This is a genomic window from Pseudomonas sp. NPDC087358, from assembly GCF_044900785.1.
Taxonomy (GTDB): domain Bacteria; phylum Pseudomonadota; class Gammaproteobacteria; order Pseudomonadales; family Pseudomonadaceae; genus Aquipseudomonas.
Genome location: NZ_JBJDOA010000006.1, coordinates 271490 through 436936, shown reverse-complemented (window position 1 = coordinate 436936; position 165447 = coordinate 271490). Strand labels below are relative to the sequence as shown.

Below are 165447 nucleotides of genomic sequence, written 5' to 3'. Positions count from 1 at the left end.
GATGCGGACTTTATCGTGACGACCTTGGGAGATCACTTCAGCCACAACGGTAGCGCCTGCAACAACTGGAGCGCCGATATTCACGTCGTCACCATTGGCGACCAACAGAACACGATCAAAAGTAACGGATTCTCCGGTAGCGATTTCCAGCTTTTCGATCTTCAGGTATTCACCTGGGGCGACCTTGTATTGCTTGCCGCCAGTAACGATTACTGCATAAGACATGGTATTTCTCCGATAATCCTGCTCACCCAGCTCTTTATAGGAAGAGGTATTGGCTGGCATGGCTGCATAAGGCTGGAAGGCCCGATTGCAATTGCGTAAGGCAGGTGCTGCCCAGGAAGTTCAGGGTGCGCGATTGTACGCAAGCCGCGAACGCCTTGCAAGCGGCGTTACGTCACGCCTTGACAGGGTGTGGCGTGCAACCTAGCATGCCGCGCAACCCTTCTGGAGCACGTCTCGCTGATGCAACCCCAAGCCTTCTACCGCGCTGTGGCGGACGACTTTACAGCCGTCGACCACATTATCAAGAAGCAGCTGACATCGCGCGTGCCGCTGGTCTCGAAAATCGGCGACTACATTACCTCCGCCGGCGGCAAACGCCTGCGTCCACTGCTGGTGCTTCTGTGCGGCAAGGCACTGGGCAGCGGCGGCGATGACCTGCGCCTGCTGGCGGCAACCATCGAATTCCTGCACACCGCGACGCTGCTGCACGACGACGTCGTCGACATGTCCGGCATGCGTCGTGGCCGCTCCACCGCAAACGCCATGTGGGGCAACGCCCCCAGCGTTCTGGTCGGCGACTTCCTCTATTCGCGCTCGTTCGAGATGATGGTCGAACTGGGGTCGATGCCGGTCATGCAGATTCTGTCCAAGGCCACCCGCGTCATCGCCGAGGGTGAAGTCCTGCAGCTGTCGAAAGTCCGCGACGCCAGCACCACCGAAGAAACCTACATGGAAGTGATTCGCGGCAAGACAGCCATGCTGTTCGAAGCCTCGACTCACAGCGCCGCGGCATTGGCCAAGGCCAGCCCCGACCAGAGTGAAGCGTTGCGTACCTTCGGTGATCATCTGGGCGTTGCGTTCCAACTGGTCGACGACCTGCTGGACTACCGCGGCGACGCTGAAACCATGGGCAAGAACATCGGTGACGATCTTGCAGAAGGCAAACCGACCCTGCCGCTGATCTACACGATGCGCGAAGGCACCCCGGAACAGGCTGCGCTGGTGCGCCAGGCCATTCAGAAAGGCGGCCTGGAAGACCTCGACAGCATCCGTGAAGCCGTGGAGAACTCGGGCTCGCTGGATTACACCGCGCAACTGGCCCGTGACTATGTCGCCCGCGCCATCGCCTGCCTGGACGTACTGCCGGCCAGCGAGTATCGCGATGCGCTGATCGAACTGAGCGAGTTTGCCGTAGCCCGCACGCACTGATCACTGCCCCGCCCCACCGAAAAGCCCGTCCATGTGACGGGCTTTTTCGTTATCTGCATCGGCAACCCGACCTGCTACAAAAACGGCGAGCACCTCTGAACGGGCCACAGAACGCCGCCAAACAGGAGCCGGCTTGCTGGCGAAAGCGTTAGGTCAGAGACCCCTCCATCGCCTGACATAACGCATTCGCCAGCAAGGCGGCTCCCACAGAAAAGTCGCGCCTGATACCTATTGCGCTTCATCACCCCCAGCCTCACAACCGTGGCGTTCAACGGCCCCGGCCTTTCACGAAAAACCTGTAGCCGTCCGGCTTGCCGGCGGCAGCGATTTCCAGGACATCCCGACCTGTATCACCATAATGCGAATTAATCTCAAATAGATCCTTGCTATTCCCCAGATAAGAATTATTCTCATTGAAACTTTTCAAGGAGAACGACATGACTTACCTGATCGATGCCTGGCTGGACCGGCCGCACCCCTATCTGCGCATCCTGCATCGCGAGACCGGGCAGGTGTGCGCCGTGCTGGAGGAAGAGGCGCTGGATGAACTGCGGGATCAGGGCGACCTGGACGTGAACAGTCTCAGTTCGTGTGAGCCGGGGATTCAAAAGGAGATGGTGCGTAACCTGTTTCTGTTCTGCTACGCACGAGCATTGCGCCCGGCGGGTGAACTGCACTGAATGGCCATCGATGAATACGACATTGCCGAGTGAACGCCAATAGTCCACTCGGCAATAATCTTGAAGCTTGCCGCTTGTAGCTGCTGCCAGGCCTTACAGAACGTCGAGCAGCTCGACGTCGAATACCAGGACGCTGTGCGGCGGGATGCTGCCCACGCCTTGAGCGCCGTAAGCCAGCTCGCTAGGCACATGTAGACGCCATTTGCTGCCGGCTTTCATCAGTTGCAGCGCTTCGGTCCAGCCTGCAATCACGCCGCCGACCGGGAATTCGGCTGGCTCGCCGCGATCGTAGGAGCTGTCGAACACGGTGCCGTCGATCAGCATGCCGTGGTAGTGAGTGCGTACGTTGCTGTCGCGGGTAGGCTGCGCGCCTTCGCCTGCGGTGATCACTTCGTACTGCAGACCCGATTCCAGGGTGGTGATGCCTTCACGCTTGGCATTCTCGGTCAGGTACTGCTTGCCGGCACCGGCAGCGGCTTCGGCTTTTGCAGCGGCTTCAGCTTGCATGATGTCGCGGATGACCTTGAAGCTGGCGGCCATTTCTTCCTGGTTGACGCGGCTTGGCTGGCCACCGAACGCATCGGTCAGACCGGCCAGGATGGCGTCCAGGTTGACGCCCGGCGGCGGGTTGTCGCGCAGCTGATCGCCCAACTGGCGGCCAATGCCGTAGCTGACGCGGGTTTCGTCGGTGGACAGATTGACTTCGGACATAACACTGCTCCGCTGAAAGAGCGCCCGCGGGCGCCCTGAACCAAAAGGCCGAGCAGCCTAGCACATCTGGCCAGACACCCCTACATCACCAGGCGGAGCGTATCGACAGCGGCACGCGCACGGTCTGCTCCTCGGCGTCACGCAGGCCGCACATCTCATCATGAACCACCGCGTGAACGAGGTTGAACGGCATGGGCGAGATGGACTGCAGAACGTCCCGCGCATGCTCGACCGAGCGCAGATGCAGGGTTTTACCGTGGGTATCGTTCAATGGATGGGCCGCGCCGTGCATCCGCGCTTCGAGCAGATAGATGCCGCCCTCCATGGAGATGAGGTTGAGTTCGTCAATGCGGCCTGCGCTGGCGTGTGCGCTGAGTTCCTGCAGATTCATGGGTAAACCCTCGGTTGATCCGGGATGTGGGTATCTGTGGATCAATCCATCAGTCTTGCCCACTCTGCCCGGACTACAAGGAGGATTCGCTGCCGCTGGTCATTTTTTGTTCAACGCGACCCGTTTCTGGCGAAGCTGTGGCGGCCTGCCTGCAAGCTGGCCACCCACGCCCACCGGACAGCACCATCAACAGCGTGGACGCCTGGCCTCAATGCTTGGTCAGCTTGTCCAGATAGCCCATCGCGAACGCCGAGATCACGAAAGTCATGTGAATGATCACGTACCACATCAGGTATTGGGGTTCGATGTTCTTGGCGTCCATGAACACCCGCAGCAGGTGAATGGAGGAAATGGCAACGATAGACGCGGCGACTTTCATCTTCAGCGAAGAGGAGTCCATCTTGCCCAGCCAACTGAGCTTTTCCTTGTCTTCGTCGATGTCCAGCTGCGAAACGAAGTTCTCGTAACCGGAGATCATCACCATGACCAGCAGACCACCGACCAGCGCCATGTCGATCAGCGACAGCAGCACCAGAATCAGGTCCGATTCAGCCAGCGCAAAGACATTGGGGATGACGTGGAAGATTTCCTGGAAGAACTTGAGTGCCAGGGCCAGCAACCCAAGAGACAGACCAAAATAGATCGGCGCCAGCAACCAGCGCGATGCGTACATGGCATTTTCGATAAAACGTTCCATTGAATCTCACAGATAATTGAAAGCCCGCGAGTATAGGGCGAAGGGTTGCTCGCACAAGCCATCGCGACAAAACTTGAAACAATTAACTGAAAGCAAACATGTTCCAACGCCCGACGAACTCCACGCCGACTCCTGAACAACAGGGACAACACAGGTGGCGTTCGTCGAGGGCTGGAGCCTGTCAGTTGGCTGGAGAAGTTCTTTGGCCGTGAGACGAATCGCCATTGAGGCGTCGCAATTCACCTTGCAGATGCACGCTCCAGATCGGTATCTCTTGCGCGGTCTGATAACCGTGCAGCGCAAGGCTCTCGGCGATCGCATCCAGCACCGATTCGGCAGCGACCGGACCGTGAAACGGCCCTTGCGCCTTCAACGCGGAAGGTTGCTCCCCGGACATCCCGGCAGCGAACAGCAAGGTCCACATCCCGTTATCGCCAGACAGCGGGCGAATGACACATTCGATACGGGTCACCAGACCCAGGCATTGGCGAGTAAGACAGAGGCTGCGCGGCATGGCGAGCTCCTCATCGATTGCAGTATTCATTCCCTTGGAACGGCAAAGGAAACGCGTCAGTCCATTTGACAACTGCTGCACCGCGACAATATCGAACAAATACCCTGTAAGAAAAGCGTGAAAACAAAAAGGGCGCCGAATGGTCATTTTGCCATCAGACGCCCCGTTTAGTTGACGTCAAACAGTCAACTTTTCAGCTCGGGCTGTAATTGTGGCGCCTCTTTTTCCAGCTCTTTGAGGTCCTCTTCGCTGAGCATTTCGGCGATGTCGCGAAGACGGTCGACAACCCGTCCATTGACCGAGTTTTCCGGGAACTGACCTTCCTCGTCAGCCTCGCCCACCTCTTCTCCCACCAGCAGACTCAGCGCCTCGTCTACCTGACGCACGGCGTAGACATGGAACTGACCGGCACGCACGGCCTGCAACACCCGCTCATCGAGCATCAGGGTGGCGACGTTGGCTTGCGGGATGATCGCACCCTGGTCACCGGTCAGACCGCGGGCTTCGCAGAGTCGGAAGAAGCCTTCGATCTTCTCGTTGACCCCGCCGACCGCCTGCACCTCACCAAATTGGTTGATCGAGCCGGTGATCGCGAAGCACTGCTTGAGCGGCGTCTTCGACAACGCCGAAATCAGTGTGCAGACCTCGCCAAGGGAGGCACTGTCGCCATCCACGTAACCGTAGGACTGCTCCAGCGCGATGCTGGCGGAAATCGCCAGCGGGAATTCCTGCGCATAGCGGCTGCCCAGGTAACCGGTGAGAATCATCACGCCCTTGGAGTGAATCGGCTGACCGAGGTTGACCTCACGCTCGATGTCGACGATGCCGCTGCCGCCCGGGTACACCGTGGCGGAAATGCGCGCGGGCACGCCGAAGGCCGAATCACCGACTTCCAGCACTGTCAGACCGTTGCATTTGCCGACCGCGGCGCCTGCAGTGTCGATCAGGATGATGCCGGCGAGCATGTCGTCGAGAATCCGCGCCGACACCCGGCCGGTGCGCGTGGCCTTGGCCTTGAGCGCGCGCTCGATGTGGCCGGCATCGGTACGTTCGTCGTTGGCCAGGCTGCGAATGAAATCCGCCTCGCTGACCAGCTGGAACAGGTCGCCGATGCGCGCCGACAAACGCCCCTGGTGCTCGGCCAGGCGCGCGCTGTAGGTCGCGAGACGTGCCACTGCATCGGCCGTCAGCGGGGCCATGCCTTCCTCCGAGGTGCGCGTCTTGAGTAACTGGGCGAACTGCTCCAGGCTCTCGTCGACCATGGGGATGTCTTCGTCGAAGTCGACCAGCACCCGGAACATCTCTTGGAAGTCCGGATCGAGGTCCTGCAGCGTGTAGTACAGCGAACGGGCACCGATGATGATGACCTTGACCTGCAGCGCAATGGTCTGCGGCGTCAGGGTGACCGTGGCAATGCGTCCAAGCTCGCCGAGCGGCGATTCCATCTTCAGTTTGCGCGATTGCAGGGAGCGTTTGAGCGCGTCCCACACGAACGGCTCGCTGAGCATTTTCTCGGCTTCCAGCACCAGGAAGCCGCCGTTGGCACGATGAAAGGCCCCCGGACGCAACTGCCGATACGTGGTGTAGAGCGCGCCCTGATCAGTGCTGTATTCGATGCGACCGAACAGATTGTCGTAGGTCGGATGCGGCTCGAACACCACCGGCGCCCCGCCGCTGGCCGAATGGCCGACCACAAGACTGGGGCAGTATTGTTCTTCGAGCAGCTTGCGCGCCTGGGCGTCGGTCTTGCTGTCGTCGACCAGTTGCTCGACCACGGTTTTCAGCAGATTGACCTGCACCGCCTGCAGATAGGCACAGACGGCCGCGTTCTCGGCATATTGCTCGGACAACGGTGCCAGCAGCGGCTGCAGCGCCAGAATGATGGTTTCTTCATTCAGCTGACGCATCTGGTTGTTGGACTCGCGCTTCCACTGCGGCAGGCTGGCGAGTTCCTCGTTGAGGCGCTCTTCCAGAGTCGAAATATCCTCATGGAATCGTTCACGGTCGGCCTCGGGCAGCTGTGAGAACTCAGCTTCGTCCAGCGCCTTGCCTTCGAGCATCGGGGTGAAAGCGATGTTGGTGTTGTCGCGATACAGCGCAATGTCCTTTTCCAGGGCCAGACGCTCGATCACGTCCAGCGCGCGGTCGTAGCGCTGGTTGAACGCGCGATCGATGGCGCTTTTCTTCTGCTGGTAGGACGGATGCTCGAAGACCGCAGGAAAGGTCGACAAAAGGTTGTCGATCAGTCCGTTTATATCTGCGATGAATGAACTGGCGCTGCCCGGTGGCAGCTCCACTGCGCGTGGCTCGCGCGGCTCGTCGAAATTGTTGACGTAGACCCAGTCGGAGGGGGTCTGCATGCGCTTGGCTTCAGCCTTGAGGTAGCGCTTGACGAAGGAGAAACGTCCCGTGCCGGGCTCTCCCATGACGAACACGTTGTAGCCGGGGCGCGGCATGGCGACCCCGAACTGTAGAGCCTCGACCGCTCGTTCCTGACCGAGCACGCCGCGAAAGGGTTCCAGATCGTTGGTTGTCGTGAAGCTGAACTGTTCAGCGGAAAAGGGACGGGTAAGCGCCTCGGGCGCAAGTCGCAAGCTGGCAGCAACAGGATCGGGCATCGGACATCCTTACATCAGGCGGGGCAGATGTGGGCATTCTGGCGCTCGCCGCACCACACTGGCAAGGCAAGAACCCGCGGAATATTTTTCTGCCTCATGAACTTGCCTACGGGGTCCGGGAGCCGTGGACTACATCCAAGAAACAGTAATAAACCACGGAACGTTCAGATCGTGCCTAAACTCCAAGCTGCGCGGCTGGTAACAAATCGAATAACCGGCCCTCCCTGGCGCGTTCATTGGCCAGGCTCCGACCCTTGGTTGAAACAACAGAGACTAAAGCTATGAAACGGATTCTTCTTGGTACTCTCTTCGCCGCTGTGTCCATCAATGCCATGGCTCAAGCGCCAGGCGGCCCGGACTGCGGCTGGGGCAACATGCTGTTCGAAGGGCAACGTGGCACTCCGGCTCACTTCCTCGCATCCACCACCAACGGCACCTCGGGCAACGCCACGTTCGGCATGACCTCCGGCACCAACGGCTGCTCCACCAACAGCGCGCTGACCTACGGCGGCAAATCCTGGATTGCCATGAACGGCATGATGGACGAGCTTTCCAAAGACATGGCCATGGGCCAGGGCGAAGCACTGACCACCTATGCGGTCGTGCTGGGCGTTGCACCGCAAGACCGTGCGCATTTCGCCGCTGTCACCCACGATCACTACCAGCAGATCTTCAACAAGGCTGACGCCACCGCAGAAGATGTCCACAGCAACACCCTCGACGTACTGAAAAACGATCCGGCTCTGGCGAAATACGCAACCCAGGCTTAAAGTCGACCCGCCTGCCTCTCGCTCGAGAGGCAGGATTCTGCTCCCATCTGTCCACCTCTGACTAGTTGCCACTCTATGCTCAAACGCCTTGCCTGGCTGGCGCTCTGTGTCTGCGCCCCGCTGTATGCCTCGCCTCACGTCGACAATGATCGTTTGCAGCAACTGGCCCTTTCCAGGTTATGGATCTCCATAGGTCACTACGAAGCCGGCAAATTGAGCGGCTGGCGCAGCTATGTCGATGACCCGAAATTCTTCCTTGCCAGCAACGGTGCTCACGACCCGAAGGCCGAGCTGGCTGCAACCCTTGAAGCGATCTATCGGCCTGTGGTCCAGGGCCAGGAAAACGCACATCCACAATGCGTCTACCCCTCGCGCACGCGCTTTCTGCGCGACGAACTGCACCTGAGCGACCTGCCCGCCGTGGACTGCAAGGAGTTCAACAAGTGGTTCTCCGACGTCGCGCCGGACAGCACCGTATTGATCTTCCCGGCGGCGTATCTGAACAGCCCGTCGTCAATGTTCGGCCACACCCTGCTGCGTGTCGATCAGGCCGACGTGCAGGCCAACAAGACCGCGCTGCTCAGCTATGCGATCAACTTCGGGGCCTACATCGAGGGCTCCGACAACAGCATTCTGTACGCCTGGAAAGGCTTGATGGGCGGCTACCCGGGATTGTTCGCGCTGGTGCCGTACCAGGAAAAACTCTCCGAATACCGTAGCCTGGAAAACCGTGACCTGTGGGAATACCGCCTCAACCTGACGCCGGAAGAAACCCGGCGCATGGTCGAACACGTGTGGGAACTCAAACAGATTCGCTTCGGTTATTTCTTCTTTGACGAAAACTGTTCCTACCGCCTGTTGGAGCTGTTGCAGGTCGCCCGTCCGAGCCTGAACCTGACACCGCAGTTTCGTCTGACAGCAATCCCCACCGACACCGTGCGCGCCGTGAAAGAAGCAGGTCTTGTGGAGAAAATCGACTACCGGCCCTCAAGGGAGCGCGAGCTGCTCAGCCGTGCCGAACCGTTGAACCATGACGAGCAACAATGGGTACTGAAGGTCAGTGCCGACCAGCAGCAGATGCAGAGCCCGGACTACATGGCGTTGCCGAAGGATCGCCGCGCGTTGATTCAGGATGCCGCCTATCGCCTTGAGCGTTATCGGGCCAACGGAGAAGAGCGCGACGCCACGCGCTCGCAACGCAGTTATGACTTGTTGCGCGCCATCAGCACCAACCCGCCGCCAGAGTTGGACATCGAGCGGCCGGGCCTGCCCGAAGACGGCCATGAGTCGAGGACCTGGCAACTGGGCGCCGGCACCCGCGATGACAAAGCGTTCGCCGAATACAGCCTGCGCATGGCTTATCACGACCTGAACGACAACGCGTACGGCTTCCCGCTGGGCGCGCAGATCGAGATCCTCCAGCTCAAGCTGCGCCAGTACGAAGACAGCCGTTGGCAGGTGCAGCAGCTGGATCTCGCGACGATTCGCTCACTGACACCGCGCAACGAGCTGCTGCAGCCGTGGTCCTGGCAAGTGGCCGGCGGGCTGGAGCGGGTGCTGGGTAAACATGGCGACGAGAACCTGGTCAGTCACGTCAATGGCGGCGCTGGCGGCACCTGGAAGCTGGGCGATGATGTGCTGGGGTTCGCGCTGGGCACGGTGCGGGTTGAGCACAACAATGACTTCGACGCACTGGTCTCACCGGCTGCCGGTTTCGATACCGGGGTGCTCTGGCGCAACCCGCTGGGCAACTTCAGCCTGGAGACCAAGGGCGATTACTTCACCAACGGTGAGGTGCGCCGCAATATCAGCCTGAATCAACAGTGGGAGCTGTCGCGCAACCTGGGGCTGCGGCTCAGTGCCCAGCGCGAGTTCAGCCAACTGACCTCGCCGGTCAACGAAGTGATGCTGGAGTTGAAGTGGTATCACTATTGATCGTACATACCTGCTGTTGATTCTGGCCGAAGGCCGTGGGAGCTCGGCTTGCCAGCGATCTGCCAGGCACTGGCAGCGAAGGCATTCATCTTGGGCGTGTCAGGCTTACTGACATCGCAGGGTTTGCTGCCGGTTCCCGGCAGATCGCCGGCAAGCCAGGCTCCCACGCCCTTCGGGCAGAAGCAGGTCTGATCACAGCGCCTTGACGCTGTATCCCTCCTCCTCGATCAATCCGACCACCTGCTCGGCAGCCAACTGGCTCTGCACGCGGACTTCACCCTTGGCCAGATCGATCTGCACGTCCGCCGCCGGGTCTTCGCCCTTGATGGCGTGTGTCACGGCACGGACGCAGTGCCCGCAGGTCATGCCTTGAACGTTGAATACTTGCATGTGAAGACCTCTTCATGGGTTGAAAAACGTTGAATGTCGCCATGTGACACCTTCCCCCCATGGCAAGGTCAAGTTTCTCTTCGAACGGCCGGGCTGGTATTCGTCGCAGCGCTGAGCCAAAGTGTTTCATCAACGTCACATCAGGAGAATCGGCAATGCGCTGGTCAGCCTTTCGCATCGCAGGTTTCATTGGCCTGCTGGCTTCCGCATCCTGGGCTCAGGCCGATCAGGACTACGGCGTACTCATCATTTCCCGCGAACGGCTGGAGGTCGCTACGCCCTGCGAGATCGGCATTTTCATGCAGGATCAGCTGGTCGGCCGACTGTTCCAGGAAGAGTCTCGCTCCTTCAACCTGCCGGCGGGCGACGTGTCCGTACGCCTGCGGGTACTGCCGACGCAGACCCCCGGTTGCTCGCCGGGCATCGAAGCCCAGAACAACACGCGGCTGCACATCAATGCTGGCGATGTGCTCAAGTACCGCATCGCCACCGGGCCGAACGGCATCTACCTGAAAAGAGCCGATCTGAATTACTGATCGGCTCGTAGCGCTGGCGGCACAGTGCAGGTAGCCGTCGCCAAACACCTACATGTGCCGTGCTGTGATCAAGGCTTGCTCGATCGTTCCCACGCTCTGCGTGGGAATGCATCCCCCTGACGCTCCGCGTCAACCACAAGCCAGACGCAGAGCGTCGATGTCGGCGTTACCACGCGGAGCGTGGGAACGATCAGCAAATCAAGACTTATTCGATCGTTCCCACGCTCTGCGTGGGAATGCATCCCCCTGACGCTCCGCCTCAGCTACAAGCCGGACGCAGAGCGTCGATGCCGGCGTTACCACGCGGAGCGTGGGAACGATCAGCAAATCAAGACTCGTTCGATCGTTCCCACGCTCTGCGTGGGAATGCATCCCCCTGACGCTCCGCGTCAACCACAAGCCAGACGCAGAGCGTCGATGTCGGCGTTACCACGCGGAGCGTGGGAACGATCAGCAAATCAAGACTCGTTCGATCGTTCCCACGCTCTGCGTGGGAATGCATCCCCCTGACGCTCCGCGTCAACCACAAGCCAGACGCAGAGCGTCGATGTCGGCGTTACCACGCGGAGCGTGGGAACGATCAGCAAATCAAGACTCGTTCGATCGTTCCCACGCTCTGCGTGGGAATGCATCCCCCTGACGCTCCGCGTCAGCCACAAGCCGGACGCAGAGCGTCGATATCGGCGTTACCACGCGGAGCGTGGGAACGATCAGCAAATCAAGACTTATTCGATCGTTCCCACGCTCTGCGTGGGAATGCATCCCCCTGACGCTCCGCGTCAGCCACAAACCGGACGCAGAGCGTCGATGTCGGCGTTACCACGCGGAGCGTGGGAACGATCAGCCGGCGCCTACACGTATCGCGCTGTACTCAGGATCTGCTCCGGGCTTGACTAGAGGAATATCGTTGTGAATGCCGGCCATTTCCTGCAACACATCTGCGGCTTTGTAGCCCCTTTCTGACAGACCCCTCTCTTTCTTGCGAACGACATTTCCTAGAAACTCCCACCCGCTTGTGCTCTGAAATTTCGATGTCTAGGCTGCGTCGGTCGCTGAAAATCAGCGGCCGGGTTTAGCAGCCTGATAACCGTTTCGAGCCATGCGATACCACCTTTATGGTGGCTTTGCGCGGGGCACCTTCGGGTGCGCCGGGTTTGGCTCTACGGTCCCGGTCTGCTAACCCGTGTCAAAGCCGCCACCTTCATTCGTTTAGCAGCGGATGGCTCGTGGCCCCAACTCCGTAGAGCGAAAATGAAAAAAATCACCCCCGACCCACCCGACAAATCCCTCGAAGAATCCCTGGCCCACGTCTCCGGCCTGTTGCGGTGCGCCACTGCGTCGGCGTGCGAAAGCGCCGAGAACCTCACCGGCGTCAAACGCGACCTGGCCTTCTCCGTCGTTCACCTGATCGACATGGCCAGAGCCGTGGTTGACCGATCGCTGGATCAGATCGACATACGCTGACAACCCACGATTAACCCGGCCCCCGACGACCTGTAGGAGTGAGCTTGCTCGCGATGCCTCGCCTGCCGACAAGGCGTTCGCGGGCAGGCGCCCTCCTACAGCTGACGGGCGGTCACGCACCTGAAACTTTCCAGAAATCGACACTTGACCTTGCCAACGTGGCAAGGTTGATCCTTGCCGGCAATAGCTTTCAAGGAGTGCCCCCAATGCCCAGTCTCGACACATTCGACTTGCCGATTACCGGCATGACCTGCGCCAGTTGTGCCGGTCGGGTCGAGCGCGCGCTGCGCAAAGTTCCGGGTGTGAAAACCGCTACCGTCAACCTGGCCAATGAGCGCGCCCATGTCCAGGTGCTGGAGCCTATTGACCCCGCCAGCCTGATCGCAGCAGTCGACAAGGCAGGATACGGAGCGAGCCTTGAGCAGGACCCGGCCCTGCAACAGGCTGACCAACGCAAACGTCACGACGGCGAACGCTGGCGTCTTGTTCTGGCAATTGTTCTGGCGTTGCCGCTGGTCCTGCCGATGCTGCTGCAACCCTTGGGCGTGCATTGGATGTTGCCGGCCTGGGTGCAGTTTCTGCTGGCGACACCGGTGCAATTTTTTCTCGGCGCGCGATTCTACGTGGCCGCCTGGAAAGCGCTGCGCGCCGCAGCGGGCAACATGGACCTGCTGGTCGCCTTGGGTACCAGCGCCGGTTACGGCTTGAGTATCTACCAATGGCTGGCCGCCGCTCCCGGCAGCATGCCGCACCTGTACTTCGAAGCATCGGCAGTGGTGATCGCCCTGGTACTGCTGGGCAAGTACCTGGAAAGCAGTGCCAAACGCCAGACCGCCAGTGCGATTCGCGCGCTGGAAGCCCTGCGCCCGGAACGCGCCATTCAAATCATCGACGGCCAGGAGCATGATGTGGCGATCAGCGCGTTGAAGCTGGGCGATCAGGTGGTGGTCAAACCCGGCGAACGTTTCCCGGTGGACGGTGAGGTTATCGAAGGTCAGAGCCATGCCGACGAAGCCCTGATCAGCGGGGAGAGCCTGCCGATTGCCAAACAGCCAGGCGACAAGGTCGCGGGCGGCGCCATCAACGGCGAAGGTCGTCTGCTGGTCAGCACCCAGGCATTGGGCGCGGAGACCGTACTGGCGCGCATCATCCGGCTGGTCGAGGACGCACAATCGGCCAAGGCGCCAATCCAGAAGCTGGTGGACACAGTGAGTCAGGTGTTCGTCCCAGTGGTTTTGCTGATCGCTGTCGTGACCCTGATTGGTTGGCTGCTGGCCGGCGCATCGGCGCAAGCTGCGCTGATCAACGCCGTGGCGGTGCTGGTCATCGCCTGCCCTTGTGCACTGGGCCTGGCAACACCCACGGCGATCATGGCCGGCACCGGGGTCGCTGCCCGCCACGGCATTCTGATCAAGGACGCCGAAGCACTGGAACGGGCCCATGAAGTCACCACGGTGGTCTTCGACAAAACCGGCACCCTGACCTCGGGGACACCGCGCATCGCCCACATGATCGCGCTCGATGGCGACGAGAATGCCCTTGTGCAACTGGCCGGTGCATTGCAGCGCGGCAGCGAACATCCGTTGGCCAGGGCGGTGCTGGACGTCTGCAGCGAACGAAAGCTGCGGACCGAAGACATCACCCAGAGCCGCTCGCTGGCCGGGCGTGGGATTGCCGGCACGCTGCATGGCCGCGATCTGGCCCTGGGCAACATGCGCCTGGTGCAGGAAAGCCAGCTCGACAGCGCCACGCTGGGCGATACCGCACAGCAGTGGGAGGCAGAGGGCCGCACCTTGTCCTGGTTGATCGAGCTGAGCCCGCAACGGCGCGTACTGGGGTTGTTCGCGTTCGGCGACACGCTCAAACCCGACGCAGCGCAAGCCATCGAGCAATTGACGGCGCGGCATATCAGCAGCCACCTGCTGACCGGCGACAATCGCGGCAGCGCCAGGGTCGTGGCCCAGGCGTTGGGCATCGAGGACGTGCATGCAGAAGTCCTGCCTGCGGACAAAGCCGCCACGGTGATCGCCCTGAAAAAAACCGCTGTGGTGGCCATGGTCGGCGATGGCATCAACGACGCCCCGGCCCTGGCGGCGGCCGACATCGGTATCGCCATGGGCGGCGGCACCGACGTGGCCATGCATGCGGCCGGTATCACTCTGATGCGCGGCGATCCACGATTGATTCCTGCCGCGCTGGACATCAGCCGCAGGACCTACGCCAAGATCCGTCAGAACCTGTTTTGGGCTTTCGTTTACAACCTGATCGGCATCCCGCTGGCCGCCTTCGGCCTGCTCAACCCGGTGCTGGCAGGCGCGGCCATGGCGCTCTCCAGCGTAAGCGTGGTCAGCAACGCCCTTTTGCTTAAGACCTGGAAGCCTGCGGACATAGGAGACGCGCCATGAACATCGGCCAAGCCGCCAAAAACAGTGGCCTGAGCGCCAAGATGATCCGCTATTACGAGTCCATTGGTTTGCTACAGGCCGCCACGCGCACCGACAGTGGTTATCGGCTGTATGGCAAGGACGACCTGCATACGCTGGCCTTCATCAAACGCTCGCGCGACCTGGGGTTTTCATTGGAAGAAGTCGGCAAATTGCTGACGCTCTGGCAAGACCGGGAAAGAGCCAGCGCCGATGTCAAAGCCCTCGCGCGTCAGCACATCGTCGAGCTGAATCAGAAGATCGAAGAGTTGGCGGGCCTTAGGGATACGTTGCAGGATTTGGTGGAGCACTGCCAAGGCGATCACCGACCCGACTGTCCGATATTGAAGAATCTGGAGTCGGGTGAATGTTGTGCGTCGAAGCAGCCGAAGTAGAGAACGCCGCGCGCACAGGACTCAATAGAAAATCATACACAACTTATGATCGAGTCATAAGTTGCCTACCCATACATATCAGACTCTGAAGTCCTTCATGAACCACTCGCGCGCGTCTATTCAAATATAAATAAGCGACGCCGACCACTGTCAGAAATGACAGCTGTTCATACCGATTTGAAATAACAGAAATGAATCTTTATAGCGAATAAGCCCGAGAGCAAATAATCATATTTTTTTCTTGGCAGGCCACCAACAACCGCACTATAAATTCCTTACCAAGCGTTTATCAGTAATGCATGAAGCCAAGGACGGGCCAATGAGCAGACATACACTTTTACCCCTGCTGACAGCGTTGCTGACATCGACCGGTGCGTTTGCGGTGAGTAATGCCCCAGCCGCCAGAGAATCAGCCAAAGACACCCAACCCGTATGCGCGACCTATGTTGATCGTGGTGCCTGGGTCTACCGAGATTACGAGTGGACGTTGTCCCTTACTCCGTCAGAATGCTCCCGATCCATAGACTCCTCCCAGACCGCGTATATGTTCTTTGAGATAGTCAAAAAATTTGCGGGTAGCCCTTACTGGAGAAATGACCGGGGCATGATCAATCAACTCACCTGCCACATGTTGATAGCCAAAACTAAAGACCAATGGAATCTCGAACCCTGGCGGCCTTTCGTAGGCCAGACCGAAACCGTTGCACAGAGATGCAATGCCACGACGCCTGCGCCTGATCAGCCGTTTCACTGACCGTGCACGCCGGTGCCGATCGCGATAAGCGCGCGCCACTCACTCGTATTGAAAGGAACTCACGATGAAAACGGACAATCAACTCGACGCTGCTCAGGTGCCAGGCACTCCGGTCGTCGAGATATGGGACGGCAGAAACCGCTTGGGGTTTGCCGACGTGACGGGAAACTCCTGGACATTCACCACCTCTGAGCCGCTGTCGCCTGGCACTTATGCGTTGACTGCCGCTTCAGGCGCGGAATTCTCCACGGCCTGGAATATCACGGTTGCCGAACAGCAGCTAGACCTCAAGCATCCCACTGTCGCGGAGGCCCCACCGGCGGACGGTAATAACCAGAGCATGAATTACTATCTGGTCAATCGCGACGTCCATGTTGTTGTTCCGAATTACAACATGAAGAAAGACGACACCGTGAAGGTCCACTGGAAAGGGCGAGACTTCAAATTCAGTACAGAGATCCAGACCGTTGTCTCACCGCCCACGCTCGAGCCCTTTGTCATTTCCAAGTATGAAGTGATTGATGTCATTCGTACCCATGCGACCATCTGGTACACGGTCAAACGCCCACCCGGAAATGTCACGCAAACCTCGGAAGAACTCACACTGAGCGTTGTTGGAAACGATTTCTTCATAGACGCTCCGACAATCAACCGCGGGGCCAACAACCTCAGAGTGAACCGGCAGGATGAATTCAATGCCGAGACCACGGCGAAGGTCAGATGTATCGGCCTGACCGAGTGGTCACCGGAGTCACAGCCATTTGGCGCGGCCGACTACCTTAACTTCCCGATCGATCCACAGTGGCTTGCGCAGAACCGCGGCAGAGACGTTTTATTCAACTGGAGTCTCAGACTGACTCCCGGCAAGGACTATCGTTTCTCCCAGCTGCTTCGTTACAGACTGCCGTGAGCGTTGGCTGCAAAAGCCCAAGGATCAATGCACAAAGCAAAAGGCAAGAAACCCGGCCTGGGCCGGGTTTCTGTGCAACCGTTCACTGCATCCAGGGCGGAGGCGGTTCCTCGGTCTTGTTCGGCGGAGCGTCATCTGCAGTCTTCGCCGCCTGGCGCCGCGCTTCGTCCCGCTGCGCGGCCTCGATCTCGCGCAACACGCTGTTCACGTCCGCGACATCGTCAGGGTCCGCGAACTCGCCCGTCAGCACAGTCGCTGGCGAGAGCGTGCCGGCCTCGAAATAGGACCACATCTCCCGCGCGAAGCGCGTCTGCTTCAACTCCGGCGCAAAGCGGCCGAAGTAGGACGCCATGTTGCCGACATCCCGTTCAAGCATGCTGAACGCGTGGTTGTTGCCCGCCGCATCCACCGCCTGGGGCAGGTCGATGATCACCGGGCCATCCGGCGACAGCAGCACGTTGAACTCGGAAAGGTCACCGTGCACCAGACCGGTACACAACATCAGCACGATCTGCTGAATCAGGAACGCGTGATATTCGCGGGCCTGATCGGGGTCCAGCGACACGTCGTTCAGACGCGGTGCTGCATCGCCGTATTCATCGCAGACCATCTCCATCAGCAGCACGCCTTCGAGGAAGTCGAACGGCTTGGGGACCCTGACACCCGCACTGGCCAAGCGGAACAAGGCAGCCACTTCGGCGTTCTGCCAGGCGTCTTCGGTTTCCTTGCGGCCGAATTTGGAACCCTTGGCCATGGCGCGAGCCTGACGACTGTTGCGGACCTTACGCCCCTCCTGATACTCCGCTGCCTGACGGAAACTGCGTTTGTTTGCCTCCTTGTAAACCTTCGCGCACCGCAGCTCTTGGCCACAGCGCACCACATAAACAGCTGCCTCTTTGCCACTCATGAGCGGGCGCAGCACCTCGTCTACCAGACCGTCTTCGATCAGGGGTTCAATGCGTTTTGGAGTCTTCATCAGCTTTTATTGTGGGTCCTTCGTGGCCGAACACGCGATTGTTGCTCGTTATACGGCAATCCACCGCCAGCGAGTAGAGGGGATATGGATTCAGTTGCAGGTCATACGTTCCCCGCGTTGACCCAAGCATCTTTCATGCCGGGCCGCAGCATAGTTCAATCCCAATGATCAGGGCCACATCAGCTGTTAGCGGATATATCGACCCATGGCGCCCAACTCGGGAATGGCTTGCTGTGTCACGACGCAAAAAAGGGCCTCGCAGGGCCCTTTTTCATTACCGCAAATGATCCCTCCTGATTACCAGCTGTAGCGCAGGCCGACGTTCATGCCCCAGGGTTGTTCAATGTTCTGCCCGTTGCTGTATTCGACATCGGCGTGCAACTGAAGCACGTCGGTCAACTGTGCGGCGATACCGGCGCCCAGTTCGCCGCGACTGCCCGACAGATCGTTGCTGAAGGTGTTGTCGTTGACCTTGACCCGATTGCTTTTGGCGAATTCATGAGCCATCGCAACCTTCACGTAGGGTTGGACGTAGCCGCCTTTGTCCAGCGGGAAGTTACGACCGACGGTAGTACCGACTTTGCCAAGAAACGAGTCGGCTTTATTGCTGCTCGCTTGCATGCCGTTGTCCAGCGAGTAGCTTTCTCCTTGCACCCAGAGGGAAGAAACCTGCCCGAAGGGTTCCACGAACCAGTCGTCCTGGAGCTTGATGTGTTTGCCCGCCTCGACCGAGGCCCCAATACCATTGGTGTTGTAGTTGCCATCGGTCTTGGTGCCATCGCTCATGCGCACGTCGGAAGCGTTCTTGAAACGGTTGGCCTTGAGCACCGCATCCACGTAGTAGCCAGTGTCGGACAACCAAGTGGTGTAAGCGCCGAGGTAGTAACTGTCCACATGCCCCGACGTGCCGGCGGCGATGTCCAGGTCAGAACGGCTATAACCGGCCAGCACGCCCACCAGCCACTGCCCGTCGGCAACCGGTAGCGGCGCGTCGGCACCGAAGGAAATACCGCGCTGATTCTGCTGATACGCCGTGCCACCGGCGGCGGACATGTTGTATTTGTTGCCATAGGCGCGGGTCCACGCACCGCCCTGGGCTTCGCCATAGCGCAGCTCGCCCATACGACTGCGCAAGGTGCTGAGCTCGCCGTACCAGACTGTGGGTGCCGCACTGAACAGGCCGATCACCGACTCGGTACCCGGGGTCACGATCGGGTTGCCTTCGTCGTCGAATTTTTGCACCAGATACCAGTCGGTCCCCTCACGCTGCTCAAGCTCGTAAGCGAACGTACCGAAGTCGACCTGGCCTCCTGCCAGACTGAAGCCGGCGCTGCTGCCGGTGCCGGTATGCACGACCTGTTGGTCAGGGCCGCCCTTGACCGGATCGATACCCGTGTTCTTGACCTGTAACTCGTAATTGCCGCTTGCCTGGCCTGAAACGCTCAGCAGATCCCCCTCCCGACCGCCCAGATTGGTGTCCATGATGAATCGCCCATTGCCGGACAGGGTATCGAGGTTGAGCGTCTGGAACGTGCCATCGCCGGCGCCAAGCTTGACCGTACCGGCGTTCATGTTCAGGTTGCTGACACCCTGGCCATCGGGGGTAATCCAGGTGGAGTTGTCCAGATTCAGGTGGATGACGTTGGCGAGGCTGCCGCTGAGCTGCGAGGCACCGGAAACGTTGAAGTTCTGCACATCGCTGACAGCGGCGCTGATATTGGAACCCGTTGCAACGTTGAACGTACCGACGCGGCTGATGGCGCCCGCTGCGGTCGAGTTCCCGCTTACGGTGAGATTCGCTGCATCGAGAATATTGCCGGTGACGCTGGAGCCATTGGCGATGTCGAGCGTATCGACCCGGATGATGTTTCCCGAGACTGAAGAGTTTGTGTCAAGGCGCACATTGGCAACGTTGGTGATATTACCCGACACACCCGCATTGTTCTGCAGCATCAGCGCTGCTGTCGATCCGTCGCCGATGAGTACGTCGCCCGTCAGGCGGCTGTTGTCAACGGTGATATCGGCGCTGGAGTTATTGGCAACCTCGAGAATGACGCCATTACCGCCATTGAGCGTAGAGCCGTTCTGGATCCTGATGTCAGCCGAGGAAGTCAGGGAGTCGCGAAAGGAGCCAACAATGATCGCGCTGCCGTTGGTGCCCGTTACCGACGAATTGTCGACCACAATGGTGCTCAATTGGCTTGGCAGCGAAGAGTCAGGGCTCACCAGGATGCCATTCTGCTCACCCGTGATATTGCTCTGGTTTGAGATTGTGGCGTTTGCGTTGAACAGCGCGACTCCGATACCGCCGTTCAAAAACCCTGCCCCGCCCGCACTGTTTCCCTGCACGGTCGTCCCGGAAAGACTTACATCACCCGCCGCGACGCTTACCCCACGATCCTGACCAATGATTGTGCTGTCGGATACCGTGGCGACCGTGCCGCGCGTGCCCGCCAGGTTGGTATTCAAAAAGAGCCCGTAGTTCCCTGTGCTTTCTATTCGTGCTCGGTCGATAACCGCGGTGGACTGGTTGAGGGCCACGCCCACACCATTTGACTGAACCAGCGAGTTGGCATTCAGATTGACGGTTGAGCCACTGGATGCACTGATGGCGGCGGTCGTCGCCCCGTTGACGGTAAGCGCAGCTCCATTAATGAGCGTCCAGGTTTCAACGGGTGCCCCAGGCTCTAATGTTTCTCTGGAGCCATTGAGTGGGCGTGCTGTCGCCTGTTGTTGAATCATAACTAACGCCAAGCCTACTGAAAGCGCCACTGTCGATCGCGGAAACTTTAAACACATAGTTGTACCTGCCCTAATCCAATAATAGAAATGGCATGCATTATCCGAGGACATCAGAAATTAATGTGTAGGATATTTCCTATTGATCTGCAAGAAATATCTGACTGTTACTCACCTAGCCGTCCATTCGCAATAAAAAAAACAGCACTTATAGCGAATCATTAAAAGTTGCACACATTAGTTAAACCGCACATGCCTCCTCACCTGCAACGGTTTTCGCTTGCCGCAATAACACGACGCGCACTAATCGCGAAAAATTCTAGCGGGTAATGTTTGATAAGCCCTATTGCTGCTAGGGTGGTACTAAGGGCACGGCACAGCCCACTGTTTCATTATAAAAAAGTGCGGAGTGGCTACGTCATCGGTCGACCTTCGTCTGAAAGCAATGCGCTTAATCAGCCGGAGTGCAACGCGCGCTGGGTAAATCTGGGGAAAACACGATTACCCTACAATTATCAACGGTAATAGGAACACCAGGACCATACGCACCGGACCGTCTATTACTGGTAAATCATGGAGAGATATATGAGCAGTCTTAAAAGTCGCGTACTTAGACGCGGCGTCTGCGGCATCGCCACGTTGGGCACACCCTCAGTGTTTGTACCACCGCCGACCATACGGGAAGCAATACCTGGCTACGATGGGCTGTTGCCCATCACCGCACTGGGTGAGGATCTGGAAATCAACGTGCCCTGGTGGAATGGGGTCGAACAACAAATGCGTCTTCAAGTGGCCTGGAAAGAGTTCCACCCAGACGACCCGAACGAACCCGAAGATCCGGATTTAGTAGGTGTGCAATACGTAGTCACGCCAGCAGAAGCCGCTGACCCCGACACGATATTCAAGCTGTTTGTGCCTAAGATATTGCTCCTCCACGGCACTTATATCCTCAGGGTCAGAGCCAGCTCGTTTCCCGGAGGCGTCAATGACTGGTCGCCCCTACGCACTGTACGCGTCGATACCGTAGCCCCCGGCGGCGGAGCATTGCCGCTGCTGATATTCCCGCCGCAAGTCGTTGCCAGCAATACGATTATGGATTCTGACATCGTCGACGGGCTCCTCCACGTTCAGTTGGCCCACTACGAAGGCATCGCACGCGGCGATAAAATTGAACTGTGGATCGAACTGACGCCCGGCGAGCCGGAAGAGCTGAGAGTTGACCCTGACCCCGAGGAGGGGTTCCTCAATCTCGCTTATACGGAATCGCACCTCGAAGAGGTGGGTAACGGGCCGAAGTCTTTCTCCTATAAAGTCACCGATAAGGCTGGAAACTTTGCTGGCTCCACTACCTACATCCTTAATGTCCAGCTGCACACCACGCCAACCGAAATCCCGGCCCCCACGGTGCCGCAAGCTGACCCTGATTTTCTCGACGAGGCCGAAGCAAGGGCAGGGACCAGAGTCGGAATCACTGCGTATGACCTGGCCCAGGTTGGCGACGAGATCGTGGTGCACTGGGGAAGCCAGACATCCGAGAGGCATAAACTCGAAGAAGACGATCTGGGTGAGGACCCTTTCATCACTGTAGAGCTCGATTACTCGCTGGTGGTCCAGGAAACCTCTAAAGGCAAAGTCCAGGTCACTTTCGAAGTGTTTCGAAATGGCACTTCCCTTGGCATATCCGAGGTCAACGAGGTCACCGTTGACCTCACGATTCCCGGCGGCCCCGACCCAGACCCGGAAACACCCATCAACGAAAACCTGCTGCCCTTGATTGCTCGCAGTGCAGGCGCCGGCGACCCCCCTGCGCCCGGCGAAGACAATGTCATTCCACCTGAAGACTATGAGGAGGACGCTCGCGTCATTATTTCCTGGCTGGACGTCGATGGCGAAGATATCTACGAGCTCGACGATGAGATCGTAGTGACCTGGGGTGCACAGACCATGTTGCCCATCAGCCATAAAATTACCCAGCAGGATCTGACCGCTGCCAAGGATCTGGTCCTGACAGTCCCGACAGCCACCGTGCAGGCGGAAGGCTCTGGCACCGAAATCAAGGTGACGTACGTCATCAAACGCTTGACCGATACACGACCCCCCGTTGCGAACACCGCGTTCGCGCCGCCCACTGAGGTGAGCGTGACCGGCCCGGACGAGTTGCCCGGTAGCGGAGTCATCGACCCGCCGGTATTCACGGTCCTGAATGGAAACGGCGCAATTGGTCAAGCTGAGCTGATAGGTCCTGAAGGAGGCCGCTACAACCCGGTAAAGACGAAGGTCATGTACGACAATGTCAGCCCTGGCGATACCGTGCAGCTGTTCTTCAGTGGTTACGACGACCTTGTCGCAGGGACGCTGATTCCAGAGGCTGCGTACGAACCTACACACGTGTTGCAGGCTGCAGACTTCACCACCGAGGAGGGATACACCTTCCAGGTCCCGGCGCGGTATCACATTGCAATCTGCAGTCGCGGGCGTGTGGAAGCGTACGTGGTCTTTACCAACGGCAAAGGCCCGGCACAATCGACGGTCGCGGGCGCGTACTGCGACGTCAAGTTTCCATCCCAGCCCGACTGTTCAAACATTCCGTCATAGGAAACGACTGTTGGCGGCGTAACGAATGGGCTGCAGCCATCGCGGCCCATTCAAACACCCGCTCTATGTCTGCAGCGTTTATTTATAAGGACATAAGGAATAAGGAGTATTCCGTGAACGACCCGGTTATTACACGTTTCGCGTTACCGGCTCCCAAAATCCCCTCTACAGAGGCTAACGGGGGCTTGAACTGGACCGACCTGTACGACGATCCCGAGGCCTCGATCGTTGTACAAGTGCTCCTTCCCCCTGGGGATGAAATAGGACTGAACGACCGTATCGACCTCTATTGGGAGAATAAACCCCTTCTCTCGACCATCGTCGATGATACGGCCCTGGCGACCCGGTTTGTCACCTTCATGGTCAAGGCAGTCGAGATCATCGACTTTGCCGACGGTGAGCAGGTGGTCAACTATGAGGTCACCTCAGCCATCGGCGGCGCCACGGAGCAATCGCCGGACCTGAAGGTTCGGGTGAAAACCTCTCGACCTGGCGGCGTCGACCCAGACTCGGGCACCCCATACATCAACGAGAATTTGCCTCTGCTTCAAGGTATTCCTGAAATCATCGATGACCAGACCCAAAGCCTGACGGTCACGGTCCCTGTCTATGAAAATATGGACGCTGACGACACCGTAACCCTGGCATGGGGCGGGCAGCGTTTGAGGCCCTCTGCGGCCGTGGAGCCGAACAAGGCCGTGACCTTCATCGTGACACGCAAGGAACTCGAAGACAGCGCGGGCGAGGTGATCGTGCGCTATCAGATCCGCGACCGGGTCAACAATTGGTCGAAGTTCTCTCTGCAAACAGACACAGACGTCGAAGTGGGCGACAGCTTCCTGCAGGCTCCCCGGGCCAGCGGGAGAGGCGTGGTCGATGGCCAGGTTGTCCTGGAGCTACTGGGCGACAGCGACCTGCAGGTGATGATCCCTGCGTATCAGTTCGATAACAACACATCTGCCTATGTACTGGTCACTCCACTGTCCGATGCCCCACGGCTCTTCATGGAGATCGGCGATAAAGTGCAGCTGATCTGGAGTGGATTTACTGCCGAGGGCACAGCCCTGCCCCCTTTGGAGTTCAACCATGAGGTGGTTAAGGGAGATATCGGCTGGACGCTCAGCTTTGACATCCCCAATCCGCAGGTCAAGCTGATCGCTTCCGGCTACGCGACCATACGTTACTCGGTCACGTCAGTGGGTGGGACGGTCCGGTACTCTCGGCGGGCCAACGTTCCGGTGATTGGTGAGGTGCAACGTCTGCCTGCTCCGGTCGTACTGGAGGTCACGGGCACGGTGCTGGATCCGGAAACCCTGCCTGGCACTGGCGCAACCTTGCGCATCGCGGCAAGTGAATTGATCGCGGCCGGGGACAGGATTCTATTGACGTGGAACGGCACGACGGCACAAGACGCTCCGCTGGTCGAGACGTTTGACATTCTCGTCACCGGCAACAACGCCGGCGTACCGATTGACCGGGTTATCGGCAGGGCCTTCATCGACCCTTTGGTCAATGGCCGAGTGGAGATCAGCTACACACTGACCAAAAGCGACCGCCCGGTATCTCAATCGCCTATCACCAGGCTGCAGGTCAGAAGTGCCAGCAGTCAACTTCCGAGGCCCGTGGTGGATTATGCCGAGGGAAATCTCCTGGATCCTGACAAAGTGCCTGTTAACGGCACGATGATGCGGGTCAACTACACACCGATGCTGCCCGACGAGTTGGTAACGGTGCATTGGGCTGGCGTGCCACCCTATACCGACAGCCTCACCATTCCCGCTAACTGGAATGGCAGGGAAATTCCTTTTCAGCTGGCCAAGAGTCATGTCGAGGCCAACCTCGGTAAAACCGTGCAGGTGTATTACACGGTGGAGCTGGACGGCAGTACGCGAACCTCTGCCAGTCTGGAATTGAATATCAGGCCCGCAGGCCCTAGCGAACTGGTTGATGACTTCACCGAGCATAACGCCTACCTGATCGGCTCTGGTCAATCGATCAACACGCAGTACACCCGCATCCAGTTCGTTTCAGGCGCAGGGCAAGTCGGATTTCCTCAGATCGATGAACTGACTCCCGAAGTTGACCAGGAGATGTTCGCCCTCCCGGTATTGCATGTCAGCCGAGCAGATATCGGTGATCAGACGATCTTGATCGAGCTCGATACCGAGTGCCTTTCACTCACTTTCAACGTGCACGGTGTAATAGCCAACGCTGTGACGGTTCGTTATCTGGACGTAAACAGAGGCGAGCTGGAGGTTCGACAGCTGCCAGCGGTATTGAATCAGCAAGTTCGCTACGCGAGTACAGGCAGTCGCATCAAATATCTAGAGATTACCAACCGCAGCGACTGGACGCTGTGGGACCGGTTCGTGCTTGAAGTCTGACCCCCGGCTTCATTCACAAACTCAATACAGGGAAGATCAACATGACCCAGATAACTGCAGAGCAAAAAGAACAAATAGCCGACGCCCTCGCTAAAGCCGGTGCAGGCGGGGTGTTCATACAAAACGACGAATTCCCCGCGCCGACGGTTGAAGAAGCCCCAACCGGCCAACTCGACCCGATCCAGGGTCGAGAAGGGGTAAAAGTGATTGTGAAGTACGACTCAATGTCAGCGGGTGACTTGATCGGGTTGCGGTTCGACAGGGACGACACGTTTGAACAGCAGTGGGGCGTTTCTTCACCCCTGATCTTCAACGTACCGGTAGAGCGTGTCGCGGCGGCTATAGGAAGAGATGTTCTGGTGGTTTACGCTGTGAGGCGCGCGAGTGGCATAGCGCTTTCAACCATTTTGAATCTGAAAGTGTTACCGATTCCGGCGGATCAGCTCCAGGCACCGCAGATCACACAAGCTTCGGGTGAAGACCTGGACGTGAGCGCCTTGACCGCCGATGCCGACGTGACACTCGCCCCATGGCCCCTGATTGCCGTGGGACAGATGCTGTGGCTGAAGCTGGAGGGATCCTCCAACCTCGATCTGCCCGCATGGCAGGGTTTCAAGATCACCAGCACGGGTACGCAGAGCACAAAAATCCCGTTGAGCTACCTGCAAACCCTGACCAATGGCTCACCATTGAAACTGGTGGTGGAAGTCTCGTTCGACAACGGCGTCACCCGCCAGCCGTTTCCGGTCAAGACCTACACCGTTGAACAGGCGCCTGTAGTCGTCGCGGTCGCGATCACCAGTGTGCAGGACTCCAAGGGCGAAGTCCCCAACGGAGGGACGACCACGGATACCACTGTAACGGTTGCGGGAACGGTGACCTTTGCCTAAAGGTGATGGCCAAGAGTAACGAGCTGATCAGCCTAAGTCATGGATGGGCTGACCAGCCGGCTCGCATGATCATTCAGGTTCACCCTCTGAACAACTCTCCCGGCGTAAAGCCAAACAATCCTTTGAATGCCGCAATGAACGCCGACGTTGAATCGTAGCCACAATTGAGCGCGGTACGGGTCACGCTCTCGCCCTCCTCCAATGCGTTGAGCGAGGCCAGCAGTCGCGCCCGTTGCCGCCAGCCACGAAAGCTCAGGCCGGTCTCGCGTTGAAACAGGCGCATCAGGGTTTTTTCCGACATGTTCAAGCGCTGCGCCCAATCGCTCAGGGTGATTGCCTGGGCCGGCTCTTCGACCAGTTCGTTGCACAGCGCCAACAATCGGGCGTGACGAGGCAGCGGCAACGAGAAACCGACCTCTGGCAGACTCGCCAGCTGATCGAGCAGCACCTGCACCAGGCGCGATTCGTGGCTGGATTGCTGTGGATAATCGGCAGGCAACAGGCAGAACGCCTTGATCAGTTCCCGGGCCAGCGGCGTGACTTCCAGCACTCGGCAGCGATCCGGCGCCCACAGCGAGTCCTGGGTGCGCACATACAGGCTGCGCATTTCGGCGCGGGTCGAGGTGACCACTTCATGATCCAGCCCGGCCGGAATCCACACCCCCCATTGCGGCGGCGCAAAGAAGCTGCCCTGCTCGGTATGCACCCCCAGAACCCCGCTGATCGCGTAGGAAAACTGCACCCAGTCGTGACGATGCGTTGGCGTCCAGGAGCCCGCGCTCAGACTCTCGGCCCGGGCAAAGAGAGGACGTGGCAGATCCGTCAGGGTGGGAATGACCCGCCGGGTATCCGGGCTGCGGGGGGAGATGTGTCCGTTGCTGGGCAATGGGCGGGCCTTGTCTGGTGAAGCGGCAGTGTACGGGGCTGGCTCACCCATGATCCAGAGGGCAGCCCGGTGGCGGTGAGTCTGCACGGGAAAGCGCTACATACGGAAACTTGAAGTGGCAGACCCGTCGCAATCGCGAGCAAGCTCACTCCTACAGTTTCCTGTGCACCTCCTGCAACAGTCCGGCTTGCCGGCGGTAACGCCCTCAAGATCGATACCGCCGGCAAGCTCACTCCTACAGTTTCCTGTGCACCCCTGTGGCCGTCCGGCTTGCCGGCGGTAGCGCCCTCAAGATCGATACCGCCGGCAAGCGGGGCTGCCACGGCCTGCGGCCAGAATCGACATCGGCGTGCCGTTCACCACTTGAAACCCTCAGCGCTCGATAATCGCCGTAACCCCCTGCCCGCCTGCCGCACAGATGGAAATCAATCCGCGCCCCTGCCCTGCCACGCTGAGCAGTTTCGCCAGATTGGCCACGATTCGCCCTCCCGTTGCTGCAAACGGATGGCCCGCGGCAAGCGAGCTGCCCTTGACGTTGAGCTTGCTGCGATCAATTGAGCCCAGCGGCGCATCGAGCCCCAGCCGGGATTTGCAGTACTCAGGGTCTTCCCAGGCCTTCAAGGTACACAGCACCTGCGCCGCGAATGCTTCGTGAATCTCGTAATAGTCGAAGTCCTGCAGGGTCAGACCATTGCGCGCCAGCAAGCGCGGCACGGCGTAGACCGGCGCCATCAGCAACCCTTCTTCGCCACGTACAAAGTCCACTGCGGCGGCTTCACCATCGCGCCAGTAAGCCAGCACCGGCAGACCACGTTCCCGTGCCCAGTCCTCGCTGGCCAACAGCACCAACGAAGCGCCGTCGGTGAGCGGCGTCGAGTTACCGGCGGTGAGCGTGCCCCTGGCACTGCGCTCATAGGCGGGCTTGAGCGAGGCGAGCTTCTCCAGCGTGGCATCCACGCGCAGATTATTGTCCCGGGTCAGACCCAGAAACGGCGTGAGCAAATCGTCCTGCCAGCCCTGGGCGTAAGCGGCGGCCATTTGCTGATGACTTTCCAGCGCCAGCTGATCCTGAGCATCGCGCGGGATCTGCCACGTCTGCGCCATCAATTCGCAATGCTGACCCATTGACAAGCCGGTGCGCGGCTCACCGTTGCGTGGCAACTCGGGCTTGAGATTGTGCGGGCGCAGTTGCGTCAGCGCCTTGAACTTGTCGGCGGTGGTCTTGCTGCGATTGACCTGCAACAGGATCTGGCGCAGATCCTCGTTGACACCGATAGGCGCGTCGGACGTGGTATCGACGCCGCCAGCGATGCCGCACTCGATCTGCCCCAGGGCAATTTTGTTGGCCACCAGCAGCGCGGCTTCAAGGCCGGTGCCGCAGGCTTGCTGGATGTCGTAGGCCGGCGTCTGCGGCGACAGACGCGAGCCCAGGACGCATTCACGGGTCAGGTTGAAATCCCGCGAATGCTTGAGCACCGCACCGGCCGCTACCTCCCCCATGCGCAGCCCGTGCAGATTGAAGCGCTCGATCAGGCCTTCCAGCGCGGCGGTCAGCATGTCCTGGTTGCTGGCAGTGGCGTACGCGCCGTTGGAGCGGGCGAACGGGATGCGATTACCGCCGATAATGGCCACGCGGCGTGTCTGATTCATTGAAAACTCCCTTTCTTCTTCAGGTTTGGCAAACAGCAGACCGGAACATCGGTCCTGTAGCCGTCCGGCTTGCTGGCGGTGGGGATCTGGCCAACGCCACTGCCAGCAAACCGGACTGCTACAGGTAGTTCATCGCCAGACAGCGTAGGACTTTCTGCAGCTCAGTGTGGTCCATTGCTTTGAACCTAGACTCAAGGAGAGTGTTCCATGGCATCTGATCGCTACATCGACTTCGCCAATTCCGACATCGGACGCCGCTTGGTGGGCGCTGTGGGCCTACCGGCTCCCGCACGTCTGGAACGCTGGCAGGCGGGTCGTCTGCGGCCGGTCGAAGGTGCCTTGCTGCTCGGCGGCGGCCCTCTGGCGGAGCAGGTCAGCGGCTTTGCCCCGCGCATGACCGACTTGCTGTTCAGTTTCGGTGCAGAGGTCAGCGGCGCCCATCCATGGACCTCGGAGGGCTCGAAGATCAAAGCGGTGGTGTTCGATGCCAGTACGTTGTTGCAGACCGCGCAACTGAGCCAACTGCGCACGTTCTTCCAGCCAGTGCTGCGCAGCCTTGAACACAGCGCACACATCGTGATTCTGGCCCGTGCGCCAGACACGTTGAGCGACCCGCTGGCGGCCAGTACCCAGCAGGCGCTCGAGGGTTTCAGCCGCTCGCTGGCCAAGGAGATGCGCAACGGCGGCACGGTCCAGCTGTTGCAGGTAGAAGAAGGCGCAGAGGATCAACTCGAAGGCGCTCTGCGCTTCTTTCTGTCGCCCAAGAGCGCGTTCATTTCCGGGCAGGTCATTCGTTTGAGCGCCTGCGTTGCCAAGGTCCAGGACTGGAGCCGCCCACTGGCCGGACGCAAGGCGCTGGTGACCGGCGCGGCGCGTGGCATCGGTGCAGCGATCGCCGAAACCCTGGCTCGCGACGGCGCCGAAATCGTTTTGCTGGACGTGCCGCAAGCCAGGTCCGATCTCGAAGCACTGGCCGCTCGACTGGGCGGCCAGGCGCTGGTGCTGGACATATGCGCCCCGGATGCCGCAGCGCAGCTGATCGAACATATTCCCGGCGGACTGGACATCGTGGTCCACAACGCAGGGATCACCCGCGACAAGACCTTGGCCAACATGACCGCCGACTTCTGGGATTCGGTGCTCAACGTCAATCTCAATGCACCCCAGGTCCTGACCCAGGCGCTGATCGACAGCGGCGTCCTGCACGACAACGGCAGCGTGATCCTCATGGCCTCGATCAGCGGTCTGGCTGGCAATCGCGGGCAGACCAACTACACCACCAGCAAGGCCGGGCTGATCGGGTTGGCGCGGGCCATGGCGCCGTCGCTCAAGGAACGCGGAATCAGCATCAATGCCGTCGCTCCCGGTTTCATCGAAACCAGCATGACCGCCCACATGCCCTTCGCGCTGCGTGAAGCCGGACGCCGCATGAGTTCGCTGGGCCAGGGCGGCCTGCCGCAGGATGTGGCCGAGGCGGTGGCGTGGCTGAGTCAGGCAGGTACAGGGTCCGTCAGCGGGCAGGTGCTGCGGGTCTGCGGACAAAGCGTGATCGGTGCCTGAGCGTTTCACGCCAGAGGCTCCAGAGGCACAAACGCTGGCAACCCCAGCAACCCCAAAGCGGTGACACAGGAGAAGCTCGATGAGTGCACACTGGCGTTATCTGGACTCCCCACCGGCCCTGCCGGGCCTGTTCATGCAGGCGGCGCTGCGGCGTAAAGTCAGCGGTACGCAGCTGCCTGATCAGGGTCTGCGTTGCTGGGTGTCGGTGGACCCTGACAAGGTCAACGGGTTTGCCAAGGTGTGCGGTTTTATCCCGGGCAGCTTGCTGCCGCCGACCTATCCACACGTGCTGGCATTTGCGCTACAGATGAAATTGCTGACCGACAAGGACTTTCCCTTTCCTCTGCTCGGGCTGGTGCATGTGAACAACCGGATCAGCATTCGTCGGCCGCTGGGCAATGTGATCAAGGCCCAAGTCAGTGTGCGCGTGGCCAACCTCAAGCCACATGCCAAGGGCGCGACCTTCAGCCTGATTACCCAGATCGAGGATGCCCTGGGCCTGCTCTGGGAGGAAGACAGCACCATGCTGTGCCGAGGCGTAGAGATCCAGGGGGAGACCGAAGGCGCCTATGAACCGGCGCCGATGGCGATGACCGAACTGGCGACCTGGTATGCGCCGTCCGACATCGGGCGCCAATACGCCCGGGTCAGCGGCGACTACAACCCGATTCACTTGAGCGACGCCAGCGCCAAACTGTTCGGATTCCCCAAGGCCATCGCCCACGGCCTGTGGATAAAAAGCCGCACCCTCGCCGCGCTGGAAGACCATTTGCCCGCCTCGAATGTGGACATCTCGGTGGAATTCCACAAACCCGTGCGCCTGCCCAGCGAACTGACACTGTCCGCCAGCGCTGCAGGCTCACATGGACAACTCAAGGTCCAGGGCAAGGAAGGGATCGTGCACATGATCGGGAGTTGGCAGCCGGCTGCTGAGTAGCAAGGCAGCCCCTTACATACGCAACTTGACCCTCCCGCTCATCCCCCTGAAGCTACGCACCTTCAGGAGACCTGCACATGAACCTCGACGAACTCACCCAACGCCTGCATCGCATCCGCGATACCAATGACTGGCAGCAATTCCACAGCCCGAAGAATCTGGCGATGGCCGCCAGCGTGGAAATGGCCGAGCTGGTGGAAATCTTCCAGTGGAAAACCGAAGACCAGTCCCGTCAGCTGCCCGCTGCGGAGCTGGCGCATGCCGGTCAGGAAGTCGGGGATATCATCCTGTACCTGCTGTTGATGTGCAGCGAACTGGGGCTGGACATGGATGAAGTGGTACGCGCCAAGCTGGCTGACAGCGAACGGCGGTTCAGCAAATGAGTGATCGTCATTTCGACCAGTTGGCGACCCGCTTCGCTGAAAAGATCTACGGCGGCGCCAAGGGCGCAATTCGTCTGGCGGTGTTACAGGCCGATCTGCAGGAATGCCTGCCGGACCGGCCATTGCGGGTGCTGGACATTGGCGCTGGCCTGGGGCACATGTCGTTGTGGCTGGCCGAGCGTGGCCATCAGGTGACCCTGGCTGAACCGGCACAGCCGATGCTCGAAGGCGCTCGCCAGCGCTTTGCCGACGCCGGGCAGTCAGCCACCTTCATTCAGGCACCCTGGCAGAAACTGCCCGGCCAATTGACCGAGCCCTACGATCTGGTGCTGTGTCACGCGGTGCTGGAATGGCTGGCCGAACCCCACGCCATTCTGCCGGTACTGCGCCAGCTGACTAAAGCCGACGGCTGGTTGTCGCTGGCCTTCTACAACCGCGACGCCTTGATCTACCGCAACCTGCTCAAGGGGCATTTTCGCAAGATGCGCCGCAACACCATGGCCGGTGAAAAGCAGAGCCTGACCCCACAACAACCCCTTGATCCGCGCGAATTAGCGGCGCAACTTGAAGGTCTGTGGCGAGTCGAAACCCAGAGTGGCGTTCGGGTTTTTCACGATTATATGCCCGTTGAGTTTCAGGCCAAGGCTGAACTGGCGGACCTGCTGGAAATGGAACTCGCGCATCGACGTCACCCGGCTTTCGCCGGCGTGGGGCGTTACCTGCACTGGATGTGCCGACCTGTTTGAGGCTGTCTGCGGAGACCATCATGAAACGCCGTCTCGCTTTGCTTACCCTGTGCCTGGGACTGGCTGCCTGTCAGAGCCCCAACCCTTACAACGCCGTGTCTGCGGCGATCCCGCCGGCCCCGCCGCACGCCGCCAATGCGATTGACATGAGCGCCTATCCGGCCGCGCCCCGGGACTTTGGCCGCTATCGCAACTGGACGTGGCTCAATGGTCAGCTGCCGCCGGGCAGCACGTGGGCAGACTCCGCGCAAGTGGCTGAGGCGGTAAGCAACGGGCTGGATCAACGCGGGCTGCGTCCATCACAGAACCCGCAGGCGGCCGATTTGCGCGTCAGCGCCGACACCCGCATGGAGACCCGCCTGCGTCAGGTCCGTGACGACTATTACGACCCTTACTATGGCGGCGCCGGTGTCGGTTATTACGGCGGCAACGGTTATCGCAACGGCTATGGTGGTTATGCCAGTGTCCCTGTCGTGCGCACCTACCAAGAGCAAGTGGTCGTGGTGCGCATCAGCCTGTTCGACGCGCGCAGCGGCCAAACGGTGTGGAGCGCCAGTGCCGAAACCGGCAGTGGCGGCGATCAGTCCGACCGCGTCAAGGCATTGCGTCAGGCCGTGCAGCGCGCCTTGACCGCCTACCCACCTTCCTGACGTCTGATCCTGGAGAGCCATCATGTTCCGCTGTCTCGCTTTCGTGTGCGTCGCCCTGCTGCTCAGTGCCTGCCAGACCGATCGGGTCAACCGTGACTTCGATGCGCAGCGCGATTTCGGCGGCTACAGAACCTGGGCCTGGAAAGAACCCGGCCTGCAATATCAACCCAATGATCCGCGGATCAAAAGTGACCTGACCGAACAGCGCATCCGCCAGTCGGTCGCCGAGCAACTGGAGCAACGCGGCCTGCGCATCGCGGCGTCGGGTGCCAAGGCCGACCTTCAGGTCCAGGCCTGGCTGGTTGTCGAGAACCGCCAGCAAATGGTCACCACCAACTACGGCGGCGGCGGTTACTGGGGCAATCCGTGGGGTGGCTACTGGGGCGGCCCGATGGGTACCGAAACGCGTAACGTCGACTACAAAGTGTCGACGCTGCAGATCGACATGCTCGACGGCAAGGACGGCAAACTGGTGTGGCGCGGCAGCACTGAACAGATCGTCAATGACAACAACGCCAACCCTGCTGCACGCGAACTGGCACTGCGTCAGACCGTGCAGAAAATCCTCCAGCAGTATCCTCCGCATTGATGGCCCGGCCGGATCAACCCGGCCCGCCGCTCTGTAGCGGCACGGCTCGCCGGAGGTGACGTACGTAAGATCGCCACCACCGGCAAGCCGTGCTGCTACAGCGGGCTGCCGCTACACCCGGCGTGTGTGTGCTCATTGCTGCGCAACTGCCATCTTTAACCCGGCACACTCGCCAAGCCGTGACTACACTCCCTGCATCTCGGGTGAGTAGCGACGGCGTTGCCGAAGGAGTGCTGATGTCTCCCCTGATGTACTCCTGCGCAGGCCGGGACCGGCAGCGTGGCGCCATAGGATTGCTCGCAGCGCTGACCATGGCCCTGGCGTTGCTGTGCACGCTGGTGGTGGTCGACAGCGGTCGGTTGTTCATGGAAAAACGCACCCTGCAACGCGTGGCCGACATGGCGGCGCTGGAAGCGGCGAGCCTCAACGGCAACTGCGCAGGGGCCAGCAGCGCCAGCGCATATGCAATCCAGAGCGCAACCCGCAATGGCTTCACCGTCAGCGACGACACCCGCACCCTGACCACACGCTGCGGCACCCTGACCACCGGCGCCGACAGCCGCCGAAGCTTCGTCAGCGACGCCAGCAAGTCCGACGCCATCCAGGTCGTCGTCGGCCACAGCGTCGCGCGCAGCATCGCAGCGGGCATCGGCGCGATGTTCGAAAGCACCGCTTCGCCGGCCGATATACAGCTGAGCGCAGTGGCTGTGGCAACACCACCGTTGCCGCCATTGGCGCAACTGACGATCAACAGTACACTGGCCACAGTCGACAGTACCCAGGCGGGGCTACTCAATGCGTTGTGGGGAGGATTGCTCGGCGGCACGCTGAACATTTCGGCCGTGGGCTGGAACGGACTGGCAAATGCCAACATCAACCTGCTTGGCTATCTGGACCAATTGGCGATCGACGTCAACGCCAAGGCGGGCGACTACACCTCTCTGCTGACCACCCATATTTCCATCAAACAGCTACTCGTCACGGCGGCAACCGTGCTGCCCCAAGGAAGTCCGGCGGTTCAGGCAGCGATCGGCAGCCTGCTTGCCGTGAGCACCATCGCCAGCGGCACGACCATCAAACTGCAGGATCTGTTGAACCTGCAGACCGGATTACCCTCGGCAGGCCTCAACACCAACCTGAACGTGTTCGGCCTTGTGCAGGGCTTCGTACAGGTGGCCAACAGCAACAGCGCCGTTTATGCCACGGTACCGGCCAACATATTGGGGTTGGTCGGGCTGAGCACCAAGGTGAAAATAGTAGAGCCTTCACAACTGTCCGCTGCCGGCGACCCGCGACTTGCCACCGCCAACAGCAGCGACCCGAACCAGATCTACGTGCGAACCGCGCAAGTACGCACCCTTACCACTGTCGACCTGAGCTCACTGACCCCGGTGCTCGACACCTTGAATGGCGCGCTCGGCCTGGTGCTGGGGATTTTGAACGTCGATGTGCAGATTGCTCCCGCGCCGCTAACGCTGGATATCAGCCTGGAGGCGGCAAGCGCCGACAGCCACATCACCGGCTATACCTGTGCCTCCGATGACAGCAAGACCCTGGCCGCCGACACCAGTACTGCTTTGGTAAAACTCAAGGTCGGCAAGATCGATGGCAGCGCCTGGAACTCTTCGATCCAGAACCTGCCAGCGCCTCAGGAGCTGGTGTTGCTGAACATCCGCACGGGTACGCCTCGGGTCAACTTCGGCGGGGGCGGCGTCGGCCTGCTGGTGAATCTGCCTATCGCTGCCAATCGCAGCACGCTGAATTTCCTCAAACCTGCACAAATAGGCAGCACGCCCTCGCCAGTGTTGGCGCTTAACGGAGATCCCAACATCGTGACCAAGCTGGGCAACAGTCTGAGCAATCCCATCGTGCTGCACACCGCGACCAATGGCGGGCTGCTGGGATTGGTACTCAACAGCGTGACGGGGTTGGTGAACGGTCTGGTGAGCGGCGTGACCAGTCTGCTCGGCACCTTGCTTGGACCGCTGCTGGACCCGTTGTTGAATCTGGTCCTGAAAAACCTCGGCGTGAACATCGCCAACGTCAACGTCGGCGCCAATCTCAGCTGTCATCCGGGGCAGGCACATTTGGTGATTTGAGGCGTTCGTCTCGCCGAACCGGGCCAGCCACACTCCTGAAAACACCGCCGACCAAGGGTAGGAGCCGGCTGGCTGGCGAACGCGTCAAACGCCACAAGACTGGCGGATGACCGCTGTAGGAGCCGGGCTTGTCCCGAGAGCGGCGACGCAGTCGTCGTAGATCCGGCTGATGCGCTGCGCCAGACAGGCCGCGTGCCGCAGCATTACGACGGGTTCCCCGCCGCTCGCGGGACAAGCCCGCTCCTACAGGACCGTGTAGGGTCAGTTGAATCGATATCCCCTGACCGGACGCTTCGCCAGCAAGCCGGCTCCTGCGGCCAGAAGCAGGTCATCATCTCCCACGGCCTGCGGCCAGAACCAGGTCATCATCTGCCGCGCCTGAATGATCCCTGCGGCCCGAAGCAGATCGTCATGGCCCTCACAGAACGATGATCGTTCCCACGCTCTGCGTGGGAATGCAGCCCGTGACGCTCTGCGTCACCGCGCAGACGACGCGCAGCGTCTGCGCAGACGCTACCACGCGGAGCGTGGGAGCGATCGGTAAGGTACATCAGCTGTAGGAGCCGGCTGGCTGGCGAACGCGTCAGCCCAAACGCTACAAGACTGGCGGATGACCGCTGTAGGAGCCGGGCTTGTCCCGCGAGCGGCGACGCAGTCGTCGTAGATCCGGCTGATGCGCTGCGCCAGACAGGCCGCGTGCCGCAGCATTACGACGGGTTCCCCGCCGCTCGCGGGACAAGCCCGCTCCTACAGGACTGTGCAGGGTCAGTTGAATCGGTATCGCCTGACCGGACGCTTCGCCAGCAAGCCGGCTCCTGCGGCCTGCGGCCAGAACCCAAACCCAAAATCTAGAATCCAGATTCAAGACCCTGAATCCAACATCCAGAACCCAAAACCCAGACCCAGACCCAGACCCAGACTCCAAGCCAGCCCCGCAACCGATCTCCAGCGACTAATCGCGCACGATCGGCAACGCGATCCGGAAACACGCGCCTTCGCTTGAGTTGCTGACGCTCAATCTGCCACCCATCTGCTCGACGATGCCGTAACTGACCGACAACCCCAGCCCGGTCCCGACCCCGACCGGTTTGGTGGTGAAAAACGGTTCAAAAATCCGCTCCAGCAGTCGCGCATCGATGCCGCCGCCGTTGTCCTCGACGACCAGCCAGAGGGTCTGTTCGTCCTGCTCTACCTGCACGGCAATCCAGGGTTCGAAATCCCTGTCCTTTTCGCGCCTGGAGAGCAATGCATCGCGGGCGTTGACCATCAGATTGATCAGCACCTGTTCAAGCTGATCCACGTGACCGCGCACCTGCACACGGGCCCCGGGTTCTCCGACGCGCAGTGCCACACCCTTGCCTTTCATACCCTCGGTGAGCATGTTCAAGGTGCCGTCCACCGCCTCGATCGGATCGAACAGTTGCTGCTCGACTTCCGAGCGGCGACCGAACACGCGCATGTGGTTGACGACCCGTGCCGCACGTTGCACCTGCGAGTCGATACGGTTGAGTTTGTCGGTCAGGTAATCGATTTCGACATCGCCATTGCTCAGGCGCTTGAGCACGTTGACCACCGCCATGCGCATCACGTTGAGCGGCTGATTGATCTCGTGTGCCAGCCCGGTGGCCATTTCGCCAAGGGTGGCCATTTTCGCGCTCTGGTTAAGTTGCATGCGGGTGCGGCGGATTTCCGTGTTGTCACGGCCGACCGCCTGAATCTCGATCAACTTGCCAGCGTCATCGAACACCCCACGATCAGCCCACGTCCACCAGGCATGCTCCCGGCCAGGCAGCTCCAGACAGATTTCAGCGGTACTCATCGGGGCCTCGGGCGTCAGCTCGCCGATGCGCCGCACGAACGCTTCTTTCTGCTCGGCTGAGAACCACTCACCCAGGTTCACCCCCGCCAGTTGCTCGGGCGTGCACTCCAGATAAGCAGCCAGCGGGCGGTTGCCGAAGATCAACGAAAGATCGGGCGTATAGCGGCAGATCATCGCCGGCGAATCTTCGACCAGAATCCGATAGCGCTCCTCGCTTTCGCGCACCCGCTCGGTGGCCTGGGTCGCTTCGGTCACATCCAGCCACAGCCCGACCGCCTCCACCGGCATGCCCAGGTCATCGCGCAGCAACCGCGCCTCATCCAGTAGCCAGTGGTACTGACCTTTCTTGTCGCGCAAGCGATAGCGGCAACTGACCACGCCTTCGCGCAACAGCTGGCGGGTGCGCTGGAACCAGATGTCGTGATCGTCCGGGTGAATGTATTGCGTGAGCAGGCCGTTACTGCATTCGGCCTGGGTCCACCCCAGCAAGGGCGTGAGGCTGGCGCTGAAGAAAGTCGGCTCCAGGCTGCCCTGGTCGTATCCCAGTACGTAAATCACCGCAGGCGAGCTGGCGATCAGGTTGTCGAGCCGGGCATGGGCCGCGGCGGCCTGGGTTTCCTGGTTCTTGATATCGCTGACATCGAGCATGAACCCGAGCACGCGACGTGTCTGGCCGCTGACCAGCACCTGGCCCTGAATGCGCAGCCAGACCGACGGCAAGCCCGGGTCATCCTGTTGCAACCTGACGCACGACAGCATCGGGGTACCGTGATTGCGCAGCAGCCCCACCCGGCTCTCCAGCTCATGCCTGTCGGCCGGGTGAATCAATTGCAGCCACTGTGCCAGCGGCAGCACATCGCTGGTCTGCGGCAGGCCCAGCGTGCGCGCAAGCTGCGGCGCCAGCTGCACTTCGTCGGTGTCTGGCAGGATCTCCCACCAACCGGTGCCGAGCAGGTCCTGAAGCACCGCCAGGCGTTCCAGTTGATGCCGGTGTGCCTGGTCGGCGTGGCGGTAGAGAATCGGACCGGCTAACGCCGAACATAGATTCATCCACTCCCGGTCGCCCAACTCCGGCGCCTGCTGCGCCGCATCGTAGAAACCGAACAACAGCCACGCCTTGACCAGGCCCTCCTTGTGATGCGGCAACAGAAACCCTTGAGCGTTGCCGAAATCGCTCTGCAGATGGACCTGAGGGCTCGGCGTGCCGAAATCGATCTGGTGCGTGACGGTACCGCTCAGCGCATCCAGGTCGTTGCCCAGGCGCTGTCCGTCCTGCCACAACTGCGGCGCGGTGTGGGCGTTGTAGTGCGCATAGATGCGCCAACCCGCACCGCCGGGCTCGGCCAGCGCCAGTGCCAGGCACGGCACTCGATAACTCTGCGCCAACTCCTCCAGTTGCTCGGCCGTCACCGCCTGCAGGCGTTCGACGTGACACCCACGCACCTTTTCCGCTATCTGTCCGGCCAGACGCAGGCACTGCTGGCGGCTCTGGGCAACACTGGCTTCCTCCATGAGGTCGCCGATGTCCAGCAGTTGCAACAGCCAGCTTTCACCTTGCGCCTGCACCCAGCCACGGGTGTGCAAGACCTGGCCATTGGGGCGTTTGAAATCCAGGTCGAGCATGTGCCCCAGCCAGTCCTGCGGCACCCCCTCGACCACCATCGCACTGCTGGGCATGAGGTAGCCGAGCAAACGCTGTGCCGGCACTGACCCGGCAGACTGCCCCAATGCGCCGCGCAATGGCTTGCTTATGCCGACGACGCGGCCCTCATGATCCAGCTGCATGTGCCAGTCGGCGCTGACTGATGCAGGTTCGGCCTTGGTGGAGCCGGGCTCTGCAGGTGCTTCGCCGCGTCCGAGCCAACGATTGAGCATTTCTTTCTTAAGGGACAAGTTGCAGGCTCGCTTCGGCAGTCAGGTTGGTCGGCAGATTCGGCACGTCACCGATTCCGGGCAGCGTCAGAACCGGCATGACATTGGTCAGTTTGGTCTTGGGGTACTTGATGCTGACAGTCAGCAGCTTGCCGTCGAACGTCACCGCCGTATCCGACACAACGTTGAAGGCGAACGCCGAAGGGATCCACGCCAGCTGTTTGCTCAGTGCGGCGTTGGCCTGATTGAGGACTTGGGCCGGATAACCGCTGACGCCGGGGTTGATCGCCACGCTTTGGCGCACCGCCTCGGCGGCAGCATTGTTGAAAGATTGCATCATCAGCAGCGGCAGGCTGTAGGTCACCAGACCATAGAAAACAGCGAAGAAAATCACGAACACCAGGGCGAACTCGATCGCCGCTGCGCCTTTCTGTTTGAGGGGGGAAAAATTGCGGGGGATCCTGCGCATGCCGATGTCTACCCTGACAGTGCTACCTTGCGTGGAGCATAGATTCTTTCCAGAAAACAGGACGTTTTTTACTCGATGAATTTACTTTTCCTACTCCTGTGGTTTGCCGTGTGCGCCGACCAGGACGCGCGCTGTGCAAGAGTATCCAACCGCCTGACATTCGGCGGTGCACTGGTCGCACTGTTGTACTTGTTGATCAGCGGCCAGAGTTGGCTGGGCGCGCCGATGGATCAGGCAGGCTGGGCGTTGTTGCTGACGCTGATTCTGACGCTGCCCGGCTATGCCTTGAACAAGCTCGGTGCCGGTGATGTGAAGTTGCTGATCGCGCTGGCACTGGCCAGCGATCACGTGCACATACTGGGCACATTCATCGGTGCGGGCGTGGCCAGCGTGGTCTGGCTGATGGTGCGTCAAATACTCTGGCGCCATATGGCTCAGCGAGTTAGGAACCGCTATATCGGCCCTGTACTGCAAACGCCAAAGAAACGGCCATTCGTACCTTTTTTATTCGCAGGTTTCGTCGCGACTGTCATTTGGATCCACTAGTCGAATTGCCATCACACCCTATATACATAGTCAGAAAGTGCGGCTAGCTTTGTTCCTACGCCCGGGCGGTACACGTCCTACAGGCAATGCCGCGTGAAGGATTTACATGGCGCCGGGCCCCGGTTTTGTAGTTTCGCAGCAGGGAGTCGCGAGTGAACAAGCAATCGGTTGTAAAGGTTCTGGTGGTCGATGATCAGCCGCTCATCGTCGACGAGATCTGTGAGTTTCTGGATAGCAGCGGTTACCGCTGTGTGCCTTGCTATTCAAGTCGCGAAGCGCTGGAGCGTTTCCGCGATGACAGCGCCATCGCGCTGGTCCTGTGCGATCTGGACATGCCGGGCCTGAACGGCATCGAGCTGGTGGAGGCGATGAAGTTGCTGGCCGGCAAGAAGCGCATCTTCGAGTCCATCATGCTCACCGGGCGCGCCGAGAAACAGGATGTGATCAAGGCCCTGCGCGCGGGCATCGCCGATTATTATCAGAAACCCGTTGACCTCAACGAGCTGCTCGAAGGCATCCAGCGTCAGGAGCAGGCGCTGGAAGACCGGGTCAAGAACGTTCAGCACTTGGGGCATCTCAACGACAAGTTGCAGTTTCTCGCCGCGTCGATTGACGACCTCTGTCAGGACCTCGACAAATCGCGGCAGATCGTCCAGCCCGCACTCGCCGATAACGACGGCGATGGGGAAATTCCGGCGCTGTTCGATCAGCTCTCCCCCCGCCAGCTTGACGTCGCCAAGCTGGTCAGCAAGGGCCAGACCAATTACCAGATCGCCTGTGAGTTGGGCATTACCGAAAACACGGTGAAGCTCTACGTGTCCCAGGTCCTGCGCCTGACCCACATGCACAACCGCACCCAACTGGCATTGGCGCTGTCGCCGAACAATGCAGCGGCCCGTGGACGGGTGACAGCGCATTGAGTGCATTCCAGCCACACCGCAATAGACGGGTGCGGGTACTGGAATGCCGAATACACGCCTATCCACTGTGGGAACCGGCGCTGCTGACACGCGGGCACGGGTTCTGGAGCGTTTGGTTTACACATCCCCAACACACCGTCGATTCCCTGTAGGAGCCGGCTTGCTGGCGAATGCGTCAAACGCCACAAGACTGGCGGATGACCGCTGTAAGAGCCGGGCTTGTCCCGCGAGCGGCGACGCAGTCGTCGTAGATCCGGCTGATGCGCTGCGCCAGACAGGCCGCGTGCCGCAGCATAACGACGGGTTCCCCGCCGCTCGCGGGACAAGCCCGCTCCTACAGGACCGTGCAGGGTCAGTTGAATCGGTATCGCCTGACCTGACGCTTTCGCCAGCAAGCCGGCTCCTACGGCCTGCGGCCAGAAGCAGGTCATCATCTGCCGCGCCTGGATGATCCGTGCAGCCACAAGCAGAGCGTCATGCGCCGCCACAGAACGATGATCGTTCCCACGCTCTGCGTGGGAATGCAGCCCGTGACGCTCTGCGTCACCCCGCAGACGACGCGGAGCGTCTGCGCAGGCGCTACCACGCGGAGCATGGGAGCGAGCTGATCGCTGATCCTGACGCACTCGTCAGCGAGCCAGCAAGCCAGCCTCTTGCAGGGCAATCTCTGCCTCAATTCCCACCCGAACTGCCGCCGGAGACGCTTCCGCCTTTTTTCTGCTCATAGAAATCCGGGATGGGGTGCTGATAGCTGTCCAGCCAGCGCTGCATGCTCAGGTCGCGCTCGATCGGGCTGGCCGGCTGCGGGAGGGATGAGGCGGCCTTGCCGCTGACTTGCAGCTCAAGCCAGGCCTCGGTCTGCTTCTGTGAGGACGACGACGGCCCGGGTTCGATAGCCGATACGCTGCCCGTCACGGCCAATACACAAAGTCCGCTCAGCAACCTGCGTTTCATGGCTGTCTCCCTGGCAATACGGGCACATCGGTGATGGCTGCGACCTTGTCTGCCTTGATGGGTGATCCGCCGCTGGTGGCCTTCAGTTTGTCGGCCCGGGCCTGTGCATCGCTGACCTGAGCCGGCGTCAGCCCTGTACGCGACACCAGTTCGGCTGCCTGGGTCCAGTCATCCTGATAGATCAGCAGCGTCACCAGATTCGACGCCGCCAGAGTGTCGGACTGCTTGAGTTCGATCGCCGTCATGAACTGGAACCGAGCCTGTTCCAGCTTGTGTTGATTGAGGTAGACCACCCCGAGATCGTTGCGGATTTTTTCGTCGGTGGGCGACAGCTTCACCGCCGCCTGCAGACGCATCAGCGCCAGGTTGTTGTCGCCGCGCGCAGCGGCCAGCTGGCCCAGGCCATGCTCACCTTCGGCGGCGCGGCAGGTGCCCAGCAGGCTTTTGTACAACGGTTCGGCCTCGCTGCTGCCCAGCTGACGCAACACCCGCGCCTTGCGCAGCCGGACCTCGGCCAGATTCGCCGGCAGGCTTTCCAGGTTGGCCAGGCTGGCATGCAGGCGGCCTTCATCGGCCATGTCCTGCGCCAGGTTCAAGGCCAGTTCCTGATCGGACGTCGGCTTGCCACAACCGCCGCCCGTGGCCTGTGCCAGCCAGGGTGCACTGCCGTCACTGGCGCACCCGCTAAGCAGGACGACCCCCAATACCGCGATGATTGCTTTCATTCGAACTCCCTAATGCGTACCCAATGCCTTGCCGATGGCGACAAAACCAGGCCCGGCCAGAACAATCAACAATGCTGGAAACAGGAACACCATCATCACCACCGACATCTTGGCCGAGAGCTTGGAGATGTATTCCTGCAAGCGAGTCAGGCGTCGGTCGTCGATCAGTTGCTTGAGCGCCAGCAACGACTTCATCGCCCCGCCGCCCTGATGGATCAACTGATTGAGAATCACGCAGGTGTCGCTGAACTCATCCACCGCCAACACCGCCGCCACCTTGTTCAGCTCGTCGCCCAGTTCAAGGCCCGAATCGATGCGCACCAGCATCAGCCGCAGCTCCGAAGACATCACCGGCAGCAACCGGCGCCCCTCATTGCTCAACACTCGCAGGGCCTGCTCGACCGCCATGCCGGACTCGAACAGGATGCGCAGCAGCGGGATGAAGGTGGAAATCTCGGTTACGGTCTTTCTCTGTCGACGGGCCGCTGCGGCCGCCAGTATTCGCTTGGGCGCCAGATAACCCAGGCCCAGCGCGAACATCGGCGCCATGAACGGGTAGCTCAAGTCCTTGAAGAACAGCGACTGAATCAACAGCACCAGGCAGACCGCGACGATGGGCACGCCGATCTGCGATGCGGCAAACAGCGAACGCTGGCTCGCCCGCCGCCAGCCGATGCGGTTGAGCAGCATCTGCGTCTCACTGTCCAGACTGACCGAACGTTGGCCGAAGCGACTGTCGCCCAGCACGCGCAGCAAAATCCCCACCCGGCTGTCGCGCGCGGTCTGGCCTTGCAGGCGCGCCATTACCTGACGCTGGTTGCGGCGCTGGCGGGCCACGCTCAGCAACAGGAACAATCCAGCCGCGGCGAACAGCACGGCACTGAGCATCAAGGCCATCTCAGACACTCCTCAACATGCGCCATAGCGCCAGACAGCCCAGCGTCTGCATGGCGAAGGCCACCAGCAGCATCGTCTGGCCCGATTCGTCGTTCCACATGTGCTGCAGGTACGCCGGGTTCACCGCGAGAAAATACGCCACCATGCCCACCGGTAGCAGCGCGAGCACCACGGCAGTCATGCGTGTCTCACCGGTCATCGCGCGCAACTGACGCGCGCCCTGTTCACGCTCGCGGATCAGGCGAATCAAGTTGTCCAGCAGTTCACTGGCGTTGCCGCCATAGCGATGATTGACCCGCAAACCCAAGGCAAGCAGCTGGAACTCGTCGCGTTCGTACAGCTCGGCAAAATCTTGCACAGCGTCCGGCAGGGTCACGCCAAGATTGACGTTGCGCTTGATCCGCGACATGGCTTCGTTCAGCGGCGCGTCGGCGGCATCGATGCCGTGCAATACCGCATCCCCCAGTGTTCGCCCGGACTTCAGACTGCGCACCACATGATCGAGCAGTTGCGGCAGCTGGCTGATCATGCGGCGCACGCGGCGCTGATAGCGAAAACTCACGTAGAAGCGCAGCACGATGATCGGCAGCAAAACCCCCAACGCCAGCCCGAAGCCGTCATGGGCCAGATAGCCCGCCAGCATCGACATGCCCCAGATCGCCAGCGCCAATGGCACGCGCTCGGTAGGCCGGCCCAGCCCCGCCCGCAAGAACGCCCTTTCGATGCGCGCCAGGCCCGGTCTTGCGCTCACCGGCTCCGGTTGACCGAACACCAGGCGCGCCATGATTCGTTCATTGGCGCCTTTGTTCAGCCCGCGATAGAACAGGTACAGCGAACCGGCCATCAGCAACATGAAAACAAGTCCGAGAACGATGGCTCCTTTCACCTTGAAACCTCCCTGTCGGCCCCGCTCAGTAGTCGAGCTGGCGCAGCTTGTCACCCGCCGGATTGATGGCCTCGCGCAGAAAGCCGAAGCCGGTGCGACGGTCCAGGCGAAACAGGGTATTGGTGACATACACATCGTCACGCACCCCCACCACTTCCACCACCTCACTGACGCAGCGTCGGCCATCGGGCATGCGGGTCAGCTGGATGATCACGTCCAGCGCCGCGCAGATCATCTGGCGCAACGTCTTCTCGGCGATCTGCCGTCCGGTCAGGCCGACCAGCGTTTCCAGGCGCAGCAACGCATCCTGGGCATTGTTGGCGTGCACTGTGCTCATCGAGCCATCGTGGCCAGTGTTCATCGCCGTCAGCACGTCCAACACCTCCACGCCGCGAATCTCACCGAGGATGATGCGGTCCGGGCGCATCCGCAGAGCATTGCGGATCAGGTCGCTGGCGCGGACCTCACCATGCCCTTCGGCGTTGGGCGGCCGGGTTTCCAGGCGCACCACGTGCGGGTGACCGAGTTGCAATTCAGCGACGTCCTCGATGGTCACCAGGCGTTGTTGGGTCTGGATCATCTGGCTCAGGACATTGAGCATGGTGGTCTTGCCGGTGCCAGTACCGCCGCTGATGAGAATGTTGCAGCGCTTGCTCACCGCGCTTTCGAGAAAATCGTAGATCGACTGATCGATGGTCTGCATCGCCACCAGGTCCGCGCTCTTGAGCATGTCCTTGCGAAATTTCCGGATCGACAGGCAAGGACCGTCCAGGGCAATCGGCGGGATGATCGCATTGACCCGGCTGCCATCGGGCAGGCGCGCATCGACCATCGGCGACGACTCGTCCAGACGTCTGCCCAGGGGCGCCAGAATCCGCTGAATCACCCGTTCGACGTGATGCGAATCGATGAAGCGCAGGTCGGAATGATGCAGCACGCCTTCGCGCTCGATGAACACCTTGTTCGGGCCGTTGACCAGAATCTCGGTCACCGTCTTGTCACGCAACAGCACCTCGAGTGGCCCGAACCCGGTGAGCTCGTCCACCAGCTCCTCGGCCAGACGCTCCATCTCGTAGCGGGAAATCGCCAGGCGCAACCGGGCCACGTATTCGGCCACCTTGTCGGTGACGAACTGGGCCAGTGCCGGGCGCGTACCCTCAAGCAAATTGCGTCCGCTTTCCTCGATGGCATCGATGATGTAGCGATGCAGCACCAGCTTCAGGCCTTGCCCTTCGCCCCCACCGTCGACAGCCCGGGAAGACACGCCAAAGAGTTTTTCACCTTTCATTTACGGCCTCCCCACAAGCGATTGAACCAGCCGCCCTGCTGCTTGCCGGAGCTATCCGACTGGCTGGCCAGGCGCTCGCCAAGATTGCGCAAACCGGTGCTCAAGGACTCCCGAGGCGACAGTTCGAACAACGACAGCCCCTGATTCTTGGCATTCAGACGCACCTCTGGACTTAGCGGCAATACCGCCATGGCCGGCAGACCGAACGTCTTTTCCAACGCCTCGGAATCGGGCGCGACCTGACGCAGGTATTTGTCCACCAGCAATCCTGCCTGCTGCAGCTTCAGGCCTTTCTCGCGCCACAGATTGAGGATGGCCAGATTGCGTCGACACTCGATGATGTTCTGGTCGGCATACCACAGCAGCTGGTCGCAGTGAGCGACGAAAGTGCGCAGCGATTCGCTGTCCGGCTGCCCCACCAGATTCACCACCACGTGCTGGAAATGCTGACGCAGCGCGCTGAGCAACATGTACAGCTCGGCGGCGCTGGTGTGCTCCAGTGACATGTCGTCTTCGCCATAAGCCAGGATGCGCAGTTGAGTAGGGTGGACCGTGAAGGCGCTGTCGATCAGCGTCGGATCGAGGCGGCGCAGGTGACGCACCGCATCACCGAAGTTGAACGAGGATTCAAGGCTGAGCATCGCCAGACTGTCACCACGGGGCATGCCCAGGTCCAGCAACAGCGTGCGCTGCCCCTTCTGCTGCGAAACCAGCGCCAGATGAGCCGACACCAGGGCGCCGTCACCATCGCATTGCGCGCCATAGAGCACCGTGAGGCCGCCCATGTTCGGGTTCGGCGCTACCGGCGGCAGGCGCTTGCTCAGGCGCCGTACCAGGCCTGCCACTTCGCTCGAGCGCGAGCCGTAGGCGACGAAGTCCCGCGCCCCGGCGCGCATGGCATTGAGCACCAGTTGGTTGTCCATGCCGTCGCCCAGGGCAACGATGGCCAACATCGGTTTGGCCTCCAGGGCACCCTCGATCAGCGCGCTCTGATTCATTAGATGCTCGCGATCGAGCCCCACGAACACCACGCTGGCAAAGGTTACATCCACCAACGCCAGCAGCTCGTCCAGGGTACCGGTGCCGGCGCTGACCACCTGGCCGAGCGGCGCCAGCGCTCCCTGCAGCCATTCAAGGTCGGTGGTGTTGCGGGTGATGGCCAGAAAGGTCTGGCTCAGACTAGGTCCCTGGCTCATTGCGACAACCCGCTGCGGCGATCGAAATTACCGTTCTCCAGAAAGTACAGCTTCAGGAAGTTGGGGTCGTAGTTACGCAGGCTTTCCCCCGGCAACGAAGGCAACGGCGCATTGGCCGCCAACGGTTGCACCAGGTGCGGGGTGACGATCATCAGCAGCTCACGCTCGTCACGGTTGATCTGCGAACTGCGAAACAACGCGCCCAGGATCGGGATGTCGCCCAGCCCCGGAAATTTGTCCACCGAGGCAATGTTGCTGGTGTTGATCAGGCCGCTGATGACGAAGCTCTCGCCATCGGCCAGCGACACGCTGGTGTCGGTGCGGCGCACATTCAAGGCCGGCACCGTGGTGCCGGCGATGGTCACGCCGGCGGTGAAGTCCAGCTCGCTGACCTCGGGTGCGACCTTCAGCACGATGCGATTGGGTCCGATCACGGTCGGGGTCAGGGTCAGGCGTACTCCGTATTCCTTGTATTCGATGGAGATGCCATTGCTTTCACCATTGGGCACCGGCACCGGAAATTCGCCGCCGGCCAGAAAGCTCGCGCTCTGCCCGCTCAGCGCCACCAGGCTGGGCCGTGCCAGGGTGTAGGCGAAGCCGCTGCTTTCCATGGCATTGAGCATGCCCAGCACCTTGCTGCTGCCACCGCCCCAGACGATGTTGAAATTGTTGTTGTTCAGCGGGATGGCCGGGCGCGTGCCGCCCACGGTCCCCGGCGTCACGGTAACGCCCGGGACGGTGCCCGGTGAGCCAAACAGAAAATTGTTGGAGCCTTTGCCGAAGATCGAGGTGCTGGCCTCCTTGAGCTTGGTGCGGCTGACCTCGACAAAGCGGATATCGGTCTGCACCTGGCTGGGCAGCAACGGGTCCTCGGAAGGCGGGATGAGCGCATCGGTCAAGGCTGCCTTGGCCGCGCCCCGCACGAAGACCATGCTTTGCCGAGGTGAGGAGGCACAGGCGGTCCAGATCATCAGGCTGGTGGTCCCCGGCCCAACCCCGGTCAACAGGAAACCGCCGTTGTCGTCGCCGTTGACATGCACGTCGGCAATCTTCGGATCGCCCACCGCAAGACGGGTGATGGCCACGGGCGAACGAATATCCTGCTGTACTCCTTGACCGATCTCCATGGCCGCTGGCATCGCCGACAGCGTCGAGCAACCGGCCGGTGCGGCCAAGGCACTCTGATACAGCCCGACAGACATCAAGGCCAACCCGATACGGTTCAAAACCGGCATGAAACGGTTACTCATGAATGTGCAGTCCTTGCTCGATCAGGGGGTTTGCTGCGTGGTCTGGATGCCGCGAATAATCTCCACCGGCCGCGGCCCGCGTGGCGCGCTGCTGCCCACCTGCGAACTGCGCGGCGCGGCGGACTGCAGGCTTAACTGGTTGAAGTGGGTGACGTCGCGATTGGCGGTATCCAGGTGCACGGCGATGTCGCTGTCACCGGCCCAGTAACGCTGCAGGTTCTTCTCTTCGGCGCTGCGCACGGCCAGGCGCAGAGGGCCAGCCTGCGACGCCAGCATCAAGCGGTTGAGCAGTTTTTCCGGGACCGCCAGCACCACGTTACGGGCATTGCTCTTGAGCTTTTGCTGCTGGGCACGCTCTTCGCGGCTGATGCCTTGATCGTCCTGCCCTTGGTTGACCGGGCCCAGCACCGTCCCCACGCTGAGCACGCGCAGGGCTGGCACCACCGTCTGCGCGCTGCGGTCGGTATTGGCTTGATCGGGCGGAAGATAAAGCAGGACATCGACGTAATCGCCGGGGCTCAGCTGACCGCCGGCTCCGATGATTTCATCGATGGACAATGCCAGCGCGCGTTCCCCAGGACGGATCATGCGTGCCAGTGTGCCGCCCGCTTCGAAGCTGCTGTCGGTCAGCCAGGTGCCTGCAACGAGGGGGCGCCAGGACATGCGACCCAGCGCGTCTTCAGGTTTGCTGAAACTGCCTGGCGGGGCGACTTTCAGACGCTCGACGATGAGGTCATCGGCCTTGATCGGCTCGTACGCGGGCAGGTCTCTGGCGAGCACGAGCACGGGCTGGCGAGTGGGGTCATCCATGGGTTTTTGCGTGGGGGGCGGCGCAGCAACAGGAGGTGTTATTGCGCCAACCGGGGCTTGCGGGGCCGGCGCAGGTTGCCGACTCAAGACCAGTCCCCAATAGCCGGCAAACAAAGCGCCCAGCAAAAAAAGCACAGCGAGTCCCATTGTGACGCGACTGTTCATGACGGCCCTCCCTTGCCTAACCACAACCTCGAAAACGTTACGAGACAACCTGTGCGTCAGTTGGCTTTGAACATTCATCCTTTTCGCAATATGAAGGTAGACGACGTCATCCAAAACGCCATCAGCCGTCGGAAATTTCCTTGCTTTTCATTCGTTCGAGGGGCGCAGGCCGCACAGCACATGCCATTCGCGCTTATCACTTTGTGATTAATGCTTTCTTGTGATTGTGAAGTGCGGGAATGGGGTCAATGCTGTTGTCACGATGGATTGTTAAACGCTCGATGCGTGTAGTGGCGTTCAAAGAAACGCTAAGGAGTTGTCAGATGTACCTTATGTATTGTTCCGCACTGCTGCGTAAGTTCGTCAAGAATGAGGAGGCTGCTTCAGCCATTGAATATGCGATTATCGTTGCCATGGTTGCACTGGTGCTTTTCGCCATGGTTACTCCCATGGGGACTGCCATCAAGGCCAAATTTAACGAAATCATAGTAGCCTTGGGTGGTACCAAGGTGGACTAAGCCAGAGTCAGGCGCCATGTCTCGTGATCCATTAATCAGGTCAACAGAATGATCGCTCCCACCCGCCAGCAACTACTCTTGGTTGACGACGAAGAGGACGCCAACGAAGAGCTCGCCGAACTGCTCGAAGGGGAAGGCTTCTGTTGCTTCACAGCGCCATCGGTCAAGGTGGCGTTGCAACAGTTGACCGAACACCCGGATATAGCGCTGGTGATCACGGATCTGCGGATGCCGGAAGAGAGCGGCATCTTGCTGATCAAACGCCTGCGCGAGCACACATCACGCCAGCACCTGCCGGTGATCGTCACCTCGGGCCACGCCGACATGGAGGACGTCAGCGATTTGCTGCGCCTGCAGGTGCTGGACCTCTTCCGCAAACCCATCTACCACGTCCGCCTGCTGGAAACCCTCAACAACCTGTTTCCCGTGCCCAAGGTGTTCAAGGTCGGTCAATGACCGACCGCTACGTCCTCCAGAACCCGTTGCACACGAATGCTTGATTCTGAGCGCAATTCCCACGCGGAGCGTGGTAACGATCATCACAGGTGATTTGCGGTGCAGTTGGTCGCTCCGCGTCGCCTGTTGGGTGACGCAGAGCGTCACGGGCTGCATTCCCACGCGGAGCGTGGGAACGATCATCACAGGTGATTTGCGGTGCAGTTGGTCGCTCCGCATCGCCTGCTGGGTGACGCAGAGCGTCACAGGCTGCATTCCCACGCGGAGCGTGGGAACGATCATCGCCGGCTCCTACAGGTGATTTGCGGTGCAGTTGGTCGCTCCGCATCGCCTGTTGGGTGACGCGGAGCGTCACGGGCTGCGTTCCCACGCGAAGCGTGGGAACGATCATCACTCCGGTGCCGCATTCGAATATCTGCTTCTGCGCGCAGGCATCACCCTGCGGCGGCAGATGATGATCCGCTCTGGCCGCAGGCCATGGAAGCCGGCTTGCAGGCGAATGCGGCGTGTCAGTCAGCATCGTCGTTGATGACCCACCGCGTTCGCCAGCAAGCCGGTGCCTGCAGTTCACAACTGATAACTGAAACTCAGGGTGAAGCGCGGGTTGCGGTTGAAGCTGTCCAGGCCCACGTCGGACATGGGCTTGGCCGCCTCCAGCGCGATGTTGTAATAGCGCGCGTCGCCGAAGCGCAGCCCCACCGCTGACGATGACAGCTTTGAATCCTTGATCGGCAGCTCGTTGTACCAGGTGCGGGCAGCGTCGAACACGACGTAGGGCTGGAGCACTTTCACCCAGTTGCCGTCGCGCATGAAGCTGTAGTTGACCTCGTAAGCCACCCCCCAACCCTTGTCGCCGGACGCCTGGTCGGTCGGGTAGCCGCGACCGAAATTCTGTCCACCGAATTGCGCCCGCTCGCTGTCCGGCAGGGTGTCGTCACTCCAGTACAGCGCTGCCGAAAACACCCCTTGCCAGTGCTCGAGAAACTTGTCGCTCTGCACCCCGGATAAACGCGCCCGGAAGAAATCCAGGTCGTAGGTGTTGTCGTCCGTTTTCGCGCCCATGCCATCGATACCCCGGTACAGCCCGGCGCTAAGGATGCGCAGTTGCCGGTCGGTGGATTTGCGCCAGTCGCCTTCAACCGCGACGGCGCGGATATCGGTTTTGCTTTCGATGCTCAGTGGGTACCCGACCACGTCATAACGGGTCTTGTCGTTGACCGCATACAACCGTGCGCCGGCGCTGAGCCACTGGTTTTGCGCGGCGATCAGCGGGTGCGTGAAGCCGATGGAAAACCGGTCGTTGTCACGCCGCTGCTTGAGTTCCAGGCCGTTATCCAACGCCACGTTGGTGCCCGGTTCGCTGCGGTAATGCGAGGCCGACAGGTTCAGCTGGGTGCCTTCGGTATTGAGGTACTGGCTGTAATCGATTCGGTAATAGTGCTCGTTGTCATCGCCTGGCGGGAACAGCCCGCTGACCGTCAGCTGCTCGGCCATCGAGGTCTGTGCGTTGCTGTTCAAACCCAGCAGCGCCTGCAGACCGTCGCGATTGTCATCGGTGGTACTCAGGGTGCTGGTGAAGGGTTTGCGCGAGGCCTGGGCGATCAGCGTGGTGGCGCCATCGGTGGTGCCCGGCGGCGGCACTTGGGCTTGCAATGTCACACCCGGCACCCGGCTCATCAACGCGGTGTAGCGCTCGAAAGTCTTGCGCGTGAGCGGGCGCTCCTGCTTGATCTTGTCCACCAGCTTTTGCAGATAGGCCGAGACGCTGCCGATATCGCCTTCAAGCCGATAATCCCGAACATAGCCCTCCACCAGCACCACGCGTACCAGCCCTTGATCGAAGCTTTGTGGCGGCAGGAAGGCGTAGGACAACAGGTAACCGTCGTCCTGATAACGCCGGGTGATTTTGCGCGTCGCCTCGATCAGGTCCGCCAGCGTGGCATCGTGGCCAATCAAGGGTTGATAGGCCTCGCCCAGCTCATCGAGGGGATAAACCGTGCCGCCTTCGATGCGGATTCTGCGCACGCCGACCCTGGTATTCATCATCAGCGGCGTGGCGTCAGTGGGCGGTGCGGGTACTTGCAAGGCCGGGGTCGTTGGCCGGTAGGCATCGGCGGGAAGGTTGGGCACCGGGAGCGTTCGCTCGCGGTCGTTGCTGTTGAGAAAACCGGGAAGCGGTTCAGCATTGACGAATAAGGGAGAGGCACAGACACCCAGCACCAGCACGGTGATACAAGCACGCATAAGGACACTCCATGGCCAACAGCAGCGGCATTGCACAGGCATAAAAAAGACAGGGGATCATCCGACTCCCCTGTCTGAAACAAGCGTAGGCGTTGTCTGAAAAGTCGCTACCGCAGCAAGCTGGAGAAAGAGCACCTCATCACGGACAACCGACTCGCGATAGCTCTCACACAGCCCAGCACTTCTTACTTGCGGTTCACCAGACCACCACCGAGCACGCTTGTAACCCCGTTGAGCAACCCGCCGACGCCACCGCCCGCCGCGCTGCCATTACCTGTGCCATTCACCAGACCGCCGACCTGCGCCACGGTATTGCCCAGCGATGCAACCGTGCCGCCCACAGCCGTCGTGACCGGATTGGCATTGCTCGCCGCGATCTGATTACCCAGGCCGCTGACCGCGCCGCCGGTCTGGGCGAGCAAGCCGTTGATGGGGGCGCCCAGACCGGTGGTGACACCAATGTTCTGGGTCACGCTGGCGACGTTGTTGACCACCGGTGCGACGGCGGCGGCAACGTTATTGGTCAGGGCTGCCACCGGCGCGCCGATGGCGGTGTTGGCCACGCCGTTGCCACCCAGGATCGGCCCCAGTGCGGCAACGGTCACCCCGCCAGCAGTACCGTTGACCCCGACCGAACCGAGCAGGTTGCCACCTGAACCTGAAGTCAGCCCCGAGCCTGCGGCCGCGACGACGCCGCCGACGTTTTCGAGCAAGCCGCCATTGAGGCCCGGCACACTCGGCAAGCCAGGCAGCCCCGGAAGACTGGCGCCGCCACCGGTTCCGGCATTGGCTTGCAGATAACCTGCGGCGGTGCCGGCAACATTACCCAGACCACCAAGGGAGCCACCCAGCCCTGCGGTGACCGGATTATTCTGTGCATCACCTTTGAGGCTATTGCCCAGATTGTTCAGCGTGCCTTTGACGTTCTGCAGCACGCCGTTCACCGGCTGCCCCAGCCCTGTCGCATTGCCTACCTTGGTGGTGGTGGATTCGAGCATCGCCACCACCGGCACCAGTTTGTCGCCCAGCGCCTGAGTGGCCGAGCCCAAAGGCCCGCTGGTGGTGGCGGCGCTCAAGGTGTCGCCGAGCATGGTGACTTTCTGCCCTACACCGTCGACCAGATCTCCCGCGCCGCCGACCACGGTGCCCACCAACGGCACTTGCTCGATGGCCGATGACCGGGCGAATTTCGCCACCCCGGTGCCCAGGGATGAAACGCCGGTGCCCAGGTCGCCGGTGGCCTCGCCGGCGCTGGCCAGGGTCATGCCCAGCGAGTTGCTGTCTGTACCCAGCGTACCCAGGCCATCGACCAGGCCACTGCTGACGCTGTTGGTGGCAAGCCCCAGCGAGGAAACAAGGCCACCTGCACCCGACGTCAGGTCAGTGCTGCCGGCAAGCGGAACCGAAGACACCGCATCGCCGACACCCACAACGGCATCGCCGACCTGACCGAGCATCTGGCCCAGATCGATGCTGGTCTGGGCGGTGGTGGTACGTATGACCGGCGTCGTGACACCGCCACCGGTTCCACCGCCACCCGTCCCGCCGCCTGTGCCACCGGTACCGCCGCCGGTACCTCCAGTGCCTCCAGTACCTCCTGTGCCACCGTCGACGACCCCTCCACCGGTACCGCCCGTACCGCCCGTACCACCGGTACCTCCCGTATTACCTGTTCCGGTATCACCCGTGCCGCCTGTTCCGCCGGTGCTACCGGTGCTACCGGTGCTACCGGTGCTACCGGTGCTGCCAGTACCGCTGCCGTCGGGACTTGCGCCGCTGGCAGATCCTCCCGATGTACCCGCCGTTGATGAGCCATTCACATGACTCTTCGAACCGCCACCGCCGCTGCTGCAACCGCCAAGGCTGACCGCCAGCACAAGCGCCAATGCCGATGTTGTGAGAAACATCTGGGTTTTCATGGGGAGAATCCTTCCAGAACACGATTGTTTTAATGGCTTGCCGGCATGACCCGTAAAGCGCTTGTCCATGGCGCCATATCAAGCTTCTGGAAGGTTTTGAGCAATTCATGACTTGGTATTAACCACTTATATAAACGCGGTCAGCGTTCGACCCTGTACGAATTAATAGCGTTATCAATCAATGACTTTGATGGATGTAATCGGTGCCAAAAGCGTGCACTAACGAAAGTTATATAGTCGTAATTGACTGGCACTCATACGAACCGTGGTGGCTGTTGGCATCTGGGTGGGTGGCTAATCCACCACACTGAACTCGACCCGGGCGGTCTGTCCGCTTTCGTCCAGCACGCTCAATTGATACCGGCCAAGGCGGCTGAAGGTGTGGTTGTAGTTGTCCTGATTGGCGGTATCCCCGACCGGCGCGCCGTCGATGAACCACCAGCGCCGTCCGTTGCCTCCCAAGGCGGATAACTTCAGGCGCAACTGTTGCTGGCTGCCCGCTGGCAGGCGCAGCTGGTCGCCGTCGCGCACCCCGACGATCGACAACGGTGTCGCCAGGCTCAGACCCTGTGGCGGGCACGCGGGGTCAATAGCCGGCAAGCGCGCCTCACGACGCTCGCCCCTGGGCAGCCAAGGCTCAACGGGAGCAGGCCACAGGGCTATTTCACGGGCTTCGGCCTGGGGGCAAGCGGCGCCGACCCGCAGGCCCTTGTCATTGACCCAGACGTTTTCCACAAGACCCAGGCCCAAGGGTTGATCGGTCGCCTGCAAGGTCGGCGGCGTGGTGCCATCCAGGGTCCAGGCAAAACGCTGCCGGCGGCAATTGGGATCGCTTTTGCTCATCGGTTGGCCCAGCGGCCAGCAGATCGCCGCGACCCCCACATTGAGCGGCACCGGCAACACTGGCGGCAGGATATTGCGCTGCGCGTCGCGGTTGACCAGCAGATCATGCACTTGCAGCATCAGCGGCGCTGCCGAGGCCAGGCCGAACTGCCCCGGCACCGGCGTACCGTCGGGCCTGCCGATCCATACACCAATCAGAAATCTTGGCCCGACCCCGATTGACCAGGCGTCCCGGAAGCCATAGCTGGTGCCGGTCTTCCAGGCCAGTTGCGGGCGCTGCACCAGCTCGGCGTGGGGGTCCAGGTCGGGTCTCGACTGACCACTTAAAATGCGCCGAATAATCCACGCCGCCCCCGGCGACATCATCGGTCGGTCGCGCAGACGATCGTCCGGCTGCAGGCGAATGTCGGCGCTGCGGCCACCGCGTGCGAATGCACTGTACCCGCCCACCAGATCCTCCAGCCGGCTGCCCGCGCCACCCAGAATCAATGCCAGGTTTGGCTCGGCCAGCGGAGGCAGTGTCAGCGGCACCCCGCCGTTGCGCAGCTCGGCCGCGAAGCGTTTCGGCCCGTAGGCTTCAAGCAGTTGCACGGCAGGCAGGTTGAGCGACATCGACAGTGCAGAGCTGGCCGCCACCGCACCGTTGAAGCCGGACGAAAAATTGCCCGGGCGGTAATCGCCATAACGTCGCGGCACGTCCTGCATCAGCGATTCGGAGTGGATCAGGCCGGCGTCCATCGCCTTGCCATAGAGAAAGGGCTTGAGCGTCGAGCCCGGTGAGCGCAGCGCACTGACCATGTCCACATGACCGAAACGCCTGACATCGCCGATATCCACAGATCCGACGTAAGCCCGCACGGCCATGTTCTGCGCCTCGACCACCAGAATCGCTGCCGAAGTACGCTCGGGCAGGCGCGCTCGCCAACCCAGCAGCAGGTCTTCGAGCCGACGCTGCAACCCGGCATCGACCGTGGTGCGAATCAGCGGCGGGCTGTCGGGGCGATTCAATCGACGCGCCAGCAGCGGCGCCAGGCTCGGTTCCTGACGGGGTGCCAGCAGCAGAGGCTCTTCCAGCGCCTCGACCACCGCTTGTTGCGGCCAGACGCCGAACTCGGCCAGGCGCCGGAGCACTTTGTCCCGTGCCGCTTGGGCGCGCTGCGGATGGCGATCCGGGCGCAGACGGCTCGGTGCCTGCGGCAGTACCGCCAGCAATGCGGCGTCGGCGCGGGTCAGCTGCTGCGGGGATTTGCCCAGGTACGCCCAACTGGCCGCCGCGACGCCCTGCAGGGTGCCACCGAACGGCGCGCGGTTGAGGTACAGGGCGAGAATCTGCTGCTTGGACAGATGCCATTCCAGCTGCGCGGTCCGCCAGAGCTGGCGCAGTTTGCCCGGTAACGTGCGTGAATGAGGATCGAGCAGGCGCGCCACCTGCATCGACAGCGTGCTGCCACCGGACACCACATGCCCGCCGCTGAGGTTTTGCCAGGTAGCCCGCACCAGCGCCATCGGGTTCACCCCGGGATGCTGATAGAACCAGCGATCTTCGTACGTCAGCAGTGCCTGCAGGTAGTACGGCGAAACCTGATCCACCGACACCGGGTAGCGCCACACACCATTGGCATCGGCGAAGCGCCACAGCGGCGTACCGTCTTCTGCCAGCACCACGCGGGCCAGATCATCCCTGGGCAGTGGCAGCGGCCAGACCCGGTCGGCAAGCCACAGCAATGCACACAGCAACACCACGCTCAGTGCGATCCATCGAAGCACCCGCCCGGATCTCTTCCAAGGACTCGGGGGTTGACCACGATCCTGTAGCAGTGAGGTTGCTGGCGAAGACGTCCTGTCAGCCGCGTCCACCGTCACTGAGCCACCGACTCGCGAGCCCGCTCGCTCCCACAGGGTTTTGCTCAGTCCCACAACTAATACGCGCTTCATGCCAAACTGCCTTTATGCTTCACGGAACTCGCCAGGCGATCCAGCAGCCAAAGCGAACAGTCCCTTTTGTGTTCCATGCTCTTCATCAGGAAGCAGATATGCAGGTAGAAAGCGTTTTCGAATGGCTCGGCCAGGTAATCGGGGCCGTGATTCGCTTCATCGTCGACGGCTTAAGCTGGTTGTTCAACATGTTCACTCATGCCGGTGGCAATTTCGTCGACGGATTGTCGCGCACGCTGGGCATGGACACCTCACTGATCAGCATCGTCGCCCTGATCATCGGGCTGATGCTGCTCTTCTCGGCGATCCGCGCCTTCATGCGCGCCTCGATCATCATGGGGATCATCTGGCTGTTTCTGGGCCTGTGGCTGCTGAGCTGGATTATTCATTAAACCACTGCACAACCCCTGCAGCAGTCCGGCTCGCTGGCGGTGACGTCGTCAACATCGCTTCCGCCGGCAAGCCGTGCTGCAACAGTGCAGGCGTGTGAATACTCGATCGTTCCCACACTGCGCGTGGGAATGCATCTCCCTGACGCTGCGCGTCATCACCACAACAGACGCGCAACGGCCAGCGCGGCGTTACCACGCAGAGCGTGGGAACGATCAGAGCAGGTAAAACCGCGACCGTTCAGTGATCGCGGCGCCCCCCTCATTTCTTGCCCTTGACCACCAACTGCGCGGGCGCTTCGCCCAGGGCCTGCCAGTTGGGTCGGTACATCGACTCAACCTGCGGCGGCGGCACGCGGTAGATGCCCGGTGTCACGGCGCGGGCCAGGTACAGCAGATGCACGGTGTTGAAGCCCTGCAGGTCCACCGCCGCGACATAACGGTCGCCGCGGAACTCCTGATGCTTGAGCCCGGCGTTCTCCATCGACTCACGCCACTGTTTCACTGACTCGCTGGCGTCTTCCAGGCTGGCCGCGCTTTGCGCCAGGTTCTGGTTTTCGATCTCAAGACCCGCTGGCAACAAATCCACCACCAGCGCATCCGGCACTCGCTCCTTGGCCTTCAGCTCCAGATGCACCAGCACCAGTTCGCCGCTCTTCAACGCATTGAGGTTCAGCGCTTCACCATCCATCCCCAGGTACTCACGGCGGATGCTCAGGTTTTCGCCACCGGCCACCGGCGGCTGCGACGGGTAACCGGAAATGGTCATCTGCTGATACAGCGTGTCGCCGCCGGTGTTCTGCACGGTCAGTGGAGAGGCAAGCACCGAACTGTCCAGCTTCACGCCAGGCTGCTCGTTGCTCAGCTCGCGGTTGTTGCTGCCGCTGTTCAAGGTGGCCGCCCACTTGCCCTCTGGCTTGCCGAGCAAATCGCGTCCGGCGAGGAATAGCGAGTTGCGCTCCTGAGTCGACAGATAACGGCTGGCCGCCACCTGATCGGACAGCGCGAACAGGCGTTCCTCGACCTTGTCCTGCGCCAGTTTGTTTTCTTCGAGCAACGACAGGATCAACGCCTGATCGCGCAACGGGCTGCCATAGTCCGCCAGCCAGTCATTGGCCTTGCGACCTGCTGCAAGCCCGGCCAGCAACGCCTGATCGGCACGCGGCTTGTCGCCCATTTTTTCCAGCGCGATGGACAGTTGCACCAGCGGCAATCCGGAGCGTGCGTCGGTGCGACGATCGAACAGACTGCGCAACGCACCCAACGGCGCCTGCTGACTGCGCGACAAAACAAGCCCCGCGTAGGCCTGCACGGCGAAGCGGGTATGGTCGGCGTTTTCGCTGTAGTTGACCTCGATCTGATTGCGTTCCTGCAGATAACGCAGCAGCCGCTCGTTGGCCTTTTTCAAGGCATCCGGCGGCACCGCAAAGCCCTGATCGCGAGCGCGCAGCAGGAAGTCGGTGACATACGCCGTCAGCCAGTATTCCTCCTCGCCATCAGCGCCCCACAGGCCAAAACTGCCGTTGTAGCGCTGCATGCCCAGCAAGCGCTCGATACCCAGCTCGATCTTGCGCTTGCGCAGCGCATCGGACTCGCCCTCCAGGCCCAGACGCTTGAGGGTGGCGGCATCGGCGTAAAGCGACGGATACAGGCCGCTGGTGGTTTGCTCCAGACACCCGTAGGGGTAGGCCTTGAGCGCGCGAATCTGCTCGCCAAGGTTCAGCGGCGGTCGGCTCGAGACCGACAGCAAGGCCTCACGGCCCGCCGGTTCGAATGCATCCAGCGCGCCTTCGGGCAAGCTCCACAGCTGATCCTTGAGCACGGCGCGATATTGCCTGAGCATCGCCGGGTAAGCCGGGCGTACGCCGATGGTCCACTCGCGACTGAACGCAGGCAGGCTCTCGCCCGGCAGGTCCAGGCCGTTGACGGTGACCTTGATCACCCCCTTGCCAAAACCGCCCTGAGCCTTGACCGGAATCTGCAAGGTGGTGCGTTGACCCTGAGTGAGGGTGATCGACTTGCTGGCGTCTGCTTCGGCCAGGCTCAACTGTCCTTCAGCAGTGACTTGCACGCTGAGCTTCTGCGCCTTGCCCGACAGGTTCGAGAGGTCCAGTGCCACCTTGGTCTGGTCACCACCGGCGAGAAAGCGCGGGGCAGACAGTTCGGCGATCAGCGGGGCAGCCACCACGGTCTTGGCCTCGGCCATGCCGTAGCGCTCATCGGTCCAGGCCTGGGCCATGATCCGCAGTTCGCCGTTGAAATCCGGGATGTCGACACTGACTTGGGCATCGCCCTGCTCGTTCAGCGTCACCGGCGCGCTTTGCAGGGCGACGATGGTAACGCTGGTTTCCGGACGCTTGCCGCCCTTGGCCAGCGCTGCGTCACCGCCAAACGCCAGGCTGGCCAGACGGTTGCGCCCCGCTTCGATCAACTGACCATAAATGTCGAGCTGATCGGCGCCGTATTCCTTGCGCCCGAACAGGCTGGCGAAAGGGTCAGGCGTGGCGTATTCGGTGATGTTCAGAATGCCGACATCGACGGCCGCGACCAGTACATGCACGTCTTTGGGAATCGAGCCGTCTGCATTCTTCGCGTTGACCTTGAGCGTCAGTGGCTGCTTGGGTCGCATCTTCTCCGGCGCCGTCACGGTCAGCGCCAGCTTGCGTTGCGATCGGTCCAGCGGCAGGTGCAGCACGCCCACGGCACGCTTGGGCGTGACATTGGCCTTGCGCTCGCCCGGACGAATCACCAGCGCGCTGACGTACAGATCGTGGCGTGCCCACTTCTTGTCCATGGGGATGTCGAACGACTTGCCCTCGGCCGGGACATCGATCTCCTGCCACCACAACGGGCCTTCGCTGGACTCCACCAGCAGATAACCCTTGCCGGCAGACGGCGGCGTGACGGTGACCCTGGCCGTGTCGCCATCGCTGTAGGCCGGTTTATCCAGCGCCAGTTTGACTTGGTCGGGACGCACCGCGCCGCCTTCGGCGTTATCCTGCCAGCGGTAGCCGGCCCAGAAACGCACGCTACTGATCAGACCGGTCGCCGGGTCTTCCACTTCGACGCGATACGGACCCCACTCCACCGCAAAGCTGATCTTCGCGGTGGAGTCCTTTTTCACGCTGAGGGTTTCTTCGGACAGGTTGAGGAATTTCTCGTTGTAGTGATAACTCCAGCCATCGCTGTCAGAGTAATTCCAGTAGTAGTCGCGACGCTCACGGACCAGCCGCACTTTGAGATTGTCGGCGGCGAGTTTGTGACCCTGGGCGTCGGCCATCAGTACTTCAAACTCCACCGGGCCGTCGCCGTCAGTGGCTTCGCCGTCGAACAGGCCGCGCAGGCCAGGCATGCTTTCAGCGGGCCAGACCGGTTGCGTCAGACGACGGGTGATCGGCCGTCCCCCAGACTCTTGCAGGCTGGCTTGCAGCACCAACTCCAGCGGTGAACGAGCCTTGGCCCACTGGCTGTCGATACTCAGGTCCAGCTGACCATTGGCATCCAGGGTGCTGTCTTCGATTTCCAGATCCTGCTTGAGGTCTTCTTCCGTGACCGAGCCAAACTGATAACCCGGCAACGCCGGCACCGCCTCACGCAACGGGCGCACATACAGCTGGCCGGTCAGGCGATTGCCCGAAGCGGGGGCGCCATAGAGGTAGCGACCGGTGATACCGATGTCGAACGGCGCATCGGGGGCCAGCGGCGTTTCGCTGCCTTTGAGCTCCAGCGCCATGCGCTCGGGGAGGAAGTCCTCGACCTGAAACTCGTACAACTGCGGCTTGCCGTCGCCCAGGTCGAAGACCAGCTGCCAACGACCGGTCGGTGCTTCGTCCGACAGTTGCAGCTGGTATTGGTAAAGCCCGGTTGCGTCGGCGTCCCACACAAACTTGCGACTGACCTGCTCATCCGGACGGCGAACTTCAACGGTGATCGGCTGAGGTTTCACACTCTTGCCATCGTTGTCGCGCAGCAGACCGTTGAGCAGCACGAGTTCGCCCGGGCGATACAGATCGCGCGGCCCGAAGATGAAGAACTGCAGCGGATGCGCCTGCGGGCCGGTGATGTCGAACTCCGCCAGGTCCAGTGCCGCGCTGTTCAGACGCAGCAGGCTGGTCTGTTCGCCCTGATGCGCCAGCAGCACCTGGGCCTTGGCCGGCAGCGGCAGTTCGGCGTGACCGGCGTTGTCGGTCTTGCCCTGGCCGACCACCCGGCCCTTGTCGTCGTACAGTTCAACGTCAACGCCGTTGAGCGCCTTGCCACCCTCAAGCGCCTGGGTGAACACATCCAGGCGATTGGCGTAGCGGTGCGCCGACAAGCCGATGTCGCTGAGGGTGAACAATGTCGCCGGCTGCGAATAGTTATAGGTGCCCGAGGCGCGCATCACCGCCAGATACACCCCTGGCTGCTGCAGTTGCTTGAGCCCGGCGATGGGCAGCAGCACGGTTTCGCGGGTGTTGCGCGCAGGGTTCAGGTCGAAACGCCCGCCATAGACCAGATCGGCCATGGGCAGCAGCTCTTTGGACTCATAACTTTGCAGGCTGGACGAGCCTTCCCACGAGCTGAGGAAGGCCGGCAATGAGTCGGGCTTGATGCGGAAAAACTCGACATCGACCTTGTCGACGTTCAACGCGATCACCGGCAGACCTTCGGCCAGGCGAGTCGGCAGCAGACTGCCGCGGCTGGCGAAACCGACCGTGGCTTGCAGATCGGAAGTCTCCAGACGCGCCGAGTACTCGGCCGCCAGGGTGTTGCTATTGACGGCCACCAGGCCCGGATCGATGGTCAGCACCAGCTTGCGCTTGGGTTCCAGGTGGCGCAGGCGCAGCTCCATGAGATTGTCCGACAGCTCCCATGCGCCATCGACCTTGCCATCCTTGCTGTCCACCAGATGCACCTTCTCGGCGAATTTCTGGTCCGGGTTCAACGGCACGGAAAAACTCAGCGACAGCGTACTGGCGCCGTCGAGCTGGACTTCCGAGACATCGACCACGGTCAGTTCACGCCCGGCGTAGCGCTTGCTCAACGCCGGAAGGTCGACGGCGGGTCCGGGTTTGGCCGCGTCTACGACCGCAGCTTGTGGTGCGGAGGGCTGTGCCGGGGCAGGAGCGGGTTTGTCGGACGTGGAGGAATCACAGGCACTGAGCAGTACCAGCGCGCAAGCCAGGAACAATCCTTTGTTAAGCATGAGGCACTCAATTGGCGGCAGTTGTTATGAGGAGCAGCAGTTATAGCACCGCAATCGGGATCGTAAAGCGCGGCGGCGCAATAGACTCTGGGTTTGTGCGTTTGTTCGCAGAGGGGTTGGGGCCTACCCAAGTCGACCCGTACCCAAGACCTGTAGGAGTGAGCTTGCTCGCGATGGGTCAGGCCTGCGTCTGTGGCGTTGGCGTTGGCGTTGGCGTTGGCGTTGGCGTTGGCTGACACACCATAATCGCGAGCAAGCTCACTCCTACAGTCGACCTGCACTGAACCGCCCATATCGCTACAATGCCGCCCTCTCCTTGCCTTCCATCCGCCGAGCGTTCATGTCCAACTTTCTTACCGACTGGCGCCAGCGCGCGACTCATCGACAGGTGTGGGCGCTGGCCGCGCCGATGATTTTGTCGAACATCTCGGTACCGCTGGTTTCATTGGTGGACAGCACGGTGATCGGTCACCTGCCCCACGCGCATCAGCTGGGCGCGGTGGCCGTAGGTGGGACGCTGTACAGTTTTCTGGCCTGGGCGATGAGCTTCCTGCGCATGGGTACCACGGGGTTCGCGGCGCAGGCGGCGGGCCGCAACGATGGCGCCGCGTTGCGTCAGGTGTTGCTGCAAGGTTTGCTGCTGGCGATGGGTTTTGCTGTATTGCTGGGTTTGATCGGCTTGCCCTTCCAGCATCTGGCCCTGCAGATGATGCAACCCTCGCCGGACCTCAGTGACCTGACGCGCGACTTCTTCCATACCCGACTGTTCGGGCTGCCGGCAGCCTTGGCCAGCTATGCGTTGGTCGGCTGGTTCCTGGGCCTGCAAAACGCACGGGCGCCCCTGGCGATTCTGCTGACCACCAACCTGCTCAACATCGCCCTGAACCTGTGGTTCGTCATGGGCCTGGACTGGGGCGTGGTCGGCAGCGCAAGGGCCTCGGTGGTCGCTGAATGGACCGGCGCGTTGCTCGGGCTGGCCCTGACCCACAAAGGGCTGCGCGATTACCCTGGGCACCTGCTATTGGCCACCCTCAGGCGCTGGGCCAACTGGCGACCCTTGCTGGCGGTCAATCGCGATATTTTCATTCGCAGTCTGGTGCTGCAGTCGGCGTTCTTTCTGATCACGGTGCAAGGCGCGCGCCTGGGCGACGCCACGGTGGCGGCCAACGCTTTGCTGCTCAACGGTTTGCTGCTCACCGCCCATGCACTGGACGGGCTGGCCCATGCGGTGGAGGCGCTGTGCGGACACGCCATCGGCGCACGCGACCGAGAGGCGCTGCGGCGCTCGCTGAATGTTGCCGGTGGCTGGTCACTGATCTGCGGCGTGGCGTTTGCGGTGCTGTTTCTGTTCGCCGGGCACCTGTTTGTGCAGATGCAGACCGACATCGAGCCGGTTCGCCAGATTGCCTTCATCTACCTGCCGTACCTGGCGCTATTGCCGCTGGTGGCGGTCTGGAGCTACCTGCTCGACGGCTTGTTCATCGGCGCGACACGCGGACGTGAAATGCGCAACGCGATGCTCCTGACTGCCATCATCACGCTGCCCTTCGCCTGGTTGGCCAGCTCCTTCGGCAACCATGGCCTGTGGCTGGTGTTCCTGCTGTTCATGGCACTGCGGGCGGTGACACTGGGGTTTATCGCCCGGCGGCTGAATCGCAGTGGTGGATGGTTTCAGCAGGACCCCGATGGACTCACGAAGGAAAAGTAGCCGCTTTGATTCTGCCCGAAGGGCGCCCTGCGGGCCGAAGCAGTATGGAGACCGGCGACTGCTGTTGATTCTGCCCGAAGGGCGTGGGAGCGTGGCTTGTCCCGCGATCTGGCGCGCAGCGCCAGCAAACCAGCCACCTCGGCCGTGTCAGACAGACGAGGCAAACCGGATTTGTTGGCGGTGCCAGGCAAATTGCTAGCAAGCCAGGCTCCCACGCCCTGCGGACCGGAGCGACTTATCCGCCACTGGCAGCCGCGACGTGCACCTGATCCTGCGCATGGATGAAGTTGGCGACCTCATCCAGCACCGGCGCCAGGCTGCGCATGGGCCTGGAGAACGCAGCCACCAGGGTTGCGTGGCCGGGTCTGGCGAAATACAGCTCTCGTACCGACACGCCTTGCTCTCTCAGACGTTTGGCCATGCCGCCGGTGTTGCGCGCCGGGTTGACCAGCGAGTCGTCCTTCGCCGCGATCAGCAAAGCCGGCGGAGATGCAGCACTGACGTGGTTGATTGGCTGGGAATCAGGAGGTGAATCAGGGAAGAAAAACACCGGTTTGACGTCCGGGTTTTCAATGGGCAGGAAATCATAAGGCCCGGCCAGACCGATCCAACCCTTGAGCATCGATGGTTTCATGCCCACGACCGCCAGCCACTTGGGGTCCAGCGCCAGCATTGCCGCGTTGTACCCGCCAGCGCTGTGACCCATCACGTAAAGCTTGTCTGGATCGCCGCCATACTGACGAATGTGCTCGCGGGTCCAGCCCACCGCTTGCGCGCTGTCTTGCAGAAAGCCCTGGTAATGCACCTGCGGATAAAGCCGATAGTCCGCCAGCACGGCGACGATGCCCCGAGAGGCCAGCGCTTCACCGACAAAGCTGTAGTCAGTGCGCGAGCCGGTATTCCAGCTGCCACCATAAAAGAACACCACAACCGGGGCATTTTTGCCGCCATCGACGGGGGTGTAGACGTCCAGTTCGTTGCGCGGATCGCTGCCGTAGCGCAGGTCCGACACCCTGTTGAAAGTGCCACCCGGCGTGAAGGCGTTGAGCACCTTGAGCGGTGAACAACCCATCAACAGGCTCAGCAACGCGCCTACAAAAAATGCCTTGATCATCGTTCACCCTGCCTGTTTACGGTCAGAACAGTCATGGCCGCTTAGCCTTACGACTGCGCACCCGATCAATAGTTAGGGTCAGCATTACCGGGGCGTCGCCCTGCGTCCCTGCCATCGGCCTGGGCAATGGAGGTCAGCATGATCTTCAAACCGCTCAACGAGATGCTCCGCGAGTCGATCGTCACCCGACTGTCCCCCACCCTGAAATGCAGGTCGTTGTTTCGCGTCAGGCGCACGACGAACTGATCATCAACCACAAATTGTTGCGACTGATCCAGAAACAGGGCGGTGTCGATACGAGTGGTCAGCACCTTGCGCGGGGTGACCACGCTTTCGGCTTGCGGGTTGATGTCCGGGTCCGCCAGGCGATCAATGATGTAAGGGGCATTGGGATTGCCATCGCGAAAGCTCACCACCACTTCCATGCCACCCCACCACAGCTCGTCACCCTGCAGCAGCGTTGGATCAACCGGTATCCAGCAGTCGTTGAAGCGCGCACCGTCCCCCTGATTGCCCCAGTCGAAACGCACCTTGAGTCGCCCCTTGGCGTCGAGCCTGAGGGTTTCGAACAGCCCGCCGACCAGGCAACCGCGCTGCAGGCTCAGGCGCCTGGCCGGCGAGCCTGTTTTACCCAAGGCATCGTCCCCATGCTCAGTGGTTTCACCGGGCGCCAACTCCATGGCCGATGCCTGCGGTCTGTCGGTGAACACCACGACGTGCCGACTGCGCGCATGCAGGAAGTAATAATGGATGTTTTCTTCCTCGCACAAGCGCTGCAGCAGCTGCAGATCGGTCTCGCCATACTGGGCGCAGTAATCGCGTTCCACACAGGGTTTCTGACGCTGCCAGAGGTAAGCGGCGTCGTCCATACCGTGCTCGCTCAGCAACTGGACGATGATCTGCCGGGCATCGATGTCCTGGAACACTCGCCGGTTTTGCCGATAGGCCATCAACCCCAGACGCGGCCCCAGGGTGATGAGGTAGCGCGCGGGCGCGGCTTGCGGCAACCGCTGGGAAACAGCCTCGGTGGTACTGCGCACGATGCTCTGGATTTGCCCGTGAATGCCTTGGGCCGCGCCGTTCGCATGCAGCCAGGCAGTACCGAACAACAGTTCATGGGCATCGAGCCCGCCATCCGCGCTGACGATCTCCAGTTCGAAGCAATACGGCTGATTGACGGGCTCGTCACCTTTGCAGCTCAACACCTCGAAAGAGCCTCTGGGGCGGCTGATATCCAAGCGCAGATGTGCGGCGTTGGCGAGCGGGTGCATGGCGCGGGTAACCTCGGCAGTCAGTATCGAACGGCCGGAGATTCTGGCGCAGAAGGTAGGCGAAGTAGAGGGGGTCAATGCAGATCAGGAAATGACCTACAGCCGTGGACGGAAGCCTGGGAGGGATGTGTAGGAGAGCAGTGGATAAACGCCTGGAGCAAGGCTGGCCCACCACACTGTGGGAGATTCTATGGTTTCAAACAAGCTCCTCAAGCAGCTTTGGACTATTGCGCCGCCTGCTTTTGATTCTGGCCGCAGGCCGTGGGAGCCGCCGGGGTGGCGCTCCACCTTGCCAGCGATCTGCCGGGCACCGGCAGTAGAGTCAGACGGCGCGGTGGGTCAGGTGCATAGCATTCACAGGGTTTGCTGGCGCTTCGCGCCAGATCGTCGGCAAGCCAACTCCCACGCCCTCCGGGCAGAAGCGGGTGAACATCTGACGGCCGCGCGCAGAAGCAATCGACCCCTGTTGCGCCGCCTGCTCTTGATTCCGGCCGAAGGCCGTGGGAGCCGGCTTGCTGGCGAATGTGCCGGGACAGTCGACATCCATGTGTCTGACCCGACGTATCCGCCAGCAAGCCGGCTGCTACAGGTTTTGCGTCATGTCTGACGGATCGGCGTATCCCTTATGACGACAGATACGAAGACCGCGTCAGGCCCAGGCGCAGTGCATCCAGATACTGGGTACGCTCGCGCGGGGTGATCCTGGCGCTGGCTACCTTGTCGCGGTAATGGGTCATCAGCTCTTCCGGCGACAGGTGCACGTAGCGCAGCATGTCCTCGATGGTGTCGTGGGTTTCGATCCCGGCCGAGTAGGCGCTGCCGTCCTGGTTCTGGTAGATATTCACCGAGTCGGTATCGCCGAACAGGTTGTGCATGTCGCCGAGAATTTCCTGGTAGGCACCGACCAAAAACACGCCCAGCAGATAATCCTCGCCTTCGTTCAGCGCGTGAACCGGCAGGCTGGTCTCGATGCTCTGCTCGTCGACGTACTGGTTGATCTTGCCGTCGGAGTCGCAGGTCAGGTCCTGCAACACGGCGCGACGCATCGGCTCTTCGTCCAGACGATGCAACGGAATGATCGGCAGCACCTGATCGATGGCCCAGGTATCCGGCAGGCTCTGGAACACCGAGAAGTTGCAGATGTACTTGTCGGCCAGTTTGTCGTTGAGTTCGTCCAGCACCTGACGGTGCGAACGCTGACGCGCCTTGAGCGAGTTATGCAGGCGACGGCAGACCGCGAAGTAGCACTGTTCGCCCAGGGCCTTTTGCGCCAGGGTGATTTTGCCGTCCGAGTACTGCGTGGCGATGTCGCTCATGTAGTGCGTGGCGCGCCAGTAAGTCTCGGTGACCATCTCGATGTCGGTCGGGCCTAGCAGGTCGACCAGCCACTGCAGGGTTTCCGGGAGGCTTTCCTTGTCTTCGATGACCGGCACTTCGTCATTGTGACGCTCGACGTCGGTGACCTGGATGACCAGCATCGCATGGTGCGCGGTCAGCGAACGGCCGCTTTCGGAAAAGATGTGCGGATGCGGCAGGTTCTGCGCGTCGCAGAACTCCTTGAGCATGCCCACGACCACGCCGGCATAGTCATCCATGTCGTAGTTGATCGAGCTTGCATTGCGAGAATGGGTGCCGTCGTAATCGACGCCCAGGCCACCACCGACGTCGATATGATCGACCGGCAGACCGAGGTTGCGCAGTTCGCCGTAGTAGCGAATGGCTTCCTTGAACCCGTGCTGGTAGTCGGCCAGGTTGGCGATCTGCGAACCCATGTGAAAGTGCAGCAGGCGAATGCCCTGATCGAGCCCTGCCTGGGTGAAACGCTCGACCACCGACAGCAGCTGCGCAGCGGACAGACCGAATTTGGACTTCTCGCCACCGGTATCGGCCCACTTGCTGGAGGCCAGCGAGGACAGACGCACGCGCAGGCCAACCTGTGGGGCGACCTTGAGCTCGGCCGCTTCTTCGATCACCAGGGCAACTTCGGACTCTTTCTCGATGACGATGAAAACGTTGTGGCCCAGTTTCTGCCCCATCAGCGCCAGACGAATGAACTCACGGTCCTTGTAGCCGTTGCAGACGATAGTGCCGCCCTTGGGCGCCAGCGCCAGCACGGCCATCAGCTCCGGCTTGGAGCCCGCTTCCAGGCCGATCGAAACGTTTTGCGTGGCGATGATGTTCTCCACCACCGCTTCCTGCTGGTTGACCTTGATCGGGTACAACGCGGTGTATTTGCTCTGGTATTCCAGACGCGCGATGTTTTCGTCGAACGCACCGGTCAACTGACGCACCCGGTCCTGCAGGATATCGGGGAAACGCACCAGCAATGGCAGGGACAAACCGCTCTTGCGCAGTTGTTCTACCTGCTCGTAGAGGTCGATGGGCGAACTGCTCGGCCCATTGGGGCGAACTTCAACACGGCCGGCTTCGTTGATTGCAAAATAACCAGCCCCCCAATGGCGAATCCCATAGACACTGCGGCTGTCCGCCACGGTCCATTGGCTGCCATCGTCTTTGCGTGTGCGTCGTACGGACATCGAAGTCCCCTGTATAAAAGTCAGAAAGCCCCGGCCTGACCGGCTGGGCGCAGTGTATAGAGTGGAAATGACGGTTTGGCGCCGGCTCGTTATGGGGCAATAGACCCGATAGACCCACCAGAGTTTGCTCTGATGACCAGTACCCGACCGACCGCCGGCCCCGCGGCGCGCTGAAGAGGACGGCTCAACCGCCCGACTTTTTCGCCTTGAAGCCCTGTTTGAGCAGTTCTGCCAGCAGTGTCTGGACGTGATCGCCCTGAATCTCGATCACCCCATCCTTGAGCGCACCACCGGTCCCGCAGCGACGTTTGAGCGTAGTCGCCAGTTCCTTGAGCGCATCTTCAGGCAAGGGAACGCCGGTCACGGTGGTCACGGTCTTGCCGCCACGACCTTTGCTTTCACGGCGCACGCGGGCGATGCCATCACCTTCGGGGATAACGGATGTCTTGCAGGTACAGGCATCGACCGGCTGACGGCAGTCGGGACAGTGCCGTCCAGCATCGGTCGAAAATACCAGGCCACCCAGGGCGGCGAAGGATGCGGCTTTCTTGGCCACCGGCAATCCTCTCTTGAGGAGCGAAGTCTGATCGGGCAGCAGGGTTAAAAAACGTCTTAATCCGTCTGCGGAGCCGACCGCGAAGCCCCACTCAGGCAGGGGCAGCGCTACTGGGCCGCGATGGCGGTCCAGCTTGAAAAGGTCGCGCAGTGTAACGGCAAAAAGCGCAGATGCTAAGTGCAAATATGCGCCAATTTACGGGACATTTGCGACGCCGCCCAAATAGCGCTTCAACGCTGCCAGAGAGTCCGGGCAATAAGGCTTTTCGCCGGTTTCACGGAGCACTTGGTCGATGGCGATGAAGCGTGCCTCGAGCACCTCTTCAGGCTGCAGTTTCAATGGCCCGTCCCAGACCGCGGAAAATACCGCGCACCACAGCCTGTTGTCTGGCTGATCGAAGAAAAACTGCTCGTGCGCGGTGAGCTCGACACCCGCCACGCCAAGTTCTTCTTCAAGCTCGCGCGCGGCCGACTCCACGTAGCTTTCATCAGCCTGCACCATGCCACCGGCGGCAACGTCCCAGTAGCCAGGATAGATTGCCTTGCTCAAGGTGCGCCGATGCACGCACAGCTCCCCGGCCGAGTTGAACAACAGGATATAGGTGCCACGACCGATCAGACCGCGCTCACGCAGTTGCGCACGCGGCAAGGAGCCGAGCAGTTGGTCCTGACGATCGACCCAGGCAATCAGTTCGGCGTCGGAAGCCGCACGGTGGGCGGCTTCGTGTTCAGAAACGGACACCGATCAGCCCTGAGACAGCAATTGGCGAAGATCAATGACGGCCGCATTGGCACGCGACAGGTAGTTGGCCATGACCAACGAGTGGTTGGCGAACACGCCGAACGGGCTGCCATTGAGAATCACCGGACTCCACATCGGTTCCTGCGAGGCCTCAAGCTCACGGATGATCTGACGTACGCTCACCGTGGCGTTCTTCTTGGCCAGCACGTCGGCGAAGTCGACCTCGATGGCACGCAGCAGATGCGACAGTGCCCAGGCCTGACCGCGGGCCTCATAGAACACGTTGTCGATCTGCATCCACGGGGTTTCAACGATCTCTTCGTCAACCTGCGGCACTTCACCCGGCTTCACGGTCACGGTGGACTGCGCTTCGGTTTTCAGCGTGCTGTTGAGTTTGACCCGACCGACGCTGGCCGACAGGCGTTGCGACAACGAGCCCAGACGGGTCCCGACATCACCCAGCCAGTTGTTCAGGTTGTCGGCGCGGGTGTAGAACAGCGCGCCTTTCTGGTTCGGGTCGGACAAGCGTGCCTGATAACGGCTCAGGGCAGCGATGCCATCTCGGTACTGGGATTCGCTGGAGGGCAGGATCCAGCTCTTGTTATCAAAATTGAACAACGGCTCGGCGCGTGCCAGATCGCCGTCTTCGGCCGACTGCGATTGCGAACGGGCGAAATCCTTGCGCAAGGCGCGGCTCAAGTCGCGGACCTGGACCAGCACGCCGTACTCCCAGCTTGGCGTGTTATCCAGCCACAGGCCAGGCGGGAAACGGTCATTGGAAATATAGCCGCCGGGCTTGTCGAGCAGGGTCGATGCGACGGTCTTGAGGGTTTCGACGGTGGTGTAACCGATCACCATCTGCTTGCCTTCGCGCTCGGCGGCGGCCTGGGCCTGCTGCTGAACCGGAAACAGGGGAGGCTCACTGCTCCACCAGACGCCAAGCACTACGGTGACGATCAGATAGAGACCGACCACCGCAGCCACCGCACGGCTGAAAAACAGGCCGCCCCAATAGCCACGCGGGGCCTTGCCCAGTGGCTTCTCGTCAACACGCTCACCCCCGCCCGCAGTGCCCGAGCGCTTCTTCCAATCCAGCATGGCCTAGTCCTTTCAATCACGGAATTCAGTGCTTCTGACCGCAACCTTACAGCAAGGTGCGTTTGGCAGGAACGTGAAGGATGGCTCAAATGCGTAATCCACAGGTCCCTGTGCGTCATGCGCGCACCATGCTTACTCATCGGGACCAACCTGACGTTGCAGCAGGACCGGATTGCACTTTTGGGATCGTGCCCACGCTCCGCGTGGGCATGCAGCCCGTGACGCTCTGCGTCACCCAACAGGCGACGCAGAGCGTCTGGCGAGGTGCTACCACGCGGAGCGCGAGAGCGATCGAGCACTGGTCATCCTGGCTCGTAAGCTCGCCCGTGTCGCATTCGCCCTGATGAAGAATCAGGACAAACACGTCAGCAAACGGCCGGACTGTGTTTGCGGTCAACCATGGAATGTCGCACTCCCTTCGGACACAAAGCGGATCTGCGGCCAGTCAGCAATGCATCATCCGGTTACATCAAATCCAGAAAAACCCTACATGTGTCGGATTGAGCCGCAGGGTCGATGCCCGGATAATCCGTCCCCGAGCCTAAGAACTCAGTAAAGCGTCACCCGCCACGATAGAAATACAGCGGTACTCTTGCGCCTGCGACAAACGTCAGTTTTCGCAGGCGCGATACACTTCTGCACGTCTGTCATGTCGGGAGTCGGCTAATACAAGACCCTCCGGGGGAATATGTCGGCACTTCTTTACGGTGTTCTTAGCTCCCGACGCCCTCATTCCGAGGGCTGAGCAAGGACAGGTGCCGCATGGAACAGCATTACGAACCCGCCGTTTTCACCCGTCATAAACTCAAGCTGCATGCCTTGGTTCTCGAACGGCAGGTCTGGTTTTGCCTGCGCGACCTCGGCCGTCTCATGGGCATGTTCTTCGAGGAACGCATCACTCGCAAGCTCGCCCCCGATCAGCGTCGTCACGTTTGCATGCGCTATTACGGCGAAATCAAAAGCGTGCTGATGGTCAGTGAATCAGCGGCTTATGCCCTCCTCGTCTACCACGGCCACGCTACCCACGACTCCATTCGCAAATGGCTGACGTATCAGGTCTTGCCCATGCTCCATGACGGCGCGGTTCCGGCGTTCTGCAACGCCCCGGTGCCGGCGTTGCTGGAATGGCAGCATGGTACGACGAGCGTGATGCATTGGCAGAATGAGGCGTGGATCCGCTTGCGAGATATGCCGTGCTTGTTGCAGCCTCCCCGCGAGCGAAGCTGGTGGCAGAAAATCGAACGTCGCCTGCGCAGAATCAGCCTTTCCTAGACCCGCCCGACCGAGCGCGCGTGGCAGTGCGCTGCGAAGGGACTCGGGCTGCAGCTTCGATATCCGAAGCCCTCATCCTTACCCCTACACAAAAACGCTGTATCCGAGGGAACCCTTCTTCTATTCCCGGTCCAACCTGGCACGTTCCTCGCTTGAAAAGATGGAAATTTGACGCGAAACGGCGCGAAAAAATGACAACAAAATGACTTACGGCACACTTGCGCGGGAAAAGTAGTGCTAGCATAGCGCCAGCATTTGTATCAGGGTTTCCCCTATAAGTAGTCAGGACATGACCGAACCAGAAGATCCGAGCCGAGACCGTCTCAAGCACCATTTCGCCCAGCGCGTCATTCACCAGGCCCGTCAGATCCTGGAGGTATGGCAGCGCCTGCAGCAAAGCGAATGGTCGGCTGCGGACCTTGAAGAACTCAGTGAAGCCAATCAGCGTCTGCTGCGTTTCGCCGAGCGCTTCGAACAGGCCGAGCATGCTCAGCTGGCGCGCGGCATCGGTCAGTCGCTACAGGAAGTGGAAGCCAACCGCGGCCGTTTGAGCAGCGCGTTGATCACCGATCTCAACCGCCTAATGCAACGTCTGTCGCGCACCGGCTTGCGTCAAGGCGATCGGCTCGAACACACCTCATTGCCACCGCTGCGCAAGCCCATCTACGTGATGCTGCAGGATCACGAGCGCGGCGAGCGGCTGGCCAAGCAGCTGGAATTCTTCGGCCTCAGCGCGGTGTCGCTGGACACCACTCAGGCGTTCCACGCCACCCTGGCCGAGCGGCTTCCGGCGGCGGTGGTCATGGACGTCGATTTCGGCGGCGTCGGTGAAGGGTTGAAGCTGGCGACCAAGATGCAGGAAGGCCTGGAGCAGAAACTGCCGCTGTTGTTTTTCAGCCATCATGAAACCGACACCCCAACGCGCCTGGCGGCAGTACGCGCCGGTGGTGAGGAGTTTCTGACCGGCACGCTGGAAGCCTCCAGTCTGCTGGAGAAAATCGAGATCCTGACGCGGGTTGCGCAGTACGAACCTTATAAAGTGCTGATCATCGACGACTCGCGCGCCCAGGCGACACACACCGAGCGCTTGCTCAACAGTGCGGGCATCGTCACCCGCACCCTGTTCGACCCGATTCAGACCATGCCCGAGCTGGCCGATTTCCAGCCGGATCTGATCATCCTCGACATGTACATGCCCGGTTGCACCGGACCTGAACTGGCCAAAGTGATTCGCCACAACGATCGCTATGTCAGCGTGCCGATCATTTATCTGTCCGCCGAAGACGATCTGGATAAACAGCTCGATGCCATGAGCGAAGGCGGCGACGACTTCCTCACCAAACCGATCAAGCCACGCCACCTGATCACCACGGTGCGCAACCGTGCGGCGCGGGCACGCAACCTCAAGGCCAGGATGGTGCGCGACAGCCTGACCGGGCTGTACAACCATACGCACATCCTGCAACTGCTCGAAGACTGCAGCTTCCGCGCCCGCCGCGAAAACAAGCCGCTGAGTTTCGCGATGCTGGACATCGACCATTTCAAGAAGGTCAACGACAGCCACGGCCATCCTATGGGCGACCGGGTGATCAAGAGCCTGGCGCTGTTCCTTAAACAACGCTTGCGCAAGACCGACTACATCGGCCGTTATGGTGGCGAAGAGTTCGCGGTGGTGATGCCCGACACCGACCTGAAGTCGGCCCATGGCGTGCTCGATGAAATCCGCCGCCGGTTTGCCGAAATCCACTACCCGGCGCAACCGGCCGATCTGTTCTGCACCTTCAGCGCAGGTGTAGTGGAACTGGGCGAACACGACGACGCGCTGATGATGGCCTCGCAGGCAGACGATGCGCTTTATCGGGCGAAGAAGGCCGGGCGCAATCAGGTGCATGGGTTGTTTGAGGAGCTTGCTCAGTCTGCATACCAACCGACTCCCGAAAGCGTGAACTGATACTGGCTGCAAGCCCGGAACCCAACCCGATGCCTTTGATTCTGGCCCGCAGGCGGTGGGTGTCTGGCTGGCCAATGACCTGTCAAGCTGTAGGAGCGGGCTTGTCCCGCGAGCGGCGACAAAGTCATCGTGAACCTGAGAACCCGGGGTAATGCCTGACGCACCGCCACCGGTTTTACTGCCGCTTCGCGCCATCCCGCGGGACAAGCCGCGCTCCTCCGGGGCCGTGTCAGGTTCGTCAGATATACGTTGCGTTTGCATCGACATCGCATTCGCGCTCTTGCCGGGTATCCTCTGCACACCCACAAACAGTCCGCTATCATGCGCCAACCTTTGTGATGCGAGACCGCCATGCGCCGCCTGCTTTGTCTGATATTGCTGACCTTTGCCTTGCCTGCGTTCAGCGCAAGCCTGCTGGACAGTCGGCCAGGCTCTGGACTCGGCTCCTCGACACTGGGCGGTGCTGTGATCGACAACAGCAAGGATTTCCTGCCGGTTCGCCAGGCCTTCCAGCTCAACCTGATCGACACATCTTCCGAATCGATCAAGGTGCAGTTCGTTGCCGCCGAAGGGTATTACCTGTATCGCCATCGCTTTCAATTTCGCACCGAACCCGCCGACATCGACCTGGGGCCTGCGCAGCTTCCTGACGGCGAGAAAAAACACGATGAGTACTTCGGCGACGTCGAGGTCTACCACGGCATCCTCGACATTAACCTTCCTCGCAAATCCAATGACGGTCGCCCGTTCACGCTGGTGGTGACCTATCAGGGTTGTGCCGACAAAGGTTTGTGTTATCCGCCTGAAACCGAGCGCTTGGCCATCGATGGCAGCGGCGCTGCGACGGCGGCTATCGCTCCGATCCCCAGCGACAGCAAAGCCGGGTTCAGCTGGAAGCAACTGGCGCTGTTCTTCCTCGCAGGTGTCGGCCTGACCTTCACGCCCTGTGTGTTGCCAATGCTGCCGATTCTTTCCGGCGTGGTGCTGCGCGGACAGATCGGTGGCTTGCGCGGCTTCTCTCTGTCGCTGGCGTATGTGCTGCCGATGGCGGTGTGCTTTGCGCTGCTGGGCGCACTGATGGGGATGTTCGGCGCCAGCCTTAACTTGCAGGCGCGGCTGCAATCAGCGTGGGTGCTGGTGCCGTTTGCGCTGTTCTTCGTGGTCTTCGCCATTGCCATGTTCGGTGCGTTCGAACTGCGCTTGCCTCGGGCGCTCAATGATCGGCTCGACCGTATCGCCGGCAATACCCAAGGTGGCTCGCTGTGGGGCGCAGCGGTCCTGGGCGTCGTCTCCAGTCTGTTGGTCTCACCCTGCGTTTCCGCGCCACTGGCGGGTGCGCTGCTTTATATAAGCGCCAGTGGCGATGCGCTGGGCGGGGCGTTGAAGCTCTTCGCGCTGGGCCTGGGCATGGGCGCGCCTCTGATTGTCGTTGCCACGGGCGGCGCTGCCTGGCTGCCGAAAAGCGGTGCGTGGCTGGTCACGGTCAAGAACGCCATCGGCGTATTGCTGCTGGCCCTGGCCATCGGCCTGCTCAGTCGGGTCGTACCGGGGCAGATCACCCTGCTGCTGATCGGCTTGCTGTGGGCCGGGGTCGCACTGTTCCTCGGCGCGCTGGAATTTACTGAAAAAACCACCCGTGGTCGTCTTGCGCAACTGCTCGGCCTGTTCCTGCTGGTCTACGCTCTTGCCTGCTGGTATGGCGCGTTCAGTGGGCAGACCGATCCGCTGGCTCCCCTGGGCCGCGCGCAGAACGCACCGCTGACCGGTCAAAGCGGCGGCAATCCAGCACAGCAATGGCAGACGGTAACCCGGGTGAGCGAACTGCAGCAGATCCTGACAGAGTCGAAAAACACCGAAAAACCTGTGCTGGTCGACTGGTACGCAGACTGGTGCATCAGCTGCAAGGTGATCGAGCACGAAGTCCTGCCCGACCCGAAAATTGTCAGCGGTCTCAAGGGCTTCCGTCTGATTCGCTTCGACATGACCGACAGCAGCGACGAGCAACGTGCGCTGCTCGATCAATACAAATTGTTCGGCCCCCCTGCCCTGCTGTTTTTTGGAAAAGACGGGAACGAGCTGACAAATGTTCGTGTCGTCGGCGAAATCGACGTCCAAGGCCTGGCAGAGCACCTTTCTAGAGCAAATGACCAAATTTAGCCGTCTAGTCACAAACTTTGCGCGAACATCGGTCATCGTGCTGAACATTGTCGATATCTGGGCCGGTAACTGGACAGTCCATTGCGCTTTCCGGCATAGTCGCTGCGCATCAACGGCTCGTACCTGAGTACCAGCGTCGAACAAGCACACAACAAGGATCACACGATGGCGACTTTTCTGGTTCTTCACGGACCTAACCTGAACCTGCTCGGCACCCGTGAACCGGGGATCTATGGCTCGATCACGTTGGCCGATATCAACCAGGATCTGGAAAAGCGCGCGCGCGAAGCCGGTCACCATCTGATGTACCTGCAAAGCAACGCCGAGTACGAACTGATCGACCGCATCCACGCCGCACGCGATGAAGGCGTGGATTTCATCCTGATCAACCCGGCGGCTTTTACGCACACAAGCGTCGCAATACGTGACGCATTGCTGGGAGTGAGCATCCCATTCATCGAAGTGCACCTGTCGAACGTGCACAAGCGCGAACCTTTCCGCCATCACTCCTACTTTTCAGATGTCGCTGTAGGAGTGATCTGCGGCCTTGGCGCCAGCGGTTACCGACTGGCCCTGGAGGCTGCCCTGGAACAATTGGCCACCCGTTCGAAGGCGTGAACGGCGCAGTCTCGCACTGAGCCACACAGCCCGAATCGGCTACCGAATACCCCTGACCGTCCTTTGGGAGTTGATGATTAATGGATATCCGTAAAGTCAAGAAACTGATCGAATTGCTGGAAGAGTCCGGCATCGACGAACTGGAAATCCGTGAAGGCGAAGAGTCCGTACGAATCAGCCGTCACAGCAAGACTCCAGCACAGCAGTACTACGCGCCAGCCCCGGTTGCCGCGCCAGTCGCAGCACCTGCTCCAGCCCCGGTCGCTGCCGCCGAAGCGCCATCGGCACCGAAGCTCAACGGCACCGTAATCAAATCGCCAATGGTCGGTACTTTCTACCGCACGCCAGCGCCTGGTTCGCCAGCGTTCGTCGAAGTCGGCAAGACCGTCAAGAAAGGCGACACCATTTGCATCGTTGAAGCGATGAAAATGATGAACCACATCGAAGCTGAAGTCAGCGGCGTGATCGAATCCATCCTGGTGGAAAACGGTCAGCCGGTTGAGTATGACCAGCCGCTGTTCACCATCGTTTGAACCGGGGAGAGCCTGCGATGTTGGAAAAAGTCCTGATCGCCAACCGCGGCGAAATCGCCTTGCGCATCTTGCGTGCCTGTAAAGAGCTGGGCATCAAGACCGTCGCGGTACATTCCACGGCAGACCGTGAGCTGATGCACCTGGGCCTGGCAGACGAAACCGTCTGCATCGGCCCGGCGCCAGCCAACCTGTCGTACCTGAACATTCCGGCCATCATTTCGGCTGCAGAGCTGACCGGCGCCACGGCGATTCACCCCGGCTACGGCTTCCTCGCGGAAAACGCCGACTTCGCCGAGCAGGTGGAGAAATCCGGTTTTGCCTTCATCGGCCCCAAAGCTGACACCATCCGCCTGATGGGCGACAAGGTTTCGGCCAAGGACGCGATGAAGCGCGCCAATGTACCCACCGTTCCCGGTTCCGACGGCCCGCTGCCCGAAGACGAAGAGACCGCATTGCGCATTGGCCGTGAAGTCGGCTACCCGGTGATCATCAAGGCCGCTGGCGGCGGCGGTGGTCGCGGCATGCGCGTGGTGCACAAGGAAGAAGACCTGATCGAGTCGGCCAAGCAGACCCGCGCCGAAGCGGCTGCATGGTTCAGCAACCCGATGGTCTATCTGGAAAAATACCTGACCAACCCACGTCACGTGGAAGTCCAGGTGCTTTCCGACGGCCAGGGCCAGGCGATCCATCTGGGCGACCGCGACTGCTCGTTGCAGCGTCGTCACCAGAAGGTCCTGGAAGAAGCGCCGGCACCGTTCATCGATGAGCAAGCCCGCAAAGACGTGTTCGCTGCCTGCGTCAAGGCCTGCATCGACATCGGCTACCGTGGTGCCGGCACTTTCGAGTTCCTGTACGAGAACGGCCGCTTCTACTTCATCGAAATGAACACCCGCGTTCAGGTAGAGCACCCGGTTTCGGAAATGGTCACCGGTATCGACATCGTCAAGGAGATGCTCAGCATCGCCGCCGGCAACAAACTGTCGTTTACCCAGGATGACGTCGTCATCCACGGGCACTCGCTGGAATGCCGGATCAACGCTGAAGATCCGAAAACCTTCATCCCGAGCCCGGGGCTGGTCAAGCACTTCCATGCACCAGGCGGCAATGGCGTTCGCGTCGATTCGCACCTGTACAGCGGCTACAAGGTTCCGTCCAACTACGACTCGCTGATCGGCAAGCTGATCACCTGGGGCGCAACGCGCGACGAAGCCATGGCGCGCATGCGCAATGCTCTGGACGAAATCGTCGTCGACGGGATCAAGACCAATATCCCGCTGCACCGTGATCTGACCCGCGATGAAGGCTTCTGCGAAGGCGGCGTCAATATCCATTACCTGGAACACAAGCTGGCCGGTGACAAACACTGATCCACCAGTAGCGTGCTGCAGACCAACAAGGCCGCTTTCGAGCGGCTTTGTTGTTTCCGGGTGTTGCATTGATTCGCTTCTGCGTGGAGGGCCGGGAGTTTGCCGGGGTGGGGCTCCGCCTTGCCGACGATCTGGCGCGAAACGGCAGCAAGTCCTGCAAATGCGGTGTGTCTGACAAGTAAGGGGCGCAGGTTTAACTGCCAGCGCCCGGCAGCTCGCGGGGCAAGCCCGCTTCTACGGCCTTCGGCCAGAACCAGAAGCAACAGCCACTTTGTTGTTTCCCCGCGAACCCCGTAAACTTGACGGTCTTTCGCGGCGTCGTGCCGCCTGTCATTTTTTCAATTCGAAGGTAATCCGCCATGCCTTGGCTGCAAGTCCGTCTCGCCATCAGCCCAGAACAAGCCGAAACCTACGAAGATGCGTTCCTTGAAGTCGGCGCCGTGTCCGTGACGTTCATGGACGCTGAAGACCAACCGATCTTCGAGCCGGAACTCAACACCACGCCGCTGTGGTCGCACACCCACCTGCTGGCCCTGTTTGAAGCCGACACCAACCCCGATCAAGTGCTTGCCCACCTGACCTTGCTGACCGGCGCCGAGCTGCCCGAGCACATGCATGAAGTGATCGAGGATCAGGACTGGGAACGCAGCTGGATGGACAATTTCCAGCCGATGCGTTTCGGTCAGCGCCTGTGGATCGTGCCAAGCTGGCATGCAGCGCCCGAGCCAGATGCAGTGAACCTGCTGCTCGACCCGGGCCTGGCCTTCGGCACCGGCACGCACCCCACCACTGCCCTGTGCCTGGAATGGCTCGATGGCCAGCAACTGAATGACTGCACCGTGCTGGATTTCGGTTGCGGCTCGGGGATCCTCGCCATCGCCGCCCTGCTGCTGGGGGCAAGACACGCCGTTGGCACCGACATCGACGTGCAGGCCTTGGAGGCGTCCCGCGACAATGCCGGCCGCAACAACGTCCCTGCCGATAAATTCCCGCTGTACCTGCCCGAAGACCTGCCCAAAGAGCCAGCCGACGTTCTAGTGGCTAATATCCTGGCAGGACCTCTGGTTTCGCTGGCACCGCAGCTGGCGAGCCTGGTCAAACCCGGTGGACGCCTGGCGCTGTCCGGCATTCTTGCCGAGCAGGGCGATGACGTGGCGGCAGCCTACGCCGAGACGTTCGACCTGGACCCGATCGCCAACCGCGATGGCTGGGTACGTATCACCGGTCGTCGTCGCTGAGCGCTATCCTCCATCAACCTTTAGGCGCTCGTTAACCCCCGGATACCCGCATGACCGACAGTTTCGTCACCCAGTGCCCACACTGCCAGACCAGTTTCCGCGTCAGCCACGCTCAATTGAGCGTGGCTCGAGGCATGGTTCGCTGCGGCTCCTGCCTGCAAGTGTTCAATGCCGCGAAACAATTGTTGGAACAACGCGCCGGGGGCTCGCCCCAAGCCCCGGAGCCGGCCGCGCCGCCCGTGCAGCCCGTGCAGTCCCCTCCTGTCGTCGCCGAAAAAACCCCCGCGGTTCTCGCCAGCCAATCGCTGGCAGTGGCGCCGCCCGCCCCGTTGCCAGTCAGGCGCGAAGACAGCACTGTCGACATGGACAGCCTCGACCTGGACGACCTCGACGTCGAGCTTGCGCGCCTTGAACAACGAGAGATCCAGCTGCCGGAGTCCTTCGGTCGTGCCAGCCACGCCCGCGAGCACGAAAATGTCGAATCATTCAGCGCCCGTCGCGACGAACCGGATGTCAGCTCCGAGCGCTGGGATCAAGGCCTGAGCCATGACGATGTCAGTCAGTTGCCGGAACTGCACGCCGAAGTCATCGACGAGCAGGACGAGCATGATCCGCTGCAATCGTCGCTGGCAGACGAGGAGCTCGACCGAGACGATGACCATCGCACCGAACCGTCGTTGTCCATGACCCGCGAGGATATCGACGATGAGCCCCCTCACGCTCATCGCTTGCATGCCGAAACAGAACCGCAGCCGCCGCACCCTTCCGAACGTTTTTCGGCAATCGATGGCGATGATGATCGCGATCACGTCCGCCATGCCGATGACGATGACGACCAACGGCCAAACCCCAGTGGCAAGCGCGGCCGCAATGAGCCGGCCTTGCGCGATCGGGCGTTGCATGACCTGATGGACGATCCGCTGCAGCTTGCCTGGCAAAAACCCAAGCCGCGATGGGGACGCCGCCTGCTCTGGCTGCTGCTGGCGCTGATCGCGCTCGGCGCTCTGGCCGGTCAATACGTCTGGTATCACTTCGACGAATTGGCCCGCCAGGATCAATACCGTCCCTGGTTCGAGGAGTTGTGCCCACAGGTGGGCTGCAAGGTGCCGTCGAAGGTCGACATCAAACTGCTCAAAAGCAGCAACCTGGTGGTCCGCAGTCATCCGGAGTTCCAGGGCGCACTGGTCGTTGACGCGATCATCTACAACCGCGCTTCCTTTTCTCAGCCGTTTCCGTTGCTGGAACTGCGCTTTGCCGACACCAGCGGCCAGCTGATCGCCAGTCGTCGGTTCAAGCCCGGCGAGTACCTGAGCGGAGAACTCGCCGGCAAGGATGAAATGCCGCCCCAGACACCCATCCACATCGCACTGGACATCCTCGACCCGGGCCCCAAGGCTGTGAATTACAGTTTGAGCTTTCGCTCGCCGGAGTAAACTGCGACGCCCGATCGACAGCCGGAATCGCCGTCCGGGCGCACTGAAATGCGGCATCGCGCGACGGGAAAACCGACGACAGTTTTATGACAGGACGGGTGGGAACCTAACCGTTCGCGATAAGAAGGCAGCTGTTCAGATTTTATCCAATTCAGCCTTTATCCAGTCATCGAGAGCGGGTATCATGCCCACCCTTTTTCATACTCTGGGTCCCGTCTGAAAAGCTGCTCCGGCTTCCCTGGTAGCACTATTCGGACCAGACCTCGTGATTCGGCCCCACAACAGGTCACCCTATGTCGGCGGTACGCATCGGCCCATATACATTGCAAAACGGCTTGATCCTCGCCCCCATGGCGGGCGTCACTGACCAGCCTTTCCGGCAACTGTGCCGCCTGCTTGGCGCAGGCCTCGTCGTCTCGGAAATGGTCACCAGTGACATGAGCCTGTGGAACAGCCGCAAATCACGGCTGCGCATGATCCACGAAGGCGATCCCGAGCCCCGTTCGGTACAGATCGCCGGTGGAGACCCGCAGATGCTGGCGGACGCAGCACGCGCCAACGTCGAAATGGGCGCACAGATCATCGATATCAACATGGGCTGCCCGGCCAAGAAGGTCTGCAACAAGGCCGCCGGCTCCGCGCTGTTGAAAGATGAACAGTTGGTGACCGAAATCCTGCACGCGGTGGTCGCGGCAGTCGAGGTACCGGTCACCCTAAAGATTCGCACCGGCTGGGACCGGGCGAACAAGAATGGCCTGACGGTCGCCAGGATCGCCGAGCAAGCCGGCATCCAGGCATTGGCGGTACATGGTCGCACCCGTGCGGACCTCTACACCGGCGAAGCCGAATACGACACGATCGCCGCGATAAAACAGGCGGTGTCGATTCCGGTGTTCGCCAATGGCGACATCGATTCACCGGAAAAAGCCCGGCACGTGTTGCATGCGACCGGTGCCGATGGACTGTTGATTGGCCGGGCGGCCCAAGGACGCCCATGGATTTTTCGCGAGATAGAACACTACCTGCGCACCGGGGAAAAACTCCCTGCGCTCGCGCTGAGTGAAGTGGAACGCATACTGCTAGAGCATCTGGCCGCGCTTCACACGTTCTATGGAGACGTGATGGGCGTGCGAATTGCCCGCAAACACGTCGGCTGGTATCTCGCAACCTTGCCGGGCGCCAGGGAGTTTCGCGCCCTTTTCAATCGTTTGGAAGATACGGAAGCACAGTGCGCCAACGTTCGGGAATTCTTTGCCGAACGCGATAAAAGCCCGGAAGCAGGGAACGAACAAGAGGTGGCCGCATGACGATGATGACAGAGACTTTAGTGAGTGGAACAACACCCGTGAGCGACAACGTCAATTTGAAACAGCACCTTAATACGCCGAGCGAAGAGGGCCAGACCCTGCGCGGAAGCGTCGAAAAGGCGCTGCACAATTATTTCGCCCACCTGGAAGGTGCTGCCGTCACTGATGTCTACAACCTGGTGCTCTCGGAAGTCGAGGCGCCGTTGCTCGAGTGCGTGATGAACTACGTCAAGGGCAACCAGACCAAGGCGTCCGAACTGCTGGGGCTCAACAGGGGCACCCTGCGCAAGAAACTCAAGCAGTATGACCTGCTGTAAGCATCCCAAAACAAAGCGACCTCACTTCCCTGCGGTCGTTTTTTTTGTTGAAACCTTTTGCTTTTGATGGAAGTTGAGATGACCGACCAGACTACCCGCCTGCCGATCCGCCGCGCCTTGATCAGCGTTTCCGACAAGACCGGGATCCTTGAATTCACCCGTGAGCTAGAAGCCCTGGGGGTCGAGATCCTCTCCACCGGTGGCACGTTCAAGCTGCTCAAGGACAACGGCGTCGCAGCGGTAGAAGTCGCGGACTACACCGGTTTCGCGGAAATGATGGATGGCCGGGTCAAGACCCTGCACCCGAAAATCCACGGCGGCATCCTGGGTCGTCGCGGTATCGACGACGCCATCATGAGCGAGCACGGCATCAAGCCGATCGACCTGGTGGCGGTCAACCTCTATCCGTTCGAAGCCACCGTATCCAAGCCAGGCTGCGATCTGCCGACCGCCATCGAGAACATCGACATCGGCGGTCCGACCATGGTCCGTTCCGCTGCGAAAAACCACAAAGACGTGGCCATCGTGGTCAACGCCGGCGACTACGGCCAGGTGCTCGAGAGCCTCAAGGCCGGCGGCCTGACCTATGCACAGCGTTTCGACCTGATGCTCAAGGCGTTCGAACATACCGCCGCCTACGACGGCATGATCGCCAATTATCTGGGCAGCGTTGACCAGAGCGCCGAGACCCTGAGCACAGAAGGCCGCAGCGAATTTCCGCGCACCTTCAACAGCCAGTTCATCAAGGCTCAGGAGATGCGCTACGGCGAGAACCCGCACCAGAGCGCGGCGTTCTACGTTGAAGCCAAACCGGCCGAAGTGGGCATCGCCACTGCCACCCAGCTGCAAGGCAAGGAGCTGTCCTACAACAACGTGGCCGATACCGATGCCGCGCTGGAATGCGTCAAGAGCTTCGTCAAGCCGGCCTGCGTCATCGTCAAGCACGCCAATCCGTGTGGGGTTGCCGTCAGCCCGGACGCCGAAGGCGGTATCCGCCAGGCCTACGAGCTGGCCTACGCCACCGACAGCGAGTCGGCATTCGGCGGCATCATCGCCTTCAACCGTGAACTGGATGCCGAGACCGCCAAGGCCATCGTCGAGCGCCAGTTCGTTGAAGTGATCATCGCCCCAAGCGTCAGCGCCCAAGCGCAGGCCATTGTCGCCAGCAAAGCCAACGTGCGACTGTTGACCAGTGGCCAGTGGGCTGCCGACCGTGCACCGGCATGGGACTACAAGCGCGTCAACGGCGGCCTTCTGGTACAGAGCCGCGACATCGGCATGATCACCGCCGACGACCTCAAAGTCGTGACCAAACGTGCACCGAACGAGCAGGAAATCAACGACCTGATCTTCGCCTGGAAAGTCGCCAAGTACGTCAAGTCCAACGCCATCGTCTATGCGAAAAACCGCCAGACCATCGGTGTCGGTGCCGGCCAGATGAGCCGCGTCAATTCGGCACGCATCGCCGCGATCAAGGCCGAGCATGCGGGCCTGCAGGTGCAGGGCGCGGTCATGGCCTCGGATGCATTTTTCCCGTTCCGCGACGGCATCGACAACGCAGCCAAGGTGGGTATCACTGCGGTGATTCAACCGGGCGGCTCTATGCGTGACAACGAAGTGATCGCGGCGGCTGATGAAGCAGGCATCGCGATGGTCTTTACCGGCATGCGGCATTTCCGGCACTGAATGCAGCTAGAAGCCTCAAGCTGTAAGCGGCAAGAAAAGGCAGACAGGCGTCGCACTTTCTTGCCACTGCAGCCTTAAAAATTCAAAGCCATGAGCCGCAATCGAAGGCAGCACAGTCTGCTTTTACTTGCCGCTTGTAGCTTGCAGTTTCTCCGAAGGAGTCTGATTTTGAACGTATTGATCATCGGCAGCGGTGGCCGTGAACACGCTCTGGCCTGGAAGGTCGCGCAGGATCCGCGCGTGCAGAAGGTCTTCGTCGCACCGGGCAACGCCGGTACCGCCATTGAAGCCAAGTGCGAAAACGTCGCCATCGATGTGCTGGCGCTGGAGCAACTGGCCGACTTCGCCGAAAAGAACGTTTCGCTGACCATCGTTGGCCCCGAAGTGCCATTGGTGGCCGGTGTGGTTGACCTGTTTCGCTCCCGTGGTCTGGACTGCTTCGGTCCGACCAAGGGCGCCGCGCAACTGGAAGGCTCCAAGGCGTTCACCAAGGACTTCCTGGCTCGTCACAAGATCCCTACCGCTGACTACCAGAACTTCACCGAGATCGAGCCGGCGCTGGCCTACCTGCGCGAAAAAGGCGCACCGATCGTGATCAAGGCCGATGGCCTGGCAGCCGGCAAAGGCGTGATTGTCGCCATGACCGTGGCTGAAGCCGAAGAAGCCGTACGCGACATGCTCGCCGGCAACGCGTTTGGTGACGCCGGCTCGCGCGTGGTCATCGAGGAATTCCTCGATGGCGAAGAAGCCAGCTTCATCGTCATGGTCGATGGCAAGAACGTTCTGCCCATGGCCACCAGCCAGGACCACAAACGCGTCGGCGACGGCGACAGCGGCCCGAATACCGGTGGCATGGGCGCTTACTCCCCGGCCCCGGTGGTCACCGCCGATGTGCATCAGCGCGTCATGGATCTGGTGATATGGCCGACCGTCCGAGGCATGGCCGAGGAAGGTAACGTTTACACCGGCTTCCTCTATGCTGGTCTGATGATCGACAAGGCCGGCAACCCCAAGGTCATCGAATTCAACTGCCGCTTCGGTGACCCGGAAACCCAGCCGGTCATGCTGCGCTTGCAATCGAGCCTGGTATTGCTGGTCGAAGCAGCGCTGGCGCAAGCGCTGGATAAAATCGAAGCTCAGTGGGACCCACGTCCGAGCCTGGGTATCGTGCTGGCCGCCGGCGGCTATCCTGCCGATTACGCCAAGGGCGACGCGATCAATGGCCTGGACGCCGCCGCGGCATTGCCGGGTAAGGTGTTCCACGCAGGCACTGCCTTGAAGGACGGTCAGGTCGTTACCTCCGGTGGCCGCGTTCTGTGTGCAACCGCCTTGGGTGACACCGTCGGCGATGCGCAGACACAGGCATATCAACTGGCAGCAAAGATTGACTGGCAAGGCTGTTTCTACCGCAAGGACATCGGCTATCGTGCCATTGCCCGGGAACGCGGCGAACATCTGGAGTAAGTCTGGGTCCAGCCGGGCTCCACAGTGGAGTCCCGGCTGAACATTCAGTGCCGCCCCAGAGTCAACTGGCTTCACTCACGAAGGGATTTCGCCGTGCGCTGGCTCAGGATTGCCACTCGTTTGATCATCGCCCTGATGACCCTGCTCTGTGTGCCGATGGCATTCGCCGAGGTCAGCGCGGGATGGTCGACACTTGTCGACGATCAGGCCACCCTGCAACTGAGCGATGTTCGCTCGCCTCACTACGACACCCAATTCAGTCCGATCGAACTCGACAAGGTGCGCGCCACCCGTCGCGACTCGGCACTCTGGCTGCACTATCGCCTGGCCCCGACCGATCACGAACAACTGGTGCGAATCTTCGCCCCTGATCTGGCGACCGTGGACATGTATGTCCTCGACGGGGAAAACCTGATCAGCCATTCGCGTTCGGGCAACAAAGTACCGCGCAGTGCCCAGCCCCTGCCCTCCATTGATTTCCTGCTGCCGGTGCCGCGAAGCGAGCGCGTGCTGGACCTGTACCTGCGCATGCAGTCCGAACAAGAACTGCGCCCCAACATCTCCCTGGAATCGGCCGTATCCAGCGCCGCCGATGAGCGCCGTCCGCTACTGCTCGGGCTGTTCTTCGGCTCATTGATCATGCTGATCGTGCAGAACATCACCCGCTTCGCCCAATCGCGCTCGGTCAGCAGTCTGTGGCTGGCCGCCTGCGAAGGCTTTCTGGGGCTCAGTGCGCTGTTATTGCTGAATCTGCAAGCGCCATTGCTGCCTCACTGGCATCTGGCGCAGACCCCAAGCGCTCACCTCGCGTTGCTGCTGGCCGCCGCGACCGGGCTCATGTACGCCTACTGTTTCTTCGTCCTGCGCGGCGTCGAGGCACTCAACCGCCTGCTGATGAGCGTACTGTTGATCGTCGGCTTTGGCGGATTGCTGGTGCTGTTCGTCGACACACTGCCGCTGAACCTGCTGACCTTCCTGCTGGTAGGTCTCGCGACGCTGACCATCACGCTGGTGTCGATCTATCACCTGCAAAAAGGCTACGCCCCGGCACGACCGTTCGTGATCGCGATGATCGTGTTCAACCTTGGCAACCTGGTGATTCTGCCGGCCATGCTCTGGTTGACCAACATCCCTGCCCAGACCCTGATCATTGCGGTGCTGGGCATGTTCTGCCTGTGCGGACTGCTGATGAGCATTGCCCTGAGCGAACGCCATCGCAGCATCACCGAAGACAACTTCAGCATCAGCCGTGAGCTGGCTGCCAGCACCGCCGAGATCAACGCCAAGGCAGAGTTTCTGGCCAAGATCAGCCACGAAATCCGCACCCCGATGAACGGCGTGCTGGGCATGACTGAACTGCTGCTCGGCACGCCACTGTCGGTCAAGCAGCGGGACTACGTGCAGACCATTCACAGCGCGGGCAACGAACTGCTGACCCTGATCAACGAGATTCTCGACATTACCAAGCTTGAGTCCGGACAGATCGAGCTGGACGACGTGCAGTTCGACCTCAACGCGATGATCGAGGATTGCCTGAGCATCTTCCGTGCAAAAGCCGAGCAACAAAGCGTCGAGCTGATCAGTTTCATTCAGCCACAAGTGCCGCGGGTCATCAGCGGCGATCCGACGCGGCTGCGCCAGACACTGCTCAGCCTGCTGGAAAACGCCCTGAAAAAGACCGACGAGGGTGAGATTCTGCTGGTAGTCGCCCTCGACTCCCGTGGCGGCAAGCCACGCCTGCGCATCGCCGTGCAGGACAGCGGTACCCCGCTCACGGCCAAGGAGCGCGATGCATTGCTGCATGCCGAACTGCACAGCAAGAACTTCCTGGCGGCCAGCAAAGTGGGCGGCCATCTGGGGCTGGTGATCGCCCGTCAGCTGATCCTGTTGATGAACGGCGAGTTCGGTATTCAGAGCGGCAGCAACCAAGGCAGCACCCTGTGGCTTAGCCTGCCTCTGGACCCAGAGCGTTTGGAACAGCCGCCTTCGGACCTCGACAGTCCGCTCAAGGGTGCTCGGGTGCTGGTAGTGGATGACAACGACACCTGCCGCAAGGTCTTGGTCCAGCAGTGCAGCGCCTGGGGCCTGAACGTCAGTGCCGTGCCGTCAGGCAAGGAAGCCCTCGCACTGCTTCGCACCAAGGCGCATCTGCGCGATTATTTCGACATCGTCCTGCTCGATCAGAACATGCCGGGCATGACCGGCATGCAGCTGGCGGCCAAGATCAAGGAGGATCCGAGCCTCAATCACGACATTCTGCTGATCATGCTCACCGGCATCAGCAATGCGCCGAGCAAGGTCATTGCGCGCAACGCCGGGGTCAAGCGTATCCTCGCCAAACCGGTGGCTGGCTACACCTTGAAGACGACCCTGGCCGACGAGTTGAATCAGCGCAACAAGGGCCAGACGCCTTATCCTGCGACGCCTGCGCTGCTTCCCGAAGTGAACGTGCCCGGCGATTTCCGCATTCTGGTGGCTGAGGACAACAGTATTTCCACCAAGGTGATTCGCGGCATGCTGGGCAAGCTCAACCTGCAACCGGACACCGCCAGTAACGGCGAAGAAGCCCTGCGCGCCATGAAAGCCCAGCGCTATGACCTGGTACTGATGGACTGTGAAATGCCCATCCTCGATGGCTTCTCGGCGACCCAGCAACTGCGTGCGTGGGAAATGGGTAATCAACGCGTGCGCACACCGGTCGTGGCATTGACCGCGCACATCCTGGCCGAACACAAGGATCGCGCACGGCAGTCCGGCATGGACGGCCACATGTCCAAGCCGGTCGAGCTGTCGCAACTGCGCGAGCTGGTCGAGTACTGGGTCGAGCAACGGGCCCGCAGTCAGACGGGCGCCGAACCGGACGATCAGGACCGCTATCAACAAAACTGACGCTTCCCCCGCCGCGGCCGCCTGATAGACTTGCCGCGTCCGCGTATGCCGCCACGAGCTCAAACCATGCTTCATGTGCTGTTCAGCGTTTATCTGAAGATGCTGGTGCTCTATAGCCCATTCTTCGTCCTGTCGTGCTTTATCAGCCTGAGCCGCGGTTATTCGCGCAAGGAACGCCGTTACCTGGCGTGGAAGATCGCCTTCGCCACGCTGGTCTCCAGTGTTCTGCTGTACCTGTTCGGCCGGGTCATTTTCGGTGTGTTTGGCATCACCGCCGACGCCTTTCGCATCGGCGCCGGCAGCGTGCTGTTCATTTCCGCCCTGGCCATGGCACAGGGTAAATCAGGCGTGCAGACCGACAACGTGCAGCAGGACGTGGCCATCGTACCCCTGACCATTCCTATCACCGTCGGGCCGGGGACTATCGGCGCGCTGTTGGTCATGGGCGTCAGCCAGCCCCATTGGGACGACAAGCTGACCGCCATCGTCAGCATCGCGCTGGCCAGTTTCACCGTGGGGGTGGTGCTTTATCTGTCCAACAGCATCGAACGTATCCTCGGCGATCAAGGCTTGCAGATTGTCAGCCGGCTGATGGGCTTGTTCGTTTGCGCACTGGCTGCGCAAATCATTTTCACCGGTATAAAGGGTTACCTGCTGCCCTGAAGCGCAAGCTGATCAAATGGGAAATTGCCGGATAGCGCGATCAGCGCCGCCAGCCAGCAGGCGGCGTATCTCATCGCGATAGCCGGCGAACACCCTGGGATCAAAACGATAAACCCCTCCCGTGATCCGCAGCAGCATCTCGCGTCGAGTTTCGGTCCAGAAATCGAAATCCCGGGTATCCACGGTGCCGGTCAGACGAATGCAACAGACCAGCAGGGTGATCTCACCGCTGGCGTCCAGCATGCAGGGGATCATCTGCAAACGTCCCAATTCCTGATTTCGGTTGCCCGTCATGAAAAACGTCTGCGCATAGCGATTGATCCTCAGCGCCGACCAGGCGGCCTGGGCCAGTTCGGCAAGCGCGCGCGACCCGGCCGAATCAATCACGTGGTAGCTGATCGAGTCGAGCTCTGGCGGGTGGAAAATCACCTGCGGTGTGTGGCGAATTGCGTTAACGAAACGCCATCCGCGCTGCTGTAACCGGGTCTGGTAGCGGAATATCCAGTTGGAGTATTCCTGCTGCTGGTCGTAATGGCGGCTGGCGAACCCGTCTGCGTGCGCAAGGCTGCCGAGAATGTCCTCGCGATCCTGCGGGCCAATCCCCTCATACAAGGAGACCAGGCTGGTGCCGACGATCGCGCCGCTTCCAGCGCTCATGATTCAAGGCCGTCGATGGGCAGAATCAGTTCCTCACGCCGGTCTTGCAGCGCCTCGGTAATTCGCTGCCTGAATGGCGAATAACGCAGATCATCCAGCACGTCAATCAGCCGCCAACATTTGATGTCGCCGACCAGTGAGTGCCTGGAGAGACGCTGGGCGAATGGATTTTCAGCGATCGGCTCGGTTGTTTCGAACGCCACACAGATCGACACCTTCTCCGCGTCGGGAAGCACGACACCCATCTGTAGCACCACCGATGCGGTCGCGATGACAGCACCTGTGTCATGGCAAGCGGCTTCAACGGATCGGCAAAGACTGTGCTTGAGCAACGCTGCTGCAGGAGCCGTCTGCGGTGAGGCGAACAACGACGCAATCAGATGTTCCAGCGTCGCTGCGGGCCACGGGTTCTGCCGCGCAGGCAATAACTCGTTGATGATATCCAGGGGCGAAAACGTCGGCGAATCGACCCATCCGCCCTCGACGCTTTCAAGGTCAAGGCGCAACCAGCCAAAGGTGGTCCTTGCCTTGAGCAAAGCGGCTTGCCACTGGCGGTGGTGAGTGAACTTGTTGAACTGCCTGTCCGCTGCCAGCTGTGCGTACAAGGTCGAAGCCATGACATCCTGCTTGATGCGGTCATGGGTAGAATCGGTGAACACCAACAGTTCCGGGCCGTTGATATAGGCCGCGTATATGTCCTGTTTCATGTAGGCAACTCCGCTAAAAAGGCCGCAAGACCGGCTGCGGCCCCACGCCTTAAATCGGAAATTCCTCAAATGCCGCATCGGCGGCGCTCGACAGCGCATTGCGCACCTGCTGACGGCGTTGCGCATAAAGTGACTGATTGAACACAAAGATATCGGCGCTTTGGTGAAGGTCGATCGATACCGAGTTCCAGTTGAAGAACAGGACGTTGCCTACGCTCAACGCTGTCCTGGCTTCCACTGCACCCACACTCAGCACGATGACGCCGTCCTGGCTTTCCCGGCAGCCGCCCACAAGGAAACGCGCGCCATTGGGCTTGGTGGTTCTGGAATCAAACAGCCGGAGGGGCTCGTCTTTGGTCTTAAGTGCCTCTACCGCCTGTTCCGCGATCTGCAACATCAGCGCACCGGCGCCGATGCCCGCGGCAGCAGCCGAAAGCGAGTTGGCAATCAGCTTCAGGCCGACCTTGTCCATGGTCAGCACCTGCTCCCTGCTGGAGTAGCTGGTGTAGGAGACATCCTGGGCAGTCCAATTCAGCGCCCTGGTCATGGCGCCACGGAAGGTCCTGTACCACTCGCCATTCTCGGTCACCAGGTCGTAGCGCTTGTCGGCGGCCAGGGTCGCATAGGTGAAACTGTCCAGAACGTCCTCACGAGCCTGCTGGCTCATGCCCTCGACAAAACCTATGACACCCTGGCCGGCAACTGCCGCGCTGGCTGGCGCCGTGGTCGTATTGGAGGAAAAACGCGCGGGAATATCGGCGGCCGGAATCGAGTCCAGCGAGGGAATGCCGGTCAGGTGGTTGATGAAAGCATCGTGGTTCATATTCAAATCCTTTTAAGTGAGCGTCCGTCCTGGACACAACAAACCCTACCTTCTTTTTGACGACGGCATTTACACGGCTACGGCAGGCCATCGAGCGAGCGCTTTGAAAAAAATGTAGGCGCGCCAATCGGGCACTCTTGCGCGATGCGCGTATGTCGGGGGCTGCAGGAGGGTTCCAGATTTGCCCTACGCGCAAGGGCAAGCTTCAGGAAAGCATTCGCTACGCGGGGGGACATCGCTTCTGCATGACAGGGATGCCAGTTACCCGAGTATTCGAAGCGCTTTCCCACAAGGCATGAGAGGGACCTCCGACGTAGAAAGCCCCCCCAAGTGCATCATTCGATCAATGGCCGGGCTTGAGTCCGTACCAACGTGGCGTGTACACCCACTGGCTTCCGTCTGCCCGTGCAAAGGTGGTGGTCAGCGATGAGCCCACCAGCACCATGGTTCGCATGTCCACCTGATCGGGCGTGAGTTCACCCAGGGTGGTGACGCGCAAGGTCTGGCCTGGACGGCCGATGTCACGGCCCAATGTCACCGGCGTTGCCGGGCTGCGATGCTGGCGGACGATTTCCAGTGCCCGCCCCAGTTGCCAAGGGCGAGAACGCGAGATCGGGTTGTAGAAGGCCAGCGCCAGATCAGCCTGACAAGCGAGATCAAGACGCTTTTCGATGATCTCCCATGGCTTGAGGTTGTCGGACAGCGACATCACGCAGAAGTCGTGACCCAACGGCGCGCCGGCCTGCGCTGCAGTTGCCAGCGAAGCCGAAACACCGGGCAGGATCTGCAGATCGACGCTGTGCCACCGCGCATCTTCGGACTCGTGCAGCGCTTCCAGGACCGCTGCTGCCATGGCGAACACGCCCGGATCGCCGGACGACACCACCACCACCGATCGCCCCTGCGCCGCCAGTTCGAAGGCATGGCGAGCGCGCTGCATTTCTTCGCGGTTGTCGGTGCAGTGCAGCACTTGATCGGCCCGGAAGGGGCCAGCCATGCGCACGTAGGTTTCATAACCCAGCACATCGTTGGCCCGCGCCAGTTCGGCTTTCACTGCAGGAATCATGAACGCTGCGGCACCGGGCCCAAGACCGATCACGGCCAACCGCCCACGGCCGCGGCCAATGTGTTCGATATCCAGAGGCTGAGGCGCGACCGCGATGGCAATGCCCTGCACCGGGCTGATCGGTGGCAGCAGTTGAGGCAACGCCCGCTGCGCCATTTCGCTCACCGATGCTTGCGCTGCGTAACGCAACGGCACGCCCAAGGCCTCGGCGGCCGCCTGCAAAACAGGATCGGCCATGTCGGTTTCACTGGCCAACAGGCAGGCGAGGGCCTGCACCGCGATGCGCGATTCATGCAACGCGGCTCGCACCCCATCAGCCAGATCCGCCACGCTCGCCTCGACCGCCACCAGCACGTTACGCGGGTAGATCAGCAGCTCATGGGCGGCCGGCTCGCGCTCGGCATGGCCCACGTGAATCGCCAACTGCGCATGCTCGTCCTCTGGCAGTTGCGCTTGGGCAAGCCAAGGCGCCGCACCTTCGATGCGCACGCTTTCGCCGGACAGCAGATCGGAGACGAAACGCTTGCCCAGCTCCAGATCCCCCAGCGCATAACCGCTCGGCGGGTTGAGCAGACAGGTGCCGAAACGCAGCTCGCCGCTGGTGGTGATGGCCGCATGGGTGTTCAAGGCCGCAGCGATCTTGCGCGCCATGACGTTCACGCCGCCCAGCCCGCCAAGCAGCGGCACCACGGCGCTGCCGTCTTCGGCCACGGCCAGCACCGGCGGCTCGGCGCCCTTCTCCAACAGCACCGGCGCCAGCGTGCGAATCACGATACCGGCGGCGCACAAGGCAATGATCGGCGTGTCCTGTTGGTACAACTGCCGCAGCGTCGCGCCAAACTCGCTGTAGCTGCGATCAGCGCCGTCCACACGTTCGGCCAGACCGTAAACCAGCGCATCCGGATACACCTGCTGGATGCGCCGCGCGGTGTTCAGCGCACCCTTGCCAAGGATCACGATGGCCGGGGCCTTGGGGTTGAAAGCGCCCATCAGCCTTGCCACCTTTGGCCGGGAACGATGATCAGCGAGAAGTACGGCGAGGAGGTCGGATCGACCTGCGCCAATGGCACGATCTTCTGGTTGCTCATGGTCGCGCGCTCGACGTACAGCGCGCGCTCCGCCAGACCGGTTTCCACCAGCACCTGACGCACTTTGGGCAGGTTGCGGCCCAGTTTCATGATCACCGCCGCGTCGGCGTCCACCAGCTTGCGTTTGAGCTCATCGGCCGAGAGCACGCCGGACAACACCGAAAGGCTTTGATTGCGGTACACCAGTGGCGCACCCAGCACCGAAGCGCCGCCAAGCATCGAGCAGACACCGGGCACGACTTGCGCCTCATAGCGCTCGGCGAGGCGATCGTGCAGGTACATGTAGGAGCCATAGAAGAACGGATCGCCTTCGCAGATGACCGCCACGTCGCGACCGGCATCCAGGTGCGCAGCGACGTCGAGGCTGGCGCTGTCGTAGAAATCGCTGATGATCTGCTCGTAGGACATCGGCGCGGGCAAGGCCTCGGTGGTCACCGGGTACACCAGCGGCATCAGCGTCTGCGCCTGCTGCAGGTGCGCCTCGATGATGCCGAAGGCGTTGCCTTTCTTGCCCTTGGCCACGAAATACGCCACTACCGGCGACTCGCGCAACAGACGCAGCGCCTTGACAGTGATGAGTTCAGGATCCCCGGGGCCCACGCCCAGGCCAATCAGACGGCCGCGAGCCTGCATCATTCGACCTCCGTGGCGAGAGCGTTGACCGCAGCTGCGGCCATGGCGCTGCCGCCACGTCGGCCCTGCATGATCACGTAAGGCACGCCGCGACTGTCGGCGGCGAGCATGTCCTTGGATTCGGCGGCGCCGACGAAACCCACCGGGAAGCCGAGAATCAGCGCCGGTTTTGGCGCGCCGGCGTCGATCATTTCCAACAGGTAGAACAGCGCGGTCGGTGCGTTGCCGATCACCACCACAGCGCCCTCAAGGTGCGGACGCCACAGCTCCAGCGCCGCCGCCGAGCGGGTATTGCCCAGCTCGCGCGCAAGCTCGGGCACGCCTTCATGCTTGAGGGTGCAGATCACCTGATTGTTGGCCGGCAGACGGGCGCGGGTCACGCCTTCGGCGACCATGTGCGCGTCGCACAGGATGGGGGCGCCAGCGGCCAGCGCCTGGCGTCCGGCGGTTCCGGCACCTGGCGAGAAACGCAGCCCCTCGACCGCATCGACCATGCCACAGGCATGGATCACCCGCACGGCGAGTTTTTCCAGGTCGGCCGGGATGCTCTCCAGCCGTGCTTCGGCACGAATGATCGCGAAGGAGTTGCGATAGATCTCCTGGCCGTCGCGGATGTAATCAATCATCGGTGTTGCTCCGTGAGTCGGCGGTCAACAACGCACCGACTGCTTCAATAGTGAGGTCACGTCCACGCAACTCGCCGAAAACCGGCTGATCTGCGTGGCGAAAATACAGGTCGTAATGGCCAGCGCGGACCGCCAGCAGAGTGACAGGCGCGGCATGGGCGGCGGCGCAGGAGCGGTTGCAGCCGCTCAGATGCACGGCCCGGCTGATGCCCCGCTGCTGCAAAAACGCCGCCAGCTGCAGCGCATCGGCCTTGGTGTCGGCCAGGCCCTTGCCACAGGCCGCAGAGCCAGTGCAGGCGATCATCTGCGACAGCGCCTGATCGGCGTCGCACAGCAGGCCCGCCGCTCGCAGACCGCGCAGTGCAGGGGCGGATCGATCATCCGCGACGTTGCGCAGCATCAGGCTCTGCCATGGGGTCATCACCAGCGTGCTGTCGCCATGCTCGATCGACAGCTTGGCGGCGTTGCGCAACATGGACGGACCCAAACGGCCCAAAGGCACGACTCCACCCACTGACACCAGCCCCGCCTGCGCCTGTGGATAAACGCCGATATGGGCGTTTGCCTGAATCGGCGCTCGACGCCAGGTGGTTATTTTCTGATCGACCCTGATCGACGTCGCCAATCGCCCTCGCAGGCGTTCAAGCCACTGCTCGGCAGGCATGTCCTGCAACAGATGACGCAGGCGGGTCTGCTCCGGCCGGGCATGTTCGAGAAACAGCTCCAGCACCGCAATCACCAGGTCATGTCCCGCCGCCAGCGCCACCGCAGCCAGCGGCGAATCGGCCGCCGGGCACCCGGCCAGGCCGAAACCGAGCAGCGTTTCGCCGTTCACCTTCAGCGCCGACAGCCACAGATCATGAGGATGTTCCAGCATCACCAGGCCTTCGCCGGCGTCCAGCGACAGGGCGAACTTGGGTGACAGTTCGTGGAAGCGCGGATGCTGTTCAAGCGTGTGCAGGATCTGCCCCGCCAACGGCCGAGCGTCGAACAACTGATGTGGATCGATGCCCGTCGTCGGGCTGAGCATCAGGTTGCGCACGTCGTCGCTGGCCGGGTTCTTCGGCCCCAGCCCGGCGTCCAGCAAGGCGCCGATCAGGCCATCATGGTCCGACCCGATGCCACGAATCTGCAGGTTGCCACGGTTGGTCGCCTCGATCACACCACCGGCGAAACGCTCGGCAGCCTCGGCCACGGCAAGCGCCTGTTCAGCCGAAATCACCCCGCCCGGCAGCTTGATCCGGCAGATGCCACCATCCAGCGCCGGGACAATACGCAACAACCCCGGACAAGCCGAGGGGCGTAGAGGCGCAGCGGGAATGCGAGCAGACAGCGGCTCGGTCAAGGGGTCACCTGGCGTGATCGGACTGGGCAAGTGGGAAACGAATGGTTACAGGCGGCGTATTATGCCTGCTTTGGCGGTGGGCATGAAAAGCCGGTCTGTCGAATGGTCGATGGCGGCAGAGTGTTGTGCAATCTGTAACCCTCCGGCTTGCCGGCGGTGACGTGCTTGAAAACGCTTGCGCCGGCAAGCCGGACTGCTACGGGGGATAGTGATTGGCTGCGGATAGGGGGTTACCAGAGCTTGCCGAGCAGGGCCAAAGCGGTGATGCCAGCAATGAATGCTGTCAAAGCAACTCTTTCGGGAATGCAAATCCATCGTCGCTGATGGGCAGAGATGCTGTTTACCTCATTTATATCCACCAGATATTGTTGTCGCAGAAGTTCGGTTGACGTCAGCGCCAGGTTCACCGCCACAAGTCGATAGCGTCGACCGACAAACCCCGAGTTATCCCAACAGCGCTTCGCATCAATCACGATACGACAGTTTTTTAGCCGTTCCTCTATTTCAGGAAGGATGAAGTATTTCACGTACACGTCTACGCAAAAGCTAACAACGCTTATAACGCCAGAGACGATGACGACTCCCCCTAAAAGGTCGTCATTCATCGTCAACCAACTCATACAGCCAGTTACCAATGTGCTCCCCCACTTTGCTATCTCCTGCTCCTCCCAACCATCCGCCAGCAGCTCCACCTGCGATACCACAAACCACCAGGCTGGCACCGCGACTGGGCCCGGCCATCCTGAAGCCCATCGATACTGCTGCCTTCGCGCCAATCCCTCCAATCGTAACGGACGTTGGAATCCCCACCATCATCTTCCCCACTTCCACAAACTTGGCCTTCGTACATTGCTGCTCACGCCCTGTGGAACACGCTTCGCCGATCTCCATCGCACCAGCGGCTATATCCAAAGCCACGCCGATCGCCGTCCCGCTGCTCAAAGTACGGGCGACGTTGTTGATGCGTTTGACGTTCCGGGCGTAGTGGGCGACCTCGCCCGAGCGCATGAAACGCTTGCTGGAAATACCCAGCATCTTCTTGATCGTCGAGTTCTTTTTAAGACCTGTCCCCCAGTGCCCGATACCCCGCAACTGGATGTAGGGATTGAGCCGATCAAACTTGGCCCTGGCGCCGTTGCCGTCAGGCAAGCTGTCTCGAAACGAGGAGAGATTCTGTTTTTCATCATTGATGAACGCTTAGGCTCCGGACATGCGCTCAGCATCCTTATCGGCTTCATGAGCGGCGCACGATAGGTTTGCGCTTTGGGCCGTGTCATTACACGTCCCGTGTAAATAGGCGCGATTACAGGATTTTCAGAAACGCCCCACAAGCCAGCTCCCAACGACCTCCAGAATGAAGCCGATTGGCCCTAACACGACGAGGCGCCAGCAGCGCGGTATCATGACGCCCTTATTCACAGATCGATCAAGGTAGGCACATGTCGCCGTGGCTGACAGTCGTGGGAATCGGTGAGGATGGCTACCAGGGGCTGGGCAAGAATGCCCGGCATGCTCTGTTGGCGGCGCGTCAGGTGTATGGCAGTTCGCGTCAGCTTGACCTGTTGCCGCCGTGCATTCAGGCCGAACGTCGTCAGTGGCCCAGTCCGTTCTCGTTGCAGCCGGTGCTGGAATTGCAGGGTGAACCGGTCTGCGTCCTGGCCAGCGGCGATCCGATGCTGTTCGGCGTCGGCGTGAGCTTGTCGAGGCAGGTGCCGGTCGCGCAGATGCGGGTGATTCCGGCGCCTTCATCCTATTCCCTGGCCGCCGCTCGCCTGGGTTGGCCGCTGCAGGATGTGGTGACGCTGTCGGTGGTCGCTCGGCCCTTGGCCGCTCTCAATGCACAGCTGCATCACGGCCTGCGCCTGCTGGTGCTGAGCAACGACGGCAGCAGCCCGGCGGCGATCGCAGCGCTGTTGCGCGAGCGTGGGTTCGGCCCGAGCCACATGACTGTGCTTGAACACCTTGGCGGCGAATCCGAACGGCGGGTGGACGGCATCGCCGACGATTGGTCGAATCCTCAAATCGCCGCATTGAATCTGCTGGCTATCGACTGCCGAGCAGCGCCGGACACCTTGCGGTTGTCACCGTTGGGCGGGCTGCCAGACGAGGCATTCGAGCATGACGGCCAGTTGACCAAACGTGACGTTCGCGCCATCACCCTGGCGCGTCTGGCGCCGCTTCCCGGCCAGCTGCTGTGGGACGTCGGCGCAGGCTGTGGCTCCATCGGCATCGAATGGATGCGCGCCCATCCCACCTGCCGCGCGCTGGCGATCGAGTCCGATGAAGGCCGCCAGCAGCTGATCGAATTCAACCGTGACGCGCTGGGCGTGCCCGGGCTGCAACTGGTACGCGGCAGGGCCCCCGACGCGCTGCAAGGGCTGGAGGCACCGGATGCGATTTTCATTGGCGGCGGCGTCACCCGTGAGGGCGTGCTGGAACGGTGCTGGCAGCAACTGCGCCCCGGAGGAAGACTGGTCGCCAACGCGGTCACGCTGCAAAGCGAGGCGGCACTGGTCAACTGGCGCGAGCAGCATGGCGGTGAGCTGACCCGTATCCACCTGGCACACTCCAAACCGCTGGGCGAATTCGACACCTGGCGTCAGGCGCTGCCGATCACGCTACTCGAAGCGATCAAGCCCTGATGCGCGAAGAGACCGCCGAGCAACCGGCGCCCCTGCGCAGCGGCCTGACCACCGGCAGCTGCGCCACCGCGACGGCGCTGGCGGCCGCCCGCCTGCTGCTGGCCGCAGAGATCAACGACGCCATCGAAATCACCTTGCCCAAGGGCAAACAGGTGCAGATGCGTCTGGAGTTCTGCCGACTGATTGCCGACGGCGCGGAGGCAGGCACGATCAAGGACGCTGGCGATGACCCCGACGTGACGCACGGCGCACTGCTGTATTCGCGCGTGCGCCTGATTCCGGCGCCTGGCGTGGTTTTCGTCGCGGGCCCAGGCGTTGGCACCGTGACCCGGCCAGGCCTGGTACTGGGCGTCGGCGAGCCGGCAATCAACCCCGTTCCACGGCGAATGATGACTGAACACATGACACGCCTGGCTGCGCAATCGGGCTATGACGGCGGGTTTGAAATAACGGTCTGCGTGGACAAGGGCGAAGAGCTTGCGCTCAAGACCATGAACCCGCGCCTGGGTATTCTCGGCGGGCTGTCGATTCTGGGTACCAGCGGCATCGTCCGGCCGTTTTCCTGCGCCGCCTACATCGCCTCGATTCACCAGGGCATCGACGTGGCCAAAACCAATGGCTACCTGCACATCGCCGCCTGCACCGGCAACGCCAGCGAAGACACCATGCGCAGCGTCTACAACCTGCCCGATATCGCCCTGATCGAAATGGGCGACTTCGTCGGCGCGGTACTCAAGCATCTGCGCAAAGTGCCTGTGGATAAACTCAGCCTGTGCGGCGGCTTCGGCAAGATCAGCAAACTGGCGGCCGGTCATATGGACCTGCACAGTCGCCATTCCAGCATCAACCTGGAGCAACTGGCGCAATGGGCGGCGGATGTGGGTGCCGACGCCGACCTGCAACAGAGCATTCGTGAAGCCAACACCAGTCAGCAGGCGCTGGCCATGGCGGCGGCGCAGGGTGTGGCACTGGGTGATGCGGTCTGCCAGCACGCGCTGGATTTCGCTCGCAGCGTGGTGCCGGCGCAGGTTCAAGTGGAAGTGTTCGCCATCGACCGTCAGGGCGGTGTCGTCGGTCGTGCGGGGGCTTTTTCGTGAAGCGGGTGCTGCTGCTTGGCGGGGTGACCGAAGCGCTGGCCATCGCTCGCACCCTGGGCGCGGAGCATATCTATAGCCTGGCGGGCGTGGGGCGGGTGCCGAGTGATTTGCAGTGCCAGGTGCGTGTGGGGGGTTACGGCGGCGCCGAAGGGTTGGCGCAGTTCGTCCGCGATGAAGGCATCCATCTGATTCTCGACGCAACTCACCCCTACGCCGCGCAAATCAGCCATAACGCCGCTGCCGCTGCGCGCCTGACCGGCATCCCTTGCTGGGCGCTGCGTCGTCCCGCCTGGCACGCCGGGCCGGATGACGACTGGCGTGAAGTTTCAGGCTGGGCGCAGCTGATCACCGCCCTCGCCCCTTTCGAACGCCCATTGTTCACACTCGGGCGCGAACCCTTGCAGCATCTGCATGAAATCCCCGATCACCAGTTCTGGACCCTGCGCGCACTCGACGTCTATCCCGGCAACGACCGCTGCGAAGTCATAGGCGCGCGTGGGCCGTTTAACCTGGAAAATGAGCGCGCACTGTTCGAGCGTCGCAAGATCGATGTGCTGATCAGCAAGAACAGCGGCAGCAGCGCCACCGAGCCCAAGCTTGAAGTGGCACGCGAGCGCGGGATACCGGTGCTGGTATTGAAAAGGCCGGAACTGGCCGGCGTGGATCGGGAGTTTCTGGGGGTGGGGAAAGTGCTGGAGGCTTTAGCGACATTCTCAGTTAACGCATAAATATATAGCGCACAGGGAAAGCTGGCCGGCGAGAAAACCGGGCTTATCTAAGAAGCTGATGGGCAAGTCAGGACAAACCGCAGACATCAAGTGCGCCAGAACCTTGATCGCTGACTACAAGGCCGCAAAAAAGCAAACACATGAGCGAGGCATCTGATGGCTCTTACCCGTAGCTACAAACACACGATCAACGAGAGGATCCAGCAAGATCCGGCATTTGCTCAGGGCCTGCTGGATGAAGCCGCAACGCTTTTTCTCAATGGCGAGCCGGAAGTTGCTCGAGTCATTCTTCGTGATCTGGTCAACGCAACCCTCGGCTTCGAACAATTGGCACGCGAGACCGACAAACCCAGCAAAAGCCTTCATCGCATGCTTTCGGCCAGTGGGAACCCCAGCATGGATAACCTGGCAGCCATTTTCGCGGCAATGCGTTCCTGGCTAAACGTCGATATCGAGGTGCACGCCGTTCCGTTCCAGTGACCCCGCGACACATCGCCGCACCCCAACTTTTTACATCTCAGGGCCATTCAGGCTAAATGGCCGGCATGAAAGAACAACAAGAGAAGATCATCAGCCTCAAGCGACGCCGGGCCTTTGCCTGGGTTGCCTGCTTTGCGCTGCTGTTTGGCATGCTGGCGATGCCCATGACCCCGACCATGCCGCGCACACAGGGCGAGCAGCTCGTGTGGGGGAATTTCTGCACAGGAACGGGCACGCAACGGGTTGCGACACCGCTGGGCCTGGTCAGCAGGGTCAGTCAGCGTGTTCCCGACAACGGTGACCATTCCACGATGCAACATTGCCCGTGTTGTTCCGGGTCTCTGTCCCTGGTGGCTATTGCGAGCGGCCCCGCCTTCGGTTCATTCACAATCTTCGAACCGATCCGTTTCCCGACCGCCGTCCTGGTTTTCCACGCGCCACCGCGCCTGCTGTGGCCCAGCCTCAACCCCCGGGCTTCACCTCGCGTCTGATCGTTCGTTCGCGCCGTATATGCGTATCTGAATGGATTGGAGGCTCGTTGCCATGTTGAAAAGAATCACGCTGACAAAAACCTTCCTGCTGGCGCTATGGCTGTTGCCCGCCTGCTACGTTGCCGCTCATGAGTATGTAAAAGACCATCTGACGGTGGCGCAACCCTGGTCGATGGAGCTGCCACCCAATGCGCCCACCGTTGCGGCGTATTTCGTGATCGGCAATCAGGGCACCGAGCCTGACCGGCTGACCGGTGTCGACAGCCCCGTCGCCGGCGAAGCGCAATTGCACGAGCACGTGCATAAGGACGGCCTGATGAAGATGCAGCAGGTGCAGACCGTGGAAATCCCCCCTGGCGGCGCCGTGACCTTCGCGCCTATGGCGTATCACGTGATGCTGCTCGATCTAAAAGACCGTTCGAAACTGACCGAGGGCCAGAGCTTCCCGTTGACCCTGCACTTCGAGAAGGCCGGTGACTTGACCGTTGAGATCATGGTGCACAAGCAGGCACCTGACGCAGCCCCGGCACACGCCCATTGAGCGACCCTGACCATCGAAGCTGAACGCCATTGAGCCGTCTGTTCGCGACACGCAGCGGATCTGCCAACGCCCCCCGTAAGACACAGGGTGCATGGCTGAGCCTGTTCGCCATGCTGATGATTTTCATCGGCCCGCTGGTGTCTCAGTCGATGCCGATGGAGCATCACAACGGCATGTCGATGGCGGCGTCGATGTCCGCCGACATGGACATGGCCGCCTCGATGGACATGGGCGCCGGCGACCACAGCCAGCACCAAAAGGCCGACACAAACGCGGATCCCGATCATGTGATCTGGGCTAAGTGCGGGTACTGCACGCTCTTGTTCAGCTGCCCGGCACTGACCCAGACCCTGGCCGTCGTCGCCCCCATCCCGCCCAGACCCGCCGACTTCTATAACGCCCTGCCGCAGTCAGGACACGGGCAGCACAACATATTCCCCAATGCCCGCAGTCGCGCGCCGCCGTTCTCGTCAGTAGTCTGAAGCCGCAAAAAAATCCGCACCCCGTTGACCGCCACCTGGCCGTCGATGCGCTGCGTCGTGTTTTCCCCTGACGGGAGCGTTGCACCTTGTCCAAACCAAACGTGTCGTTCTATAGCCTGGCCTGGCGCTGGCATTTCTATGCCGGCCTGTTCGTCGCGCCTTTCATGATCCTGTTGTCGCTGACCGGGATCGTCTACCTGTTCAAACCCCAGCTGGACTCGCTGATGTACAGCGACCTGCTGACCGTTACGCCAGCGCATCACCTGCTCAGCGCCGACGCGCAGCAACAGCGGGTGCATGAGGCTTATCCCGAGGCGCTGATCAGCAAATACCTGCCGCCGGTCAACGCCCAGGGCAGCGCGCAGTTCGTGCTGAAGCAGGATGGGCGCGAAATGAATCTGTTCATCGACCCGTACAGTGGCAAGGTCCTTGGCAGCCAGGACGCCAAAAACAACCTGCAGGCCATGGCCCGTGAGCTGCATGGGGAACTGATGATTGGCACCGTTGGTGACCGGCTGGTGGAGCTGGCAGCCGGCTGGGGCATCGTGCTGGTAATCTCCGGCCTGTACCTGTGGTGGCCGCGCGGTCGCTCGCCAGCGGGTGTGCTCTGGCCACGGGTCAGTGCGCGTGGACGCGTGCTATGGCGTGACCTGCACGCCGTGACCGGTTTCTGGGGTTCTGTGGCGTTGCTGTTCATGCTGCTCAGCGGCATGACCTGGACCGGCATGTGGGGCAAGGTCTACGCCGATGTCTGGAACACCTTTCCAGCGGCAATGTGGAACCAGGTGCCCAAGTCCGACAAACAGGCGGGCGACCTGAACAACGCAAGCGTGCAGACCGTGCCGTGGGCCATGGAAAACACGCCCATGCCTGTGTCCTCCGGCGATCATGCCGAGCACATGAACCATGGCAGCATGTCCAGTGCGCCGGCAGCGCCGTCGATCTCTCTGCAACGGGTGGTGGACATCGCCCGCGAGCGCAACATCGAACCTGGCTACAGCATCACGGGGCCGAAAACCGCCGACGGCGTGTTCACCGTTTCGGTGTTCGCTGACGATCCACGCAAAGATGCGACGCTGCACGTGGATCAGTACAGCGGCAAGGTGCTGGCGGACGTGCGCTACGCCGATTACAGCACGGTCTCGAAAGCGACCGAGCTGGGTGTGATGCTTCATGAAGGCAAGATGTTTGGCTGGATGAACCAGCTGCTGATCCTGTTCATCTGCCTGATGGTGCTGCTCAGCTCGGTCAGCGGGCTGGTGATCTGGTGGAAACGTCGTCCGCAAAACCGCTTTGGCGTTCCGCCGCTGCGCCACGACCTGCCACGCTGGAAAATCGCGACCGCTGTGATGCTTTTGCTGGGGATTGCCTTCCCGCTCGTCGGGATTTCCATGCTGGCAATATGGTTGCTCGATCGGATAGCCCTTTCGCGCTTTGCCAAATCGACGGCAACAGCTTAGATTGCGTCCTGCGGGGCCTGGAACCTTCTTGGGTGGTTTAGTGATGAATTCCTCCTCATTTCGGGTCCCAGGCCCCGCTCTTTTTTTCGTCGTCGAATAGGCCGCTTTCGCCCAGTGGATTGGGAGTCGCCGGGCGACGCTTCACCTTGCCAGCGAGCTGTCGGTAAGCGGCAGTAAAACCTTCAGATTCGCAGTCCCCTGACACCACGCTGTCGCCTGATATCACTGCCGCTTCGCGCCAGATCGCGAGCAACCCACACGCTTAAGGCCTGCGGCCAGAATCAAAGGCGCTCGCAAGAAACCTGTCAGCTCAGACAACTTTCGCACCACATCAGCGCGTGCGCCGCACCCTCCCTCCTGCCCCATCCCAGATTGGTGCAAAGCGCCGTTTGAAGGCGACGTTTTCATTCCATTTTGCGACGTTTGCGGCCTTGGCCCAGCCTTTGCTAATGCCTTAGCAGACTCAACCTGTGCACCGCCAACAGCCGTCATTACTAAAAAATCAAAGAATGGAGCTAACCAATGAAGCGTCGCAGTTTGCTTAAAGCGTTCACCTTGTCTGCATCGATCGCAGCAATGGGCATGACCTGGACCGTTCAGGCCGCCGAAACCATCAAGGTCGGCATTCTGCATTCTCTGTCCGGCACCATGGCCATCTCCGAGACGTCGCTCAAAGACATGGCGCTGATGACCATCGACGAAATCAACGCCAAGGGCGGCGTCAATGGCAAGAAGCTTGAGGCGGTAGTGGTGGACCCGGCTTCCAACTGGCCGCTGTTCGCGGAAAAAGCACGTCAACTGATCACTCAGGACAAGGTCGCTGTGGTGTTCGGTTGCTGGACGTCGGTGTCGCGTAAATCGGTGCTGCCGGTGTTCGAAGAACTCAACGGCTTGCTGTTCTACCCGGTGCAGTACGAAGGTGAAGAGATGTCGCCGAACGTGTTCTACACCGGCGCGGCGCCTAACCAGCAGGCCATTCCTGCGGTCGAGTACCTGATGAGCGAAGACGGCGGTGCGGCCAAGCGCTTCTTCCTGCTGGGCACCGACTACGTCTACCCACGCACCACCAACAAGATCCTGCGTTCGTTCCTGCACTCCAAAGGCGTGAAGGACAGCGATATCGAAGAGGTCTACACCCCGTTCGGCCACAGCGATTACCAGACCATCGTGGCCAACATCAAGAAATTCTCGGCCGGCGGCAAGACCGCTGTGATTTCCACCGTCAACGGCGACTCCAACGTCCCCTTCTACAAGGAACTGGGTAACCAGGGCCTGAAGGCCACCGACGTACCGGTCGTGGCGTTCTCGGTCGGTGAAGAAGAGCTGCGCGGTGTGGACACCAAGCCGCTGGTGGGCAACCTGGCGGCCTGGAACTACTTCGAATCGGTCAAGAATCCGGTCAACACCAAGTTCGTCGCCGACTGGAAAGCCTATGCCAAGGCCCACAACCTGCCGAACGCCGACAAGGCTGTGACCAACGACCCGATGGAAGCCACCTACGTGGGTATCCACATGTGGGCTCAGGCGGTCGAGAAAGCCAAGTCCACCGACGTGGATAAAGTCCGCGAAGCCATGGCCGGCCAGACCTTCGCTGCGCCGTCCGGTTTCACCCTGGAAATGGACAAGACCAACCACCACCTGCACAAGCCGGTGATGATCGGCGAGATCAAGGCCGATGGTCAGTTCAACGTCGTCTGGAAAACCAAGGAGCCAGTCCGCGCTCAGCCTTGGAGTCCGTTCATTCCGGGCAACGACAAAAAGCCTGACTATGCGGTGAAGAGTAACTGACACCAGCCCCTGATGGTTCCCACGGCCCCCGTGGGAACCATGCCTTGGGCGCTCCGCGTCCGTACCGGATGACGCAGAGCGTCAGGGGATGCATTCCCACGCAGAGCGTGGGAACGATCAGCATCTGCTGCATGGCCGCGAGGTCATGCGGGTGCTTCCAGGACACCGATATGCCCAGATCTCTCTACCACCTCATTCTCACCCTGTGCCTGTTGCTGCCTGTCGCAGCGCATGCCAGCGATGCCGGGGACTTTGTCGCCGCAGAATCTTCGCAACGCGCCGAGCTGCTCGAAACCTGGGCGGCCAAGCCCGATCCTGCGCGCGTTGAGCTGCTGGTTGCCCTGAAGGATGGCCGCGTGGCCGCCGACAGCAGCAACCGCGCATTCATTCAGAACGGCGACGCCTTCACCGCCGTCGACCCGAGCGCCCCGGCACTGGCCGACGCGCCAAACCCTGACGAGCCGCAAGCGATCAGCCTGAACAATCGCCTGCGCGGTCTGGTGGACACGGCACTGGCCAGCCATCAATTGCTGGCAACTGACGCCAAATTGCGACTGGCTGCGGCGCTGACCCTGCAAAAAAGCGCACGCCCGGCGCAACTGCCACTGCTTATGCAGCAGGTTGCCAGCGAGAAGGACGACGCCGTGCATTCGGCCCTGAGCCTGGCACTGGCCAATCTGCAACTGGTCGACAGCAGCCCGACCGTACGTCTGGCGGCAGTGCGGCTGCTGGGTGAAACCGGCGATCCACTGGCCCGCACCCGCCTGGAGACCTTGCTCGAACCCAACGTCGAAACCGACCCCACTGTGCGCCTGGCGGCAGAGACCAGCCTGGCTCAGGTCAAACGCAAATTGATGATCGGCGAAGTGATCGGCCAGGTATTCAGCGGTATCTCGCTGGGTTCGATCCTGCTGCTGGCGGCGCTGGGCCTGGCAATCACCTTCGGCCTGCTGGGCGTGATCAACATGGCCCACGGCGAGATGCTGATGCTGGGTGCCTACGCCACTTATGTCGTACAGATCATGTTCCAGCGCTACGCCCCGGGCGCCATCGAGTTTTACCCGTTGGTGGCGCTACCGGTGGCGTTCTTCGTCACGGCCTGCATCGGCATGGCCCTGGAACGCACGGTCATCCGCCACCTCTACGGCAGACCGCTGGAAACCCTGCTGGCGACCTGGGGCATCAGCCTGATGCTGATCCAGCTGATCCGCGTGGTGTTCGGCGCGCAGAACGTCGAAGTGGCCAACCCCGAATGGCTCTCCGGCGGTTTCCAGGTGCTGCCCAATCTGGTGTTGCCGTACAACCGCATCATCATCATTGGCTTCGCGCTGTTCGTGGTGGTGCTGACCTGGCTGCTGCTGAACAAGACCCGCCTGGGCCTGAACGTGCGCGCCGTGACCCAGAACCGCAACATGGCCGCCTGCTGCGGCGTGCCCACCGGACGCATCGACATGATGGCTTTCGGGCTCGGTTCCGGTATCGCCGGGCTCGGTGGCGTGGCGCTCAGCCAGATCGGCAACGTCGGTCCTGACCTGGGCCAGAGCTACATCATCGACTCGTTCCTGGTGGTGGTGCTCGGCGGCGTCGGACAACTGGCGGGCAGCGTGATGGCGGCCTTCGGGCTGGGCATCGCCAACAAGATTCTCGAACCGCAAATCGGCGCAGTGCTGGGCAAGATCCTGATCCTGGCGCTGATCATTCTGTTTATCCAGAAACGTCCGCAAGGCCTCTTCGCGCTCAAAGGACGGGTGATCGACTGATGAACCAGCCCCTGATGCTTACCGCCGCGCAACGCGCTGGCACCAAAGTCACGATCGCGGTGGGGGTTGTCGTCCTTGCCCTGCTGATCGCCCTGCCGCTGCTGTCGTTGTTGCCTGAAAGCAACAGCCTGCAGGTATCGGCCTACACCCTGACGCTGGTCGGCAAGATTCTGTGTTACGCCATCGTCGCCCTGGCGCTGGATCTGGTCTGGGGTTATGCAGGCCTGTTGTCGCTGGGCCACGGCCTGTTTTTCGCGCTGGGCGGCTACGCCATGGGCATGTACCTGATGCGTGAAGCCTCCGGTGACAGCCTGCCGGCGTTCATGACCTTCCTGTCGTGGACCGAGCTGCCGTGGTACTGGGTCGGCACCGAGCACTTCCTCTGGGCCATGTGCCTGGTGGTGCTGGCGCCGGGTCTGCTGGCGCTGGTATTCGGATTCTTTGCCTTCCGCTCGCGGATCAAGGGCGTGTACTTCTCGATCATGACCCAGGCCCTGACCTTCGCCGGGATGTTGCTGTTCTTCCGTAACGAAACCGGCTTTGGCGGCAACAACGGCTTTACCAACTTCCGCAGCATTCTGGGCTTCAGCATCACCTCCCAAGGCACGCGCGCGGTGCTGTTTTTGCTCACCGTCGTATTGCTGGTCGGCAGCCTGTTCGTGGGCTGGCGTCTGGCGCGCAGCAAATTCGGTCGGGTGCTGACGGCGGTGCGCGACGCCGAGAACCGCCTGATGTTCTGCGGTTACGACCCACGGGGTTTCAAGCTCTTCGTCTGGGTCTTGAGCGCCGTGATATGCGGCCTGGCAGGCGCGCTGTACGTGCCGCAAGTGGGGATCATCAACCCCAGCGAAATGTCGCCGACCAACTCCATCGAAGCCGCCGTCTGGGTCGCCCTGGGCGGTCGCGGCACGCTGATCGGTCCATTGCTGGGCGCAGGCGTGGTCAACGGCATGAAGAGCTGGTTCACCGTGGCCTTCCCGGAATACTGGCTGTTCTTCCTCGGCGCGCTGTTCATTGTGGTGACGTTGTACCTGCCCAAAGGCGTGATTGGCCTGATCAAGAAAAGGGGCGACCAATGAAAAGCACACCGACTCCCGCATTCGATCCGGAGCTGGATCCTACCCTCCATCCGAACAGCGACGCCGGCACCAGCCGCGACGCCATCGGTCTGGGTCAAGTCGCTGGCAAGGGCCTCAATACGCTGCACGGCACGATCCTGACCCTGGAAAACATCAGCGTCAGCTTTGACGGCTTCAAGGCCCTCAACGATCTGAACCTGTACATCGGCGTGGGCGAATTGCGCTGCATCATCGGCCCCAACGGAGCGGGCAAGACCACGCTGATGGACGTGATCACCGGCAAGACGCGGCCGAGTCACGGCAGCGCCTGGTTCGGCGAAACGCTGGACCTGACCAAGATGAGCGAAGTGCAGATCGCTCAGGCCGGCATCGGTCGCAAGTTCCAGAAACCCACGGTGTTCGAGGCGCTAAGCGTGTTCGAAAACCTCGAACTGGCGCAGAAGACCGACAAGTCGGTGTGGGCCAGCCTGCGCGCCAGACTCAGTGGCGAGCAGCGCGACAGCATCGATGCAGTGCTGGAAACCATCCGCCTGACAGCCTCAAGGGATCGCCCGGCAGGACTGCTGTCCCACGGTCAGAAGCAGTTTCTGGAGATCGGCATGCTGCTGGTCCAGGACCCGCAACTGCTGCTGCTCGACGAGCCGGTGGCGGGCATGACCGATGCCGAAACCGAGTTCACCGCCGAACTGTTCAAGACCCTGGCCGGCAAGCACTCGCTGATGGTGGTCGAGCACGACATGGGCTTCGTCGGCACCATCGCCGATCACGTCACCGTGCTGCACCAGGGCAGCGTGCTGGCCGAGGGCTCGCTTGAAGAAGTGCAGGCCGATGAACGGGTGATCGAGGTTTATCTGGGACGGTAACTCAGCGAAACGGTTGCTGATCGTTCCCACGCTCTGCGTGGGAATGCATCCCATGACGCTCTGCGTCAAAAAGCGGACGCAGAGCGTCCATCGCGGCATTCCCACGCAGAGCGTGGGAACGATCACAGGGGAGAATTCGAACATGCTTCAAGTTGAAAAGCTTCACCAATACTACGGCGGTAGCCACATCCTGCGCGGGCTGTCATTTGACGTGAAAGTCGGCGAGGTCACTTGCCTGCTGGGCCGTAACGGTGTGGGCAAGACCACGCTGCTCAAAGTACTGATGGGCCTGCTCCCCGCCAAAGAGGGTGCGGTGCAGTGGGAGGGCAAACCGATCACCGGATTCAAGCCGCACCAGCGCGTGCACTCGGGCATCGCTTACGTGCCACAGGGCCGGGAGATATTCGGTCGGCTGACGGTGGAGGAGAACCTGCTCATGGGCCTGTCGAGATTCCCCGGCTCCGAAGCCAAGGAAGTCCCGGCATTCATCTACGAGCTGTTCCCGGTGCTGCTGCAAATGAAGCAGCGTCGTGGCGGTGACCTGTCCGGCGGCCAGCAACAACAGCTGGCAATCGGTCGCGCGCTGGCCAGTCGTCCTCGCCTGCTGATTCTCGATGAGCCTACCGAGGGAATCCAGCCTTCGGTGATCAAGGAAATCGGCGCGGTGATCAAGAAGCTGGCCGCCCGTGGCGACATGGCAATCCTGTTGGTCGAGCAGTTCTACGATTTTGCCGCCGAGCTTGCCGATCAGTACATTGTCATGTCCCGTGGCGAGATCATTCAGCAAGGTCGCGGTGAGAACATGGAGGCCGAAGGTGTGCGTGGTCTGGTCACCATTTGATGCACCGATCGGCTAAGGTAGACGCCTTCGAAACACGATAACGAGCACTATGAATCTTCCTGCCCACCCCGCCCTGTTCACGCCCAGCTGGCACGCCGAGCTGGAGCTGGGCTATGGGCGTTTCGGCGATACCACACGCCCGACCCAGCGCCGCCACAAAGGCCCGTTGCGGGTGCAGAAACACCTGTACGCCGAAGGCCCGCAGGTCTGCCAGCACATCATCGTTCACCCGCCCGGCGGCATTGCCGGCGGTGATCGGCTGGACATCGGCGCCAGCGTCGGCCCCGGAGCCTGGGCGCAACTGACCAGTCCGGGAGCCGCCAAGTGGTACCGTGCGGCAGGCCCCGCTTATCAACAGCTAGACTTGAAAGTCGCTGCCGGCGGCACGCTGGAATGGCTGCCGCAGGAGACCATTGTGTTCAGCCAGGCCAAGGCCGAGCTGACCACGCGCATCGATCTTCAAGGCGATGCGCGGTTGCTCTACTGGGACGTGGTGGCGCTGGGGCGTCCGGCCAGTGGCGAGCGTTTCGATCAGGGCCACTTCCAGGCGCACCTGGATATCCGCCGGGACGGCACGTTGCTGTGGCACGAACGTCAGCGCATCACAGGGGATGACGGTTTGCTGGACTCACCCATCGGGCTGGACGGCAAGCCGGTGTTCGCAACGCTGATCATGACCGGCGAAATAGACGCCCTGTTGATGGAGCGCTGTCGCGAACTGGCTGAGCATTCGCCGGTACGCGGTGACCTCAGCCAGTTGCCGGGCCTGATCATCGCCCGCTGCCTGGCCGACGAAGCCCTGCATGCCCGGGCCTGGCTGATCGAATTATGGAAGCTGCTGCGCCCTGCCCTGCTCGGCCGAGAGGCGCTGGCGCCGAGGATCTGGAGTACGTGATAAGCCGCGTCGGCCCATTCGCGAGCAAGCTCGCTCCTACAGAGGCGCAGCGCATGACCTGTAGGAGTGAGCTTGCTCGCGATTGCCGTGTGTCAGGCACTACATCAGCGTCTGACAGACATCGCGAGCAAGCTCACTCCTACCAGGGACACAGCAGTTTCACCCTATTCAGTTATTTGAAACGGAAAAGAACATGGATCTGACGCCACGCGAAAAAGACAAGATGCTGATCTTCACCGCCGGGCTGGTTGCCGAGCGCCGGCTGGCACGGGGCTTGAAGCTCAATTACCCCGAAGCCATGGCCTTCATCTCCGCCGCCCTGCTCGAAGGCGCGCGGGATGGGCAGACGGTTGCCGAGCTGATGCACTACGGCACCACCCTGCTCAGCCGTGAACAAGTGATGGAAGGCATCCCGGAAATGATCCCGGAAATCCAGGTGGAGGCCACCTTCCCGGATGGCACCAAGCTAGTCACCGTGCACCAGCCGATTGCTTGAGACACCTTTTGAACAAGTGAAAACGAACATGACCCATACGATTCGTGACGCACTGCTGACTGACATGCCTGCCGTGCTCGACATCTACAACGACGCCGTGCTCCACACCACGGCGATCTGGAATGAACAACCGGTGGACCTGGCGAACCGCGAAGCCTGGTTTGCCGCCCGGCAGACCCAGGCCTATCCGATTCTGCTGGCGGTGGATGAGGCCAATCAGGTGCTGGGCTATTCCTCGTTCGGCGACTGGCGCCCTTTCGAAGGCTTTCGTCACACCGTCGAGCACTCGGTCTACGTCCGCGCCGATCAGCGTGGCAAGGGTCTGGGGCCACTGCTGATGAAAGCCCTGATCGAACGCGCCCGAGCCTGCGACAAGCACATGATGGTTGCGGCCATCGAAAGCGGCAATGCCGCTTCGATCGCCCTGCACGCCCGTCAGGGCTTCATCAGCACTGGACAAATGCCCCAGGTGGGTACCAAGTTCGGGCGCTGGCTGGACCTGACCTTCATGCAACTGGACCTGTCGCCGGGCGCTTCGGCACCTGCCTCGCAAGCGCCCGTCTCAACAACCGTGGCCTGATTTTCTTTCTGAAAGGATGCCTGCTCATGAACGCTGCACAGATACGCCGCGTCACCACCGAGAGCTTCGCCCACTATCGCCATGGCCTGGCGCAACTGTTGATGGATGCGGTTCATCGCGGGGCATCCGTCGGCTTTATGGCTGACCTCACCACCGAGCAGGCCCTGGCCTGGTGCGACGGCGTCAAGGCGCAAGTCGAGCAGGGCGATGTGCTGTTGTGGGTGGTGGTGCAGGAGGAGCAGGTGCTGGCCACTGTGCAGTTGGCCCTGTGCCAGAAGCCCAATGGGCTGAACCGCGCAGAGGTGCAGAAGCTGTTGGTCTCGCATGGCGCACGTCGGCGCGGCCTGGCCACCCAACTGATGCAGGCCGTGGAGCAGGCGGCTCAACAACTCAAGCGCGGCATGCTGCATTTGGACACCCTGGACGGCTCCGTCGCCGAAGACTTCTACCAATCGCAGGGTTACAAGCTGTCCGGCAAGATCCCGGATTACGCCTGCAACCCGGACGGCGAGTATCACGCTACCGCCATCTACTACAAGTTACTGTCGAGGAAGAGCGCATGATTCCTGGTGAATATCAGATCCAGCCCGGTGATATCGAGATTAACGCCGGTCGCCGGACAATCACCCTCAGCGTCGCCAACAGCGGCGACCGGCCGATTCAGGTGGGCTCGCATTTCCATTTTTTCGAAACCAACGACGCCCTGACCTTCGACCGCGCCGCCAGCCGCGGCATGCGCCTGAACATCCCGGCCGGCACCGCCGTACGCTTCGAGCCGGGGCAGGGGCGCGAGGTTGAGCTGGTGGATCTGGCAGGGTTGCGGCGGGTGTTCGGCTTTGCCGGGCGGGTGATGGGCGATCTCTGATCTGCGTCGCCAGAAGTCATACCTGATCGTTCCCACGCTGTGCGTGGGAACGCCTGACTGGACGCTCGGCGTCCGTTGTTGTGACGCAGCGCGTCACGAGATGCGTTACCACGCAGAGCGTGGAAACGATCATTGAACCTCAAGGCATGTACATGAAAATTTCCAGACAAGCCTACGCCGACATGTTCGGCCCTACCGTCGGCGACCGTGTGCGCCTGGCGGACACCGAGTTGTGGGTGGAGGTCGAAAAAGACTTCACCACTTACGGCGAGGAAGTGAAATTCGGCGGCGGCAAGGTCATTCGCGACGGCATGGGCCAGGGTCAGTTGCCTGCTGCAGAAGTGGTCGACACCCTGATCACCAACGCGCTGATCATCGATCACTGGGGCATCGTCAAGGCCGACGTCGGCCTCAAGGACGGCCGCATCGCCGCCATCGGCAAGGCCGGCAACCCGGATATCCAGCCAGGCGTCACCATCGCCATCGGTGCCGCCACCGAAATCATTGCCGGTGAAGGCATGATCCTTACCGCAGGCGGCGTCGACACGCACATCCACTTCATCTGCCCGCAGCAGATCGAAGAAGCCCTGATGAGCGGCGTCACCACCATGATCGGCGGCGGTACCGGCCCGGCCACCGGCACCAACGCGACCACCGTCACGCCCGGCAAATGGCACATGATGCGCATGCTGCAGGCCGCCGAAGCGTTTCCGATGAACATCGGCTTCACCGGCAAGGGCAACGTCAGCCTGCCCGAGCCGCTGATAGAACAGGTCAAGGCCGGCGCCATCGGGCTCAAGCTGCACGAAGACTGGGGCACCACACCCGCGGCCATCGACAACTGCCTGAGCGTTGCCGACCAGTACGACGTTCAGGTCGCCATCCACACCGACACCCTGAACGAGTCCGGCTTCGTCGAAACCACCCTGGCGGCGTTCAAGAACCGCACCATTCACACCTATCACACCGAAGGCGCCGGTGGCGGTCACGCACCTGACATCATCAAGGCCTGCGGTTTCGCCAATGTGCTGCCCAGCTCGACCAACCCGACCCGGCCGTTCACCCGCAATACCATCGACGAGCACCTGGACATGTTGATGGTCTGCCATCACCTGGACCCGAGCATCGCCGAGGACGTGGCGTTCGCCGAGAGCCGTATCCGCCGCGAAACCATCGCCGCCGAAGACATCCTGCACGACCTCGGCGCGTTCTCCATGCTCAGCTCCGACAGCCAGGCCATGGGCCGCGTGGGCGAGGTGATCATGCGCACCTGGCAGACCGCCGACAAAATGAAGCGCCAACGCGGCCCGCTGCCCGGTGACGGCGAAGGCAACGATAACTTCCGCGCCAAACGCTACATTGCCAAATACACCATCAACCCGGCGATCACCCACGGCATCAGCCACGAGGTGGGTTCGATCGAAGTCGGCAAGTGGGCCGATCTGGTGCTGTGGCGCCCGGCGTTCTTCGGCGTCAAGCCGACGCTGATCCTCAAGGGCGGTTCCATCGCGGCCAGCCTGATGGGCGACGCCAACGCATCGATCCCGACCCCGCAGCCGGTGCATTACCGCCCGATGTTTGCCAGTTACGGCAGCTCCTTGCATGCCAGCAGCCTGACGTTCATCAGCCAGGCGGCGATGGATGCCGGGGTGCCGGAGCAACTGGGGCTGAAGAAACAGATCGCCGTGGTCAAGGGTTGCCGCAACGTGACCAAGGCCGATCTGATCCACAACGACTACCTGCCCCACATCGACGTCGACCCACAGACCTACCAGGTCAAGGCCGATGGCGTGCTGTTGTGGTGCGAACCGGCCGATGTGCTACCGATGGCCCAGCGCTATTTTCTGTTTTAAGGATCATCGCGGCCTGCACCTTGGCAAGCCCTTGTGGGAGCCGGCTTGCTGGCGAAAACGTCGTGTCAGTCGACATCATCGTCACTGACTCGGCGCATTCGCCAGCAAGCCGGCTCCTACAGGTTCAAGGCAAGTCGTGAAGGGCACCGCCCGGCTGTACAATGAATCCGCTGTTCTTCCTTGCTTCACATGGCGCTAAGATGCGCCATCTCCTCCAGTGCCATGCCAGCAAGGTAGTACCGCCATGCGTCTTTCCGACTTCATCGTGCAGCACGTGGATCGCATCGTCGATGAATGGGAGAAGTTCGCCGCAACGCTGACGCCTGCGGCCGACTCGATGAGCAGTGTGGATTTGCGCGATCACGCCAAAGCCATTCTTCTGGCCGCCTCGCGGGACATGAACACCGCTCAGACCAAGGCCGAGCAGATCGCCAAGGCCCAGGGCGAGGAGCTCGGCAAGACGCCGACCCTTGATCAGGCAGCCGCCAGTCATGGCGAGTTGCGGCACACCGTCGGCTTTGACCTGGTGCAGATGACGTCTGAATTCCGCCACCTGCGCGCCACGGTGATCCGCTTTTGGGTCGAGAGCCTCAGATCGCCGGATATCGCTTACTTTACCGACATGATCCGCTTCAACGAGGCCATCGACGAAGCGCTGGCCGAGTCAACAGCCGCCTACGCCGAACGCGAAACACGCTCTCGGGACATCTTCCTGGCCATTCTGGGTCACGACCTGCGCGCGCCATTGCAGGCCATCAGCATGTCGTCCGAAGTGCTGATGCGCAAAGCCGGGCTGGGCGACACCGAGATGGCCTATATCAAGCGCATCAAGAGCAGCAGTCGGCACATGGCAACCATGGTCAGCGACTTGCTGGAGTTCGTGCGTACGCGGCTCGGTGTGACATTGCCGGTCGAGCGCAAGCCCATGGAAATGACCGTTGCGTGCCGCGAAGCCATCGATGAAGCCTGCGCCGGTCACCCGGACTGTGATCCGGATTTCACCACCAGCGGCGACACCCAGGGCGACTGGGACCGCGCGCGCATCGATCAGATGCTGCAAAACCTGATTGGCAATGCCCTGCAGCACGGTGCTTCGACGCACAAGATCAGCGTGACGCTGGTGGGTGGCGACAACCATGTCAGTCTGTCGGTGCATAACGACGGCGAACCCATTGCCCAAGAGGCGATTGGCAGCATCTTCGACCCGCTGGTGCGCACGCTCAACGAACAGGCCGGCACGCACAACCCGTCGACCAGCCTGGGATTGGGGTTATTCATCGTCAAGGAGGTGGTCAATGCTCACGGCGGCAGTATTACCGTGACCTCGAACTTCGGCGATGGGACCACGTTCACCGTGGTATTGCCCAAGAGAGGCTGATACTAAAAGCACCCTCTGTCTTTGCTTCTGGCCGCAGGCAGGGATCGAATTCTGGCATTTGCTTCTGGCCCAAGGCCGTGGGGGCGAGCGTCACAGCCTCCGGCGTGCGCCGCTCACTCCTCGACGAAGCGTCCCAGCCGCTGCTTGAGCATGCGGTTCTCGGCCCGCACCTGCTCCAGCTCATCCAGCAGATTCAGCGCCAGGGCGACGCCTCCCCACTCCATCTCAAGATCGTGATGCAACTTGGCCGCCCGCTTGGCCACCGACAGCGAACCGGTGTCGAATACCCAATCGTCCGGCTTTTGCCCCCGAGCTTCGACAATACCGTGCTCGACGATTTCTATGACATAGGCGACCGGCATATCGACCACCTGACAGAATTCCTGCATGTCTACGACCAGGGTATTGCGCATGATCAGTTACTCCATTGAGCCCTCGGGTCGAACGCAGCCTTGCTGGCCAGTTCTTCCCACAGCGCCTTGGTGGCGTCATCGGTGGACTTGGGCATGACGATCTTCAGCTGAGCGAACAGGTCACCGCGTTCGCCCTGCTTGTTCAACAGACCATTACCTTTAACCCGTAGTCGCTGTCCGCTCTGGCTATCCGGACGAATGGTCAGGTTGATCTTGCCGGTCAGGGTCGGCATGGCCACCTTGGTGCCCAGGGCCGCTTCCCACGGCGCCAGCGGCACGGTGATGATCAGGTCATGACCTTCGACGTCAAAATTGGGGTGCGGCGCCAGACGAATGGTCAGGTACAAGTCACCATTCTCGCCGCCGGCGACGCCCGGCGCGCCCTGGCCCTTGAGGCGAATGCGTTCGCCGTCGGTCACGCCGGCCGGGATCTTGACGTTCAGGTTCTTGGTGATGTCGGCCATGCGCTGACCGTTGGCGCTGTGTTGCGGCACCTTGAAGCTGATTTTCTTGGACTCGGTAGAGAGGGTTTCCTCAAGGAAAATCGCCAGTTCCATTTCCACATCCTGCCCTCGACGGCCGCTGCTGCGCGGGCGACCGCCCTGTTGACCACCACGATTACCGAAAATGGAGCTGAAGAAGTCGGAGAAATCCCCGTTCTCGAAACCGGCGCCGGCGCCCCCATTTCCAAAGCCTGGGTCCGCGCCACCGCGCCCTTGCCAGCCCGGAGGCGGCTGGAACCGGCCCTGCTGGCCGTATTTGCGGATGTCGTCGTACTCGGCGCGCTTTTCTGGATCGCTTAGCGCTTCGTAGGCCTCTGACGCCTCTTTGAACTTGTCCTCGGCGCCCACTTCTTTGCTGACGTCGGGATGATACTTGCGCGCGAGCTTGCGATAGGCGGTCTTGATCGTCTTCTCGTCCGCCGTCGGCTCCACGCCAAGGATCTTGTAATAGTCTTTGAAGTCCATCTAACGGTCACCCATTCAGGATTTTCCAGCACAGCCCCGTCTCGCGTTATCTCATGAGAACGTCGGCTGCGCAGAATGTTGCAAGGTTATCGGCACACGGCATCACGAGCTTGAAACACTGTCCAGACCGGCCGTACACATTAAGAGTTGCCTTGGAGATTGGGGGTGTCGGGCCCGAGTTCAAGCGGCCGGCGTGAAATAGACGCAGATCCGTGAATAAACCGACGTTTCGCGCTACGCATCCGCCGTCTACTCGCATACACTGCGCGGCCGTTTTTTGACTGGTACGTGAAGAACATGAGCACTCCATCCCCAGCCCGTGCCATTGGCATCGACTTCGGCACCTCCAACTCTACGGTCGGCTGGCTGCGCCCCGGAGCGGAAACGCTGATCGCGCTGGAGGACGGCAAGATCACCCTGCCTTCAGTGGTTTTCTTCAATATCGAAGAACGCCGCCCGGTCTACGGCCGCCTGGCCCTGCACGAATACCTGGAAGGCTATGAAGGCCGCCTGATGCGCTCGCTCAAGAGCCTGCTGGGCTCCAAGCTGATCAAGCATGACACTAGCGTGCTGGGTACGGCGATGCCATTCAAGGACCTGCTGGGGCTGTTCATCGGTGAGCTGAAAAAACGCGCCGAAGCCGCTGCCGGTCACTCGTTCGAGCAAGTGGTGCTGGGCCGCCCGGTGCACTTCGTCGATGACGACGCAGCAGCCGACCAGGACGCCGAAAACACCCTGGCCGAGGTTGCGCGCAACATCGGCTTCAAGGATGTTTCGTTCCAGTTCGAGCCCATCGCCGCCGCCTTTGACTACGAGTCGACGCTGGAACGTGAAGAGCTGGTACTGATCGTCGACATTGGCGGTGGTACCTCGGACTTCTCCCTGGTGCGCCTGTCGCCCCAGCGTCGTCTGGTCGATGACCGTCAAAGCGACATCCTGGCCACCGGTGGTGTGCACATCGGCGGGACCGATTTCGACAAGCAGCTGAGTCTGCAAGGCGTGATGCCGCTGTTCGGCTATGGCAGCCGGATGAAGAGCGGTGCCTACATGCCGACCAGCATGCACATGAACCTGGCGACCTGGCACACCATCAACTCGGTGTATTCGCAGAAGTCGCAACTGGCGCTGGGCAGCATGCGCTACGACATCGAAGACACGCAGGGCATCGACCGCCTGTTCAAGCTGATCGAACAGCGCGCCGGGCACTGGCTGGCGATGGAAGTAGAAGAAACCAAGATCCAGCTGACCGACGCGGATAACCGCGTGGTGCCGATGGATCGGGTTGAGTCAGGCCTTAGCGTGGACCTCACCCGCGCGCTGTTCGAGTCCTCCATCAACGCACTGCTCGAGCGCGTGCGCGGCAGCGTCAGCAACCTGCTGAACGAGGCCGGGGTAGGCGTGACGGATGTCGACACGGTGTTCTTCACCGGCGGTTCGAGCGGCATTCCGGCGCTGCGCAACAGCGTCGCGGCCATGCTGCCCAACGCTCGGCATGTCGAAGGCAACATTTTCGGCAGTATCGGCAGCGGCCTGGCGATCGAGGCGAAGAAGCGCTACGGCTGATTGATCAACGCACTCAGAGGCATCTGGCCGCAGCCTTGTAGGAGCGGGCTTGCCCCCGCGAGCTGCCGGGCACCGGCAGTCAATCAGGCGGCTCGGCGGGTCAGGTGCATACCCTTCCATAGCGTCCGCTGCCGCTTCGCGCCAGATCGTCGGCGCCTACAGGGTCAAGAGTCGGCCATCAAACCAGCTCTGCCCTGCGCAATTCGCTTTTCAGATACGCGTAATAGATCGGCCCGGCCACCACTCCCGGCAGGCCGAACGCGGCTTCGCAGATCAACATCGCCAGCAGCAACTCCCACGATTTGGCGCTGATCTGCCCGCCGACGATGCGCGCGTTGAGGAAGTACTCGACCTTGTGGATCACGATCAGATAACCCAGCGCAGCCATGGCCACCCAGATCGACATCGACATGCCGACGATGAAGATCAGCGTGTTGGACATCAGGTTACCCACCACCGGCAGCAGGCCGAGCAGGAAAGTCAGGACGATCAGGGTCTTGGTCAACGGCAGGTGCACGCCACACAGCGGCAGGATCACCGCCAGGAAGATCGAGGTGAAGGCGGTGTTGAGCAAGGAAATCTTGATCTGGGCGAAGACGATGTTGCGAAAGGCCTGGCTCAACAGATGCAGACGCTCGAACAGCGCGGCGGCCAATGGCTTGCGTTTGGTGACATCTGGAATGCGCTGCAAGGCGATGATTGCCCCCAGCACCATGCCGATCAGCAAGGTCACGAACATGTGCGCAGCACCCTTGCCCAGCAGTTGCAGCTCACCGACGTGCTTGGCCAGCCAGGCGCTGAGGGACACCTGAAACTCGGTGGCGCTGGCCGGCAGGTAGCCGTCAATGAACGGCGGCAACTGCCCGCGGGCACGGTCCACCAGGATCATGAATTTATCCAGCGACGCGCCTGGGTTTTCCGCCTCATGCAAAAGGAAACTGATCGCCCCGGCAAACAGCAGCGCCAACACACTGACCACTAATGTGCCCAGCAACGCCACCGCCAGCCAGCGCGCGCGTTCGCCGGCAATCAGCCGCTGCAGCTGCGGGGTAAGCATGTCGACCAGCTCATAGACCAGCAAACCGGCCAGAAGGCTGGGCAGCAGGTTGAGCGGCAGAACCAGGAGCAGGCCACCGAACACAAGGATGCAGCTGGCCAGATACACATGACGCGGCGAAAACGTTGGCATACAGCCTCAAAACGAGCGGCTTGAAAAGACCGGCAGTCTGCCAGCGTTCTGAGTCGAGAACCAGCGACTAAAAGTGTCGTTAGTCGCTTCTGGCGCAGGTCTCAATACCTGGCGACCGTTCCATAGCCAATGCGCCCTCTCGCCCTGCCGCCTACACCTGTAGCAGCACGACTTGCTGGCGGTGACGCACTCAAGGTCGCTACCGCTGGCAAACCGTGCTGCTACAGGGTTGTGTCGAGTGACAAGAGATTACTTCTTCTTCAAGCAGTCGCTCATGAAAGTCTTGCGCGCATCCCCTTTGAGCGCCTGAGTGCTGGCGGTGGCATTGCAGGTCTTCATCTTGTCCTGCTGGGTCGCAGCCGGTGCGGGTGCGGCCTTGAGGCAGGTGCTCATGAAGGTCTTGCGCTCATCGCCCTTGAGCGACTTGGCCGAAGCGTCGGCATTGCAGGTGGTCATTTTGTTCTGTTGCGCAGTGGCAGCAAAACCTTGAGCGCACATCAACAAGCCCATGACCAGCAGAGGAACACGCAGCATTTTCATCGGTTTTCTCCAGGACCGCCGCGCAACCGCGCAGCTTTGGATGCAGTGTAGCCAAAGAATGTTGCTGCATATTTCCAGGAAATACCGGACCGAGGTAGACGTGCGGTCTGACAAGCCGATAATGGCGCCTCACTCTATGCCGGGTTCCTTCATGCAATACCTCTATCCCCTGCTCACGGTCATGATCTGGGCAGGTAACAACGTCATCACCAAGGCGGCGGCGGGTCGCATTTTTCCGGCAGAAATCGGCTTTTACCGCTGGCTGCTGGCGGGGCTTTTGTTCACCCCGTTCCTGCTCGGTCCGGTGCTGCGCAATCGCGCGGCGATCAAACCGATCATCGGCAAAGTCGTGGTGCTGGGCGTGTTGGGCATGGCGATCTATCAGAGCCTGGCGTACTACGCGGCGAATATCACCACGGCGACCAACATGGGGATCATTCTTTCGCTGGTACCGGTCATGACCCTGGGCATGTCGATTGCGAGTCTGGGCACGGCGCTGACAGCTGGCGCGCTGGTGGGTGCGCTGGTGTCTTTCGCAGGTGTGCTGCTGGTGGTTTCGCAAGGCAGCTGGACGGTATTGATCGCCCATGGCGTCAACCTTGGCGACCTGATGATGCTGGTCGCGACACTGGCCTACGCGACCTACAGCACGCTGCTGAAAAAATGGCAGCTGCGCATGCCGCCGCTGCAGTTGCTTTATCTGCAGATTCTGGTGGCGATCATTGCCTTGTTTCCGTTGTTTCTGCTGTCGCCGAAAACCGGTCTGAACACCAATAACATTCCGTTGGTGCTCTATGCGTGCATCCCGACGTCGATGATTGCACCGCTGTTGTGGATGAAAGCGATCGGCATCCTCGGCCCCAGCCGCACCACGCTGTTCTTCAACCTGGTGCCGATACTCACGGCACTGGTTGCAGCGCTGGCGCTGGGCGAGCAACTGGCGGCCTATCACTTCGTCGGCGGCGCGCTGACCCTGAGCGGTGTCATCCTGGCTGAACGCTGGAAGACCCCGCTGCGCCCATCGGCGATCAAGTAAGGCGGTGAAGACTCAAGCCTTGCCGGCATCCTCGGCGCTGTGAATCGACACGTCGGTGATGCCCGCCACGTGGGGCAGATCGATGTGCGGATTGCCGGCATCCAGCGGGTCATCATCGAGCGCCACGTGGTGTTTTTGCGCCAGCTCGTGAACCACCTCGATGATCGGCACGTTCAGGTTCTCGATGACATCGACATGATGCTCGCCAGCCAGCGTGTACTCGATTTCATACAGCTCTTTATCGCTCATCGCACTACTTCCTTAGCGACCCGGACAGGTCGACTGATCACGAACTACGGCTCATAAAGTCAAAGACCGGCGGCTTTGAGGCGCGCGGCGTGTTCGAGAAACAACCCCACGGGATTGGCTCCCTTGCCGACCAGACCGAGGTGCTGGTTGACGATGTCGAAATGGTCGAGCGGGAAGTCGTCACCGATGACCGTGCCCAGATGCGAACTGAATCGCCCGACCATGCCATCAGATTGACCTCGCTCTTTCGTGAACGTGCGAGCGAATATTCGACAGCTGAGATTAGTGGTATCAAAGCGGTTCTTTCCGCGATCGGTGCGCCCCGGTTGAAGGGTCCCGGACCAAGAGTAATAACGCACGCCGTTGACCAGTTCCTCGCCCTGCCCGCCCCAGGTTATCGGCAGGCCCTGGGGAAACAGTCGATTGAATCGGGCGACCCCGCTGGTGGTCAGCGAGTGGTGCGCAGCGTCGACATCGGTGGGCAACCGAGTGCCGCGGTAGCCGGTGTCCAGAAAACCCATGATCAGGGTGGTCAGACGAATGCCGGCGTTCAGCAAACGTCCTCGGGCGGTATGCGCCGGGAAGTGTTGCTCAAGATAGTCGGCAAGCTCAGAGCCATGGTTTGGCCCGGCCACGGAAGTCACCGACGCCACCAGATCCGGCCGCACGCCGGCGACATAGCGGATGGTCAAGGCGCCCTGGCTGTGGCCGATCAGGTTGACCTTGGCGGCACCGGTTTGCTTGAGGATTTCCTGCACACGGACCAGCAGTTGCTCGCCGCGTATCTCGGATGAGTTGACCGCCGACACCATTACCGGAATCACCGTCGCCCCACCACGACGCAGCGCCGGGACAATACCGAACCAGTAAGGATAGACCAGCAGTTTCACGAACCCCAACAATCCCGGTACCAGCACGATCGGATAACGCGTGGCCTGTTCTTGCGTCATGAGCGTCTGTCCTCTTCGAGCCGTTGCCTACAGACACTAGCTGCAAAGCCGTCAGTGATGGTGACAAAACCATGTAATGCCCCATCGCCATCTTTGAATCGAACTCTTTGGATAAGCGGATGCTCATAACTGCAACGGGCCAATGACGGCCTTCTTGTGGAGTGACCGGTTATGTACAAGCAATCTCTGGCAGCAGTGTTTGCAATGGCCGCGCTGGCTGGCTGTACATCGACAACCCTGCAAAACCCCGTGGACTACGCCACCTATCGCAATGAGCCGCTGGTCAAGCAAGTGGACGACGGGATGACCGAACAGCAAGTCCTGACCATTGGCGGCGAGCCGTCCACACGGGTGCATCGCAAGGTTCATCCTGGCACCTGCAATAACTACATCCTCAACAAGGAAGGTCATCAGCAAGCGTATTACGTGACCTTTAACGCCAATGATCGCGTGGATAACAAAGGCTTCATGACCTGCGAACAGCGTGAGGCGAATGAAAAGGCGATGTGATGCTCGCCACCCCACATCGGCTGTAGGCGTGAGCTTGCTGGTGATCGCGCAGTGTCAGGCAGGCACGGCTGTCGCAGACCAATCGTGATCGCTAGCACGCTCGTTCCTGCAGGCCATGCCTGTCCGATGCCGGCGAAAACAAATAAAACTTTTCACCACGCCCACCACTCACACCTTAAGACCCGATCTCGCCAGACGTCTGCCACGCCGTACAGGTTCGACGTATCAAGAGCGAGACGGCAACACCGGATTAGCCCCTGGAGATGAATAATGAGCGATGTGCAGCAATTAACCGATGTGCAGACCCTGCGTCAACGTGCGCGCCAAAACGTTGAAAACGGTGCCGTGACCGAAGGCTATGACGCCGACCGCGAGACCATTCTGCGCCTGCTCAATGAATCGCTGGCCACCGAATGGGTATGTGTCCTGCGCTACAAACGCCATTACTACATGGCCAAAGGCGTGAAAGCCCAGGTTGCCGCCGCCGAATTCCTTGAACACGCCCAGCAAGAGGCTGAACACGCCGATATGCTCGCCGAGCGCATCGTGCAACTGGGTGGTGAGCCGGAACTGAACCCCGACCTGCTGTCGAAGAATTCCCACGCCCAATACGTGGCCGGCAACACCCTCAAAGAGATGGTTACCGAAGACCTGATCGCCGAGCGCATCGCCATCGACAGCTATCGCGAGATCATTCAGTACATCGGCGAAAAAGACCCGACCACCCGCCGGATCTTCGAAGAGATCCTGGCCCAGGAAGAAGAACACGCCGACGACATGGCGGATATTCTTGATGGCCTGTGAGGGTTAAAGCGCAATGCAAAAAGCCAGGGCATGTGCCCTGGCTTTTTTTTGGGTGATGGCATCGATTGCAACGGTTCTCGAACTGATTTCAATACTGTAGGAATGAGCTTGCTCGCGATGAGGAGGATCAGTCACTGCTGATTTCGACTGACACTGCGCATCGCGAGCAAGCTCACTCCTACAGGGTTACCCATCCTTCACTTCACGGTCTTCGGCGCCTTCCCCGTGCGCATCTGTTCGAGCAGCGGCGCGCATTGATTGGGTTCGCCGCCACTGGGGGCGACCAATGCCAGCAGACCCGCAGCCGGACCTACCGCTGCACCGAGCAAGACCATCCCAGCACCGCGTAACAGCAGCGGGCCTGACTCCACACCCGCGCTGGGCTTGATGAACGGCCCGCGCACGTACAGTGGCGAACGCAGGGAAAACACCCGGAAGCCCTTGGATTCCGGCGTGATCTTCATGTCCAGCTGCTCGGTCTTCATGTTCGCCGTGCCGTCGATGTAGATAATCGCGTTCTCGGTGTCGAAGACGAACAGCTTGGTGGTTGCCAGGCCGTCCTTGATGCCCAGGTCGGACGCCGCGCAGTTGATTTTCACATCCTTGTCGCCGAACAGTTTGCCGACCACGTAGTTACCCACATTCAGCCCGGCAATTTCCATCAGCCCGCGACTGACCGCGCCATCGTTGACCAGCATTTTCATCTCGCCGTTGGCGCTGCCCAGCAGTGCAGCGACCGAATTGCCCTTGCCACTGATGTCAGCGTCGCCATTGAGCTCACCAAAGCTGGTCTTCATCGGCTCGAAGGTCGGAAACAACTGTTTGAGCTTGAAGTTGCGCGCCGTCAACCTGGCCCTACCCTCCAACGGCTGGGTATGGCCGTTAAGCTTGATGTCGGCATCCAGCTTGCCGCCCGCGACGCCGAAACGCAGCGGCTCAAGACTCAGGTTGCCGTCATTGAGCACCACGTGGGTGTAGAGATCGGTAAACGGCAGGTCGGCACTCTGTACGATTTTCTTGCCGGTGAATTCGACGTCGGCGTCCATTGCACTCCAGCGGTCGGTCTTGAACTCCTCGACCGGCAACACCTTGTCCGTAGGCTGTTTGCTTTCGCCGCCCCGGGTTTTCTGCTCGGCATTGGAGTCGGCGCCAATCAACGGCTTGAGGTCAGCCATCAACAGCTGATTGGAAACCAGTGCCCCGGTCAGCTTGGGCCGCGGCTGACTGGCAACGAAGCTCAGGTCGCCATGGATATCGCTGTTGCCGATCTTGCCGTTGAAGCCTTTGTACTGGAACGCCGCGCCCGCCGGGTCATGCAGCTTGGCGATCAGCCGGCCGTCGGTGGCGTACGGCGGGGAGTCCGGCAGGGTGACGCCGGTCAGCGGATACAGATTGCCCAGGCTGTCGCCGGACAGTTTCAGACGCAGATCCAGCTCGCCCAGATTTTGCGGATCGGTGACGGTGCCGGCGACCGCTACCCTGGTGTTGCCGGCACTGACATCAGCCTGTACCGGGAACGGCAGCGCAGCGTCCTTGAGCGCCAGCAGCCCGCCTACCTTACCGCTGCCATTGAGTTTCTGACCGTGATACTGGCCTTTGGCGGTAAACCCGAAGGCGTAATCCTGGGCCGAAGCACCTTTATCCTGGACCTTCTTCGCCTCGCTGCTGCCGACGATATCGCTGAAGGGAATGGGCTTGCCCAGAGGATCGATCACCACATCGACCGAGGTATTGATCGTCTGGTCGTTGTAACTGACCAAGCCTTTGTCGAAGCCGATCGAGCCGATGTCAACGACCCAGCTGGAAGGTTTGGCATTCGGATCGCTCTTGGGCAGATCAAAGACCCAGTTGGCGCGACCATCGGCCAGCCGTTCGATCCTGGCATTGGGCTCGGTCAGGTCGATGCGCGGGATGACCACTCGCTGTACCAGCAATGGCAGGGGCGACAGGCGCATTTCTACCCGCTTGAGGGTGACCATTTGAGGGGTTTTCGACCATTCGGGGTTACCCAGGGCAATGTCCTCGGCGGACATGTGCGGCCATGGCACCCAGGCACGCCAGCCACCTTCGTCGGGCTCGCGACTCCAATGCACGGCCAGGTTGCCGTTGATGGCGAACGGTCGGTGCAGCTCGGCAGATACCTTCTCGTTAATCGTCGGCTTGAGCCGATTCCAGTCGAAAGTGGCGATCACGATGATCAGAATGACCAGTAACAGCAGCAGGATGCCGGCTGTCCAGGCGAAAATCTTACGGCCTCGCGTCATTGCGTTTTCTCCCCATATACCGACGGCCCGTCCTGGACACGTCTCACACGTCTTAGCCCTTCGACTGACAAAAGCCCCGTGGGTTTGATGAAATCCGGAAAAACTTGCCCTGCAGCCGTCCGGCTTGCTGGCGGCGGCGTCTGTGCAGAACGCCGGCGATGGCAAGCCCGGCCGCTACAAAGTTCCGCGCAACATCCCAAACGCAGGCAGACCTGGCGCGATCCGAGCCTGAAATAATGGCTGAAACCCCCGGCCCAGAAGGCTCCGCGCGGTGAATCAATTCTGTCGATGGTCACCATCAGCCCTTTGAACTTCTCTATATCCAGGACCTCGGTAAAATTGGCTGCATGTTCACTTCACGCCCTTTCGAGGAGCAACCGTCCATGAAACGCCAACTGATCGCCCTGACCCTTTCCCTTCTCGCCTCGAGTGCGTTTGCGATGCCTGCCAGCGAACAACCTGTGCTCGGCGAAGTGAAAGCGGCTCAGCACGTTGGCCTGCCGACCCTGGCGCAGGACGGCCCGGACCGTTTGATCAATCAGTATCAGCGGGTTGCTGCCGAAGAAAACTGCAACAACCTGGCGCGTCGGTACCAGCGTGTCGCGGACAACGGCCCTGATCGCCTGGTGCAGCAGTACCAGCGCGTTTCCTGAACGCAACCTGACCTGAACAAGCCCGGCCCTGATGCCGGGCTTTTTCATGGCTGGGCAAACCCGGTTCGACGCAGCGCAAACGCATTTGCTAGAGTGCTGCCCATTCCTTGTTCAGATACTGCACAACCCCATGCTGCCCCGCGCCGAACAGAAACAGCAGACTCGCCACGCCCTGCTCGATGCAGCACGGGGCTTGATGGAGAGCGGCCGGGGGTTCGGTAGCCTCAGCCTGCGTGAAGTGGCCAAGACCGCGGGCATAGTGCCCACCGGCTTCTACCGTCACTTCGATGACATGGACCACCTGGGCCTGGCACTCGTCAGCGAGGTCGGCCAGACCTTTCGCGAGACCATCCGCCTGGTGCGTCACAACGAGAACATCAACAGCGGCATCATCGATGCCTCGGTGCGGATCTTCCTCGACGTGGTGGCGGCCAATCGCTCGCAATTCCTGTTCCTGGCCCGCGAACAGTACGGCGGCTCGGTCAAGGTGCGACACGCCTTGGGCGCTCTGCGTGAAGCGATCATCGCCGACCTGGCGACCGATCTTGCATCGATGTCCAAATTCCAGCATCTCAACACCGACGATCTGTCGGTGATGGCTGACCTGGTGGTCAAAAGCGTGTTCGCCATGCTTCCCGAACTCATCGACGCGCCTGCCCGAGCGCTTGCCGAGCACCTCACGCCTCGGGCAAAAATCACCCAGCAGTTACGCTTCATCTTCATCGGCGCCAAGCGCTGGCAAGGGCTGGGAAGCGTCGAGTGATGTTTCCGGGCGCCTGTAGGCGTCTGATGTGCGGGCGGTGGCTTCATCGAAATTGCCATCGCGAGCAAGCTCACGCCTACAGATGACAGGATGCGTGACGCGCCGAATTGGTGCGCGAGCTTCCCTCACGCACCAATAAAGCTCCAGCCATCGCACCACGGGTTGGCAGCCCACACCCAAAGCAGGCATTTTCTGACCATCCCGTCAGTTGGCAAGCCACTTGCTCTGCCTATGGCATCGCACACTGCTGGAAGCTTTCTGATGCTGGTGATCCACCAACGAATCGAATCTCAAGCCGAATGGGCAGCCGAGCTGCATCTGAATTTCGAAGCGCGAAGCAAGAGCCGCCTGCGCTGTTTCAGTGCCGACGGGGAAGACGTCGGCTTATTTCTGGAGCGCGGACAGTCGCCGCTGCGTGACGGCGAGTTCCTCAAGGCTGAAGACGGGCGCGTCGTGCGCGTCTGTGCGCGCCCCGAACAGTTGCTGCATGTGACCTGCGACAGCGCCTTCGAACTGACCCGCGCCGCTTATCATCTGGGCAATCGTCATGTCGCCCTGCAAGTGGGCGACGGCTGGCTGCGCCTGCTCGACGACTACGTGCTCAAGGCCATGCTCGACCAGTTGGGCGCGGTTACCGAGTCCATCGAAGCGCCATTCCAGCCTGAACATGGCGCCTACGGCGGTGGTCACCATCACTCCCGCGCCGGCGAAGAAGAATTCAGCTACGCCCCGCGCATCCACCAATTCGGCGTGCGCAAATGAACAAGGCCTGGGCGCTGCTGCGTCTGGCCAGCCCGCAATTGCCGATTGGCGGCTACAGCTACTCCCAAGGGCTGGAGATGGCGGTGGAGCAGTCCATCGTCACCGACCCGCCGAGCGCCGCCCGCTGGATCAGTGATCAATTGCTGCTCAACCTGGCCCGCTTTGAAGCACCGCTGCTACTGGCGCACTGCACCGCTGCCGCCGATGAAGACTGGACAAGGCTGCAGCAACTCAGCGCAGAGCACCGCGCCAGCCGGGAAACCCGTGAACTGCATCTGGAAAGCCGGCAGATGGGTTATTCGTTGCAGCAATTGCTCAATGGCCTGCCGGAGATGGACGCCCCGGCGCGCGACTTCCTGCAACGGGTGGGTGAACCGCATTTGGCGCTGGGCTGGGCGTTGGCAGCCCGGGCATGGGCAATCACCCCCCAGGACGCCCTCGCCGCCTGGCTCTGGAGCTGGCTGGAGAATCAACTCGCGGTGCTGATGAAAACCTTGCCGCTGGGTCAACAGGCCGCGCAACGCCTGACCAGCGAACTGCTGCCATTGCTGCAGCGCGCACAGCAGCATGCAACCACACTGGACCCTGCACACATCGGCAGCGCCGCATTCGGACTGTCATTGGCGAGCATGTCCCACGAACGTCAGTACAGCCGCCTGTTCCGATCATGAGCCAGGCACACCCCAAACATGCGACAGATAAAAAGATCAACGGAGAGCACTCAATGAACAGCCAACCTTTGCGCATCGGTATCGGCGGTCCGGTCGGATCCGGCAAGACTGCCCTGACCCTGGCCCTGTGCCTGGCCCTGCGCGATCGCTACAACCTGGCCGTGGTCACCAACGACATCTACACCCGTGAAGACGCCGACTTTCTGGTGCGCAACGAGGCCCTGGCGCCGGAACGCATCATCGGCGTCGAGACCGGCGGCTGCCCGCACACAGCCATTCGCGAGGACGCCTCGATCAACCTGGAAGCGGTAGACCAGTTGAACCGGCGCTTCGAAGACCTGGACCTGATCATCGTCGAGTCCGGCGGCGACAACCTGTCCGCCACCTTCAGCCCGGAGCTGTCCGACCTGACGATCTACGTGATCGACGTTTCGGCGGGCGACAAGCTGCCGCGCAAGGGTGGCCCGGGGATCTGCAAGTCCGACCTGCTGGTGATCAACAAGATCGACCTGGCACCGCTGGTGGGCGCATCGCTGGAGATGATGGACCGCGACACGAAGAAAATGCGCGGCGACAAGCCATTTGTGTTCAGCAACCAGAAAACCGGTCAGGGCCTTGAGGCGATCATCGCGTTCATCGAGCGCCAGGGCCTGCTGACCGCTGCCTGATTTCACTCATACAAGGAAATTTGTCCATGAACTGCAAGAAAGTCCTTGGCGCCCTTGCGCTGTTGCTGGTCCCGGCATTGGCCTTCGCCCACCCCGGCCACGATGAAAGCGGCCTGATGGCCGGTATCAGCCACCCGTTGGGCGGTATCGATCACCTGCTGGCGATGGTTGCCGTCGGTCTGTGGGCCGCGCAGCAGAAAGGCGCCGCTCGCTGGGCCCTGCCGTGCACCTTCGTTGGCACCATGTTGTTCGGCGGCATGCTGGGTTTTGAAGGCCTGCAACTGCCGGCGCTGGAAAGCGGTATCGCGGCGTCAGTATTTGCTTTGGGCCTGGCCGTCGCGCTGGCAGTGCGTCCGCCGCTGTTCGTGGCCATGGCTGCGACCGCACTGTTCGCCCTGTTCCACGGTGTGGCGCATGGCCTTGAATTGCCGGAGATGTCCAGCCCCTGGGGCTATGCGCTGGGCTTCGTCGGCGCTACCGCCGCGCTGCATGCTGCTGGCTACGCCGTGGTGCGCTGGCTGCCAGCCGCTGCCGCACCGATCGTGCGCGTCGCCGGCGCGCTGTCGGCAGCCACCGGCGTGTGGCTGTTCGCGGGTTAATCCCACTCGTCACATGAGGGAGCCGGCTTGCTGGCGAATGCGGGGTGTCAACCACCTCTTGCGTTGTTGACACACCGCATTCGCTGCCGTCGTAACCTGCGAGTCTCCTCCAGGGTTGAACTCATTGCCCCACGCCCTGCCTGGGAACGATCAACGATCCGCTTCTGACTCAAAATCCCCACCTCCTGCTACCATGTCGCGCAATTTGCTCCCTGCCGTGACGCCATCCGATGCCTGACGCTCCGCTCTCAACTGCCAAGCCTGAATTGTCCGCTGTGTTCTGCACCGTGCAGCAACACTTCATGGATGTGATCGTGCCGCTTTGGCAGGGGCCGGGCTGGAACGCCGAGATGGCGCTACCGTTCGAGGCGCTGGACGCCGAGCATCGGCCCCTGCCGGTGCAGCGCTACCGGGCCATGGCCTGCGCGCGGCAACTGTTCCTGTTTTCCAGCCTCATGGGCCATCCCTCGGTGCCGGACGCCGACGTTCGCGCCGCCGCGCTGTTTCGCTCGCTGCAACGGCATTTCCACGACGCCGAGCACGGCGGCTGGTTCTACAGCATCGATCCGCAAGGCGCGCCGCTGGATCGTCGCAAGGACCTGTACACCCACGCCTTCATCGTTTTCGCCTGCGCGCATTACTGGGGCAAGGTCCGCGAGCCGCTGGTGGAATCGGTGCTCAATGCCGCGCTGCATGTGGTCGCCGAGCGTTTTGCCGATGGCGACGGCCTGTATGACGCGGTGCTCGCTGAAAACTGGTCGTCGTTGAACGCAGGCCCGCTGCAGAATCCATTGATGCACCTGGCCGAAGCCTTTCTGGCGACGCTGGAAGTGCGCGAAGACAGCGACACGCTGGCAGCCCTGATGGCGCTGGCCGACGGCATGCAGCGGCGCTTCGTGGATGTCGGGCACGGCGTGATGCTGGAAAAGCCGCTCGGTGCTGTGGATAACTGGTCCGAGCCTGGGCATCAGTTCGAATGGTTCTATCTGCTCGAATCGTCAGCGCATTTGCGCGGCACGCCGTTGCATCGTTCGCTGACCACCGCGTTCGCTCACGCACAGGCGCAAGGTGTCGATCAGACCACCGGCGCGGTGGCGTCGGCGCTGCAAGTGGACGGTTCGGTGAAGGACGGCACGCAACGCATTTGGGCGCAGGCCGAATATCTGCGGGCATTGACGCTGCGTCCCGACAGTCAGGGGTTGCTGGCGCGACAGTTGGGTGCCTTGCAGGATCACTTCCTGCACCCAACCGGCTGGAATGAATGCCTGGACAGCCACGGTCGGGTCAGCCGCAGCGACATGCCCTCGACCACGCCGTATCACCTGGCGACCTGTTACATCGGCCTGGCGGAATATTTCGACGGCTGATTCGTACAGCTTATTCACTCACACACGCCCTGTAGGAGTGCTTGCTCGCGATTGATCCGAGAGTAACGCCAAGGTTGCCTCAGACACCGCTATCGTGAGCAAGCTCACTCCTACCGTGGTCGTGGATCCTCTCAGTTGGCCTCGTCACGACTGCGATCGATCGAGAAACCAGCCCAGGTCTGGCTCACCGGCATCAGCTCCAGGCTGTTGACGTTGACGTGGGCGGGGGTGTTCATGATCCAGAAAATCGTATCGGCAATGTCTTGCGGCTGGATCGGTTCGGCGCCTGCATAGGTGGCGTCGTACTTGGCCTTGTCACCGGCAAAACGCACCAGCGAAAACTCGCTTTCGCACAGGCCCGGCTCCAGATTGGTAACGCGCACCCCGGTGCCGACCAGATCGTTGCGCAGGTTCAGTGAAAACTGTCCGACAAACGCCTTGGTGCCGCCATACACGTTACCGCCCGGGTACGGATAGTTACCCGCCACGGAGCCCAGGTTGACGATGCTTGCACCACGCCCGTAGGCAATCAGGCGCGAGAGCAACAGGCGAGTGGTGTAGACCAGCCCTTTGACGTTGGTGTCGATCATGGTGTCCCAGTCGTCCAGGTCGCACTTGGGCGCAGGATCGATACCCAGTGCCAGGCCGGCGTTGTTGACCAGGCCGCGAATCTTGCCGAACTCGGCCGGCAGGCCTTCAATGGCGCTCTCCATGGCTGCACGGTCGCGCACATCCAGCGTCAGCGTGTGAACCTTGGTCTGCTTCGATAACTCGGCGCTTAGCGCCTGCAGGCGGTCTTCACGGCGACCGGTCAGCACCAGCGACCAACCCGCCTCTGCAAAACGGCGTGCACAGGCTTCGCCAAACCCGGAAGTGGCACCGGTGATGAACACGGTAGAAGTCATGTGGTTCTCCTGAGTGGGGTTACGCGCCTATCGGGATAAGCGTTGAGTGGACACAACCTGCGTTGCGTGTAGGAAAGTTCTGGAGGATGCCCGCGTAGACGGCTTCGGATCAAGCCCATCTTGGGGAATCGTCGTACAACTGCATCAAACCACCCAAGCTGTACAAAAAACGTACAAGCCGCTCAAAGCCTTATGTCATATGGCCTGCACGTAGTTTTGCCCACCTTATCCACAGTCAGGCCCACAATATCCGGGGGCAACTCCAAAACCTGAAAGCCCCGCCATGCGCGGGCTGTGGGCAACTCAACGGGCTTTTATGCTTGACCTGCTGAAACGTATCTGCCAGCCAGCAGGATGCAGACCTGCAGCGATGGACAGGACAGTGTTCGCGCCCCCAGAGATTGCGCTACCTGCGGCGGTCTTTCCAACGGTTGCACACAGAGTTATCCACAGGATGGCGCGCGCATTAACCTGTATAAAAAACCAGCCATTGGCACGTTGACAAACACGCTGAAAATATCAGCCGAAACTGCTGATCAATAATTGATCAGCAACCCGCAGGCCACGTGGATAAAGGCTTGTAGCCAACTGCCACCAAGTTATTCACAGCCACCTCCACAGTAAAACTGAACAAGTCAAAACCGTGACAAAACAACTGTTTGCAGCGGCTATATCTCGCGCTTTGGCAGTAGTTGAAAATTGTTTTCCACAATTTTGATTATGAGGTGCACTAGTAGAAAAGCCGTGGCCTTGGGATTGATCTGCACATCGGGTATTGGGATGGCGCAGATATGACTTCTGCCTCACGGCAGAAGCGTTTCGCCTCCGGCGAGTTACTTGAAAAGACACCAAGTAACCAAGTGTCTTGGCTCCCTGTTCGGCCCGACTTCGTCGGGTTCCCTCGACTCCGGCATTGCTCCGTGGGCCCGCCGCCATTCGCCATCCATGGCGGGAGGCGGCTCTCGCGGCATCCATGCCGCTCGGCCCACTACGCAACGCCTGCGCTCGGCCTCCAAAGTCGCAATTTGTATCGTTCACACCCTCTCGGTACGCCGCAGATTCGCAATGTGAGGGTTTCTTACATTTTCGATACGCCACAAACCCTGTGGCAGTCCGGCTTGCCGGCGGTGCGCCCGCAAGATCCCTACCGCTGGCAAGCCGGACTGCTACAGGGTCGGCGTCCGCTCTTCTGCTCTTTTAACGCGATAGCCCAAACACCACGAAACGGGAGTTGGGTGCAGGCGGAACTCTACCTCCAGCCACCACCGTCAATGGTTACGCACACACAAAAACGCCCTAGGTGTCTCCACCCAGGGCGCTCGTTCAACCGCTAACACTCACAACATCAATGCCCGCCGAGATACGCGTTGCGGACCTCTTCGTTGGTCAGCAGCTCCTTACCGGTGCCTGTGAGACGAATCTCGCCGTTGACCATCACGTAGGCGCGGTCCGACAGCTTCAGGGCGTGATTGGCGTTCTGCTCGACCAGAAAGATGGTCATGCCGGTCTGCGCCAGCTCACGCAGGGTGGAGAAGATCTGTTTGACGATGATCGGCGCCAGACCCAGGCTCGGCTCGTCCAGCAGCAATAGCTTGGGACGGCTCATCAAAGCCCGGGCAATCGCCAGCATCTGCTGTTCACCGCCAGACATGGTCATCGCCCGCTGATTACGCCGCTCCTTCAAACGCGGAAACAGCTCGAACATGCGCTGCATGTCGGCGCTGGCGTATTTATCCCCGATCGGGATGGTGCCCATCATCAGGTTTTCTTCCACCGACATGTCCGGGAACACCCGGCGGCCTTCCGGCGACTGGGCAATGCCGTTGGAGGCGATGTAGTGCGACGACTTCTGGGTGATGTCGGTGCCCTGATAGATGATCTGCCCGCTGGCCGCACGGGGTTGACCGAAGATCGACATCAGCAGCGTGGACTTGCCCGCACCGTTGGAGCCGATCAGGCTGACGGTCTCACCTTCATCAATGTGCATCGAGACTTTTTTCAGGGCCTGGATCGGCCCGTAAAACACGTCGATCTCTTTCAATTCGAGGATCGGCTTACTCATACCAACTCCTCTTCATCAGCACCCAGATACGCGGCGATCACTTTCGGATCGTTGCGGATCTGCTCCGGCTTGCCCTTGGCGATCACATTGCCGTGGTCGAGCACGACGATGTCGTCGGAAATTCCCATGACCATGCCCATGTCGTGCTCGATCAGCACGATGGTCATGTCGTGGTCGTCGCGCAGGTGGCGAATCATGCCGCTCAGCGCTTCGGTTTCCTGTGGGTTGAGGCCTGCGGCCGGTTCGTCCAGGCAGATCACCTGCGGACGCGTACACATGGCGCGGGCGATTTCCAGGCGGCGCTGCTGGCCGTAGGAAAGCTCACCGGCCAGACGGTTGGCGCAATCCACCAGATCGACCACTTCCAGCCAGTAGAAGGCGGTGTTCATGGCGTCTTCTTCGGCCTTGCGATAACCCTTGGTGTTGAGGATGCCGGCCAGCATGTTGCGGTTGACCCACATGTGCTGGGCAACCAGCAGGTTCTCGATGACCGACATTTCCTTGAACAACCGAATGTTCTGGAAAGTACGCGCCAGGCCGGCGCGGTTGACCAGGTGCGTGCCGCCGAACATTTTATAGAACAGCCGACTGCCGAAACGTTTGGGCGAAGTGAAGTCGCTGGCGCGGAATTGCTCGCCCAGCAGCTGGATCACGTTGGTCTTGCTGCCACGCGCATTGAGTTCGATACGCCCGCCGGTGGCCTTGTAGAAACCGGTCAGGCAGTTGAACACGGTGGTCTTGCCAGCGCCGTTAGGGCCGATCAGGGCGAAGATCGAGTTGCGGCGCACCTCAAGGCTGACGTCGCTGAGGGCCTTGATGCCGCCGAAGTGCATCATCAGGTTCTCGACGGACAGAACGATTTCGTCGCTCATCACGCACCCTCCACTTTTGCCAGCACGCCTTTGCGTGGCCGCACACCGGTACGGCTGATGCGGATCAGGCCGCGAGGCCGCCAGATCATCATCAGTACCATCAGGACGCCGAACAGCAGGACGCGGTATTCGGCAAAGCTGCGCAGCATCTCCGGGGCAACCGTCAGCACGAACGCTGCGATCACCACGCCCATTGTGGAACCCATACCACCCAGCACGACGATGGCCAGGATCAGCGCCGACTCGAAGAAGGTAAACGAGGTCGGGTTGACGAAGCCCTGGTAGCTGGCGAAGAACACCCCGGCAAGACCCGCAGTCGAGGCGCCGATGGTGAACGCCGAGAGCTTGACCAGCACATGGTTCAGGCCCATGGAACGACAGGCGATCTCGTCTTCACGCAAGGCTTCCCAGGCGCGACCGACGGGCATGCGGGTCAGGCGGTGCTTGACGTACAGCACGGCCAGCACCACCAGGAACAGCACGGCGTAGATGAAGATGAATTTCAGGTCCGGGTTGTAGGCGAAACCGAAGTACTCGTGAATCGGAATGCCGCCGTCTTTGGCACGACGTCCGAACTCCAGGCCGAAGAAGGTCGGCGACGGCACTGCCACACCGTTCGGACCGCCGGTGAAGGACAGCCAGTTGTTGAGGATCAGACGAATGATTTCGCCGAAACCCAGGGTCACGATAGCCAGGTAGTCGCCGTGCATGCGCAGCACCGGGAAGCCCAGTACGCAACCGGCGAACGCCGCTGCGATGGCTGCCAGCGGCAACGCCGACCAGAAGCCCAGCCCCAGATACTGGTAACCCAGCGCCAGGCCGTAGGCGCCGATGGCGTAGAACGCCACGTACCCAAGGTCGAGCAGACCGGCCAGGCCGACCACGATGTTCAGGCCCAGACCCAGCAATACATAGATCAGGCCAAGGATGACCACGGTCAGCACGTACTTGTCGGCGAAGATCGGGAAGATCACGGCGATCAGGATCATGATCGGGATGATGAAGCGCAGACGGGTCTTGTGCTCCGGTGGCAACACGTGAACGCCCGAGCCCGAGCTTTCGAAGCTTTGCGCGATGGCCATGCCCTTGGGCGTCTGCAGGAACAGACTCATGAGGAAGCGACCGACCACGACCACGGCGACCAGCACGGCGACACGGCCCGGCTGCATGTTGAAGCCGTAACCATCGAGCACGATGCCGACGATAGGGCCGAACACGATGAGCGCCAGCAGCCCGGCGACCACCGCGTCGATCAGGCTTTGTTTGATATCGATGGGTTTGACAGGAGCAGACATGGTTATACCTTCGCCACGAGTGGGCGACCCAGCAGGCCTTGGGGACGGAAGATCAGAATCACTACCAGCAGGCCGAAACTGAACACGTCTTTGTAATCGGAGTTGATCAGACCGGAGAACTGCGACTCGGCAACCCCCAGGATCAATCCGCCGAGCATTGCACCGGGCAACGAACCGATACCGCCCAGTACCGCTGCGGTGAAGGCCTTGATGCCGATGACGAAACCGGCGAAGAAGTCGAAGGTGCCGTAGTTCAGGGTGATCAGCACACCGGCCAACGCCGCCATGGCCGCGCCGATGACGAAGACGTAGGAGATGATGCGGTCAGTGTTGATGCCCAGGATCGAGGCCATCTTGCGATCCTGTTGCGTGGCGCGGCACATCCGCCCCAGCTTGGTGTACTTGATGATGTAGGTCAGCACGCCCATGCCGATGAAAGCGGCTACCAGAATGAAGATCTTGGTGTAGGTGATCTGTACAAAACCGCTGCCCACATCAAAGCGCATGGCGCCTTCGAGCAGGGTCGGGACGCCTTGCTGACGCGGGCCCTGGGCGATCTGGGCGTAGTTCTGCAGGATCAGCGAAATACCGATGGCACTGATCAGCGGTGCCAGACGGGTCGAGTTACGCAGCGGCTTGTAGGCCACGCGCTCGATGACGAAACCATACACACCGGTCACCACGATGGTGAAGATCAGTGTGCCGAGAATCAGGAAAGGGAACGACTCGATACCGAAGTAAGACAGTACGGCCAGGCCGATGGCTGCGAGGTAGGCCGAGATCATGTACACGTCGCCGTGGGCGAAGTTGATCATGCCAATGATGCCGTAGACCATCGTGTAACCGATGGCGATCAGGCCGTAGACCGACCCGAGAGTCAGGCCGTTGACCATTTGCTGCAGGAAAATACCATCCATCACGCACGCTCACGAACTTGAAAGGCCGGCCTTGCGCGTACCGGATATCTCCTCGTGAGAGATAACGGGGCGTGCTCGGTGGCAACAGAAGAAATCCGGTGCTGCGCGGGGCAGCACCGATTACCGGGCCATGCCGCTGCGTGAGTCCAGGCTCACGAAGCCGCCGACCCGACTAGGAGCTCAACTCACTTCTGCTTTTCGAGCTGGTGATATTTGCCGTCCTTGTCCCACTGGTAAACCACGTAGTCGGAGACTTTCAGGTCGCCTTTGCTGTCCCAGGATTTTTCACCCATGACGGTTTTCACCGGGTGGGCCTTGAGGAACTTGGACGCGTCCTCGCCTTTGTTCGACTTGGCGCCGTTGAAGCCGGCGGCCAGGGCTTGAACCGAAGCGTAGGCGTACAGGGTGTAGCCTTCAGGCTCGTAACCGGACTTGCGGAACTGCTCAACCACAGCCTTGCTGTCGGGCAGCATGCGCGGGTCGGCGCCGAAGGTCATGTACACGCCGTCGACGTATTGTGCGCCGCCAGCGGTGGTCACCAGTTCGTCGGTCACAACGCCGTCGTCGGACATGAACTTGACGTCCTTGAGGCCTTGTTCACGCAGTTGACGCACCAGTGGACCGGCTTCCGGGTGCAGGCCACCGAAGTAGACCACGTCGGCGCCGACACTGCGGATCTTGGTCACCAGGGCGCTGAAGTCTTTCTCGCCGCGGGTCAGGCCTTCTTCGAGCACAGGCTTGACGCCGCGAGCGGTCAGCTGTTTGGCGGTGGCATCGGCCAGGCCTTTGCCGTAGGTGTCCTTGTCGTTGATGACCGCGATTTTCTTGCCTTTGAGCACGTCGACGATGTAATCGCCGGCGACGATACCTTGTTGATCGTCACGGCCGCACATACGGAACATGCCGCTCAGGCCGCGTTCGGTAACGGTCGGGTTGGTAGAGCCCGGAGTGATCGCGATGATGCCGGCTTCGTCATAGACTTCCGAAGCGGGGATGGTCGAAGACGAGCAGAAGTGACCGACCACGCCGGCGACTTTCTCCTGGGACATCTTGTTGGCAACCGCCACGGCCTGTTTCGGCTCGCAAGCGTCATCGCCCTGAACCAGAACGATCTTCTCCCCGTTGACACCGCCAGCAGCGTTGATGGCATCGGCCGCTGCCTGAGCGCCCTTCATGTACTGCAGGCCGAACGAGGCATTGGCGCCGGTCATCGGGCCTGCAACGCCGATCTTGACGTCAGCCTGCGCAAAAGTAGCCGCACCCATTGCAGTAGCGACTGCGAGTGCCAGAAAGCCTTTCCTGTAAAACGTCTGCGACATGAGTTGGTGCTCCTAGGTTTTTTAATTAGCACTGCGACCACACAGAAGCTCTGAGCAAGTGGCGTGCCATCGGTTTTTTATTCTGAAAAAAGTCGTCGTTTTGTTGTTATTCGACTGTTTCTGGCCCTTTTTGAATGGGCGTGCAACCGTCTAAACCGCGCAAGGTGCAACCCCGCGCCTGAAAAAGAGCAACCCTGCCGAAGAAAACGCGCAACCGTCCCGACACGGGCTGTACAACCCTGTTGTAACATCGTGCGTCACCGAACTGCACACCACCGGTGCGCCAGCGCTACGAGACGCACCATTCTAGGTTAGTGGATGCGCGAAAAAGCGTCGTCTTATCAACGGGATTTCGCTTCAGATAACAATTCTGAGGCACTGACCCGCATGGTATAGCGAAAAGCCAGCTTCATATAAAGAGCTGCGCAAGCCAATGGCCGAAAGCGACTGCATCGGGGCGAAGGGGATAGGCAGGACATCTGTGTTGCCGCTGCACAGATAATCGGCGAACGCCTTGCCCACCACGGTACCGGTGGTATTGCCACGACCGTTATAGCCGGTCATTGCGACCAGTCCTGGTGCAGGCTCGAACATGCGCAACAGATGATCGGGCGTGAAATCGATGCAGCCGGTCCAGGTGCATTCCCACTCGACCTTCTTCAGGTAAGGGAAATAATGCTGCTGGACACGATCTGCCCAGGCTTTGAGAAACCAGGTCGGCTTCTGATTGCCATTGCCCAGACTGCCCAGTAACAGCCGCCCCTGCGCATCACGACGGATGCTACTGAGCACCTGACGGGTGTCCCAGGAACCACGGCCGCCGGGCAGAATCTGCTGCGCGGCGTCTTCAGTCAGTGGAATCGATGCGACCTGATAGTAATAGCCCGGGAAGAAGGTTCGCTTGACGTCGGTCCACTGCCCCTCGGTGTAGGCGTTGGAGGCGATGACCACTTGATCGGCGGTCACCGAGCCGTTGTCGGTGATAACGCACCAGCGTGAGCCCTGACGCTCCAGATGCTTGACCGGTGAATGATCGAAGCGCTGCCCCCCGAGCTGCGTGACCGCCGCAGCCAAGCCGCTGGTGTAGGCCATCGGGTTGATGGTGCCGGCGCGATGGTCAAGCAAGGCAGCGGTGATCTCCTTGGTGCCCGTCGCTTGCTGACAGGCTTTGCCGGTGAGCAGCTCGATAGGCGCGCCACGGCGCTTCCATTGCGCCTCGCGGCTGCGCAGATCGATCTCGCCCTTGGCGTTATGCGCCATGTGCAGCGTGCCCTGGCGGGTTGCCTGGCAATCGATGGCGTATTTTTCGATCAGGCTGAACACCAGTGATGGCGCGTTACCGAGCATGGAGTTGAGCTGGCTACCGACTTTTTCGCCGAAACCGGCTTCGATCTCATCGGGTGGAATCCACAGCCCGGCGTTGACCAGCCCCACATTCCGCCCGGAACCACCCTGGCCGGTGCGATGGGCCTCGACGATAGCGACTTTCCGGCCTTGCTCGAGCAGATGAAGCGCTGCTGACAAACCGGTGATGCCCGCGCCGATGACGCACACATCGACCTTGACCTCTCCCTTCAACGCTGGCGCCTGGGGCCTTTGCGGCGTCAGCGTTTCCCATAGACATTCTTCGCGTAGCGGCATCGCAAAACCTCGGAAAGGGACACGTATACCGATCGTTCCTACGCTGCGCGCTGGAACGCATCCGGTGACGCTCAGCGTCACACAAAAACGGACGCAGAGCGTCCATCAGGGCATGCCCACGCAGAGCGTGGGCACAATCATCGCGAGCCTGTAGGAGTGAGTTGGCTCGCGATGCGCTCAAGGCGGTGCATCTCGCACCCGATTTAATCAATCAATCAAAGGTAATCCCCTGCGCCAGTGGCAGCTCCCGGGAGTAATTCACGGTGGCGGTCTGACGACGCATGTAGCCTTTCCACGAATCGGAGCCGGATTCACGGCCGCCGCCGGTTTCCTTCTCGCCACCGAACGCGCCGCCGATCTCCGCGCCGCTCGGGCCGATGTTGACGTTGGCGATGCCGCAATCGCTGCCCAGCGCCGAAATGAATTGCTCGGCCTCGCGCACATCGGTGGTGAAAATGCACGAAGACAGACCCTGCGGCACGTCGTTGTTCAGGCGCACGGCGTCCAGGAACTCGTCATAACCGACCACGTACAGAATCGGCGCGAAGGTTTCGCTGCGCACCACGTCGCTCTGCTCCGGCATTTCGACGATGGCGGGCGACACGTAATAAGCGTTGGGGAATTTATCTTCCAGCTGACGCTTGCCGCCGAACACCTTGCCGCCTTCGCTCAGGGCCTGCTCCAGCGCTTCCTGCATGTTCTCGTAGCTTTGTTTGTCGATCAGCGGACCGACCAGATTGCCTTGCAGCGGATGACCGATACGCACTTTGGCGTACGCCGCTTTCAAACGTTCGACGAACTCGGCTTTGACCGAACTGTGCGCAATCAGGCGACGCAGGGTGGTGCAACGCTGCCCGGCCGTGCCGACGGCGCTGAACAGTACGGCGCGTACCGCCAGGTCCAGGTCGGCGCTCGGGGTCAGGATCATGGCGTTGTTGCCGCCAAGCTCCAGAATGCTGCGGGCAAAACGGGCGGCGATCTTCGGCGCCACTTCACGGCCCATGCGCGTGCTGCCGGTGGCGCTGATCAGCGCGACGCGAGTGTCGTCGACCAGGGTCTCGCCGGCTTCACGACCGCCCACCACGCACTGCGCCAGATACTGCGGCGCGTCAGAGAATTCAACGGCCACGCGGTCGAACAAGGCTTGGCAGGCCAACGCGGTCAGCGGGGTCTTTTCCGACGGTTTCCAGATCACCGAGTTGCCGCAGACCAGTGCCAGCGCGGTGTTCCACGACCAGACCGCGACCGGGAAGTTGAACGCACTGATCACCCCTACTACGCCCAGCGGATGCCAGGTTTCACGCATGTGATGCCCTGGACGCTCCGAAGCGATGGTCAGGCCGTACATCTGCCGCGACAGGCCGACGGCGAAGTCGCAGATGTCGATCATTTCCTGCACTTCACCCAGACCTTCCTGAGTGATCTTGCCGGCCTCCCACGAAACCAGCTCGCCCAGATCGGCCTTGTGCTTGCGCAGGGCTTCACCGAACAGCCGGATCAGTTCCCCACGGCGTGGCGCCGGCACTTTGCGCCAGGCGTCGAAAGCATGCTCGGCACGGGTGATGCGCTGTTCGACTTCAGCGGCGCCTTCCCAGTGCACGGACGCGACCTGGCTGCCATCGACGGGTGTATGAACGGGCTTGTCGCCTTTCTGATAGAGAGCGGGGTCGACACCAAGGCGGGTAAGCAGGTCGTTGAGCATGGTTTCTCCTGGATTCTGGTGAATCGAAATTGCGCTGGGCAGCATGTTGAAATCGAGTTGTTCCGTCAGCCTGTAGTAATAGCCGGACTGAAGCAGCCCAACAAACGACGATTAAGCGAGATATCATTCCGTTTTTTCATGCTGAAGCACGAAGGCCTGAATATGTTGAACAAACGCCACCTGCCCTCGGTGACCGCTCTGCAGTGTTTCGAAGCGGTCACCCGGCACCTGAGTTTCACCCGCGCCGCAGAAGAGCTGAACCTGACCCAGAGCGCGGTCAGCAAGCAGGTCGCACAGCTCGAAGAGTTGGTCCAGCATCTGCTATTCAGGCGCGTACGTCGACGCCTGCAACTGACTCCCGCCGGGGCGCTGTATCTGGGCGAGGTGCGCAAAGTCCTAACGCAGATGGAGATGTCGACACACTTTCTGCGTTCCTACGGCGGGGAGACCGAGGTCTTGCGCGTTTCCACGCCATCGACCTTTGGTGCGCGCTGGCTGGTGCCACGCCTGAAGGGCTGGCGCCTGCGTCATCCGCACATTCATCTGGATCTGGTCAACGAGCAGGAAAGCGACGATGTGGCCCAAAGCCGGTGCGACATGTCGTTCTATTTTGGTCAAGGCGCGCGCCCTGGGGCGGAGAGCGTCAAACTGTTCAGCGAGGAACTGGTGCCGGTGTGCGCCCCCGGCAGCCTGCCCGACCAGCCGTTCACCGATCCGACGCAACTGGCCGAACTGGTGCTGCTGCAAAGCGCGCACCGCCCTCAAGGCTGGCATGACTGGTTCGAAAGCCAGGGCTACCAGACCGAGCACAGCTATCACGGCCCGCGTTTCGAAACTTTCTATATGTGCATACGCGCCGCGCAAGTGGGTTGCGGCGTAGCCCTGCTGCCGCGGTTCCTGGTCGAGGAAGAGCTGGCAGACGGCAAGCTGGTGATCCCTTGGGAGCATGCTCTGCCCAGCCGCGATGCGTATTACCTGGCCTATCCGGAACACGCGGCAGAGGTGCCGAAGATCCGGGTTTTCGTTGAATGGATGCTCGAGCAGCTGGATCAGCCGACTCCGCAGTAGGCTTACCGCCATACGGCCCCGGCAGGAGTGAGCTTGCTCGCGATCCGTTTGCTCAGCTTCCAGGCATGTGTCAGATGCACCGACCGCTCGCGAGCAAGCTCACTCCTACACAGACCTCGCCAAAATTCAATGACCTAGAACGGTCCGCAAATTGGCCCGCTGAAACATTTATGCCCCGACCTGCGATCGGCTGGCATTATGTCGGTCATCGTCAATAACAGACCGGACGTACCGCCACGGCGTTGCTGCAAGGTTGCAGGCGACACCGACTTCAATTCCCTGGGCCGCCCCTTGGCGGCTGCTGCTGGCTGGAGCGACACAATGAGTGAGAGCGCATTTGCAGATCGCATCGTGCAGAACCTGCTCGATACCGACCTCTACAAGTTGAGCATGATGCAGGCTGTGCTGCACAACTACCCCAACGTGGAAGTGGAATGGGAGTTTCGCTGCCGCAATGGCGAAGACCTGCGCCCTTATCTGATGGAGATTCGCCATCAGATCGAACAACTCTGCGATTTGTCCCTGAGCGTCGAAGAAAGCGGTTTTCTGGAACGCATCAACTTCATGAAACCAGACTTCCTGCGCTTTCTGGGGCTGTTCCGCTTCAACTTGCGTTACGTGCAGACCTTCATCGAGAACGACGAACTGTGCATCCGCCTGGCAGGGCCATGGCTGCATGTGATTCTGTTCGAGGTGCCGATCCTGGCCATCGTCAGCGAAGTGCGAAACCGCCACCGCAACCCCGATACCCTGCTGAGCCAGGCCCGCGACCAGCTGTATCGCAAGTTCGACTGGCTCACTGCCAGCGCTACCCCTGATGAACTGGCGGAGCTGAAAGTCGCCGATTTCGGCACCCGTCGGCGCTTTTCGTTTGCCGTGCAGGAAGACGTGGTATCGGTGCTGAAAAAGGACTTCCCCGGTCAGTTCGTCGGCACCAGCAATGTCTATCTGGCGCGCAAGTTCGACCTCAAGCCACTGGGCACCATGGCGCACGAATGGATCATGGCCCACCAGCAACTCGGCCCGCGCCTGATCGACAGCCAGATCTCCGCTCTCGACTGCTGGGTTCGTGAATACCGTGGCCTGTTGGGGATTGCGCTGACCGACTGCATCACCACCGACGCCTTCCTCAATGACTTCGACCTGTTTTTCGCCAAGCTTTTCGATGGCCTGCGTCATGATTCGGGCGACCCCGTGCAGTGGGCGGAAAAATGCATCGCGCATTACCAGAAGCTGGGTATCGACCCGATGAGCAAGACCCTGGTGTTCTCCGATGGCCTGAACCTGCCCAAGGCGCTGGATATATTTCGCGCCCTGCGCGGTCGGATCAATGTCAGCTTCGGCATTGGCACCAACCTGACCGCCGATGTACCGGGCATCGAGCCCATGAGTATCGTGCTTAAAATGACCGCCTGTGCCGGCCAGCCCGTCGCCAAGATTTCCGACGAACCCGGCAAGACGCAGTGCAAGGACCCCGAATTCGTGTCCTACTTGCGTCATGTATTCAAGGTGCCAGCCTGACTCGAGCACCGATCACACTCTTTTTTGATGCCAATTTTCCTTCTTCTGCATAAGGAGTAAATCATGCAAGCCGTACAGCTCGAGATCGCCGGAGAACTCAAGGTTCAAGCCCCCTTCGCCAATCAAGGCGAGCTTGAAACCGAGGTTACGCGCCGCGTCCAGTTCATCAAGGATTGTCTGCACAATGCACGTCTGAAAGTCCTGGTACTGGGCATCAGTGGCGGCGTCGACTCGCTGACCGCAGGCCTGATGGCCCAGCGCGCCGTGAAGGAGCTGCGCGACAGCACCGGCGACACGGCGTACCAGTTCATTACCGTACGCCTGCCGTACCACATCCAACACGATGAGCACGAAGCCACTGCCTCGGTCGATTTCATCAACCCCGACGAGCGTCACACCGTAGACATCGCACCGTCGGTCAAGGCGCTGGTCGAGCAGGTCAAGGCCTTCGAAGGGCAATCCGATGCCGCCGTGGATTTCGTCAAAGGCAATATCAAGGCGCGCACGCGTATGGTTGCGCAATACACCATTGCCGGCGTGCGCGGCGGGCTGGTGATCGGCACCGACCACGCGGCAGAAGCGGTCATGGGTTTTTTCACCAAGTTCGGTGACGGCGCCTGCGACCTGGCCCCCCTCAGCGGCCTGGTGAAGAATCAGGTTCGTGCTATCGCCCGTCATTTTGGTGCGCCAGAGAATCTGGTCGAGAAAATTCCGACTGCCGATCTCGAAGACCTGGTGCCCGGCAAGCCCGATGAAGCATCCCACGGTGTGACCTATGCCGAGATCGACGCCTTTCTGCATGGCCAGCCGCTGCGTCAGGAAGCCTTCGATATCATCGTCAACACCTATCGCAAGACCCAGCACAAGCGCGACCTGCCTTACGCGCCCTGACCCTGACCTGTGTAGGAGTGAGCTTGCTCGTGGCGTGGCTGTCAGACACAGTTATGCGCCTGAGTAATTGCTTGCGAGCAAGCTCACCCCTACAGACGCGCGTCGTCATTCAAAAAAGGAATGAACCTGCCGTTTTTTTTCGCTTGCTGGCGTCTCGCATCAGGGCTTAGATAACGACCTGACTTTCTCGCTCAGAGCCGCTACCCATGACCGCTTTCCAAGGCCTGTTCTCTCTTGTCGCCTCCACCGTCGGCCAGCCTGCTGCCGACTGGCTGGAACAACGTGTCGAAGTCCCGCAAACACTGCACAACTTCGCCTGGACCGAGGGCGCGGTGCACCGCGTCTGGCTCGCCGAGGCATTGAACCTGTGCCTGTTCCACAAGCTGGTGGAGGCGGTACCGGACGGCCTGCGCTATGTCGACGAGCAGTTCGCTAGCGGGCGCAAGGTGATGTTCGATCATGGCGCGCTCCGTACTGTCGACTGGCCCGAGAACGGCGAGCTGCCGCGCGGCCGCCAGGCGTTTTCGCGCCTGCTGGAACCGCTGGGGTTCACCGACGTGCGCACTTATCCACTGACCCGACTGAACATGACCGGCTGGGGTTATCGGCAGATGGACCTGCCGGAGGAGATTGCGCAGTTCTTTGTCTCCGAATTGCATCCAGGTCGGCTCAGTGAAGCGTTTCAGAACGCGGTGAGCAACGTCGTCGGCTCCAACCGTGACCCACTAAGCAGCGCAGACCTGAGCACCCTCAAGTGCCTGCAAAACACGCGTCATTGCAGTCTTGCGCAGGCCACTGCGCTGTTGCCGGGTTTGTATCGGGCCTTCGGTCGTCAGCATGGCGTGGTGCGCGAGGCCGACTACCGCCAACTGCTGAGCGAAAGTGCGGAGATGGCCTGGATCGCCACCGAAGGCAACAGCTTCAACCATCTCACCGATCGTGTCGTCGATCTGGAGGCTACCGTTGAGGCGCAGACCCGCCTGGGACGACCGATGAAAGACAGCATTGAAGTTTCAGGATCAGGGCGAGTCATGCAGACGGCCTACAAGGCCTGTACCGTGAGCCGCGATCTGCTGGATGCCGAAGGAGTGCTCAAGGCGCATCAGGTGCCGGGGTCGTTCGTCGAATTCATTCAGCGCAGGATTGACCCGGAAAACGCCAGGATTGACCTGAATTTCGACAGCAGCAATGCGCAGGGTATTTTCAAGATGACCGATTCGAAGCGAGCGTAACCAGCGCAGAACCTGTGGCCTTCGGCCAGAAACAGATACTGAATGACTACAGAGCCTGGAGCCCTCAGGCTTGCTGGCGGCAGCACCTCAAGGATGCTGCCGCCAGTCATGACTGCACGCTTACTTGAGCGTTACAGTGCCTTTCATCATGCTGATGTGGCCCGGGAACGAGCAGAAGAAACCATATTTCTCTGCCGGGTCCAGCTTGGACACGTCTATCTTCAGCGAATCCGTCTCGCCCGCGCCGATGATCTTGGTGTGCGCAATGATGCGCGCATCGCCCTCTTTCAGGTATTGCTTGTCAATCCCGCCGGCCATGCCGTCAGTGGCGATCGGCTGCATGTCAGCTTCTTTGCTGATCACCAGGTTATGGCCCATGACATTTTTCGGCAGGCTGCCGGAGTGCTTGAGATTGACGGTGAATTCCTTGCAGCTTTTGTCGATTTCGATGGCCTTGGTGCTGAAGGTCATCTGATCGGTCGAGTCGACATCGACCGAACATTCAGCCGCCAACAAATGGCCGCTGGCAAGGGTCAGCAGGGATGCAGCAACAAGCTTGCGAATCATGATGAGTCTCCTGAATGGGGTTGCTCTTTGTTTTTTTGTATACAAAGACTGCCCTAACTTTAAACAATTTTTCAACCATTATTATGAAACATGTCTGGATGGCCTCTATCAGAGCCATCGAGACAATCAAACAGCGGACGATACTGTGTCCTCCTAAGATGGCCTTGTCACTCATCAATCAGGACGATTTTCATGCAACTCAATAGCCTTTTCCGCAGCCTGCTCGCCGCTTATGCCTGCGGCGCCAGCGGCAATTACGACAGAACCCGCCAAGACTATAGCGATTATCGGCGCCCGGCCCGCTGCGCCTGATGACGGAAAATGTCGCCCTGCCGATCACGCGAAGATGATCACGCCGTGTATGCGCTGGCGTTCTCAGGCAGAATGGTCGTACTTAACGACTGCCTCGAGGACTGCCCATGGCCAAACCCAACTATTCCTTCGCTAAACGTCAACGCGATCTGGCAAAAGAGCAGAAGAAAGAGGAAAAGGCGCAGCGTAAACAGGCCGAGAAGGCTGGAACGCTGGCTGAAGATGGCGAGACCGTAGAAGGCGAAACTGCAGAAGGCGAAACCGCTGAAGGTTCTACCGACGAAAAGCCAGCTGAGTAAGGAGGATCGTGAAACCCTGCAGCAGTGAGCTTGCTCGCGATCGATGGCTGCCGCGCTCAAGCTTCATCGGATGCGCCGGCCTCTCGCGAGCAAGCTCACTCCTGCAGGAACCTGACTGCCGCTTTCCCTACCCCGCTACTGGCATCACCGTCACGCTCACTTCCGGATCGTGACTGCCGCCGCCGAGAATCACCCCACGCAGCGGTGACACGTCCGAAAAATCCCGTCCCCAGGCCAGACTGATGTGCTCCAGCGCAGGCTGGATATTGTTGGTCGGGTCGAAATCCACCCAGCCCAACACCGGGCAGAACACCGACACCCAGGCGTGGGATGCATCGGCGCCAATCAGGCGCGGCTGGCCGGGTGGCGGCTGAGTCAACAGATAACCGCTGACATAACGCGCCGCCAATCCGCGTGAACGCAGGCATGCCAGCATAAGATGGGCAAAGTCCTGACAGACGCCTCGTCGAGTTTCCAGGACCTCCACCAGTGGCGTCGCGACCTGAGTCGCCTCGCCGTCAAAGGTGAACTCGTCGAAAATCTTTTCCATCAGCGCCTGCGCACACAGCAGCATCGGACGCCCGGCAGGAAAACAACTGGCCGAAAAGTCGACGAACGACTGCTTCAGATGCACGTAAGGTGATTCAAAACGATAGCGACAGGCCTCGAGGATGTCCGGCGACATCTTCGACGCGCTGTAGGTCAAGGTACTGCGGGCGCGGTCCCAGGAAGCCGACTGCTGGAAATCCAGCACAGGCCGCTGGAGCACTTCGACGCGCAGACGTGCATTGACCTGCAACTCATCGTGGGGCCGCTCGAATGCCAGCCGGGTCAACGGATTGCCAAACACGTCCAGCTCGTCACGGCGCATGGTCGGCGTCGGGCTGATCAGCAGGTGCTGTTCCAGGCAGCGTTGCCAGGGGCTACGGCGCGGCCACAGATGTGCCAGCTGCTGGGCCAGCGACACCGGGCTGTCGTACTTGTAATGGGTATCGTGAAGAATCTGGTAATGAGCGCTGTTCATCAGACGGACACCGTGCGCTGGCTGACATCATCGACATGGGCGAAATGGCGCAGTGCCAGGCGGTCGGAAACCTGACTGCTGGTCTCGCCAATGCTTTGCAGCAGATCCGCCAGACCGTGCAGCGCCGCCTTGACGCTGCTTTCGCCGAACAGCCCGTTCTCCAGGCAACCCAGGTCGAACATCGCCAGACGCTGGATCAGCGGCGCCAGGCTGTTGTCCTGCGGCACACCGAAGTCGTCATTCAGGCGTTTCAACGAGCGCGCCACCAATTTGAGCTGGAACAACACCGCGTGCGGGTTCTGCTCATCGAGCAGGAGCAGGTCCAGGACCGGAATCAATTGCGGCAGCGCCAGGTAGCGGGAGCGATAGGTGATGCTGCTGTTGCCCAGTTCCAGCAGCCAGTCCAGGGCGTCCTGGTCGAACACCGCCTCGCTGCGCAGGAACGCGGCCAGACTGGTGCTCAGAAACTGCAAACGCTCGATGCGCCGACCGATCATCAGAAAGCGCCAGCCCTCATCGCGCGTCATGTCGTCCAGGGCAAAGCCGGAGAGCGCCGCCAGCGACATCACCAGACGGTTGAGAAAATCCAGAAGCTCGCCGAAATCGGGCTCATCGGTGTCCAGAGTGGTGGCCTCGCGCTGCAACTCCACCAACGCCTGCCAGTTCTCCCGGGACAACTTGCCACGTACCTGCGAGGCGGCCCACTGCAAGCGTTGCAGGTTGGAGCGCAGGCTGAACGGCCAGTCGTCACCGAGCAACGCCGCCAGCAGCCGCTCGTGCAGTTCGCTGCCCTCTTCTTCATCTTCGCGGGGCAGCAGACTCAAGCGCTCGCCCAGCTCCACGGCCGCCTGCAAGGCCTGCGGGTCGTCGCCGTCAACATAACGCGTCAGCATGATCCTCAGCAGCCGCGCACTGTCGTCGCAACGCTCGCAGTAACGACCGAACCAGAACAGGTTTTCCACCACGCGCGACGGCAGATACGGGTCGCGGCGAATCAGGTCATGCACGCCCAGCGAGCGGCGGCCTTTCCACGGCTCGCTGCCAAGGGTGCGCTCACCCATCACCCAGGTGTCCTTGCTGGCTCCACCACGCTGCATCGACACCACATCGGCATCGGCGTCAGCGGCGACCCGGGTCAGGCCACCTGGCAGTACGCGATAGCCCTCGGCGGTCGCGACGGCGTAGACCCGCATGCCGATGGCGCGGGGCTGCAACTGGTCGTCCTCGCCCTGCCAGATCGGCGCGTGAGACAGCTGCGCCAGCTCCTGAGCGACATACGCATAAGGCCTGGCCTGCATGCGAGTGGCGAGGGCCTGGCGCTGCTCCTGGTTGAGGTCGCGGCCAAACACCGGCGCGAAACTCTGCGAGGGAAATGCCGGCTTGATCAGCAGCTCGGACATCTTCTCCAGCGCCTGGGCCAGCACCGGCGGCTCGCCGCACCACCAGGTCGCCACCGATGGCAGGATCAGCTCTTCGCCAAACAGGTGCTCGTTGATTTTCGGCAAGAAGCCCAGCAAGCCGGGAGACTCCAGTACGCCGCTGCCCAACGCATTGGCCACCAGCACGCGACCCTGACGCACAGCTTCCAGCAGGCCCGGTACGCCGAGTGCCGAATCGGTGCGCAGTTCCAGAGGATCGCAGAAGTCATCGTCCAGACGACGCATGATGGCGTGAACACGGCGCAACCCGCTGAGGGTCTTGAGGTAGACCGTGGCATCGCGCACCGTCAGGTCGCTACCTTCCACCAGCGGATAGCCGAGCTGACCGGCGAGGTAGAGGTGCTCGAAATAGCTTTCGTTGAAACGCCCGGGCGTGAGCAATACCACCAACGGCACTTCATTGCTGCTCGGCGCCTGACGCGTCAGGGTTTCCTGCAACGAGCGGAAAAAGCCCGACAGGTGCTGGACTTCCAGATCGCGGTACAGCTCGGGGAAGGCGCGCGAGACGATCAAGCGGTTTTCCAGCGCATAGCCGGCCCCCGACGGCGCCTGGGTGCGGTCTGCCGTGACCCACCAGCGGCCGTCGGGGGTGCGCGCAAGATCCACCGCATACACGTGCAGGAACGTGCCTTCCGGAGGCGTCACGCCCTGACACGGCCAGAGAAAATTGTTGTGACCAAATACCAGCTCTGCCGGCAGCAGACCTTCGGCGATCAGTTTCTGCGGGCCGTAGAGGTCGGCCAGCACTGCGTTGAGCAGACGCGCACGCTGAGCGATGCCCGCAGCCAGTTGCTGCCATTCCTCGACCGGAATCAGATGCGGCAACAGATCCAGCTCCCACGGCCGGTCGGCGCCCTTGGGGTCGGCATAAACGTTGTAAGTGACGCCGTTTTCCTGAATCTGCCTGGCCAGCAGCGCCTGACGCTGGATCAACTGCGCCGGCGTACTGCGTTGCAGATGCTCGTACAGACGCAGCCAATGTGGCCGGACAGCGCCGCTGGCGTCGAGCATCTCGTGATAGGTACCCGCGCAAAGCGAATATTGGTCAAGCAGGTCGGGCATGGAAGGCTCGGCAAACAACTAAATGGCTCGAATTAGCAGGGATCAGATTAGCGCAGACAATGTGACACGCGAGGCACGCTTCCCTGCGGCCCCTACCAAGCCAGATTGCCTGACGCGAAGGTCAGGCAATGTGCTGTGCCGTTACCGATGCAGACGCATATCCAGCGTCATCGGCATTTCGTCGTTGATGGTCAGTGCAGGGACAGCCAGTTTGCCGGGGCTGTGGCCGACGCGGAAAAACCGCGACAGGCGCCGGCTTTCGGCTTCGTTGGCGTTCACCGGCAGGGTTTCGTAGTTGCGACCACCAGGATGGGCGACATGATACTCGCAGCCGCCCAGCGAGCGCTGCATCCATGTGTCGAGGATGTCGAAAACCAGCGGCGCATGAACCGGGATGGTCGGCTGCAAGGCGTTGGACGGCTGCCAGGCGCGATAACGCACGCCGGCGACGAACTCACCGATGCGCCCGGTCGGCTGCAGCGGCACCGGGACACCGTTGCACGTGAGCAGATACCGTTGCGGCGGCAAGCCTGTCACCTTCAACTGCAAGCGCTCCAGCGACGAATCGACGTAGCGAACCGCCCCGCCCGCTGCGCCCTCCTCGCCCAGTACATGCCATGGCTCCAGCGCTTGTCGCAGCTCCAGTTCGATGCCGCTGACCGCGTAATCGCCCACTTTCGGGAAACGGAACTCCAGATGCGCGGCGAACCATTCGGCGCGCACCGGATAACCCGCCGCGTTGAGCTCGACAATGACGTCGGCGAAATCCTGCTCGATGAAATGCGGCAGCATGAAGCGGTCGTGCAGCTCAGTGCCCCAGCGCGCCAGCTTGGCCGGTGCGTAGGGTTCACGCCAGAATCTGGCGACCAGCGCCCGCAACAGCAACTGCTGGGCCAGGCTCATGCGCGCATGGGGCGGCATTTCGAACGCGCGCAACTCCAGCAGACCCAGGCGGCCGGTCGCGCCATCGGGCGAGTACAGCTTGTCGATGCAGAACTCGGCACGGTGCGTATTGCCCGTGACGTCGATCAGCAAGTTGCGCAGCAGCCGGTCGACCAGCCATGGCGAACAGGCTTCGCCGGGCTCGGGCATCTGCGAAAAAGCGATTTCCAGCTCGTACAACGAATCGTTGCGCGCCTCATCGACACGCGGCGCCTGCGAGGTCGGCCCGATGAACAGGCCGGAAAACAGGTACGACAGCGACGGGTGGTTATGCCAGTAACTGAGCAGACTGCGCAGCAGATCAGGCCGACGCAGGAACGGAGAATCGGCGGGTGTCGCCCCGCCGAGCACGAAGTGGTTGCCGCCACCGGTGCCGGTGTGGCGCCCGTCGATCATGAATTTCTCGGTGGTCAGTCGGGTCAGGCGTGCCTGTTCGTAGAGGAACTCGGTGCGCTCGACCAATTCGTCCCAACTGGACGACGGCTGCACATTGACCTCGATCACCCCGGGGTCAGGGGTAATCCGGAAATTGGCCAGACGCGGATCGCTTGGCGGTTCATACCCTTCCAGCAACACCGGGCAGTGCAGCTCTTGTGCGGTCGACTCGATGGCGGCCACCAGTTCAAGGTACGCCTCGAGCCCCGGCAGCGGAGGCATGAACAGATACAGCCGTCCGCCCCGCACCTCGGCACCCAAGGCCGTGCGGGTCAGCCAGTCGGCCGACTCGTCGATGGCCGGCGCGCGCTCGGCGTCGGGATTCTGCTGCTCGGTCAACCCCTCAAGCCGAGTCTGCACGGCATCTCGATCCGGCAGGTCGGGAAAGTCCTGGTTATGGTCGGTCGGATGAATATAGGGATACTCGGCCGCCTTCACCCACGGCTGCGAGGCCAGCGGCAAGCGGTAGCCCAACGGCGAATCGCCCGGAACCAGACGGCAATGTTCGTCGCGCAGGTACCAGCGTCCACTTTGCCAACGATCATCGGCGGCCGTGCGCGCCAGCGGCAGGACGTGCCCGATCACCTTGTCCAGGCCCTGCGAAAACACTTTGCTCAGCCGCGCCCGCTCCAGCTCGTCGCCCAGGCGTGAGTCTTGGGCGGTGACGTTTTTGGGCAGCGCGCCCTCACGCCACAGGTAGTAAAAGTTGTCCTCGTAGGCGGGAAAGACGTAACGGGCCGGCAACTTCAGGCGCTCGGCGACGCTGCGCAGGAAGCGTCCGGCCGTCTCGCTGGTGGTGCCGTAATCTTCGCTTTCATCGGCAATCAGCGCGTTATTGCGCCATACCGGCTGGCCATCGCGACGCCAGAAGCAATTGAGCGACCAGCGCGGCAGTTGCTCGCCGGGGTACCACTTGCCCTGACCGAAATGGACGAACCCTTGCGGCGCGTAGTGTTTGCGCATGCGCTGGAACAGCTCGGCCGAGAGAATGCGTTTCTCGGGGCCCAGCGCTGCGGTGTTCCACTCATCGCCGTCACGATCATCGATGGATACGAATGTCGGCTCGCCGCCCATGGTCAGGCGCACGTCATCGGCGATGAGGTCGCTGTCGATTTGCCGGCCCAGCGCCTGGATCTCCAGCCACTGCGCTTCGGTGTAAGGCTTGGTAACCCGCGGCGCCTCCCATATCCGCTCCACCGACATTTCATGGGTGAACCGGGTTTCGCATGGCTCCACGAGGCCACTGATGGGCGCCGCCGAGGACGGTTCTGGGCTACATGCCAGCGGAATGTGCCCTTCGCCTGCGAACAATCCGGAGGTCGCATCGAGCCCGACCCAGCCCGCACCCGGCAGATACACCTCGCACCAGGCGTGCAGGTCAGTGAAGTCGACGTCAGTGCCAGACGGGCCGTCGAGTGCCTCGACATCGGCCTTGAGCTGGATCAGGTAGCCGGAGACAAACCGGGCTGCCAGGCCAAGATGACGTAACAGTTGCACCAATAGCCAGGCAGAGTCTCGGCAGGAGCCGGACGCGTTCTCGAGGGTGAACTCGGGCGTCTGGATACCCGGCTCCATGCGGATCAGGTAACCGATATCGTTGGCCAGGCGCTGATTGAGGTTGACCAGGAAGTCGATGGCCGGCACCGGCGTGCGGTCGATGCTGTCCAGATAGGCCTGAAACCTGGGGGTCAGCGGCAGCTTTTCCAGGTAGGGCTGCAGTTCGTGATGCTCTTCCCTGGCGTAGATGAAGGGAATCTTTTCGGCGTACGGCTCAAGGAAAAAGTCGAACGGGTTGAACACCGCCATCTCGGCGACCAGATCGACTTCGATGCGCAACTCATCGGTCTTTTCCGGAAACACGAGACGCGCCAGGTAGTTACCCTGCGGGTCCTGTTGCCAGTTGATGAAATGATTTTCAGGCGCGACCTTCAGCGAGTAGGACAACACGCGCGTGCGGCTATGAGCCGCAGGACGCAAGCGCACAATCTGCGGACCCAGTTCTACCGCTCGTTCGTAGCGGTAATGCGTGACGTGGTGCAAGGCAATGTGAATCGACACGGCGTGCCTCCTGCGAGCCTGGACGGTAGCGTAACCGCGCAAGACTTATGCCATCCAGGCAAGTCCGGCGGTTTCGGCGTTGATGATGCTCGCTCAGCTAAGCACAGCACCAAAATCGCGCCAGCTTCGGCGGATGGTGCAAGGGTCGCACGGAAATGAGGCGGGAGGGGTTATTTGCGCTTCAATTGCCGTGCCTTCAAGCGTCGCGCACGATAGGCCTCACGTTTTTTTTCGAGCTGGCGTTGATCCTTCAAGGCTTTTTTAATTGCCTCGCGCTCATGCCGCTGCCGGACGAGGATCTGCCGCATTTCAACGTGGCGGTCGGTGCTCAGCAAAAAAAGTCCGAACAGAGAAAAAAACACGCCAAGCACCACCCACCACCGCTCAGAGCGGAATTCGATGCACAGCAAGCAAAATAATAAACAGAACAATAAGAGAGCAACCGTCCCCCACATCCAGGCAGGACGCCCGCGAACAACCATGAAATTGAAGTGAGTCAAAAGCGCAGAGTAGGCCAGTACAAACTCTACGAACCACTGTGTACTGATTGAGATCGGTATATCGCGAAATACATAAATGACGCCCAGCCCGGCGACCATCCCGCCCGCAACCAAGGCTGAAAAGATCACGCCCATAAAGACTGGGAAGTAACGGCGACGAAATTGATAGTACTCAATAAAATCCATTACTGATTACTCTCCTGATACACGCCGATTGCAATGGCATATAAGTTCCCAGACATGCTACTGCCAGTAATGGCCAGCCCCGCACCGAGCATGTCTTTGATCTGGGTTATCACAGCATGGTTTACCATCTGCGACTCACGCGGGTTCGTTTCCAATTCCCTGACAAACTCCTGCGCGCCCATATACCTAGGCGCCTCCCGCAAAATCACTCGCTTAACAGCCACGCTGCAGATCGGCTGAAACTCCCCCAGCGTCACGACATTGAAATCGCTGTCGATGTAAACGACACCGGCGCCAACGATGGCCGGATCAGCATCGATGACGCCCAACAGCTGCCTGAGATCAATAGCGTTTTCAATGCGATCCCTCGCCTGACTTCGCGCGACTGAAAAACCATCCCGCAGTGATAGCCCACCCATTCCCTTTTCCCATTGTTTGGCTGATAGCGGGCGAGATTAGGCAGTCAATGACCCTGACGCTGTAGGAAAACTTTCTTTGTTTCGTATGAACGGTCCCGATCTACGTCCAACGTATTGCGATCAACCTGCCGGTGAGAAAAGGTGCGCATCGACAATTCGTCGACCACGGTTTTTTTCAGGGAGTGCTCATGGCAATCGATATGTTTTTGAAGCTGGGCGACGTCAAGGGTGAGTCCAGGGACAGCGTTCACAAGGATGAGATCGACATCCAATCGATCCAGTGGGGCATGTCGCAGGCCGGTTCCATGCATCAGGGCGGTGGCGGTGGAGCAGGCAAGGTGACCATGCAGAACCTCAGCCTTCGCAAGTCGCTGGACAAGTCTTCGCCCAACCTGATGATGGCCTGCTCAAGCGGCAAGCATTACCCGGAGGCGACGCTTACGGTACGCAAGGCCGGCGGCAGCAGCCCGGTGGAATACATGATCATCACGCTCAAGGAAGTGATGGTGGCGTCCTATGACACCACTGCCGGCAGCAGCGATGAGGTCCTGACCGAGCACGTCGCGCTGAATTTCGGCAAAGTCGAGATCAGCTATCAGCCTCAGTTGGCCGACGGGAGCAAGGACGGCGGGCCGGTCAAGTACGGCTGGAACATCCGCGAAAACGTGAAGATCTAAAACGCAAAACGCCAGCTCGAAAGCTGGCGTTTTGCTTACAGCAAGATCAATCAGCGCGGAAAGACGGGCTGGCGGGTCGGTTTCTTGTCGCCTTTGCCACCCTTGGCGGCATCCGCCCGTTCCTTGGCAGCCTGCTTGTTACGCGCAGCGGCGGCGGCCTTGGCCTCCTCGCGCTTGTCCCAAGGCTTGCTGCCGTCACTGCCACGTTGCGGCAGGCCGGTGTGCTGGGTCAGGATCTTCGTCGTCTTGGCGACCTTGTGGCTGCCGGCGGGCGTCGAGTTCTTGCGGCGCGCGCTCTGGTAGCTGTCGGTCTCCGGTTGATGCAACGGGATCAGCTGGTTCTTGCCCGAACCGATGAGGTCGGAGCGGCCCATGCGTTCCAGGGCTTCACGCAGCATCGGCCAACCCTTCGGGTCGTGGTAACGCAGGAACGCCTTGTGCAACCGGCGCTGCTCTTCGCTCTTGACGATGGTGACCGAGTCGCTTTTGTAGGTGACCTTGCGCAGCGGATTCTTGCCGGAATGGTACATGGCGGTCGCGCTGGCCATCGGCGAGGGGTAGAACGCCTGCACCTGGTCGGCGCGGAAACCGTTGCCCTTGAGCCACAGCGCCAGGTTCATCATGTCTTCATCGGTGGTGCCCGGGTGAGCGGCGATGAAGTAAGGAATCAGGTACTGCTCCTTGCCCGCCTCTTTCGAATACTTCTCGAACATGCGCTTGAACTTGTCATAGCTGCCGATGCCCGGTTTCATCATCTGATTGAGCGGGCCTTCCTCGGTGTGCTCCGGGGCGATCTTCAGATAGCCACCGACGTGGTGGGTCACCAGCTCCTTGACGTATTCCGGCGACTCGACTGCCAGGTCGTAACGCAGACCGGAGGCGATCAGGATCTTCTTCACACCCGGCAACTCACGGGCGCTGCGGTACAGCTGGATCAGCGCCGAGTGGTCGGTGTTCAGGTTCGGACAGATGCCAGGGAACACGCAGGACGGCTTGCGGCACGCGGATTCGATTTCCGGGGTCTTGCAGGCGATGCGATACATGTTCGCAGTCGGGCCTCCGAGGTCGGAAATGACACCGGTGAAGCCGGGCACCTTGTCGCGGATCTCTTCGATTTCGCGGATGATCGAGTCGTGCGAACGGTTCTGGATGATCCGCCCTTCATGCTCGGTGATCGAGCAGAAGGTGCAACCGCCGAAACAGCCACGCATGATGTTTACCGAAAAACGGATCATGTCGTAGGCGGGGATTTTTTCCTTGCCGTACACAGGATGCGGGACACGTGCGTAGGGCATGCCGAACACGTAGTCCATTTCTTCGGTGGTCATCGGAATGGGCGGCGGGTTGAACCATACGTCGACCTCGCCATGCTTCTGCACCAGCGCACGGGCATTACCGGGGTTGGTCTCCAGGTGCAGCACACGGTTGGCGTGGGCATACAGCACCGCGTCGCCACGGACCTTTTCCATCGACGGCAGACGAATGACCGTCTTGTCACGGGTCATGCGCGGGCTCGCCAGGATCTGCACGACCTTGGCTTCGTTTGCGTCTTCAACCGGACCCTTTTCCTGCTCGATGGCGCAGGCCTGGGTGTCCTGGGTGTTGACGTACGGGTTGATGATCTTGTCGACCTTGCCCGGACGGTCAATACGCGTGGAATCGACTTCGTACCAACCTTCAGGCGTATCACGACGGATGAACGCGGTGCCGCGCACATCGGTGATGTCTTCGATCTTGTGACCGTAGGACAGGCGATTGGCGACCTCGACGATGGCCCGCTCGGCGTTGCCGTACAGCAGGATATCGGCGCAAGCGTCGATCAGGATCGAGTTGCGAACCTTGTCCTGCCAGTAGTCGTAGTGAGCGATGCGGCGCAACGAAGCCTCGATGCCACCCAGTACGATCGGGACATCCTTGTAGGCCTCTTTGCAGCGCTGGCTGTACACCAGACTGGCGCGGTCGGGACGTTTGCCCGCCATGCCGCCTGGGGTGTAGGCGTCGTCGGAACGGATCTTCTTGTCCGCGGTGTAGCGGTTGATCATCGAGTCCATGTTGCCGGCAGCGACGCCGAAAAACAGGTTCGGCTGGCCAAGCTTCATGAAGTCGTCTTTGGACTTCCAGTCCGGCTGGGCAATGATCCCGACGCGAAAGCCTTGCGACTCCAGCAGCCGGCCGATGATCGCCATGCCAAACGAGGGGTGATCGACGTAGGCATCGCCGGTGACGATGATGATGTCGCAGGAATCCCAGCCGAGCTGATCCATTTCTTCCCGACTCATCGGCAGGAAAGGCGCTGGCCCGAAACATTCGGCCCAGTACTTCGGATAGTCAAATAACGGCTTGGCTGCTTGCATGTCAGAACCTACGTGTTTGCACGTTGGAAAAATCGCGGGCGCGGAATATAGCACAAATTTTGATCAAGTCCGACAACGACAGTCGGATTTGTTGTTGGCATGAGATCGTTACTTTGATGCCCTTCGGCCCTGCTCGCGAGCAAGCTGGCGATACGTCTGAAGGGCATCAATGTAGCGATATCAAGGGAACCTACTCATCATCATCAAAGTTGTAACTACCCGGAGCCAGGTTCTCGAAACGTGTGTATTTGCCGATGAACGCCAGTCGGATGAAGCCAATCGGGCCGTTACGCTGCTTGCCGATGATGATTTCGGCAATGCCCTTGTGTTCGGTTTCCGGGTGATACACCTCATCACGGTAGACGAACATGATGACGTCGGCGTCCTGCTCGATTGCTCCGGATTCCCGCAAGTCGGAGTTCACCGGGCGCTTGTTCGGGCGTTGTTCCAGGGAGCGGTTGAGCTGTGACAACGCCACCACCGGACACTGGAATTCCTTGGCCAGCGCTTTGAGGGAGCGGGAGATTTCAGAAATCTCGTTGGTCCGGTTATCGCCGCTGGAGCCGGGAATCTGCATCAGCTGCAGGTAGTCGATCATGATCAGCCCGACTTCACCGTGCTCGCGCACCAGACGACGGGTGCGTGCACGCATCTCCGACGGGCTGATCCCCGCGGTATCGTCGATGAACAGCTTACGGTCGTTGAGCAGGTTGACCGCCGAGGTCAACCGCGGCCAATCGTCGTCGTCCAGCTGGCCGGAACGCACCTTGGTCTGGTCGATCCGACCCAGCGACGACAACATACGCATGATCAGCGATTCGCCTGGCATTTCCAGCGAAAAAACCAATACCGCTTTTTCGCTTCGCAGTACCGCGTTTTCCACCAGGTTCATGGCGAAAGTGGTCTTACCCATCGACGGACGCCCGGCGACGATGATCAGGTCCGACGGCTGCAGGCCGCTGGTCTTTTCGTCCAGATCGGTGTAACCGGTAGACAGGCCCGTGATGCCCTCGCCCAGGTTGAACAGCGTATCGATACGATCGATGGCCTTGGTCAGCAGGTCGTTGACGCTGACCGGACCGCCGGTCTTGGGCCGTGCTTCGGCGATCTGGAAAATCTGCCGCTCGGCCTCGTCGAGAATCTCCTCGGCGGTGCGCCCTTCAGGATTGAATGCGCTGTCGGCGATTTCGTTACTGATGCCGATCAGTTGGCGCAGGGTCGCGCGCTGACGGACGATCTGGGCGTAGGCCTTGATGTTGGCGACCGACGGAATGTTCTTTGCCAGTTCCGAGAGATAACCAAGACCGCCGACCTGAGAGGTCTGCCCTTCCTTGTCCAGCTGCTCGGCGAGGGTTACCACGTCAATTGGCAGGTTCTGATCGGCCAGTTTGGCAATGGCACGGAAAATCAGGCGATGGTCATGACGATAGAAATCACCGTCCGAGACCTGATCCAGCACGCGTTCCCAGGCGTTGTTGTCCAGCATCAGACCACCGAGCACAGCCTGTTCGGCCTCGATGGAATGCGGCGGCACCTTCAGGGCAGCGGTTTGCAGATCATATTGCTCGGGAGCGGAGATGTCGTTCATGGCCACACAAAATCAGGGATTTGAAACAGGATACTCAGAAATGACAAAGGGCACGACCTGCGAACAGGATCGTGCCCAATGCCGACCGGCTGACGAGCGAGTCACCAACCGGTCAGACGCCGGCACCGAAGCGCCGGAATCGAACTGCTTAAGCAGCCACCACAACAACGCGAACGGTTGCTTCAACATCGCTGTGCAGGTGCACGGCTACGTCGTATTCGCCAACGTTACGGATGGTGCCGTTCGGCAGACGAACTTCAGCTTTGGCAACTTCAACGCCAGAGGCGGTCAGTGCATCAGCGATGTCGTGAGTACCGATCGAACCGAACAGCTTGCCTTCATCACCAGCAGTGGCAGTGATAGTCACTTCCAGCTCAGCCAGTTGAGCAGCGCGACTTTCAGCAGAAGCTTTCTTGTCGGCAGCGGCTTTTTCCAGCTCAGCGCGACGCTCTTCAAACGCGGCCAGGTTGGCAGCGGTTGCAGCGGTGGCTTTGCCGAAAGGCAGCAGGAAGTTACGGCCGTAACCAGCCTTAACGTTTACTTTATCGCCCAGGTTGCCCAGGTTGGCGATTTTTTCCAGCAGGATGAGTTCCATTTGGTAATAACCTCTTAACTTTAACCTTCACCGTTCGCAGAACCGTTATCGGCATCTTTCGACGCCAGACGGCCGCGAAAATCAATCAGGCTGTCGACAATGGCAAACACCACCAGCAACGGATAGATCAGCTGCATGAACAGCAACAACGTGACGTACAACCCCACCAGCCAGAATCGCGTCAGGCGCCTTGCGGCAACCAGACCGTGAATCAGGGCCAGCCCCGCGAACATGAGCGGCACGCTGCACAACGGTGTCAACATCGCCAGTTGCGGACCGAAATTCGGCGCTACCAACATGCACACCAGCAGCACCAGCATCGGTGCCCGCGGGAGTCTCAAGCTGCGAAATTCGCGCCCGAAACCGCCCGGGTTATACAACAACGCCTGCCAGTAACGCCCAAGGATCAGGCATACCACGCTGACGATCTGCAACAACGCTGCTATCAGGCCGTTAAGGACCGGTGTAATCAGTGCTCCCAGACGCGCTCGCTCTTCTACCGACATCTGCTGGTAGACATCACCGAAAACGTGAGGCAGGAGTTTTTGCAACTCCCCCGCCATGGCTTCGATGGGTTCGCGGAAAACCGCTCCCAGAATCACTGCATACAACAATCCTGCCGCTACGCTGACCAGCAGCACGCGGACCCAGGACTCGCTGGCGCGCAACAAGGCCGCCAACCCCCATGAACCCAGCAACACCATAAGGGTGCGAGGTTCACCGAAATACCACCAGACCAAGGCCGGTAGCAGAGCCCAGGCGAGGACGCCAACGGCATCGCTCAACCCGCGTCGCAGGAGCACCAGGCAACCTGCGGCAGCACTCAACCAGAACAACAGCGGCAACGCCGCACATCCAACCACTACGAGAGTGGCCTGCACGCGGCCGCGCATGATGAAGTCAGCCATGGCGCGCATGCGATCTATCCCTTACTGCGTTTTTGTCGACTAAACCTGGTCTCAGCGGCCGTGGCTGTCGGTGTAGGCCAGCAGGGCCAGGAAGCGGGCGCGCTTGATAGCGGTAGCCAGCTGACGCTGATAACGAGCTTTGGTACCGGTAATGCGGCTAGGAACGATCTTGCCGGTTTCGGATACGTAGGCTTTCAGGGTGTTGAGATCCTTGTAATCGATCTCCTTCACATTTTCAGCTGTGAAGCGGCAGAATTTACGACGACGGAAGAAACGTGCCATGTAATGGGCTCCTCAAAAGGTCCGTGGATTACTCGTCAGCGTTATCGCTGTTGTCGCTGTCATCACCGTCAACGCCTTCGGCGTCGGAGTGCTCAGGACGGTCGCGACGCTCACGGCGCTCACTGCGGTTTTCTTCAGCCTTGAGCATCTCGGACTGGCCAGTAACGGCTTCCTCGCGACGGATGACAAGGTTACGGATCACGGCATCGTTGTAACGGAAGTTGTCTTCC

Annotated in this window: 143 protein-coding genes and 1 pseudogene; 77 read left to right on the top strand and 67 right to left on the bottom strand. The window is 60.9% G+C overall.

Going from position 1 to position 165447, the window contains the following annotated elements; all coding sequences use genetic code 11:
- Window positions 1-225, bottom strand: a 225-nt coding sequence (gene rplU / locus ACI2KS_RS17145; protein WP_404622175.1) for a 50S ribosomal protein L21, incomplete at its 3' end; no start/stop codon positions are given.
- A gap of 240 nt (window positions 226-465) precedes the next feature.
- Here rplU and ACI2KS_RS17140 point away from each other — a divergent pair.
- Window positions 466-1434, top strand: coding sequence for a polyprenyl synthetase family protein (locus ACI2KS_RS17140; RefSeq protein WP_404622174.1), 969 nt, complete (start codon window positions 466-468; stop codon window positions 1432-1434).
- Window positions 1435-1871: 437 nt separating this feature from the next.
- Entirely contained in the window at window positions 1872-2114 is a 243-nt protein-coding gene (locus ACI2KS_RS17135; RefSeq protein ID WP_404622173.1) for a hypothetical protein, read from the top strand.
- 93 nt (window positions 2115-2207) lie between these two features.
- On the opposite strand, the gene ACI2KS_RS17130 is transcribed toward ACI2KS_RS17135, so the two are convergent.
- The 5 genes from ACI2KS_RS17130 to ACI2KS_RS17110 form a co-directional block, all read right to left on the bottom strand.
- Window positions 2208-2825, bottom strand: coding sequence for an FKBP-type peptidyl-prolyl cis-trans isomerase (locus ACI2KS_RS17130; protein WP_404622172.1), 618 nt, complete (start codon window positions 2823-2825; stop codon window positions 2208-2210).
- Between the two features lie 85 nt (window positions 2826-2910).
- On the bottom strand, window positions 2911-3216 hold the full coding sequence (locus tag ACI2KS_RS17125; RefSeq protein WP_404622171.1) for a DUF6482 family protein: 306 nt from the start codon (window positions 3214-3216) through the stop codon (window positions 2911-2913).
- Window positions 3217-3424: 208 nt separating this feature from the next.
- Window positions 3425-3913, bottom strand: coding sequence for a TIGR00645 family protein (locus ACI2KS_RS17120; protein WP_404622170.1), 489 nt, complete (start codon window positions 3911-3913; stop codon window positions 3425-3427).
- A 181-nt stretch (window positions 3914-4094) separates the two neighbouring features.
- Entirely contained in the window at window positions 4095-4427 is a 333-nt protein-coding gene (locus ACI2KS_RS17115) for a hypothetical protein (RefSeq protein ID WP_404622169.1), read from the bottom strand.
- A gap of 185 nt (window positions 4428-4612) precedes the next feature.
- Entirely contained in the window at window positions 4613-7045 is a 2433-nt protein-coding gene (locus tag ACI2KS_RS17110; RefSeq protein WP_404622168.1) for a Lon protease family protein, read from the bottom strand.
- A gap of 281 nt (window positions 7046-7326) precedes the next feature.
- Between ACI2KS_RS17110 and ACI2KS_RS17105 the strand changes: the two genes are divergently transcribed.
- Together ACI2KS_RS17105 and ACI2KS_RS17100 are read left to right on the top strand one after the other, a co-directional pair.
- Window positions 7327-7815, top strand: a complete 489-nt coding sequence (locus tag ACI2KS_RS17105) for a DUF3015 domain-containing protein (RefSeq protein WP_404622167.1) — start codon at window positions 7327-7329, stop codon at window positions 7813-7815.
- A 75-nt stretch (window positions 7816-7890) separates the two neighbouring features.
- Window positions 7891-9750 carry a DUF4105 domain-containing protein gene (locus tag ACI2KS_RS17100; RefSeq protein ID WP_404622166.1) on the top strand — a complete coding sequence of 620 codons (1860 nt, stop codon included), beginning with the start codon at window positions 7891-7893 and terminating at the stop codon, window positions 9748-9750.
- 192 nt (window positions 9751-9942) lie between these two features.
- Here ACI2KS_RS17100 and ACI2KS_RS17095 read toward each other — a convergent pair whose 3' ends face one another.
- Complete coding sequence (locus ACI2KS_RS17095; protein WP_404622165.1) at window positions 9943-10140, bottom strand: heavy-metal-associated domain-containing protein; 198 nt, start codon at window positions 10138-10140, stop codon at window positions 9943-9945.
- Between the two features lie 155 nt (window positions 10141-10295).
- On the opposite strand from ACI2KS_RS17095, the gene ACI2KS_RS17090 reads away from it, so the two are divergent.
- The 6 genes from ACI2KS_RS17090 (at window position 10296) to ACI2KS_RS17065 (ending at window position 16622) form a co-directional block, all read left to right on the top strand.
- Window positions 10296-10676, top strand: a complete 381-nt coding sequence (locus ACI2KS_RS17090; RefSeq protein WP_404622164.1) for a hypothetical protein — start codon at window positions 10296-10298, stop codon at window positions 10674-10676.
- A 1251-nt stretch (window positions 10677-11927) separates the two neighbouring features.
- On the top strand, window positions 11928-12140 hold the full coding sequence (locus tag ACI2KS_RS17085) for a DUF6124 family protein (protein WP_404622163.1): 213 nt from the start codon (window positions 11928-11930) through the stop codon (window positions 12138-12140).
- Between the two features lie 206 nt (window positions 12141-12346).
- Window positions 12347-14545, top strand: coding sequence for a heavy metal translocating P-type ATPase (locus ACI2KS_RS17080; protein WP_404622162.1), 2199 nt, complete (start codon window positions 12347-12349; stop codon window positions 14543-14545).
- Window positions 14542-14958 carry a Cu(I)-responsive transcriptional regulator gene (gene cueR, locus ACI2KS_RS17075; protein ID WP_404622161.1) on the top strand — a complete coding sequence of 139 codons (417 nt, stop codon included), beginning with the start codon at window positions 14542-14544 and terminating at the stop codon, window positions 14956-14958. Before ACI2KS_RS17080 ends, cueR begins: the two co-directional genes overlap by 4 nt.
- 295 nt (window positions 14959-15253) lie before the next feature.
- Window positions 15254-15712, top strand: coding sequence for a DUF2599 domain-containing protein (locus ACI2KS_RS17070; protein WP_404622160.1), 459 nt, complete (start codon window positions 15254-15256; stop codon window positions 15710-15712).
- Window positions 15713-15776: 64 nt separating this feature from the next.
- Window positions 15777-16622 (top strand): hypothetical protein, encoded by an 846-nt coding sequence (locus tag ACI2KS_RS17065; RefSeq protein WP_404622159.1) that lies wholly within the window; start codon window positions 15777-15779, stop codon window positions 16620-16622.
- A gap of 82 nt (window positions 16623-16704) precedes the next feature.
- Here the strand turns inward: ACI2KS_RS17065 and ACI2KS_RS17060 are convergent, their stop codons facing one another.
- Both ACI2KS_RS17060 and ACI2KS_RS17055 read right to left on the bottom strand, forming a co-directional pair.
- Entirely contained in the window at window positions 16705-17598 is an 894-nt protein-coding gene (locus tag ACI2KS_RS17060; protein ID WP_404622158.1) for a PA4780 family RIO1-like protein kinase, read from the bottom strand.
- A 297-nt stretch (window positions 17599-17895) separates the two neighbouring features.
- The gene (locus ACI2KS_RS17055) at window positions 17896-20451 is read right to left on the bottom strand and encodes an autotransporter outer membrane beta-barrel domain-containing protein (RefSeq protein ID WP_404622157.1); all 2556 of its coding nucleotides are present in this window, start codon (window positions 20449-20451) and stop codon (window positions 17896-17898) included.
- Between the two features lie 471 nt (window positions 20452-20922).
- Here ACI2KS_RS17055 and ACI2KS_RS17050 point away from each other — a divergent pair, with 471 nt between their 5' ends.
- From ACI2KS_RS17050 to ACI2KS_RS17040, 3 genes are all read left to right on the top strand, one after another.
- On the top strand, window positions 20923-22932 hold the full coding sequence (locus ACI2KS_RS17050) for a hypothetical protein (protein ID WP_404622156.1): 2010 nt from the start codon (window positions 20923-20925) through the stop codon (window positions 22930-22932).
- Between the two features lie 113 nt (window positions 22933-23045).
- Window positions 23046-25316: a hypothetical protein gene (locus ACI2KS_RS17045; RefSeq protein WP_404622155.1), complete on the top strand. Its 2271-nt coding sequence runs from the start codon at window positions 23046-23048 to the stop codon at window positions 25314-25316.
- A gap of 41 nt (window positions 25317-25357) precedes the next feature.
- A complete protein-coding gene (locus ACI2KS_RS17040; protein WP_404622154.1) occupies window positions 25358-26206 on the top strand; it encodes a hypothetical protein in 849 nt (282 codons plus the stop codon).
- Window positions 26207-26285: 79 nt separating this feature from the next.
- Here ACI2KS_RS17040 and ACI2KS_RS17035 read toward each other — a convergent pair whose 3' ends face one another.
- Both ACI2KS_RS17035 and ACI2KS_RS17030 read right to left on the bottom strand, forming a co-directional pair.
- Entirely contained in the window at window positions 26286-27092 is an 807-nt protein-coding gene (locus ACI2KS_RS17035; RefSeq protein ID WP_404622153.1) for an AraC family transcriptional regulator, read from the bottom strand.
- Between the two features lie 372 nt (window positions 27093-27464).
- Window positions 27465-28742: an acetyl-CoA C-acetyltransferase gene (locus ACI2KS_RS17030; RefSeq protein WP_404622152.1), complete on the bottom strand. Its 1278-nt coding sequence runs from the start codon at window positions 28740-28742 to the stop codon at window positions 27465-27467.
- A 207-nt stretch (window positions 28743-28949) separates the two neighbouring features.
- Between ACI2KS_RS17030 and ACI2KS_RS17025 the strand changes: the two genes are divergently transcribed.
- The 7 genes from ACI2KS_RS17025 to ACI2KS_RS16995 all read left to right on the top strand — a co-directional run bounded on the left by ACI2KS_RS17025 (window position 28950) and on the right by ACI2KS_RS16995 (window position 35706).
- A complete protein-coding gene (locus ACI2KS_RS17025; RefSeq protein ID WP_404622151.1) occupies window positions 28950-30302 on the top strand; it encodes a 3-oxoacyl-ACP reductase in 1353 nt (450 codons plus the stop codon).
- Window positions 30303-30381: 79 nt separating this feature from the next.
- Window positions 30382-31239: a MaoC family dehydratase gene (locus ACI2KS_RS17020; RefSeq protein ID WP_404622150.1), complete on the top strand. Its 858-nt coding sequence runs from the start codon at window positions 30382-30384 to the stop codon at window positions 31237-31239.
- Window positions 31240-31316: 77 nt separating this feature from the next.
- The gene (locus ACI2KS_RS17015; protein ID WP_404622149.1) at window positions 31317-31622 is read left to right on the top strand and encodes a nucleotide pyrophosphohydrolase; all 306 of its coding nucleotides are present in this window, start codon (window positions 31317-31319) and stop codon (window positions 31620-31622) included.
- The gene (locus ACI2KS_RS17010) at window positions 31619-32368 is read left to right on the top strand and encodes a methyltransferase domain-containing protein (protein ID WP_404622148.1); all 750 of its coding nucleotides are present in this window, start codon (window positions 31619-31621) and stop codon (window positions 32366-32368) included. Before ACI2KS_RS17015 ends, ACI2KS_RS17010 begins: the two co-directional genes overlap by 4 nt.
- A gap of 20 nt (window positions 32369-32388) precedes the next feature.
- Window positions 32389-33018, top strand: coding sequence for a DUF4136 domain-containing protein (locus ACI2KS_RS17005; protein WP_404622147.1), 630 nt, complete (start codon window positions 32389-32391; stop codon window positions 33016-33018).
- A gap of 22 nt (window positions 33019-33040) precedes the next feature.
- Window positions 33041-33607, top strand: coding sequence for a DUF4136 domain-containing protein (locus tag ACI2KS_RS17000; RefSeq protein ID WP_404622146.1), 567 nt, complete (start codon window positions 33041-33043; stop codon window positions 33605-33607).
- Between the two features lie 236 nt (window positions 33608-33843).
- Complete coding sequence (locus ACI2KS_RS16995; protein WP_404622145.1) at window positions 33844-35706, top strand: TadG family pilus assembly protein; 1863 nt, start codon at window positions 33844-33846, stop codon at window positions 35704-35706.
- 952 nt (window positions 35707-36658) lie between these two features.
- Here the strand turns inward: ACI2KS_RS16995 and ACI2KS_RS16990 are convergent.
- Window positions 36659-39418 (bottom strand): ATP-binding protein, encoded by a 2760-nt coding sequence (locus ACI2KS_RS16990; protein ID WP_404622144.1) that lies wholly within the window; start codon window positions 39416-39418, stop codon window positions 36659-36661.
- Entirely contained in the window at window positions 39408-39866 is a 459-nt protein-coding gene (locus tag ACI2KS_RS16985) for a TadE family protein (protein WP_404622143.1), read from the bottom strand. Before ACI2KS_RS16985 ends, ACI2KS_RS16990 begins: the two co-directional genes overlap by 11 nt.
- A 75-nt stretch (window positions 39867-39941) precedes the next feature.
- Here ACI2KS_RS16985 and ACI2KS_RS16980 point away from each other — a divergent pair, with 75 nt between their 5' ends.
- Both ACI2KS_RS16980 and ACI2KS_RS16975 read left to right on the top strand, forming a co-directional pair.
- Window positions 39942-40412, top strand: a complete 471-nt coding sequence (locus ACI2KS_RS16980) for a prepilin peptidase (protein WP_404622142.1) — start codon at window positions 39942-39944, stop codon at window positions 40410-40412.
- Between the two features lie 152 nt (window positions 40413-40564).
- A complete protein-coding gene (locus tag ACI2KS_RS16975; protein WP_404622141.1) occupies window positions 40565-41332 on the top strand; it encodes a response regulator transcription factor in 768 nt (255 codons plus the stop codon).
- 672 nt (window positions 41333-42004) lie between these two features.
- Here ACI2KS_RS16975 and ACI2KS_RS16970 read toward each other — a convergent pair.
- The 8 genes from ACI2KS_RS16970 to cpaB are packed head-to-tail and all read right to left on the bottom strand — an operon-like array spanning window position 42005 to window position 49503.
- Complete coding sequence (locus tag ACI2KS_RS16970; protein WP_404622140.1) at window positions 42005-42286, bottom strand: DUF3613 domain-containing protein; 282 nt, start codon at window positions 42284-42286, stop codon at window positions 42005-42007.
- Entirely contained in the window at window positions 42283-43011 is a 729-nt protein-coding gene (locus ACI2KS_RS16965; protein ID WP_404622139.1) for a tetratricopeptide repeat protein, read from the bottom strand. Before ACI2KS_RS16965 ends, ACI2KS_RS16970 begins: the two co-directional genes overlap by 4 nt.
- A gap of 9 nt (window positions 43012-43020) precedes the next feature.
- Window positions 43021-43908, bottom strand: a complete 888-nt coding sequence (locus ACI2KS_RS16960) for a type II secretion system F family protein (protein WP_404622138.1) — start codon at window positions 43906-43908, stop codon at window positions 43021-43023.
- Between the two features lies 1 nt (window position 43909).
- A complete protein-coding gene (locus ACI2KS_RS16955) occupies window positions 43910-44794 on the bottom strand; it encodes a type II secretion system F family protein (RefSeq protein WP_404622137.1) in 885 nt (294 codons plus the stop codon).
- 25 nt (window positions 44795-44819) lie between these two features.
- The gene (locus ACI2KS_RS16950) at window positions 44820-46082 is read right to left on the bottom strand and encodes a CpaF family protein (RefSeq protein WP_404622136.1); all 1263 of its coding nucleotides are present in this window, start codon (window positions 46080-46082) and stop codon (window positions 44820-44822) included.
- Window positions 46079-47278 carry a CpaE family protein gene (locus ACI2KS_RS16945; protein ID WP_404622135.1) on the bottom strand — a complete coding sequence of 400 codons (1200 nt, stop codon included), beginning with the start codon at window positions 47276-47278 and terminating at the stop codon, window positions 46079-46081. The genes ACI2KS_RS16950 and ACI2KS_RS16945 overlap by 4 nt, the downstream gene beginning before the upstream one ends.
- The gene (locus ACI2KS_RS16940) at window positions 47275-48513 is read right to left on the bottom strand and encodes a type II and III secretion system protein family protein (protein WP_404622190.1); all 1239 of its coding nucleotides are present in this window, start codon (window positions 48511-48513) and stop codon (window positions 47275-47277) included. Before ACI2KS_RS16940 ends, ACI2KS_RS16945 begins: the two co-directional genes overlap by 4 nt.
- Before the next feature lie 36 nt (window positions 48514-48549).
- A complete protein-coding gene (gene cpaB / locus ACI2KS_RS16935; protein WP_404622134.1) occupies window positions 48550-49503 on the bottom strand; it encodes a Flp pilus assembly protein CpaB in 954 nt (317 codons plus the stop codon).
- Between the two features lie 323 nt (window positions 49504-49826).
- On the opposite strand from cpaB, the gene ACI2KS_RS16930 reads away from it, so the two are divergent.
- Together ACI2KS_RS16930 and ACI2KS_RS16925 are read left to right on the top strand one after the other, a co-directional pair.
- A complete protein-coding gene (locus ACI2KS_RS16930) occupies window positions 49827-50021 on the top strand; it encodes a Flp family type IVb pilin (RefSeq protein WP_404622133.1) in 195 nt (64 codons plus the stop codon).
- Between the two features lie 48 nt (window positions 50022-50069).
- Window positions 50070-50477: a response regulator gene (locus tag ACI2KS_RS16925; protein ID WP_404622132.1), complete on the top strand. Its 408-nt coding sequence runs from the start codon at window positions 50070-50072 to the stop codon at window positions 50475-50477.
- 567 nt (window positions 50478-51044) lie between these two features.
- Here ACI2KS_RS16925 and ACI2KS_RS16920 read toward each other — a convergent pair.
- From ACI2KS_RS16920 to pbpC, 3 genes are all read right to left on the bottom strand, one after another.
- A complete protein-coding gene (locus ACI2KS_RS16920) occupies window positions 51045-52721 on the bottom strand; it encodes a ShlB/FhaC/HecB family hemolysin secretion/activation protein (RefSeq protein ID WP_404622131.1) in 1677 nt (558 codons plus the stop codon).
- Between the two features lie 185 nt (window positions 52722-52906).
- Entirely contained in the window at window positions 52907-54640 is a 1734-nt protein-coding gene (locus ACI2KS_RS16915) for a collagen-like triple helix repeat-containing protein (RefSeq protein WP_404622130.1), read from the bottom strand.
- Window positions 54641-54934: 294 nt separating this feature from the next.
- A complete protein-coding gene (pbpC, locus tag ACI2KS_RS16910) occupies window positions 54935-57250 on the bottom strand; it encodes a peptidoglycan glycosyltransferase PbpC (RefSeq protein WP_404622129.1) in 2316 nt (771 codons plus the stop codon).
- Between the two features lie 266 nt (window positions 57251-57516).
- Here pbpC and ACI2KS_RS16905 point away from each other — a divergent pair, with 266 nt between their 5' ends.
- Complete coding sequence (locus ACI2KS_RS16905) at window positions 57517-57810, top strand: hypothetical protein (protein ID WP_404622128.1); 294 nt, start codon at window positions 57517-57519, stop codon at window positions 57808-57810.
- 259 nt (window positions 57811-58069) lie between these two features.
- Here ACI2KS_RS16905 and ACI2KS_RS16900 read toward each other — a convergent pair whose 3' ends face one another.
- Window positions 58070-62992, bottom strand: coding sequence for an alpha-2-macroglobulin family protein (locus ACI2KS_RS16900; RefSeq protein ID WP_404622127.1), 4923 nt, complete (start codon window positions 62990-62992; stop codon window positions 58070-58072).
- Between the two features lie 340 nt (window positions 62993-63332).
- Between ACI2KS_RS16900 and ACI2KS_RS16895 the strand changes: the two genes are divergently transcribed.
- Window positions 63333-64700: an MATE family efflux transporter gene (locus ACI2KS_RS16895; RefSeq protein WP_404622126.1), complete on the top strand. Its 1368-nt coding sequence runs from the start codon at window positions 63333-63335 to the stop codon at window positions 64698-64700.
- Window positions 64701-64935: 235 nt separating this feature from the next.
- Here ACI2KS_RS16895 and ACI2KS_RS16890 read toward each other — a convergent pair whose 3' ends face one another.
- From ACI2KS_RS16890 to ACI2KS_RS16865, 6 genes are all read right to left on the bottom strand, one after another.
- Window positions 64936-65814: an alpha/beta hydrolase gene (locus ACI2KS_RS16890; RefSeq protein WP_404622125.1), complete on the bottom strand. Its 879-nt coding sequence runs from the start codon at window positions 65812-65814 to the stop codon at window positions 64936-64938.
- Window positions 65815-65879: 65 nt separating this feature from the next.
- Window positions 65880-67085, bottom strand: coding sequence for a contractile injection system protein, VgrG/Pvc8 family (locus ACI2KS_RS16885; protein WP_404622124.1), 1206 nt, complete (start codon window positions 67083-67085; stop codon window positions 65880-65882).
- Between the two features lie 623 nt (window positions 67086-67708).
- Complete coding sequence (gene speA, locus ACI2KS_RS16880) at window positions 67709-69622, bottom strand: arginine decarboxylase (protein ID WP_404622123.1); 1914 nt, start codon at window positions 69620-69622, stop codon at window positions 67709-67711.
- Between the two features lie 184 nt (window positions 69623-69806).
- Entirely contained in the window at window positions 69807-70178 is a 372-nt protein-coding gene (locus ACI2KS_RS16875; protein ID WP_404622122.1) for a translation initiation factor Sui1, read from the bottom strand.
- Between the two features lie 195 nt (window positions 70179-70373).
- Window positions 70374-70919 carry an NUDIX hydrolase gene (locus ACI2KS_RS16870; RefSeq protein WP_404622121.1) on the bottom strand — a complete coding sequence of 182 codons (546 nt, stop codon included), beginning with the start codon at window positions 70917-70919 and terminating at the stop codon, window positions 70374-70376.
- Between the two features lie 3 nt (window positions 70920-70922).
- Window positions 70923-72017 carry a DUF2333 family protein gene (locus ACI2KS_RS16865; RefSeq protein ID WP_404622120.1) on the bottom strand — a complete coding sequence of 365 codons (1095 nt, stop codon included), beginning with the start codon at window positions 72015-72017 and terminating at the stop codon, window positions 70923-70925.
- A 762-nt stretch (window positions 72018-72779) separates the two neighbouring features.
- On the opposite strand from ACI2KS_RS16865, the gene ACI2KS_RS16860 reads away from it, so the two are divergent.
- The 14 genes from ACI2KS_RS16860 to ACI2KS_RS16795 all read left to right on the top strand — a co-directional run bounded on the left by ACI2KS_RS16860 (window position 72780) and on the right by ACI2KS_RS16795 (window position 90912).
- Window positions 72780-73289 (top strand): phage antirepressor protein, encoded by a 510-nt coding sequence (locus ACI2KS_RS16860; RefSeq protein WP_404622119.1) that lies wholly within the window; start codon window positions 72780-72782, stop codon window positions 73287-73289.
- Window positions 73290-73578: 289 nt separating this feature from the next.
- Complete coding sequence (locus ACI2KS_RS16855) at window positions 73579-75240, top strand: diguanylate cyclase (RefSeq protein ID WP_404622118.1); 1662 nt, start codon at window positions 73579-73581, stop codon at window positions 75238-75240.
- Between the two features lie 351 nt (window positions 75241-75591).
- A complete protein-coding gene (locus ACI2KS_RS16850) occupies window positions 75592-77397 on the top strand; it encodes a protein-disulfide reductase DsbD (RefSeq protein ID WP_404622117.1) in 1806 nt (601 codons plus the stop codon).
- Between the two features lie 165 nt (window positions 77398-77562).
- Window positions 77563-78015: a type II 3-dehydroquinate dehydratase gene (gene aroQ / locus ACI2KS_RS16845; RefSeq protein ID WP_074751988.1), complete on the top strand. Its 453-nt coding sequence runs from the start codon at window positions 77563-77565 to the stop codon at window positions 78013-78015.
- Between the two features lie 80 nt (window positions 78016-78095).
- Window positions 78096-78548, top strand: a complete 453-nt coding sequence (gene accB / locus ACI2KS_RS16840; RefSeq protein WP_404622116.1) for an acetyl-CoA carboxylase biotin carboxyl carrier protein — start codon at window positions 78096-78098, stop codon at window positions 78546-78548.
- A gap of 17 nt (window positions 78549-78565) precedes the next feature.
- On the top strand, window positions 78566-79915 hold the full coding sequence (gene accC, locus ACI2KS_RS16835; protein ID WP_404622115.1) for an acetyl-CoA carboxylase biotin carboxylase subunit: 1350 nt from the start codon (window positions 78566-78568) through the stop codon (window positions 79913-79915).
- A gap of 359 nt (window positions 79916-80274) precedes the next feature.
- Window positions 80275-81153, top strand: a complete 879-nt coding sequence (prmA, locus tag ACI2KS_RS16830) for a 50S ribosomal protein L11 methyltransferase (protein ID WP_404622114.1) — start codon at window positions 80275-80277, stop codon at window positions 81151-81153.
- A 50-nt stretch (window positions 81154-81203) separates the two neighbouring features.
- Complete coding sequence (locus tag ACI2KS_RS16825) at window positions 81204-82586, top strand: DUF3426 domain-containing protein (protein ID WP_404622113.1); 1383 nt, start codon at window positions 81204-81206, stop codon at window positions 82584-82586.
- Between the two features lie 293 nt (window positions 82587-82879).
- Window positions 82880-83893 (top strand): tRNA dihydrouridine synthase DusB, encoded by a 1014-nt coding sequence (dusB, locus tag ACI2KS_RS16820; RefSeq protein WP_404622112.1) that lies wholly within the window; start codon window positions 82880-82882, stop codon window positions 83891-83893.
- Complete coding sequence (fis, locus tag ACI2KS_RS16815) at window positions 83890-84210, top strand: DNA-binding transcriptional regulator Fis (RefSeq protein WP_007907419.1); 321 nt, start codon at window positions 83890-83892, stop codon at window positions 84208-84210. Before dusB ends, fis begins: the two co-directional genes overlap by 4 nt.
- 78 nt (window positions 84211-84288) lie before the next feature.
- A complete protein-coding gene (gene purH / locus ACI2KS_RS16810) occupies window positions 84289-85896 on the top strand; it encodes a bifunctional phosphoribosylaminoimidazolecarboxamide formyltransferase/IMP cyclohydrolase (RefSeq protein ID WP_404622111.1) in 1608 nt (535 codons plus the stop codon).
- A 168-nt stretch (window positions 85897-86064) separates the two neighbouring features.
- Window positions 86065-87360 carry a phosphoribosylamine--glycine ligase gene (gene purD, locus ACI2KS_RS16805; RefSeq protein WP_404622110.1) on the top strand — a complete coding sequence of 432 codons (1296 nt, stop codon included), beginning with the start codon at window positions 86065-86067 and terminating at the stop codon, window positions 87358-87360.
- Window positions 87361-87453: 93 nt separating this feature from the next.
- Entirely contained in the window at window positions 87454-90249 is a 2796-nt protein-coding gene (locus ACI2KS_RS16800; RefSeq protein WP_404622109.1) for a response regulator, read from the top strand.
- Window positions 90250-90315: 66 nt separating this feature from the next.
- Window positions 90316-90912: a MarC family protein gene (locus tag ACI2KS_RS16795; protein ID WP_404622108.1), complete on the top strand. Its 597-nt coding sequence runs from the start codon at window positions 90316-90318 to the stop codon at window positions 90910-90912.
- A 12-nt stretch (window positions 90913-90924) separates the two neighbouring features.
- Here the strand turns inward: ACI2KS_RS16795 and ACI2KS_RS16790 are convergent, their stop codons facing one another.
- From ACI2KS_RS16790 to ACI2KS_RS16750, 9 genes are all read right to left on the bottom strand, one after another.
- Complete coding sequence (locus ACI2KS_RS16790; protein WP_404622107.1) at window positions 90925-91569, bottom strand: hypothetical protein; 645 nt, start codon at window positions 91567-91569, stop codon at window positions 90925-90927.
- Window positions 91566-92276, bottom strand: coding sequence for a hypothetical protein (locus tag ACI2KS_RS16785; RefSeq protein WP_404622106.1), 711 nt, complete (start codon window positions 92274-92276; stop codon window positions 91566-91568). The genes ACI2KS_RS16790 and ACI2KS_RS16785 overlap by 4 nt, the downstream gene beginning before the upstream one ends.
- A gap of 49 nt (window positions 92277-92325) precedes the next feature.
- Entirely contained in the window at window positions 92326-93099 is a 774-nt protein-coding gene (locus tag ACI2KS_RS16780) for a hypothetical protein (RefSeq protein ID WP_404622105.1), read from the bottom strand.
- A 343-nt stretch (window positions 93100-93442) separates the two neighbouring features.
- On the bottom strand, window positions 93443-95155 hold the full coding sequence (gene cobJ / locus ACI2KS_RS16775; protein WP_404622104.1) for a precorrin-3B C(17)-methyltransferase: 1713 nt from the start codon (window positions 95153-95155) through the stop codon (window positions 93443-93445).
- Window positions 95155-95889: a precorrin-2 C(20)-methyltransferase gene (locus ACI2KS_RS16770; RefSeq protein ID WP_404622103.1), complete on the bottom strand. Its 735-nt coding sequence runs from the start codon at window positions 95887-95889 to the stop codon at window positions 95155-95157. The genes cobJ and ACI2KS_RS16770 overlap by 1 nt, the downstream gene beginning before the upstream one ends.
- On the bottom strand, window positions 95886-96512 hold the full coding sequence (locus tag ACI2KS_RS16765; RefSeq protein ID WP_404622102.1) for a precorrin-8X methylmutase: 627 nt from the start codon (window positions 96510-96512) through the stop codon (window positions 95886-95888). The genes ACI2KS_RS16770 and ACI2KS_RS16765 overlap by 4 nt, the downstream gene beginning before the upstream one ends.
- On the bottom strand, window positions 96505-97857 hold the full coding sequence (gene cobG / locus ACI2KS_RS16760; RefSeq protein ID WP_404622101.1) for a precorrin-3B synthase: 1353 nt from the start codon (window positions 97855-97857) through the stop codon (window positions 96505-96507). Before cobG ends, ACI2KS_RS16765 begins: the two co-directional genes overlap by 8 nt.
- A 230-nt stretch (window positions 97858-98087) precedes the next feature.
- The gene (locus ACI2KS_RS16755; protein ID WP_404622100.1) at window positions 98088-98462 is read right to left on the bottom strand and encodes a hypothetical protein; all 375 of its coding nucleotides are present in this window, start codon (window positions 98460-98462) and stop codon (window positions 98088-98090) included.
- Window positions 98455-99006, bottom strand: coding sequence for a hypothetical protein (locus tag ACI2KS_RS16750; RefSeq protein ID WP_404622099.1), 552 nt, complete (start codon window positions 99004-99006; stop codon window positions 98455-98457). Before ACI2KS_RS16750 ends, ACI2KS_RS16755 begins: the two co-directional genes overlap by 8 nt.
- Before the next feature lie 290 nt (window positions 99007-99296).
- Here ACI2KS_RS16750 and cbiE point away from each other — a divergent pair, with 290 nt between their 5' ends.
- The 20 genes from cbiE (at window position 99297) to ACI2KS_RS16650 (ending at window position 118176) form a co-directional block, all read left to right on the top strand.
- A complete protein-coding gene (gene cbiE, locus ACI2KS_RS16745; RefSeq protein ID WP_404622098.1) occupies window positions 99297-100499 on the top strand; it encodes a precorrin-6y C5,15-methyltransferase (decarboxylating) subunit CbiE in 1203 nt (400 codons plus the stop codon).
- Window positions 100499-101596, top strand: coding sequence for a cobalt-precorrin-5B (C(1))-methyltransferase (locus ACI2KS_RS16740; protein ID WP_404622097.1), 1098 nt, complete (start codon window positions 100499-100501; stop codon window positions 101594-101596). Before cbiE ends, ACI2KS_RS16740 begins: the two co-directional genes overlap by 1 nt.
- Complete coding sequence (locus tag ACI2KS_RS16735; protein ID WP_404622096.1) at window positions 101593-102324, top strand: cobalt-precorrin-6A reductase; 732 nt, start codon at window positions 101593-101595, stop codon at window positions 102322-102324. The genes ACI2KS_RS16740 and ACI2KS_RS16735 overlap by 4 nt, the downstream gene beginning before the upstream one ends.
- A gap of 156 nt (window positions 102325-102480) precedes the next feature.
- Window positions 102481-102804, top strand: coding sequence for a DNA-binding protein (locus tag ACI2KS_RS16730; RefSeq protein WP_404622095.1), 324 nt, complete (start codon window positions 102481-102483; stop codon window positions 102802-102804).
- Window positions 102805-102869: 65 nt separating this feature from the next.
- The gene (locus ACI2KS_RS16725) at window positions 102870-103295 is read left to right on the top strand and encodes a DUF2946 domain-containing protein (protein WP_404622094.1); all 426 of its coding nucleotides are present in this window, start codon (window positions 102870-102872) and stop codon (window positions 103293-103295) included.
- Between the two features lie 52 nt (window positions 103296-103347).
- Window positions 103348-103836: a copper chaperone PCu(A)C gene (locus ACI2KS_RS16720; protein ID WP_404622093.1), complete on the top strand. Its 489-nt coding sequence runs from the start codon at window positions 103348-103350 to the stop codon at window positions 103834-103836.
- Window positions 103837-103874: 38 nt separating this feature from the next.
- Window positions 103875-104318 (top strand): DUF2946 domain-containing protein, encoded by a 444-nt coding sequence (locus ACI2KS_RS16715; protein WP_404622189.1) that lies wholly within the window; start codon window positions 103875-103877, stop codon window positions 104316-104318.
- An 86-nt stretch (window positions 104319-104404) separates the two neighbouring features.
- Window positions 104405-105778: a PepSY-associated TM helix domain-containing protein gene (locus tag ACI2KS_RS16710; protein ID WP_404622092.1), complete on the top strand. Its 1374-nt coding sequence runs from the start codon at window positions 104405-104407 to the stop codon at window positions 105776-105778.
- 522 nt (window positions 105779-106300) lie between these two features.
- Window positions 106301-107566, top strand: a complete 1266-nt coding sequence (urtA, locus tag ACI2KS_RS16705) for an urea ABC transporter substrate-binding protein (RefSeq protein ID WP_404622091.1) — start codon at window positions 106301-106303, stop codon at window positions 107564-107566.
- 170 nt (window positions 107567-107736) lie between these two features.
- Window positions 107737-109326, top strand: a complete 1590-nt coding sequence (urtB, locus tag ACI2KS_RS16700) for an urea ABC transporter permease subunit UrtB (protein ID WP_404622090.1) — start codon at window positions 107737-107739, stop codon at window positions 109324-109326.
- Window positions 109326-110405, top strand: a complete 1080-nt coding sequence (urtC, locus tag ACI2KS_RS16695; protein WP_404622089.1) for an urea ABC transporter permease subunit UrtC — start codon at window positions 109326-109328, stop codon at window positions 110403-110405. The genes urtB and urtC overlap by 1 nt, the downstream gene beginning before the upstream one ends.
- Window positions 110402-111268 (top strand): urea ABC transporter ATP-binding protein UrtD, encoded by an 867-nt coding sequence (gene urtD, locus ACI2KS_RS16690; protein ID WP_404622088.1) that lies wholly within the window; start codon window positions 110402-110404, stop codon window positions 111266-111268. Before urtC ends, urtD begins: the two co-directional genes overlap by 4 nt.
- Window positions 111269-111410: 142 nt before the next feature.
- Window positions 111411-112109, top strand: a complete 699-nt coding sequence (urtE, locus tag ACI2KS_RS16685) for an urea ABC transporter ATP-binding subunit UrtE (RefSeq protein WP_404622087.1) — start codon at window positions 111411-111413, stop codon at window positions 112107-112109.
- 49 nt (window positions 112110-112158) lie between these two features.
- Window positions 112159-113004, top strand: coding sequence for an urease accessory protein UreD (locus ACI2KS_RS16680; RefSeq protein WP_404622086.1), 846 nt, complete (start codon window positions 112159-112161; stop codon window positions 113002-113004).
- 193 nt (window positions 113005-113197) lie between these two features.
- Window positions 113198-113500: an urease subunit gamma gene (locus tag ACI2KS_RS16675; RefSeq protein WP_226505589.1), complete on the top strand. Its 303-nt coding sequence runs from the start codon at window positions 113198-113200 to the stop codon at window positions 113498-113500.
- Window positions 113501-113528: 28 nt separating this feature from the next.
- Window positions 113529-114080: a GNAT family N-acetyltransferase gene (locus tag ACI2KS_RS16670; RefSeq protein ID WP_404622085.1), complete on the top strand. Its 552-nt coding sequence runs from the start codon at window positions 113529-113531 to the stop codon at window positions 114078-114080.
- Between the two features lie 26 nt (window positions 114081-114106).
- Window positions 114107-114643 (top strand): GNAT family N-acetyltransferase, encoded by a 537-nt coding sequence (locus ACI2KS_RS16665; protein ID WP_404622084.1) that lies wholly within the window; start codon window positions 114107-114109, stop codon window positions 114641-114643.
- Complete coding sequence (locus ACI2KS_RS16660; protein ID WP_404622083.1) at window positions 114640-114945, top strand: urease subunit beta; 306 nt, start codon at window positions 114640-114642, stop codon at window positions 114943-114945. The genes ACI2KS_RS16665 and ACI2KS_RS16660 overlap by 4 nt, the downstream gene beginning before the upstream one ends.
- A 152-nt stretch (window positions 114946-115097) precedes the next feature.
- A complete protein-coding gene (ureC, locus tag ACI2KS_RS16655) occupies window positions 115098-116798 on the top strand; it encodes an urease subunit alpha (RefSeq protein ID WP_404622082.1) in 1701 nt (566 codons plus the stop codon).
- A 244-nt stretch (window positions 116799-117042) separates the two neighbouring features.
- A complete protein-coding gene (locus tag ACI2KS_RS16650; RefSeq protein ID WP_404622081.1) occupies window positions 117043-118176 on the top strand; it encodes a sensor histidine kinase in 1134 nt (377 codons plus the stop codon).
- 113 nt (window positions 118177-118289) lie between these two features.
- Here ACI2KS_RS16650 and ACI2KS_RS16645 read toward each other — a convergent pair whose 3' ends face one another.
- Entirely contained in the window at window positions 118290-118589 is a 300-nt protein-coding gene (locus ACI2KS_RS16645; protein ID WP_404622080.1) for a chaperone modulator CbpM, read from the bottom strand.
- Window positions 118590-118591: 2 nt separating this feature from the next.
- Complete coding sequence (gene cbpA / locus ACI2KS_RS16640) at window positions 118592-119557, bottom strand: curved DNA-binding protein (protein ID WP_404622079.1); 966 nt, start codon at window positions 119555-119557, stop codon at window positions 118592-118594.
- A 297-nt stretch (window positions 119558-119854) separates the two neighbouring features.
- Here cbpA and ACI2KS_RS16635 point away from each other — a divergent pair, with 297 nt between their 5' ends.
- The gene (locus ACI2KS_RS16635) at window positions 119855-121120 is read left to right on the top strand and encodes an Hsp70 family protein (RefSeq protein WP_404622078.1); all 1266 of its coding nucleotides are present in this window, start codon (window positions 119855-119857) and stop codon (window positions 121118-121120) included.
- Window positions 121121-121298: 178 nt separating this feature from the next.
- Here the strand turns inward: ACI2KS_RS16635 and ACI2KS_RS16630 are convergent, their stop codons facing one another.
- Together ACI2KS_RS16630 and ACI2KS_RS16625 are read right to left on the bottom strand one after the other, a co-directional pair.
- On the bottom strand, window positions 121299-122309 hold the full coding sequence (locus ACI2KS_RS16630; protein ID WP_404622077.1) for an AI-2E family transporter: 1011 nt from the start codon (window positions 122307-122309) through the stop codon (window positions 121299-121301).
- A 249-nt stretch (window positions 122310-122558) separates the two neighbouring features.
- Complete coding sequence (locus tag ACI2KS_RS16625) at window positions 122559-122849, bottom strand: PsiF family protein (protein ID WP_404622076.1); 291 nt, start codon at window positions 122847-122849, stop codon at window positions 122559-122561.
- 151 nt (window positions 122850-123000) lie between these two features.
- Between ACI2KS_RS16625 and ACI2KS_RS16620 the strand changes: the two genes are divergently transcribed.
- Window positions 123001-123885, top strand: coding sequence for a DMT family transporter (locus ACI2KS_RS16620; RefSeq protein ID WP_404622075.1), 885 nt, complete (start codon window positions 123001-123003; stop codon window positions 123883-123885).
- Between the two features lie 12 nt (window positions 123886-123897).
- On the opposite strand, the gene ACI2KS_RS16615 is transcribed toward ACI2KS_RS16620, so the two are convergent.
- Window positions 123898-124134, bottom strand: a complete 237-nt coding sequence (locus tag ACI2KS_RS16615; protein ID WP_404622074.1) for a hypothetical protein — start codon at window positions 124132-124134, stop codon at window positions 123898-123900.
- A 59-nt stretch (window positions 124135-124193) separates the two neighbouring features.
- Entirely contained in the window at window positions 124194-125084 is an 891-nt protein-coding gene (locus ACI2KS_RS16610) for an esterase/lipase family protein (RefSeq protein ID WP_404622073.1), read from the bottom strand.
- 171 nt (window positions 125085-125255) lie between these two features.
- Here ACI2KS_RS16610 and osmE point away from each other — a divergent pair, with 171 nt between their 5' ends.
- Together osmE and ACI2KS_RS16600 are read left to right on the top strand one after the other, a co-directional pair.
- Window positions 125256-125594, top strand: coding sequence for an osmotically-inducible lipoprotein OsmE (gene osmE, locus ACI2KS_RS16605; protein ID WP_404622072.1), 339 nt, complete (start codon window positions 125256-125258; stop codon window positions 125592-125594).
- Window positions 125595-125864: 270 nt separating this feature from the next.
- On the top strand, window positions 125865-126398 hold the full coding sequence (locus ACI2KS_RS16600; protein ID WP_404622071.1) for a bacterioferritin: 534 nt from the start codon (window positions 125865-125867) through the stop codon (window positions 126396-126398).
- A 197-nt stretch (window positions 126399-126595) separates the two neighbouring features.
- Here ACI2KS_RS16600 and ACI2KS_RS16595 read toward each other — a convergent pair whose 3' ends face one another.
- Window positions 126596-128662, bottom strand: a complete 2067-nt coding sequence (locus tag ACI2KS_RS16595; RefSeq protein WP_404622070.1) for an AsmA family protein — start codon at window positions 128660-128662, stop codon at window positions 126596-126598.
- Between the two features lie 383 nt (window positions 128663-129045).
- Between ACI2KS_RS16595 and ACI2KS_RS16590 the strand changes: the two genes are divergently transcribed.
- The 7 genes from ACI2KS_RS16590 (at window position 129046) to ACI2KS_RS16560 (ending at window position 134145) form a co-directional block, all read left to right on the top strand.
- On the top strand, window positions 129046-129315 hold the full coding sequence (locus tag ACI2KS_RS16590) for a hypothetical protein (protein WP_404622069.1): 270 nt from the start codon (window positions 129046-129048) through the stop codon (window positions 129313-129315).
- 130 nt (window positions 129316-129445) lie between these two features.
- Window positions 129446-130078: a TetR family transcriptional regulator gene (locus ACI2KS_RS16585; RefSeq protein WP_404622068.1), complete on the top strand. Its 633-nt coding sequence runs from the start codon at window positions 129446-129448 to the stop codon at window positions 130076-130078.
- 261 nt (window positions 130079-130339) lie between these two features.
- Complete coding sequence (gene ureE / locus ACI2KS_RS16580) at window positions 130340-130840, top strand: urease accessory protein UreE (RefSeq protein ID WP_404622067.1); 501 nt, start codon at window positions 130340-130342, stop codon at window positions 130838-130840.
- Complete coding sequence (locus ACI2KS_RS16575) at window positions 130837-131511, top strand: urease accessory protein UreF (RefSeq protein ID WP_404622066.1); 675 nt, start codon at window positions 130837-130839, stop codon at window positions 131509-131511. The genes ureE and ACI2KS_RS16575 overlap by 4 nt, the downstream gene beginning before the upstream one ends.
- Before the next feature lie 53 nt (window positions 131512-131564).
- A complete protein-coding gene (ureG, locus tag ACI2KS_RS16570; RefSeq protein ID WP_404622065.1) occupies window positions 131565-132179 on the top strand; it encodes an urease accessory protein UreG in 615 nt (204 codons plus the stop codon).
- Window positions 132180-132205: 26 nt separating this feature from the next.
- The gene (locus ACI2KS_RS16565) at window positions 132206-132778 is read left to right on the top strand and encodes a HupE/UreJ family protein (RefSeq protein WP_404622064.1); all 573 of its coding nucleotides are present in this window, start codon (window positions 132206-132208) and stop codon (window positions 132776-132778) included.
- Between the two features lie 230 nt (window positions 132779-133008).
- Window positions 133009-134145, top strand: a complete 1137-nt coding sequence (locus tag ACI2KS_RS16560; protein ID WP_404622063.1) for an AGE family epimerase/isomerase — start codon at window positions 133009-133011, stop codon at window positions 134143-134145.
- Window positions 134146-134276: 131 nt separating this feature from the next.
- On the opposite strand, the gene ACI2KS_RS16555 is transcribed toward ACI2KS_RS16560, so the two are convergent.
- From ACI2KS_RS16555 to ACI2KS_RS16520, 8 genes are all read right to left on the bottom strand, one after another.
- On the bottom strand, window positions 134277-135050 hold the full coding sequence (locus tag ACI2KS_RS16555; protein ID WP_404622061.1) for an SDR family oxidoreductase: 774 nt from the start codon (window positions 135048-135050) through the stop codon (window positions 134277-134279).
- 1345 nt (window positions 135051-136395) lie between these two features.
- Window positions 136396-137112, bottom strand: a complete 717-nt coding sequence (locus ACI2KS_RS16550; RefSeq protein ID WP_404622059.1) for an ABC transporter ATP-binding protein — start codon at window positions 137110-137112, stop codon at window positions 136396-136398.
- Window positions 137109-137984, bottom strand: a complete 876-nt coding sequence (locus tag ACI2KS_RS16545; RefSeq protein ID WP_404622057.1) for an ABC transporter ATP-binding protein — start codon at window positions 137982-137984, stop codon at window positions 137109-137111. Before ACI2KS_RS16545 ends, ACI2KS_RS16550 begins: the two co-directional genes overlap by 4 nt.
- Window positions 137984-139279, bottom strand: coding sequence for a high-affinity branched-chain amino acid ABC transporter permease LivM (gene livM / locus ACI2KS_RS16540; protein ID WP_404622055.1), 1296 nt, complete (start codon window positions 139277-139279; stop codon window positions 137984-137986). The genes ACI2KS_RS16545 and livM overlap by 1 nt, the downstream gene beginning before the upstream one ends.
- 2 nt (window positions 139280-139281) lie before the next feature.
- Window positions 139282-140196, bottom strand: coding sequence for a branched-chain amino acid ABC transporter permease LivH (locus ACI2KS_RS16535; RefSeq protein ID WP_404622053.1), 915 nt, complete (start codon window positions 140194-140196; stop codon window positions 139282-139284).
- A 185-nt stretch (window positions 140197-140381) separates the two neighbouring features.
- A complete protein-coding gene (locus ACI2KS_RS16530; protein ID WP_404622052.1) occupies window positions 140382-141515 on the bottom strand; it encodes a branched-chain amino acid ABC transporter substrate-binding protein in 1134 nt (377 codons plus the stop codon).
- Between the two features lie 357 nt (window positions 141516-141872).
- Window positions 141873-143156, bottom strand: coding sequence for an NAD(P)/FAD-dependent oxidoreductase (locus ACI2KS_RS16525; RefSeq protein WP_404622050.1), 1284 nt, complete (start codon window positions 143154-143156; stop codon window positions 141873-141875).
- A gap of 211 nt (window positions 143157-143367) precedes the next feature.
- The gene (locus tag ACI2KS_RS16520; RefSeq protein WP_404622048.1) at window positions 143368-144858 is read right to left on the bottom strand and encodes an aldehyde dehydrogenase family protein; all 1491 of its coding nucleotides are present in this window, start codon (window positions 144856-144858) and stop codon (window positions 143368-143370) included.
- Window positions 144859-145020: 162 nt separating this feature from the next.
- Here ACI2KS_RS16520 and ACI2KS_RS16515 point away from each other — a divergent pair, with 162 nt between their 5' ends.
- The 4 genes from ACI2KS_RS16515 (at window position 145021) to ACI2KS_RS16500 (ending at window position 149570) form a co-directional block, all read left to right on the top strand.
- The gene (locus tag ACI2KS_RS16515; RefSeq protein WP_404622046.1) at window positions 145021-145926 is read left to right on the top strand and encodes a LysR family transcriptional regulator; all 906 of its coding nucleotides are present in this window, start codon (window positions 145021-145023) and stop codon (window positions 145924-145926) included.
- 321 nt (window positions 145927-146247) lie between these two features.
- Window positions 146248-147447, top strand: a complete 1200-nt coding sequence (gene pncB / locus ACI2KS_RS16510) for a nicotinate phosphoribosyltransferase (protein WP_404622044.1) — start codon at window positions 146248-146250, stop codon at window positions 147445-147447.
- Window positions 147448-147510: 63 nt separating this feature from the next.
- Window positions 147511-148338: an ammonia-dependent NAD(+) synthetase gene (gene nadE, locus ACI2KS_RS16505; RefSeq protein WP_404622042.1), complete on the top strand. Its 828-nt coding sequence runs from the start codon at window positions 147511-147513 to the stop codon at window positions 148336-148338.
- A 206-nt stretch (window positions 148339-148544) separates the two neighbouring features.
- Window positions 148545-149570 (top strand): DUF1338 domain-containing protein, encoded by a 1026-nt coding sequence (locus ACI2KS_RS16500; protein WP_404622040.1) that lies wholly within the window; start codon window positions 148545-148547, stop codon window positions 149568-149570.
- A 120-nt stretch (window positions 149571-149690) separates the two neighbouring features.
- On the opposite strand, the gene azu is transcribed toward ACI2KS_RS16500, so the two are convergent.
- Window positions 149691-150137: an azurin gene (gene azu / locus ACI2KS_RS16495; protein ID WP_404622038.1), complete on the bottom strand. Its 447-nt coding sequence runs from the start codon at window positions 150135-150137 to the stop codon at window positions 149691-149693.
- A 419-nt stretch (window positions 150138-150556) separates the two neighbouring features.
- On the opposite strand from azu, the gene ACI2KS_RS16490 reads away from it, so the two are divergent.
- The gene (locus ACI2KS_RS16490; protein WP_404622036.1) at window positions 150557-150748 is read left to right on the top strand and encodes a hypothetical protein; all 192 of its coding nucleotides are present in this window, start codon (window positions 150557-150559) and stop codon (window positions 150746-150748) included.
- Between the two features lie 127 nt (window positions 150749-150875).
- Here ACI2KS_RS16490 and ACI2KS_RS16485 read toward each other — a convergent pair whose 3' ends face one another.
- The 5 genes from ACI2KS_RS16485 to ACI2KS_RS16465 form a co-directional block, all read right to left on the bottom strand.
- On the bottom strand, window positions 150876-151772 hold the full coding sequence (locus ACI2KS_RS16485; protein WP_404622034.1) for a transglutaminase N-terminal domain-containing protein: 897 nt from the start codon (window positions 151770-151772) through the stop codon (window positions 150876-150878).
- Complete coding sequence (locus ACI2KS_RS16480; protein ID WP_404622032.1) at window positions 151772-154273, bottom strand: circularly permuted type 2 ATP-grasp protein; 2502 nt, start codon at window positions 154271-154273, stop codon at window positions 151772-151774. The genes ACI2KS_RS16485 and ACI2KS_RS16480 overlap by 1 nt, the downstream gene beginning before the upstream one ends.
- A 141-nt stretch (window positions 154274-154414) precedes the next feature.
- The gene (locus ACI2KS_RS16475; RefSeq protein ID WP_404622030.1) at window positions 154415-157708 is read right to left on the bottom strand and encodes a DUF2126 domain-containing protein; all 3294 of its coding nucleotides are present in this window, start codon (window positions 157706-157708) and stop codon (window positions 154415-154417) included.
- Window positions 157709-157878: 170 nt separating this feature from the next.
- The gene (locus ACI2KS_RS16470) at window positions 157879-158394 is read right to left on the bottom strand and encodes a hypothetical protein (protein ID WP_404622028.1); all 516 of its coding nucleotides are present in this window, start codon (window positions 158392-158394) and stop codon (window positions 157879-157881) included.
- The gene (locus tag ACI2KS_RS16465) at window positions 158394-158813 is read right to left on the bottom strand and encodes a hypothetical protein (RefSeq protein WP_404622026.1); all 420 of its coding nucleotides are present in this window, start codon (window positions 158811-158813) and stop codon (window positions 158394-158396) included. Before ACI2KS_RS16465 ends, ACI2KS_RS16470 begins: the two co-directional genes overlap by 1 nt.
- 188 nt (window positions 158814-159001) lie before the next feature.
- Here ACI2KS_RS16465 and ACI2KS_RS16460 point away from each other — a divergent pair, with 188 nt between their 5' ends.
- A complete protein-coding gene (locus ACI2KS_RS16460; protein ID WP_404622024.1) occupies window positions 159002-159490 on the top strand; it encodes an Hcp family type VI secretion system effector in 489 nt (162 codons plus the stop codon).
- Window positions 159491-159540: 50 nt separating this feature from the next.
- On the opposite strand, the gene ACI2KS_RS16455 is transcribed toward ACI2KS_RS16460, so the two are convergent.
- The 6 genes and pseudogenes from ACI2KS_RS16455 to ACI2KS_RS16430 form a co-directional block, all read right to left on the bottom strand.
- A complete protein-coding gene (locus tag ACI2KS_RS16455) occupies window positions 159541-161844 on the bottom strand; it encodes a YgiQ family radical SAM protein (protein WP_404622023.1) in 2304 nt (767 codons plus the stop codon).
- Between the two features lie 190 nt (window positions 161845-162034).
- A complete protein-coding gene (gene dnaB / locus ACI2KS_RS16450; protein ID WP_404622021.1) occupies window positions 162035-163432 on the bottom strand; it encodes a replicative DNA helicase in 1398 nt (465 codons plus the stop codon).
- A 148-nt stretch (window positions 163433-163580) separates the two neighbouring features.
- Window positions 163581-164027, bottom strand: a complete 447-nt coding sequence (gene rplI, locus ACI2KS_RS16445; protein ID WP_404622019.1) for a 50S ribosomal protein L9 — start codon at window positions 164025-164027, stop codon at window positions 163581-163583.
- Window positions 164028-164047: 20 nt separating this feature from the next.
- Window positions 164048-164944, bottom strand: a complete 897-nt coding sequence (locus ACI2KS_RS16440) for a hypothetical protein (RefSeq protein WP_404622017.1) — start codon at window positions 164942-164944, stop codon at window positions 164048-164050.
- A gap of 42 nt (window positions 164945-164986) precedes the next feature.
- A complete protein-coding gene (gene rpsR, locus ACI2KS_RS16435) occupies window positions 164987-165217 on the bottom strand; it encodes a 30S ribosomal protein S18 (protein WP_037015707.1) in 231 nt (76 codons plus the stop codon).
- Window positions 165218-165245: 28 nt separating this feature from the next.
- Window positions 165246-165447: pseudogene (locus ACI2KS_RS16430) on the bottom strand (30S ribosomal protein S6); the annotation flags it as partial.

Coding starts and splice junctions, on each gene's coding strand:
- ACI2KS_RS17140 (WP_404622174.1), top strand. CDS start 466: ATGCAACCCCAAGCCTTCTACCGCGCTGTGGCGGACGACTTTACAGCC.
- ACI2KS_RS17135 (WP_404622173.1), top strand. CDS start 1,872: ATGACTTACCTGATCGATGCCTGGCTGGACCGGCCGCACCCCTATCTG.
- ACI2KS_RS17130 (WP_404622172.1), bottom strand. CDS start 2,825: ATGTCCGAAGTCAATCTGTCCACCGACGAAACCCGCGTCAGCTACGGC.
- ACI2KS_RS17125 (WP_404622171.1), bottom strand. CDS start 3,216: ATGAATCTGCAGGAACTCAGCGCACACGCCAGCGCAGGCCGCATTGAC.
- ACI2KS_RS17120 (WP_404622170.1), bottom strand. CDS start 3,913: ATGGAACGTTTTATCGAAAATGCCATGTACGCATCGCGCTGGTTGCTG.
- ACI2KS_RS17115 (WP_404622169.1), bottom strand. CDS start 4,427: ATGCCGCGCAGCCTCTGTCTTACTCGCCAATGCCTGGGTCTGGTGACC.
- ACI2KS_RS17110 (WP_404622168.1), bottom strand. CDS start 7,045: ATGCCCGATCCTGTTGCTGCCAGCTTGCGACTTGCGCCCGAGGCGCTT.
- ACI2KS_RS17105 (WP_404622167.1), top strand. CDS start 7,327: ATGAAACGGATTCTTCTTGGTACTCTCTTCGCCGCTGTGTCCATCAAT.
- ACI2KS_RS17100 (WP_404622166.1), top strand. CDS start 7,891: ATGCTCAAACGCCTTGCCTGGCTGGCGCTCTGTGTCTGCGCCCCGCTG.
- ACI2KS_RS17095 (WP_404622165.1), bottom strand. CDS start 10,140: ATGCAAGTATTCAACGTTCAAGGCATGACCTGCGGGCACTGCGTCCGT.
- ACI2KS_RS17090 (WP_404622164.1), top strand. CDS start 10,296: ATGCGCTGGTCAGCCTTTCGCATCGCAGGTTTCATTGGCCTGCTGGCT.
- ACI2KS_RS17085 (WP_404622163.1), top strand. CDS start 11,928: ATGAAAAAAATCACCCCCGACCCACCCGACAAATCCCTCGAAGAATCC.
- ACI2KS_RS17080 (WP_404622162.1), top strand. CDS start 12,347: ATGCCCAGTCTCGACACATTCGACTTGCCGATTACCGGCATGACCTGC.
- cueR (WP_404622161.1), top strand. CDS start 14,542: ATGAACATCGGCCAAGCCGCCAAAAACAGTGGCCTGAGCGCCAAGATG.
- ACI2KS_RS17070 (WP_404622160.1), top strand. CDS start 15,254: ATGCATGAAGCCAAGGACGGGCCAATGAGCAGACATACACTTTTACCC.
- ACI2KS_RS17065 (WP_404622159.1), top strand. CDS start 15,777: ATGAAAACGGACAATCAACTCGACGCTGCTCAGGTGCCAGGCACTCCG.
- ACI2KS_RS17060 (WP_404622158.1), bottom strand. CDS start 17,598: ATGAAGACTCCAAAACGCATTGAACCCCTGATCGAAGACGGTCTGGTA.
- ACI2KS_RS17055 (WP_404622157.1), bottom strand. CDS start 20,451: ATGTCCTCGGATAATGCATGCCATTTCTATTATTGGATTAGGGCAGGT.
- ACI2KS_RS17050 (WP_404622156.1), top strand. CDS start 20,923: ATGAGCAGTCTTAAAAGTCGCGTACTTAGACGCGGCGTCTGCGGCATC.
- ACI2KS_RS17040 (WP_404622154.1), top strand. CDS start 25,358: ATGACCCAGATAACTGCAGAGCAAAAAGAACAAATAGCCGACGCCCTC.
- ACI2KS_RS17030 (WP_404622152.1), bottom strand. CDS start 28,742: ATGAATCAGACACGCCGCGTGGCCATTATCGGCGGTAATCGCATCCCG.
- ACI2KS_RS17025 (WP_404622151.1), top strand. CDS start 28,950: ATGGCATCTGATCGCTACATCGACTTCGCCAATTCCGACATCGGACGC.
- ACI2KS_RS17020 (WP_404622150.1), top strand. CDS start 30,382: ATGAGTGCACACTGGCGTTATCTGGACTCCCCACCGGCCCTGCCGGGC.
- ACI2KS_RS17015 (WP_404622149.1), top strand. CDS start 31,317: ATGAACCTCGACGAACTCACCCAACGCCTGCATCGCATCCGCGATACC.
- ACI2KS_RS17010 (WP_404622148.1), top strand. CDS start 31,619: ATGAGTGATCGTCATTTCGACCAGTTGGCGACCCGCTTCGCTGAAAAG.
- ACI2KS_RS17005 (WP_404622147.1), top strand. CDS start 32,389: ATGAAACGCCGTCTCGCTTTGCTTACCCTGTGCCTGGGACTGGCTGCC.
- ACI2KS_RS17000 (WP_404622146.1), top strand. CDS start 33,041: ATGTTCCGCTGTCTCGCTTTCGTGTGCGTCGCCCTGCTGCTCAGTGCC.
- ACI2KS_RS16995 (WP_404622145.1), top strand. CDS start 33,844: ATGTCTCCCCTGATGTACTCCTGCGCAGGCCGGGACCGGCAGCGTGGC.
- ACI2KS_RS16985 (WP_404622143.1), bottom strand. CDS start 39,866: ATGCGCAGGATCCCCCGCAATTTTTCCCCCCTCAAACAGAAAGGCGCA.
- ACI2KS_RS16980 (WP_404622142.1), top strand. CDS start 39,942: ATGAATTTACTTTTCCTACTCCTGTGGTTTGCCGTGTGCGCCGACCAG.
- ACI2KS_RS16970 (WP_404622140.1), bottom strand. CDS start 42,286: ATGAAACGCAGGTTGCTGAGCGGACTTTGTGTATTGGCCGTGACGGGC.
- ACI2KS_RS16965 (WP_404622139.1), bottom strand. CDS start 43,011: ATGAAAGCAATCATCGCGGTATTGGGGGTCGTCCTGCTTAGCGGGTGC.
- ACI2KS_RS16960 (WP_404622138.1), bottom strand. CDS start 43,908: ATGGCCTTGATGCTCAGTGCCGTGCTGTTCGCCGCGGCTGGATTGTTC.
- ACI2KS_RS16950 (WP_404622136.1), bottom strand. CDS start 46,082: ATGAAAGGTGAAAAACTCTTTGGCGTGTCTTCCCGGGCTGTCGACGGT.
- ACI2KS_RS16945 (WP_404622135.1), bottom strand. CDS start 47,278: ATGAGCCAGGGACCTAGTCTGAGCCAGACCTTTCTGGCCATCACCCGC.
- ACI2KS_RS16940 (WP_404622190.1), bottom strand. CDS start 48,513: ATGCCGGTTTTGAACCGTATCGGGTTGGCCTTGATGTCTGTCGGGCTG.
- cpaB (WP_404622134.1), bottom strand. CDS start 49,503: ATGAACAGTCGCGTCACAATGGGACTCGCTGTGCTTTTTTTGCTGGGC.
- ACI2KS_RS16930 (WP_404622133.1), top strand. CDS start 49,827: ATGTACCTTATGTATTGTTCCGCACTGCTGCGTAAGTTCGTCAAGAAT.
- ACI2KS_RS16925 (WP_404622132.1), top strand. CDS start 50,070: ATGATCGCTCCCACCCGCCAGCAACTACTCTTGGTTGACGACGAAGAG.
- ACI2KS_RS16920 (WP_404622131.1), bottom strand. CDS start 52,721: ATGCGTGCTTGTATCACCGTGCTGGTGCTGGGTGTCTGTGCCTCTCCC.
- ACI2KS_RS16915 (WP_404622130.1), bottom strand. CDS start 54,640: ATGAAAACCCAGATGTTTCTCACAACATCGGCATTGGCGCTTGTGCTG.
- ACI2KS_RS16905 (WP_404622128.1), top strand. CDS start 57,517: ATGCAGGTAGAAAGCGTTTTCGAATGGCTCGGCCAGGTAATCGGGGCC.
- ACI2KS_RS16900 (WP_404622127.1), bottom strand. CDS start 62,992: ATGCTTAACAAAGGATTGTTCCTGGCTTGCGCGCTGGTACTGCTCAGT.
- ACI2KS_RS16895 (WP_404622126.1), top strand. CDS start 63,333: ATGTCCAACTTTCTTACCGACTGGCGCCAGCGCGCGACTCATCGACAG.
- ACI2KS_RS16890 (WP_404622125.1), bottom strand. CDS start 65,814: ATGATCAAGGCATTTTTTGTAGGCGCGTTGCTGAGCCTGTTGATGGGT.
- ACI2KS_RS16885 (WP_404622124.1), bottom strand. CDS start 67,085: ATGCACCCGCTCGCCAACGCCGCACATCTGCGCTTGGATATCAGCCGC.
- speA (WP_404622123.1), bottom strand. CDS start 69,622: ATGTCCGTACGACGCACACGCAAAGACGATGGCAGCCAATGGACCGTG.
- ACI2KS_RS16865 (WP_404622120.1), bottom strand. CDS start 72,017: ATGCTGGATTGGAAGAAGCGCTCGGGCACTGCGGGCGGGGGTGAGCGT.
- ACI2KS_RS16860 (WP_404622119.1), top strand. CDS start 72,780: ATGGAACAGCATTACGAACCCGCCGTTTTCACCCGTCATAAACTCAAG.
- ACI2KS_RS16855 (WP_404622118.1), top strand. CDS start 73,579: ATGACCGAACCAGAAGATCCGAGCCGAGACCGTCTCAAGCACCATTTC.
- ACI2KS_RS16850 (WP_404622117.1), top strand. CDS start 75,592: ATGCGCCGCCTGCTTTGTCTGATATTGCTGACCTTTGCCTTGCCTGCG.
- aroQ (WP_074751988.1), top strand. CDS start 77,563: ATGGCGACTTTTCTGGTTCTTCACGGACCTAACCTGAACCTGCTCGGC.
- accB (WP_404622116.1), top strand. CDS start 78,096: ATGGATATCCGTAAAGTCAAGAAACTGATCGAATTGCTGGAAGAGTCC.
- accC (WP_404622115.1), top strand. CDS start 78,566: ATGTTGGAAAAAGTCCTGATCGCCAACCGCGGCGAAATCGCCTTGCGC.
- prmA (WP_404622114.1), top strand. CDS start 80,275: ATGCCTTGGCTGCAAGTCCGTCTCGCCATCAGCCCAGAACAAGCCGAA.
- ACI2KS_RS16825 (WP_404622113.1), top strand. CDS start 81,204: ATGACCGACAGTTTCGTCACCCAGTGCCCACACTGCCAGACCAGTTTC.
- dusB (WP_404622112.1), top strand. CDS start 82,880: ATGTCGGCGGTACGCATCGGCCCATATACATTGCAAAACGGCTTGATC.
- fis (WP_007907419.1), top strand. CDS start 83,890: ATGACGATGATGACAGAGACTTTAGTGAGTGGAACAACACCCGTGAGC.
- purH (WP_404622111.1), top strand. CDS start 84,289: ATGACCGACCAGACTACCCGCCTGCCGATCCGCCGCGCCTTGATCAGC.
- ACI2KS_RS16795 (WP_404622108.1), top strand. CDS start 90,316: ATGCTTCATGTGCTGTTCAGCGTTTATCTGAAGATGCTGGTGCTCTAT.
- ACI2KS_RS16790 (WP_404622107.1), bottom strand. CDS start 91,569: ATGAGCGCTGGAAGCGGCGCGATCGTCGGCACCAGCCTGGTCTCCTTG.
- ACI2KS_RS16785 (WP_404622106.1), bottom strand. CDS start 92,276: ATGAAACAGGACATATACGCGGCCTATATCAACGGCCCGGAACTGTTG.
- ACI2KS_RS16780 (WP_404622105.1), bottom strand. CDS start 93,099: ATGAACCACGATGCTTTCATCAACCACCTGACCGGCATTCCCTCGCTG.
- cobJ (WP_404622104.1), bottom strand. CDS start 95,155: ATGGGCGCTTTCAACCCCAAGGCCCCGGCCATCGTGATCCTTGGCAAG.
- ACI2KS_RS16770 (WP_404622103.1), bottom strand. CDS start 95,889: ATGATGCAGGCTCGCGGCCGTCTGATTGGCCTGGGCGTGGGCCCCGGG.
- ACI2KS_RS16765 (WP_404622102.1), bottom strand. CDS start 96,512: ATGATTGATTACATCCGCGACGGCCAGGAGATCTATCGCAACTCCTTC.
- ACI2KS_RS16755 (WP_404622100.1), bottom strand. CDS start 98,462: ATGAATGACGACCTTTTAGGGGGAGTCGTCATCGTCTCTGGCGTTATA.
- cbiE (WP_404622098.1), top strand. CDS start 99,297: ATGTCGCCGTGGCTGACAGTCGTGGGAATCGGTGAGGATGGCTACCAG.
- ACI2KS_RS16740 (WP_404622097.1), top strand. CDS start 100,499: ATGCGCGAAGAGACCGCCGAGCAACCGGCGCCCCTGCGCAGCGGCCTG.
- ACI2KS_RS16730 (WP_404622095.1), top strand. CDS start 102,481: ATGGCTCTTACCCGTAGCTACAAACACACGATCAACGAGAGGATCCAG.
- ACI2KS_RS16725 (WP_404622094.1), top strand. CDS start 102,870: ATGAAAGAACAACAAGAGAAGATCATCAGCCTCAAGCGACGCCGGGCC.
- ACI2KS_RS16720 (WP_404622093.1), top strand. CDS start 103,348: ATGTTGAAAAGAATCACGCTGACAAAAACCTTCCTGCTGGCGCTATGG.
- urtA (WP_404622091.1), top strand. CDS start 106,301: ATGAAGCGTCGCAGTTTGCTTAAAGCGTTCACCTTGTCTGCATCGATC.
- urtB (WP_404622090.1), top strand. CDS start 107,737: ATGCCCAGATCTCTCTACCACCTCATTCTCACCCTGTGCCTGTTGCTG.
- urtC (WP_404622089.1), top strand. CDS start 109,326: ATGAACCAGCCCCTGATGCTTACCGCCGCGCAACGCGCTGGCACCAAA.
- urtD (WP_404622088.1), top strand. CDS start 110,402: ATGAAAAGCACACCGACTCCCGCATTCGATCCGGAGCTGGATCCTACC.
- urtE (WP_404622087.1), top strand. CDS start 111,411: ATGCTTCAAGTTGAAAAGCTTCACCAATACTACGGCGGTAGCCACATC.
- ACI2KS_RS16680 (WP_404622086.1), top strand. CDS start 112,159: ATGAATCTTCCTGCCCACCCCGCCCTGTTCACGCCCAGCTGGCACGCC.
- ACI2KS_RS16675 (WP_226505589.1), top strand. CDS start 113,198: ATGGATCTGACGCCACGCGAAAAAGACAAGATGCTGATCTTCACCGCC.
- ACI2KS_RS16670 (WP_404622085.1), top strand. CDS start 113,529: ATGACCCATACGATTCGTGACGCACTGCTGACTGACATGCCTGCCGTG.
- ACI2KS_RS16665 (WP_404622084.1), top strand. CDS start 114,107: ATGAACGCTGCACAGATACGCCGCGTCACCACCGAGAGCTTCGCCCAC.
- ACI2KS_RS16660 (WP_404622083.1), top strand. CDS start 114,640: ATGATTCCTGGTGAATATCAGATCCAGCCCGGTGATATCGAGATTAAC.
- ureC (WP_404622082.1), top strand. CDS start 115,098: ATGAAAATTTCCAGACAAGCCTACGCCGACATGTTCGGCCCTACCGTC.
- ACI2KS_RS16650 (WP_404622081.1), top strand. CDS start 117,043: ATGCGTCTTTCCGACTTCATCGTGCAGCACGTGGATCGCATCGTCGAT.
- ACI2KS_RS16645 (WP_404622080.1), bottom strand. CDS start 118,589: ATGCGCAATACCCTGGTCGTAGACATGCAGGAATTCTGTCAGGTGGTC.
- cbpA (WP_404622079.1), bottom strand. CDS start 119,557: ATGGACTTCAAAGACTATTACAAGATCCTTGGCGTGGAGCCGACGGCG.
- ACI2KS_RS16635 (WP_404622078.1), top strand. CDS start 119,855: ATGAGCACTCCATCCCCAGCCCGTGCCATTGGCATCGACTTCGGCACC.
- ACI2KS_RS16630 (WP_404622077.1), bottom strand. CDS start 122,309: ATGCCAACGTTTTCGCCGCGTCATGTGTATCTGGCCAGCTGCATCCTT.
- ACI2KS_RS16625 (WP_404622076.1), bottom strand. CDS start 122,849: ATGAAAATGCTGCGTGTTCCTCTGCTGGTCATGGGCTTGTTGATGTGC.
- ACI2KS_RS16620 (WP_404622075.1), top strand. CDS start 123,001: ATGCAATACCTCTATCCCCTGCTCACGGTCATGATCTGGGCAGGTAAC.
- ACI2KS_RS16615 (WP_404622074.1), bottom strand. CDS start 124,134: ATGAGCGATAAAGAGCTGTATGAAATCGAGTACACGCTGGCTGGCGAG.
- ACI2KS_RS16610 (WP_404622073.1), bottom strand. CDS start 125,084: ATGACGCAAGAACAGGCCACGCGTTATCCGATCGTGCTGGTACCGGGA.
- osmE (WP_404622072.1), top strand. CDS start 125,256: ATGTACAAGCAATCTCTGGCAGCAGTGTTTGCAATGGCCGCGCTGGCT.
- ACI2KS_RS16600 (WP_404622071.1), top strand. CDS start 125,865: ATGAGCGATGTGCAGCAATTAACCGATGTGCAGACCCTGCGTCAACGT.
- ACI2KS_RS16595 (WP_404622070.1), bottom strand. CDS start 128,662: ATGACGCGAGGCCGTAAGATTTTCGCCTGGACAGCCGGCATCCTGCTG.
- ACI2KS_RS16590 (WP_404622069.1), top strand. CDS start 129,046: ATGAAACGCCAACTGATCGCCCTGACCCTTTCCCTTCTCGCCTCGAGT.
- ACI2KS_RS16585 (WP_404622068.1), top strand. CDS start 129,446: ATGCTGCCCCGCGCCGAACAGAAACAGCAGACTCGCCACGCCCTGCTC.
- ureE (WP_404622067.1), top strand. CDS start 130,340: ATGCTGGTGATCCACCAACGAATCGAATCTCAAGCCGAATGGGCAGCC.
- ACI2KS_RS16575 (WP_404622066.1), top strand. CDS start 130,837: ATGAACAAGGCCTGGGCGCTGCTGCGTCTGGCCAGCCCGCAATTGCCG.
- ureG (WP_404622065.1), top strand. CDS start 131,565: ATGAACAGCCAACCTTTGCGCATCGGTATCGGCGGTCCGGTCGGATCC.
- ACI2KS_RS16565 (WP_404622064.1), top strand. CDS start 132,206: ATGAACTGCAAGAAAGTCCTTGGCGCCCTTGCGCTGTTGCTGGTCCCG.
- ACI2KS_RS16560 (WP_404622063.1), top strand. CDS start 133,009: ATGCCTGACGCTCCGCTCTCAACTGCCAAGCCTGAATTGTCCGCTGTG.
- ACI2KS_RS16555 (WP_404622061.1), bottom strand. CDS start 135,050: ATGACTTCTACCGTGTTCATCACCGGTGCCACTTCCGGGTTTGGCGAA.
- ACI2KS_RS16550 (WP_404622059.1), bottom strand. CDS start 137,112: ATGAGTAAGCCGATCCTCGAATTGAAAGAGATCGACGTGTTTTACGGG.
- ACI2KS_RS16545 (WP_404622057.1), bottom strand. CDS start 137,984: ATGAGCGACGAAATCGTTCTGTCCGTCGAGAACCTGATGATGCACTTC.
- livM (WP_404622055.1), bottom strand. CDS start 139,279: ATGTCTGCTCCTGTCAAACCCATCGATATCAAACAAAGCCTGATCGAC.
- ACI2KS_RS16535 (WP_404622053.1), bottom strand. CDS start 140,196: ATGGATGGTATTTTCCTGCAGCAAATGGTCAACGGCCTGACTCTCGGG.
- ACI2KS_RS16530 (WP_404622052.1), bottom strand. CDS start 141,515: ATGTCGCAGACGTTTTACAGGAAAGGCTTTCTGGCACTCGCAGTCGCT.
- ACI2KS_RS16525 (WP_404622050.1), bottom strand. CDS start 143,156: ATGCCGCTACGCGAAGAATGTCTATGGGAAACGCTGACGCCGCAAAGG.
- ACI2KS_RS16520 (WP_404622048.1), bottom strand. CDS start 144,858: ATGCTCAACGACCTGCTTACCCGCCTTGGTGTCGACCCCGCTCTCTAT.
- ACI2KS_RS16515 (WP_404622046.1), top strand. CDS start 145,021: ATGTTGAACAAACGCCACCTGCCCTCGGTGACCGCTCTGCAGTGTTTC.
- pncB (WP_404622044.1), top strand. CDS start 146,248: ATGAGTGAGAGCGCATTTGCAGATCGCATCGTGCAGAACCTGCTCGAT.
- nadE (WP_404622042.1), top strand. CDS start 147,511: ATGCAAGCCGTACAGCTCGAGATCGCCGGAGAACTCAAGGTTCAAGCC.
- ACI2KS_RS16500 (WP_404622040.1), top strand. CDS start 148,545: ATGACCGCTTTCCAAGGCCTGTTCTCTCTTGTCGCCTCCACCGTCGGC.
- azu (WP_404622038.1), bottom strand. CDS start 150,137: ATGATTCGCAAGCTTGTTGCTGCATCCCTGCTGACCCTTGCCAGCGGC.
- ACI2KS_RS16490 (WP_404622036.1), top strand. CDS start 150,557: ATGGCCAAACCCAACTATTCCTTCGCTAAACGTCAACGCGATCTGGCA.
- ACI2KS_RS16485 (WP_404622034.1), bottom strand. CDS start 151,772: ATGAACAGCGCTCATTACCAGATTCTTCACGATACCCATTACAAGTAC.
- ACI2KS_RS16480 (WP_404622032.1), bottom strand. CDS start 154,273: ATGCCCGACCTGCTTGACCAATATTCGCTTTGCGCGGGTACCTATCAC.
- ACI2KS_RS16470 (WP_404622028.1), bottom strand. CDS start 158,394: ATGGATTTTATTGAGTACTATCAATTTCGTCGCCGTTACTTCCCAGTC.
- ACI2KS_RS16465 (WP_404622026.1), bottom strand. CDS start 158,813: ATGGGTGGGCTATCACTGCGGGATGGTTTTTCAGTCGCGCGAAGTCAG.
- ACI2KS_RS16460 (WP_404622024.1), top strand. CDS start 159,002: ATGGCAATCGATATGTTTTTGAAGCTGGGCGACGTCAAGGGTGAGTCC.
- ACI2KS_RS16455 (WP_404622023.1), bottom strand. CDS start 161,844: ATGCAAGCAGCCAAGCCGTTATTTGACTATCCGAAGTACTGGGCCGAA.
- dnaB (WP_404622021.1), bottom strand. CDS start 163,432: ATGAACGACATCTCCGCTCCCGAGCAATATGATCTGCAAACCGCTGCC.
- rplI (WP_404622019.1), bottom strand. CDS start 164,027: ATGGAACTCATCCTGCTGGAAAAAATCGCCAACCTGGGCAACCTGGGC.
- ACI2KS_RS16440 (WP_404622017.1), bottom strand. CDS start 164,944: ATGCGCGCCATGGCTGACTTCATCATGCGCGGCCGCGTGCAGGCCACT.
- rpsR (WP_037015707.1), bottom strand. CDS start 165,217: ATGGCACGTTTCTTCCGTCGTCGTAAATTCTGCCGCTTCACAGCTGAA.